The 195,081-nt window shown below is 60.5% G+C and carries 148 protein-coding genes and 1 pseudogene; 73 read left to right on the top strand and 76 right to left on the bottom strand.

The features are described 5' to 3' along the window. The coding region (locus E9677_RS24240; RefSeq protein WP_136560627.1) for a peroxidase family protein at nt 1-8,556 on the bottom strand (8,556 nt) is incomplete at its 3' end. Nucleotides 8,557-8,956: 400 nt separating this feature from the next. After that, complete coding sequence (locus tag E9677_RS25685; protein WP_235883093.1) at nt 8,957-9,313, bottom strand: hypothetical protein; 357 nt, start codon at nt 9,311-9,313, stop codon at nt 8,957-8,959. 111 nt (nt 9,314-9,424) lie between these two features. On the opposite strand from E9677_RS25685, the gene E9677_RS25680 reads away from it, so the two are divergent. Next, nucleotides 9,425-10,309, top strand: coding sequence for a sensor histidine kinase (locus E9677_RS25680; protein ID WP_235883092.1), 885 nt, complete (start codon nt 9,425-9,427; stop codon nt 10,307-10,309). A gap of 5 nt (nt 10,310-10,314) precedes the next feature. Here the strand turns inward: E9677_RS25680 and E9677_RS24230 are convergent, their stop codons facing one another. Next, the gene (locus tag E9677_RS24230) at nt 10,315-10,971 is read right to left on the bottom strand and encodes a response regulator transcription factor (protein ID WP_136560625.1); all 657 of its coding nucleotides are present in this window, start codon (nt 10,969-10,971) and stop codon (nt 10,315-10,317) included. 323 nt (nt 10,972-11,294) lie between these two features. Between E9677_RS24230 and E9677_RS24225 the strand changes: the two genes are divergently transcribed. Next, complete coding sequence (locus E9677_RS24225) at nt 11,295-12,224, top strand: DMT family transporter (protein WP_408014778.1); 930 nt, start codon at nt 11,295-11,297, stop codon at nt 12,222-12,224. 79 nt (nt 12,225-12,303) lie between these two features. Here the strand turns inward: E9677_RS24225 and E9677_RS24220 are convergent, their stop codons facing one another. The 6 genes from E9677_RS24220 to E9677_RS24195 form a co-directional block, all read right to left on the bottom strand. Further along, nucleotides 12,304-13,308, bottom strand: a complete 1,005-nt coding sequence (locus tag E9677_RS24220; RefSeq protein ID WP_136560624.1) for a TRAP transporter substrate-binding protein — start codon at nt 13,306-13,308, stop codon at nt 12,304-12,306. A 45-nt stretch (nt 13,309-13,353) separates the two neighbouring features. Further along, nucleotides 13,354-14,631: a TRAP transporter large permease gene (locus tag E9677_RS24215; RefSeq protein WP_136560623.1), complete on the bottom strand. Its 1,278-nt coding sequence runs from the start codon at nt 14,629-14,631 to the stop codon at nt 13,354-13,356. Further along, nucleotides 14,631-15,164 carry a TRAP transporter small permease gene (locus E9677_RS24210; RefSeq protein ID WP_136560622.1) on the bottom strand — a complete coding sequence of 178 codons (534 nt, stop codon included), beginning with the start codon at nt 15,162-15,164 and terminating at the stop codon, nt 14,631-14,633. The genes E9677_RS24215 and E9677_RS24210 overlap by 1 nt, the downstream gene beginning before the upstream one ends. A gap of 7 nt (nt 15,165-15,171) precedes the next feature. After that, entirely contained in the window at nt 15,172-16,341 is a 1,170-nt protein-coding gene (locus tag E9677_RS24205) for a fumarylacetoacetate hydrolase family protein (RefSeq protein ID WP_136560621.1), read from the bottom strand. A gap of 156 nt (nt 16,342-16,497) precedes the next feature. After that, on the bottom strand, nt 16,498-17,226 hold the full coding sequence (locus tag E9677_RS24200; RefSeq protein WP_136560620.1) for a FadR/GntR family transcriptional regulator: 729 nt from the start codon (nt 17,224-17,226) through the stop codon (nt 16,498-16,500). A 33-nt stretch (nt 17,227-17,259) separates the two neighbouring features. Beyond that, nucleotides 17,260-18,717 carry an FAD-binding oxidoreductase gene (locus E9677_RS24195; protein ID WP_168801338.1) on the bottom strand — a complete coding sequence of 486 codons (1,458 nt, stop codon included), beginning with the start codon at nt 18,715-18,717 and terminating at the stop codon, nt 17,260-17,262. Between the two features lie 162 nt (nt 18,718-18,879). Between E9677_RS24195 and denD the strand changes: the two genes are divergently transcribed. The 4 genes from denD (at nt 18,880) to E9677_RS24175 (ending at nt 23,323) form a co-directional block, all read left to right on the top strand. Continuing rightward, on the top strand, nt 18,880-19,863 hold the full coding sequence (gene denD / locus E9677_RS24190; RefSeq protein ID WP_136560619.1) for a D-erythronate dehydrogenase: 984 nt from the start codon (nt 18,880-18,882) through the stop codon (nt 19,861-19,863). Next, nucleotides 19,860-20,768: an NAD(P)-dependent oxidoreductase gene (locus E9677_RS24185; RefSeq protein WP_136560618.1), complete on the top strand. Its 909-nt coding sequence runs from the start codon at nt 19,860-19,862 to the stop codon at nt 20,766-20,768. Before denD ends, E9677_RS24185 begins: the two co-directional genes overlap by 4 nt. Beyond that, on the top strand, nt 20,755-22,539 hold the full coding sequence (locus E9677_RS24180) for an IlvD/Edd family dehydratase (RefSeq protein WP_136560617.1): 1,785 nt from the start codon (nt 20,755-20,757) through the stop codon (nt 22,537-22,539). The genes E9677_RS24185 and E9677_RS24180 overlap by 14 nt, the downstream gene beginning before the upstream one ends. Before the next feature lie 109 nt (nt 22,540-22,648). Next, nucleotides 22,649-23,323, top strand: a complete 675-nt coding sequence (locus E9677_RS24175) for a BA14K family protein (RefSeq protein WP_136560639.1) — start codon at nt 22,649-22,651, stop codon at nt 23,321-23,323. 61 nt (nt 23,324-23,384) lie between these two features. Here E9677_RS24175 and E9677_RS24170 read toward each other — a convergent pair whose 3' ends face one another. Together E9677_RS24170 and E9677_RS24165 are read right to left on the bottom strand one after the other, a co-directional pair. Next, a complete protein-coding gene (locus tag E9677_RS24170) occupies nt 23,385-23,795 on the bottom strand; it encodes a response regulator (protein WP_136560616.1) in 411 nt (136 codons plus the stop codon). After that, on the bottom strand, nt 23,792-24,919 hold the full coding sequence (locus E9677_RS24165; RefSeq protein ID WP_136560615.1) for a PAS domain-containing protein: 1,128 nt from the start codon (nt 24,917-24,919) through the stop codon (nt 23,792-23,794). The genes E9677_RS24170 and E9677_RS24165 overlap by 4 nt, the downstream gene beginning before the upstream one ends. A gap of 213 nt (nt 24,920-25,132) precedes the next feature. On the opposite strand from E9677_RS24165, the gene E9677_RS24160 reads away from it, so the two are divergent. Further along, nucleotides 25,133-27,013 carry a sensor histidine kinase gene (locus E9677_RS24160; RefSeq protein WP_235883091.1) on the top strand — a complete coding sequence of 627 codons (1,881 nt, stop codon included), beginning with the start codon at nt 25,133-25,135 and terminating at the stop codon, nt 27,011-27,013. Between the two features lie 125 nt (nt 27,014-27,138). Here E9677_RS24160 and E9677_RS25335 read toward each other — a convergent pair whose 3' ends face one another. From E9677_RS25335 to E9677_RS24120, 9 genes are all read right to left on the bottom strand, one after another. Continuing rightward, the gene (locus tag E9677_RS25335) at nt 27,139-27,303 is read right to left on the bottom strand and encodes a hypothetical protein (protein ID WP_168801337.1); all 165 of its coding nucleotides are present in this window, start codon (nt 27,301-27,303) and stop codon (nt 27,139-27,141) included. Between the two features lie 142 nt (nt 27,304-27,445). Continuing rightward, the gene (locus E9677_RS24155; protein WP_136560614.1) at nt 27,446-28,963 is read right to left on the bottom strand and encodes a tripartite tricarboxylate transporter permease; all 1,518 of its coding nucleotides are present in this window, start codon (nt 28,961-28,963) and stop codon (nt 27,446-27,448) included. Between the two features lie 10 nt (nt 28,964-28,973). Continuing rightward, entirely contained in the window at nt 28,974-29,468 is a 495-nt protein-coding gene (locus E9677_RS24150) for a tripartite tricarboxylate transporter TctB family protein (RefSeq protein ID WP_136560613.1), read from the bottom strand. Continuing rightward, entirely contained in the window at nt 29,465-30,409 is a 945-nt protein-coding gene (locus tag E9677_RS24145) for a Bug family tripartite tricarboxylate transporter substrate binding protein (RefSeq protein WP_136560612.1), read from the bottom strand. The genes E9677_RS24150 and E9677_RS24145 overlap by 4 nt, the downstream gene beginning before the upstream one ends. A 249-nt stretch (nt 30,410-30,658) precedes the next feature. Continuing rightward, nucleotides 30,659-32,728 carry a 3'-5' exonuclease gene (locus tag E9677_RS24140; RefSeq protein WP_136560611.1) on the bottom strand — a complete coding sequence of 690 codons (2,070 nt, stop codon included), beginning with the start codon at nt 32,726-32,728 and terminating at the stop codon, nt 30,659-30,661. Nucleotides 32,729-32,735: 7 nt separating this feature from the next. Beyond that, nucleotides 32,736-33,257: a hypothetical protein gene (locus E9677_RS24135; protein ID WP_136560610.1), complete on the bottom strand. Its 522-nt coding sequence runs from the start codon at nt 33,255-33,257 to the stop codon at nt 32,736-32,738. 11 nt (nt 33,258-33,268) lie between these two features. Continuing rightward, nucleotides 33,269-35,095, bottom strand: coding sequence for a DUF294 nucleotidyltransferase-like domain-containing protein (locus E9677_RS24130; RefSeq protein WP_136560609.1), 1,827 nt, complete (start codon nt 35,093-35,095; stop codon nt 33,269-33,271). 87 nt (nt 35,096-35,182) lie between these two features. Then, the gene (locus E9677_RS24125) at nt 35,183-36,949 is read right to left on the bottom strand and encodes a sodium:solute symporter family protein (RefSeq protein WP_136560608.1); all 1,767 of its coding nucleotides are present in this window, start codon (nt 36,947-36,949) and stop codon (nt 35,183-35,185) included. 12 nt (nt 36,950-36,961) lie between these two features. Continuing rightward, nucleotides 36,962-37,222 (bottom strand): DUF4212 domain-containing protein, encoded by a 261-nt coding sequence (locus E9677_RS24120; protein WP_136560607.1) that lies wholly within the window; start codon nt 37,220-37,222, stop codon nt 36,962-36,964. A gap of 479 nt (nt 37,223-37,701) precedes the next feature. Between E9677_RS24120 and bcsA (E9677_RS24115) the strand changes: the two genes are divergently transcribed. From bcsA (E9677_RS24115) to bcsN, 4 genes are read left to right on the top strand one after another with little or no spacing between them, the layout of a single operon-like run. Further along, nucleotides 37,702-39,951, top strand: coding sequence for a UDP-forming cellulose synthase catalytic subunit (gene bcsA, locus E9677_RS24115; RefSeq protein ID WP_168801335.1), 2,250 nt, complete (start codon nt 37,702-37,704; stop codon nt 39,949-39,951). Further along, nucleotides 39,944-42,226: a cellulose biosynthesis cyclic di-GMP-binding regulatory protein BcsB gene (locus E9677_RS24110; protein WP_168801334.1), complete on the top strand. Its 2,283-nt coding sequence runs from the start codon at nt 39,944-39,946 to the stop codon at nt 42,224-42,226. The genes bcsA (E9677_RS24115) and E9677_RS24110 overlap by 8 nt, the downstream gene beginning before the upstream one ends. Beyond that, entirely contained in the window at nt 42,223-44,274 is a 2,052-nt protein-coding gene (locus E9677_RS24105; protein ID WP_136560605.1) for a tetratricopeptide repeat protein, read from the top strand. The genes E9677_RS24110 and E9677_RS24105 overlap by 4 nt, the downstream gene beginning before the upstream one ends. Next, nucleotides 44,271-45,068, top strand: coding sequence for a cellulose biosynthesis protein BcsN (gene bcsN / locus E9677_RS24100; RefSeq protein WP_136560604.1), 798 nt, complete (start codon nt 44,271-44,273; stop codon nt 45,066-45,068). The genes E9677_RS24105 and bcsN overlap by 4 nt, the downstream gene beginning before the upstream one ends. A 26-nt stretch (nt 45,069-45,094) precedes the next feature. Here the strand turns inward: bcsN and E9677_RS24095 are convergent, their stop codons facing one another. Together E9677_RS24095 and E9677_RS24090 are read right to left on the bottom strand one after the other, a co-directional pair. Further along, nucleotides 45,095-45,442 carry a thiol-disulfide oxidoreductase DCC family protein gene (locus E9677_RS24095; RefSeq protein ID WP_136560603.1) on the bottom strand — a complete coding sequence of 116 codons (348 nt, stop codon included), beginning with the start codon at nt 45,440-45,442 and terminating at the stop codon, nt 45,095-45,097. A gap of 112 nt (nt 45,443-45,554) precedes the next feature. Beyond that, entirely contained in the window at nt 45,555-46,604 is a 1,050-nt protein-coding gene (locus E9677_RS24090; protein ID WP_168801333.1) for a GlxA family transcriptional regulator, read from the bottom strand. Nucleotides 46,605-47,122: 518 nt separating this feature from the next. Here E9677_RS24090 and bcsA (E9677_RS24085) point away from each other — a divergent pair. The 5 genes from bcsA (E9677_RS24085) (at nt 47,123) to E9677_RS24060 (ending at nt 55,670) form a co-directional block, all read left to right on the top strand. Beyond that, nucleotides 47,123-49,354 (top strand): UDP-forming cellulose synthase catalytic subunit, encoded by a 2,232-nt coding sequence (gene bcsA / locus E9677_RS24085; protein ID WP_235883090.1) that lies wholly within the window; start codon nt 47,123-47,125, stop codon nt 49,352-49,354. Then, nucleotides 49,351-51,672: a cellulose biosynthesis cyclic di-GMP-binding regulatory protein BcsB gene (locus E9677_RS24080; protein WP_136560601.1), complete on the top strand. Its 2,322-nt coding sequence runs from the start codon at nt 49,351-49,353 to the stop codon at nt 51,670-51,672. Before bcsA (E9677_RS24085) ends, E9677_RS24080 begins: the two co-directional genes overlap by 4 nt. Continuing rightward, entirely contained in the window at nt 51,669-52,757 is a 1,089-nt protein-coding gene (locus tag E9677_RS24075) for a glycosyl hydrolase family 8 (RefSeq protein WP_168801332.1), read from the top strand. The genes E9677_RS24080 and E9677_RS24075 overlap by 4 nt, the downstream gene beginning before the upstream one ends. Further along, nucleotides 52,736-54,655: a hypothetical protein gene (locus tag E9677_RS24065; RefSeq protein WP_168801331.1), complete on the top strand. Its 1,920-nt coding sequence runs from the start codon at nt 52,736-52,738 to the stop codon at nt 54,653-54,655. The genes E9677_RS24075 and E9677_RS24065 overlap by 22 nt, the downstream gene beginning before the upstream one ends. Before the next feature lie 214 nt (nt 54,656-54,869). Continuing rightward, nucleotides 54,870-55,670 carry a creatininase family protein gene (locus tag E9677_RS24060; protein ID WP_136560635.1) on the top strand — a complete coding sequence of 267 codons (801 nt, stop codon included), beginning with the start codon at nt 54,870-54,872 and terminating at the stop codon, nt 55,668-55,670. A gap of 6 nt (nt 55,671-55,676) precedes the next feature. Here the strand turns inward: E9677_RS24060 and E9677_RS24055 are convergent, their stop codons facing one another. Beyond that, nucleotides 55,677-56,630, bottom strand: coding sequence for a LysR family transcriptional regulator (locus E9677_RS24055; protein WP_136560597.1), 954 nt, complete (start codon nt 56,628-56,630; stop codon nt 55,677-55,679). Between the two features lie 178 nt (nt 56,631-56,808). On the opposite strand from E9677_RS24055, the gene E9677_RS24050 reads away from it, so the two are divergent. From E9677_RS24050 to E9677_RS24025, 6 genes are all read left to right on the top strand, one after another. Further along, nucleotides 56,809-57,816, top strand: coding sequence for an ABC transporter substrate-binding protein (locus tag E9677_RS24050; protein WP_136560596.1), 1,008 nt, complete (start codon nt 56,809-56,811; stop codon nt 57,814-57,816). 165 nt (nt 57,817-57,981) lie between these two features. Beyond that, nucleotides 57,982-58,821, top strand: a complete 840-nt coding sequence (locus tag E9677_RS24045) for an ABC transporter ATP-binding protein (RefSeq protein ID WP_136560595.1) — start codon at nt 57,982-57,984, stop codon at nt 58,819-58,821. Further along, a complete protein-coding gene (locus tag E9677_RS24040) occupies nt 58,821-59,657 on the top strand; it encodes an ABC transporter permease (protein ID WP_136560594.1) in 837 nt (278 codons plus the stop codon). Before E9677_RS24045 ends, E9677_RS24040 begins: the two co-directional genes overlap by 1 nt. Continuing rightward, the gene (locus E9677_RS24035) at nt 59,657-60,970 is read left to right on the top strand and encodes a cytosine deaminase (protein WP_136560593.1); all 1,314 of its coding nucleotides are present in this window, start codon (nt 59,657-59,659) and stop codon (nt 60,968-60,970) included. The genes E9677_RS24040 and E9677_RS24035 overlap by 1 nt, the downstream gene beginning before the upstream one ends. Nucleotides 60,971-60,972: 2 nt before the next feature. After that, nucleotides 60,973-62,382, top strand: coding sequence for an FAD-binding oxidoreductase (locus E9677_RS24030; RefSeq protein ID WP_136560592.1), 1,410 nt, complete (start codon nt 60,973-60,975; stop codon nt 62,380-62,382). 235 nt (nt 62,383-62,617) lie between these two features. Beyond that, a complete protein-coding gene (locus tag E9677_RS24025; RefSeq protein WP_136560591.1) occupies nt 62,618-63,199 on the top strand; it encodes an NAD(P)H-dependent oxidoreductase in 582 nt (193 codons plus the stop codon). 15 nt (nt 63,200-63,214) lie between these two features. Here E9677_RS24025 and E9677_RS24020 read toward each other — a convergent pair whose 3' ends face one another. From E9677_RS24020 to E9677_RS23960, 13 genes are all read right to left on the bottom strand, one after another. Next, the gene (locus E9677_RS24020; protein WP_136560590.1) at nt 63,215-63,604 is read right to left on the bottom strand and encodes a RidA family protein; all 390 of its coding nucleotides are present in this window, start codon (nt 63,602-63,604) and stop codon (nt 63,215-63,217) included. Between the two features lie 88 nt (nt 63,605-63,692). After that, nucleotides 63,693-64,784 carry an ABC transporter ATP-binding protein gene (locus E9677_RS24015; protein WP_136560589.1) on the bottom strand — a complete coding sequence of 364 codons (1,092 nt, stop codon included), beginning with the start codon at nt 64,782-64,784 and terminating at the stop codon, nt 63,693-63,695. A gap of 11 nt (nt 64,785-64,795) precedes the next feature. Beyond that, entirely contained in the window at nt 64,796-67,039 is a 2,244-nt protein-coding gene (locus E9677_RS24010; protein ID WP_136560588.1) for a glycoside hydrolase family 2 protein, read from the bottom strand. 9 nt (nt 67,040-67,048) lie between these two features. Then, nucleotides 67,049-67,870, bottom strand: a complete 822-nt coding sequence (locus tag E9677_RS24005) for a carbohydrate ABC transporter permease (RefSeq protein ID WP_083697668.1) — start codon at nt 67,868-67,870, stop codon at nt 67,049-67,051. Next, a complete protein-coding gene (locus E9677_RS24000; protein ID WP_136560587.1) occupies nt 67,867-68,763 on the bottom strand; it encodes a carbohydrate ABC transporter permease in 897 nt (298 codons plus the stop codon). Before E9677_RS24000 ends, E9677_RS24005 begins: the two co-directional genes overlap by 4 nt. A 130-nt stretch (nt 68,764-68,893) precedes the next feature. Then, nucleotides 68,894-70,162 carry an ABC transporter substrate-binding protein gene (locus E9677_RS23995; RefSeq protein ID WP_136560586.1) on the bottom strand — a complete coding sequence of 423 codons (1,269 nt, stop codon included), beginning with the start codon at nt 70,160-70,162 and terminating at the stop codon, nt 68,894-68,896. Nucleotides 70,163-70,316: 154 nt separating this feature from the next. Further along, a complete protein-coding gene (locus tag E9677_RS23990) occupies nt 70,317-71,387 on the bottom strand; it encodes a LacI family DNA-binding transcriptional regulator (RefSeq protein WP_136560585.1) in 1,071 nt (356 codons plus the stop codon). 192 nt (nt 71,388-71,579) lie between these two features. Then, on the bottom strand, nt 71,580-72,473 hold the full coding sequence (locus E9677_RS23985; RefSeq protein ID WP_136560584.1) for a dihydrodipicolinate synthase family protein: 894 nt from the start codon (nt 72,471-72,473) through the stop codon (nt 71,580-71,582). A gap of 26 nt (nt 72,474-72,499) precedes the next feature. After that, nucleotides 72,500-74,119 (bottom strand): ABC transporter ATP-binding protein, encoded by a 1,620-nt coding sequence (locus E9677_RS23980; RefSeq protein ID WP_136560583.1) that lies wholly within the window; start codon nt 74,117-74,119, stop codon nt 72,500-72,502. Then, a complete protein-coding gene (locus tag E9677_RS23975; RefSeq protein ID WP_136560582.1) occupies nt 74,112-75,029 on the bottom strand; it encodes an ABC transporter permease in 918 nt (305 codons plus the stop codon). Before E9677_RS23975 ends, E9677_RS23980 begins: the two co-directional genes overlap by 8 nt. A gap of 9 nt (nt 75,030-75,038) precedes the next feature. Continuing rightward, nucleotides 75,039-75,953: an ABC transporter permease gene (locus tag E9677_RS23970; protein WP_136560581.1), complete on the bottom strand. Its 915-nt coding sequence runs from the start codon at nt 75,951-75,953 to the stop codon at nt 75,039-75,041. Between the two features lie 81 nt (nt 75,954-76,034). Beyond that, the gene (locus tag E9677_RS23965) at nt 76,035-77,534 is read right to left on the bottom strand and encodes an ABC transporter substrate-binding protein (protein WP_168801330.1); all 1,500 of its coding nucleotides are present in this window, start codon (nt 77,532-77,534) and stop codon (nt 76,035-76,037) included. A gap of 23 nt (nt 77,535-77,557) precedes the next feature. Beyond that, nucleotides 77,558-78,433: a DMT family transporter gene (locus E9677_RS23960; protein WP_136560579.1), complete on the bottom strand. Its 876-nt coding sequence runs from the start codon at nt 78,431-78,433 to the stop codon at nt 77,558-77,560. Between the two features lie 232 nt (nt 78,434-78,665). Here E9677_RS23960 and E9677_RS23955 point away from each other — a divergent pair, with 232 nt between their 5' ends. Genes E9677_RS23955 through E9677_RS23945 form a run of 3 tightly spaced genes read left to right on the top strand, consistent with a single transcriptional unit; the run spans nt 78,666 to nt 81,932 of the window. Beyond that, entirely contained in the window at nt 78,666-79,856 is a 1,191-nt protein-coding gene (locus E9677_RS23955; RefSeq protein ID WP_136560578.1) for a sialidase family protein, read from the top strand. Nucleotide 79,857: 1 nt separating this feature from the next. Next, nucleotides 79,858-80,814, top strand: a complete 957-nt coding sequence (gene pdxA / locus E9677_RS23950) for a 4-hydroxythreonine-4-phosphate dehydrogenase PdxA (RefSeq protein WP_136560577.1) — start codon at nt 79,858-79,860, stop codon at nt 80,812-80,814. Continuing rightward, a complete protein-coding gene (locus E9677_RS23945; RefSeq protein ID WP_136560576.1) occupies nt 80,811-81,932 on the top strand; it encodes an iron-containing alcohol dehydrogenase in 1,122 nt (373 codons plus the stop codon). Before pdxA ends, E9677_RS23945 begins: the two co-directional genes overlap by 4 nt. Nucleotides 81,933-82,015: 83 nt before the next feature. Here E9677_RS23945 and E9677_RS23940 read toward each other — a convergent pair whose 3' ends face one another. The 8 genes from E9677_RS23940 to E9677_RS23905 form a co-directional block, all read right to left on the bottom strand. Then, complete coding sequence (locus tag E9677_RS23940) at nt 82,016-82,741, bottom strand: FadR/GntR family transcriptional regulator (protein WP_136560575.1); 726 nt, start codon at nt 82,739-82,741, stop codon at nt 82,016-82,018. Nucleotides 82,742-82,743: 2 nt separating this feature from the next. Next, the gene (locus E9677_RS23935; RefSeq protein ID WP_168801329.1) at nt 82,744-83,772 is read right to left on the bottom strand and encodes a four-carbon acid sugar kinase family protein; all 1,029 of its coding nucleotides are present in this window, start codon (nt 83,770-83,772) and stop codon (nt 82,744-82,746) included. Nucleotides 83,773-83,928: 156 nt separating this feature from the next. Continuing rightward, entirely contained in the window at nt 83,929-85,032 is a 1,104-nt protein-coding gene (locus tag E9677_RS23930; protein ID WP_136560573.1) for an FAD-dependent oxidoreductase, read from the bottom strand. Then, the gene (locus tag E9677_RS23925; protein WP_168801341.1) at nt 85,025-85,687 is read right to left on the bottom strand and encodes an ATP-binding cassette domain-containing protein; all 663 of its coding nucleotides are present in this window, start codon (nt 85,685-85,687) and stop codon (nt 85,025-85,027) included. Before E9677_RS23925 ends, E9677_RS23930 begins: the two co-directional genes overlap by 8 nt. 2 nt (nt 85,688-85,689) lie before the next feature. Beyond that, entirely contained in the window at nt 85,690-87,345 is a 1,656-nt protein-coding gene (locus tag E9677_RS23920; RefSeq protein WP_136560633.1) for an ABC transporter permease, read from the bottom strand. A 72-nt stretch (nt 87,346-87,417) separates the two neighbouring features. Continuing rightward, entirely contained in the window at nt 87,418-88,647 is a 1,230-nt protein-coding gene (locus E9677_RS23915; protein WP_136560572.1) for an ABC transporter substrate-binding protein, read from the bottom strand. 87 nt (nt 88,648-88,734) lie between these two features. Next, complete coding sequence (locus E9677_RS23910) at nt 88,735-88,980, bottom strand: anti-sigma factor family protein (protein WP_136560571.1); 246 nt, start codon at nt 88,978-88,980, stop codon at nt 88,735-88,737. A 35-nt stretch (nt 88,981-89,015) separates the two neighbouring features. Beyond that, a complete protein-coding gene (locus E9677_RS23905) occupies nt 89,016-89,804 on the bottom strand; it encodes a TVP38/TMEM64 family protein (RefSeq protein ID WP_136560570.1) in 789 nt (262 codons plus the stop codon). Between the two features lie 154 nt (nt 89,805-89,958). Between E9677_RS23905 and E9677_RS23900 the strand changes: the two genes are divergently transcribed. After that, complete coding sequence (locus E9677_RS23900; protein ID WP_168801328.1) at nt 89,959-90,567, top strand: RNA polymerase sigma factor; 609 nt, start codon at nt 89,959-89,961, stop codon at nt 90,565-90,567. Nucleotides 90,568-90,584: 17 nt separating this feature from the next. Here E9677_RS23900 and E9677_RS23895 read toward each other — a convergent pair whose 3' ends face one another. Further along, the gene (locus E9677_RS23895) at nt 90,585-91,202 is read right to left on the bottom strand and encodes a CDP-alcohol phosphatidyltransferase family protein (RefSeq protein WP_136560568.1); all 618 of its coding nucleotides are present in this window, start codon (nt 91,200-91,202) and stop codon (nt 90,585-90,587) included. Then, nucleotides 91,199-92,701, bottom strand: coding sequence for a dihydrolipoyl dehydrogenase family protein (locus tag E9677_RS23890; RefSeq protein WP_136560567.1), 1,503 nt, complete (start codon nt 92,699-92,701; stop codon nt 91,199-91,201). The genes E9677_RS23895 and E9677_RS23890 overlap by 4 nt, the downstream gene beginning before the upstream one ends. A 307-nt stretch (nt 92,702-93,008) precedes the next feature. Between E9677_RS23890 and ggt the strand changes: the two genes are divergently transcribed. Further along, on the top strand, nt 93,009-94,604 hold the full coding sequence (gene ggt, locus E9677_RS23885; RefSeq protein WP_136560566.1) for a gamma-glutamyltransferase: 1,596 nt from the start codon (nt 93,009-93,011) through the stop codon (nt 94,602-94,604). Between the two features lie 52 nt (nt 94,605-94,656). Here the strand turns inward: ggt and E9677_RS23880 are convergent, their stop codons facing one another. After that, nucleotides 94,657-95,607: a LysR family transcriptional regulator gene (locus E9677_RS23880; RefSeq protein WP_136560565.1), complete on the bottom strand. Its 951-nt coding sequence runs from the start codon at nt 95,605-95,607 to the stop codon at nt 94,657-94,659. Nucleotides 95,608-95,705: 98 nt separating this feature from the next. Between E9677_RS23880 and E9677_RS23875 the strand changes: the two genes are divergently transcribed. The 9 genes from E9677_RS23875 (at nt 95,706) to E9677_RS23835 (ending at nt 105,095) form a co-directional block, all read left to right on the top strand. Next, nucleotides 95,706-96,578 (top strand): dioxygenase family protein, encoded by an 873-nt coding sequence (locus E9677_RS23875; RefSeq protein ID WP_136560564.1) that lies wholly within the window; start codon nt 95,706-95,708, stop codon nt 96,576-96,578. Then, a complete protein-coding gene (locus E9677_RS23870) occupies nt 96,575-97,630 on the top strand; it encodes a maleylacetate reductase (protein WP_136560563.1) in 1,056 nt (351 codons plus the stop codon). The genes E9677_RS23875 and E9677_RS23870 overlap by 4 nt, the downstream gene beginning before the upstream one ends. 61 nt (nt 97,631-97,691) lie before the next feature. Beyond that, nucleotides 97,692-98,972: an ABC transporter substrate-binding protein gene (locus E9677_RS23865; protein ID WP_136560562.1), complete on the top strand. Its 1,281-nt coding sequence runs from the start codon at nt 97,692-97,694 to the stop codon at nt 98,970-98,972. Between the two features lie 69 nt (nt 98,973-99,041). Next, the gene (locus E9677_RS23860; protein WP_136560561.1) at nt 99,042-99,761 is read left to right on the top strand and encodes an ABC transporter ATP-binding protein; all 720 of its coding nucleotides are present in this window, start codon (nt 99,042-99,044) and stop codon (nt 99,759-99,761) included. 3 nt (nt 99,762-99,764) lie between these two features. Continuing rightward, nucleotides 99,765-100,484, top strand: coding sequence for an ABC transporter ATP-binding protein (locus tag E9677_RS23855; protein WP_136560560.1), 720 nt, complete (start codon nt 99,765-99,767; stop codon nt 100,482-100,484). Beyond that, complete coding sequence (locus tag E9677_RS23850) at nt 100,471-101,334, top strand: branched-chain amino acid ABC transporter permease (protein ID WP_136560559.1); 864 nt, start codon at nt 100,471-100,473, stop codon at nt 101,332-101,334. Before E9677_RS23855 ends, E9677_RS23850 begins: the two co-directional genes overlap by 14 nt. 7 nt (nt 101,335-101,341) lie before the next feature. Continuing rightward, complete coding sequence (locus E9677_RS23845; protein WP_235883089.1) at nt 101,342-102,457, top strand: branched-chain amino acid ABC transporter permease; 1,116 nt, start codon at nt 101,342-101,344, stop codon at nt 102,455-102,457. Next, complete coding sequence (locus E9677_RS23840) at nt 102,450-104,204, top strand: FAD-dependent oxidoreductase (protein WP_136560558.1); 1,755 nt, start codon at nt 102,450-102,452, stop codon at nt 104,202-104,204. Before E9677_RS23845 ends, E9677_RS23840 begins: the two co-directional genes overlap by 8 nt. A gap of 9 nt (nt 104,205-104,213) precedes the next feature. Further along, the gene (locus E9677_RS23835; protein WP_136560557.1) at nt 104,214-105,095 is read left to right on the top strand and encodes an intradiol ring-cleavage dioxygenase; all 882 of its coding nucleotides are present in this window, start codon (nt 104,214-104,216) and stop codon (nt 105,093-105,095) included. Between the two features lie 86 nt (nt 105,096-105,181). Here E9677_RS23835 and E9677_RS23830 read toward each other — a convergent pair whose 3' ends face one another. Genes E9677_RS23830 through E9677_RS23820 form a run of 3 tightly spaced genes read right to left on the bottom strand, consistent with a single transcriptional unit; the run spans nt 105,182 to nt 108,119 of the window. Then, nucleotides 105,182-106,456 (bottom strand): ABC transporter substrate-binding protein, encoded by a 1,275-nt coding sequence (locus tag E9677_RS23830; RefSeq protein WP_136560556.1) that lies wholly within the window; start codon nt 106,454-106,456, stop codon nt 105,182-105,184. A 30-nt stretch (nt 106,457-106,486) separates the two neighbouring features. After that, entirely contained in the window at nt 106,487-107,149 is a 663-nt protein-coding gene (locus E9677_RS23825) for an alpha/beta hydrolase (protein ID WP_136560555.1), read from the bottom strand. 13 nt (nt 107,150-107,162) lie between these two features. Continuing rightward, complete coding sequence (locus E9677_RS23820; RefSeq protein WP_136560554.1) at nt 107,163-108,119, bottom strand: VOC family protein; 957 nt, start codon at nt 108,117-108,119, stop codon at nt 107,163-107,165. 186 nt (nt 108,120-108,305) lie between these two features. Between E9677_RS23820 and E9677_RS23815 the strand changes: the two genes are divergently transcribed. Further along, nucleotides 108,306-109,295: a LysR family transcriptional regulator gene (locus E9677_RS23815; RefSeq protein ID WP_136560553.1), complete on the top strand. Its 990-nt coding sequence runs from the start codon at nt 108,306-108,308 to the stop codon at nt 109,293-109,295. A 221-nt stretch (nt 109,296-109,516) separates the two neighbouring features. Further along, nucleotides 109,517-111,055 (top strand): oligosaccharide flippase family protein, encoded by a 1,539-nt coding sequence (locus tag E9677_RS23810; protein WP_136560552.1) that lies wholly within the window; start codon nt 109,517-109,519, stop codon nt 111,053-111,055. Nucleotides 111,056-111,123: 68 nt separating this feature from the next. On the opposite strand, the gene E9677_RS23805 is transcribed toward E9677_RS23810, so the two are convergent. The 3 genes from E9677_RS23805 to E9677_RS23795 form a co-directional block, all read right to left on the bottom strand. After that, nucleotides 111,124-112,332 (bottom strand): glycosyltransferase family 4 protein, encoded by a 1,209-nt coding sequence (locus tag E9677_RS23805; RefSeq protein WP_168801326.1) that lies wholly within the window; start codon nt 112,330-112,332, stop codon nt 111,124-111,126. A gap of 220 nt (nt 112,333-112,552) precedes the next feature. Further along, on the bottom strand, nt 112,553-114,586 hold the full coding sequence (locus E9677_RS23800; protein WP_205910194.1) for a glycosyltransferase: 2,034 nt from the start codon (nt 114,584-114,586) through the stop codon (nt 112,553-112,555). 318 nt (nt 114,587-114,904) lie between these two features. Further along, the gene (locus tag E9677_RS23795) at nt 114,905-116,080 is read right to left on the bottom strand and encodes a glycosyltransferase (RefSeq protein WP_136560549.1); all 1,176 of its coding nucleotides are present in this window, start codon (nt 116,078-116,080) and stop codon (nt 114,905-114,907) included. A gap of 447 nt (nt 116,081-116,527) precedes the next feature. Here E9677_RS23795 and E9677_RS23790 point away from each other — a divergent pair, with 447 nt between their 5' ends. The 3 genes from E9677_RS23790 to E9677_RS23780 are packed head-to-tail and all read left to right on the top strand — an operon-like array spanning nt 116,528 to nt 121,017. Beyond that, a complete protein-coding gene (locus E9677_RS23790; protein WP_235883088.1) occupies nt 116,528-117,718 on the top strand; it encodes a polysaccharide biosynthesis/export family protein in 1,191 nt (396 codons plus the stop codon). 36 nt (nt 117,719-117,754) lie between these two features. Further along, on the top strand, nt 117,755-120,073 hold the full coding sequence (locus tag E9677_RS23785) for an exopolysaccharide transport family protein (protein WP_136560548.1): 2,319 nt from the start codon (nt 117,755-117,757) through the stop codon (nt 120,071-120,073). Further along, a complete protein-coding gene (locus tag E9677_RS23780) occupies nt 120,070-121,017 on the top strand; it encodes a glycosyltransferase family 2 protein (protein WP_136560547.1) in 948 nt (315 codons plus the stop codon). The genes E9677_RS23785 and E9677_RS23780 overlap by 4 nt, the downstream gene beginning before the upstream one ends. Nucleotides 121,018-122,100: 1,083 nt before the next feature. On the opposite strand, the gene E9677_RS23775 is transcribed toward E9677_RS23780, so the two are convergent. The 3 genes from E9677_RS23775 to E9677_RS23765 form a co-directional block, all read right to left on the bottom strand. Further along, nucleotides 122,101-122,775: a sugar transferase gene (locus tag E9677_RS23775; RefSeq protein ID WP_136560546.1), complete on the bottom strand. Its 675-nt coding sequence runs from the start codon at nt 122,773-122,775 to the stop codon at nt 122,101-122,103. A gap of 225 nt (nt 122,776-123,000) precedes the next feature. Next, nucleotides 123,001-124,383 (bottom strand): hypothetical protein, encoded by a 1,383-nt coding sequence (locus E9677_RS23770; RefSeq protein WP_136560545.1) that lies wholly within the window; start codon nt 124,381-124,383, stop codon nt 123,001-123,003. A gap of 57 nt (nt 124,384-124,440) precedes the next feature. Beyond that, on the bottom strand, nt 124,441-125,664 hold the full coding sequence (locus tag E9677_RS23765; RefSeq protein ID WP_136560544.1) for a glycosyltransferase family 4 protein: 1,224 nt from the start codon (nt 125,662-125,664) through the stop codon (nt 124,441-124,443). A gap of 183 nt (nt 125,665-125,847) precedes the next feature. Here E9677_RS23765 and E9677_RS23760 point away from each other — a divergent pair, with 183 nt between their 5' ends. Beyond that, nucleotides 125,848-126,774: a glycosyltransferase family 8 protein gene (locus E9677_RS23760; RefSeq protein WP_168801325.1), complete on the top strand. Its 927-nt coding sequence runs from the start codon at nt 125,848-125,850 to the stop codon at nt 126,772-126,774. Between the two features lie 72 nt (nt 126,775-126,846). Next, nucleotides 126,847-128,217 (top strand): glycosyl hydrolase, encoded by a 1,371-nt coding sequence (locus E9677_RS23755; protein ID WP_205910193.1) that lies wholly within the window; start codon nt 126,847-126,849, stop codon nt 128,215-128,217. Between the two features lie 145 nt (nt 128,218-128,362). Here E9677_RS23755 and E9677_RS23750 read toward each other — a convergent pair whose 3' ends face one another. Further along, the gene (locus E9677_RS23750) at nt 128,363-128,911 is read right to left on the bottom strand and encodes a response regulator transcription factor (protein WP_328591189.1); all 549 of its coding nucleotides are present in this window, start codon (nt 128,909-128,911) and stop codon (nt 128,363-128,365) included. A gap of 457 nt (nt 128,912-129,368) precedes the next feature. Further along, nucleotides 129,369-130,106: a Crp/Fnr family transcriptional regulator gene (locus E9677_RS23745; RefSeq protein WP_136560541.1), complete on the bottom strand. Its 738-nt coding sequence runs from the start codon at nt 130,104-130,106 to the stop codon at nt 129,369-129,371. 690 nt (nt 130,107-130,796) lie between these two features. Between E9677_RS23745 and E9677_RS23740 the strand changes: the two genes are divergently transcribed. The 4 genes from E9677_RS23740 (at nt 130,797) to E9677_RS23725 (ending at nt 145,048) form a co-directional block, all read left to right on the top strand. Continuing rightward, nucleotides 130,797-132,719 carry a non-ribosomal peptide synthetase gene (locus E9677_RS23740; RefSeq protein ID WP_136560540.1) on the top strand — a complete coding sequence of 641 codons (1,923 nt, stop codon included), beginning with the start codon at nt 130,797-130,799 and terminating at the stop codon, nt 132,717-132,719. After that, a complete protein-coding gene (locus tag E9677_RS23735) occupies nt 132,716-140,884 on the top strand; it encodes a non-ribosomal peptide synthetase/type I polyketide synthase (RefSeq protein ID WP_136560539.1) in 8,169 nt (2,722 codons plus the stop codon). Before E9677_RS23740 ends, E9677_RS23735 begins: the two co-directional genes overlap by 4 nt. Next, nucleotides 140,881-143,433 (top strand): condensation domain-containing protein, encoded by a 2,553-nt coding sequence (locus E9677_RS23730; protein WP_136560538.1) that lies wholly within the window; start codon nt 140,881-140,883, stop codon nt 143,431-143,433. The genes E9677_RS23735 and E9677_RS23730 overlap by 4 nt, the downstream gene beginning before the upstream one ends. Before the next feature lie 382 nt (nt 143,434-143,815). After that, nucleotides 143,816-145,048: a glucosamine inositolphosphorylceramide transferase family protein gene (locus E9677_RS23725; protein ID WP_235883087.1), complete on the top strand. Its 1,233-nt coding sequence runs from the start codon at nt 143,816-143,818 to the stop codon at nt 145,046-145,048. Here the strand turns inward: E9677_RS23725 and E9677_RS23720 are convergent. The 3 genes from E9677_RS23720 to E9677_RS23710 all read right to left on the bottom strand — a co-directional run bounded on the left by E9677_RS23720 (nt 145,000) and on the right by E9677_RS23710 (nt 148,164). After that, nucleotides 145,000-145,752: a 4'-phosphopantetheinyl transferase family protein gene (locus E9677_RS23720; RefSeq protein WP_205910192.1), complete on the bottom strand. Its 753-nt coding sequence runs from the start codon at nt 145,750-145,752 to the stop codon at nt 145,000-145,002. The genes E9677_RS23725 and E9677_RS23720 overlap by 49 nt on opposite strands. A 179-nt stretch (nt 145,753-145,931) precedes the next feature. Next, nucleotides 145,932-147,089: an osmoprotectant NAGGN system M42 family peptidase gene (locus tag E9677_RS23715; RefSeq protein ID WP_136560536.1), complete on the bottom strand. Its 1,158-nt coding sequence runs from the start codon at nt 147,087-147,089 to the stop codon at nt 145,932-145,934. A gap of 136 nt (nt 147,090-147,225) precedes the next feature. Further along, a complete protein-coding gene (locus tag E9677_RS23710) occupies nt 147,226-148,164 on the bottom strand; it encodes a LysR family transcriptional regulator (RefSeq protein ID WP_136560535.1) in 939 nt (312 codons plus the stop codon). 147 nt (nt 148,165-148,311) lie between these two features. Here E9677_RS23710 and E9677_RS23705 point away from each other — a divergent pair, with 147 nt between their 5' ends. From E9677_RS23705 to E9677_RS23690, 4 genes are all read left to right on the top strand, one after another. Next, nucleotides 148,312-149,106: an alpha/beta hydrolase fold domain-containing protein gene (locus E9677_RS23705; RefSeq protein WP_136560534.1), complete on the top strand. Its 795-nt coding sequence runs from the start codon at nt 148,312-148,314 to the stop codon at nt 149,104-149,106. A 61-nt stretch (nt 149,107-149,167) separates the two neighbouring features. Further along, nucleotides 149,168-150,346 carry an efflux RND transporter periplasmic adaptor subunit gene (locus tag E9677_RS23700; RefSeq protein WP_136560533.1) on the top strand — a complete coding sequence of 393 codons (1,179 nt, stop codon included), beginning with the start codon at nt 149,168-149,170 and terminating at the stop codon, nt 150,344-150,346. A 137-nt stretch (nt 150,347-150,483) separates the two neighbouring features. Then, nucleotides 150,484-153,672 (top strand): efflux RND transporter permease subunit, encoded by a 3,189-nt coding sequence (locus tag E9677_RS23695; protein WP_136560532.1) that lies wholly within the window; start codon nt 150,484-150,486, stop codon nt 153,670-153,672. Between the two features lie 185 nt (nt 153,673-153,857). Beyond that, the gene (locus E9677_RS23690; protein WP_136560531.1) at nt 153,858-154,061 is read left to right on the top strand and encodes a cold-shock protein; all 204 of its coding nucleotides are present in this window, start codon (nt 153,858-153,860) and stop codon (nt 154,059-154,061) included. A gap of 68 nt (nt 154,062-154,129) precedes the next feature. Here the strand turns inward: E9677_RS23690 and E9677_RS23685 are convergent, their stop codons facing one another. From E9677_RS23685 to E9677_RS23655, 7 genes are all read right to left on the bottom strand, one after another. Then, nucleotides 154,130-155,764: a dihydroxyacetone kinase subunit DhaK gene (locus E9677_RS23685; protein ID WP_136560530.1), complete on the bottom strand. Its 1,635-nt coding sequence runs from the start codon at nt 155,762-155,764 to the stop codon at nt 154,130-154,132. A 10-nt stretch (nt 155,765-155,774) separates the two neighbouring features. Then, on the bottom strand, nt 155,775-156,770 hold the full coding sequence (locus E9677_RS23680; protein ID WP_136560529.1) for an ABC transporter ATP-binding protein: 996 nt from the start codon (nt 156,768-156,770) through the stop codon (nt 155,775-155,777). After that, complete coding sequence (locus tag E9677_RS23675; RefSeq protein WP_136560528.1) at nt 156,763-157,860, bottom strand: ABC transporter ATP-binding protein; 1,098 nt, start codon at nt 157,858-157,860, stop codon at nt 156,763-156,765. The genes E9677_RS23680 and E9677_RS23675 overlap by 8 nt, the downstream gene beginning before the upstream one ends. Before the next feature lie 3 nt (nt 157,861-157,863). Next, a complete protein-coding gene (locus E9677_RS23670) occupies nt 157,864-158,052 on the bottom strand; it encodes a hypothetical protein (protein ID WP_112243119.1) in 189 nt (62 codons plus the stop codon). Beyond that, the gene (locus E9677_RS23665) at nt 158,049-158,990 is read right to left on the bottom strand and encodes a carbohydrate ABC transporter permease (RefSeq protein ID WP_136560527.1); all 942 of its coding nucleotides are present in this window, start codon (nt 158,988-158,990) and stop codon (nt 158,049-158,051) included. The genes E9677_RS23670 and E9677_RS23665 overlap by 4 nt, the downstream gene beginning before the upstream one ends. After that, nucleotides 158,987-159,934, bottom strand: coding sequence for a carbohydrate ABC transporter permease (locus E9677_RS23660; RefSeq protein WP_136560526.1), 948 nt, complete (start codon nt 159,932-159,934; stop codon nt 158,987-158,989). The genes E9677_RS23665 and E9677_RS23660 overlap by 4 nt, the downstream gene beginning before the upstream one ends. A gap of 123 nt (nt 159,935-160,057) precedes the next feature. Beyond that, entirely contained in the window at nt 160,058-161,392 is a 1,335-nt protein-coding gene (locus E9677_RS23655; RefSeq protein WP_136560525.1) for an ABC transporter substrate-binding protein, read from the bottom strand. 298 nt (nt 161,393-161,690) lie between these two features. On the opposite strand from E9677_RS23655, the gene E9677_RS23650 reads away from it, so the two are divergent. Continuing rightward, nucleotides 161,691-162,713: a LacI family DNA-binding transcriptional regulator gene (locus E9677_RS23650; RefSeq protein ID WP_136560524.1), complete on the top strand. Its 1,023-nt coding sequence runs from the start codon at nt 161,691-161,693 to the stop codon at nt 162,711-162,713. A 78-nt stretch (nt 162,714-162,791) separates the two neighbouring features. Here E9677_RS23650 and E9677_RS23645 read toward each other — a convergent pair whose 3' ends face one another. Together E9677_RS23645 and E9677_RS23640 are read right to left on the bottom strand one after the other, a co-directional pair. Beyond that, complete coding sequence (locus tag E9677_RS23645) at nt 162,792-163,274, bottom strand: hypothetical protein (protein ID WP_136560523.1); 483 nt, start codon at nt 163,272-163,274, stop codon at nt 162,792-162,794. Continuing rightward, nucleotides 163,267-164,088 (bottom strand): response regulator transcription factor, encoded by an 822-nt coding sequence (locus E9677_RS23640; RefSeq protein WP_136560522.1) that lies wholly within the window; start codon nt 164,086-164,088, stop codon nt 163,267-163,269. The genes E9677_RS23645 and E9677_RS23640 overlap by 8 nt, the downstream gene beginning before the upstream one ends. A gap of 801 nt (nt 164,089-164,889) precedes the next feature. On the opposite strand from E9677_RS23640, the gene E9677_RS23635 reads away from it, so the two are divergent. The 12 genes and pseudogenes from E9677_RS23635 to E9677_RS25675 all read left to right on the top strand — a co-directional run. Continuing rightward, nucleotides 164,890-166,581: a hypothetical protein gene (locus tag E9677_RS23635; protein WP_136560521.1), complete on the top strand. Its 1,692-nt coding sequence runs from the start codon at nt 164,890-164,892 to the stop codon at nt 166,579-166,581. A gap of 129 nt (nt 166,582-166,710) precedes the next feature. Next, nucleotides 166,711-168,714, top strand: a complete 2,004-nt coding sequence (locus tag E9677_RS23630; RefSeq protein WP_235883095.1) for a hypothetical protein — start codon at nt 166,711-166,713, stop codon at nt 168,712-168,714. Between the two features lie 11 nt (nt 168,715-168,725). Continuing rightward, the gene (locus tag E9677_RS23625) at nt 168,726-170,909 is read left to right on the top strand and encodes a type I secretion system permease/ATPase (protein ID WP_136560519.1); all 2,184 of its coding nucleotides are present in this window, start codon (nt 168,726-168,728) and stop codon (nt 170,907-170,909) included. Between the two features lie 12 nt (nt 170,910-170,921). Further along, nucleotides 170,922-172,265, top strand: a complete 1,344-nt coding sequence (locus E9677_RS23620) for an HlyD family type I secretion periplasmic adaptor subunit (RefSeq protein WP_136560518.1) — start codon at nt 170,922-170,924, stop codon at nt 172,263-172,265. A gap of 391 nt (nt 172,266-172,656) precedes the next feature. Next, nucleotides 172,657-173,370: a FadR/GntR family transcriptional regulator gene (locus tag E9677_RS23615; RefSeq protein WP_136560517.1), complete on the top strand. Its 714-nt coding sequence runs from the start codon at nt 172,657-172,659 to the stop codon at nt 173,368-173,370. A gap of 57 nt (nt 173,371-173,427) precedes the next feature. Further along, nucleotides 173,428-174,402, top strand: coding sequence for a sialic acid TRAP transporter substrate-binding protein SiaP (locus E9677_RS23610; RefSeq protein WP_136560516.1), 975 nt, complete (start codon nt 173,428-173,430; stop codon nt 174,400-174,402). Nucleotides 174,403-174,466: 64 nt separating this feature from the next. After that, the gene (locus tag E9677_RS23605; protein WP_136560515.1) at nt 174,467-175,042 is read left to right on the top strand and encodes a TRAP transporter small permease; all 576 of its coding nucleotides are present in this window, start codon (nt 174,467-174,469) and stop codon (nt 175,040-175,042) included. A 3-nt stretch (nt 175,043-175,045) separates the two neighbouring features. Next, entirely contained in the window at nt 175,046-176,452 is a 1,407-nt protein-coding gene (locus E9677_RS23600; protein WP_136560514.1) for a TRAP transporter large permease, read from the top strand. Between the two features lie 56 nt (nt 176,453-176,508). Then, entirely contained in the window at nt 176,509-177,579 is a 1,071-nt protein-coding gene (locus E9677_RS23595; RefSeq protein ID WP_136560513.1) for an L-idonate 5-dehydrogenase, read from the top strand. Further along, nucleotides 177,576-178,775, top strand: coding sequence for a mannonate dehydratase (gene uxuA / locus E9677_RS23590; RefSeq protein WP_136560512.1), 1,200 nt, complete (start codon nt 177,576-177,578; stop codon nt 178,773-178,775). The genes E9677_RS23595 and uxuA overlap by 4 nt, the downstream gene beginning before the upstream one ends. Then, complete coding sequence (locus E9677_RS23585; protein ID WP_136560511.1) at nt 178,775-180,178, top strand: mannitol dehydrogenase family protein; 1,404 nt, start codon at nt 178,775-178,777, stop codon at nt 180,176-180,178. Before uxuA ends, E9677_RS23585 begins: the two co-directional genes overlap by 1 nt. Before the next feature lie 146 nt (nt 180,179-180,324). Further along, nucleotides 180,325-180,444: pseudogene (locus tag E9677_RS25675) on the top strand (SDR family oxidoreductase); the annotation flags it as partial. A 21-nt stretch (nt 180,445-180,465) separates the two neighbouring features. Here E9677_RS25675 and E9677_RS23575 read toward each other — a convergent pair. Beyond that, a complete protein-coding gene (locus E9677_RS23575) occupies nt 180,466-181,164 on the bottom strand; it encodes a FadR/GntR family transcriptional regulator (protein ID WP_136560510.1) in 699 nt (232 codons plus the stop codon). A 152-nt stretch (nt 181,165-181,316) separates the two neighbouring features. Here E9677_RS23575 and E9677_RS23570 point away from each other — a divergent pair, with 152 nt between their 5' ends. The 5 genes from E9677_RS23570 to hydA all read left to right on the top strand — a co-directional run bounded on the left by E9677_RS23570 (nt 181,317) and on the right by hydA (nt 186,351). Then, on the top strand, nt 181,317-182,111 hold the full coding sequence (locus tag E9677_RS23570) for an ABC transporter substrate-binding protein (protein WP_136560509.1): 795 nt from the start codon (nt 181,317-181,319) through the stop codon (nt 182,109-182,111). A gap of 61 nt (nt 182,112-182,172) precedes the next feature. Continuing rightward, a complete protein-coding gene (locus tag E9677_RS23565) occupies nt 182,173-182,844 on the top strand; it encodes an amino acid ABC transporter permease (protein WP_136560508.1) in 672 nt (223 codons plus the stop codon). After that, the gene (locus E9677_RS23560; RefSeq protein ID WP_168801324.1) at nt 182,844-183,593 is read left to right on the top strand and encodes an amino acid ABC transporter ATP-binding protein; all 750 of its coding nucleotides are present in this window, start codon (nt 182,844-182,846) and stop codon (nt 183,591-183,593) included. The genes E9677_RS23565 and E9677_RS23560 overlap by 1 nt, the downstream gene beginning before the upstream one ends. Before the next feature lie 30 nt (nt 183,594-183,623). Next, the gene (locus E9677_RS23555) at nt 183,624-184,895 is read left to right on the top strand and encodes a cysteine desulfurase-like protein (RefSeq protein ID WP_136560507.1); all 1,272 of its coding nucleotides are present in this window, start codon (nt 183,624-183,626) and stop codon (nt 184,893-184,895) included. A 25-nt stretch (nt 184,896-184,920) separates the two neighbouring features. Beyond that, complete coding sequence (gene hydA / locus E9677_RS23550) at nt 184,921-186,351, top strand: dihydropyrimidinase (protein ID WP_136560506.1); 1,431 nt, start codon at nt 184,921-184,923, stop codon at nt 186,349-186,351. Between the two features lie 59 nt (nt 186,352-186,410). Here the strand turns inward: hydA and E9677_RS23545 are convergent, their stop codons facing one another. The 5 genes from E9677_RS23545 to E9677_RS23525 are packed head-to-tail and all read right to left on the bottom strand — an operon-like array spanning nt 186,411 to nt 191,304. Further along, nucleotides 186,411-187,880 carry an aldo/keto reductase gene (locus E9677_RS23545; RefSeq protein ID WP_136560505.1) on the bottom strand — a complete coding sequence of 490 codons (1,470 nt, stop codon included), beginning with the start codon at nt 187,878-187,880 and terminating at the stop codon, nt 186,411-186,413. 10 nt (nt 187,881-187,890) lie between these two features. Beyond that, complete coding sequence (locus E9677_RS23540) at nt 187,891-188,850, bottom strand: branched-chain amino acid ABC transporter permease (RefSeq protein WP_136560504.1); 960 nt, start codon at nt 188,848-188,850, stop codon at nt 187,891-187,893. Further along, entirely contained in the window at nt 188,847-189,758 is a 912-nt protein-coding gene (locus E9677_RS23535) for a branched-chain amino acid ABC transporter permease (protein ID WP_136560503.1), read from the bottom strand. The genes E9677_RS23540 and E9677_RS23535 overlap by 4 nt, the downstream gene beginning before the upstream one ends. Continuing rightward, nucleotides 189,755-190,495 (bottom strand): ABC transporter ATP-binding protein, encoded by a 741-nt coding sequence (locus E9677_RS23530; RefSeq protein WP_136560502.1) that lies wholly within the window; start codon nt 190,493-190,495, stop codon nt 189,755-189,757. The genes E9677_RS23535 and E9677_RS23530 overlap by 4 nt, the downstream gene beginning before the upstream one ends. Then, nucleotides 190,492-191,304 carry an ABC transporter ATP-binding protein gene (locus E9677_RS23525; RefSeq protein WP_136560501.1) on the bottom strand — a complete coding sequence of 271 codons (813 nt, stop codon included), beginning with the start codon at nt 191,302-191,304 and terminating at the stop codon, nt 190,492-190,494. Before E9677_RS23525 ends, E9677_RS23530 begins: the two co-directional genes overlap by 4 nt. A gap of 95 nt (nt 191,305-191,399) precedes the next feature. Between E9677_RS23525 and E9677_RS23520 the strand changes: the two genes are divergently transcribed. Genes E9677_RS23520 through E9677_RS23505 form a run of 4 tightly spaced genes read left to right on the top strand, consistent with a single transcriptional unit; the run spans nt 191,400 to nt 194,809 of the window. After that, entirely contained in the window at nt 191,400-192,113 is a 714-nt protein-coding gene (locus E9677_RS23520; RefSeq protein WP_136560500.1) for a GntR family transcriptional regulator, read from the top strand. Between the two features lie 12 nt (nt 192,114-192,125). Continuing rightward, nucleotides 192,126-192,476, top strand: a complete 351-nt coding sequence (locus E9677_RS23515) for a TIGR04076 family protein (protein ID WP_136560499.1) — start codon at nt 192,126-192,128, stop codon at nt 192,474-192,476. A gap of 1 nt (nt 192,477) precedes the next feature. Further along, nucleotides 192,478-193,524, top strand: a complete 1,047-nt coding sequence (locus tag E9677_RS23510) for an aldo/keto reductase (protein WP_136560498.1) — start codon at nt 192,478-192,480, stop codon at nt 193,522-193,524. Between the two features lie 46 nt (nt 193,525-193,570). Continuing rightward, nucleotides 193,571-194,809 carry an ABC transporter substrate-binding protein gene (locus E9677_RS23505; RefSeq protein WP_235883094.1) on the top strand — a complete coding sequence of 413 codons (1,239 nt, stop codon included), beginning with the start codon at nt 193,571-193,573 and terminating at the stop codon, nt 194,807-194,809. Nucleotides 194,810-195,081: the final 272 nt, after the last annotated feature.

The following is a 195,081-nucleotide window of genomic DNA, read 5'->3' as shown; positions in this document are numbered from 1 at the left end:
TGCGGCCACCGGAACCGGGGTCGGTGTTACGCCACCGCCGGTGCCCGCATCATCGTCATCCTCATCGTCTTCATCGTCTCCATCACCGGATCCAGCGCCGTCGTCATCACCATCAGCGTCGTCATCGTTGTCGGCATCGTCGTCGTCACCGCCGTCATCAATGGCGCCAGTATCGTCATCGCCGTCGTCGTCGCCATTGCCAGCATCGTCGTCGTCGTTGTCATCGTCGCCGGCTCCGTCGTCCGGACCGTCTTCGAGATCGCTGGAGAAGATATCCTCCGGCAAGCCGATCAGGCCGGTGTTGCGGGCGACGATGTCGGAGAAACCCTGACCGTCGATGAAGTTCTCGTAGAGATCGAAATTGTCGAAACGCTCCAGGTAGTAGAAGCGGTCGGCTTCCTGCAGACGGTCGAACTGCTCGTGCAGGACGACCCAGAAGGTATCGCCGGCCATGCCGCCGTTGAAGTGTTTCTCGGCAAGGCCACCGACCCAGAGATCGACGCGGTCGATGCCCTTGACCAGACCCGTGCCGTCTCCCTGCACGGTCACGATGTTTCCATTGATCGCCTTGAAAGCCTCAATCTGGCTGGCTTGCAGAATGAGATCCGGATAGGCCGCAATGAACTGAGCAATCACGACATTGCTCAGGCCGTTGCGCTGCTGGAAGTCCTGCCAGCTCGAATATGGGTTCATCGACCGACCATTGGCTTCCAGGAAGTCGACCGCGAACTTGACATATGGATCGGTCGAGGCCTGGAGATCGGCCTTGACTTGGTTCAGCGTGCCGAGACCGACATCGCGGCCGCGGGCCACGTTGAAGGCGAAGAGGTCGGCACGGATGCGCACGAGATCGTTGCGCACGGCATCGACGACGTTGAAGTCGACATCCTCTGCCGGTTGCTCGACAATGCCCGACAGGATGGCACCGGTTCCGAGCTGTTCATAGCCAGGCTGCGGATCGTAGCCCATGGCCTGCAACTGCACGAGCTGCTCGGGCGTGAACACGTCGTTGGTCGGATTGAGGAAGGCGTCGAACAGGTTGACCGAATAGGTCTCGCCGTCCGGTCCCTTGACGCTCACGGTGTCACCGATGAGCGAGTGGCCGATGCGATAGACGGCTGCCGCGAACTCGTGGCTGATGCTCGCCGTGGCCTGGTCGTTGTAGGCTTCGAAGCCGTGGCTGCCATTGCCTTGAATGCCGCCGATCAGCGAGTCGGCGAATTCGGTGAAGACGACGCGCTGGTACTCGGCTTCATTGACCATCTTCGCAGCCTGGAAGAGCTCTTCAGCCGTCCCCACGAAGCCGGCAGCACTCAACTTCTCCACATGGAAGTTGTGGTTGCGTGCCCAGATGGTGTGCATCGAGGTCAGCGTGAAGTTCTCGTTCGCACGGCCATCACCGCCGACATAGTGGTCGAGCAAGTCGATGATCGGGTTGGCATCAAGAAGCAATGCATGGCTCGAGCCCATGAAGTCACCGGCAAGCTGGCGCACGGTGGCCGCATCGTAGGACCCGGTCTCGCCGTTCCACAGCGTCGGGTAGTAGGCATCGATCGTGACGCCACCTGCCGGCAAGCCGGCGCCCTTGAACAGCGTGCCCTCTGCCCTGTGATGGTCGAGCAACTCGCGCAGCGTCGACATCAGATCGAAGCCCGGCGCCGAAGGATCCTCCGGCCCCATCAGGATGCGTGAACCCACCCCGTTATTGCCATCGCTTTCGCGCAGGAACTGTCCGACAATGGCATTGGAGCCATAAACCTGGTTCTGGTCGACATAGGGAGAGGTCTTGTTCAGGTGCTCCGGTGTATCGGTTGCCGATTGGAGCGGATTGGCGAGCGATCCGCGGGTGAGGTCCGTGAAGTTTGCAGCCGTCGGGCCGGGTATGTCGACACCATCGATGATGACCTTGCCAGCCCCGCCCTTGGGCAGGAAATCCAGGCCGTGATCGAAATACTGACCGAAGGCCATGAAGAAGATGTTGGCGTCGTTCGGCGCCTTCGGCAGGTTTGCCTCCTGCGCACCGATCGCGTTGGAGATGGCGCGCGGGTCCAGGCCATCAAAGATCGGGTTCAGCGCCCGGTTGATGGTATTGCCCTGGGCATCCGTCTCGACGCCGGCACCGTAGCGGGCTTCGGTCAGGCGGATGAAGGGTTCATCCGCGGCGCCGAAGGCCGGGTTGTCGATGTTGTTGCCATTGCCCGAGAGATCGCGAACCCCGCCAGCACCCACCGTGTCATCGTCGCCGGCAAAGGCCGGAAGACCGTTGAGCAGGTTGGTGATGCCCTGGATGTCGCGGGCCGTGTATTCGAAGGGACCGGTTGGACCCGTCACAGAGCCGGGCTCGTCTCCTTCGTCCTCCGAATGGTCGCCAGGCGTCGCGAGCTGAGGCGTTTCGCCCGAGAACGTGATCGAATGCGACCCGTTCGAGAGTGTCTTCGTCCCGTTGGTGTTGACAGTCACGCTGTAGCTCGCCGGATCAGCCCCTTCCGGGATCTCGACCACGTCCTGGGCCCGCAATGTCCCGATGATCGTATCCTGGCCACCGGCAGAGCGGAACAGGATGCGGTGTGCCGAAGCGAGGTCGGTAATGTCGACGATATCGTTGCCGGCAGAACCATTGATCGTGATCGTATTGAAGCTCAGGCTTGTCGCGTTGAAGTTTCCGATCGGAATGACCTGGTCATTGCCTGCACCCGTGTTGATGACGATCTCTTCGATATTGTCGAGTTCGGCGATGATGTTGGCATTTGCCGTCCCGCCGCGGGTGATCACGATCTCCGTCGCGCCGCTGATGGTCATACCTGCGGCGAGCGCTGCGACACGCGAATAGACGCGGAAGACTTCGTCCGTACCGTCACCATTGATGGTCATGGTGTCGGTTCCGGTTCCGCCGTTGACGAAATCGCGCCCGTCACCGACGTTCCAGATGATTTCGTCATTGCCCGTATCGGCATCGATCGTATCATTGCCGCCGCCGGCAATGATCAGGTCGTTTCCGCCATTCCCGTCGAATGTGCTGTTCTGGCCGTCGCCGAGGATGATATCCGCGCCGTTACTGCCGGAAATCGTACCTGCGGTATCCCAGTTGATCTGGACGTCCCCGTTCGATGTCGCCGCACCATCACTGACCGTATAGGTGAAGTTGTGGTTCGCGGTGTTGGTCCGTGTTGCAACCACGGTGCCACTGTTGAACGTGATGCCGAAACCGGTGTCGTTTTCGGACGCGCCGGTGATCGTCAGCACAGAACCCTCTGGATCACTGTCGTTCCGCAGCATCATCCAGGACGGGATCGTGATCGGACCCGCGATGTTCGTGACGATGTTTTCGTCGAAGACGTTTGGTGCGTCGTTGACGGCGACTACGTCCACTGTCGTCGTGGCCACATTGCTGTTGAAGAAGCCATCGTTCACCGTGACCTCGATCACGCGAGGCGTGGTGTCGGGCGCCTCTGAACTGTTGCGGAAAGCGACCGCTTGAATGGCGGCTTGATACGTTGCCAAAGAAGCGGTGCCGCTGATGGTCAAGGTTGTTGAACCGCCAGCACTGACCTGGTTTACACTCAGTCCGTTGGGCATGCCCTGCGTGCTAAGAATGTCGCCCGGCTTGGCATTGGTCAGAACGATCCGCGCCGAAGCCAATGTCGTGCCGTTGTCGGTGATCTTCGGCAACGAGCCGATCGAGACAGCCTGTGCGTTTTCGACATAGGTGGTCTCAACATCAACAGTTGCAGGATTAGCCGGCGCATTGAAGACGGCGTTGATATTGACGTTGTCGATGATGAAGGACTCGTTCGCGTCGAGCGAATTGTTCGCACGAAAACGAATCGCAGCATCTGGACCGAAGGGAACATTCGAAGGCAGACTGACCGTGATCGGCCCACCATTGCTGCCGTTGAAAGTGCGCAACGTTGCAAAATTCGTTCCATCTGCCGCGAATTCGAATAGAATCTCTTCGTTGTCGAAGCTGAAGAAGCCACCGACATTGGTATCCGAAAGATCGAAAGTGACCACCGCCGACGAAGCACCCAGCAGATTGACGCTGCGCGTCACAGCCGCATTGTCAGCGTTGCCGCTGGAGAATGCGAGCGTCCCGACTGCAGTGACCTGGACACTCCCGGCGAGTGCATCTGCAGCACCATCACCGGTCTCGGCCCATGCACTGTTGAAACTGTCAGATCCGTTGTTGTTCGCGTAGGAACGGCTGTTGAAATTGTCGGCGAAGCTCCGGTTGATCGGATCGAAGCCATTCAATTCGAGTTTTGGCGGCGTTAGCACCACATCCCCGTCGTTGAATCGCAGCACTTCGATGTTCCTCAAGCGGTCCACGCCGTCGGAATTGACCAGACCGAGTGTGCCCGCCGGATCGACAGCCACATGAGTGACGGTGAAGCTGCCGTCATCATTTTGGCTGATGTCGTAATTGGCGCGGATATCCGAATAAACGGCGATGTCCGTATCACCAACCTGCCCGCCATCCACAATCTCGCGGACGATTTCCATCTGGCCGGGCGTGATTGTCCGTTCCAGAAGCAGATCCGAAAGAGCCTTGCCGCCGAAGGCCGGAGGCGTGTTGGCGGGGATCTCGCCATTCACCAGCTGGGATTGCTGATGGACCGGGCCCGCCAGACTGTCGGCCGTGTAGACACCCGAAGGGGTCGTGATCCGGATACGAACGTTCAGCCATGCGTCACCATCGATAACGTCGTCACCGCCACGTCCCTCGATCTGGTCGCTGCCGCCACCGCCGAGCAGGATGTTGCCGTCGTCGAAGGCGATCTCGGCTTCTCTTGCTGCCGCTCCGACCGTGTTTGACGCCTGGACGAGATCGCCCAGCAATTCACGCAGGCCGGCGATGCGATCGATGCCCGCCTGGCTCAGGTGATGATTGACCATCGTGTTCTCGGCACCGGCGAGGTTTGCACCTGGCTCGGCTTCCGGGTCCGGTATCGACGGGAAGGCTGTGGCACGATGATCGCCCTTCAGGACATCATTCTGCTTGTAACCAGAGAGACCTTCGACAGCATCGTAGCGGTTGCGCAGGATGTCCTGCTGCTCCGTCGTGAAGATCGGCCGCAACAGATCGGCATCCGCAGCCTTCGTGCTGCCCTTGTGGATCGCCCAGTCATAGCCCCACATGCCTTCATTGCGCATGACGCTTTCGCCCTGCACCATGATGTCGTCGCCGGATTCGGCGTCGAAGTCATGTTCGTTCTCGCCGGCGAACATGACGTCATGTCCGAGAATGGTCGAATTGAAGAAGAGCTCGGAGTTGTCGCCCGCTGTCGTGTCGAAGCCATTGCCGGCCTCGATCCAGTCGTCGCCTTCGTTGCCGAGCAGGAAGTCGCTGCCTTCGCCGCCGAGCATGAAGTCGTTGCCCTCGCCGCCGAACATTTCCTTGCCGTCGGGACCGGCGATCAGGACGTCCGATCCCTGGTTGCCGAAGACAAGAGCCAGGCCGGAGCCGCCGTGGATGACGTCGTTGCCTTCCTCACCCATCAGGAAGTCGGTTTCGCCGATATCTGTGCCGTTGTTGGTGATGATATCATCGCCCTCACCACCATGGACCTTGTCAACGCCATAGCCGGCTTCGATACGGTCGTTGCCTCCCCGGCCCCAGACGGTGTCGTCGCCACCACCGGAAATGATGATGTCGTCATCGTCCGTGCCTTGGATCAGCGCATGGTCGAGGCTGTTGAACTGGAGGAAGTTGGTGCCCCGCTGCACCATGGGCGACAGCGCGTTCTGGAAGGGGTCACCCCCGACCGGGTCGGGGCCTGCCCACTTCGCCTGCTGAAGCGGATCGACATAGAGGACATGGTCCGGAACCGAGAAGATATCACCCGGCACCGCATAGCCGAGTTCGCCGATATCGGTGTTGCGAATGACGAGTTCAGCCAGCGAATTGGCTTCCAGCTCGTTGAGCAGGTTGAGGCCCTGAGTACGGGACAGATAGTAGAACCGGTCACCGTTCTGCAGGTTCTCGAGCTGCAGTTCGAAGACGAAGGAGAAGGTCGAGCCCAGCATGCCGCCAAAGGCCATCTTCTTTTCCGCCAGGCCGCCGATCCAAAGATCGACGTCGTTCAGGCCACCAAGATTGGTGTAGGCGCCGGTGCCGTTGAGGAACGCGGCACGGTCTGCGTCAAAGTCGACCTTAGCTTGAGCCGTGAGGGTATCATCCCCTAAAACAAGCTTCATCGCTGCGTCGCGCTTTTCCTCGGCGGTTTTTTCCCGGAAGCCCGTTGGGAATTGCTGGCTGGGCGTCACAGCCACCAGACCGGTCAGTGAGGAATGCGTGCCATAGGCGGCGATGAAGTTGATGATCGAGGCGGGGTTCTTCAGGTTCATCCCGAAGTCGACCCAGTTCTTGTAGGGGTCGAGTTGCGTGTCGCCGTTGGCGATCTCCTTGAACTGCGCGCGCGCCGCGTTCAGGCTCGGAATGCCTGTTTCACGCCCACGGGCAATGTTGAGAGCCGGCAGGTCAAGTGGAATGCCGACCAGATGGTTGCGCAGAACGTCCGTGACAAATTCGTCGATCTCGTTGCCGACCTGGCCTGTCATGCCACGAATGACGGCGCCGGCGCCCTGGTCGGCGGTGATCCCGTCCGCATAGGCAACCGGGTTCAGGAAGGCGTCGAAGAGATCCATGGAGGTCTTGGCGCCCGTGGCGCTGACGCTATCGACTGTCTCGTTCAGCATCGAATGGCCGAAACGATAAACGACATGCGCGAATTCGGCAAAGATGGCCGGGTTGATGTCCATCGACGGATTAAAGACGAAAACGTCGATATCCGGCTGGATCTTGCGGGCGAATTCTTCGAAGACCAGGTGCTGGTACTGCATTTCCGTGGTGAAACGAGCGGCCTGAAACAGACGTTCGCCATCCCATTTCAGCGTATTGAGGTCCTGCGGCAGAGCCTGGACTCTTGTCGACAGCCATTCGTTGAGGAAGTTAAGGTCACCGGCCTGGGCCGCCTCGATGGCACGGGCCTTAACCTGATCCACCATCTTGTTGTGCTCGGAATGGAAAATGTGGTGGACTGCCGTCAGGCCGATGTTCTCGTTGCCGCGTCCGTCACCGGTGACGAAATGGGCATCGAGAAGCTCGTTGTCATACGTGACCGCTTGCCCGACATTGTTGAGCGGAATTGCGTTGCCGATCGCGGTATCAGTATCAGCCGTCTTCAGGACGGGCGCGGTTGCCGGACTGCGGTCATGATCGACGAGACCTGGCACGGCATTGTGGGCGATATCGTCTAGGAAGGCATGCCCTGTCAGCACGGCATTGGCGAGGCTGATCGGATTTGCGGGGTTCCCCTGGACAGTCCCGTTCGCCGTGACGAGCAGCGGGAAGCCGTTCGTGCCGCGAACAAATTCGCCATAGGCGTCCATCTCGAACATCGGTACCGAGCCGACATATTCGTCAGTCAGGTTGATCCCGAGAACGTCACGCGCCTGAGCCTTGACCTCCGCCCAGGTGGCAATGCCCTTGGCGCCTTCCAGAAGGTGGCCGGTGGCCATCGGCTTGCCGTCGACCAGCTTGTACTCGCGCAGGAAGAGCTGCTTCGAGGCGACCGAAGAATAGGTCTGGTTCTGATCGACGAACGGCGTGGTGAAATTGTCGGGCTGCTGTGGCGCCCGGGTCAGCACCATGTAGTTCGTGTGACTGCCCGGAACGTAGAGCGGATCCTGTGGCGAGAGAGGAATGTAGATCTTGTCGTTGCCGCCTTTCTCGACCAGGTCTAGCCCGTGATCGAAGAACTGGCCGAACAGAGTGAACCAGGAATTGTAGGGCGCGGACAAACCTTCATCCGGAGCAACGTTCTCGAGAAGCACGGACGGGCCGTCGAAGGTCAGGCCGTATCGGCTTTCCAGGCCCTCAAAGGCTGGACCCGCCTGAGAAGCCGGGCGGTCTGAGGCAAGCACTTCCGTCACCTCTGCGGCGAGCACGGCGACAGTCTTTTGCTGGGCCGTCGGAAGCAGGGCGTTGTTCGCTTTCGCGATCCCCAGCGCAGCCGTGAATTCGGCGCGGATCGCCGTCACGGCCGCCATGACGTCGCCGGAATAGCCGGACTGGACGAGTGCCGTATAGATCGCCGCCGGATTGGCAAGCGTCTGGTCGACGACCAGGTTCGAGATAAGGCGCGGATCCGCATCGACCACGGCGCCCGTTGGAGAATAGGTGCTGTTGCCCAGTGTAGTAAAGGTCGGGCCGGTCTGCCCGAAACCGGTCACGAGCGTGATCGTATCGTCCGTCTCGACGCGCCAGCCCTGTTCCAGCAAGCGCTCGAACGGCTGATCCGCCGCCCCCCAGTTCTCACGGCCTTCGCCGAGATTGTTGTAGCTGCCGTCCACGGTGCGCAGGCCGTAGGGCACATGTTCCGCACTGATCGCGAGCGTCGCGCCGGTCGTGCCTTGCGGCACGACATTGCCGAGTTCATCGATCCAGATATTGGTCAGTGCTGAGGCGTTTGTGCCCGAATGTGCGATCGAGTTCGCTTCTGCGATCTTGATTTGGCGAAGGATAAATTCGAGATCGTGCTGATTGACCTGGACCATGATTATACCGGGGTGCCCCCGCCTCCGATGTTCTTCCCTAAGACGTCCTGTCAGGGATTTGTCAGGAGAGCAGAGTTGCACATGTAAGAAAAACCGGAAGGGAACTTGGTCCCGCGTAATGTCGGATCAAAGTCCAATCTTGGTTCAGACCTTGGTCTGAACATCAACTGATGACAGTCGACAACAAGATCTTGAGCGTGCATGAATCTAATTCAAAGCGGGAAGTCGGAAACTGCAGAACAATACTGCGGATCTGCAGAAGACATAGGGGGGGTGAAATGCAGCCGAACGAGACAGAGATCGGCTTGGTGTAATGCACACCAAGTCAATAAGGAACGAGATTGAATCGCCAGCAACTTCACCGGTCCAGCGCCTTTTGCACAGGCTCGGTTCCCTGTCGCTATCCGCTCAGTTTCTGATTGCTGCGTCCCTGATCGTCTTCGGCCTCATGACCGGCGTCAGCTTTTTTGTCGCCGCCCAGGTGGAGAAGGCCGCCCAGAATGCGGCCGGTGCTGCGGGCGCGGTTCGAATGCAGACCCTCGTCGCGCCCCTGATCGAACGGTCGGCGAACGGCGACTTTCGTTTCGATGACGCATTTCGAAGCAACATCGCCAACCTGATCGGCCAGGGCCCACCAGGGCAGCGGATCATCAACATCAAGATTTGGTCCGCCGATGGCCGGCAGATCTATCCGCCCGGCGCGTCCAACGACGAACTCATCATTTTTGACGAGCTCGAACAGGCCCTCGCCGGACACACAGTCGTCTCCCGGACCACTGACGAGAAGCATGAATACAGCGACGAAGAGGCATCCCAATCGCTTCTGGAGGTTTATGGTCCCCTCTTGACGTCTTCCGAGGGCGAAGTCTTGCTGGCAGGTGAAATCTACGAAGAGTCCAAAGTCCTCGAACGTCAGATCGCCGACACCCGACATACATCCATGGTTGGTGTGTTTCTTCTGTCAGTGCCCATGTTGTCATTGCTCTATCTTGTCGTGAGACGGGGCGCACGGCTCATCGAACAGCAGCGGCGAACGCTGAGAGAAAGCCTGCGAAACGCCATCGAGTTGTCCGTTGACAACAATCGCCTTCGGCTTCTGGCTGATAATGCACGTATCGAGGCCGGCAAGCTGAACGAACGCATTCTGGATCAGATCGGCGCGGATCTGCATGATGGCCCCGTGCAATTGCTCACGCTTGTGAAACTGCGATTGAGCGACCTGGTCACGCCGCGACCAGACGTTTCACCGACGACCCGCGATGCTCTCACCAAGATCCTGGATCTGGTCGGCAATATTCTCGATGAGGTCCGAAATCTATCCGCAGGCCTGGTGCTTCCGGAACTCGAACACGCGACTATCGACGAGGCGCTCCAGCTGGCGACCAAGCGCTATCTCGAGATCACCGGGCGAGACACCTCATTGATTGGAAGCGTAGGGATGGAACTGCGTATTCCGGATCTGTCGATATGCCTCTACCGGTTCGTTCTGGAGGGCCTGATGAACAGCTATCGTCACGCCAACAGCAACTCTCATATGGTTCGCTGCAGCTTTAAACGTGGGCGGCTTTTCGTGGCGGTGGTCGATATTGGCGAACGTCCTGTCCTGCCGTCGAAACGAGAGGTGCAGCGGGCCCGCCTGGGCAAGGTCAGCCAGAAAAGACGTATTCGCAGCTTTGGTGGCCGGATGCGCTATTTCCCACGCCGAAATGGCTCCTTTGCGATCGCGAGCCTGCCGATCGGCAACGACGACTGAGATCCTCAGCTCGCGATGCGCTCCCGCGGAGACGTGCGGTTCTTCACGGCAATCACGAGTTCCACACGGTTGCGGACATTGAGCTTGCTCATCAGCGAGGTCATATAGTGCTTGACGGTCTTTTCGCTGATGTTGAGGCTGAGCCCGATTTCCCGGTTCGTAAGGCCCTTGAGCAAACCACTCACGATCTGTTCCTCACGGTGATGGAGCCGCTCGGGCTGCTGTGCCTTCCGGCGCAGCTCCGCCGTCTTCATCGACACGATGACCTTCGTGGCGAAACCGGGGGTGATGTACGTCTCCCCGCCATAGGCGCTGATGATTGCGTGATGGAGGTCCGACGACGACGCTCCCTTGAGAACGTAGCCGCTGATACCTGCCTCGATGAGTTCGACGGCCGGCTGGATGGCGCTGGAGGCCGTGAAGACGATAACTTTGGTTTCGGGGTAGGAAGCCAGTATCAGATCGATCGCCGCGAATGAATCGCCCGGCATACTCAGATCCATGACGATGACGTCGGGACGATGATTTTCAAGAATATTCAAAGCATCGACGGTGGTATGGCCCATGGCCACAACATCAAGGTCGGCCTTCGTGTTGTATAGGCTAACAAGGCCCTCCAACAGTATCGGATGATCATCTACAAACGCGACACGTACAAGCATACCCCTACCTCCTTGGGGATATAAGTAACATACGTAACACACATCAGAAAGCGCATGATTAAGTTTCGGTTAATTACCGCGCGGTCATTTTTGGTGTAAGCGCGAGCTTTCAAGGACAATTTCGTCGGCCGCAACGCAATAAGAATCAATCAAAATATTCAAATATTTGACTATGCGGAGAAGGCCTTCGAGTTCACCCGAGAGGTGTGGGCGACATCTTCTTTTCCAGCTTGCCATTCGTTCGTTGATCGGACAAAACAGGCGAAATTTGTCAGGCAACATGACAAAATCGACGTATAATTCAGGTCTACTCGGGAGGAGTGATGACGATACGTACAAACGACGACGGCGGGCGAAGCGCCTGGCGATATGCCGGCATGGCAGGCCCGGCAGTCATGCTGCTCGGCATGCTGCTGTTTGCCTTGAACGATGCCATGGGCAAGTGGCTCGTCGCGAGTTTTGGCCTCGGACAGGTCATTCTGATCCGAAGCATCGCCGCACTGCTCATCCTTGCGCCCTTCCTCTGGATGGCCGGCCTGAAACCGGTCGTCGAGGCAGAGAGGCCGGGGCTACAGCTGATGCGGGTCATTTTCTCGACCCTGGAACTTTTCTGCTTTTACTATGCGGTCATGTACCTGCCGCTGGCAGATGTCATGACTTACTGGCTAGCGGCTCCGATTTACGTAGCGGCGGCAGCGCCCTTCCTTTTGGGCGAGAAGGTCGGCTGGCGACGGTGGTCGGCGATTGCTGTGGGCTTCATCGGCGTGATCATCACTCTTGAGCCGTCGAGTGCGATGTTCACCATGCCCGCCCTGATCTCGATCATCGGCACGGCAGCATTCGCCTTCATGATGTTGTCGGGTCGCAGCCTTCGGGCAACGCCTGACAAGACCCTGGTGCTGTTCCAGACCGGCGGAGCGGCGCTTGCCGGCCTTGTCTTTGCTCCGTTCGACTGGACGCCTCTCACCTCGATGACGGAGATCCTGTTGCTCGGATTGCTCGGCGTCGTCGCGATGGGCGCCCACATGCTGGTCAACCGGGCGCTCAAGATTTCGGACGCGGCGACGGTTGCTCCGCTACAATACACGCTTCTGCTGTGGGCCGTGGTGTTCGGCTACTTCTTCTTCAACGAAGTCCCGAGATTGACCATGCTGGTCGGCGCAACGCTCATCGTAGGCTCTGGCCTGTTCATCTTCTTCCGCGAGCAGCAATTGAAGAAACGCGACGCGGTCCTGCCCTCCGTTCCAGAATAGAAAGCAAAAAGCCCGCAGCGAAATTTCGCTGCGGGCTTCTTCTGGTGCGGCTCCTTAAGGAGAGCCACGACCAGGGAGGTTACTTCCGGATTTCGGCGAGCTGCGCCATGATGCTGTCGACCACGTCAGCGCCGATCGTTTCCTTGTGCTTCTCGTAGACCACCATCGACTTCTCGCGAATACGCGCCTGCTCCTCATCGGACAGCGTGTTCACTTCGAGGCCGGCGGCCTTGATCTTTTCCAGCGACTGCTTGTTGAGATCGGCGATGACACTGCGCTCGACGTCACGACCGACCGTCGCGCATTCGCGCAAGGCTGCCTGCTCTTCCGGCGTATAGGTGTCGAAGATCGCCTTGGAGAAGAGGAACAGGAACGGCGTATAGGCATGATTAGTCTCGGTGACATACTTCTGCACTTCGAAGAACTTCGAGGTGTCGATCGTCACATAGGGGTTTTCCTGCGCATCGATGGTCTTGGTCTCGAGCGCCGAGAAGACTTCGCCAAATGCCATCGGCGTCGCGTTGGCACCGAGGTTCTGGAAGGTGTCGAGGAAGATGTTGTTCTGCATGACGCGAACCTTCATCCCTTCGAAATCTTCCCACTTCGTGACCGGACGAACCGAGTTCGAAAGGTTCCGGAAGCCGTTTTCCCAGTAGCCGAGATTGACGAGACCGACGGCCGCCATCTTCTCGTTCATCATCGTGCCGAAGTCACCGTCGAGAACCGTGTAGGCTTCCTGGGCGCTGCCGAAAAGGAACGGCAGATCGAACACGCCGAGCGCGGGCTCGATGCCGACGAGCGGTGATGACGACGTTACCACAGCTTCCTGAACGCCGGAACGCAAGGCCTGCGTCGCCTGAAGGTCGCCGCCGAGGGCACCGCCCCAGAAGGCCTGCAGCTTCAGCTTGCCGCCGGACTTGTCATCCAGGCACTTCTGCATTGCTTCGATACCATTGCCGACCGGATGGTCGGCATTGATGCCGTTCGAGACGCGAATGGTGCGCTCGTTGAATTCGGCGAAGGCCGGAACGGCTCCGGAAACGGCAAATGCCATTGCTGTCGTTGCGAGTAGTATCTTCCTCATGGTGTATCCTCCCTTGGATTGAAATGAGTTGGTTGAACGTCTTCCTCACCGTAGCCATTGTGCCGGTACGATGACGATGTCGGGAAATATGATGAGCAGTACGAGCACCAGGACCTGTGCCAGCAGGAAGGGCGTGACGCCCGTAATCACCTTGCCGAGCGGCACACGTCCAACGCCGCTGACAACGTTGAGCACGACTCCGACGGGCGGTGTGATCAAGCCGATGCAGCAGTTCATGATGAACATGACGCCGAAATAGACCGGGTCGATGCCCGCCTGCTTGATGATCGGCATCAGCACAGGTGTCAGGATCAGGATTGTTGGCGTCAGGTCCAGTGCGGTGCCGACCACAAGCACCAGCGCCATGATGACGAACATCAGCAGCATGGGGCGATCGATCAGGGGCTCGATGTAGCGCGTGATCTCGCCGGGAATGTTGGCAGCGGTGATCAGCCATGCAGACACGAGCGCAGCGCATACCAGGAACATGATGATCGAGGTTGTCTTGGCCGCCTGGAGGATGACCCGCGGCAGATCCTTCGGCTTGAGCTCACGATAGATCACCATACCGACGAACATGGCATAGGCCGCGGCAATGACAGCCGCTTCTGTCGGTGTCACCACCCCGGCCTTGATCCCCCCTAGGATGATCACGGGCATACCGAGCGCCCAAGCGGCACGCCCGGTGACACGCAACCGCTCTTTCGCCGGAGCCTTCGGCAAGGGCAGAACATTGTCCTTCCGCACCACGATCTGCCAGGCGATGACAAGCGCGATCCCCATCAACATGCCGGGCACGATCCCGGCCATGAAGAGCTGCGTGATCGAGACATTCGCCGCGACGCCGAAAACGATGAATGCCATCGACGGCGGGATAACCGGTGCAATGATGCCGCCGGATGCAATGAGGCCGGCGGAGCGCGGCACGTTGTATCCGGCCTTGGCCATCATCGGAATGAGGATAGCCGCGAGAGCTGCAGTATCGGCAGCCGCCGAGCCGGAGATGCTGGCCATGATTACCGCCGCCATGATGGCAACGATGCCGAGGCCGCCCCTGATATGTCCGACACAGGCGATGGCGAATTCGATGATACGGCGCGACAAGCCGCCGGAATTCATCAGTTCTCCGGCTAGAACGAAGAACGGGATGGCGAGCAGCGTGAACGTATCTGCGCCTGCGATCATGTTCTGCGCGATGATCTGGCTGTTGAACATGCCCATGTACCACATGAGCGTCACGCCGCAGAACATAAGCGCGAAGGCGACGGGAACGCCGATGGCCATGGCGCCGAGGAGAGAGGCTATGAAGACGAGAAGAGTCATCAGGCGCGCTCCACCAGCTTTTCGACACCCTGGTGTTCGCCGGCAAAGGCCGCGATTTCACTTTCGGTGACCCGCCCCGTCAGCAGGCGGAAGAGGCGCTCAAGCGCAATCAGGCTGCAGCCGGCGCCGGTGAAGAAGCCGACACCATAGACCCATCCCATGGATAGGCCCGTCACGGGGGCACTCATGCTGGCATTGATTGGCAACTGCTTCCAGGTTCCCCAGAAGAAGATCGCCGAAACGCCGACTATTAGGAGGTTGGACAAAATCATGCAGATCACCCGACCGCGCCGACCAAACAGCGCGACCAGACTTTCAACACCCAAATGCCCGTATTCGCGAAACCCGACGACGGCACCGATGAAGGTCAACCAGACAAAGAAGTACCGCGCCATCTCATCCGACACCGTCAGGCCAGAGTTGAAGCCGTAGCGCAGGATAACGTTAAAGAGAACCATGATCGCCATGCCGGACAAGAGCAGGATCAGCAGCAATTCAAGAAACTTGTAGAAGAGATCGACAGCTCTGGTCATACGGACCTCATGCCTCGTCAAGCAGGCCACGCTGGGCCAGGTTGCGGAAAAGCGCACGCGTCCCGAAGGTCCATTCCGGGCAGGCATCCGTGCGATCGACCCAGTTGACCAGCCGTCCGAGCTTCGGCGTGGCAATCTCGACGCGGTCTCCCACTTCATGGGTGAAGCCGAGACCGACGCCACGGCGATCCTTGACCGGAGCGAACATGGTGCCAAGGAACAGAACAGCACCATCGGGATATTGATGATTTCGATTGCGCAACTGGGAAGCCAGATTTTCCGGCGCGCGGCTAATGGCCTCCATCGGACTTTCCCCCGTCATCTCGAAGCCGTCCTCCCCGCGCACAAGCAGCGAAACCCGCACTTTCCGCAACACATCCATCGTGAACGTGCCGTGGAAGAGCCGCACGAAAGGCCCGATCGAGCAGGACGCATTGTTGTCCTTCGCCTTGCCGAGGAGGAGTGCCGAACGGCCTTCCACATCCCGCAAATTGACGTCGTTACCGAGCGTCGCGCCTATGATCTTGCCGTCGGAACGAACTGCAAGAACGATTTCGGGCTCTGGATTGTTCCACTGCGAAATCGGATGAATGCCGACGGTATCACCGCAGGTGACCGAGGACATCGGCTGTGCCTTGGTGAAGATCTCGGCATCCGGACCAATCCCCACTTCGAGATACTGCGACCAGAGACCCATGTCCTGCAGCAGAGCCTTGACCTTGGCGGCCTGTTCCGACCCTGCGACAAGGCCCCTTAGGCTGTCGCCCAGCACCGGCGCCAGCTTTTCACGAATTGCCTGGGAACGGGCAGCATCGCCCTTGGCCTGTTCTTCGATCACACGCTCCAGCATGCTGTCGGCGAAGGTTACGCCAGCGGCCTTGACCGCCTGCAGGTCGATTGGCGCAAGCAGGCGCCCAGCATCACCGGAAAGAAAACTGTCGAGAGTACCGAGTACCGGAAGGTCGCTCTGCGATGACAGGCGCTCCGCCAGATCTTCGATCTCAAACAGGCCGGAAGCCGTCGGCGCAATCGCCGTCAGGTCAAGCACATCACCGTTGCGAACGAGAACCACGCATGGGCCGCCGGCGGCATTGGACCAGACGCGACCGACGAGCAGCGCTTCCGATGCGTCCTCCGGCAGAATGTAAGCGGATTCCAGATGTACTCCAGACTGCAAGACGGACCTCCTCCCTGTCCTTGGGCTGCGACTGTCGTCGCCTTGCCCTATTGTCAGGATGTCTGACAACTCTCGAATGGCATTCTTACGGTCAGAATTTCAGACTGTCTACCCCGTATCACCGTCTTGTGGACAACCCGCCTGTCGGCTCGGCTGTCAGAACTGCTCGAGACTGAGATCGATACGACTTGCAGCCCCATGCAGATGGGCCCGCATCGCCTCGCGCGCCTCGACCCCATTGCGGCCTGCGATCGCATCCCTCAGCCGAACATGCTCCGCGATCGTTACCTCCACGATCTCTTCTAGAACGGCTCGGGAGCGAGCGGCATTGATCGCAAGACTGATCCGCTCGGCAATGAAACCGATGAAAAGTGCGAAATACTCATTGTGCGTCGCTTCCGCGACCGCCCGGTGGAAGGCGAGATCCGCGACGATCCCCTGCTCCGTCCATTTGGCGGCCCCGGTCATATGCGAAAGCGCGTCGTCGATCTTGGCGAGATCATCGGCCGTATGGTGGACGGCCGCCAGACCAGCGGCCTCGATTTCAAGCGGCACACGCAACTGAAAAAGCGCCCGAAAGCTCTGCGGTGCAGAAAGTTCGCCATCCTTGATCCGGATCGGCCGGGCGGAGGGTTCGCTGACGAATGCGCCCACACCTTGCCGGGTCTCGACAAGGCCTTCATTGCGCAATTGCGCGATCGCTTCCCGGACGACTGAACGGCTGACGGCAAGCGTCTTGGCGAGGACATGTTCCGTCGGCAGACGCTCGCCCGGCTTCAGGCGCCCCTGGCTGATTTCCTCGGCCAATTGGGCGGCGATGCGGGCAGGCAAGTGCTCGCTGCGCCTGATTTGTCCAAAGTTGATCTGCCCGAGGTCGATCGCCATACCTGCTGGTCTCCTTGCCACCGCTCCGGTATTTCACGAATCCGTATCGGAATTCAATTGGCAACCCGGGTTCATGATCCAGTCCGGATCGATGGCCTGCTTGATGGCCGTCAGCAACTGTCGCTGGACAGCAGGCAGGCGCGAGAGGAAGTCGGCCTTCTTCAGGCGACCGATCCCGTGTTCGGCGCTGATCGAGCCGGCAAAATCATCCAGCACCGCATTGATCACGCTTTTCGCCGCATAGATGCGTTGCTGCACCTCACCGGCTGAGAGCCCGCCGGGGGGCAGGACATTGAGATGCACATTGCCGTCGCCGACATGGCCATAGGATACGCAGGTGCAATCCGGCAGATGCGCCATGACGGCGGCTTCCGCCGTTTCGACAAAAGCCGCGAGACGCGACAGAGGCACTGAGACATCTGTTCGCAGGTGGGCGCCACGCTTGGCCTGTCCTTCGTTCATTCCCTCCCGAAACAGCCAGAGGCTCTTCGCCTGACCGCGAGAGGCTGCGATCACGCCGTCAAGCACCAGACCGTCCTCCATCACCCCCTCGAGGAAACGCTGCATGAGGTCGTCGATATCGACGAGACCGGAGCCAGAGATCTCCATCAGCACATAGGCCGGATAATCGGCACTCATGGGCATCGCAAGATCGGGGATCGCTTCCTGCGCCAGAGTGAAGGCGACCGGGGGCATGAATTCGAAGGCGGACATCAGATCGCAGCAATCGCGCCGTGCGCGGCGATAGAGCTCGATTGCATCCGACAGCGCAGCCAGACCGACAAGAGCCGTCGCGACCTTCTCAGCCGGCGGCATGAGTTTCACGGAAACGGCCGTGATGATCCCGAGCGTTCCCTCGGCTCCAATGAACAATTGCTTGAGATCGACGCCGCGATTGTCCTTCCTCAGCGTCGACAGGCCGTCGAAGATTGAGCCATCCGGCAGCACCACTTCAAGCCCCAGCACCAATTCACGCGTCATACCGTAGCGCAGCACGTTGATACCGCCCGCATTGGTCGAAACATTGCCACCGATCCGGCAGGATCCTTGCGCGCCCAGGGCCAGCGGAAAATAGAGACCCGCCTCTTCCACTCGGTCCTTGAAGTCCGAGAGGATCACGCCAGCCTCGACGACGGCGGAGAAATCGTCCGCGTCGATCCGCCGGACGGACGTCATACGCTCCAGGCTGACGACGACCTGGCGGGTCGGATCGTCCGGCGTGCAGCCGAGCACCAGCCCGGTATTGCCGCCCTGCGGGACGATGGTGAGACCGAGGGTACGAATGGCGCGAACGGCGGCAGAGACCTCCGCTGTCGTTCGAGGACGAACGACAGCGACGGCACCGGTCGTCACATCACCGTGCCAGTCGCGGCAGAAGCGCTCTATGGCCTGACCGCTCAGAACAAGGTCTTCCCCCAATGCCGCGGTAAGGGCGTTGACCACCACGTCCAGCGATCCGCTGGCACTCATCTGGCTATTTGCAGCCTGCATCGCTCGCGCTCCTCGACACCCGAGACCGGGTGAACCTCCAAGATTTGGGTTTTCAAGCCGATGATATAAGGTTATCAGACAACCTTACAATTGATTTTTTGACTTTCCGACCTTGTCTGATCGTTTGGCCGGGCGGATGAATGCCAAGGGAGGATTCGGAAAATGCAAGTGCTCATCATCGGCGCGGCCGGCATGGTTGGTCGCAAACTAGCAGAACGCCTTACCAGGGATCGTGTCCTGGCCGGGCAGACCGTCGATGCGATGACACTCGTGGATGTCGTTGCGCCGGAAGCGCCGAATGCGTTTGCCGGGAAGGTGTCGCTTCAGACGCTGGATCTGTCAGAGCCGGGCTCCGCGGACACCTTGATCGCTTCTCGCCCTGACGTGATCTTTCATCTCGCCGCCATCGTCTCGGGCGAAGCGGAACTGGACTTCGAGAAGGGTTACCGGATCAATCTCGACGGCACGCGCCACCTTTTCGAAGCAATCCGTCTCGCCCATCTGGCCGATGGCTATCGTCCGCGGCTCGTCTTTACCTCCTCGATCGCCGTCGTCGGCGCCCCTCTGCCCTACCCGATCCCCGACGAGTTCCACACGACGCCGCTGACCAGCTACGGAACGCAGAAGGCGATCTGCGAACTGCTGCTGTCGGACTATTCGCGGAAGGGCTATTTCGACGGCATCGGCATCCGGCTGCCCACCGTCTGCATTCGCCCCGGCAAACCCAACAAGGCCGCGTCGGGCTTTTTCTCCAATATCCTCCGAGAGCCTCTCGTCGGGCAGGAAGCCGTCCTGCCGGTGAGCGACGATGTGCGTCACTGGCACGCATCACCACGTTCGGCCGTCGGCTTCCTCATCCACGGCGCGACCATCGATCTGGAGAAGGTTGGCCCAAGACGAAATCTCTCCATGCCGGGGCTGAGTGCCACGGTGGGCGAGCAGATCGAGGCCTTGCGTCGCGTTGCCGGTGAGAAAGCCGTCAAGCTCATCCGTCGCGAGCCTGACGAGATGATCATGCGTATCTGCGCCGGCTGGGCGCCCGGTTTCGAAGCGACCCGTGCACGCGCGCTCGGCTTCACCGCGGAGAACTCTTTCGACGAGATCATCCGCGTTCACATCGAGGATGAACTGGGAGGAAACCTGTGACAGCAACAGCAACTCGACGGATCGCCTTTCTCGGCACGGGGCTAATGGGCGCCCCGATGGCAAGGCGTCTACTCGCTGCCGGATTCCCGGTGACCGTCTGGAACCGTGATCTCCGCAAGGCGGAAGCCTTGGTGTCCTTCGGCGCATCGGTCGCAGTGAGCCCGACCGACGCAGTCGATGGCGCCGACATCGCCTTTACGATGCTGTCGGACGGCGCGGCAGTTACCGACGTGCTGTTCTCGCAAGGCGTTGCCGAAGCTCTGAAGCAAGGCGCCGTCGTCGTCGACACGTCGTCGATCGCTCCACCGATCGCGCGAGACCATGCATCGAAACTCGTCGATCGCGGGGTCGCTCATGTCGACGCTCCTGTTTCCGGTGGCGTCGTCGGCGCCGAGGCCGGGACGCTTGCAATCATGGCCGGCGGAGACGCCGCTGCCATCGAGGCCCTCACCGAGGTCTTTGCACCGCTTGGCCGTGTCACCCATGTCGGCCCCTCGGGCGCCGGTCAGATCTGCAAGCTCGCCAATCAGCAGATCGTCGCGATCACCATCGGTGCTGTTGCTGAAGCCATGATGCTGGTCGAAGCGGGCGGTGCATCGCGAGAAAAATTCCGGGAAGCGATCCGCGGCGGCTTTGCCGAGAGCCGGATCCTTGAACTGCACGGCCAGCGCATGGTCGAGCGGAACTTCGCGCCGGGAGGCCTTTCACGCCTGCAGTTGAAGGATTTGAATGCCGTTGCGGCCATGGCCGAAGCATTCGGTCTGGAGCTACCGCTGACCGAAGATATCCGACAGGCTTTCGAGACATTCGTGGCCGAAGGCAACGGCGAACTGGACCACAGCGCGCTTCTTCTCCACCTTGAAAAGATCAACCACCGCAAAGGTGCCGCAGATGACCGAAACTGAAAAGCCGACACGCAGGCTGCGCTCACAGGACTGGTTCGACAACCCTGATCATCTCGACATGACTGCGCTCTATCTCGAGCGCTTCATGAACTATGGCACGACGCCGGAGGAGTTGCGCTCCGGCAAGCCGATCATTGGCATTGCCCAGTCCGGATCGGATATCAATCCCTGCAATCGCCATCATCTCGATCTCGCCAAGCGCGTGCGCGACGGCATTCGCGATGCAGGCGGCATCCCGATCGAGTTTCCCTCGCATCCCCTGTTCGAGAACTGCAAGCGTCCGACCGCGGCACTCGACCGCAACCTCGCCTATCTCGGCCTTGTCGAATTGCTGTATGGCTACCCCTTCGACGGCGTCGTTCTCACCACGGGCTGTGACAAGACCACGCCGTCCGCCCTGATGGCCGCCTCGACAGTGGATCTCCCGGCCATCGTGCTGTCGGGCGGCCCGATGCTGGACGGCTGGCACGACGGCGAATTGGTCGGATCCGGCACGGTCATCTGGCGTTCCCGACGCAAATACGCTGCCGGTGAAATCACCCGCGAAGAGTTTCTGGAGCGGGCGCTCGATTCCGCCCCCTCAGTTGGCCACTGCAACACCATGGGCACCGCATCGACCATGAACGCGATCGCCGAGGCACTCGGCATGTCGCTGACAGGTTGCGCTGCAATCCCTGCGGCCTATCGCGAACGTGGCCAGATGGCCTATCGCACCGGCAGACGCGCGGTGGAGCTGGTCCTGGAAGATGTCCGACCCTCGGATATTCTGACCCGAGAGGCCTTTCTCAACGCCATTCGCGTCAACTCCGCGATCGGCGGCTCGACCAATGCCCAGCCGCATTTGATGGCGATGGCAAAACATGCTGGCGTCGAGCTCCTGCCCGAGGATTGGCAGGTTCATGGCTACGACATTCCGCTTCTGGCCAATGTCCAGCCCGCCGGCGCCTATCTCGGCGAGCGCTTCCACCGAGCCGGCGGCGTACCGGCGATCATGTGGGAGCTGATGCAGGCCGGCAAGATCGACGGGAGCTGTCTCACGGTCACCGGTCGAAGCATGACTGAAAATCTGGACGGCAGGGAGGCGACCGATCGCGATGTGATCAAACCCTACGGCGAACCCATGCGCGAACGTGCGGGCTTCATCGTCTTGAAAGGCAACCTCTTCGATTTCGCCATCATGAAGACGAGCGTGATTTCGGAAGGTTTCCGCCTGCGCTACCTCCAGGAGAAAGGACGCGAGGGCATTTTCGAGGGCCGCGCGATCGTTTTCGACGGATCGGAGGACTACCACCACCGGATCAACGATCCAAGTCTCCACATCGACGAGAACTGCGTCCTGGTCATCCGTGGTGCCGGTCCGCTCGGCTGGCCGGGTTCGGCCGAAGTGGTGAACATGCAGCCGCCTGATCACCTGATCAAGCGCGGGATCCTGAGCTTGCCGACGATTGGCGACGGCAGACAGTCCGGCACAGCGGACAGCCCATCCATTCTCAACGCTTCGCCCGAAAGTGCCGCCGGTGGTGGCCTCGCCTGGGTAAGGACTGGCGACGTCATTCGCATCGACCTCAATCAAGGCCGCTGCGACATGCTCGTCGATGAAGCCGAGATAGCGAGGAGAAAATCCGAAGGGATCCCGGCGGTGCCCCAGGACGCGACGCCATGGCAGCGGCTCTATCGGCAAACGGTGACGCAACTCGCAGACGGCGCCACTATTCGCGACGCGGAAAACTTCAGGCAGATCTCCAAGACACCGCCCCGTCACAATCACTGACGGCGCATTTACCAAAAGATCTGTGAAATCAAGCCTGGGAGAAGTTTCAGCGGGAACCGTCTGCGGAGATTTACATTCTCCTGTCATTACATGACAGAGGGAGATCCCGATGAAACCCGTTCTGGAACTGCTTGCAGCATCAGCCCTCTCGGTCGGGATGGTAATCGGCGGCGTGGTGGTCGCTTCCGCTGCCTTTTCACCGGAGGAAGAACAGCACCAATTCACCGGCCTCGACATTGCCGATTTGTGGACGTCTGAACCGGTTCGCATCGATCGCACCGAGCAGAATTTGGAGCGTTTGCCCCCGCGTTATGCCAGCCATGTTGTGATGACAGAGCCGAAGGCGGCCGAAATGGTGGCGACGCTTGAGACCGAGCAATCCGACTCCGGCTCACGCGTCGGCGGTATCGATCTGGCCGCCACCGGCTCCGTTACCGATGATCTGGCCGACATGGGCCTTGCGGCCCTGCCGCCTGAGCATGTCGCCTGGTGTGCGACGCGTTATCGTTCCTATGATCCCGTCGACAACACATATCGCGGCTTCAGCGGGGAATTGCGCGACTGCGCGTCGCCCCACCAAGTGAACCCCGCGGCTGACATGGACCAGGGCGAAGGCAGCCTGGTCACCGTCAGCAACGATCGAAACGAAATTGGTCCCGACGCATCTGGGATGCAGAACATTCGGGCGTGCATGGAGCGCTACCGCTCATACCGAGTGGAAGACAATTCTTACCAGCCTTACGGCGGCGGTCCCCGCAGGCAGTGCCAGATCTTGTCCTTCTAGCCTTTCGTGTGACAGCTGCCATCTCCCTCGATGCGCTGCTCCCCATTTCGCTGCGTTTTCTTTAAACCGCAGAAGCCTGCTCGGCGAGAATGAGACCGGCTGGAGCGGAGGCCTCATGACCATCGATCGTTGCCGCGATGTAAGTCAGCGCATTCTGTAGCCCGTTCATCGTATAGGGCTTTTCGATCGCGCCGATCGCGCCGACGAAGTCCTCGGGAATCCGCTTGATGTTACCCGTTACGAACACGAAGGGGATATTGCGTTCCGCCAGGCGGCGGCCGATATCGATGCCGGATGGACCATCGCTGAGGTGCACGTCCACGAAGGCGAATTCCGGAGCACTTCCGTCGATGATGTCGAAGGCAGCCTTTCGCGAGGCCGCCGTTCCGACGACGACATGGCCAGCCGATTCCACTTCGAGTTCGAGCTCGAGGGCCAGCAGCGCCTCATCTTCAACGATCATGATCTTCAAGTGTCCGTATCCTTTTTCTCTTCGACCAGCATGGTGACCAGCACATCAGTTCGATGGCCATCGACCTCGCGACGGATTTCGGCTCCCAGTTGCCGGCTGCATGTCTCAAGCATCAGCTTGCCAAACGCATCTTCCTCCGGATTGACCGATACGGGTGTCGTTGTGTCGGTCACGCGGATCAGAAAATGGCCATTCGTTCGCTTCACCTGCAGATAGATATCGCCACCCCCGTCGCTCAAACCGCGACGGACGGCATCGAGCACCAGCTCGTTGATGATGAGCGCAAGCGGTGAGGCCTTTACGGCCGGCACGAGGACGGGGGAGAGATCGGTTACGACACGGATGTCGTCGCGCTTGAGGGCGCCGACGAGATCCTCGATCAGATCCTTGGCGAAATCGGAGACGTCGAAACGCCCCAAATCGCTGCTTGTGAAAAGTTTGCGCTGGACTGTGCTCAATGCCTCGACACGGTTGAGTACGGAAAAGAGCGTCCGCTTGACCACTTCGCTTTCCGACATGCGCGCCTGCAGCTTCACGATGGAGGCGATGGTAAGCAGATTGTTCTTCACACGATGGTCGACTTCATGGACCAGGATCGTCTGCGCTTTCAAGGCTTGCGAGAGGTCATGCGTTCGCTTGGCCACTTCTTCCTCGGCCGAATTGCGGGCCTCGGCAAGTTCGCGTTCCTTGCTCTTGATGGTCGTGAAATCGAGCTGTGATGCGAAGAAATAGATGACGGTCCCATCGACATCGCGAACGGGACTGACAAACAGGGCGTTCCAGAAGGATGTTCCGTCCTTTCGGTAGTTGAGGATATCCAGCGCCACATCCTCCTCTGCCGCCACAGCGCTGCGCAGCCGGTTTACAGCTTCAGGATCTGTATCCGGCCCCTGCAGCAGGCGGCAATTGCGCCCGATCAGCTCGTCGACGGAGTAGCCCGTGAGCGTCATGAAAGCCTGATTGCAGAAGATGATCGGGTTGTCCGGCTGCCGTGGATCGGTGATCAGCATGGGCATGCGTGTGGCCTTGAAGGCCGCTGGGAAGGGATCCTCCGCCAGATGCGAGGCGAGGAGTCGGTCGCCGGCGTCTTGTGCGCCCCGCTGCGAGGATTTCTGTTCTGTCATTCACACACTGTCCTGGATCAGGCCGGTTGATAAATGACGTGACAACAGGAAAAGTTCCACCGCAGCCCCCCGGATTTTTGGGTAGCGAATGAATACGCCGAGCGGGAAGGTGGTGGGGTCCGGCTCCTGAGCGAGGGGAATGGACTTGCATCTGCGTTTGTCCTATCTCACTTTCAAAAGCCGAAAAAGCGCAGCTCAACGCAGCAGGAAACGATGTCCACGGACGTGCAACGAAACGCCGCACCCGGCTTTCTCAAGAATGGCGGAGTGATGGCGGAGCTGATCCGCAATCGCGACTGGTCCGACGGGCTAGGACCGTTGGAAGAATGGCCCGCTGCGCTTCGATCGGCCCTTTCAATCTGTCTTAATTCGAGCTTCCCGACTGCCATCTATTGGGGGCCGGACCTGCGCTTGCTCTACAACGACAGTTGGTCCCACATTCCTGGAGAGCGCCACCCGTGGGCCCTCGGAAGACCTGCGGCGGAAGTCTGGTCGGACATCTGGGAAGTGGTCGGACCACAGTTCGAAGAGGTGATGGCGACCGGCAAGGGTCTGTCCACCTACGATCAGATGCTGCCCATCGTGCGGAACGGCGTTCAGACGGAGAGCTACTGGAACTACAGCTTCACCGCCATCAGGGATGAATTCGGTGAGATTGTAGGCATTTTCAACCAGGGCAACGAGACGACGGCAGCGGTGCGGGCCAGGCATGAAGCTCAGGAAGAGATCGCTCGTCTGGGCCGGCTCTTCGCGCAAGCCCCAGCAGCAATCGCCATTCTCGAAGGTTCGTCCCACACTTTCAAACTGGTGAATCCGGCCTACGAAGCGCTGGTTCAGCGGACCGGACTTGTCGGCAAGAGCGTGTCCCATGCATTACCCGAAGTGCAAGCGCAGGGCTTTGTCGATATTCTCGATCGCGTTTATTCGAGTGGCGAGCCCTACCAGGGCAAGGCAGTCCCGATTGAATTCCTGCTTCCGGACGGCGAACGTCAATGGCGCCATGTCGACTTCGTTTTCCAGCCGATCACGGGCACCACCGGCGAACGGGTTGGAATCTTCGTACAGGCTTCCGATGTCACCGACGCAGCCACGGCCATGGCCGCCTTGAGGGATAGCGAGCAACGCTTCGAGGCCATCGTCAACTCTATTGACCAGATGATCTGGTCCACCCTGCCCGATGGTGATCATGATTACTTCAACCAACGTTGGTACGAATATACCGGAGTACAGGAAGGGCTGACGAACGGGGCAGAATGGGACAGAGTTTTCCACCCCGACGACCGGGCCGAAGCCTGGGAAAGATGGCAGCACAGCCTCGCCACAGGTGAGCCGTATCATGTTGAATACCGGCTGCTCCATCACTCAGGCGCTTATCGCTGGGTCATCGGGCGCGCCCAATGTGTGCGCGACGAAAGGGGCGAGATCACGCGCTGGTATGGAACCTGCACCGACATCCATGATCTCAAGGTCGCCGAGGAAGAACGCCAGCTCTTGCTGCGCGAGCTCAATCATCGGGTCAAGAACCTGTTTGCAATCACCGCCGGCATGATCACGATGACGGCCCGCTCCGCCCCGTCGGTGACGGCGATGGCCCAGGCGCTGCATGGCCGGTTGCAGGCTCTGTCAAAGGCACACCAGTTGATTCAGCCCGCCATCAGCTCCAGCTCGCAACGCGGCGAAACCGTGGCTTTCCGCTTGCTGATCGAAGAAATCCTCTCGCCACATGTCGCCAACCAGGCAGTTCAGCTTTCGCTAGCCGGACCTGACCTTCAGCTCGGTCCGCATGCATCGACAAGCTTCGCCCTGATATTCCATGAGCTCGCCACCAACGCGGCCAAATACGGACCGTTTCGAGATGCGGATGGCCGCCTCGACGTGAGATGGCACATGGACGGATCATCGTTCAATCTGGAATGGCGAGAAATGGTCGCGCGGTCTCAGTCGCAGATTACCGCGCCGACGATGGAAGGCTTTGGCAGCAAACTCGCACGCACAAGCGCAACCCATCAACTGGGCGGCAGCATCGATTTCCAGTGGTTGCCAAATGGTGTGAACATCGCATTGACGGCTGCAAGCGATCGTCTGAACACATAAGGCGATGAGCCCCGATCCCCAAAGGCTATTCCACTCGATGAACGAAACGCAAAACGGGCCTCTCGGCCCGTTCGATCGTCTTGGAGGGCGCCCGAGGAGCGCCCGATAAGTGAACCCTGTCTGGATCAGTAACGCGGAAAATCAGCCGGGTTGATGCCGAGCGCCTTCAGGTGGTGATCCTTCGGACGACGGTGTCCCTCGACAGCGGCCGCTGCGGAGCTTGCTGCGCCGATGACGGCGATCGCACGACCGAGGAAACCTTGCTGGACGGACTTGCGGAGGCTAGACATTTCTTTGCTCGCTTTCTTTGTTTGCAAGCAGAAGATGGTCCTCCGGAGTTACAAATACAATGGACGGAAAATCAAGCCAGCCATGCAGCCGATGCAGGTCGACTTAACGAAGTCCTGCATCGGCCGAAGACATGGTTACCCCTCAGTCCTCGGTGGCAGCGACCTGTGCCAGGACCTGCCCCTTGCCCCGCGCCCGAAGGATCAGCGGGACAATGAGCGCGATGGCTGCGAGTGCAAGCAGCAAAGCCGCAATCGGCGAGGTAATCAGAACCGTGGGATCACCCTGGCTGATCGACAATGCACGACGAAGCTGCTGTTCGGCCATCGGACCCAGGATCAGTCCAACGATCACAGGCGCGATCGGATAACCGAAGACGCGCATGATGTAGCCCAGCACACCAAAGGTGAGCAGCAGTCCGAGCTCGAACACGGACGGATTGGCACCTATCGTCCCGAGTGTCGCAAAGACCAGGATGCCGGCATAGAGCCACGGCTTCGGAATGGTCAGGAGACGCACCCAGAGACCGATCAGAGGCAGGTTCAGCACCAGCAGCATGAAATTCGCGATCAGCAGCGAGGCGATGAGGCCCCAGACGAGCTGCGGATTGGTGGCGAACAGCAACGGTCCCGGCTGGAGGCCGAACTGCTGGAAGCCGGCGAGCATGATCGCTGCTGTCGCCGTCGTCGGCAGGCCGAGCGTCAGCAGAGGAACGAGCGTACCGGCAGCCGAAGCGTTGTTGGCAGCCTCCGGACCAGCAACCCCTTCGATAGCGCCGTGACCGAACTCTTCCGGGTGCTTGGAAAAGCTCTTTTCCGTAGAATAGGAGAGGAAGCTCGACACGTCGGCACCGCCAGCTGGCATCGCGCCGATCGGAAAACCGATCGCCGTGCCGCGGAGCCAGGGCATCCAGGAGCGCTTCCAATCCGATTTGTTCATCCACAGCGAACCGCGCACCGCCTCTACCTTTTCAGGCGCCCGAGCGCCTTGCGCGGCGACATACAGTGTCTCCCCGATTGCGAACATGGCGACGGCGAGCGTCGTAACTTCCAGTCCGTCGAGAAGGTCCGGCACGCCGAAGCTCAGGCGGGTTTGGCCGGTCAACTGGTCGATCCCGACGATAGAAAAGGCAAGACCAATGAAGAGAGCAGTCAGACCGCGGAGCGTGGAATCCCCGAAAGCCGCCGAGACCGTCACGAAGGCCAGTATCATGAGGGCGAAATATTCTCGTGGTCCGAAGGACAGTGCGAACTTGACGACAAACGGCGCGATGAAGGCGAGCGCGAGAGTCGCAATCAATCCTGCGACGAAGGAGCCGATCGCCGCTGTCGCAAGCGCCGGTCCACCGCGCCCGGCTCGGGCCATCTTGTTGCCTTCGAGTGCCGTGACGATCGAGGCGCTCTCGCCGGGCGTGTTCAGCAGGATCGATGTCGTCGAACCGCCATACATGCCGCCGTAATAGATGCCGGCGAACATGATCAGCGACCCCGCAGGATCGAGCTGGTAAGTGACAGGAAGCAGAAGCGCGACAGTCAGCGCAGGTCCGATACCGGGCAGGACGCCGACGAGCGTTCCGAGCGTCACGCCGATCAGGGCATAAAAGAGGTTGATCGGCTGCGCTGCAATCAGCAGCCCGTCGAGAAGGAAAGCAAACGTATCCACGGGGTTCCCCTCAGAAAAACAGCCGTTCGAGCGGGCCGGCCGGCAAGGACAATTGCAGGAAGCGCGCGAAGATGATCCACACGACGAAGGAGAGAGCGATACCCGCCGGAAGCGAGATCCAGAACTGCTTTTTCCCGAACCCGGCCGCTGTCAATGCGAACAGGACGCCGGTAGCGAGCGAAAATCCGGCTGTCTTCAAAAGCAACATCTGCGCGGCAAGCCCCGCGACGATGAACAGAATCGGCGGAAGCTCTTGATGCTCCCTCTCGGGGAAATCCCGGCGCATAGCGGCAAATACCGTCCAGACGGCAAGACCGATAAGACAAGCGGCGATACCCTTCGGCACGGTGGCAGGGCCAATGCCCGAATAGAGATTGCCGCCCTGCAGACGAGCGACATCGTAGAAGATCAGGCCTGCAATCGCGGCAAGCACCACGGCGATGGCCAGCGCCGCCCAATCAGGGCGGCGCGTACGATGTTCGGAAGAACGCTCTTCCATGCTCATTTCACGAGACCGATGTCTTTGAGGATCGCCTCGGTGGCAGCAATGTCCTTGGCGAGCTGCTCTTCAAAGGCATCGCCGACGAGGTAGGTGTCCTGCCAGTTCTTGGTCTTCAGCGTCTCCTGCCAGCCAGCAGACTTGGCAAGCTTTTCGATGTCAGCCGTAACAGCAGCCTTCTGCTCGTCGGTCAGGCCCGGAGCGGCCGCAACCATTCGCCAGTTCTGCAGCACGACATCGAGACCGCTTTCCTTGAGCGTCGGAGCATCGGCACCTTCGATACGCTCGGCGCTGGAGACGGCGAGGAGACGCAGGGTGCCGGCAGCAACCTGGGCCTGGAATTCACCGTAGCTGGAAATGCCGACGGTGACCTGGCCACCGAGGATGGCAGCAAGCGCTTCACCACCGCCCGAATAGGCGATGTAGTTGATCTTGGTCGGATCAACGCCGGCCGCCTTGGCGATGAGGCCTGCACCGATGTGGTCGGTACCACCGGCCGAGCCACCGGCCCAGGAAACGGAACCCGGATCAGCCTTCAGCATCTCGACAAGCTGACCGATATTCTGGATTTCGGAATTGGTAGGAACGACGATCGCTTCGTACTCGCCGGTCAGGCGTGCGATCGGCGTGACATCGGCGAGGGTAACCGGCGACTGGTTCGTCAGGATCGCGCCGACCATGACGTAACCACCGACGATCAGGGCGTTCGGGTTGCCCTTCTGCTGGCTGGCGAACTGAGCGATACCGATCGTGCCACCGGCGCCGGGTACGTTCACCACCTGAACATTGCCGGAAATGCCTTCAGCCTGCATCACTTGCTGCAGCGATCGGGCCGTCTGGTCCCAGCCGCCGCCAGGCGCTGCCGGAGCCATGATCGTGTAATCGGCAGCAGCGGCCGGAAGGGCCAGTGCGCCTGCGAGAATAGATGCCAGGAAAAAGTGTTTCAAGATAGTCCTCCACCATCAATGCGGCTCTTGCCGCTTGCAACTGATCTGTGGGGAGAACGCAGGTTCGCTCACTGCGGATAGTACCGCTTCAGGCTTTGCCTGCTCCTCCCATGTCCCATCTGCCCCGCCTCCACGGAACGATGTGACAATACGCCTAGCAGCAGAACCTGTCACCCACCTGTCATCGCAGAGAGGCTTTGCTCTCAAGTTGGAATATCCGGAAAGAAATCGTTAGTGATGACTTACGTTTTATGAGACCCGGGCCTGGTCGTTGAGGTCGCGAACCAGCCTCTGGTGGCTGCGAAGACTGGCCAGAACGTCACCGAAGCGCGACAGGCCGCGGCCGGTCAGCATGTCCTTCAACTTGATGAAGACGTCGGCCGTGGCGATGGCATCACCCAAGGCGGTGTGCCTGTCATCCTCATCGATGGAGACACCGAGCCTTTCGGCGAGAGCATCGAGCGTATGGGTCTCGGCGCGACCAAAGGCCGTGGCCGAGACCAGCACCGTGTCGAGGATCGGATTGAGGAAGCGAAGCCCCAGTTCCCTTTCGCGACGGGAAAGAAATTCCATATCGAAAGGTGCATTATGCGCCACGAGAACGGCCCCCTCGGCAAAGCGATGAAACTGCCGCACGGCCTCCTGAACGCTGACGGCGTCTGCAACCATCGCATCGGTCACCCCATGAATGGCGGAGGATGACGGCGGAATGGGCCGCCCCGGATTGACGAGCAGATTGAAGATCTCGTTCTTAACGCGCTTTCCGTTCACGATGCGAACGGCTGCAATTTGGACGATTTCGTCGCCCTGCTCGGGCAGCAGGCCGGTCGTTTCCGTGTCGAAGACGACATAGGTCAGGGCATCGAGCCGTGCATCCGAGATCTTCTCGTAATGCAGGCGTGACAGCAGGTCGAAGTCGTAGACAACATGCCGGGAGAGGTCTGCGGCAACTGGACGAAGTCGCTCGACTGGGTGCAACCGCGTCGATATCGACGGCAAATCGCCTGCGCAATCGACGACGAGAACATTGCCATGAGCCTTTAGGATCGAATCGCAGGTCATTCCACCCTCAAAGACCGCTTCGCCGAGCCAGGCGTCCAGTGCCTCGGGCTGGATCGTCGAACCGACCCAGGAAACAGCGACGTCTGCAGCGGCTCCAGCGTCTGATATGACAAGACGGTATTGCGTGGCGGAGGTTACCCCGTGAATATGCGAGATGAGGTGAGACAGCAGGTTGACGATATCGAACGCATTGCATCGCACGGCAAGCTCGACGACGTCGATGTCAAGCGTGAACCCTTGACCTTCGAGCGCTCGGCGCAGTTGCCCCGCGAGCTCGCGCGCATCAGTGGCGGCCATCGGCCAGCCATCGGAGCGACAAGTCTCGAAACGCGCTTCGAGTTCGGCGAGCAGCCGATCCAGAGCCTGCAGTTGCGGGATGACAGGGGCACCCCCCACATCCGGCTGCTCCGGTGACTCGGCGGCGCGTCGCAGATCCGACAAAGCCGGGCGAACCTGCAGGAATACGTCGCCCAGCAACGCATCCCGCCGTGCATAGGCCTCGACCTCCGTCGTAACATCGCGAAGCGTCATCACATAGGCCGCATGGTCGCCGCCGTTGTCGCCGGCGAGGCGCATGCGGCCCGCAAGCCGGCGACGTCCACAGGGGCTGAGACAGATGAACTCGACCACGGCATCGGGATCGCCCCCCTCGATCAAGCGGTGATGGGCGTCGCGAATGGGACCTTCGCTCAGATAGTCGAAGATGTTGCGATCGAGGCAAACCGGACGCTGGGATCCGGCCAGAAACTGCTGCGCCACACCGTTGTAGAAGACCAGATGATGCCGGCCCGTGCAGAGGAGAACAGCAGGGGGGACATCCGCCAGCAACTGTTCGAGCTTGTTCTTGTCAGAGGAGAGGCGTGTCGTCTCGCGTTGAACCTGCTCAGCCAGAGCGCCGCGGGTCTGGGCAAGCGTGGTCGCGGTGGCGGAAGCGGCAGCTGCCAGATCACCCAGGTAGCGCGCGTCCTTGGTCTCGATATCATGCGCAACGTCGGCATGCGCACGAGCCCGCATCGCAGACGCGACGTTGTCGATCGGCCGCGCGAGATGTGTATCGAAGAGATACCAGACCCAGGTGATCAGCGCGAGGATCAGAAAGCCGGCGGCGATCGCACTTTGGATGAAGGCATTGAGCATGTCCGGACGGCCTTCGCGGTGGTAGCCGAACCAAAGCCCCGCAGCCAGCGCCAGGACAGTCCCGGCAGCCAATGCCACGAAGAATAGCAGGATACGTCCGCGCAAGCTGATCCTTGTCATCTCTCCCTCACCCGCTCGCACATGCGATTTTTAAGGCAGCATCGTCTGCTCCGACATTAATCCATTCGGCACCCACCAGGCTCCCGTCATCGGCAATGCTGATGCTGGCATCGTGGAGATCCGCGCGCCGCGTATTCTGGCAATCGTAGACCACTTTGACCGGCGTCACCGGTTGCCAGCGTGCCGCGAGCAGGATGTCGACTATGACTAGGCCAGGCTGGGCCGGATTCCGCTGTACCGTTTTCAGATCGACTGCCGTGAAACGTGTCGTGACGGGTTCGATGTAGGACCAGGGTCGCCAGAAGGCCGTCTCTTCATTCTTCCACGAGACGGCAATGCCCGGCAGAGCCAAATTCATGCGATCGAACCAGCTGTATTCGCTCCAGATCGAATAGCTCAACATGCCAAGACCGGCGAAGACAGGCACGATCCATTTCGGCAACAGGCCACGGCTCAACCAGCGCAGCAGCATCGCCACTCCGGCCAGGGCAACACCGGCAACAACCGCCGCGATCAACTCAAACAGCATTCTTCATTCCTCTAGACGGGCGCCCGTCCGCCATTGGCGAGCGCCGATTGCATGGTTCTCACGACAACGAAGGCGTCGCGCAGATGTGAGCGCTCGAAATCTCCGAAATCATAAGGCGCCAGGAAGTTATCCGGCTTTTTGCCCTCACGCACCTGGCGAACCTGATTGCGCAGCCGCATGTCCGCGATCAGGTCATAGGCCGCGATCAGATCGCGGGCTCCAGCGCCGGAGATGATACCCGCTTCCTCCGCCGCGAGCAGGCGCGCGCGCGTGTTGACCGGAGCGAGCTTGCCCATCAAGGCGTAGACCCGCCCGAGATCCACCACCGGAACGACACCGTTGTGCTTCATGTCGATCTGGTTGCGATGCTCACCGCTGCGGATGGTCGCAAAGCCACGGAGCAGGCCGAGCGGCGGCGCATGCTTCAAGGAGTTGCTGATCATGTGAGCGGTGAAGATCGAGTTACGGCTCGCCTCTGCCAGAGTCTCCGCCTGAAGATCCTGATAGAGCGAGGACGCACCGCAGATCGGCCGGAGATCGAACATGACGCTCGCCAGCATCTGCGCGGTCGGATCCGGCTTGTGGATCCAGTCGCGGAAATAGCTGCGCCAGACCGAGACTGGCTGACACCAGCGCGGATTGCTCGCCATCATGTCCCCAGGGCAATAGAAGTACCCGCAGATATCGAGCCCCCTGCTCACCTTGGCAGCGAGCTGCTGGTACCACGGCATCTCCTCCGGCTCGACGCCGTCCTCGATGAAGATGCAATTGTCCTGATCGCTGACACCGCTTTGTTCCTGCCGCCCCTGGCTGCCGCAGGCAAGCCAGACATAGGGTACCGGCGGCGGCCCGAGCTCGCGCTCGGCAAGCATGATCAGGCGCCGTGTCACACTGTCGGCAATGTCGGTGATCAGGCGGGTCACGACCTCATGCGCATTGTTGCTGCCGACGAGCTGGACCAGCAGTTGCGGGATACGCGCGGTGATTGCCTGCATGTCCTCGGCACGATCCGCCTGGGCGATATCACGGATCAGCTGGGCCGAACTGATTGCGTGGAAGCGAATGAGATCTGTCTGCGTGATCATGCCGATCAGCCGGTCACCTTCGACGACCGGAAGATGACCGACGCGACGCTCCAGCATCAAATGCAGGATGTCCGAACCGAGGGCTTCACCGGGCAATCCGACGGGATCCGGCGTCATGACGGCCGATACCGGTGTCGTCTCGGGATCAAGTCCCTCCGCGAGCACCCGCGCCGTCAGGTCACGGGTCGTCAGAATGCCCTGAAACCGTCCATTCTCGACCACGCCGAGGCTGGACACATGCCGCTCCCGCATGAGCGCCGCGGCAGCCCGGACGGTATCGGCGGGAGAGCAGATGATCGGCGGCCGCGACATCAGTTCGCTGACCTTCTGGATCGTCATGTCGCCGCGACGACTGTCGGCAAATCGGCCGCGCGTGAAGAACCGGGAAAAGACCGGCTGCTCCTGCATCAACCGATGAAATTCGTCTTTCGGCAGGATCAGAAGCGTGCAGGCACTGCGCGCCGTGGCCGTGGTGGCCGCAAACCCGTCGCCCAGGAGGCCGCGCTCGCCGAAGGAGTTGCGCGGTGCAAGTTCAGAGACCACCGTATTGGTGGCATCCATGATTTCGACTGCGCCGTCCATGATGAGATAAATGCCCGGCAAAGGATTGCCGCGGTGATAGATTTCAGCACCAGTCGAAAAGGAAATTTCTTGAAACCGGGTGGAGACCCGTTCGATCTCGTCCTTCGGGAGACTGTCATACGGATGGACGGTCTCGAGAAAAGCCAGCACGTCGGAATGTGTCTGGACCATGTGCTTCCCCCTCATGAGCGCCCTGGGCGCCTTGGTTGTTTGAGGGACAGGAGGGGCGACTGTGCCGCCCCTCCCGATAAGTCTCTATCAGTGACCGGTCGCCTGACCCGCGCCGCGCGGAACGCGGATGGATTCGACGAGGTCCTGTACATGCTTCGGCGGAGCCTGGGTCATCATCGACACGATGTATGCCGTGGCGAAGTTGAGCAGCGCACCGATCGGGCCGAACGCCGTCGGCGGGATGCCGAAGATGTAATTGGCCGGAACGTTTTCAAGCATGTTGGTACCTGCGACGAAGAACCAGCCCAGATAGGTGAACAGGTACAAGCAGGTGACCACGAGGCCGACGATCATGCCGAGCGTGGCGCCGACCGAGTTGATGCGCTTCGAGAAGATGCCCATCATCAAAGCCGGGAAGATCGTCGCAGCCGCAAGACCGAAGGCGAGTGCAACGGTCTGAGCGGCAAAGCCTGGCGGGTTGAGGCCCAGCAGAGTTGCAACCAGAATTGCGCCTGCCATGGCGATACGGGCCGCCAGAAGTTCGGACTTTTCAGAAATGTCCGGCTTCAGGAAGTCCTTGATCAGATCGTGGCTGATCGCAGACGAGATCGCGAGCAACAGGCCGGCAGCAGTCGATAGAGCGGCTGCGAGACCGCCAGCGGCGATGAGGGCGATCACCCAGCCCGGAAGCTGTGCAATTTCCGGATTGGCAAGAACGAGGATGTCGTTGTTGATCGTCAGCTCGTTACCGGTCCAGCCACGCTGCGTGGCAGTATCGGTGAAGCCTGCAGCACCATCGTTGTAATACTGGATGCGACCGTCGCCATTCTTGTCCTCGAACTGCAGGAGCCCCGTCACTTCCCAGTTGCGCATCCAGTCGGGGCGCTCGTCGTAAAGAACGGCTTCCTGCTGTGTGCCACCCGGATAGATCGTGCTGATGATGTTGAGGCGTGCCATGGCGCCGACAGCCGGAGCCGTCAGATAGAGCAGCGCGATGAAGACCAGTGCCCAACCGGCAGACCAACGCGCATCAGACACCTTCGGAACTGTGAAGAAGCGGATGATGACGTGCGGCAGACCAGCTGTACCGATCATCAGCGACAGCGTGAACAGGGTCATGTTCAGCATGGAGCCTTGAGCGGTGTAGGCGTTGAAGCCGAGGTCGGTGACGACCTGGTCCAGTTTCTGCAACAGAGGCAGTGCAGATTCCGTATGCGTACCAAAGAGGCCGAACCACGGGATCGGATTGCCGGTAAGCTGCAACGAGATGAAGATCGCCGGGATGGTGTAGGCGATGATCAGGACGATGTACTGCGCGACCTGCGTGTAGGTGATGCCCTTCATCCCGCCGAGAACGGCGTAGCAGAAAACGACGGCAGACGCGATCCACAGACCGGTCGAGACGTTTACTTCCAGGAAGCGCGAGAAGGCGACGCCGGCACCCGTCATCTGACCGATAACGTAGGTCACCGAGATGACAATCAGGCAGACGACAGCCGTGAGGCGAGCACCCTGGCTGTAGAAGCGGTCGCCGATGAACTGCGGAACCGTGTACTTGCCGAACTTGCGCAGATAAGGCGCGAGCAGAAGTGCGAGCAGCACGTAGCCGCCGGTCCAACCCATGAGGTAGGTCGAGTTGCCATAGCCGACGGTGGCGATCAGGCCGGCCATAGAGATGAAGGAAGCCGCCGACATCCAGTCAGCAGCAGTGGCCATGCCGTTCAAGACCGGGTTGACGCCACGGTTTGCGGCGTAGAACTCGGCCGTGGTCCCGGCACGAGCCCAGATGGCGATGCCGACGTAAAGCGCGAACGACGCGCCTACGATCAGCAGATTGAGTGTATACTGATCCATTATTGGTCCGCCTTACTGCTCATCGACGCCGAATTCGCGGTCGATCTTGTTCATGTAAATCGCGTAGCCGAAAATCAGAACGATGAAGACAACGATCGAACCTTGCTGGGCGAACCAGAAGCCCAGATCGGTTCCACCGACGGCGATACCCGATAGAGCGGGGCGAAGCAGGATGCCGAACCCGTAGGATACGACGGCCCAGATCGCCAAGCAGATGTAGATGATGCGAACGTTCGCTGACCAATAAGCGTTGGACGAAGTTTTGTCCGTCACGAGTGCTCCTCCCTTTCCTCGACGAGACGTCCCCCGGGACGCCTCTTCCTCCACGTCTTTTCCGCCAATCCTTGTCCCAAGGCGGAATAGACAATTGTCTAGGAGTAACGAATCCGCTGCAGATCGTACATTCTCCGTTAGTCGCAGGGCGGTCCGTTGCCCACAACATGCTGTGCCGTTGTGAAGCGGTAGGGAGCGCGGGCGCCACATCTTAAGACGACGTCAACCATGTCGATTAGATCAGGCTTAGGACTTTTATAAATTCATCCATCCGAAAACGCGGATATTCCGCTAAATAATAATGTTTAAAATCATAGTCTTAGCCTGACCTCAACAATGTCAGAATCGCGGATTTTCGCCACTGAACAGCCCGTACACCTTAGCAATTTGCTAAGAAATAACCCCCTATTTGCCGGGTGTTCCTTTTGGGGGATCGCCGCAGATGAAGCTGCGGTAGGGTGAAACATGGGGTTTGGCACATGATGTGCGTTGCGTTGCCCGCGATCTTTGCGGGTCTTCTTGGTGTGTTCCTGCTGTGGCTTCCAATCAGCCTTCAGGCGCAACTCGTTCTGAGCCTGGCCATTCTGGGGCTGATGCTCCTGTTCATGATGCGCCCGCAGAACAAGACTTTCCGTCTGATGACCTTCGTGTTCTCCGCGGTCCTCGCGCTCCGCTATGCCTTCTGGCGCACAACGGAGACACTGCCGGATATCCACGAACCGTTGAACTTCATTCCTGGTATCATCCTCTACGCGGCAGAAATGTACTGCCTCGTGATGCTGGCGATCAATTTCTTCATTGTTGCCGATCCCCTTCAGCGAAAGCCCGCGCCACGCCTGCAGGACAGCGAGAAGCCAACGGTCGATGTCTTCGTGCCATCCTATAACGAATCGGCAGACCTGCTGGCGCTGACACTCGCGGCCGCGAAATCGATGAACTATCCGGCCGACAAACTGACCGTCTATCTTCTGGATGACGGCGGCACCGATGCCAAATGCAATCAGTCCGATCCACGCGCCGCGATCGCCGCCCGTCGCCGCCGGGACGAACTGCAGGGGCTCGCCGCAGCCTTAGGCGTGCGCTACCACGCCCGTGCGGAAAACAGCCATGCCAAGGCCGGCAACCTCAATGCAGGGCTCGGAATATCCTCAGGCGAACTGGTCGTCGTTTTCGATGCCGACCACGCGCCTGTGCGCGAATTCCTCAACGAAACGGTCGGCTATTTCGCGGATGACGAGAAGCTCTTCCTGGTTCAGACCCCCCACTATTTCCTCAATCCCGACCCGCTGGAAAAGAATCTCCAGACCTTCGGCAAGATGCCGTCGGAAAACGAGATGTTCTATTCCGTCGTGCAGCGCGGCTTGGACAAGTGGAACGCCTCCTTCTTCTGCGGTTCCGCAGCCGTGCTGCGCCGCAAGGCCCTGAAGGAAACCGACGGCTTTTCCGGGCAATCGATCACCGAGGATTGCGAAAGCGCGCTCGCGCTGCATTGCCGCGGCTGGCACAGCCTCTATGTCGATAAGCCCCTGATTGCCGGCCTGCAGCCTGAAACCCTGGTCTCCTTCATCGGCCAGCGCGTCCGTTGGGCGCAGGGCATGCTGCAGATCCTGACACTCAACCGTCCCTTCCTGCAACGCGGCCTGACCACGGCGCAGCGTATCTGCTACGCCGGCACAAACCTCTTCTGGCTCTTTCCGCTGACACGGCTGACATTCATGTTCTCGCCGTTGCTCTACATCTTCTTCTCGCTGCAGATCTTCGAAGCCAACATCACCGAATTCGTCTGCTATTCGGTCACCTACCTCATCTCGTCCTTCGCCATGCAAAGCTACCTTTTCGGTCGCGTCCGTTGGCCCTGGGTGTCGGAACTCTATGAATATGTGCAGTCGGTCATGCTCTTCGGCGCGATCCTCAGCGTCGTGCGCAATCCGCGCAAGCCGACCTTCAATGTCACCTCGAAGGGACAGACACTCGACGAGAGCAAGCTGTCTCCCCTCGCCCGGCCCTATTTCCTGATCTTCTTCCTGCTGTTTGCTGCCACCTGCTACGCCATCTGGCGCTACACCACCGAGGCCATGCCGTCGGAGCTGCTGCTGATCGTCGCCGGCTGGAACATCATCAACATGGGTGTGGCTGGGGCAGCCTTGGGATCAGTCTCCGAGCGCCGGGAGCGTCGGCGCAACCAGCGTCTCAACGTGCGCCGCCACGCTATCCTGCACCTCGGCGGCACGGGATACGCAGTTATCATCGGTGATGTCTCGAGCGGTGGCCTTGCTCTCCAGTTCATCGATGGCAAACCGGTCGACGGGATCGACAAGGGGAATGAGGCCGTCATCGAAGTGCGTCGCCACGGGCGCAGCATGGAGGTCCCGCTGATCTGCAGAAGCGTGATCCGGCGCCCTGACGAGACAAACTTCGGCTTCGCCTTCGCCGAACGAACGCCCGAGACCTTCGTCGCCATTGCCGAGATGATGTATTGCGACCAGCAGCCGCTGCAGGATCGGTGGAACCGTGTCCAGAAGCACAAGGGCTTCTTCATCGGCACGATCCGGTTTGCCATGTGGACAATGACCGAGACGCTGCGCGCCTTCAGCTATGCGCTCCGTCTGGTGCAGGAAACCACGGAAGTCTCCCATCCGGATGCACCGATGGTCATCCATGCTCCCACCATGCGCCTGGACACCCCCGCCGCCGTGTCGGCTACGCAGAGAGGAACGGCATATGCGTAAGCGAAATCTGACCGTTCTATTCTCCACAGCAACCATACTGCTGCTGGCGGCACCGAACCTTTCGACGGTCGCGAACGACTTGACGCCAGCGACGACGTCCACCAGCGCAACCACACCGATGTCTCGCGGCCAATCCCAACTGGTGTCGTTTCGCCAGTCGGGGAGCGAGATGCGGCTGGAGGGCGAAGATGCCGTCCGTGAGCTCACCTTCTACCTGTCGCCCGACCAGGCAGCGACGGGCGGCGCGCTGCGCCTCAGCTATACGAATGCGGTCTCGGTGCTTCCCGATGACGGCACCGTCGACGTCGAACTGAACGGCAAGCCGCTCTCGAGCTTCCCGATCCGCTCGCCGCACGGTCCGACAACCCATGACTTGCCGGTCGCAGCCAATGACCTCGTCGCAGGCTGGAACAGTGTTCGGATCCGCGCTCGCCAACATCACCGCATCGATTGCAGCATCGATGCGACCTACGAATTGTGGAGCCAGTTCGATCCCCTCGTGAGCGGCTTCGTGGCCCTGGTCGCGGCAAAGGATGGCGATCTCGCGAGCCTGCTTTCGGTCGGCCGCAATGGAGATGCAGCAACCGAGATCCGCCTGATTGCAAAACCGGAGACGGCACGCCTAGCCCTCCGGGATAGTCTCGCACTCATGCAGACGCTCGCTCTGATCCTCGGACGCAACGATATCGTCGTCACCGTCGGCGAACTGGAGGGTACAGGACCGGGTATCGACCTCCATGTCGGAGACCTGGACAATGCCGAACTACCTCAGGCTTCGCAGGATGCACTGGCCGGGGCGCCACGCGGTCTTTCTGTGCGCCGGAATGATGCCGGGCGTTATGCCGTCACGATGCGCGCCTCTGGCCAGGCTGAGACCCAGGCATTGCTGCTGGCGGCCGTGAACGGTCCGCTTCAGCCTCTCATCCGGGCGAATAAGCTGGCGGCCTCGCGCAGCATCGTGGACGGCTCGGAGCCGGGCACACACGAACTTTCCGGGGTGGGTTACAAGACGTCGCCGTTTTCGGGACGCCTGTTCCAGACGAGTTTCGACGTCGTGATGCCGGCAGACTTCTACCCGGGCGACTATGCAACGGTCGATCTGCATCTGAATGCAGCGACGGCACCCGGCCTCGCTGCAGGCACCCAGATCCTTGTCCGCGTCAATGAACGTGCAGCAGCCAGCCAGATGCTCCACGATCCGGAAGGCGTGAGGCTGGAGGACAAACCCCTCGAATTGCCGCTTCGCGCCTTCCATCCCGGCGTCAATCATGTCCGCATCCTTGCCGAACTGCCGACGGCAAGCGATCTCGCCTGCGATCCGGCGGCACGCGACGAAAGCCGCTCCCGTTTCCTGATGCTGCAGGAGACGACCGTCACGATCCCGCCATTGGCACGGGCCGGACGCCTGCCGGATCTGGCTGCCTTTGCCGGCAAGTCCTTCCCCTTTGCAGGCTCCGGCGCCTTCGACATCTATGTCGACGCCCCGACCCCGGCACGCCTGGGCTCGGCCCTGACCGTCCTCGCACGCATGGCGATTTCGGCAGGCCACCCCTTGCCTGTCGAGTTGAAGATCGGTCGCCCGGATCCGGCAAAAACGACAGGGAACATTCTGGTCGTGAACGCCGATGGAGGCGCTGCACAAAGCGCTGCATTGACAGTCCCCAAGGGACATCGCCTGCACATGCCGGCGACCGATGAACTGGTCACGGCCTCAATTGGCGATACAGGTCCGTCGTCGGACTCCGAGGCACTCCTGAACGCTTTTCAGGTGGAGACGAAGCTGGATGAGGAAAAACTGTCCGCGAAGAGGCGGATCACGGCGTGGCTGTCCGCAGCCGCCACCACGGTAAACCGTTGGCTGACCTACAGGGAGATCGGCGACGATGTGCACATCGAGATGCAGGACCGCCTGATCAGCGTGCGGCAGTCTCAAGTGCCGGAAGGTGATGCAGTCTGGACAGTCGTAAGCGCGGCCGACGAGACATCACTGTCTCTGGGCGTGGCCGCTCTGACGAGGCCCGGAACGTGGACGGCACTCGAGGGCGAGGAATCCGTCATCCGCCGCTCCGATCTGGAACTCGTCAACCGCAAGCCCCAGGCCTACAGCTTTTTCCCGATCACCGATACGAGCCCCGCCAATCTCAGACGCCTCGCCGCTGCATGGCTCTCGGACAATTTCTTGGTCTATGTCGCTCTCGTCGTCCTTCTGATGGGCGGGTTCGGCTGGTGGGTTGGCTATATGGTGCCGCGCAAGGGCGTGAGGACAGTCGAATGAAAAAGAACAGCAGAGTTGCCGTCCTGTGTGCCGGCACCATCCTCAACACATTCTTCTTGGCCATGCCGCTCACGGCGACGCCGCTGGTCGTTCGTCAGGCCGCTTCGACCATGGCGCCACCATCGACGGAAGCGGTGAACGAGGCTTCGACGCCGGAAATCGGGTCAGGACCCGATAGCGTCGATCTTGCCGCACTCTATTATTATGCGAGGAACGGCGAGGCCGATCGGGTCGAGGCGGAAACACGTCGCCTGGCAGTGAAATTTCCCGACTTCGCCCTTCCCGCAGATCTCTATGCCCCGGAAGCCGGAAACAAGGTGGATGAAAGCAGCCTTTGGCAACTGTACGAGCGTGACGACTATGCCGGGATCGACCAGGAGGTCAGCCGGATCGCGGCTGCCAATCCAGGCTGGGAGCCGTCCGACGATTTTCGCGTAAAGCTCGAACGCCGCAAGCTGCGCATCGCGATCACAGAGGCCCATGCCAACAAGGATTTCACGACGATCGTGAGAATTGGCGCTGGCCTCGATCCGATGCAGGAAACCGAGATCGATCTGCTGTGGATGATGATCGACGCCTGCAGGGCGAACGACATGCGCGACGCCCTGACAGACGTCTACCGCGGCATCCTGTTTCGCGGGCAAGACAAGGCATTCTCCAATGAGCTCGTGCTCACGACCTTGCAGAAGGCGATCGAAGACGTTCCGGCCGCGGACCTTCGCGAAGCCATGCAGGTCCTGTCGGCCGATCCCGACCTCTCACTCGGCATGGAAGGTCTGCAACTCGACCTGATGCGAAGGGAGATCGGGGATTATGCCGCGAGCGTCCCGGGCGCACCTCGCCCCGGTGACGGGATCCTATCCACGGTCAGACAGGTTGCGGAAACCGAGGGATCCCCCGAGGACCTCGCGCTGATGGGATGGTATCTCCTGAAGATCGAGCAGCCGAAGGAGGCAGCCGCCTGGTTCGAACGGCTGATGGCGGATCGTCCGACGGCGGAAGCTGTCCGAGGACTCGCGCTTAGTCTTGCTCATCTGTCGAAGGAGGGGGAAGCCTTTGCCCTCGTGTCGAAGCATATGGATCTTCTGAATGCGGAAGACGCATTTGTCGCCGACCAATTGTCGTTCGCTTTCAAGGGCGAAGGAAAGGCGAAAATCGAAGACAGTGTCGTCGCCCGCTATTCGGAAGCCATTCAGAAGACGGAATCGGCAGACCATGCGCGCCTTCTCGGCTGGTACGCCTACAATTCACGTCAGTTCGAGCCGGCCAGGGCCTGGTTTGCAAAGGCCTTCGACTGGCAGCCGGAGGGAGACAGCCTCAAGGGAATGCTCCTCTCACTGACGCGGCTCGGCGAAAAGACAGAGGTCAGCGAACTCCGCAAAAGACACGGGGAAGCCTATGCCAGCATCTTTGCCGAGCTCAAGTCTGCAACCGAGCCTCGGGGCAAGAGCGGCAAAGCGGTGGACGCTCCGAGCGGCGTCGAAGCACGCTATCTCTCCAGCCTGCAGAAGAAGGATTATGGCGCCTGTATTGCCGACCTGAGAAAGCTCGAAGCAAAGGGGCCGCTCAGACCTGACGTCCAGGTGTCCAAGGGCTGGTGCCTGCTTGGGCTCAATCATCTGGCCGAAGCCCGCCAGGCCTTCACGGATGGCTTGTCCCGCGGCGGCGGTAAGGCGGATGATGCGGCCTATGGCCTGGGCCTGACGCTTCTCCGCGCCAACCTGACCGACGATGCCGAAGCCCTGCTGATGCAGCAGAGCGTCACACCGTTGCGCGAACGCGAACTCCGGGCCGAACTCCTGTGGCAGAAGGCACGGACGGCCTTCGACCGCAAGCAGTACCGTCAGACCCTTGAGGCGCTGAACGCCCGCCTCCAACTGACGTCCGAACCGGTCGGCATCAGTCAGATGCGGGCATGGAGCCACTACCACCTCGGCAATCTCGCACAGTCTCGTGCGATCTTCGCCCAGCTCAACCAGGTGATGGCCGATCCGGCCAACAGCCGCGGCATCGCAGCGATCAACGAGCGGATGGGGATCACCCGATGAAGACATCAAGTCTCCTTTTCCTGGGGTTTCTCGCGCTTCACGGCTGCAACACCGTCGAAGATCCCTTTCTCGACGGCATGACGTCGGCTGCGGGTACAGCTCAAACCGGCAATCGCGAGCTGCCGGTTCATCTGGCCCGCGCAAGCCTCACCGGCCTTGGCGAAGCACCGCTCAGTGTGCGGCAGACCATGAGTAACGGTGGAACCAGGCAGGATATCGTCTATGCCAACAGGACGACGGTGCCTGGCGATAACAGGCTGACCCTCATTACAGCATCGGCAGCAAAACGAGATGGGCAACGGGGGCCAAGCCGGAACGAGATCGCCCAGGCGCTGCAGACCGATTTTCCTGGCATTCGTATGGGCATCGACCCCGTCATCCGACGCAACAGCTATGGACCCTATGGAACGGCGACCGGAAAACTCGGCAATGACGGCGGCTGCGTCTATGCCTGGCAGGCCCTCGATAAGAATGCCGCCTTCGATCTCGCAGAGCCGGTCACGATCCGCCTCCGCTATTGTCACCCCGAGATCGGACAGGAGATACTGGCAGACCTTCTCGGTGGCCTGACGTTGGGTGGTGGTGCAGGCGCACAAGTAGGCCCGGTACTGGGATCGCTCCACCAGACAACATCCACCTATGCCTATTCGGCGCCGGAGACCGACAAAGCACCCCCGAGGGCGACAGCCTTCATTTCGCGCATCGAACCGGCTCGGGACCAAACTGCGCCGGCAGAAGTCTCAGCCGAAGAAACACCGCCTTCGACAGCCGCGGCAATCCCGATGCCTGAGTGACAGGACCCGCGTCCGCCTCGCTGATCTTAGCGAAACAACCGCTGGAGCCGAGGCCGGACGCGCAGGAAACCGCGATAGGCTGCCTCGAAGACCGGTGTGAGGGGTGCCCAGCCGGCGACTACACCAAGCGGGCGCAGCAAGGGAATGGCCCGCCACATGGCGGCGAAGGCTGGTGCGCCGGACAGAAGCCTGCCTTTTTCCTCCGCGTGAAAGCGCGAGAGAATCTCGGCACGATCGAGAGGGCAGCCCGTCGACGGATCGCAGACATCCACGAATAGGATCGCCCCGCGCCGGTCGAGGCGGCGCATCAATGCAATCTCCCGCTGGCACAGCGGACAACTGCTGTCGAACCAGACAGTGACCTCAGGGTTCATGATCGGCTTTCCATCGTTGAAGTTTAGACGCGATTGATATTTGGGGCTGTGCAGGCGCATCGACAATGCGTCTTCGCGTCGCGATGAAACCCGAGGCTCTGGATTCTGGAAATCACGCCACCGTCAGAAGAGGCGGAGCCTCGTCTTCAGTCCGGTCGAAACGATCGATGGGATCGACGGTTAAGGCTCGGTCCACTTCGACATGGAGGCCGGTCGCCTCCCGATAAGTGGAGGGGGAGCAACCGAACCGCGTCATGAAGAGCTGCCGCATGTTCGTCTGGCTACCCAGCCCGCTGAGACGGGCGATATCCTTGATCTTGCGCTCTCCGGCTTTGAGCATTTCACAGGCGTAACCCAACCGGACTGTCAACACGTACTCACCGACCGTGTGCCCGGTCTTTTGCTTGAACGCGCGCGAAAGGGTCTTCTCGCTCATCGCGACCATGTCTGCGAGCTTGCCGACACTGAGGTCCGAGGAGGGGTTCGCCATTACCCACTCCTGCACGCGCTCGACGGGACTTCCCGCGTCAAAACTCGGCAGACGTCCAGCCCGCGCACCGTAGCGCGTCTCCGCATCCGCCAGGCGGGAGCCAAGGCGGCGTGCGACCTCTGCCGCAACGTCTCGTCCCAAATCTTCATCGATGAGGGCGAGCGCGAGCGCCAATCCGGCACTTGCGCCACGAGCGCTCCAGATCTTCCCGCTCTTGTGAAGATTGGAGTGCGGCTCGACGATCGTCTGCGAGCAGAGCGTGGCAAGCCGGGCCTGAACGTCGCCATCGGCCACCACGGTATGTCCTCGGGTCACCCCGGCTGCCGCAGCAAACAGGACCCCATTGCCGAATGTGGCGACCCTCCGGACGTTGGGCGTACGCCTGGCGAGGAATTCGATGATCCGCAGGTCGTGGTCCTGCAGTGTGACAGGCGATCCGTCGGGCACAATGAGGGTATCAACCTCAGGTGGCGCATTGACAATATTGTAGACCGCGCTGAAGCGTATCCAAGGCTCTTCCGTCTGCACAGCGTCATAGCCTGCGGCGCAGGTCGTCAAACCATATGGCTGATCTCCGGAGATCTCACTGGCATAACGCAAGCTTTCCATCACGGATGCCATTTCTAACATTCCGCAATTGCTGCGCAGCACAATCATGATCATGCGCTTCATTCGAACCAACCTCAGAGTCTGCATATCCTGGTAAAGGGATTTTAGTAACTAAGCTTAGTTTTGCTAAAAAAATGAGCACAACATGTTCATAAAACAGTCACAATGTATCAAATTCGGATTTATGTCTGTTAAGTCGCTCCAAATCACGAATAGTCTGGCAAGAATTCGAAGTGATACAGCGCCAACCTATCCAATTACCGTCAATAGGACAATATAGATAAAAAATATCACCCTTTTCTGGGTATTTATCTGGATACTTTGACTAAAATTGTATGCTGCAGCGCAACTATCACGACAATCTTCGACAGGATTCGGACAACCCACCACCGGACCAGATGCAAGCACTTCACATTCTCGCCGAGCCATACCTAAGGTTAAGCAGAGATTAACTTCAGGTGTCCCCCGACCTGTCTGGCGCCATCCTTTTCATGCAATCCCAAGATGCATGAGAATATGCGCCTATACTTTGGGGCATCCGGGAGGCAATCGACGATCGAACTCATGAGGAGTCCAATATCGTGCGAGATATAATTCGCTATGCTGCCTGGCTGGCCATCGTCATGGCGATGTTCCTGCTGATCGCGCAACCCGTCGGGCATTCGGCCCGTTTCAACCTTTCAGTCATTGTCATCGCGATCCTGGCCGTCATCATGCTCCTGAAGCTCGATGGCTTCTGGCGCCATGTGTTCCTCGCCCTGGCGAGCGTCGTGATCCTGCAATATGCCTATTGGCGCACGACCAGCACCCTGCCGCCGCTTGAGGATCTCTATTCCTTCATCCCCGGCGTCATTCTCTATGCGGCAGAAATGTATTGCATCCTGATGCTCGGCATCAGCCTCTTCGTCGTTGCCGATCCGATCGAGCGACCCAGGGCACCGCAACTCGATGAAGATGAGTGCCCGACCGTCGATGTGTTCATCCCGACCTACAACGAGGACAGGGAGATCCTGGCACTGACGGTCGCAGCGGCCAAGGCCATGGATTATCCTTCGGACAAGTTCACCGTCTACCTGCTGGATGACGGCGGCACCGACCAGAAGCGCAACAGCGACGACCCGGTGGCGGCGGCCAAGGCCAAGGAACGTGCAGCGATCCTCAAGGATCTCTGCAGCGATCTTGGTGCGGTCTACATGACCCGTGCCGAGAACGTGCATGCCAAGGCCGGCAACCTGAACGCCGCCCTCTGGCGTACCCATGCCGACTTCGTCGTCGTATTTGACGCCGACCACGCCCCGGAACGCAGCTTCCTGCGCGAAACCGTCGGCTACTTCTCTGAAGACGAACGCCTCTTCCTCGTGCAGACCCCGCACTTCTTCTCGAATCCGGATCCGATCGAACGCAATCTCGGGACCTTTGGCCGCATGCCGTCGGAAAACGAGATGTTCTACGGCAAGATCCAGAAGGGCCTCGACCGCTGGAACGCCTCCTTCTTCTGCGGCTCGGCGGCCGTCCTGCGCCGTGAAGCCCTCGAAGAGGTCGGCGGTTTCTCGGGGATCACCATCACCGAAGATTGCGAAACCGCACTCGAGCTCCATGCCCGAGGCTGGAACAGCCTCTACATCGACAAGCCGCTGATCTCCGGCCTGCAGCCGGAAACCTTCGCCAGCTTCGTCGGTCAGCGTTCGCGCTGGTGCCAGGGCATGGTCCAGATCCTGATGCTGAAGAACCCGCTGTTCAAGCGCGGCCTCTCTCTGCCTCAGCGCCTGAGCTACATCTCCAGCTCGCTCTTCTGGTTTTTCCCCTTCGTTCGCTCTGTCTTCTTCGTCGCACCGCTGCTCTTCATCCTGTTCGACATGAAGATCTTCGTGGCGTCCTTCGAGGACTTCTTCGCCTACACGGTCATGTACCTGATCGTGGGTGAGATGGTGCGTACCTACCTCTATGGCAGCGTGCGCTGGCCCTGGATCTCCGAGCTCTACGAATATGTGCAATCGGTCTATCTGTTCCAGGCCATCGTGAGCGTGCTGCTCAAGCCGAAAAGCCCGACCTTCAAGGTGACCGACAAGGGTGTCTCACTGAAGCAGGACCGGCTGTCGGAGCTCTCGCTGCCCTACTTCATCATCTTCGGCATACTCTGCTTCACCCTGTTCGTCGCAGCCTACCGCTACAACACCGAACCTGAGATCTCGAGCCTGCTCCTGATCGTCGGCGCGTGGAACTGGATGAACCTGATGATCGCGGGCTGCGCACTCGGCGTCGTCACCGAACGCAGCCAGGATCTGGCCGGTGTCGAACTGCCGCTTCGCACCACCGTCGAACTGCAATTCGGGGAAACAGTCCTGCGCGGCGCCGTCACCGAAGCATCGGCTAGGGGGGCCAAGCTGATCCCAGCACAGGGCTCCTCTCGTATCCTCCGCAAGGGTGAATACGGCCGGCTTCAATTGCTCAGCGTATCCTCGAACCTGCTCGTGACATCCCTCCCGGTCAGCATCGTCGGCGGTTCCCCCGATGAAGACGGCGCGATCGCGCTCCGCTTCGATCCAGAACCTCACCACTTCCCGATCATCGCAGAACTCCTGATGCATGACATGTCGGTGGTTCGCGAGCAGCGCGCGCTCCGTCAGCGCCCGAAGAGCATGATTGCCGGAAGCCTGCGCATCTTGCGCTGGGCAATCACCTGCCCGCTCGCGGCAATCGGTGTCGCCCTCGGCGGCAAGCCGGATGACAAGGCCGAGCCGCAAAGACTGAAACCGCTCGCCGGCGCGGCCCTGGCCGCCGCACCGATCCGCCACAGGGAGGCCGGAGAATGATCAGACAGCACCTCTCCTGGTTCGCAGCCGCAAGCCTGCTCCTCGCAGCCACACCCTCGGCCGCCGCCACCTCGACCGGCTTCGTCCTCGCTCCACAGGCGAAGCCGCAAACCGAAACCAAGGAGTATTTCCAGGAAGAGAACCAGATCCGTCGTCTGATTGCAGACAAGCGGGACCTATTCTTCCCAGGAGAAACTGCTAACCGGGAATATCCCTTCGTCGTTCTGCCCTCAGAGATGACGGGATCGGCCAAGCTCATCCTGACGATGCAGACGGCGATCTCGGTGGCGCCTGAGCGTTCTGCCATGCGCATCTTCGTCAACGACCGGGATATTGGCGCCATCGACCTGAAATCCGGTGACGCTCACCAGGTCGAGCTGGAATTGCCGAAAGGTCTGCTCCAGCCGGGTTACAATGCCGTGACCATTCTCCTCGACCAATCACACCGCGTCGATTGCACCGTTGAGGCGACATACGAACTCTGGACCCAAATCGACCCGGCCCTGAGCGGTTTCGTCTTCACCCGCAATGCCAAGGACGATCCGAGCGACGTCTCGACGCTTCTGGCCTATAGCCGCGATGTAAACGGTCATGCCGCGATCAACGGACTGATCCCCCGTGGCGCTGCCGGCGAGGACATCGACCGCACCTTCTCGGTCGTTCAGGCCCTCTCGATCCTCGGGCATTTCGACCGCCCGGTCGTCACGGTTGGCAATGAGGTAGGCGCCGGCCCAGGGATCGATCTGGTTGTCGGCACCTTCGGCACCGTTCGGGACCTGATCGGTGTGACGCCGGACCAGTCCGGCGTTCAGTTCGACATCGACCCTTCGAGCGGCAGAAGCCGCATGATTGTCACGGCACGCACTGCCGACGAACTGGCGTCCACCATTGGTGACTTCACCCTGCGTGCACAGACCGAGATCACCGACGGCTCTCCACAGGGCCGGCGGGCGCTCGGCAACCGCCGAGGCCGCCTGCTGGAATCCGGCAGCGCGAACTCGCTCGCGGAGCTGGGTTTCGTTTCGCGTCCCTTCGCCGGTCGCCATTTCGAACAGTCGATCTCGTTCAGCCTGCCGGCCGACTTCTACCCGGGCGACTATGGTGCGGCGAATCTGAAGCTGAACGCTGAATACGCCGCCGGCCTTTCGCCCACATCGCAGATGGTGGTTCGCGCCAACGGCGACACTGTCGCCAACATCAGACTGGGCGAGGCGCGCTCCGGCCGGATCGACGGGCAGGTGCTCCCGATCCCGCTCGACAAGTTGAGACCCGGCTACAATGTCATCGAATTCGAGGCGGAACTGTCCACCGCTTCCGATGCGGTCTGTGACCCGGCGACGCTCGGCAACTCCACCGCGCGCTTCTTCATCAAGGGCGACAGCACGCTGAATATTCCGGCTTTCGCCCAGATTGGGCATGCACCCGATCTCGCGGTCGTGTCAGCCGGCAAGGCAGAATTCAGCAATGGTGGCACGACGCCGCTTTATGTCGAAGGCATGGACGAAACAATGCTCGGGGCTGCAGGCAGTTTCCTGGCAAAGATGGCCTATGCCTCTCGCGAAGTGAGCCCGGTATCCGTAAGCTCCGGCTGGCCACTCGACCGTCAGGGCCCCTTGCTGGCCTTCGGAACTTTCTCAGGTTTCTCAGGCCAGCTGAGATCCGATCTCGGCATCGACCTTAATCCTGTCGCCAGCGATCTGGCCCTGTCTCTGGACGAGAACCAGACCCAGGAGCCGGGCGCTCCCACCGAAGAAATGGCGTCGGCCCTCTCGGTCGATGGCTCGACGGTGCAGCAGTCGCAGGGCGAACGTCCGACATCGGTCGTCGTGCGCCTGCGGGATGGCGTCCACAACCTCTATGAGAGCCTCACGGTGCGGGTTCGGATCCAGGCAGCCCAATTGGGACTGGTCGACGATCCGAATGTTCTGTCCAGCGACGACGTCTATCAGGTGAGCGGCGAGGCCGACATGCTGCTGGCACAGCGTCTGGTCAACGAACGGGATGCATGGACCGTCGTCGCCGTTCGTGATCCGGCGCTGTTGAACGAGAGCATGCGGAGCCTCGCCCAGACCGATGTCTGGGGTCGCCTCGCCGGGTCCGTCAACGCCCTGAAACGTGACGGCACCTTGGTCGAACGCAAGATGGCTGGCCATGAGCGCCTTTATGAAACCAAGCCGCTCAGCTTGCAGAATGGTCGTCTGATCGTGGCGGGCTGGTTCTCGAACAATGCCCGGGAGTTCACCATCGCCCAGATCCTGGTGGCGATCCTCCTCGGCGCGGCAACCTTCGTTGTCCTCCGGCAGGGACGCAAATCGTGAGGACACGTCTTCTCATCCTGACATGTCTGCTGAGTGGCGCCCTGATCGCGGGCGCAACGACGGCGGTTCTGTCACAGCAGGAAGACAACGTCGCGGCCGACATCACGGCCGCTGCCTGGCTGGTCTACCGCCACAACTTCGTCACCGACGAGGGGCGGGTGGTCGACAACCGGGCAGGCGGCATCAGCCACAGCGAGAGCCAGGGTTACGGCATGCTGATGGCGGAAGCGGCGGACGACCGTGACAGCTTCGACCGGATCTGGGCCTGGACGGAAGTCAATCTCTTTGTCCGCAAAGATGGACTGGCGGCTTGGCGCTGGGATCCGACACAGATCCCGCCCATCACCGACCGCAACAATGCGACCGATGGCGACCTGCTCATCGCCTGGGCCCTGATGCGCGCCGGCCAACGCTGGAACGAGCCCGATCTCCAGCGCGAGGCCAGACGGATTTCCGAAGCCATCGTCGAGCATGCGACCATCAAGACGGGTCACGGGCTTGTTCTCTTGCCGGGTGTCCAGGGTTTTGGTCCGGATGAACAAACGGACGGACCGGTGGTGAACATGGCTTACTGGATCTTCCCGGCCCTGACTGACCTTGGTCGCCTGTCAAGCCGTTTTCCGGCAAAAGCATTGATGGAAAGTGGAGTGACATTGCTTCGCGACGCTCGCTTTGGACCTGCCCGACTGCCCTCGGACTGGCTGTCGCTTTCCGGTGACATGCCCCGGCCGGCGAGCGGATACCCGTCGCAATTCGGTTATGATGCCATTCGTGTTCCGCTCTATCTCGCCTGGTATTCCCGGGACTACCCGGACATTCTCGAGATCTTCGCATCGCATTGGAAACAGTTCGGCACTGCGTCGATGTCCGTCGTGGAACTCGCGACGGCCACGCGCATCGCTCCCATGCCCGACCCCGGCTATCAGGCCGTGGCCGCACTCGTCGAATGCAGTCTGGGCAGGCGTCCCGACCTCGCCCTTCTGTCTGACTTCAGCTCCCAAGACTATTACCCCGCCACGCTCCATGTGCTCAGCCTCATGGCGATCGCTGAAAGGTACCCCACATGTTTGACCGACTTCCCTTGAAGACAGCCCTCCTCCTCGGCGCCTGCATCACGCTCCCGATCAGCCAGGCCACCGGTGACAACGTGAACAACTACCCCGCCATGGGGGTCGTGGTCCCAGGTGGCGCTCAGATGGCGCATGTCTCGGCTCCGGCAGCGTTACAGCCTGCCATGCCGAGCTTCGCACCCTTCTCTGCAACCGCGGTCGCGCCCGCGCTCCCGCCGGTCGTACCGGCCAACGCGCCTGCATCTCCGGCAGTCGTGCCAACGATGCAGGCACCGGCACAGGTCGTCCTGCCGGCGCCCATGCCGGAGGCCGTCAGCCCCGCTGCGACAATCGCCGTGCAACCGGCAGCCCCGATCATCCGGGAAGTGGCCCCGGGGGAGAACCCCTTCGGACCTAGCACGACGACCGCAGTGAGAAGGCCGGCTTCGCAGCCCACTGCGGCCAGCACCCTGCGGCCAGCGGCGCCCGCAGCGTCCCGTGACAGCGTCGAGATGCAGATTGCAAGACTGAGCGAGCAGACCGAAGAGCCAAAGGTCGCCTCCCAATCGGAAGTCGACGAGACCGCCCTGCGCTACTATGCGCAGACGCGCGACCTCAAGCGTCTCGGTGCCGAACTACGACGCCTGAAGACGCTCTATCCCGATTGGGATGCGCCGGAGGACCTCTTCGATACACCGACAAACATTTCCGAACAGCCGCTCTGGGATATCTTCGGCAGCGGGGACTTCGTGCGGGTTCGCACCGAAATGGCCAAGCTGCAAAGCGAAAATCCGAACTGGAAGCCGAGCCAGGAACTGCTCGACAAGCTGGCGCTCGCCGAAACCCGCAAGCTGATGGAGCGCTCTCACGCTCAACGCAACTGGGGCCAGGTCGTAACGCTGGCTGAAGGCTCCCCGCAACTGATGGTCTGCGCCGAGATGAACACCATGTGGATCACCGCGGAGGCGCTCGCACAATCGAGAGATTTCGTCCGCGCCTTCGATCTTTACAAATACATTGTCACGACCTGCGAAGACCCGATTGAACGCCTGTCGACGGTGCAGAAGGCGAGCCTACTCCTTCCGGAGGCGGGGACGCGCTCTCTGGTGGCACTTGGCAACGTTCTCTCGGATGGATCGGGCGAATTTGACGATGTGTCCTTCGACCTGGTCCGCCGCAAGATGGGCTTGATTGCCCAGGGCAATGGGCCAGCAACAGCCTTGACGATGGAAGAGCTGCAACGCTTCAGCGACTACGTGCAGCGGTCTTTCTCTGCCGCCGATGCCGAATTGTTCGGCTGGTTCTATTACGGTCAGCAGAGCTGGGAGGCGTCCTACCACTGGTTCGTCAGCGCAACCCGCATGACCACCAGCCCCAAGAGCGTCGAAGGCGTCATTCTCACGCTGCGCAACCTCCAACATCGGGACGAGGCACTCCAGCTTGCCCGCCAGTCTGCGACGCTGACGCCGGAGTTGAAGAAGATCTATATTGAACTCGTCTCGGCCGGTCTGACCGATCAGGAAAGCCCGCTTTCAACCGACGACAGCGAGCTGAAGACCTTCGAAACCTATGTCTTCGAGCAGAAGTCGGCGCTCGGCGCACAAGCGCTCGCATGGCACCGCCTGGAGAGCAAACAAACGAAGGAAGCCTCCCGCCTCTTCCAGCAATCGGTCGAATGGGAAGCGACAGAGGGCGGCGTGGTCGGACTTGCGGTCCTTGCCTCCCGTGCCAAGAGCTGGGGCCGGGTAGCGGCCATCAAGAAGGAGTATGGCGCAAAATTCGCGGCGCTCGAGGACATCAAGGTTTACCGCCCTAGAACGACGCAGAAGCGGACGACGACAACGACGAAGCCGAAAGAAAAGCCGAACCTGCTGACCTGGCTGATGCAGAAGGACAAGCGGGACGAGAAGAAGGCGCGTCTCGAAATCGAGTGAAAGACGCACATTAGTAGGCTGTTACAGAAACAAATTTGAAACACCGGGCAAGGAGAATGCCCGGTGTTGTCTGTTGGCGGCCAGCAGAGGACGACGAAAGCCAGCACACGAGTCAGCGAGCGCAATTAGGCAGCGGGCTGCACTGAATATGATGCTTTTCGAAGCCCGCTGTTTTGCCTTATCCGTCGAAGGTGAGAGACAGCGAGGATCGGCGATAGTGAAACCCTTCTTTTGGAATGAACTGAACACGACGGATTTCGCTGGTCTGTCTGCCGACACCACGATCGCTATCCTGCCGATCGCCTCGACAGAGCAGCATGGCCCCCATCTGCCGATCGCAACCGATGTCGCGATTGCCAATGGCATGCTGGCCGAACTGAAGGTTCAGCGCCCCGATGACCTCGACTTTCTCGTCCTGCCCACTCAGGAAATCGGCAAGGCCAACGAGCATGTCTATGGTCCCGGCAGCCTGTCCTTCGGCCCGGAAATCCTGATCCCCGCCTGGACGGCGATCGGCGCTAAAGTGGCCGAGGCCGGTGTTCGCAAGCTCGTCATCGTCAATTCCCATGGCGGCAATGTCGATGTCATGAGCATCGTCGCCCGGGAGCTCCGCGTCCGCCACCAGATGGCCGTCGTCTCTACCCAATGGGGCCGCTTCGGCAATCCCGATGGCATGATTTCGGACCATGAAAGCCGTTACGGCATCCATGGCGGCGAAGTCGAGACCTCGCTGATGCTGCATTTCCGCCCGGACCTCGTGCGCATGGACAAAGCGCAGAATTTCGTCTCGAAGGCCGAAGAAATACGTGCCAGCTCGAAGTTCCTCACGCCGCTGCCGCCGCATTCGCTCGCCTGGATCGCCCATGACCTCAACCCGCATGGTGTGGTCGGGGACGCCTCGAAGGGCACGGCAGAAAAGGGCGAGGCAATCTGCAAGCATCAGGTCGCCGGCTTCATCGAGCTGTTACGCGACGTCGCAGCCTATCCGCTGTCGAACCTGTACACGCCCGGCTGACGACCGCTAGGCCTGACCTCGTATGGTCTCGGGAATATGGCCGCGCGCCTTCAGGTCCTGCACCTGCGCCAGCAGCTCCTGCATCAGATATTCGACGAAAAGACTGGTCGCTGAATCGAGCGGCGCCCGCGCCCGCGCGAACAGCTTCATCGGCTGGTGGCGGATATGCGCTTCCGTGAGCGGCCGGAAGATGAGCTCACCGCGCCGGCATTCCGCCACGGCATCGAGCGGGTTGAGCAAAGTGAGCCCCGTGCCCGCCTTGACGAGTTGCTTCATCAGCTCGGACGAATTCGTCTCCACAACAGGCTCGACGAGCAAGGGGAGCGGCGCGAGCGCGAGATCGATGATGTTGCGCAAGCTGGTACCGGATTGCGCCAGGATCAGCGGCTCCTGAACCACCTCAACCAGATCGACCGGTCCTTCCTCCTGTGCCAAGCGATGCCCAGGTGGCAACACTACGCCAACAGGCACGTCGAAATTGGCCAGTGTGCGAATGCCGGGGGTGGCGGGGATGTTGAAGCCGAGACCGAGATCAACCTCACCGGTCAGCACCGGGTTGATCGTTGTCGAACCGCCATCATTGCGCAGCTTGATCTGCACGCGCGGATGTTCGGCGATGAATCCAGCAAGGATCGCGGGCAGCGGGCCGGAGGCGAGACCGACGGTCGTCACCAGCGAGACCTTGCCCGCATGCGGCGTCTTGAGGCCCCGGATGCGCCCCTCCAGCCGCTCGTAGTTCTTCAGCACGTCGCGGATATGCTCGACGCAGAGTTCACCGGCCGCTGTCAAACGCAACCCCTTCGGCAGCCTTTCGAAGATCGGCGCACCCAGCTCCTCTTCGAAGGCGAGGATCTGGCGGTTGACCGCTGATGATGCGACATTGAGGCGAGCCGAAGCTTTTCGGATCGAGCCGCAGCGCACGATTTCGTTGATGTAGAGGAGCTTTCGAGAATGCAGCACGGGACCTCCGCTGCGTAAAATTTAGCCATGCCGCATCACTATGCAGCAATATCCGGAGCAGTGCAAAAAAAGCATCGATGCGGACGAATTTTGATGCTTTTCAAGACCCATGCCACCCGATCAAATGCAAGAAAAGGGAACCCGAAAACGGGTCCTGCAACGAACAGGGGAACGATCAATGCGTGACATGCTCACCAAGACATGCCTTCTTGCGGTTATCGGCCTCGCGGCCTCGACCTCGGCGGCCTTCGCACTCGACGAGGTCACCTACGGCACAAACTGGCTCGCCCAGGCCGAACATGGCGGCTTCTACCAGGCCGTGGCCGATGGCACCTATGAAAAATACGGCCTGAAGGTCACGGTCGTGCAGGGTGGCCCGCAGGCCGCCAACCGCGCGCTTCTGATCGCCGGCAAGGTCGATTTCTACATGGGCAGCCCGCTCGGCGAGATGGATGCCGTCAAGGAAGGCATCCCGCTGATCGACGTCGCCGCCATCTTCCAGAAGGATCCGCAGGTCCTGCTCGCCCATCCCGACCAGGGCATCGAAACATTTGCCGACCTCGCCAAGCTTGACAGCATATTCATGGGCAAGGACGGCTACGTCACCTATTACGAGTGGATGAAGAAGAACTTCGAGGGCTTTACCGACGAGAAGTATAAGCCCTACACCTTCAACCCGGCCCCCTTCATCGTCGACCCGAAGTCCGCGCAGCAGGGCTACCTGACCTCGGAACCCTATGAGATCGAGAAGCAGGCCGGCTGGGCCCCGAAAGTCTTCCTGCTGGCGGACAACGGCTACAACCCCTATTCCACCATGATTACCACCACGGCCACCATGGTCGAAACCAAGGCAGACCTCGTTCAGCGCTTCGTCGATGCCTCGGCCGAGGGGTGGTACAACTACCTCTACGGCGACAACAAGGCCGCAAACGATCTGATCAAGGTCGACAATCCGGAAATGACCGATGGCCAGATCGAATATTCGATCGCCAAGATGAAGGAATACGGCATCGTCGAGTCTGCCGAGGCGCTCGATAAGGGCATCGGCTGCATGACCGACGAAAAGTACAAGGCCTTCTTCGACGCCATGGTCCAGATCGGCGTCCAGCCGGCCGACCTCGACTACAAGAAGGCCTACACCACACAGTTCGTCTGCAAGGGCGTGGGCATGGCGCTGAAGAAGTAAGGGCCTTGCCCTCATCCGGCTGCCGCCACCTTCTTCCCGCTTGCGGGGAGAAGGAGTCTCCGGGCCGACGTCGGTGCTGACATCCCCTCTCCCCGCTTGCGGGGAGAGGGTAGGGTGAGGGGCAATTTCCAGACGCTCCTGTTCGTTCAGATACCAAGGCAATCAATGTCACTTTCCGAAGACCCCATCACCCAGCCCCCTCCCGAACAGCGCCGGGCGCTCGTGGTGATGAAGGACGTGTCCAAGGTCTTTTCCAGCGGCACGGTGGCGCTCACTGACATGACGCTCACCGTCAACGGCGGCGAATTTGTCAGCCTGCTCGGCCCCTCGGGCTGCGGCAAGTCAACGGCGCTCAGGATCATCGCGGGTCTCGGCGACACCACGACCGGCACGATCGACTGGCCGAGTTCCCGCATCAATTCCAAAGGCCTGCCGGAAGGCGACATATCCTTCGTCTTCCAGGAGCCGACGCTGATGCCCTGGGCGACAGTCTTCGGCAATGTCCACCTGCCGCTCCGTCTGCGCGGCATTTCCAAGTCGGCGGCCGAGGCCGATATCCTCGCCGCCCTCGACCGCGTCGGCCTTAAGGACTTTGTCGACGCCTATCCGCGCGAACTCTCCGGCGGCATGAAGATGCGCGTCTCGATCGCCCGCGCGCTCGTCACCAAGCCGAAGCTGCTGCTGATGGACGAGCCCTTTGCGGCCCTCGACGAGATCACCCGCCAGAAACTCAATGACGACGTGCTGCGGCTCTGGCGCGACACCGGCATCACCGTCATCTTCGTCACCCATTCGGTCTTCGAAAGCGCCTATCTGTCGAACCGGATCATCGTCATGAAGGCACGCCCCGGCCGCGTCCATGACGATTTCCCCCTGGTGACCAGCGCCGAGCGTGGCCTGCAATACCGCACCTCAGAGGAATATCGGGCAACCTGCGACAAGGTCTCGCGCTCGCTGATCGAGGCCATCGGATTTCCGCTCGCAGACGGCATGGAGCTTCACTGATGAGCACTCTCACGCCCGTCTCCAAGTCCGGTTCGAGTTTCGCCTCCCTTTATGGTGAAACCCTGCTGAAAATCCTCGTTCCCATCCTCGTCGTCTGCCTGCTGATCATCGTCTGGCAGATCGGCGTCTGGGTCTCCGGTGTCCCGCAATACATCCTGCCCGGCCCGATCGCGGTTGCCGGCGCCCTGTTCAAGGACTGGGGCACGCTGTCGCCGGCCCTCTGGGTCACCACCAAGATCACCCTGATGTCGCTAGGGCTGGCGCTTTTGGGCGGCGTCGGCATCGCCGTTGCGCTCGTCCAGTCGAAATGGATCGAGATCGCCTTCTACCCGATCACCGTCATCCTGCAGGTCACCCCGATCGTCGCGATTGCGCCGCTGATCCTGATCTATTCGCCCTCCACACAAGTGGCGCTGCTGATCTGCGCCTTCCTCGTCGCCTTCTTCCCGATCCTGTCCAACATGGTCCAGGGTCTGAAAAGCGTCGATCACAACCTGCTCAATCTCTTCGACCTCTACGGCGCCTCGCGCTGGCAGACGCTGCTCTATCTGAAGCTGCCCGCCTCGCTGCCCTATTTCATGACCGGCCTTAAGATCGGCGGCGGGCTGGCGCTGATTGCCGCCGTCGTCGCCGAATTCGCCGCTGGTTCCGCCGGCGCAGGATCGGGCCTTGCCTTCCGCCTGCTTGAGGCGCAGTTCCGTCTGAACATTCCGCGCCTCTTTGCCGCCCTCTTCCTGCTCTCCTGCCTCGGCGTGGTGATCTTTGCCATTACCTCCTTCATTTCCTGGCTGGCGCTGCATCGCTGGCACGAGAGCAGCCTGAAACGAGAAAACTGATGTCGAGCCCGGTCACCGCCCTCCCCGCCGCCAAGCGCTTCGTTCTTGCCAATGCGACGCTGCCGCAGATCTGCGTCGATGGCGTCGAGGCACCCGCCTGCGAGGGCCTGATCAGCGCCGACATCATCGTCGCGGATGGCAAGGTCGAGGCCATCCTGAAGCCAGGCACGGCCCCATCAGGCCTGCCCTCGACGGATCTCCGCAACGGCATGGTCTGGCCGACCTTCACCGACATGCACACCCATCTCGACAAGGGCCATATCTGGGACCGCCGGCCGAACCCCTCAGGCGATTTCGTAGGCGCGCTTGAAGCCGTGAAAACCGATCGCGAGGCCCGCTGGTCGGCTGAAGACGTCAAAGCGCGGATGGAATTCTCGCTCAAGACGGCTTACGCCCACGGCACCAGCCTGATCCGCACCCATCTCGACAGCCTGGCACCCCAGCATCGCATCTCCTTCGAGGTCTTCGCCGAAGTGCGCGAGGCCTGGGCCGGCAAGGTCGATCTGCAGGCAGCCGCCCTCTTCCCCTTCGATCAGATCACCGACGAGGCCTTTTTCAAGGATCTGGTCGAGGTGATCGTCGCCCATAAGGGCCTGCTCGGCGGCGTCACCTTTCTGATGCCGGGCCTCGACGAAAAACTCGACATCCTCTTCCGCACAGCCTCCGAGAACGGCCTCGACATCGACCTACATGTCGACGAGACGCAGGACAAGGAAACCCTGACGCTGAAGACCATTGCGGAAGCCAAGCTCCGCAACCGCTTCAAGGGTTCTGTCACCGTCGGCCATTGCTGCTCGCTCGCTCAGCAAGAGGAGGATTTGGCCAAGCGCACCATTGATCTGGTGGCAGAGGCCGGCCTCTCTGTCGTCTCGCTGCCAATGTGCAACATATATCTGCAGGACCGTCACCCGGGCCGTACCCCCCGCCAGCGCGGCGTCACCCTCTTCCACGAACTGACGGCCGCCGGTGTCGCCACCGCCGTCTCCTCCGACAACACCCGCGACCCCTTCTATGCCTATGGCGATCTCGACCCCGTCGAGGTCTTCCGCGAGGCGGTGCGCATTATCCATCTCGACCATCCGCTGGACACTGCCGCCCGCGTCGTCACCCGCACGCCCGCCGATATCCTGAAGCGCCCCGACCACGGCCGCATCGCCGTCGGCGGCAAGGCGGATCTCGTCCTCTTCAGCGCCCGCCGCTGGAGCGAATTCCTCTCCCGTCCGCAGGCCGACCGCATCGTGATGCGGAATGGCATGGGCATCGACCGCAGCCTGCCGGATTACCGCGAACTTGACCCGTTGCTTGGAGTTTAGACATGGCTGATTACGCCAAAATCATCGAAGAGCTGGAAGGCATCGCCGTCGAGGACAATCCGGCGCTGGTCAAACAGAAGAGCCGCGATTTCTACTGGTATTCGCCGATCCTGAAGGAAGAACTCGACAATGTCGTCGGTGACCTCGTCGTCTCCCCGACGACGGAAGAAGAGGTCATCCGCACGCTCAAAGTGGCCTATGCCCACGGTGTGCCGGTCACCCCGCGCGGCGGCGGCACCGGCAATTACGGCCAGGCAATGCCGCTCTCGGGCGGCATCGTGTTGAACCTGATCAACATGAACAAGGTGAAGGAGATCCTGCCCGGCCGCGTCATCTGCGAACCCGGCATCATCATCTCCGAGCTCGACCGCCAGACCAAGGAACATTCCGGCCAGGAACTGCGCTTTCATCCCTCGACCAAACAGACCGCCAGCGTCGCCGGCTTCATCGCCGGCGGTTCCGGCGGCGTCGGCTCGATTACCTGGGGCGGCTTGCGCGACCTCGGCAATATCCTGCGCCTGCGCGTCGTCACCATGGAAGCCGAGCCGCGCGTGCTCGAACTCTCCGCCTGGGACCTGCAGAAGGTCTCCCACGCCTATGGCACCAATGGCATCATCACCGAAGTCGAGATGCCGCTGGCACCTGCTTACGACTGGGTCGATGTCATCGTCGGTTACGACGACTTCATGGACGCAGTGAAATTCGCCGATACGCTGTCCCACAAAAACGGCATCCTCTTGAAGGAAGTTGCCCCGATCGCAGCCCCTATCCCTTATGACTACTTCACCCGCCACAAACCCTGGCTGAAGGAAGGCCAGTCGGTTGTTGTGCTGATGGTGGCCCCGCACTCGATGGAGCCCTTCCTGGCGCTCGCCGAACGCATGAATGGCGACATCCGCTTCCGCTCCGATACGGTCGAAAGCATGAAGGGTATCCCGCATGCCTATGAGCTGACCTGGAACCACACGACACTGCGGGCGCTCAAGCTCGACACCAATATCACCTATCTCCAAGTCCAGTATCCCGGCCCCGATCATGTCGAGAAGGTCCGAGTGATGACCGAACTCTTCCCCGACGAGGTCATCGGCCATCTCGAATTCATCAAGTTCGACGGCCAGATCCAGTGCGCCGGCCTGCCACTGGTGCGCTACACCACCAAGGAGCGGCTGGAAGAGATCATCCGTATCCACGAAGAAAATGGCTGCCCGATCTTCAACCCGCACCGCTACACGCTCGAAGAAGGCGGCATGAAGCAGACCGACCAGGTCCAGCTTGCCTTCAAGAAGGAGACCGATCCGAAGGGCCTGCTCAACCCCGGCAAAATGATCGCCTGGGAGAACCCCGACTTCGATTTCGCCGCCGGCAAGAACTACCTGTTCCCGGGCCTGGAGGTGTTTTCCGAAGCCTCGTAAGGACCATCAGATGCGTTGCGGCTCCCCGTTCCGGAGCCGCAACGAAGAACCGCCGGAACGAACTTATTCCGAAGGTACTCCCGGCCGGCCCTCCGGCCCATGCGACATCAGACATGGCATCCCCCATCCCTCGGCATCAGGCGGCGAAGGACGGTGATGCTGGGACAAACGGCGCGGAAGTTTTCAACTGGACCCCGACTGCGAAAGCGGCGGGCAACGACTTGGAGCTTTTGACATGCGCGTACTCGTCCTTCACTCCCACCCGCTCGATGAAAGCTTCGGCCGGGCGCTCTACAAGCTCACCTGTGAGAGCCTGGAAAAGGCCGGCCACGAAGTCGATGGCTGCAATCTCTACGAGGAGGGCTTCGATCCGGTGCTCTCGGCCCATGACCGCCGCGTCTATCACGACATTCCCGATAATCTCTTGCTGGTGCAACCCTATGTCGACCGCTTGAAAAAGGCGGAAGGCCTGGTCATCGTCACCCCCGTCTGGAACTTCGGCTTTCCGGCCATGCTGAAGGGCTACTTCGACCGCGTCTGGCTGCCCGGTGTCTCGTTCGATCTGGTGGACGGCAAGCTGACGCCGACGCTCCGCCACATCAAAAAACTCGCCGCCGTCATGACCTATGGTGCCACCCCGATGCGCGCCTTCCTCGCCGGCAATCCGCCGAAGAAGATTGTCAAGCGCGTCATCCGTGCCCAGATCAAGATCGGCGCCCCGGTCAAATACCTCGCCCATTACGACATGAACAACTGCACGGAAGAAACCCGCGCCGCCTTCATGGCCAAGGTGCGCCGCGAGATGGAGAACTTCTGAGAGAAAGGCTGGCGGTCAAACCACCTTGGCCGCCGTCACCTCGACTTCGACCAGGAATTCCGGCCGCGTGAAGCCGCCGACGACAAGCAACGTCGACACCGGCTTCGGATCGAGCGTGTAGCGATCACGCACCGCCATATAGTCAGGAAAATGCTCCCGCCGCGTCACGAACCCAGAGATCCGGATCACATCGGCGAAGGTCATCTCGGCCTCTTCCAGAATGGCCTTGATCGCCTCGAAACACAGCTCGGCCTGACCGGTGACATCAGGCGGGATCGTGTCGTCGGGGCGGATCCCGAGCTGGCCGGACGTAACGAGCAGGCTCGCACCCGGGGGCACCAGCAAACCGTGATTGTAATGCCCGAAAGGACGGCGGATAGAGGGGGGATTGAAGACCTTTTTCATGGCCTTGAGCCTAGCGCGGCGAGGACCTGTGCGAAAGAGCTAAGCATACCTCCCACGCCTTTTGACCCTACAAATCAGGGCCTGTCGGCTAACGAATACGCCGCCCCGTGGCATCGAAGAGAAAGCTGGTCTTTGCAGCAAGCCCCACCGCGATCTCGTCGCCGTAGCGCCCCCCATGACGCCGCTCTTCCTGCTCGATGATGATCTGCTCGCCGGGCACGGTGTGGGCATAAACATAGCTGGTATTACCGAGATGCTCGACCACATCGACATGCGCCACCATCTGCGCATCGCCGCTGCCTGCAGGCAAAAAATGCTCCGGCCGCACGCCAACCGTGACGGCATCCCCGAGCTTTGGCGCGTCAGCACAGGCAAGCGTCAGCCGGGTATCGGGCCGCGCTGAGGGCGCCACCGTCACCTGTCCACCCTCCGCCTGACCGATCACCACCGCTGGCAGAAAGTTCATCCGAGGCGAGCCGATAAAACCGGCAACAAACATGTTGTCGGGATCATCATAGAGTGCGAGCGGCGCACCCACCTGCTCGACAATGCCGCCGCGCATGACGACGATCTTGTCGGCCAGCGTCATCGCCTCGACCTGGTCATGCGTGACATAGACGATCGTGGCGTTGAGCTCCTTGTGCAGCCGGGCGATCTCGACACGCATGTGCACGCGCAGCTCCGCATCAAGGTTGGACAGCGGTTCGTCGAACAGGAAAACGTCCGGCTGACGCACGATCGCCCGCCCGATGGCGACGCGCTGGCGCTGACCACCGGACAGAGCCTTGGGCTTGCGGTCCATCAGCGCGTCGAGTTCGAGGATCTTTGCGGCAGCGTTCACACGGCTGGAGATCTCGTCCTTCGCCATGCCGGCAAAGCGCAGCGCAAAGCCCATGTTCTCGCGCACGGTCATGTGCGGATAGAGCGCATAGGTCTGGAACACCATGGCGATCCCGCGCTTCGACGGGTCGACATCGTTCATCATGGTGCCGCCGATGGTCAGCTCACCGGAGGAGATGTCCTCCAGCCCCGCGATCATCCGGAGCAGCGTGGACTTGCCGCAGCCGGAGGGACCGACGAAGACAACGAATTCCCCTGAGGATACCTCGAGGTTCACCCCCTTGATGACCTCGAGCGAGCCATAGGACTTGCGGATATCGGTGAGCCGGACCTCTGCCATGTAAGCCTCGCTCAGGTGACGTTGAAGGTGATGTGCTTTGCGTAGAAGGGACGGCACTTGGCCGTCAGCGTCAAGCGCCCGGCTTCGTTTCCGGCTTCGACATAGACGCCGACGGCGCCACCCTTGAACGACAGAAGCGAGGGGCCAACGATGCGACCCGGACCTTCGAGGCTGACCTCGACCGGATCGTCGAAGAAGCCCAGGACATTGCCACCCTGATCAAGCGCGCGCAGGATCACGCGAACCGTATCCTTCTCGCCCGCCCTGAGCTCTGTGTCATCGGCCGCAATCTCGAGTGTCGTCGGCAGCGGATCGGCCGGCAGATGGCGGCGAACCACTTCCTCGCCGTTGATGAAGCCAACAAGTTCGCCATCCCGCCAGGTCATTCCCCATTCGCCGAATTCCTCCGGCGTCACCATACTGTGGTCGAGAATGCAAGGTGGATGCGGCAGATGCGGATAGGTCTTGGTATCGGGTTCGATCCGCTTGACGATATGGCCCATGCGGATTTCGACATAGTCGCAATTAGTGAGCACGATCAGCGGCAGCACGCCGCCGATATTGCGCTCGCCACGCGCCCAGAAGCTCACCGGCTGCATGACGATCTTGTCCTTCGGATCGCCCTGCGAGGCATAGGCATAACCGGCGAATTTCGGCTCGCGATACATGTCGGTCACGCCGTGATAGCAGATGCGGTCGCCGGAGCCGAAATCCTTGTGCGTGTTGTAATCGAACATGCACCAGCCGGTGGAGCCTGAGATCGACGGGTCGCCAGCGGCCGCATTCAGGATCGCCAGGTGACGACCGACATGCTCCGCCTGCCGCTGCTCCTGATCGAAGCGCTTGGTCGGATACATGTGACCGCCATATTCGGTGATCATGTAGGGCACCTTGCGGTCGAGCCCTGTCACCTCGCGCTGATCGCGCAGCACCAGCCGCTCGCGATTATGGCCCGGCAGTTCCTCCATCCCGAGGATGAAGTCGTTCATCGTGTAGACGTCTTCGAGCAGCTCGCTGTCGGTGATGTAGCGCACGCCGCCGGTCTGGCGGGTGGTATCGAGCGAGCGTGCCATGGCATTCGTCTCGACATAGAAGTCGTGATCGTCCTGGCTCTCGTTGATACGCACACCCCAGATGATGATCGAGGGGTGGTTCCAGTCGCGCTCGATCATCCGGCGCACGTTCTGAACGCTCTCCGCCTTCCAGGCATCACCGCCGATATGCTGCCAGCCGGGGATCTCTTCGAAGACCAGAAGGCCGATCTCGTCGCAGCGATCGAGGAAGTATTTCGACTGCGGATAATGCGAGGTGCGGGCTATGTTGCAGGCGAGATCGTATTTCAGGATATCGGCATCCTTCTCCTGACCGCGCCGTCCCATGGCATAGCCGAGATGCGGCCAGGCCTGATGGCGGTTGAGACCACGCAGCTTCACTACGCGACCGTTCAGCTTGAAGCCCTCGATCGTATATTCGGCGGAACGGAAACCGAAGCGGCTCGTGACGGCGTCGGTGCCGGCTGTCGTCTCGAGCGTCACCGAAAGGTGATAGAGTGCCGGATTGTCGATATCCCAGAGCGTAATGCCCTGGAGCCCGGAGAAGCCGAGCGAAACCTCTGCGCCAGACACAGTCGCCTCGGTCCGCGCGATCTCCTGACCTGCACCATCTTCCAGAACAGCCGTGACCTTGCCGGACAGCGCCTGATCCGTCGGATTGGAAATCCAGACCTTCGCCGTCACCTGCTTGGTTTCATCAAGCACATCCGGCGTTTCGATCTTGACATTGGCGATCGAAACCGGCGCCGTCACCTTCAGCCAGACATCACGATAGATTCCGGCATAGGTGAGATAGTCGATGACGCCACCGAAAGGCGGGATCTCGGGGTTCTCCGAGCCGTCGATCTTGACTGTCAGCAGGTTATCGCCAGCCTTCAGATGCGGCGTGAGCCGGGCTTCGAACGGCGTGTAGCCATCCTTGTGCGCGGTGATCTCGACGCCATCAAGATAGACCACGCTGTCGGCCATGGCGGCATCGAACACCAGCGACACTTCGCGACCCTCGAAACGCGGATCCCAGGCAATGACCTTCTGATAGGTAAAGGCCTTCTGATAGCTCTTCTCGTCGAAATAGTTATAGGGCAGCTCGACCGCCGTATGGGGAAGCTGGACCGTCTCGCCCGGCTGCGAAGCCAAGGCGAAAGCCGGCTCAAATCCGGCGCGGAAGGTCCAGTTCTTGTTGAAACTCTCGATAATGCGCATTTCAAAGTCCTATTTCACGGAGCCGAGCATGCCCTGCACGAATTGTCGCTGCATGGCGAAAAAGACGAGGAGAGTGGGAAGGGTGGCGAGGATCGTGCCGATCATCACGGTGCCGTATTCGGGCGAATAGGCGGAAGCCAGCGAAGACACGACGAGCGTGATCGTCTTGGTGTCGTTCGACTGCAGCACGATCAGCGGCCAGAGATAATTGTTCCAGTTCAGCATGAAGACGATGACGAAGGCCGCGGCATAGGTGGAGCGCATGACCGGCACATAGATGTAGAAGAAGATCTGCCACTCCTTCAGCCCATCCACCTTGGCGGCGTCCCGAAGCTCGGTCGGAAAGGCCTTCGAAGCCTGGCGGAAATAGAAGATGATGAAGGCAGACGCGATCATTGGCAGCATGATGGCGATATGGGTATTCAGCAGCCCCGCCTGCCCCATCAGCATGAAGAGCGGGATCATAAGCGCAGCAAACGGCACCATCAGCGTCAGCAGGATGACCGTATAGACCCGCTCGCGGAGCTTCGAACGGAACATCTCGAAGCCATAACCGGCAAGCGAGGAGACCAGCAGCGTCAATGCGGTGCCGACCAGCGCAATCTTGACGGAGTTCCAGAACACCAGCGGCACATCCACCTGCGCAAAGAAGGACGCGATGTTGTCGAAGAGTGCAGTACCGAAGGTAACCTTCCCGCGGATGATCTGGCTCGTGGTGTTGGTCGCCCCGATCACCATCCAGATGAACGGAAAGATCGAGAGGAAGGCGGCAAGCGACAACACGCTGTACTGCACGATGTCAGGCAGGCGGCGGCGAAGCGTTGTCATCATCGACGTTCCCTCGCGGCATAGAATTGCAGGAAGGAGAGAACCGCCACCATCAGCACGATGACATAGGAGACGGTCGCCGCATAACCGAAGCTCGGCATGAAGCGGAAGGTCAGATTGTAGATATAGAGCGACAGGGTCAGCGTCGAATTCGCCGGCCCGCCCGTGCCTTCGGTGAAGTTATAGACCTCGTCGAAGAGCTGCAGCGTGCCGATCGTCGACGTGATCGTGGTGAACAGGATCACCGGCTTCAGCATCGGGATCGTCAGGAAGGCGAAACGCCCCCAGGACGGCACGCCGTCAATCTTCGCCGCCTCATAGATCGAGCGATCGATATTCTGGAGTGCTGCCAGATAGAAGATCATGTTGTAGCCGGTCCAGCGCCAGGTAATGGCGATGATGATCAGCACCTTGGCCCAGAAGGGATCGGTCAGCCAACCGATCGGCTCACCGATGATGCCGACGGCAAGCAGCGTGTTGTTTACGATCCCATCCAGCGAAAACATGCTCTTGAACAGTATGGAATAGGCGACAAGCGAGGCAACGCAGGGTAGGAAGATCATCGTCCGGAAGAGGCCGGAAAAGCGCAGTTTCGGATTGTTCAGCATGGCCGCCAGGATCAGCGCCATGGTGATCATGATCGGCACCTGAATGATGAAGAAAATGACGGTGTTTTGTAGCGCCTGCCAGAAGACGGGATCGTTCCAGAGACGCACGAGGTTACCCGTGCCTGAGAACTTCAGCATCATTCCACGTCCCGAATACAGGGAGAGAACGAGCGAGCGGGCAATCGGATAGAGCATGAAGAGCGAGATAAGGGCGATGGCGGGCGCTACGAACAGCCATCCGTTAACGTCGTAATAGCGTTTCAAGCTGGATCTGGATGTGGTGGCCATGCGGTTATCCCCGAACCCGATCAGTGGTCACTGAACATTCTTAAGCGAAGGGAAGCCGCGCGGCGTTTCCGCCGCACGTCTCCGGGAGGACAGGGGCCAGGCCCGAAGGCAGAGCCCCTGTGGGATGGGCTTACTGGATCTGGCCGGCGGCCTGATCTTCGATCGCCTTCAAGACGTCATCGACCGGCGTACCCTTGACCAGTGCCGGGAAATTCGCGGTGACAGCCGTGTCGAGCTCGTTGGTGAAGATGCCGTAGTTAACGGCCGGCACCTGAACGAGCCAGTCGGCGAAGTTCTGCCAGACGGTCTGACCACCGAAGAAGTCGTCGGGCTTCAGATAGGCTTCACCGGTACGGGCAGCGAGCAGAGAACCGACGGCGCCGCGTTCGGTCAGGATCTTCTGGTAGAAGTCGAGATCCTTGGCATAGACCTCATTGAGGAAGTCGATCGCCTCATCCTTCTCGGCGGAAGCGTCCAGCACATACCAGCTCGAACCGCCGAGGTTCGATGCAGCTGTCGCACCCTCGATATTGAGCTTCGGGATCGCCGTCAGCGCCCATCTTCCGGCCTGGTCGGCCTGCGACTTGACCGTGCCGGTAATCCACACGCCCATCAGCACAGAGGCGACATCACCCGAGGTGAGCGCGCTGATGCCATCATTCCAGCCGCTGGTTGGCTTGGCCACGCCCTCATTGACGATGCGGGCCTGCGTTTCCAGTGCTGCCTTCAGCGCGGCATTGCCGGTGATGTTGAGGCTGCCGTCGTCGTTGAAATACCACTGGCCGCCGGACTGCATCATGATGCGGATCAGGCCGCCGTCATTGCTGTCGAGCGCCATCATCTCATGGCCGGTCTTGGCCTTCACATCCTTGCCGATCTCGATGAAGCGGTCCCAGGTCAGGTTCTCCATATCGGAGGCCTTGTAGCCGGCCTGCTCCAGATAATCCGTGCGATAGTAAAGGCCGGTCACGCCGGAATCGAAGGGAACGCCGTAGACCTGGCCCTCGAGCGTCATCAGGTCGACCTTGTATTTGGCAAAGCCGGAATAGTCGATCTTGTCAGTCAGCGCGGCAAAGGAGCCGGGGAAGGACTGCAGATATTTCTGCGCGCCGTAATCCTCGATCAGCACGATGTCCGGCAGCGTGTCGGTCATGCCCGAAGCCAAGCCCGTCTGCAGCTTCTGCTCGACATCGGCCTTGGCGAAATCGACGATATTGAAGGTCGTGTCGGGATGCTTCGCGGTGTAACGCGCAGCGGCTTCCTTCATGATGGCGACGTTGAAGTTCGGGTCCCAGCACCAGATGGTGACTTCGCCGGCAAAAGCGGCCGTGCTGCAGAGAAGTGCGGCGCCGGCGACTGTGGCCGAAATCGAGCGCTTGAATGCGCGAGAATAATCCATGTCTTCCTCCCATTATGTCGTTGAACGCGGCAGCTCCATCCCCTGCCTGCCGACACTATTTCCGAAAACGGGAGAAGCGCCAAGAAAATTTTTACTAAATATTTTGTGCGCTGCGGTAAGTGCTTGGGATTCCGCAACCTGCCGTCGAAAACAATCAGGTGTTCGACGGGACATTCACACTGCCACGCCAGATCATGTCGGTCGGAAGCGTCACATGTTTGGAATAGTCGCGTCCGTTGAGGCGCTCGACCAGGAGGTCGACCGCCACTTCGCCGATCAGTTCTCCGGGGATCCGCATGGTGGACAAGGGAGGGTTCAGGAACTGCGCCACGGGAATGTCGTTGAAGGCGACGACCGCGATATCACCCGGGATCGAAAGCCCCGCCTCCTGGATGGCGCGGTAAGTGCCGATCGCCATATTGTCATTCGCCGCCAAGATCGCATCGGGGCGGACCTCGAGCGACAGCAGCGATTTCGCCTGCTGGTAGCCGGTTTCGAGCCGGAGGTTTTGTCCGAACCGTTCGCTCTGCCCGAGCGCCAGTAATTCCGGCCGATAGCAACCTCGCGCCTCATGCCACTCGATAAAGGCCTTGCAGCGCTGTTCGCCGTGCATCAGCGCGTCATTATCCATCAGTTCGTAGCCACCGACGAAGCCAATGCGGCGATATCCGGCCTGATCGAGGCTGTCGAGGATATGCAGAGTCGCCTCGCCGAGATCGGCGCGCACGCAGTCGAATTGGGGCATGCGCGGATTGTAGTCTGCCATCACCAGCTGCGGACAGACCTTGGCCATCGCCTCGATCTCCACTTTCGGATGATGCCCGACCACGATCGTTGCCGAGACGCCCACCAGCATGGAGAGATCCACCGGCACATCCGGATTGAAAACCCTGGCGATATCGATCTTGTACTCCCGGCAACGCGCTTCGATCCCCAGACGCACACCGACATAGTAGGGATCGACCAGTTCCTCGTGAGGCGCCAGAAAATGAACGATCGCGATCTGGGCCGAAACCTCAGCATGGCTCGCCATCGCAATCGGGAAAGTCGGCAGCAATGCAGTCTTGCGCGCCCGCGGGGTCGCGTAGTTCAGCGCCTCCGCCGTCTCGATGATCGCCTGTCTCTTCACTTCGGAAACGGAAAGCGTGGGGTCGTAGTTCAAGACGCGGGATACCGTGCCCGATGAAACACCGACCGCCTTGGCAATTTCCTTGATCGTCACCACGGCGGATTGTCCTCCTCCACGCTGCAGTTCCGGAGGCATGGTAAACCTCAAGAAAATATTTACTAGGCCAGTCCCGCGATCAACACAACAGCTTCGTCCTGAACAATCGACAACGGCCGCAGCGGAGGTGCTTGCGGCCGAATGAAGGTGGAAATCGAAATTCCGGAGAACGAGCCGGCGGTCGATCTGACTTTAGCCGGTCAGGACCGGCAGCCCGTATCGGCGAAGTATGTCTGCAATTTTCCCGTCCTGCTCGGGATCCGGCAGCAGGGCTGGTTGCCGGCTGGCACCTACCGAAGCATCCTGGAGGAAGAGCGCCCGCTTGACCATGGCCGGGGCAAAGCCAAGGGCGTAGAGATCGGTACGGAAGGCCGTGAAGATCGACTGCTGGCTCTCGGCCTCTGCGATGTCACCGCCATTGTAGCCCTTCAGGATACCGGCGAGCACATCAGGAAGCGCATTGCCAAGCCCGGAAATGCAGCCCGCAGCGCCATTCTGCAACGCCCAGAGCACGAGATGGTCCGGCCCGGAATAGACATCGAAGCCAGGCATGTCGCAAGATACAGCGAGATAGGCTTCCAGCGTTTCCTTGGCACCGCCCGAATCCTTGATGCCCGCGATGTTGCCGTGGGCTGCGAGCTTGCGCGCCGTTTCCGGCTCGATATGGTTCTGGGTGCGGGCCGGAATGTCGTAGAGGTAGATTGGCGTCTTCACTGCATCGGCGACTGTCGAGAAATGCCGGATCAGGCCATCCTGGGTGCAGGCGATGAAGAAGGGCGTGATGACCGCGATCGCCGTGACCCCGATCCGGTCGAATTCCTTTGCAAGCTTGATCGTCTCGAAGGTCGCCGGCATGCCGGCATTGACGATAACGTCGACCTTGCCGCCGACCTCGTCGACGACGGCTTCCGCGAGCTTCACCTTTTCCTCGAAGGTCAGCGCGGTGAAATCACCGTTCGTGCCGGCACACATGATGTTGTTGCCGGCCGCAACCTGACGACGGACCTGCGCGCGTGTGGCTTCGTAATTGATCGTCTCGTCCTCGTTGAAGCAGGTGACGAGCGCGACGAAGGCCTTTTTCGACATGACGATGTTCTCCGGAATTTTCTGACTTAGGAGGCACGGCTGAGACGTGCGGCACGGTTCTGCGCCTGCACGTCGGGATCGGGATCGAGCCCGGCGGCGAGCAGCGCCTGGGTGTAGGTTTGCTTGGGCGTCTCGAAGATCTCTCTGACCGTTCCGAGTTCCACGACCTCGCCCTTCTGCATCACCATCACATGGTCGGCGAAGTCTCGCACGACCGGCAGGTCATGGGCGATGAAGATGAAGGCGATGCCCATCTGCTTTCTCAACCCGTCGAGAAGCGCGATGACCTGGGCCTGGACCGAGACATCGAGCGCCGATACGGCCTCGTCACAGATGATCAATTGCGGTTCGAGCGCGAGAGCACGGGCAATCGCGATGCGCTGGCGCTGGCCACCCGAGAACTGGTGCGGGTAACGGCCCATATGCTCCGGCCCAAGGCCAACCTGGCTCAACAGTTCGGCCACCCGCTCCCGCCACTTGGCTTTGGGCAGGATATCGGGATGGATGACCCAGGCTTCCGAGATCAGCTGGTAAACGGTCATGCGCGGATTGAGCGACTGGGTCGGATCCTGGAAGACCATCTGCAGGTCGCGACGCAGCTTGTAGAGTTCGGCAGGCGTGAGCTGGAAAAGGTCCCTGCCCTTCCACAGCGCCGACCCGGAATCCGGCTCATCGAGCCTGAGCAGAATACGGGCGAGTGTCGATTTTCCCGAACCGCTTTCGCCGACGACGGCCAGCGTCTCACCGGCCAGCAGATCGAAAGATACGCCTTTCAAGGCCGCGAAGGCGCCGTAGTTCTTGCGCACATCCCGGACGCTCAATACGGGTTTGGCACCCTTCAGTGGCTGATGCATTTCGCCTTTGCCCGGCGCTGCCGCGATCAGCTTCTTCGTATAGGGATGCTGCGGATTCTTGTAGACCTCGCGCACCGTGCCGGCCTCGACGAGGACACCCTTCTCCATCACCACGACCCGGTCAGCAATCTCGGCCACAACGCCGAGATCATGCGTGATGATGAGGACGGCCATGCCGGTCTCGCGCTGCAACTCCTTGAGAAGCGCCAGCACCTCGGCCTGCACCGTGACATCGAGCGCGGTCGTCGGTTCATCTGCGATCAGGAGATCGGGACGGAGTGCCAGCGCCATGGCAATCATAACGCGCTGTCGCTGACCACCGGAAAACTCGTGCGGATATTTATCGAGCGCATGTTCGGGGTCGGGAATGCCGACGCGCCCCAGAAGGCGAAGGGCCTCGGCCTGGGCTTTCGTGCTGTCCGTGCCGTGCGTGGTGAGCGCCTCGCGGATCTGCCAGCCGACGGTATAGACCGGATTGAGGTGGCTGAGAGGATCCTGGAAAATCATCGCAATCTTGCGACCGTTGATTTCGCGTCGCTGCGACAGTGGCATAGTCAACAGGTCGACACCGTCGAGCAGGATTTCGCCCGAGGAGATTCGACCAGGCGGCATGTCGATCAGGTTCATGATCGCCGAAGACGACACCGACTTGCCCGACCCGCTTTCGCCGAGGATCGCCAGCGTCTCACCGCGGTCGAGATGATAGGACATGTCGCGCACGGCCTTCACCACGCCGACAGCCGTGTGGAACTCGACCGAGAGGTTGTGTACTTCGAGCAGATGGTCAGCCATTCGTGGCCCCTTTCATTTCCAGACGCCAGCGCTGCACGGGATCGAGCGCAATCCGCAGCCAGTTGGACAGAAGGTTCAGCGACATCGTCGTCAGGATAATCGCGAGCCCCGGCCAGAAGGACAGCCACCAGGCATTGGTAAGGTATTGCCGCCCCTGGCTGATCATCAGGCCCCAGGTGATTTCAGGCGGCTGGATGCCGATGCCGAGGAAGGACAAGGCACTTTCGGCAAGCATCACATAGGCGAAATCGAGGGTCGCGAGCGTGGTCAACGTTGGAAGCACCACGGGCAGAATATGCCGGAACAGGATGCGCTTGTTCGACGCGCCCATGACGCGGGCCGCCTGAACGAACATTCGCTCGCGAATTTCGAGCACCTCGGCGCATGTCGTGCGCAGATACACCGGGATGCGGGTAATCGCGAGCACCATCATCAGGTTCAGGATCGAGGCTCCAAGGATGTAGAGCACGATGACGGCGATTAGCAGCGATGGAAAGGACATGATCACATCCGCCAGCCGCATGATGACCTGGTTCACACGTGGCGAGGAAAAGCCGGCGATCAGACCAAGGACCGTGCCGATGACCGAGGAGATCAGCACAGCACCGGCGGCGACCATGACGGTATTTTGCGTGGCGACGATGATGCGGGCAAGCAGCGGTCGTCCGAGCGCATCCGCGCCCATCCACCAGACCCAGGCTCTCTCGAAATCGAAGGGTGCTGCATTGCGGCCGCGCAGGTTCTGCTTCGTGGCGAGATCACCGAGCCAGCTTGGGCCGAAGATGGCCATCAGAAGGATGATGAGCAGAAAGATCGCGGCGCAAAGCGCGAACTTGTCGGCGAGCAGCATGCGGAACATCCGCTTGAGGAAGGGCGGTTCGTCAATGATGGTGGTGGCTTCAATGGACATGCCTTCTCCTCAATTCCGGATGCGGGGATCGAGAAGCGCATAGGCAAGATCGATCAGCAGGTTCATGAGGAAGATGGCGAGCGCCGTGACGAGGATCGCCGCCAGCACGACGTTGAAGTCGCGCTGCAGGATGGAATCGATCATCAGTTTGCCGACGCCCGGAAAGCCGAAGATGGTCTCGATGATGACGGCACCGTTCAACAGGCTGGCTGCCTGGTCGCCGATGACGGTGATCACCGGCAGCATCGCGTTGCGCAGCGCATGGATGAAGATGATCGGGGTGGACTTCACACCCTTGGCGCGGGCCGTCTTAACATAGGCCGATGAGAGCGCCGAGATCATCGACCCGCGCACCACCTGCACGATGATCCCGAAGGGGCGAACGAAAAGCACTGATATCGGCAGGATCCAGTGCCAGAACGTGCCCGTGCCCGATGTCGGCAGCCAGGCGAAGTTCACGGCGAAGACGACGATGGCCACGATCGCCAGCCAGAAGTCGGGCACAGATGCCCCGACGAGGGAAACGATCGAGGAAAAGCGGTCGAAGAAGCCACCGGCCCGGAAGGCGGCAAGCGAGCCGACGACGATGGCAGCAGCCGTGACGAGGCTCATGGTGATGACCGCAAGCCAGAGCGTCCAGACGAAGGCTTCGAGGACGACGTCGAGCGCCGGACGCGCCTTGCGCAGGGATTCGCCGAGATCCCCCGTGACGACATCGCCGACATAGCGGCCGAACTGCACCAGCAGGGGATCGTTGAGGCCATGCAGTTCCCGGAACTGGTTCTTCATCTCCTCGGAGGCCTCGACCGGCAGGAACAGGGCTGCCGGATCGCCCGTCAGGCGAGAAAGGAAGAAGACCATGACCACAAGTCCGATCAGCGAGATCAAACTGGCCACGGCGCGTTTTCGGATGAAGCTCAGCATGGCGTCCTCGAAGAAAACGGTGCGGCGGGATCATCCCGCCGCATGACTTGCCTTGATAAGACGGCGCGTGCCGCCCGACGATTACTTGATCTTGATCTCGGAGAGTTGGAGCATGGAATTCGTCGCCATCGTCGGCTTGAAGTCCAGACGCTCGGAGACACGCGAGAAGCCGACCATGTGGAAGAGAAGCACATCTGCGACCACTTCGTCATGCAGATAGGCGATCACTTCCGACCAGAGCTTGGCACGTTCCTCGCCGACGGCAGCAGAAGCGCGCGTGATCAGGTCGTCCACCTTCGGGTCGGAGAAGCCCGACTGGGTGCCCTCGGTCGCATATTTGAAGAACATCGAGAAGGAGGGATCACCCTTTGAATTGTCGTGCATGGCAGCGACGATCTGAGGACCACGGCCTTCCGCAAAGGGCTTCGAATAATACTGCTCGTGCTCGGCCACTTCGACGAACTTCAGATCGATGTTGAAGCCGACTTCCTGCAGCTGTTGCTGGATCGCTTCCATGATTTCGGTGACATTCGGGAAGTTTGCCGAACGGGCGATGATGGTGATCGGTGTATCGACCTTCACGCCGTCTGCCTTCGCCTCCTCGATCAGCTTCTTCGCCGCTTCGGGATCATAAGCCGGCACCTTCACGTCCGGATTCCAGCCGAGCGTCGGCGGCGGCACGATGGCGGTTGCGAGCAGCGCACTGTCGGGCAGCAGCGTGCCGAGGAAGGCTTCGCGATCAACGGCCAGATTGAGTGCACGGCGGACGCGAACGTCGTTCAATGGCTCGATATTGTGGTCAACTCGCAGATAGACGGTCTCACTGTCGAGATAGGAGAAATCGGTCGCCGGATTGGTGGCTTCGACCTGCGAGATCGATGGCGACAGATCTGCTTCCCCCGCCTGCACCATGGCCGCGCGGACCGCAGGATCGGCGCGGAACAGATAGGTGGCTTCGGTCACCTCGGGCTTTGCGCCCCAGTAATCGTCACGGCTCGTCAGGACGATCTGCTGGCCCGGCGTCCAGTTGGTGAGTTTGTAGGGACCGGTTCCAACAGGCTCTCGGACGAACTCAAGAGGCGTCTCCTCGGGCACCATGGTGACGAGCGACAGAAGCAGCGGCAGGATCGGCTGAACCGGATCGGCCTTGAAGTCGACGGTGTAATCATCGACGACGGTCGGGGTAACGGTCATGCCGCCGAAATAGCGACGGGATTCGCAGGCGTTCTTGTCGCTCATGATGCGGTCGAAGCTATGTTTGACGTCTTTTGCATCGAAGCCGGTGCCGTCGGAGAACTTGACACCCTGGCGCAGATGAAAGCGCCAGCTGCCGTCGGCATTCTGCTCCCACTTCTCGGCGAGACGCGGCTGAACACCGGTACCGCCGCGGACATCGAGCTCCGTCAGCGTTTCGCTGACATTCTCCATGATGATACGACCGATATTGGAGCGTGTTGCCATGCAAGGCTCCAGCAGATCGGCCTCTTCAGGCAACACGACCTTGATTGGACCGGAGCCGGCATAGGCCGGCGAAAGGGCTGTGCCCATGACGAGGGCGCAAAGCAATGCAGTCTTTCTCATTTCCATTCTCCTCCCAGATGAATTCAATTTGAAGCTTTCACGCCTCTGAAGCGCGCAGCCATGAGCGCAGCGAGACAGATCAGGATCGCACCGACCACGGTGGTCAGCGCGACGGATTCGTTGAACAGGGCGAGACCGCCGATAGCCACGAGCGGCAGCCGCAGAAAATCGACCGGCGCGACAATGCTGGCCGGCGCAAGCGACATGGCATGGGTCATCAGACCCATGCAGGTGGTACCCACAACGCCCTGCAGGGCAAGCAACGCGAGTTCCCGATTGCCAGGCATGGCAAAGAAGGGCACGGCCATCACGAGCGAAATCGGCACGGTCAACAGCAGATTCCACACGACGAGGGTCGACGTGGAGTCACCGCGCGACATCGATTTCAGGATCAGCTGGATACCGGCCTGCAAAAGCGCGCCGACAAGGGCCAGTCCGATTGCCAGGGTGAAACCTGATGGAGACGGCCCGACGATGATCATCGCACCGGAAAACCCGACCAGCGCCGCAGCGAACATAGCCAGACCTGGCCTCTCGCCCAGCAACAGGGCCGCACCGAGAACGACAAAAATTGGAGACATGAAGGCGATGGCTGTTACATCCGCCAGCGGCCCCATGCTGAAGGCAGCAAAGAAGGCCACCATGGCGAAAAGCTTGAATACGGCCCGCACCGCATGCTGGCTGACCGTGTGCGTCGATTTGAGCATCTGCGGCCGGAGGACCAGGAAAGGCAGGACCACCACGATACCGAAAAGGGCACGGAAGAAGGCGATGACGAAGGGATGTACCGCGCCATTGAGGGCACGCACGATCACGGCATCGGACGCAGCCAGAACCGCCGCCCCGATTGCGAAGAGCACTGCTGCGGAAACCCGCTCGCGCCTCTCTTCTACCTGCATCACACCCTCCCGGACCGACCTCCACGTCGGCATGTTCAAACCATCCAACTTCCACTCATCTTTGTCAAATCATTTTCCAATGTAAAATTTCTACAGAGACAGACTGGAAATTATAACTTTTATTTTCAGATAGTTAGATCATTAGTTTTCACGCGCATAACAATTTATCAACATAAACAAACTTGACAACTTTGCAGAAAAAGCAGAATTCGAAGGGCGAGAGGAGTGCTCAATGACACCTGATGACATCGCCCGGCGCATGACCGGCGCACTCACCGCGACCGCCACGGGCCGGATCGAGGCCTATCTTCCGTCTCCGATGGTGCAGAACCACGCATCCTTCCTGCACAGGCAGGCGGACGGAAGCCTGATCTGCGCGTGGTTTGGCGGATCACTCGAAGGCAAGTCGGACATTTCGATATACGCCTCAGTGCTGCCTGAGGGCGCATCGGCCTGGGGGCCGCCTCAGCGGCTGAGCTCCGACCCTGAACATTCCGAGCAGAACCCGGTTCTGTTCCAGGCGCCCGACGGTCGCCTGCTATTGCTTCACACGTCGCAGCCTTCGGGCAACCAGGACGAATGCCGGATCAGGATGGCGGAGATCGCGACGGATGCCGCAGACCCGACGCGGCTGACCGCTGCGGAAGGCCGCTATCTCGACCTGCCCCGCGGCAGCTTCGTGCGCGCGCCGGTCATGATACGCGCAGACGGCGCCTGGCTTCTCCCCATCTTCCGCTGCATCCCACGCCCCGGCCAGAAGTGGAATGGCAGCCATGACACCGCGGCCGTCGGCATCAGCAAGGACGCAGGTGCGACCTGGGCGCTTGAGGAGCTTTCCCAGTCGATCGGCTGCGTGCACATGTCTCCCACAGCCCTTGGCGGAAGCCATATGGCCTCCTTCTTCCGCCGCCGTCAGGCAGACTTCGTCTACCGCACTGAGAGCACTGATCAAGGCCTGACCTGGAGCATTCCGACACCGACCGACCTGCCGAACAACAACTCCTCTATCGCAGCGATCACGCTCAACGACGGCCGCATTGCGATCATCTGCAATCCCGTCAATGCCGCGGCCTCCCCGGACCGTCGAACCTCTCTCTATGATGAACTCGGAGAACTGGACGACAGGCCGGAGGCGGACCCGACCGGGGGCTGCGCCCCCATCTGGGGAGTGCCGCGCGCACCTGTCTCTGTCAGCATCTCAAACGACGGCGGCGCGACGTTCCCGCAACGGATCCTGGTCGAAGATGGACCCGGAACCTGTCTGTCGAACGATTCGACCGATGGACGAAACAAGGAAATGTCCTATCCATGGCTTCTGTCAGGACCGGACGGGTCCCTGCACATCGCCTACACCTATCACCGACGCGCGATCAAATATGTCCGGCTCGCCCCCGGCTGGGACCGCCCCGAAAATGGAGAATGAGATGAGCGGCATTATCGGCATCACCATGGGCGATCCCTGCGGCGTCGGGCCCGAGATTTCTGTTCGGGCTCTGGCCGAAATGTCGGCCGAGGATCGCGCGGCCACCCGAATCTACGGCAACCTGGCGACACTCGAAGCGGCTCGCACGGCGCTTGAAGTCGATCTGGATCTCGCACCTTATGTCATCGACATCGAGGTCGAGGGCGCCCCGCTTCCCTGGGGCAAGCTCAGCCCGGTCGCAGGCGATGCCGCCTTTCGGTTCATCGAAAAGGCAGTCCGCGATGCCGAGGCCGGGACAATTGGCTGTATCGTGACGGCGCCGATCAACAAGGAAGCGCTGAACCTGGCCGGCCATCACTATGACGGCCATACCGGCATGCTACGCAGTCTGACCGGGTCCAAGGCGGCCTACATGTTGCTCGCTTCGGAACGCCTGAAGGTCATTCACGTCTCGACCCACGTCTCGCTGCAGGAAGCGATCCGCCGGGCGACGACCGAACGCGTGCTGGCAACCATCAAGGCCGGCAACGACCATCTCAAGCGCATCGGCTACGACAAGCCGCGCATCGCGGTTGCTGGCGTCAATCCGCATTGCGGTGAAAACGGCCTCTTTGGCACCGAGGACGACGACCAGATCGCCCCCGCAGTTGCAGCCGCCCGCGTCGAAGGCATCGATGTGCAGGGACCGATTTCTGCCGATACCGTCTTCTACCGCGCCTATTCCGGCGCCTTCGACCTCGTTGTCGCGCAATATCACGACCAGGGCCACATCCCGATCAAGCTTGTTGCCTTTGATACGGCGGTCAACGTGTCTGTTGAACTGCCGATCGACCGCACGTCGGTAGACCACGGCACCGCATTCGACATCGCCGGCAAGGGCATCGCCAATCACGGCAACATGAATTCCGCCATCGCCTATGCCCGCAAGCTTGTCGCCGGCCGGGTCACGCAAGGATGACATCGATGACTGCATCCATCACGCTCCACCAGCCGCGTCGTCTCATCGTCGGCGCAGGAATGATCGCTGAGGTCGGTGCCCTTGTCGGCGACACCTCCTCCACCCTCGTCATCGCGACACCGATCACCGCAGGCTTTGTCGATCGCCTGAAGCTGCCGGGAAAGATCGAGGTCTTCGATGCCATTCCGGGCGAACCCGATGTCGCAACGCTCGAAGCTGCACTTGTCGTCGCACGGCGGGTCAAGCCCCAAGTCGTAGTCGGCCTCGGCGGCGGATCAGTCCTCGACGTGGCCAAGCTCGTCGCCGCGCTCTGGGATAGCGAACAGACGCTTGCCGACGTTGCTGGCCCCAACAAGGTCGCGGGCCGGAACACCCAGCTCATCCAGGTCGCAACGACGGCCGGCACGGGATCCGAAGCCGGCATCCGCTCGCTGATCACCGATCCGGTGAAGGGCGCCAAGATCGCTGTCGAGAGCCCGCACATGATCGCCGACATCGCGGTCCTCGATCCACAACTGACCTTCACCGTGCCACCGGCCGTCACAGCGGCCACAGGAGTCGATGCCATGGCGCACTGCGTCGAGGCCTTCACCAACAAGCGGGCACATCCGATGATCGACGGCTTTGCCCGCATGGGCTTTCGTCTCGTCGGCAAATATCTTGCCCGCGCGGTCAAGGATGGCTCCGACACCGAGGCCCGCGAAGGCATGATGCTCGCATCTTACTACGGTGGGATCTGCCTTGGCCCGGTCAACACGGCCGCCGGCCACGCCATCGCCTATCCGCTCGGCACACGTCTCGGGCTGCCTCATGGTCTCGCCAACGCCATCGTCTTCCCGCATGTGCTCGCCTTCAACCAGCCTGTGGTTCAAGACAAGACGGCGGAAGTCGCCGAAGCACTCGGCTTCAGCGCAGGCTCGTCCGACGCACTGCTCGAAGACGCCTGCCGCTTCTGCACCGATCTCGACATTGAGATGCAGCTCTCCCGTCACGGCGCGAAGGAAGATGCCCTGGCAGCGTATGCGGCGGAAGCCCATGCCAATCGTCGCCTGATGGACAACAATCCGGCCGAGATGGCAGTCGGGGACGTGCTGGCGATCTACCGCGCAGCCTATTGAAGCCTCTCCATTCCGACTGAAATCACAAAGGGGCCGCCGGCCCCTTTCATTGTTTTGAGATCTCGCACTCCGCTGGTGCCAACTCAGCCATCCGGCAGCGCCGCAAGCGAGGCGCTCGTCTGGAAGAGACGGGCTCGTGAACCGGTGAGATGGGCGTGCATGAGGTCTTTCGCCCGCGCACCTTCACCTGCCGCGATCGCCGTCGCAATTGCCTCATGCTCGGCAAACACGCGCGACAGACCGGCCGTGTCCCGTTTGACCGAAACACCATGAAAGCGCATGCCGACGGCAATGTGATCCTTGAGAGCCTCCATGGCCGTCGAAAAATAGGTGTTGTTGGCGGCGCGTGCGATGGCGAGATGGAACTGGAAATCCGCATCCTCGCGGTGCGCCTGACGGTTGGTCGCGTCGCGCATCAGTTCGAGCGCCTCACGGATCGAAGCGAGAGCAACTGGGGTGTGACGCATGGCGGCCGCCTCAGCCGCAGCCGGCTCGAGCGTCAGCCGAAACTCGTAGCAATTCAGCAGATCAGCGACGTTTTCGAGCTGCCCGAAACCGAGCGGCTGTTTCATGCCGACAGACCGCACGAAACTGCCAGCACCGCGCCGCGAGTAGATGAAGCCCTGTTCGCGCAGACGCCGCAACGCCTCGCGAATGATCGGACGAGACACCTCGAACTCGATTGCAAGATCATGTTCGGTCGGCAGTCGCTCATCTGGCTGGTAAGAGCCCGATTTGATCGCCCGATGCATGCGCTCGAAAACCAGATCCGCAAGGCTCTTGCGCGCTGTCCCGCTCTGCAGTCCCATTGTCAGCCCCTGCCCTCGTGCAGTTTTCCGGCCAGTGTCGCGAGGGTGTCAGGCCCTCCGAATCCTCCGGATTTGGCGATGATACATTGCCCGCCGGCATAGGCGAGCCCCAGTCCGGGCAGGCACTCCCCCTGCAGTCGGAAACTGTGGATACCCATCGCTGCGAGAACCGTCTCCGCTGTTGCGCCACCGCTGAGAAGCAGGGTTCTGGCACTTCCCGTCAGCCGCGGATGAATGGACGCTGCCAAATTGCGCCCGACCTGTTCACCGGACAGAGACGTCTCTCCGGCTGTCGCCTGGATCAGGACGAGCGGCGCAGTTGTCGGGCATTGCTCCTGCAACAGCCCGTTTGGAGCCGCCAGATAGGAAATGCCCTCAAGGAGACGCAATCTCTCGATCTGCTCCAGCGTGATACGGTCATACGAGCCGATGGCGAAAAGACCGGGGCCTGTCGGAGGTTCGACGAGCCGGGCCTCGGCGCAGCCGGTCATCTGGATGGCAAGCGCTTCGGCCAGACCCCGTGCGCCAACCAGCAGATCCATCCGCTCGGCTTCAGCCAGCGTCAGCGCGTCATGCATCTCGGAATCCAGCGAGGCATCTCCGATGCGGCACCGGTCGGCATGATGTTCGAGCCGCTCGACAATCGATATCGGCTTGTCAACGCCGAAACCCTCGACATGCCCGTCGCGAACGATACGACCAAAGGCAGGGATGGCCGGGGCCACCAGCGCCCGTGCAAAGGGAATCGCGTCCAGTTCGGCCGCGACATGGCCTTTGAGCCGAGAATCCACCTTCTTGAACAGGCGCGTCCCCGAGGGCAATTGCGCATACACCTGACGCATCCGGGCTCGCGCCTCATCGGCGCGGCACTCCCGCGAGGCGAGGTTGACAGACAAGACATCCGGATTGAGCGCAAGGGCATGGGGCACAGCCTCGAAACCCAACGCGACTTCCACATGAAGACCCCGCGCCGCGAAAGGAGCTCCTGTATCCAGGGCACCGGTCAGATCGTCGGCAATGATGGCCAGCAACTGCCTCATCCACTTCCGCTGTTGTTATCTTTTGTCAGAAGAATCCTTCCGCATTTCCAGTAGCATGTGCCGATCAAAATAACAAATCGACTGACAGCTTCCGGGACATGCCTTTTACGCCGGTGATCGGCGCATTGACGGCGAATGCCGGCAGCCTCAGCGATAGCGCTGCATGAACCGGCAGTCGGTTCGGCGCTTCCACCGGGCCACCCAGCTCCCGGATATCGCCAGTCCCCACTTGTCGGCTATCGCTCTCTCGTTCGCCAGCGAGATCAGCACCAGCCAGAATCGCTGTGGGCGATAGGTCTTCAGCGGTTTGCCCATCAGGCACCGATGAATGTTCTCCGCCAGAACTGGTCCCTGGCGGACTGCAAAGACGCCGGCCTTGGGGCGTGGGTCCTGAAGCGATGCGACGTCACCGGCGGCAAGGATATCCGGGTGAGAGACCGATCGCAGCATTTCGTCCACGCGTATGAACCCGCCTGCATCGAGGGCAAGTCCGGTTTGGCGTAGCCACGCGGGGGCGCCGCTCGACGTGGTCCAAACCACCTCGTCGACAGGCATTAGCTGCCCATTGCGGGCTATCAGTTCCCCGTTCCTGAGAGCGACCACATCGAAATCGGGACAGTGAGCTATACTTTCCTTCTGCAGAGTCTGTTCCACGAGCCCCCTTGCCAATCGACTGTGGCCAGGCACTGGCCCCGCCGCCCGACCGAGGAGTGTGATCCGGATGTCCCGCCCCACGAAGCGACGCCTGAGCGCAAAGGCGATTTCGACGCCAGCGACACCCTGTCCGACGATGGCAAGGTGAATTGGGCCGACTTCCGCAGCGAGATCATCGAGACGCGCCAGACGATCGGTGAAGCTCGCGATCGGCTTGACGGAAATGCCCGCAGAGATCCCCTCCGGAAGCGAGGGGGTGGAGCCGATGTCGATCGACAGCAGGCCATAGGTGAGGTCTTCGCCGCTTTCGAGCGACACCTCCCGGCGCTCCGGAGCGATGCCGGTCGCCGATGTCTCGAGGAAGGTCAAACCGTAGCGCGCGCAAAGCTGAGCGAGATCGATGTGGAAGTCAGCGAAACTGTACTCGCCTGCAACATGGCCCGGCAGCATACCGGAATAGGGGGCGTAGCGTGACGGCGAAACGAGTGTGATCTGTGCGCCGAGACCGAGTTGCCCCAGCCGACGCACCACTTCCACATGCGCGTGCCCGCCCCCGAGAAGGACCACGGGCCCAACTGTCTTGCCACTCTTACCCATTCGCCGCACCGATGCGATGCACCGTCCCGCCGGCGGCCTCAGCATCGGCCTCGTCATGTGTGACCAGGATGACAGGCAACCCGGCGCCCCGCGCACGCTCGAAGACCAAGGTCCTCATCTGGGAGCGCAAGTCCATGTCGAGCTTTGAGAAGGGTTCGTCCAGCAGAAGCAGCCGCGGCCGGGAGACCAGGACACGGGCAAGTGCCACCCGCGCTTTCTGTCCACCGGAAAGTGTCGCTGGATCCCGCTCCTCGAAGCCTCCGAGATCCATCTCGCCGAGGATATCCGCGGAGATTTTCCGCCGCTGACGTCGATCGGAAATCTCCGCAGGGATCGCGAAGGCGACATTGGCGCCGACCGACATATGCGGGAACAGAAGTGGGTCCTGAAACAGGATACCGGCTCGCCGTGCTTCCGGCGCGAGGCAAAGCAGGTTCGTACCGTCTACCGACACAAGGCCGGCGGCCTCGAAAGCCGGATCCAGGAATCCGCCGATGTAGGAGAGCAAGGTCGATTTGCCGGATCCGGATGCCCCCATGACGGTCAGCACAGCGCCCGGATCGACCTCCGCGGTCAGGTCGATCAGTCGAGTTTGCCCAAGTCGGATCGCGACATTGGTGAGGGTCAGGCCGGTGGAAGAGTGACGCTGAAGCATCATCACACCCTCATCTCCCGGCGATTGCGGTGAAGTACGGCAGGCACAAGGATCGCAAGCGCGAAGGCCAGGAACGGCAGAATGGTCTGCAACAACGCATAAACTCCGATGACGCGGCGGTTGTTTCCGGAAGCGAGCGCAACGGCCTCCGTGGTGATGGTCGACAGACGCCCTTCACCGATCAGGAGCGTCGGCAGATATTGCCCGACAGACACGGCAAATCCAACAGCTGCGGCCGTGAGGATCGGGCGGACCAGCATGGGCAGGCGGATGGAAAGAAGCACCGAGAACCGGGACCGGCCGAGCCCTGTTGCGATGATCTCGTAGCGACGATCGAGCGCCCGCCACGGATCGGCAAGCGACAGGAATACATAAGGCAGGACAAAGACGAGATGGACCAGAACAAGCGCGGCGAGCCGGTATTCACTACCGCTACCGATGAAGAGCAACTGCAAGCCGAATACGAAGGCGACCTGAGGAACAATCAGAGGAAAATATAACAACAGCAACGCCTTGTCGCCTCCGCTTTGGCCCGTTTGGAGCTCCCGCTCGAGACAGCCAATGGTCAGGAGAATGGCGAGCAGCGTGGAGGCGAGCCCCGTCACCAGTGTCGTCACCAGGGGATCGGCGATGCGCGGCAAGGCATTCATCCAGCTGCGCAACGTCAAACTTTGCGGCAGAAGGTCTGGAAACTGCCATAGACCGGCAAGCGACCACATGGCCAGAATGCCAAGGCCGGCGAAGACGACACACCCGATCAAGACGACCACCAGCACCGACATCAGGCGCGGGAGCTGGTCACGGACAAAGCGCCGCCCCCTCTCCCTCGAGAGACCAAGCACGATGGAACCCAGCCGCTCAAGGCCGAACCATGCGAGCAGGACCCCGAGCGTGACGGCCAGTTGCAGCACGGCTCCGGCGGAGGCGAGAAAACGCGCGGAAAGATCTGGGTCGTTCATCCATTGAACCAGCCGTGTGGCAAGCGTGCCGGGAAGGTTCGGACCGAGGATCAAGGCGACATCCACCACCGAGGACGAATAGGCGATGACGGCATAAACAGCGAAGCGAATCTGCCGGTAGAGCGCTGGCCAGAGCAGATAGACAAAACCGGCGATCCGGCCATAGCCGAAGGAGGCCGCGAGCCTGCGGGCGGCCGGGAGATCGACCTGTGGCAGTGCCGCGAGCGTGACGAGAAAAAGGAACGGGGTCTCCTTGATCACCAGGCCCGCCATCATCGTCAGCCCCAAAGGGTCATGAGGAATAAGGATATCCGGCGGACGGTCGATACCGAAGACGGGCGCAACGAGGCGGATGAAGTATCCCGATGGGGCGATCAGGAAAGCGAAACCGAAGGCGGCTGCGGCATGCGGCACCGCGAGCAGAGGCGACAGTAGGTGTTGTAGTCTTGAAAGCGTTGGCGTGCCCGCATAGCCCGCGACGAAGACCAACGTGATACCAAGAGACAGGGCAGTGGCCCCAAGGCCAGTCACCGCACTCAAGATCGACGCCGTCAGAAGGCCGGGTGTCGCGAGGAGGTCGCGAAAGTGTTCGAGGCTCAGATCAAGCCCACCGAGAGCCGGCAGGTAGCCGAAGGCCGGCAAGAGCGTCCCCAGAAGGCCGAAGGTGATCGGCAACAGCAAAAGGCCGAGCGTCACCATGACCGCACTCCGGGGAAGGAGCGCGGTCAACCGGTCGACGAGCGAGTGCTCGGCCAAGCGGGCTGCCACGGATCAGTTGCCGCTGGCGTAACGACGTCGCCACTCGACCTCGATACGCTCCATCCAGCTCGCATGCGGCTCGGCAATCACCGGGCCGAGTTTGTCCGGCGCAAGGGTCGCCACACCAAGGTCGAGGGCTGCGAAGGCGGCGCGATCGGGCTCTGGCAGTTTCGGCATGGCGAGCACGGTCGGATCGCCCCAGTAGGTCGGATCCTGCTTGCGAAGCTGCGCCTCCGGTGAAATCAGGAAGTTAGCCATCAGCAGCGCCCCTTCCTTCGCATTGGCATTGTAGGGAATGGCAACGAAATGCGTGTTGCCGAGCGTGCCGCCTGAGAAGGTGAAGGAGCGCACCGTATCGGGGAGCTCGCCCGCCTTGATCCCCGCAGACGCTTCAGACGGATTGAAGGCGAAGATGATGTCCAGTTCGCCGTCCGCCAGCTTCTGCTTCATGTCGGGATAGTTCTGCGGGAAGGTCTTCCCCGAGCGCCAGGCAACCGGATGCAGCTGGTCGAGATAGGCGAAAAGCGGCTCGACGTCGCGCTCGAAGCTCTCCTCTGTGACGGGCTCTGCCAATTTGGCCGGGTCTTCGATCACTTCGCTCAGCACCTGCTTCAGGAAAGAGGAGCCGATGAAATCGGGCGGAGCCGGATACGAGAAACGACCAGGATTCTTCTTTGCCCAGTCGAGCAGTTGATTGGCATTGTCAGGCAAGGCCGAGGCTTCGGTCCGAGCACTGTCATGGAAGAATACCATCTTCGCGCCGCCCCACGGACTTTCCAGGCCCTCCGTCGGTTCAGTGAAATCAGTCAGGATGGTGGGCTGGTTCTCGACATCGACATAGCGCCAGTTGGGGAGCGATCCCGCCCAGCCCGGGGTAAGGAGCAGGCCCTGTTTCTTCATCGAGACGAAGTTTTCGCCATTGATCCAGATGAGGTCCACCGAGCCGCCTTCGTCCTTCCCCGCCGCCTTTTCGGCAATGACCTTGGCCACGGCGCTCGCGGTATCATCGAGTTTCACCTGGACGACGGTGACACCGTAGCGCGCCCGCATTTCGGTCCCCACCCATTCGAGATAGGCATTGATGTTTTCTGAGCCCCCCCAGGCATTGAAGTAGACTGTCTGGCCGGAAGCGGCCTTTTCGACATTGGTCCAATCGGCAAGATCCGGCCCGGCCGCCATGGCCTGCAGGCCGCTGGCAGCGGCAATCACACCCGCAGCAAGAAGTCGTTTCATCAGTCCCATGGTTTGCCATTCTCCCAGTTTGAAATCGCATCAGGCCTTCCGGCATGATCGATCAATTCAAAATACGTTCCCGAAACCCTACAGATCTCAAATTTGCTTGCCGGAGCGCCTTTGTCGTCTCGCAAGCGCAGCCTGGATATCCTCGCTCGGCACCGGATCACCGGCGGCACCGACGAGTTCGGTAAGCTCCTTTGTCTTTCGCATCTGCGCCATGAAGGCTCGGCAGCCGCGGCATAAGGCAAGGTGGAGCTTCATGTTGGCACGTTGCCAGAAGTCGAGCTCGCCATCGATCATCCGGCTCGCGCGCTCGGCCACTTCGCTGCATCGAAACATGAATCATTGCTCCCAGGACATGGTGAACTGCTTTCTCATCGAGACGCACCTCGCTTACGGAATTGTCGGATAATCGTCGGCATCAGCGCCACCAGCGCCAATGCGGCAAAGGCAAGCGTAATATCCCGCGTGACGAGATCGGAGATCTGCGCTTCCCGCCCGCTCGCCTGGGCGGCGACCAATACGCTGTCGACACCCTGGCCAAGATAGGCATAGGCGAAGGTGCCCGGCAGGATGCCCAGGAAAGTCGCAGCGAAGAAGCGGCTGAGGCTGATATCGAAGAGCGCCGCCGCAATGTTGACGACGAAGAAAGGGAAGACCGGCGCGAGGCGGATGACAAAGAGATAGCCGAAGGCATTTTCACGAAAGCCGTCTGCGAGTTTGCGGACCACGCCATCCACCCGATCCCGCAGGAAACCGCCAAACGCTGACCGGGTGGCGAGAAACAGGATCGACGCGCCGATGGTGGCGCCGACCGCGACCAGCGCTCCGCCAACCATCCAGCCGAACAGGAAACCGCCGAAGATGGTCAGCACCGAAGCTGCGGGAAACGAGAATGCGACCGCCAGGATATAGACGATCAGGAAAAGCAGCGCGGACCAGCCAAAACTCGCGTCCACAGAGGCCCTCAGCGTCTGGCGTTGTTCTGCCAGGAAACCGAGGCTGAGATAGTCCTGCAGGCCGAGGGCATATCCGAGCGCTAGGCCCGCAACGACCAAGGCGACCGGCAGATAACGCCAGACGGAAACCTTGTTTTCGACAGGAAGAGAGGGCGCCTGCCCTGTTTCGGATCTGTCTTCGGGTGGCAAGAGCCCGTCATCCATGGATATCTCCAGAAGCTGTTCGCGCGCCCTGTAAGATCCCGCGGCCGCGAGCGACAGAACACCTATGGTCACTATGGCTTGATGGGTCCGAATGCGGCTGGACATGGAAGATGATTGTTTTGCTAATGGCCCCGGCGTGAAGGCGGGAGGTGATGTGGGGCAAATCGAGGGAGAGGAGCGCACCTTGGTGCTGCGCCTGCTGGAAGGTGACACAGTTGCCTTCGATCAGCTCTATCGGCGGCACAACGCTGCCATGATCCGCTTCTGCACCGGCATCGTCCTCACACGGGATATTGCCGAGGAGATCGTTCAGGACACTTGGGTCGCCGTACTCGGACGCATCGATCTTTTCGAGGGGCGCAGTTCGCTGGCAAGCTGGATCTATGCGATCCTGATCAACAAGGCCCGGACCCGCGCCCGCAGGGAAGGACGCACCGTTTCCTTCGACGATCAATCGGGAGATACCCCCTTCGCGGCGGCCTTCGACCATCGCGGAAGATGGCAGACCATGCCGGAACTGTGGGAAGAACTGACGCCGGAGCGCCACGTCGAGGGTCGGAGCATCCTGCAACATGTCGAAGCAGCGATCGAAGCGCTCCCGGCTTCGCAACGCGCGGTTCTGATCCTGCGCGGCCAGCAGGAGCTCGACCCTACCGAGGTCTGCGCCCTTCTCGGAATATCCGAGGGCAACATGCGCGTCCTCCTGCACCGCGCCCGGGTGACGGTGCGCAACGCGCTCGATCGGCTCAACGCGGCCAGCTGAATCCGGCAGAACAAGGCTCATCGGCCATCTCCCGAAAAGGCGACCCAGCCTTGGCGCCAGCGAATGAGGGTAGTCAGCGCACAAAGGGCAGCAAAGCCATAGGCGATGATGGCAAAGCTTCCGGGCAAAAGGCACATGGCGATAAAGACCGCTATCGTCTCGAAGCCTTCGGCTAGGCCACCCGCATAATAAATCCCCTTGGTCGGAAACTCGGGTGCCTTGCGGCCAAGCTTCGAGGCGACCGCTGAAAAGGCGAGAAAGGACGAGCCAGTACCGACAAAAGAGACGATCAGCACCGCAGCCGGGAGCGCATGGATTTCGGGAGCCTGCACGGCAAAACCGAGCGGGATCAGCGCGTAGAAGACCATGTCGAGCGCGATATCGAGATAGGCCCCACGATCGGTCGGCCCCTGGATGCGGGCAACGGCGCCATCAAGTCCGTCGAGAACCCGGTTGGCGAGGATCAGCGCCAGGGCCAGAAGCCAGTTGCCGAAGCAGAGCGCGATGAATGCACCCAGTCCCGCCAGGAAACCGAAAAGACTGATCTGATCGGCCTTCAGGCCACAACGGGCCACATAATCGGCCACCGGCTGAAGCACGGCTCGCTGCAGGGGCAGGATCTTCGCGTCGATCATCCGCGCCTCCAGGTCTGGAAGCGCTCGAGCAGCGACAGGAGGAAGCCGTTGATGTGATTGCGGCGCCACTGGCCGGCGACCATCTTGTTGGCTTCAGCCAGCGTCGGATAAATATGGACCGTGCCGAGGATTTTGCCGAGACCGTGGCCATGCTTCATGGCGAAGACGAATTCGGCGAGCAGGTCCCCGGCATGCTCCCCGACGATCGTGGCACCCAGGATCTTGTCCTTGCCGGGTACGGTCAGCACCTTGACGAAGCCACGGGCGGATCCATCGGCGATCGCGCGATCGAGATCGTCGATGCCGAAGCGCGTCACCTCATGCGGGATATTCTTCTCCTTCGCCTCAGCTTCGGACAGCCCGACGCGCGCCACTTCAGGATCGGTGAAGGTCGCCCAGGGGATGACACTGTAATCGGCCTTGAAGCGTTTGAGATCACCGAACAGCGCGTTGATCGCCGCAAACCAGGCCTGATGCCCGGCGACATGGGTGAACTGATAGGGACCTGCTACATCGCCTGCTGCCAGGATGTTGGGATGCAGTGTCTGGAGGTATTCGTTGGTCTCGACGACCCTGTCCACCTTGATGCCGAGTTCTTCGAGCCCGAAGCCCTTCAGTCGCGGTGCGCGTCCCACCGCAACGATGATCTCGTCGAAGCCGATGCGGCACCGTTCGCCGCCATGCTCGACCTCGATCCACTTCTCGCCGGCATCCGCCCCGCAGGCGACCGCCTTGTGGTTCGTCAGGACATTGACTCCATCGGCCTTCATCGAAGCCTCGACGACTCCGGCCGCATCCTCGTCCTCACGCATCATCAGGCGCGGTGCCATCTCGATCTGTGTGACCTCTGAACCGAGCCGCGCGAAACTCTGCGCCAACTCGCAGCCGATCGGCCCTCCCCCGAGGACGACGAGCCTCTGCGGCACCGCGGGGCGATCGCGGAGCCGCTCCCACATGTTGTCAGAGGTGAGATAGGCGATTTCAGCAAGGCCTGGGATCGGGGGTACGAAAGGCTGCGCACCGGTCGCAATGATGATCGCGCGTGCCGTCAGCCGCTGCGTCCCGCCGTCGTTGAGCGTGATCTCGACAGTCCAAGGATCGATGAGTTTAGCATATCCCTGCAGCACCTCGACGCCGAGCCCGGTGTAACGCTTGACACTGTCATGCGGCTCGATCTCCGCAATCACCTTGTGGATCCGCTCCATCACGGCGGAGAACGGCACCTTCGGCTCGACGGGTTCTAGACCATAGTGGTCCGCATGGCGCATCTGGTGCGCCACCTTGGCGCTCTTGATCAGAGCCTTCGAGGGAACGCAGCCGAAGTTGAGGCAATCGCCACCCATCCTGTTTGCCTCGACCAGCGTCACCTTCGCCTTGGCCGCTGCCCCGATATAAGCCGAGACCAGTCCGGCCGAACCTGCGCCAATGACCACGAGGTTGCGATCGAAGCGTTTGGGTCGTGTCCAGTCGGCACCCGCAACACCCGTTTTCTGATCCATCCGCTCCATGCTGCCCCTGCGCCCAGAAATGCATTTGTAATGACAGGACGAAATGCGACGCGAATTGTTACAGCCCAAGACGCATTTTTCTCGAGGCCTGGCATTCCTCGCATACGATTCCTGGCCATTCACCAGCTCAACGTCGATCGCGCGGAAATATTGCAATTGAAATCTTGATCGCCAAGGGCAGAAACTATCTGCTGTCGAATCTGTCGGTAGCGGATGCATCTTCGCCTTGCAGTTCGGCTGGCATCATACAACGATTCTGGAGCAGATCTCCGGGCAACGAAAAACGAGGGGCGGACGAATGCGCAATTTTGAGAAGCCGACGCGCTCGGTGGCAGTTTCGGCGAGGGCCATGGCTGCGACTTCACACCCTTGCGCGACACTGACGGCGATCAACATTCTGCAGGCGGGCGGAAACGCGATGGACGCGGCCATCGCCGCCTGTGCCGTCCAATGCGTGGTCGAGCCCGGATCCACAGGCATCGGCGGTGACTGTTTCGCCCTCTATGCACCGAGCGGCAAGGCTGAGGTCATCGCCTACAACGGCTCCGGCCGCACACCAAAGGCTCTGACGATCGATTGGTTCGAAGAGCGTGGTTTGACCGAAGTGCCGCGTCAGTCACCCTCCGCCGTCACCATTCCCGGCGCCATCGACGCATGGACACGTCTGCATGCCGATCACGGCCGCCTTCCGTTCGCCGACGTTCTAGCACCCGCCATTCGCTATGCCGAGCAAGGTTACGCCATCACACCCCGCGTCCATCGCGACTGGCAAAAGGAGGAGGAATTCCTGGCAACCGACAAGGCTGCCGCAGAGATCTTCCTGCCCAACGGACGCGCACCGCGGATCGGCGAGATCCACCGCCAGCCAAAACTGGCTGCGACCTTGCGCCGGATCGCAGTCGAGGGACGCGACGGCTTTTACAAAGGCGCCGTGGCAGCGGACATGGTCGCGCATCTGAAAGCCCATGGCGGCCTGCACACACTGGAGGATTTCGCCGTAGCCAAGGGCGAATACGTGACGCCGGTGACAACCAGCTTCCGTGGACACACGATCCACGAATGCCCACCGAATGGCCAGGGTATCATTGCCCTTCTCATCCTCAACATCCTCGCCTGTTTCGACAACAAGCTGGCACCGCAGTCGCCCGATCGACTGCATCTCGAGATCGAAGCGACACGCCTCGCCTATGCGGCACGAGACGCCTGGATTGCCGATCCCGCCAAGGCGCACGTGCCGATCGACGAACTGCTGTCGGAAGACTTCGCCCGCGACTTGGCGGCCCGGATCGATCTGGCGCGCGCCCTAACAGAGCTTCCGGATTTCGAGATGCCGCTTCATCGCGACACCGTCTACATCTCGATTGTCGATGAAGACCGTAATGCCGTGAGCTTCATCAATTCGATCTTCGACAGCTTCGGGACCGGTCTCGTGGCGCCGGAATCCGGAGTCATCCTGCACAATCGCGGCCAGAGCTTCTCACTCGAGCGCGGTCATCCGAACATGATCGCGCCGGAAAAACGTCCGCTCCACACGATCATCCCGGGTATGGTCACGCGTGACGGCCGAACTGAAATGTCCTTCGGCGTCATGGGCGGATATTACCAGGCCATGGGACACGCCCATCTGATCTCGAAGGTCGTCGACTACGACATGGACATGCAGGACGCGATCGACCTGCCACGCCTCATCCCTGTGGGCGGCAAGGTCCCGCGAGTGGAAGCCGAGCACACCATGCCGGCGGAGACGGTGGCCGAACTCACCCGCCGTGGCTTCGAGATCGTGCCGGCAGACGATCCGATAGGCGGCGCGCAGGTCATCCGCATCGACTGGGAAAACGGTACCCTCACCGGCGCCTCTGAATCCCGCAAGGATGGCATTGCACTGGGCTTCTAGGCTCTGAACGAGGTGCGGCAGAAATGTCGCCGACAGGAATGCCGGCGACGCCTCAATTCCCCCAGACCACGGCCTCTTCATGCCGTTTGATCAGGTGCTTCAGGCTGTCGAAACCGGACTGTACAAAGGTGGAGAACTGCTCGACTGCCGGTGAACGCGGCGCGTCCACCCGGCGAAGTATGGCGAGGGCTCGCTCTGGATGGGGGATATTGATCGGCAAAGCCGTGATCGTCTTCTCCTTGCGTTGGGAAAAGACGACGCTGTGCGGCATAACTGTCAGCGCATCTGCTCCCTTGAGATAGTTGACCACGCTGGCAAGCGAGCCACCCGAATATCGAATCCGGATCTCCGTTGCGCCAAAAGAGAGCAGCAAGGCCCTGAGGTCGGCGAGCAGCGGGCTGCCCGGCGGCGGCGCAACCCACGGAAAATCGAGGAGTTGCGAAGGCTGAAGCCGCCGCTTCAGGAGCAGCGGATGCGTGACGCGGCAGGCAATCACATTGCGTCCCGGCAGGATCTGCTGGAAGGCGAGGCCCGAGCCTTCGTCGAGAATATCGATCGGGCAGATGGCGAGGTCGATCTGGTCCGCCTTGAGGGCCGCCCGCAGGTCCGGGAAGTAGCCATAGGACTGGTCGATCCGAACATCCGGATGCGTAGCCTGGAACTCCGCGCACATGGTCGAGATCAGTGAATCCATGAAAAACGGACTGCCCCCGATCCGCACCACTCCGCTCTTTCCGACCCGAAAACTCTCCATCAGGTCAGAGGCCTTCCGCGAGGCGGCGAGCATCGCAAGCCCATGTTCAGCAAGCGCAATTCCAAGCGGCGTCGGTTGCAGCGGGCGCCGCCCCTTGATGAAGAGCGGCTCGCCGATGCGCTTCTCCAGCATCGACAGCGTGCGCGAAACGGCGGGCTGTGCGAGCCCCAAAAGGGCCGCCCCCTCGGTCACGCCACCCGTTTTCACGACGGCGGCGAGCTGAATGAGATGTCGCTCGTCGAACTTCATAACGGATTGTTATATTGAGCCCGAAACAAATCATCAATCATGCATTCCAGCCCTGCTAGCTTCTTCCCGACCAGCAATGCGGATTTGGGAGGAGATGCATGTCGCGGGCCGCCGAACTCATCACCTTCAACGAAGCGACATCTGCCGAAGCGTTTGCGAGCCGTTTTGGCGCAACGGATGATGCAACCGCACGGCTGCTTTCTGCCGCAGTCGGCCATGTTCATGAGCTCATCAAGGAATTCCGCCCCACGCCGGAGCAATGGCGCAAGGTGCTCGATTTCCTGACCGAGGTCGGCCATGCCTCGGATGAACGGCGCCAGGAATGGGTGCTGTTCTCCGATCTCGTCGGCGCCTCAGCCCTGGTCGAAGAGATCAATTCGCGCCGCCCCGCCGGCGCCACGCCCAACACCATCAGGGGACCGTTCTTCAGGGCCGATACGCCGCAGCGTGCCCTTGGCAGTTCTATTTCGCTCGATGATGCAGGCGAGCCACTCTTGGTCGAAGGGCATATTGAAGACCTCGACGGGCTTCCGGTGACGACGGCCGAAATCATCACCTGGCAGGCAAACGCCGAAGGTTACTACGAGAACCAGCAGCCGGACCTCCAGCCCGAATTCAATCTGAGAGGCCTGTTTCGCGCCGATCAGGACGGAAAATTCCAGTATCACACGGTCCGGCCCGCTGGCTATAGCGTTCCCGGCGACGGGCCGGTGGGACGCCTGTTCGCTCAGGCAGGCTATCCACTGCACCGCCCCGCCCATCTGCATTTCGTCGTGCGCGCACCGGGTTTCGAAACCATCACCACCCACATTTATGATGCAGATGACCCAAGGCTCGGCGAAGACGCCCTGTTCGGCGTACGCCCGGAACTGGTTCAACCGTTCGACCGAGCCATGATCGACGGCAAGCCAACATCGTGCGTCAGCGTCAGGTTCGTCATGGTCCGCGCGCGGCAAGGGAGGAGCAAATGAAGAGCTTCACCTATACTGGCAGTCCGGCCCGCATTGTCTTTGGCTCAGGCCGCAGTAACGACGTCGCATCGTCCGTCGAGGCGCTGGGGTGCAAGCAGGCGCTCGTTCTCGCAACGCCCCATCAGAAATCGGATGCCGAGGCCTTGTCAGAACGGCTCGGTGCCTTATCCGTCGGCGTATTCTCAGGCGCCGTAATGCACACACCGGTCGAGGTCACGGAAACCGCCCTGAAGGTCGTTGCGGAGACTGGCGCCGATTGCGTCGTCTCGCTGGGGGGCGGCTCGACCACCGGGCTTGGCAAGGCGATCGCCTATCGCACCGATCTGCCGCAGGTGGTCATTCCCACCACCTATGCCGGCTCCGAAGTCACCCCGATCCTCGGCCAGACTGAAGGCGGTCGCAAGACGACCGTGCGGAACGCAAGCATCCTGCCGGAAGTCGTCATCTACGATCCGGATCTCACCCTTGGTCTTCCGGTCGGCATGAGCGTCACCAGCGGTCTCAACGCGATGGCCCATGCGGTCGAGGGACTCTACGCCCAGGATCGCAACCCTGTCTCGACGCTGATGGCCCTCGATGGCCTGCGCGCCTTCAGGGATAGCCTTCCGGTTCTGGTGAAGAGCCCTGAAGACACCGATGCGCGGGCACAAGCGCTCTATGGCGCATGGCTCTGCGGCACGGTGCTCGGCACCGTCGGCATGGCGCTGCATCACAAGATCTGCCACACGCTGGGCGGCTCCTTCGATACGCCGCATGCCGAAACCCATGCGGTCATGTTGCCACACACGGCGGCCTTCAACGCTGAGGCTGCCAAAACAGAACTCGCGGCCGCAGCCGAACTCTTCGGTGGTCCGATAGGCGGCGGTCTCTGGGACTTTGCCAAGTCGATCGGCGCGCCGCTGTCGCTCAAGGATTTCGGGCTGAGTGAAGCCGATCTCGATCGCGCTGCCGATATCGCTGTCGAAACCCCCTACTGGAACCCGCGCCCGATCGACAGCTCGTCGATCCGCACACTTCTGCAAAATGCCTGGGAGGGCGTAAGGCCCGACTGACCGAGACGACATCTCGCGCTTGGCGCACTCTTTGGGAGGAGAGACGATGATGGGAGGAAACATGTTTACGAGACGCAAATTCCTGCAAACGACGGCAGCCGGCGGCGCCGTGCTGGCAACCTCGGGCCTTGCGGCGCCGGCGATTGCGCAAACGGCAGCTGTAAAGCTCGGCTATGTCAGCCCTCAGACAGGCCCGCTCGCGGGCTTCGGTGAGGCCGACAAATTCGTCATCGACAGCTTCCTCGCAACAACGAAGAAGATGGGCCTGAACTACGAGGTCATCGTCAAGGACAGCCAGTCCAATCCGAACCGTGCGGCCGAAGTCGCCAAGGAACTGATCGTCGACGACGAGATCAACCTGATGCTCGTCTCCTCGACGCCGGAAACGACCAATCCGGTTTCCACCACCTGCGAAGCCGAGCAGATCCCCTGCCTGTCAACGGTCGCCCCCTGGCAGCCCTGGTTCATCGGCCAGCAGGGCAATCCCGGCGATCCCGCGAGCTGGAAGCCATTCAACTATGCCTACCACTTCTTCTGGGGCCTCGAAGACATCATTGCCGTCTTCACCGGCATGTGGGGCCAGATCGAGACCAACAAGAAGGTGGGCGGCCTCTTCCCGAACGACGGCGACGGCAATGCCTGGGGCGACAAGGTCGTCGGCTTCCCGCCAGTCCTCGAAAAGCTCGGCTATGACCTCACTGACACCGGCCGCTATCAGAACCTGACGGACGATTTTTCCGCCCAGATCAACGCCTTCAAACAGGCCGAGACGGAGATCCTCACCGGCGTGATGATCCCGCCTGACCTCACCACCTTCTGGAACCAGGCCAAGCAGCAGGGCCTGAAGCCGAAGATCGCCTCGATCGGCAAGGCGCTGCTCTTCCCGCAGACTGTGGAAGCGCTGGGCGATGCAGGTCACAACCTCTCGACCGAGGTCTGGTGGACACCATCCCACCCGTTCAAGTCGTCGCTGACAGGCGAGACCGCGGCCGATGTGGCCGCCGCCTTCACCACAGCCACCGGCCGCCCGTGGACACAGCCGATCGGCTTTGCCCATGCGCTCTTCGAGCTCGCGGTCGACGTGATGAAGCGCGCGGAAGACGTGACGGACGGCGATGCCGTGGCCAAGGCCATCGGCGAAACCAAGCTCGACACGCTGGTCGGCCCGATTGCCTGGAACAACGCAAACCTGCCGCCCTTCGCCCAGAAAAACGTTGCCAAGACCCCGCTCGTCGGTGGCCAGTGGCGCCTGAAATCCGGCGGCGGCTACGACCTCGTCGTCGTCGAGAACGGCCAGGCAACGAACATCCCGCTTGGCGGCAAGATGGAAGCGCTGAGCTGAATCCTGTGAACCCATGGCAGCGGCGTCCCGATCGCTCCGGGCCGCCGCCAGCCTGACGGAGGAGTATCCATGCCGATCCTGGAATTGAATGGCGTGTCGAAATCCTTCGGGGCCCTCGTGGTCGCCGAGGATATCGGCTTTTCCGTCGAGGCAGGCGAAGCTTTGGGCGTCATCGGACCGAACGGCGCCGGCAAGTCGACACTGTTCAACCTGATCACCGGCAACCTCTCCGTCGCCAAGGGCACGATCCGCTTTGATGGCCGTGACGTGACCAATATCCCGCCGATGCAGCGCTGTTTCGCCGGCATGGGCCGCACCTTCCAGATCCCGCAGCCATTCGAGCGGCTGACGGTCTATGAAAACCTGCTTGTTGCCGGCGCTTTTGGCAGCGAAAGCAGCGAAGTCGAGGTCGCTGAGTTCTGCGCCGAAATCCTCGTCGAGACCGGCCTGATCGACAAGGCGAACCGCCCGGCCGGCAGCCTTTCGCTTTTGGAGCGCAAGCGCCTGGAACTCGCCCGGGCTCTTGCCACCAAGCCCAAGCTTCTCCTGCTCGACGAGATCGCCGGCGGGCTGACCGAGGGCGAATGCCGGCAACTGGTCGCGACGATCAAGCGCGTCCACCAGCGCGGCATGGCGATCATCTGGATCGAACATGTTCTGCATGCGCTGAATGCCGTCGCGGAAAAGATCCTGGTCCTGAATTTCGGGCGAATGATCGGCCATGGCGATCCGCAGACCATCATGAATTCGCGCGAAGTGCGCGAGATCTATCTCGGCATGGAGGTCTGAACCATGAGCCTCATCGAAACCAAGAACCTCACTGCCTTCTACGGCGACTTCCAGGCTCTGTTCGGCGTCAACATCGTCCTCAACCCCGGCGAGACGATTGCCGTCATCGGGGCAAATGGGGCAGGAAAATCGACGCTGATGCGCTCGATATCAGGCGTGCTACGCAATGAGCCAGCGGCCGTCCTGCATCGTGGCCAGCCGATCGGCGCGCTCGCCGCACCCGATGTCATGGCACGCGGCATCGCGCTGGTTCCCGAAGGGCGCCGGCTATTCCCGTCGCTCACGGTCGAAGAAAACCTGCTCGTCGGTCGTCATGGGCGAAAGGTCGATGGACCCTGGTCGCTCGAAACGGTCTATGAACTCTTCCCCATCCTGAAGGAGCGGCGCCGCAATCCCTCAACGGCACTTTCAGGCGGCCAGCAGCAGATGGTCGCGATCGGCCGGGCACTCATGTCCAATCCGGAAGTGCTGCTCTGCGACGAACTCAGCCTCGGCCTCGCCCCTGTCGTCATCAAGGACATCTACGCCGCCTTCCCGCGCATCCGGGAAACGGGGGCCGCAATCGTCATCGTCGAGCAGGACATCGCCCAGGCGTTGAAGGTCGCAGACCGCGTCTATTGCATGATGGAAGGCCGGGTCACGCTCGAAGGGCGCCCCGCAGAACTCGACCGCGCCGACATCCACGCGGCCTATTTCGGAGCGGAAACCCATGAACTGGCTTGATACCATTCTCCAGGGCATTCTGCTCGGCGGGCTCTACGCCCTCTTCGCGGCGGGCCTGTCGCTCGTCTTCGGCATCATGCGGCTGGTCAATCTCGCCCACGGCGACCTGATCGTTTTTTCGGCCTTTCTCATCCTGATGCTCGTCTCGACACTGGGGCTCAACCCCTTCGTCGCCGCCGTGATTGCCGGACCCCTGATGTTCGTCGTCGGCTATCTCCTGCAGTATCATCTGCTCAACCGGACCCTGGGCAAGGATATCCTGCCGCCGCTGCTCGTCACCTTCGGCCTGTCGATCGTCATCCAGAACGGCCTGCTCGAAGCCTTTACCGCCGACAGCCAGCGCATTCCCGCAGGCGCGCTGGAACAGGCATCGGTCTCGCTCGGCGGCATCAATGCCGGCGTCATGCCGCTCCTGACCTTCGCCTCCGCGATCCTGGTCATCGTCGGTCTCAATCAGCTGATCTACAAGACAGCCCTCGGACGCGCATTCCGCGCAACCTCAGACGACGTGGTGACGGCAGGCCTGATGGGCATCCGCCCGAACCAGATCTTCGCCATCGCAACGGGCCTTGCCATGGTGATCGTCACGATCGCCGCTCTCTATCTCGGCACTCGCGCCAATTTCGATCCGACTGCAGGGCCGGCGCGCCTGATCTACGCCTTCGAAGCGGTCATCATCGGTGGCCTCGGCTCGCTCTGGGGCACGCTTGCCGGCGGCATTATTCTGGGTGTTGCACAAACGCTCGGAGCCGCCATCAACCCGGAATGGCAGATCCTCTCGGGCCATATCGCTTTCCTGCTCGTCCTGCTGTTCCGTCCGCGGGGCCTCTTCCCCCGCGCTGTCGATTGAGGTGACGATGAACGCCAACAGAGAAGTCCTGTCGAACGTGATGCGCCCTCGCCCCTCCTGGCGCGTGGAAACCCGCACCCGCCTCTCCGCGCTGTTCTCGCTCGCTGCGATCCTCTTCGTCCTGCTTCTGGCAGCCGCCCCCTTCGTCGTCTCACGCGGCGTGGTACAGGACCTGTTCTTCATCCTGACCATGCTTGCGCTCGCCCAGAGCTGGAACCTGCTGGCCGGTTATGCCGGGCTCATCTCCGTCGGCCAGCAACTCTTCGTCGGCTGCGGCGCCTATGCACTCTTCGGCTTCGTCATCCTTCTCGGTGTCGATCCGATCCTGGCCATCCCGCTTGCCGGCCTCTTCGCCGTGTTGGTCTCGATACCAACCGCCTTCCTCGCCTTCCGCCTCTATGGTCCCTATTTCGCCATCGGCACCTGGGTCATCGCCGAGGTCGGTCGCTTGCTCTTTGCCCAGTGGAAGGCGCTCGGCGGCGGCACCGGCACCTCATTGCCACGCGACACGACGCGCGAAATGTTCGGCGTCTCGTTCCTCGAAGATTGGTTCGGCATGCGAACCGCAGCAGCTGCTGACGCCATCGCCTTCTGGCTGGCGCTGATCGTCCTCGTGCTGACCATCTGGTTCGTCTACCGCCTGCTGCGTTCCAAGCAAGGCCTTGGCCTTGCCGCCGTGCGCGACAATGAGACCGCCGCCCGGGCACTCGGTGTGGACGCCCAGAAGCTGAAGCTGGTGATCTATCTCTCCACCGCCTTCATCACCGGCGTCGTCGGCGCACTCATCTATCTGCAGAAGGCCCGCATCTCACCCGATGCCGCCTTCTCGCTCACCGACTGGACGGCCTATGTCATCTTCATCGTGGTGATCGGCGGCATCGGCACAATCGAGGGCCCGATCCTCGGCGTGATCATCTTCTTCCTGATGCAGAATGCGCTCTCGAGCTACGGGTCCTGGTACCTGCTGCTGCTTGGCGCACTCGCCATCGTCACCATGCTTTTTGCGCCGCGCGGGATCTGGGGCCTGATCACCGACCGCACCGGCATCGAACTCTTTCCGGTCCGCCGCACCTTGAGGGGTGGATCGCTTGAACAAACGACAAAGGGAGGGCCAAATGGCTGACATCACAACCGACGTCCTGATTATCGGCACCGGGCCGGCCGGCTCGGCAACGGCCGCGCTGCTCGCGAGCTACGGCCTTGAGCCGCTGGTGATCAACCGCTATCGCTGGCTGGCGACCACGCCGCGTGCCCACATCACCAACCAGCGCACGATGGAGGTTCTGCGCGATCTCGGCCGCGACGTCGAGGACGAAGCCTACATGTACGCGACCGAGCAGGACCTGATGGGCCAGAACGTCTTCTGCACGGCCGTCGCCGGCGAAGAAATCGGCCGCATGCAGAGCTGGGGCAACCATCCGCTGTCGCGCGCCGAACATCTCCTGTCTTCGCCCGGCCGGATGAATGACCTGCCGCAAACCTATATGGAGCCGCTGCTCTTCAAGACCGCCTGCTCGCGCGGTGCGCAGTCACGAATGTCGACGGAGTATCTGAGCCACGTGCAGGATGCCGACGGTGTGACGACCACCTGCTGCGACCGGCTGACCGGCAAGGAGATCACCATCCGCTCGAAGTTCCTGGTCGGCGCCGACGGCGGCAACTCCAAGGTTGCCGAACATGCCGGCCTCACCTTCGAAGGCAAGATGGGCGTCGCCGGTTCGATGAACATCCTCTTCGAATGCGACCTCTCCCGCTATGTCGCCCACCGCCCCTCGGTGCTCTACTGGGTGCTGCAGCCGGGAGCCGACGTCGGCGGCATCGGCATGGGTCTGGTCCGCATGGTCCGCCCGTGGAACGAATGGCTTGTAGTTTGGGGTTACGACATCAATCAGCCGGCACCGGCGGTCGACGATGCCTTCGCCACCAAGGTGGTGCGCGATCTCGTCGGTGTTCAGGACCTGCAGCCGAAGATCAAGTCGGTCTCCACCTGGACCGTCAACAACATGTACGCGACCACGATGTCGAACGGCCGGGTCTTCTGCATGGGTGACGCCACCCACCGCCATCCGCCGTCGAACGGGTTGGGATCCAACACCTCGATTCAGGATGCCTTCAACCTCGCCTGGAAGCTTGCTGCCGTTATCAGAGGCCAGGCCGGCATGGGCCTGCTCGACAGCTACCAGGCCGAGCGCGCGCCGGTCGCCAAGCAGATCGTCACCCGCGCCAACAAGTCGATCGAGGAATTCGGTCCGATCTTCAAGGCCCTCGGCCTGCTCGATTCCGTCGATCCGGTGAAGATGCAGGAAAACATGGATGCCCGCTGCGACGACACTGCCGATGCGGAAACTCAGCGTGAGGCGATCCGCCAGGCGATCGCGCATAAGGTCTACGAATTCGACGCGCATGGTGTCGAGATGAACCAGCGCTACAAGTCCGGCGCTGTCGTGACCGACGGGCAGCCTGAACCGGCCTTCGAAAAGGATGCCGAACTGCATCACCAGCCGACCAGCTGGCCCGGCGCCCGGCTGCCGCATGTCTGGCTCTTCGGCCCGGAAGGTGAAAAGGTTTCGAGCCTCGACCTCACAGGCCATGGCGTCTTCACCGTTCTGACAGGCATCGGCGGCGATGGCTGGGTGTCTGCTGCAAAGTCACTGTCGAAGGAATTCGGCCTGCCGATCACGGTGCACAAGATCGGCCCGCGCCAGACCTGGCAGGATTTTTCCGGCGATTGGGCTCGTGCTCGCGAGATCCGCGATTCCGGTGCGCTATTGGTTCGCCCGGACCATCACGTTGCCTGGCGTGCGGAAGCAGCGGTCTCTGACCCCGAAGGAGAGCTGCGGCGCGTCCTGAAAACCATTTTGGACCGGTGAGGAACGATCATGGAAGCGCATGAAAAGGGCTACTTCACTGAGGAGACCTCCGTCGAGGTCGTCACCGGCCGCAACGCCAATGCCAAGGACGAGCGTCTCAAGCAGGTGATGGAAGTCATCACCCGCAAGCTGCACGAGGCGGTCAAGGAACTGGAGCCGACCCAGGGCGAATGGATGGAGGCAATCCTCTTCCTGACCCGCACCGGCCAGATGTGCAACGAATGGCGCCAGGAGTTCATCCTGCTGTCAGACGTGCTGGGTGTATCGATGCTGGTCGATGCCGTCAACAACCGCAAACCCTCGGGCGCCTCGGAAAGCACGGTGCTCGGCCCATTCCATGTGGCGGACGCCCCCGAACTGCCGATGGGGGCCAATATCTGCCTCGATGCCAAGGGCGAGGACATGGTGATCGAGGGCCGCATCCTCGACACCGAGGGCAAGCCGATCGCCAATGCCGTGATCGACGTTTGGCAGGCCAATGACGAGGGCTTCTACGACGTCCAGCAAAAGGGCATCCAGCCCGACTTCAACCTGCGCGGCGTCTTCCGCACCGGGCCGGACGGGCAGTACTGGTTCCGGGCGGTAAAACCGAAATTCTATCCCATCCCCGACAACGGCCCGGTCGGCCAGTTGCTCGGCCAACTCGGCCGTCACCCCTATCGCCCGGCGCATCTGCACTACATCATCAAGGCCGAGGGTTTTGAGACACTCGTCACGCATATCTTCGATCCGGATGATCCCTACATCCACTCGGACGCGGTCTTCGGCGTGAAGGAAAGCCTGCTCGCAGAGTTCGTCCGCCAGAAGGATGCGGCCCGTGCAACCGACTATGAGTTTACCGAGGAGTTCTGGGAGGTGAAGCACGACTTCGTGCTGGTTCGGACGGACTGATGTCCGTCGTCATGCTCGGGCTTGTCCAACTGCTGTCCGAAACAGGGATGCCGGATGAGGGCGCGAACCGCGCCCTCTTTCTGCCCTTAGGCCAGTGCTTCCATCGTCCCTGCGACCGGAATATTCGGCGCTGTCTTGTTGTCGACGATGACCAGATCGAAGGTGCCGTCGTCCTTGCGACGCCATTGACCGCCGACCAGCGGTGTCTTCGTGACGTTCTTTGCGGCAAACGGCGGCACACCTTGCCCGTTCCATTCGACGCGGCCGACGATCGTGTCGACCTTCGAGGCCGCAATCGCGCCGGCCACGGCTTCGGCATCTGTCACGTCCTCCACCCGGCCCATGACATCGGTTGCCATCTCGAACAGCGAATGGATGAAGCCGATCGGCTGCGTCCAGGGACGGCCGGTCTTGGCCGTGAAGTCCGCCGCGAGCTCGGCGGCACTCTGTCCCGTCACGGATGACTTGAAGGGATGCTGCGCCGACCACCAGACTTCTGACGACAGATTATGACCGGCGGCCCCCAGCGTTTCCACCGATTGCGGGAAGAGGATGGCCTTGGCCACCGTCAGCGCCTTCGGATTGAAGCCCTGCTGCTTGGCCTGGTTCCAGAAGGTGGTGAAGTCGGGCGGAATGACGACACCGGTGATGATATCGCACTGCCCGTCCTTGAAGGCGTTCACCTGGGCGGTAAAATCGTCGGTGAGGTTCTGGTAACGGCCCGGATCGAGCAAATCGAAGCCCGCCTGCGCCAGGCCCGGTTTCAGCCCCACATTGGGATCGCCCCAGGCATTGCCGTCGGCATCATTGGGGAAGAGCCCACCAACCTTCTTGTTGGTGTCGAGCTGGTTCCACATATTGGTGAAGACGGCGATCACGTCTTCCAGACCCCAGAAGTAATGGTAAGCGAATTCGAACGGTTTCCAGCTCGTCGGATCGCCCGGATTGCCCTGCTGTCCGATGAACCAGGGCTGCCATGGCGCCTTGGTGGAGATGCAGGGAATGCCCTCCGCCTCGCAGGTGGTGGCCACCGGATTGGTGTTTTCAGGCGTCGAGGCGACCAGCATCAGGTTGATCTCGTCCGACAGGATAAGTTCCTTCGCCACGTCCGCCGCACGGTTCGGGTTCGACTGGCTGTCCTTGACGATAATCTCGAAGTTCTTGCCCACCTCGGTCGCGAGGAAGGAGGCGATGTTATAGGCGTCGCTCTCGCCGAAGCTCGCGAGCGGTCCCGTCTGCGGGCTCACATAGCCGAGCTTGATCTTGGCCCCTTGTGCGATCGCTGGTGCAGCGAGGCCTCCGAAGCCGTAGGCGAGTCCTGTTGCGGCCCCCGCCTTCAGCAGTTTTCTGCGCGTGATCATGCTGTCCTCCTCCCTGTTGTGTCTGCAAAATTACGCCGCGACGCGGCGAAACGGTCGGCTTCCCTCCGCAAGATCACGAAGCATGGCCTCCAGCGCCGCAACCTCCATCTCGGACGCCTGATGCGTGCGCCCAGGAAAGAGTTCACACCTGAGCCTTGCCCGCGCCCTCCCAAGCGCCTCTGAGGCCTCCGCGAAGGCCGAGACCGGGATCCACGGGTCCTGGTCCGAACCGGTGAGATAGACGGGCATTCCGTCGAGGTCCTCGGCCGGGCGATGGTCTGCGGTCAGGCCGACACGGCATCCCGTGAGATTGACCATCGCCCCGTTCCACGGGCCGAAACTCATAGCATATTCAAGCGACAGGCAGGCGCCCTGGCTGAAACCGCCGATGAGAAGCGGCTTCTCCCTGCCGCCCGCCTGTCGCAGGGCCCCCACGAGCCCGTTGATGTAATCGAGTGACCTATGGAGTTCCTCGCGTGTCGGATCGGTGAGCGCATCCGTTGCGCGCGCCGCGTACCAGGAATTGCCGGTGGCGCGCGGCAGGCAGTATGATACGCCGCGCACCGAGAGCTGGCTGATGACCTGCTCCATCATGTCCTCGGGCGATTGGGTGCGCCCGTGGACAAAAATGCAGAGGACGTCAGCCTCCGCCGGTGCAACGCCTGCGGTCAGAGGCTCCCCATGAATGGCCATGATCGCCCCCCGCTTAGAAGTTTGCGGGTTCGAGGCCGGCGATCAACTCCTCGCGGCGATCCTCGAACCAGGGCGGGAAGACCAGCGTGGTGCCAATGGCGTCAGCTGGCTCGTCCAGTGCCCATCCACCTTCGACCGACCAGGCGATCTCGAAGAGCGCGCCACCGGGAGACCGCACATAGCAGGACTTGAAGTAGTTCCGGTCCTTCTGGTCGGAGACGTCTGTGAAACCGAGGCCCTCGATATGGGCCTTCAGCTTCAGCTGGTTCTCTTCATTGCCGGTATTGAGCGCCAGGTGATGGATCGTGCCACCGGAGAGCGTCCAGGTGCCCTGCGGCCCCGTCGGCTGGTGCAGAACCTCGACCATACTCGACGGGCCACCGTTGTTCGGCACCGAGAACATCAGGCCCTCATCGCTGTCGGCTTCCTTCGTCATGCCCATCGCCACTGTCAGGAAGTCGTCCATGGAGGTGCGATCGAAAACCGCGACGGCCGCGCCGTAAATGCCACGGATGCCATGTGCCGGGCCGACGCCGTTGGCATCGCTCGTGATCGGCGGGCGGGTATCGGCCGGGCTTTCGACCAGTTCGTGGTCAATGCCGCAGGGATGGGCGAGGGCAACACGCGTGATGCCGAAGCGGCTCGTCTTTCTGGCTGGAATACCGCGCTCGTTCAGCCGGTCGACCCAGAAGTCGGCAGATCCGACCGGGATGGCAAGCTGGATGATCTTGGACTGATTGGTACCGCGCTTGCCGTAAATCCCCGGCTTCTTGAAAGGGAAGGTCGTGACGATGGTCGAAGCGTCACCGTTCTTGCCACCGTAGTACAGATGATAGACCGGGATCACGCCATCGAACAGCACGGTACGCTTGATCGAGTGCAGGCCAAGTGTCTTTGTGTAAAAATCATAGTCCTCCTGCGCACCGTCGGTGCTCAGCGTGAGGTGATGATAACCCGAGATGAACGACATACTATTTCTCCTCCATAGTCTGCGCGTGCAGGCACGGAGCCGACCTGAAACGCACGGGCCCTCCTGCGGCAGCGCCTGCCACACCCGTTCTCCTCGCGTCGGATCGGATCCTCCCAATGATCAGACTATATCGGCGCGCGGGCCGTCTGTTGATAAAATTGCTTATGTTCCGTATAGCAGATTGCTATGAAGATCGATGAACGTCACCTCGTTCAGCTCGCGGCCGTCGCCGAAACTGGAGGCGTCACGGAAGGGGCTGCCCTGCTTGGCATGACCCAACCGGCGGTGTCACGCACCTTGTCCATGCTGGAGCGACGCGTGGGTGAGCCGCTCTTCATCCCGGGCAAGAGGCCGCTGCAGCTGACACCGCTCGGCCAACAGCTCGCGATCCAGGGCCGCGCGATCCTCGGCGCATCGCGCAAGGCCGTCGAGATTATCAGAAGCTTCCAATCCGGCACGGCCGGCCGTATCAAGGTCGGCGGCGTTCCCTTCTTCATGGATGCCGTGATCTCCCAGATGATCGCTTCTTTCCAGGGTCAGGAACGCGACATCATGGTCGAGCAGTCCTATGGCAACCTGCCGGATCTGTTGAGCGAGCTCGACTCCAGCCAGATCGACATGGCAATCACGCCGATCGGCAGCACCGACCTGAAGACTGATTTCGAGTTCCGGCCGATCCTGCCCGGACGCAATGTGCTCACCTGCGCCGTCGGCCATCCACTTTTGCGCAAGCGGCGCCTCAGCATCGACGACATACTGACCTATCCCTGGGTCGCCCCCCTGCCGGGCTCACCGCTCGTGCTCGACCTGCACAATATCCTGATCACGCTCGGCATCAGCGAGTTGCAGGTTCGCTACTCGGGTGGCTCGCTTCTGTCTGTCGTCAATTACATCGCCTCGACCGATGCCTTGGCCATCCTGCCGCATTCGGTGGTCTTTTCCTTCAAGGGCGAGAACAAGATCTCGATCGTCCCCGTCGACATCCCCCAACCCGAACGAACGCTCGGCATCATCACCAAGCGCAAGACCTATCCCAACCCCGCCTGCCGCAAGTTCCAGGACCATATCGTCAGGGAATTCACCGACCTCAAAAAGGTCATCGAACGCCACGAAAGATCGATCGTCTGGGGCCAAGGCCCCTTCCTGGCCGAGCGAGATCGGGCGAGCGATGATTGATCGCCAATCGCGATTGATGAGCCTCGTGGAAGCCAGTTCACGCACGTCCCTACCACCACGCCGGCCAAAAGGATTAGCCCGGACACAGATAGACAACTCAATCTCTGTTCGAGAACCTGCCATAGCTTTGACACTGCAATAGTTTCTGGGCCGCTCAGGGATGTAGCCGCGATGAAGTCAGTCAAGGTCAGCCGGCGAAGACGCGTTGGACGACCAGTCATATGGCATCTGCCATGACGCAGCTCGATGCCGGCGGCGACGTCTTTCCTGTGCCGGGAAGCAAAGCTAGGTCCCCGCTATCTGAGCGAACGGCCAGGGCCGGGCTTCTGGCGACATGCGGCCGCCTTTTTACGAAATGTCTCGATTTCGTCACCTTGCTGATTCTCGCCCGTTTTCTCGGACCCGAAGAGTTCGGCCTCGTCGCGATGGCGATGACCGCCGTGCTGATCGTCGAAACTCTTTCCGAGATGCCACTGGCAGCAGCACTTCTGAACCACGAGCAGCCGACGGAAAGCATGTATGATACCGCGCTGTCGATCGCCGCACTCCGTGCGCTAACGATCATAGCACTTCTCTGCATGATGGCCTGGCCGCTGTCCCTGCTCTATCAGGAACCCCGCTTGATCGCTCTGCAATCAGCGCTGTCTCTCGCGCCCGCCCTGCGCGGACTGCTGAGCCAGAAACTGACGGAATATAACAGGGTCATGGACTTCAGGCGCGACGTGGCGCTCGACATCATAGCCAAGGCTGGTGCACTCGTGATTGCCTCCATACTGGCGATCGCCACCGGCAGCTATTGGGCAATCGCCATCGGCAAGATTTCCAGCACGGCGCTGGCAATGGTCGCCTCCTATTTCCTCGCCCCGCAGCGATTTCGCTTCACGCTCCGCGACTGGCATATCTTCTCCGACATGCTGGGCTGGAATGCCGCTCGGCAATTCCTGTCAGCGGTCAACTGGCAAGCGGACAAGGTGGTGTTGCCCCGCTATGTCGACATAGGGACATTCGGCCAGTTCACTTGGGCCGACAATCTGATAGCCATACCGGCTCAGGCGATCATCCAGCCCATCACGCCACCCCTGTTTTCCGCATTCGTTATGGCACATCAGGCAGGTGCTTTGGACAAGGCCTACCTGAAGGCATCGGCAGGGGTCTATTCGATCGCTGCCCCTCTGTTTCTGACGATGGGAATGCTGGCCGCCCCCATCATCCATCTTATCCTAGGCCCCTCTTGGCGGGAAACCGCAGGCATCCTGTCCTGGCTCGCCTTGGCAGCCGCCGTGGGTTACGCGCCAACGGTGCTCTTGCCGGCGCTCGCCATGTCTCTGAACAGGACGAGGGTTGCTTTCGAGAAGCTGGCTATCGAGTTTAGCGTGAAGGTTCCTCTAGTGGTCGGACTGACAATGGCCATGACCTTGCAAGGGCTGCTGATAGGGCATGCCATCGCGGCAATGGTCGGCTTCCTGGTCAATCTCTTTTTCGTCAAAAAACTGATCCGAATTGGCATTCTGGCGCAGCTCTCGAGCCTGCTGCGACCCACAGTCGCAATGATCCCAATAGCGTTCTTCCTGTACACGGCGCAATCACTGTTCACCCCCGATGACAGCGTGCTGCAGACCTTCTTCAATCTGGCTTGGGTCTCTGGACTTGGCATCACGATTTTTGCCGGCACAACCCTGATCCTGTGGAAGATCGCCGGCTCTCCGGACAGCTGCGAATCCTTGCTTCTGTTGATGATGCGGAAAATACTGGCTCGCTGAGCGCAAATCCGATTGCAATGGAATTTGGCAACGAAGATTCTGGCGCCCCGATGCACTCCAAAAGACACTCAGCCAAGCAAGGGAATTGAGGCGACTGCACGCCGCCGCTGGCCAATTGGCGCCTTTTGCCGTGATCCAGCCTTTTGCATCTGCTGACGATAGATATCGAGAAGGCTTCGCTCCCAATCCATCGAAGACAGCGCAAGCTTCTCCCGATCCCGGAAGCCTTTGAAGCTCATCTGGGAGATTCGGGCGTCATCAGTAGCCAATTCGGCCAAACAACGGCTGAGGCCACCTGTTTCGTAAGGATTGCAGGACAGACCCACCCCGTGCTCCAGGATCTCGTCGCGCGTTGCCGCAAAATCGCTGATGATTACTGGGATGCCGGAGGTCAATGCCTCGTAGGCAACGAGCGAAAAAGTCTCGCGGGAACGCGTCGGCACGACGAGGCATCGCGTTTCAGCCGCAACCTCCTTGAGGCCTCTATGGTCCTTAAAACCCGCGATCCTCGCGCCCGGATAGATGGCGGCAATGTCGGAAGCGAGAGCGCCCTCACCCACGAATGTCACAGGTACCTTCGCCTGCTTCGCAGCTTCGGCGAGGAGCAGAACGCCCTTGTCGTGTTCAAGGCGACCGACAAACAGGAAACTGCGGTTTCCTTCGGCGCGCACGCGCTTTTCAGACCAGGATTGAACGGGATTGCGCAGCACCTTGATGACATGGGCAGGGATTCCCCCCCTCTCAAGCAGCGGAACCATGCCTTCGTGCACGGCAAGCACCGTCGCCCCCGAGCCCGATATATCCATCAGAAACCGCCGCTCGATGTCCCGGACAATCCGCCATGTCTTCTCGAGACGAGACCGACGGTCGCAATTGGCACCCAGACACGACAAGGACAACGGCCTTTTCGTGCAGGGCAGGCCCTGCTGGAAGTGGAAGTAACCACCATTCGGGCAGGCAAGAAAATAATCATGCGCCGTGAGGACGACACGGTCCATCACCGGCCGAAGCGCATCAAAGATGGAGGGCGAGAGGATTTTGGACCAGTTGTGAACATGATAGAGTGTCTCGGGCGTGTCCTTCGACCGGATGAGCGATCTCAGCCGCCGGGCCGCCGGGATGTTGTAGAGCCCCTTGACCACAGCCATCGCAAAGGAACTGTTGCGAAGATCGCTGGCACCCACTGCATGTAAAGTAACGCCACTCTGCGCTAGGTCTTCATTCCTTCCGAAATCACCGCAGAAATATTCAACCAACAGACCGCGATCCGCAAGCATTGTGGCATTCCGTAGCGCAATTACTGAGGGGCCGTCCCGCGGCTCGCAAAGGTCGCTGATTAGCACCACGCGACGCGGAAGTCGTTTGGTCCCGCTGGCATCCGTCAGTCCCGTCATCACGCGTCCCCTACGCTGACACAAAAGTGCACCTAGCCACATATTCGTCCGCATCCGCCGCCACCGAAAGCGGCTTGCCTAACATTCCCAGCCTGGACAGGCGTCAGGCCCCACCAGCGCCTGCCGGTTTCCCCTCTTTAGCGACCACTGTTCGCTTTTTACCCAGATCGGCTGCCCGTTCGGGCGCCAATTCTCCGGTCATTCCGTCCACAATTGCGCGGATGTTTCCCCTCAATCGCCCCTTCCGATCCACATAGGGTTCAGGCAATAGCAGCCTTCCGACGTTGCTCGCGATGTTTTTGAAGATTTGGGCTGCGACGAGATGAGGCTTCATGGTCCCCTTTTTCAAAAGGTAAAGAGGATTTGCGACCTGTGAATAGCCCAGCCGCACGCCGCTAGTGCGGCCACTCTTGACACCCATATGTACACCTTGGCAGCCGGACCATTTAACGAGGCGCCCCCCTTTCTTGGCCAGCGCAGCGCCAAAGTCCCGATCCTCCAGCCAGCCGTAAAGGACAAGCCGGTCGTCGAAACGAAGCGAGCCTATGGCCTTCATCCGAAACGCCATGTTGCAGCCATAGGGGCTGAAAGTTTCGATACATCGTTTTGCGCCTGCTTCGGCTTCGGCCGCGACCGTGCGCGCAGCCTCTTCGAAGGCGATGCCCGGCCCCTTGATCCCATCTGCAATGACATCGCCGGTGATCCCGACAACAGAACTCTCGTCCTGAAAGACCTTCGCAGCCTCTGCCAGCCAGTTCGGGTGGGCTATGAAATCATCATCGAAGAAGACCACAATGTCTGTTTGCGGATCAAGCGCGTTGAGGGCCGTATTCCGTTGGCTCGCCAATCCGACGGGTCCCAACACGATCGTCAAACCTTCAAGATGAACAAGGTCCCCGGCATCCTCGGGCGTCACACAGGAGACGAGGACTGCGGACGGAGCCAGCCGTTGGGTCGACAGGAAATGCCGCACGGTCTTGGAGACGATCTCCGGCCGCCCAAGCGTGGCAAACACGGCCGCGATTCGCGGAGCAGGCGGCGGCGCCGAGGGGAATACACGTCTCTTGGCAACCGCCGGAGTTTCAAGGAGTTCCAGATAGCCTTCGGCACTATCACGCCAGGAGAAATTCTTGCACCTCTCCCGCCCGCGCCCGGCAAGATCGACCTGCAACCGCGGAGACATGGCAAGCGTCTCAATATGCTTGACCCATTGCGCAGGATCGAGCGGCGACCCCATGAGCGCGGCTGCGCCGCAGACTTCGGGCATACTTGCGCAATCGGATGAAACGACAGGACAGCCACGCGCCATCGCCTCGACAATGGGCAGTCCGAAGCCCTCCGTGAGCGACGGAAAGGCAAGGCAGAGCGCATGATCAAGCAAATAGGCGAGGTCGTTGTCGGAAACTCGGCCGCACCTGTGAACATTGCCGGGAAGAGTGCGGTCCTCCCGGTCGCCGATATCGTTTCCACCGGCGATGACGACGTTGATGCCTGATGTGTCGAGCCACGGCGCAATTTCGACGAGCAGAGCCATATTCTTGTGCCTTGCACCGGAGCCAATCGCCAAGACGAATGGCCTGTCTCCCTCATGGACGGGAAGCTCTGCGGGCAAACTGGCCAGATCCGCATCCCAAAGAAGCGCGTGTTCATGACCGTTCGGCAACACAACGATCTGCGAAAGCGAGATCGGCAGATAGCGTGCGATCTGCCGCGCCGAGGCATGCGATACGGTCGCAATTCTCACGGCTCTCCGCGCAAAAAGAGGTTGAAGGCTGCGATACGCGGCGCGAAAGCCGCGCGTATAGCTGTCAGGTGAGGAGAGCACATTTGTGTCATGGATGCAGACGATCTGCTCGCTTTTGATCACCGGCGCCATGTTGCAAAGGTTGAGAAGCCGCCGCCCCCGCGCTGCGATCGGAAGCTCGACTTGCTCCCAGCCGTAGCCGCCGAGTGCGCCCACTTCGACTGCATCCAGTCTCTCATAGACGGGATGCCGGACGCCCTTGGGAAATAGCAGAGTCGATCCGCGCGCAGCTTCGGTCTGGTCAAGAGCGTTCACGATGTTGCCGGCGTATCTCTGAACCCCGCTCAGATTTTGAGCAAGGAACCGACCGTTGATCGCGAAGGATGCAGTCATTTTGATGACCAGTCCTGGATGTCGGCAGACGCATACTGAAACACTCTAGCCATGCCATTCTCCTTTGTGACCGCAGCCATGTTCGGAAGTTTCCGGACCCAACATTACTGCGACATACGGCATTCCATCCCCGGGCGGAGACACGACTGACACAATCCAGCACGACCGCGCCGATCGCTAAACCACCGATTTTGCAGTCTATTGACCGTCACTTCCGCCTCCTAGTCGGTACTGCTGGCGACAAGTCATCAAAAAGGGGTAGGACCCGTTCCCTCTTTTGGACTGCGAACTTCGGCGTGCGCCAGCCGGCCGCCAAATTCAATGCAGGGGCGCATGGCTCACTCCCTCGAAAACCGGCGAAAGCGATGTTGCATATGGCTTCACATCGACCACCGTGTGACGTTCCGAAAGCGCCTGATCGATGACCCTTTTCATTCCGGCCTTGAAGTTGGCGACACTGAACTGTGCAGCATGAAGCTGGATGAGTTCAGGATAGAAGCGTTGCTCCATCGTCTCGAAGAGATCTATGGAGCTGGCCAGGGACTCCACCGTCTGCTCCTTGAACAACAGTCCGGTGTGGCCAGGGACGATAGTATCGAGTGCACCACCCATCCCAAAGGCGATCACGGGCCGTCCGCTGGCCATTGCCTCGACCGGCACGATGCCGAAATCCTCCTCCCCGGGGAATATCAGGGCGCGGCAGCGGGCGAGATAGTCCTTGAGCTCGGCGAAAGAAGCCGGCCCCGTGAACCGGATCGTCGGCCCCGCCATCCGTTTGAGTGCCGCGACATCCTGGCTGTCACCATCGCCGACAACCACGAGATTGCGGTTGAGTTTCGTGAAGGTACGAACGGCGAGGTCGATACGTTTGTAAGGCACGATCTGGCCGGCACAGAGATAGAAGTCGTCGACGCCAGTCACTGGCGCGAAATCATCGACGGCGACGGGTGGGTGAAGCACCACGGAAGAGCGGCGATAGTATTTTGCGATGCGGCTGGCCACGTGATGCGAATTGGCGACGAAGCGATCGACCCTCAGGCTCGAATTCGCATCCCAGGTCCTGATCAGCGGTGCGACCAGCGGCATCATCATCTTCGCCAGGAACCCGGCATTGCGCCGGTACAGATGGTAATGATCCCAAATGTAGCGCATCGGCGAGTGACAATAACAAATATGCACGGCCTGTGGCGGAGGGATGATCCCTTTCGCAGGCCCGGATTCACTCGACAGGATCAGATCGTATCCGGTGAGATCGAACCCCTCGAGCGCAAAGGGCATCAGCGGCAGCATCGACTGGTACCGCTTCTTTGCCCCCGGAATGCGCTGCAGGAAGGATGTGAAAATCCTGTGCCGCTTGAGCTTATCCGAGATTTTGTCGTGATCGCAGACCAAGGTGAAAATGTCTGCGTCGGGATACATGTCGCACAGCGCCTCGACGACTTTTTCGCCGCCACGCATCGACACCAGCCAGTAATGGACAATCGCTACCCGCATGCTCGTCATTCCCGTCGCTTGAGCATCGCACTCTAGGCAGGCATGCAGCCGCTCGCGAAGAGCGCCCTAAGGTCACCAGTAGGAACAATCCCTTCGAGATCGTCGAAAATGCTCGGCCGAAGGAGGCAGCGTCAGAGGTATGAAGGGCTCCCACCTCATCCAATTGGAGTGGGGGCGTAGTCGCTCCTACCAAAAGTGACTAGCTCGTGAAGAGGGGGAGGGAATTTACTCGGGACAGCAGGCCGCGATGATGGTGCTTAAAAGACCTTGAGCCCGGGATGAGTCCTGTTGGCGGTGTTACGACAATGATGGGACCGCACCATGCCGAAACCAACCACTGCAATGCGATCGAGGCCCGGAAGGCCATCGTCGAAAATCTTCTGGCTCGCCGTCGCAGGTCTACTTTGTCTGCCGGCCACGGGCAGCCTTGCGGCCGAGGTGCCATTGATGCCACTGACCCAGCTGAGGGTGACCATCGTGGAGTGGATTGCGTCCACCGGGGAGTACAAAGAATGGACCCCGCTCAACGGTCAGTATGTCGTGTCTCCGTCCAATACGATTGCCATCCCTCTGCTTGGTGAGTTTTCCGTAGCGAACCAAACGCCGAGTCAGGTTGCAGGCGAGATCAGCGCACTTCTCAAGCAAAAAACGGGACTGGCGGAATCCCCGGCTGCATCGGTCGAAGTCGTTCGGTACCCGATGTTCTATGTGTCGGGCTCCGTCGAGCGAGCCGGCGAGCTGGAATATCGCCCAGGCCTCACGGTGACGCAGGCCGTCGCCATGGCGGGTGGGCGCGAACGGCGCACGGACGCCAATGGCTCGCGCGAACTCGAACAATTGCGATATGCCGGCGAACTCAACAGCTTCGATCTGAAGCTCAACCAGCTCATGGCACGGCGCGCGCGCCTTGAGGCGGAACTAGCGGAGCGCACCAAGATCGAGTTCCCACCGGAACTCGTCAACGCTCTGGATGGAAGCGCCGGGAGAGTCTTCGTCCAGAGCGAGACCGATCTCTTCGTCGCCAGGGCCGAAGCGCTGAAGCGCCAGTTGACCTCGCTGTCCGAACTCCAAGTTCAGCTTCAGAATGAAGTCAACGTGTTGAATGAGAAGACGGCTGTTCAGGACCGCCAGATAACAATCGCCGAAGATGAACTGGCGAGCATTTCGTCGCTCGTCGATTCTGGCACGCTCGCGAAATCGCGCGAGACAGCCCTTGAGCGCGTAGTGGCGGATTTGAGCAGCGACAAGCTCGACCTCGTGATCGCCGCCATGCGCGCCAGGCAGAAACTCAGCGAAACGGAGCGCGACGCGATTGCCCTGAAGGGGCAACAGCGCACGGAAGCCGGTCGAGAGCTTCAGGAGATTGTCGCCGAGTTCGAGGACACGAAACTCAAGCGCAACACAACAATCGCACTGTTGCAGGCTACAGGTGCGGCCATCTCCCGGGATACAGCCCGCGTTGCAACAAACACGCAGGCCTTGGAATACTGGGTAACCCGCGCTGATGGAGACGGCATCCCTCTGAAGCTGCCGGAATCAGCAGAACTTGCACCGGGCGACGTACTCGACGTGCGTTACGACATCTCTGCCACCGTTGCCAGTGCCACTCCGTCTGCAGTCGGACAGCCTTCACAATGACCATTGGATCCCGAGACCGGACAAGGAATAGAGCGCATGGCAATCCACGAGCTTGCAATGATCGACGGCCGTCAGGCACCTGACCGAGGGGAAGCCTTGGGATCGGAAATGCTGACGTTCCGTGATCTGGTCAACTTCCTGCGCCGCAACGCCCGGCTGATTGCGCTGTCGACTGCCATTGGGCTTCTGTTCGGTGTCATTTATATCGCCAAAACGCCGTCGAGTTACGAAGCCCAAGCTCGTCTCGTCATCGACCCGGAGCAGAGCCGCATCCTGTCCCAGGACGCGGCCACGGGCACGGTGATCATCGAGGCGGCGGAAATCGCCAGCCAGGTTGAGATCGTCAAGTCGGAGGCCATTGCCGCCGACGTCATACACAGGCTCGGTCTCCTGAATGACCCGGAGATCGTCAGTAGCTCGTCCTGGTATGGAGCCCTCCGCCGGAACTTGGCCTTGGCCGCCAACTTCGTCTTCGGCGGGAGCGGCACGGATGAGACACAGCAGACGGAAGAGGAGCGCATGCGGCGCACTATGGAGGGCTTTCTGTCCCGCGTGTCGGTGCGCCAGATCGGCCAATCCTACGTGATTGAAATCGCCTATCACTCAGAAGATCCAAAAAAGGCAGCGAGGACGGCCAATGCGCTTGCCGAGGCATACATCCGCAATGGCATGAATGATCGCGCCGCCGCCGCGAAACAAGGTGCACTGTGGCTGGAAAGCCGTCTTATGGAGGTCGGTCTAAAGGCACGCGAGGCGGCCCTTGCAGCCGAAGAATATCGGAACCAACATGACATCACTGCCATGGCAAACGCCACCACGCTCGATCAGCAACAACTGTCGGAGGTCAGCAGTCAGATGCTGACCGCACGCGCTGCAACGGCAGATGCATCGGCAAAGCTGACCACGCTCACCAGCCTGATCGAGAACAACTCGACCGATGCAAACCTGCCGGAACTCGTGGATAATCAGCAGCTCATGAAGTTGCGTGAGGAAATGCGCCTCGCGGAAACACGCCTCGCCGGGTTGAAGGAGCGCTACACCGCCGGAAATCCGGCCATCACGGCGGCAACGGCCGATATTGCCAGGATCCAGTCCAGCCTCGTTCACGAACTGCGTCAGGTCGAGGCGCTGTATCGCTCGAACCTCGAAATCGCTAGGAGCAGGGAGGCATTGGCCGAGCAGCAGTTCGCCAGCGCCAACCGTCAGGGGGCGGACAAGAACATCGCACGCGTGGAGCTGGCCGAAATCGAAAGCCGCGCAAGCACCTATCGACAGATATACGAGAGCATACTGCAACAGTTTGTCGGCGCCTTTCAGACCCAGTCCTTCCCGCTCGGAAAGGCACGCATCGTCACCGCAGCAACCGAACCGCTTAGCCGCACCTGGCCCAAACCCTCGGTGCTTCTGCCCTTCTCAATGGTTCTGGGCATGTCCTTCGGCCTGCTCGCGGCCGTCAGCCGCCATGTCCTGGATCGCCGTGCAGGGTCGGGAGAACGCCTCCAGCGGGAACTCGGCCTGGCTTCGCTGGGACATGTTCCGATCTACCGACGGGATGGCAGAGCGGGCGAACCCGCAGCCGGCCTACCGGCCACCATTCTGCCACTGAGAGCCATCCTGGACACGCCCTATTCCGCCTTCTCCGAAGCATTGCGTGGGGTGAAGAACTCGCTCGACTCGCTGATCCCGGCTGATGGCTCGATGGTTGTCGGCATAACCTCGGTCGGAAGCGGCGAAGGCAAGACGACGATCGCCACCAATCTCGCCCAACTGTACCAGAACGAGGAACAATCGGTCCTGTTGGTCGATGCCGACTTTGTTTCGGCAAGACTGACAAGGCTCGCCTACAACGCGGCACCCGACTTCGCGATAAAACCGATCGCTTCCACCATGCTCGGCGAACCATCGGAAGGCGCCACCGTGTCGCGCCTCCCTCGTACTTCGCGCCACCCGGAACGGGTCGTGATCGATCACGACCCTGACTACGGCTCAGAGGATACGGCTGTCCCGGTTCCCCTGCTGACCGTCGAGCAGACGCGCCGCCTTGCGATCGCCCCTTATCGCTATGGGCACCTTTCAGCCCTGAAAGAGGCCTTGGCGAAGCTGCGGACGCAATACAAGCTGATCATCGTCGACATGTCCGGTTTCGAGGAATCTGCAGATACGCGGGCGATCTGCTCGCATGTCGACGGCATCATCCTGGTGATCGGCGACAGCCGCAAACTGACCATCGAACGGCTGACCGAGGCGCTCAAATCCTTCGGCCGTTCCCGGATTTCCCTTCTCGGCGTGATCTCGAACCGCAGCAGCGCCGGCAATGTACACCGATCTGCCTTCACCGGGGGCATGCTCGGATGAACGTGGAAACGATGAAGCAGAAGTCGCTCTCGCCACTGAATAACGCAAAGCTCTTTCCCGGATTGACTGTGGTAGTCGGCATACCGAGCTCCGGACGCCGCGACATCATCTCGGCCGTTGTTCCACATCTGGCGCGCCAGGCTCGAAAACCGGAACAGTTGGTGATCTGCGCGCCGACATCCGACGACGTCGACATGGCAGAATTAGCCAGCTTGCCCTTCCCTGTCCAGTTCCTGAAATCGGAGCGCGGCCTCTGCCGGCAGCGGAACGCGATCCTCGACGCGGTGCCAAACGCCGACATCATCCTATTCCTCGACGATGATTTCTTACTTGCACCGAGCTACATCGCCGAGGTGGAAAGGCTGTTCCTTCGGAATCCCGATGTCGACGTCATGACCGGTACCGTGCTTGCCGATGGTGCGACCGGTCCGGGAATCTCAGTCGATGAGGGACTGGCGGCCGTGCGCGATGCGCCTGCCCCAACTGAAAGCCTCTCCATACGTGAGACTTACACCGGTTATGGATGCAACATGGCTGTTCGCATGTCTACGGTGCATATCTGCAAGCTGCGCTTTGACGAGGAGTTGCCCCTCTATGGCTGGCTGGAAGACGTCGATTTCAGCCGTGCTGTCGCCCGCTTTGGCCGAGTCGTCGCCTCCCCACATCTGCTCGGCGTACATTTGGGGACCAAGAAAGGACGCATGAACGGTCAGCGCCTCGGCTATTCGCAGATCGCCAATCCAATCTATCTGCTGGGCAAACGAAGGATGACTTTGCGCCATGCGCTTCTTCAGATGACCCGCAACTTGGCCTCCAACATCGTCAAAGTCTGGCGGCCGGAACCGTGGGTCGATCGCCGGGGGCGGCTGAAGGGAAACTTTCTCGCAATCGCTGACTTCCTGAGGGGACGACTGTCACCGCAGAACATTCGCGACATGGACTAAGCGGGCCGGATCTCTGTTCGACCAGCCGGTAACAATTGAGGCGGCAAGCAATGATCCGGAAATAGGGTTTTCTAACGCCGCAGACCCCACGGTCATCACTTCAACCGCCGGACTTCCAACCTGACGTAAACGCGGCGCTTTTGCGCGGCGCCGACTCCCGTATGCGTGTAGACGCAATGCGACAGTACAGATGATGACCAAGGGGCAACCTGCTGATAGCCGACCGCTCGAGATCCTGCAAAAGATTGCCTCATCACACCTCACATGCGCGTCCGACACACTTAAGCGTGACGAGTGGATACCGGGCGGGCGGAACGCGTCTCTAGGATCAGACGAGGTGCATGCGGGGAGGTTCCGAGTGAGGGCTCGGAAAAGGACGGCCACGATAGCACATCAGCCCCAATCCGAGGAAACCCAGCAGCCTGAGCGCGTCGGAGATCATCCTCAGAAGGACGACGATTGGCTGGCGTAACGCCCCCGACACAGGGAAGCACCCTCTGCTCCGGACCGCTACTGAGGTCGGATCTTCATTCTCTGTCTTCATCACGAACTCCCGCCAGCCGTCCGAGACGAAGACGACGAGCAACGTGATCAGCGCGTTGAAGTCACAACGCGTCCGGCAATCATGAAGGCTGCGAGTTGGCTGACCTGCATCACCACCTCCGAGAGGAAACGTCAAATGGCAATGCTGAACACCGCTTGGCCATCACGCTTTCGCCCGATACCTCGTTTCGGGAAAGCCACGTGCAAGCCTCGGCGAATATTCTTACCATCGGCATTCCTGCCTTATTCGTCTTCTACGGTATCCGCAGTAGGAATTCATGTCGGCTTCCCTCTCGCAGCGTTCAGGATCGGGATGACTTCAGACTTTGTTGACCATTTTTCGGTGTAATTCGATTTTCAAGGAGGCCAAGACGGGTCGGATGTTCTCGGTACAGTCATCGGGGATCTTAAAGGCTCGGCGCTGGCGAGAGGCTTATCAATGAGCGAGATTGCTTTGAGACTCCAACTCAGATGGCTCGTCCTTCTCTTTTGCCTGAGCTGCTGGGTAGCTTTGGCCTATTGGGCGCTCTGAGCGCCTTTTCAGAGGTCGTTTCGAGCGAAAAGGACGACGAGGATCGTCTTCATGATGATCGTCACATCCGTACGCATCGAACACGAATTGTAGTAGTCGACATCGAATTGAACACGTTCCTCGTATGACGTGTCCGGCCGCCTAGACACTTGCCAGAGCCCGGTTAGGCCTGGCGTCATTGCAAGGTAGCAGTGAAGGTTTGGGCCATACCGCTCAAGTTCCTCGGCAACGATCGGCCTTGGACCCACAATGCTCATATCGCCCGCCAGAATATTGAAAAGCTGGGGTAATTCGTCAAGGCTGGAGATCCGGAGAAGCCTGCCCAGCCAGTGTATACGCGGGTCCTTCTTTAGCTTCTGGCTATCCTCCCATTCCTGCCGCCGAACCGGGTCCGTCTCCAGAAGGTCGGCAAGGACCTTGTCGGCGTCCTTGCGCATGCTGCGAAATTTCAGGCAGGAAAAGGACCGACCGCCGCGACCGATCCTCTTGTGGCGGAATATGATCGGCCGGCCGTCAACCAGCAGCAGGGCGATAGCGATGACCACCAGAGCCGGCAAGAGGAAGAGGGCTGCGAGCAGCGAGAAGACAATATCGACGATACGCTTCATGCTCCGCCGCGAGATTTCCGGCGGTGTCACAAGTTCAGCGTCACGTTGGGCAAAATTGTCTGAATACAGTGACATTACCTGTCCTTTCGATATCCCTAAGCTGCCTTTCAAACTGCCCGGAAGCAATTGATCCAGGGAGGCAGCGGTTAGACCGATAGGGGTAGATGCAACGCTGATCCTCGGCCGAAAAGGCGAGTGCAGCGGAAGGCGCGGCACCGGTGCAGGTGCCGCCGGGATCGGAGGATGAAGTGAGCGCTCGTTCCGAAATCTGGAAGTGGTGATTTTCCGGTCCGGCATGCATCAGGCTGGCAAGGACGCCGGCACTCTCACACCAAGGGGAACGGCACTACATAGTCCGGCCATTACAAAGAAAATCAGGCCGAGATCAACAGTCGATCCGGAAATCAGCGCTCCGAGGATCAGGCAGAGGCAGCCGTTTCGGGTGGCAAGCCCGACATCAGCCTCGTAGCTTCGCGGTATTCCGCGAGGCAAGAGGACCCCTGTCAGAAGGAAGAGTAGGAAGAACATCGTTCCCGGCACTCCGACATTCGACAGCAGCGCCACGGCAAAGGACGAGGTTCGGACCGTGCCGAGACCAACCCCCAAACCATAGGAATCGAAGAAGTTCGATATCCCGGAAGCGTTCCAGCTCCCTCGCTCGAGAGCAGACAGAGACGTCGGCTTGCTGAGGATGGTGACATCAATGAAATCGTAGACCAGGCGGTAGACATCTCCGCTCAGGATCAGCACGAAGACGAAGAGTACCGCTGCAATCGGAAACGCAAGAACGATTGCGAAGCTGGCCCGCGTCCCGGTCGAGCCACCGCTGCGGAACAAGCTGGTGACATAGAGAATGGCGAGGCAGATTGGCAGGCCGGCAATCCCTCCAGATGAAGTGGAGCGGACGATCAGGATGCAGGAGACGACAAAGAGGATCCCGCTCACCTTGCTGTGCCGGCCACAGATCCATAATGTTCCGCAATAGCCAACCACGGCCATGCTGACGCCGGCAAAGGACGAGGCCTCGGGCCAGGAGCCGATAATACGTCGCATTCCTGCGACCGATTCGTCGGCATGGAACGTATAGGTGGAGTTCCGGATATAGGCGAAGAGGTCGGCAAGAGGCGTGCCGGGGCTGATGAGATCTGCAATCCCGAAGAACACGTTCGCGGCACCAAAAGCCAGTAATCCGATGGTGACATGTCTAAAACCCTGCGAGGTTGAAGCGATCGCCAGGATCAGGCTGAAGGTCACGAGGTCCGCAATAAGATAGACGGCTTGGGTGAAGTTGCCACTGACCGGGCCCAGCGGAATCGTGCCGTTGATGCTGGCTCCGGCCGTTGCACCGAGTGGCACGATTGTCGTCGTGTCTTGCAACAGGCGCGGTGCAAAATAGCCGGCGAGCACGCCATAGACCACCAGCAAGACCAGCCAGATAAATGGTTGCGACCGGAAAGCCCGGTCGATCACAAAGCTCGGATTGCCGTGCAACCATAGCGTCGAGAGCAACAGGAACACAAGAAAGAAGTGCCCGGGTTGGATGCCCGTCGAGCCAATCAACAATGCTGCGGCACCTCCGAGCACCGGAAAAATCGCGAATGCGATGACGGTCGGACCGCTGCCCCGCAAGAGGCAAATCATACCGATCAACAACGTCACGATACCGATAGGCTCGATACCCATCCATGCCCTTTCCATTGTGGCAGAAAACGACCTTCAGCACGAATGCCAGTCTGCCGATCACACCATTCTGTTCGTAGCCTGCGCCGTCGCCGAACTCTGCCACGTGCGAAGGATATCGCGGCTGATCCGGACATGGTTGAGAATGTATTCGTCCGCGCCCAACCCGCCACGCCCCATCCGTCCCTGCGCTCGAATTGCCATCTGGCAGGCCCTCTCGGGGCATTCCAGAATTTCAATCAGGGCGTCCAGCAAGGCAGATTGGTCTCCCGCGGGAACGTAGCGGATTTCCCTGTCGGAGAAGTAGTGCCGAAGCCCGCCCGTGTCGGATGCAATCACGGGAACACCGGCCAGAACGGCTTCTTCGATGGCCGTGATCCCGCTGGCATGCAGGTTTTCCTGCAGAGGCACACAGACGACGTTTGCAGCGGCGAACGCGCACTTCAGCTCGAGATTCGACTTCGCCAACCGGACATCGACATTGGGTATGTCCGCGACCAGCCGCCCAGGCACGGAGCCGGACAGGATTGTCAGGGCGAGATCGGGGCGGCGCTTTACGACATCGACCAGGGTCTTCCAGTCGCGATGCCTGTCATTGCCGACTGCGAGGATCCGTAAAGGTTTCTGCGGAAGCACTCTTGGCAAAACTTTTGTCTCGGACGGGATTCCAAAGGGAACGAAACGCAGATCAGCAGCGGGAAACAGCGCTTCCGCAACCTGCATGTTCAAATGAGAATGGAACGTCAGAACGTCGACCCGCTTGATCAGAGCGGAATACAAACGACGTTTGACGAGAGACAGATTGCTCCAATGATCGAATAGCCAGACCGTTTGCCCGATAATCTTCGTCCCATTGCCGGTGAGCTTCGCCACAGCTGCTACCGCGAGATACTGCGATTCCGTATGGGTCCAGATGACGTCTGCTGTCTGGAACTCCTTTCGCTGACGCCAGGCATGCAGAAAATCGAAACCCAGTAGCAGCCTCGCCCCATAGCGAAGCATTTTGCCGACCACCGTCTCATGGCAAGCCTTGGAAAAGGACACCGTGCAACCGAGCGCATTTGCGCGACCATATCCATATGGTGTGTCGTCATTGACCCCAACAAGGCTTCCATCCGCCCAGCCCGCCTTCCAGCGATCGACATCCTTATTTTCGGCCAGATGCACAAAGACTCGCAGTTTCGCCCCGGATGCTTGCTGATCAACATGACTTGATGACATCGCGCTCACCCGAGGCAAGAATGGAACCAACTTCGCCGCCCAGACGAATTGAATACGACCCATGTTCGGGCTAGCTGCACCTCGCCCCCATTTAGATGAAGTCGGCAGGTTATCTGGCAATTGCTTACCACGACCCTGCGGAGGGTAAAAGTCTCCTATCGGTCATTGCAGGAGTGCTGAATCACTTGTACTTTTTGATGAAGTAGATGAAGGGATTTCGACTTGAATACCCAATGCATCGCCTATGTGACCGACGAGAATTATTTCTTCCCGACTGCTGTTTCGGCTCTCCAGGCGCGGAAGGCGGCTTCCTCGTCGACCGATATCGTCATTGTCCTCACGGAAGGCTTCAAGCATAAGGCTGAAGCAGTGGATTTCTGCAAATCGACCGGCATCATCTTGCTTGATGGGTCGCAATTCCTGTCCGAGAAATTTGCCGAAGTTGATCGTCGGGAGTTCGGAGCCCGTATCAGCATCGCTGCGATGGGCCGCCTCCTACTTTCCGATCTCCTTCCTGCGCACTACCGCCAAGTCATCTATATCGACGGTGACACCCAGATTATCGGCGATATCTCGGCACTGGAAAGGGTGGAAATCCCAAGAGGCAAGATCCTGGCAGCCATGGACTACATGTCGATCATGGAAGCGGCTCGCACCGGACAGCCACAGGGCTATTTCAATTCCGGCGTCCTGAAATTCGATCCCTCAGACTGGATTGGTCCCGCAGCGTTTCGGTATTTCACCGAACATGGAGGCCACCTTCATGATCAGGGCGCTCTCAATTCCGTTGCGGGCGATGCCGTCATCTTCATATCGAATCGATGGAATTTCCCGAGGCAGTTCCTCCACCTCGCCGACAAGCAACCGACTATCATTCACTTTGCATCCCATCCCAAGCCTTGGGACGGGGTCTATTTTCCGTGCTCTCGCAAGGAGACCATTGTCTACAGCGCGACCTTGAAGGCCTATCCTACTCTGGCGCTTTTCGTCCGAAAGATCTCCCTGCCCAGACGTTTGGCTTATCACCTGCGCTCCATTGGGGACCGAATGGCTTATTATCTGCCCGTTCTGAGACGTGGTACAGATCCGGAGGCAATTCGCCGGGTGGTCTGCGACTGGCACTATGATGACACAGCGCTATCGCCTTGCCGCAATCGACCTGCGCCCTTCTAACCACACGGGCGCAGGTGGATTGCCGACGCCCTCGGCTATGGCGGACGGCCCCGTGAGCGAGGAGAGCACTAGATGATGAAAGCAAAGGACAGGACAACCGGACACCTCCGCAAGAGTGCCACTTTGACTGCCATGGTTCTGGCGATCGGCGCCACCGCGACTCCTGCAGCGGCGACAGACGTCTTGGCGCAACCCACCGCTACCTTTCTTGACAGCATTGGTGTCGTTTCCACCTTCGAGGACCGAGGGCAACCCTATGACAAGACGCTCGAAATGCTCCGCTATGGCGGCTTTCGGTGGCTTCGCGGCGGAATCGAAGGGCTTAGCGAAAACGGTCCCCTAACACTCGACAGTTTCTTGGGGCTCCACAAGGACGCCGGCGTAAAGATCAGCTGGGGCCTGGTCAGCGGTAACGGCGACGTTGATCTGCTCCTGTCCACCGGACGAATCCTGGCTGAGGCGGACGCACTTCTTGCCTTCGAGGGTAACAATGAACCGAACAACTGGCCCGTGACATACAACGGGCGGGAAGGCGGCGGTCGCTATTCGTGGTTGCCCGTGGCCGAGCTTCACGCCGATCTCTATCGAAAGGTCAAGAATGACCCCGTGTTGAAGAAGTACCCCGTATGGTCGATTTCGGAGCCAGGAGCACAGACAGACAATGCCGGCCTGCAATTCCTGGAGATTCCGCAGGATGCGGGGACCTTGATGCCTGACGGCACCCGCTTCGCCGACTATGCCAACGTCCACAATTACATCTATCATCCAAACGTGCCCCACCCGGCCGACAACAAGACATGGGATGCGGCTGACCCGACGAGTTCCTCGTCGGTCGATGGCCTATATGGAAACTTTGGACAGACGTGGGCCAACCGATATCAGGGCTACTCGGAAGACGTACTGTTGGATCTCCCACGCGTGACGACCGAAACCGGCGTAGCCATTGGTGGGGCGGTGGACGAGAAACTGCAAGGCGTGAACCTGGTGAACGTCTACCTTTCGCAATTTGCCAGAGGTTACAGCTATACCTCGGTCTACATCCTGCGCGATCGGACGGACGAACAAGGCAACCAGACCTTCGGCTTCTTTCGGCCCGACTTTACCCCACGGCTCGCAGCCCATTACCTGCACAATCTGACCCGGATCCTCGCAGATGCCGGCCGCCGGGAAGCGCCTAACCGGCTCGACTACGAAATTAGCCCGCAGCCCGAGACGGTCCACGATCTGTTGCTGCAGAACAGCGACGGCGCGTTCCAATTGGTCGTCTGGGGCGAAGCGCTCGTCGGCGAGAGCACGGTCAAGGTGAGCCTCGGAGAAAAGGCGAAGCGGGTCGAGCTGTATAACGCCACCAAAGGCAAAACACCGCTTGCCACGTTCCAGGATACGTCGGAAATCGAGCTCAATGTGAGTGATCATCCACTGGTCCTGAAACTCGTATTTTGATTTCTGCCTTGCCGGCCCTTCGGGGCGATGGATGTGTTTAAAAAAAGCAACGGAGCCCCCAACCCTTGAGGTCGACGGGGTCCGATGCTGCAATTCCCGAAAAAGCGATACGCCGAAAACCACAGAGGACCGGCAGCGGGATTTCCTACTTCAGCTTGAACGCAACCTGCGTCCGGTTGGTCACGTTCAGCTTCTTCATGATGTTTCGGATATGCACTTTCACCGTGCTTTCGCAAAGGTTCATTTCATAGGCGATGATCTTGTTCGCCTTCCCGCGGCGCAGCGCTTCTGCGACTTCGACTTCCCGCGGCGTAAAGCCTTCGTGCAAGTAGCCCGCCCCTTTGACCACCGAGTTCAGCGCCTCGCGGTTTGCCAGCAGACTGCTCGCGGGAATGAACACCCCGCCTGCTCGGGCAAGCGAGATCGCTTCCGCCGCCACGCTGATGTTAACGCTCGTCGGGATATATCCGCGCGCTCCGCAATCGATCGCCTTCAGAATATCTCCGAGATCGTCAGATTCTGCGATGACGATCACAGGGCTCAGCTTGAAGGCTGCCGTTACATCCTCGATTTTTTCCGCGGCCACCGCCCCGTTGGGCTTGTTTCCCGTCAATACGAGCAGAATTGCCGACGGATCAGACGCAAACTGCCGCTTGCGCCATTCCTCGACGGATCCGACCGCCGCGATCTGCATTGTCGGATCATAGCCTGAAAGGCTGCGAGACAGGCACTCGCGATCCAGCACCCGGCTGTCAAGAATGAGGATGTACTCGCCTGACTTGGACTCAGCCGCCTGGCTGCTCGTCAGCGAACTTATGTAATCGATATCGGCCTTCGTGACCTTATTGGTATTGCTTGAGGTCGACGCATATGTACCCATTTCAAACCCCTCAATTCTGTATTTTTCGAGCCACCAAGCGTCTCGAAGACAAAATAAAACCCCGCCCCGAAAGGAGCTCTGCTGTCAGATTTGAATTTTCCTAAGATTACAGGGGTAAGTTTTCACGGTTCTATTAGGATTGCATTAACCTAAGTTAAGTCTTTACCCAAGAAGCCGTAATTCTGCCATTTTATGGTCGATGCAAGCGAATTTTGGATGGCTTTTGGGTCGAGAGCAGCGATCTAGAGGCCAATTACCGGCCGCGAGACAGTTAAGGCTGCTCCATTTCCTGCAAGCTCGTATTATCTTGACTGCTACCCGTCAGGTAACTTGGGTCGAAATCGACCAGTTCCATCAGTTTCCGCCGGTTGAGAAATTCGACAATCCCGTTGCGGAACGAGAGCAGACCGCCCAACCGCATTTCCTTCAGGACGCGATTGATATGAACGGTCGACAGACCCAGGGCGTCGCCGATCTCTGACTGCTTCAAAGGGCACTCGAATCCGTTCAAGCCAGGGCGGGAAGCATTTCCGGCGCGAATGGCGAGTTCGAGCAGCAAGTGGCCCGTGCGGCCAAATGCATCCCGCCGCCCGATGCTGGCAAGGCGTTCGGCAATGCGCGCGTGGCGCTTCATCAGTTCGATGGTCATGATCAGTGGCAGCTGCGAGCCACCGTCGTTGCCGGCACCGGACATCTGCCCCTGGAATTCATAGCAGGTGACATCTGAAACGGCATGGACAGTCTCGTGCGACATGCTCGTCGAGGCCGCAGAGAGCACATCTCCATGCAGGAAGAAATCCGTCACGATGCGAGTACCGTTCGACATCGTCTTGCTCGATATCGTCCAGCCGCTTTCTATGAACAGGACACGTGACAAATGACTCTCAACGTCGAAAATCGTTGTTCCGGCAGGATAGTTGCGCAGGCTGGCGCGGGTAGGCCTAGCACCGGGCTTCCGGTGTTCCGAGGCCAATGCTTGACGCATATTAAGATGATCATCCAGCCGCATGATATCGCCTCTATGTCCGCACCCCACGGACTAACAATTTTTTAACACATTTACTTCTCTGCGTAATCAGAATCATTGCAGAACTTTGCCAAGGTGATTACCCGTTTAGGTTAACCGAAAGCCCAAAAGAATGTTCCTTGGCGAGAACGGCAGGCTGAAGAGTGCTGCGCACACTGTCATTGTTCAAAAAATTGTTCGTCATTAAAAAAATCAGAAACCTATACCCTTTGTATAGATCATCTAGGGCAAGTTCTACACCGTAAACTGTCCAAAAGTGGTAGGAATCTGGATTAGATACTTCTTTCCGGTTAGCTCTCGTTAGTATTCTGCGTTGAGGTTTAGAGACGAAGGGAAACATCGTCCGAGGGCCCGAGGTTGGCCTCTGGCCAGGACGCATTCGCTTGCCCATGCATTCGACGGCTCAGACTACGCTCAAAGCCCCTAGACTTGTACTCACTATCCACAGCCTCCACCTTTCCGGCCGGCGGTTCGGGGAAGCGTTCCGCCTGATTGGCCAAACGGATTAGATCAGGGCTAGTCGGCCGACCCATTTCATCCCAATGACCAAATGTTCATTTCACAGTCCCGTGAAATTCTCACGAGTGGGGAATGCCTTGCCGACAGGGCCCTCGGCCGCACGGCCGCGTTGACCAGAAGCGGCACAGGCAAGCGAATGGAGCGGGTCGACAGATGGCTGAACTTCAGGACGTCGTGGGAAGATCAAGACAGACGGGTGGCGGCATCACTCGTCCACCGACCCGTTACATCAGGAGCCAGGGCGTGCCGGAGGTCGTCAGACAGCACGCCGCGGCATTCCCGGATGCGTTGGCCCTTATCTGCGATGATGCCCGCCTCACTTATGGTGAACTCGACGCACAGTCGGACGGTCTCGCCACCTACCTTCTGTCCAGCGGCGTCAAAAAGGGCGACGTTGTGTGCCTGCTCGTCCCGCGCTCGCTGGAGACGGTCGTCGCCAAACTCGCGATCCTGAAAGCCGGGGCGGCGTATCTCCCACTCGATCCCGCTTATCCGGCAAACCACCTTCAATATGTTCTGGAGGAATGCAGCCCCAAGGTAGTCTTCACCACTCGCCATCACAATCCGGATTTGGTCGCGATCAGCGGTTCCGGCAGTCGCATTGTGGACCTGTCCACCGTACTGCAATGCTTGGGCCCAGGTGACGCGTCCCGCTTTCCGAACGTCGAAGGAAAGGACCTGGCCTATGTCATGTACACTTCAGGCTCGACCGGTCGCCCGAAAGGCGTGTCGGTTCCTCACCGCGGCGTCACGCGCCTCGTTCTCGAACAGAACTACGTCGACTTCTGCCCTGAAGATGTGGTCCTCAACTCGTCAACAATCTCTTTTGACGCCTCTACCCTCGACGTTTGGGGTGCACTGCTGAACGGGGCGACACTCGTGATTATGTCTAAGTCGAATTATTCCGTGACTGACATAAGAGACCTGATTACCGAGCACAGGGTGACCAGCGGTACGCTTACCACCGGTTTGTTCAACCTCCTCGCAGACTACATCCACGAAGCCATGCCCAGCCTACGACAAATTCGCTTTGGCGGCGAGGTAGCTTCACCACCGCATGTGAAACGCTTCATCGCCTCCCATCCCAACTGCGTCCTCACAAATGTCTATGGCCCCACCGAGGCGATATGTGTTGCTACCGCTTTCACGGTCCCCTCTGATTTTGCTGCGGCCGAGTTACCGATAGGCAAACCTATCGCCCATACTCCGGTGTTCCTGTTGGACGATAATCACAACGTTCTACCCCCAGGAAAAAGTGGTCAAATCGCCATCGGAGGCGATGGGCTGGCACTCGGATATTTCAATCGACCTGACCTAACAGCCGAGCGATTCATCTCCATTGAAACATCGCAGGGCACGATCCGCTGCTATCTGACAGGAGACCTCGCCATAGTCGACGAGGACGGGGCTTTTTATTTCCGCGGACGGAGCGACCGACAAGTCAAGATCAACGGTAAACGCATTGAGTTGGAAGAGATAGAAGCGGCCCTCCGTCGATTCCCACGGCTTGCGGAGGCTGTTGTGGAATGTCGGGAATGCGGAGGACTAAAGCAAATTATCGCCTATCTGCGCCCAAACGACAGTCAGGATTTGTCGAACGCAAACTTTGTGCCGTCAGTCATGGAAAGACTCCGAAACAGTTTGCCAGCGTATATGATACCCAGCCATGCCATCGTTATGGCGGAATTCCCATTGACACGGGCTGGGAAGATTGACCGAGCGAGCCTACCTCTGCCCGCGGTAGAACACGCCGCGCAAGATTCTGGGTACAGCCGCACCGAAGAAGTCCTTATACGGCTCTGGCGAGACGCCCTCGGGCTTGAAGTCGTTCCGGCCGATCGAAACTTTTTTGATCTGGGCGGCACGTCGCTCCAGCTGATGCGGGTACATGCGGGCCTCGAACTCGAACTCGGCAAGCGCTGCGAGGTACTAGCGCTTTTCAAGCATCCCACCGTGCGCGACATGGCACGCTTTCTCGACGGCCGTGAACAGGCGCCTTCCCGGGCAGCGGCGGTCGATCAGCGCGCCGCCCTTCAACGCAGAACGATGGCGCAATTCCGCCGGAGCACCCCATGAACGTCGATACTCGACCGAATGGCATCAATCCGGACACCGACCCCGCAGGTGATCCTGATCTCGCAGGTGGCATCGCAATTGTCGGAATGTCGGGACGGTTTCCCGGCGCGCACGACATCGAAGCTCTCTGGAACCTCGTTGAAAGCGGCGCCAGCGGCTTTCACACTTTCGCCACGGACGAACTTGAGGATGCTTTCACCGGCGAGGAACGTGCATCGCCCGACTACGTTGCATGCCGCCCTCACCTTGCGGACGTGGATCACTTCGACGCCGAGTTCTTTGGCATGTTCGCCCGCGAGGCGGCCTTGACGGATCCACAGCACCGGATCTTCCTTGAGATATGCTGGGAAGCGCTTGAGAACGCCGGCTACGATCCTTACAGGTGCCCGGGCCTCGTGGGCGTCTTTGCCGGCTGCTCGATACCAACCTATCTCCTGAACAATGTTCTCGCCAATCGGACAGCTGTGGAGGAGCTTACCTCCAACTATCCGATCGGTCACGACAGTCAGCTGATCGGCTCTCTGGGCGATGCTCTTGCCACGCGGGTTGCCTACAAGTTCAATCTGCGCGGCCCGGCTTTCACGCTGCAGTCGGCCTGCTCAACATCACTGCTCGCGGTTTCCCAGGCCTGCCAGAACCTTCTGACCTACAGCTGCGACGTAGCGCTGGCGGGCGGGGTCTCCGTCACCTTTCCCCAGAAGCGTGGCTATATCTATCAGGAAGGTGGGATGGTTTCCCGCGACGGGATCTGCCGTCCTTTCGATGCCGATGCTTCCGGCACCGTCTTCGGCAGCGGCGCAGGCGTGGTTCTCCTGAAGCGCCTGGAAGACGCAGTTGCGGATGGCGACCTGATTTACGCGACGATCCGTGGCTACGCCGTCAACAATGACGGCTCCGACAAGATCGGCTTTACCGCCCCGAGTGCGGAAGGACAGGCTGATGCCATCAGCGCCGCGATTGCCCATGCCGGGATCGACCCGGCGACCATCGGCTATATCGAATGCCATGGAACGGCAACGCCTCTCGGCGATCCCATCGAATTCTCCGGCCTGAAAGAAGCCTTTACCGGCGCACATCAAAAGAAGGAGACATGCGCACTCGGATCTCTGAAAGGATCCATCGGGCATCTCGATGCAGCCGCTGGCGTGGCGGGGCTGATCAAGGCCACGCTTGCCTTGCACCACCGCAAGATCCCGGCGATGCCGAACTACGAAAAACCCAATCCCCGGATCGATCTGGGCAACACCCGGTTTTACATTCCACGCCAGACAACGGACTGGTTTTCGGGCTCAACGCCGCGTCGCGCGGGCGTAAGCGCCTTCGGCGTCGGTGGAACCAACATCCATGTTGTGCTGGAGGAGGCCCCGAAACGGGCCGAAACGCGCGAGCAGCTTTCCGGTCCCATGATCCTGCCGCTTTCCGCCCGGTCGGAGCCGGCACTGTCGGAGATGCGCAGGAACCTTGCAGATCGCCTTGAAACGAACGGCGACATTTCCCTGCAGGCGGTCGCGGCCACGCTTCAGCAGGGCCGCCACGCATTCAAAACGAGGGCAGCCATTTCGGCAGCCACGGTTGATGAAGCCATAAAGGCCCTCAGACGGGACGGCTTGGCAACGGCGACCGCCGAGGATCAACCGCCCCCGATCGTCTTCATGTTCCCCGGCCAGGGCGCGCAATATGTCGGCATGGGAGCAGCCCTCTATGACGGCGAACCGGAGTTTGCCCGCTGGATCGATCGCGGCACCGAACTCCTGAAGATGCGTTTCGGCATCGATCTCAAGGAATACATCTGCCATGCCGGCGCTGTCAGCAGCGCGATGGCGGCGGAGCAACGGGAAACCCGGATCGCGCAGCCCTGCCTTTATCTCGTGGAATACGCTCTCGCTCAGCTCTGGATGAGCCGTGGTCTGCGGCCAACAGCCATGATCGGACACAGTGTCGGCGAGTTCGTCGCGGCCACGCTCGCAAACGTCATCTCGTTCGAGGATGCCTTGACCCTTGTAGCGACCCGTGGACAGCTTATGCAGGATCAGAAGCCCGGCGCGATGCTGTCAGTTCGCGCGGCGCCTGAGGTTCTCCGCGAGTATCTCAGCGGTGGTACGGAAATCGCTGCGATCAACGCGCCGAAGCTTTGCGTGGCCTCGGGTCCGTTCGACGACATAGAAGCGTTGTGTTTCAGGCTTGAAAAGGCCGGCATTGCATTCAGCCGACTGCATACTTCGCACGCCTTTCATTCCGCAATGATGGAGCCCTGCATCGACGCACTGCGCGATGTCGCATCGAAGGTGACCTACGGTCGCGCTACCATTCCCTACATCTCCTGCGTGACCGGAGACTGGCAGAATGACGCGATGGGGTCATCTCCGGACTACTGGTCGCGGCATTGTCGCGAACCCGTTCGCTTCTCAGACGGCCTCGTCGCCCTGTGCAAGAACCAGAGCCCCATCCTTCTGGAGGTAGGCCCTGGCCGAACCCTTTCCGTCTTCGCCGCTCAGACCATCGGTCGCGACCAGCTGCCGGCCATCGTGCAGTCCCTTCCCGAGCATGACAACGCCGCCGCGGCGCTCCATTTTGTCGCCGACGCCCATGCCCGCCTCTGGATGGCGGGCAGCGAACTCCCTTGGCCCGGCCCGCCGAACATAACCCGAAAGGCCGTTCCCCTTCCGACCTATCCCTTCCAGCGGCAACGGTACTGGATCGACGCTCCTCCATCCGCACGGAGGGCTAGCGCTGCCCAACCCGCAAGACAGACAGAACCCGAGAGTATCAAGAGCGAACCTTTCGCAAAAGTTGAGGTGGAGACCATGAACGCCGTCAGCAGCATCACGGTCGCCGATCGCACTCCACAGCTGGAGACTGCGCTCATAACCCTATTGAGAAAGATGTCCGGCGAACCCATCGATTCCGGCAACGTCAACGACAGCTTCCTCGACCTCGGCTTCGATTCCCTTTTCATCGGTCAGTTCGCTCAAAAGATCGACAAGCAGTATCGGGTGAAGATCTCCTTCCGTGAACTGCTCGGCAACATTCCCTCCGTCGCAGCCCTGGCAAAGCATCTGGACCAGAGCCTGCCACCCGAGCCGGCAAAGGTCGAGGGTGCGTTCACCTCAGCGCCCGCAGCCGCCGAGCAGCCGTTCGCTGCCCAACCCGCGACGGCCCCTGCTGCGCCGCAAATCTCGGCCCCACTATCTGCGCCGCATTCGGGCATCGCCGACGGCATCCAGACCATGCAGTTGGGCAAGATCCCGGTCGGTCCAGGCCTCGAAGCGCTGCTGCAATCGCAATTATCCCTCGCGCAGAACCTCTTTGCCCAACAGTTCCAGCTCCTCCACGGCGCAGCATCAGCGCCGGCGGCCGTGGTGGCGACGGCTCCTCCGGAAATGGTCCCGCCGATTGTCGCGGCAGGCGTCGTGGCCGCGCCACAGGCTACGGCGACGCCGCAGGTCATCCAGGGGAGCCGCTCCGCCGAGGAGATCGGCGGAGAACGTTACCGCCCCCATCAGCAGGAAGGATCGAAGCCCAAGCCGAACATCGCCCCTGAAAAGCAAGCTTTCATCAACGACCTGGTCCTCGCCTATTCCAACCGCAACAGGCGGTCCAAGGACTACACCCAGACTCACCGGGCCCGGCTCGCAGATCCCCGCACAGCCTCCGGTTTTCGAGCCGAATGGAAGGAAATGATCTTCCCCGTGGTCTGCGACCGCTCCAAGGGCGCCCGCATCTGGGATATAGACGGTCACGAATACATCGACCTCGTCAACGGTTTCGGCCAGACGGCTTTCGGCCATGCGCCGGACTTCGTCGTCGACGCCATGAAGGTCCAGATGGAAGATGGTTTTGCCACCGGCCCCCAGACGCCGCTCGCCGGCGAAGTCGCCGAGCTCTTCGGCGCCATGACCGGCCATGAACGCGTGACCTTCTGCAACACCGGCTCCGAAGCCGTCATGGCAGCCATCCGTCTCGCCCGTGCCGTCACCGGCCGCGACCGCATCGTCGTCTTCGCCAACGATTATCACGGCCAGTTCGACGAAGTTCTGATCAAGGGTAGCGCGATGTCGAGCCAGCCGATTGCCCTGCCCATCGCGGCCGGAATTCCATCCGGCTCCGTCGGCAACATGATCGTACTGCGTTATGGCGCACCGGAAAGCCTCGACTGGATCAGGACCAATGCCGAGGATCTCGCTGCGGTCATCATCGAGCCGATCCAGAGCCGCCACCCCGAACTCAGGCCACGCGACTTCGTGGCCGAGTTGCGCAAGATCGCGGATTTATCGGGCTGCGCGCTCGTCTTCGACGAAGTGATCACCGGCTTCCGCGTCGACCCAGGCGGCGTGCAGGCTATCTGGGGCATCAAGGGAGACATGGCGGCTTATGGCAAGGTCCTCGGCGGTGGAATGCCAATCGGCGTACTGGCTGGCAACAGGCGGTTCATGGATGCCCTTGACGGCGGCCACTGGAGCTACGGAGACGACTCCGCACCTGAGGTGGTCCCAACTTTCTTCGCAGGTATACGCCATCCCTTGGTTCTGGCAGCAGCCCGCGCCGTGCTTCATCATATCAGGGGCGAAGGTTCGGCTCTCTACGACCGTGTCGCACAACGCACCGAAGCCCTGGTCGAGGAGATCAATTCGGAACTGGCCAAACGAGGCGTCCCGCCCTGCCTGCGCGGCTACAAGAGCTGGTTCGTCACGGATTTCAGTGACCAGGATCCGCTGGGCAGCCTGCTCTATCCCTATCTGCGTATGAACGGCATTCATATCCAGGATGGCTATCCATGCTTCCTGACGACCGCCCATACCGAGGACGACTTCAAGACGATCGCGAGGGCGTTTCGCGATGCGGTTGATGCTCTGCAATGCGTCGGAATATTCGCCCCCAAGGTTGAGAGCGAACTCGCCGGCCCAGGACCTGCACCGGATCGTGGGCCCAAACCGACATTGCACCAGGCGGTCCGCGCCGAAAGTGTGGCGCTTACTGAAGCACAGTCCGAGATCTGGCTGGCCGCTCAGGCGGGAGACGAAGCCTCCTGCTCTTTGAACGTATCCCTGTCTCTCGCGTTGACGGGGCCCTTAGAACGCACGGCATTTCTTGCCGCTATCGATATGGTCGTGGCCCGGCATGACGCCCTGCACATCCATTTCGACCGAAACGGCGAGCGTTTCCGCTTCATCTCCGACTTCAAGCTCCCGGTCGATGTCGTGGACCTGACCGCAGAGGACGACGCAAAAGCTGCTCTCGACGACTTGATCGAGACCGACGCGAAGACCCCGTTCGACTTGGTCGAAGGCCCATTAGCCCGAGCCTACCTCGTAGCGCTCGCGCCGGACCGTCATGTGCTGGTCTTCACCGCGCATCACATCGTCTGCGACGGCTGGTCGCTAAACGTCATTATCAATGAACTCGCCGCGACCTATTCCGCGGCATTGAAGGCGGAACAGCTCTCCCTGGAGCCTGCCATGTCTTTCTCCGACTACGCCGAGAACCATGCGCCCAGCGCGGATGTCAGCACGACGAGCTCGCAGTTCTGGCATGAGCAGTACAAGGAACTGCCCGAGCTCCCGGATATGCCCTACGATCGCCCCTACCCCGATCGGCGCAGCTTTGCCGGCGGCACCTGCACGGTCATCGTGCCCTCGGACATCACGACTGCGGTGCGGAAACGTGGCGCGCGGACGGGAGCCACGATGTTTTCGACTATGCTGGCAGCGCTCCAGGTCATGCTCGCGCGCCTGTCCGGCCAGAACGATGTCGTCATTGCAGTACCGTCTGCCGGTCAGAGCTTGCTCGACGAACGCATTCTTGTCGGACACTGCGTGAACCTCCTTCCGATCCGCCAGACGGTCGATCAGGCGGCCCCGTTCGAAGACCACCTGAAGACCACACAACAGCTGGTCCTCAAGGCGTTCGAGCATCAAGATTACACCTATGGCACACTGGTGAAGACGCTGCAGGTCAAGCGCGATCAGCGCCGCCTGCCACTGACCGGCATCCAGTTCAATTTCGACCGGATCGCGGCGAACGCTGACTTCGAGGGGCTGGAAATCAGAATCGTTCCCAATCCGAAGTTGTTCGTAAACTTCGACATGTTCCTCAACATGATCGAGAGCAAGGACGGCATCAGGATCGACGTGGACTACAATGCCGACGTTCTGGACCGCGAAACGGTCGAGCGCTGGACCAGCCATCTCGTTACGCTGATCTCGGCCTTGGCAGAAGACACCAGTCGTCCCGCGACCAATCTCCCTCTCCTGTCAATGCAGCAGATGAAATGGCTGTCCGAAGACCTCAATCAGAGCACCTTGGAGTATCCCCAGGATGAATTCGCATTCTCGCTCATCACAAGAAGGGCGCAATCGACTCCTGAAACCGTCGCGGCACGCCACGGAGAAAAATGCATCACCTATGCCGAGCTCGAGGCGAGAACCAACCGCTTTGCCCGGCATCTCGGCAAGGCAGTCCCAGGGCAAGGCGAGCGCGTGGCCCTGCTCGTTGACCGATCTATCGACATGCTGGTGGCACTGATTGGCATCATGAAGGCCGGGCACGCCTATGTCCCACTCGATCCCGGCCATCCGGAGACACGGCTGCGCCAGACGCTTGCTGCGGCAAGACCGGCCGCCCTTGTCTGCGGGAACGAGACCGCAGCGGCGCTCGCCACCGACGGCATGGTGACGATCCGCCTGGATGAGGTGGCCGGCAGCATTGCGGCCCAATCCGGCGTGGAATTGGAGAGCCTGCCGACCGACACTGAAGCGACAGCCTATGTGATCTTCACCTCCGGCTCGACGGGAACGCCGAAAGGTGTTTCCATCTCCCATCGGTCGCTGACGAACTTTCTTCTGTCCATGGCGAGAGAACCGGGCTTCACCGCCGACGACGTCATCGTCGCCGTGACCACGATTTCTTTCGATATCGCCGGCCTGGAACTCTACCTGCCTCTTGTTGTGGGTGGCAGCGTCGTCATCGCCGACCGCGCCGAGGTCGAAGATGGCTTTGCCCTCGTACGGCTGATCAAGGACAGCAAGGCGACCATCCTGCAGGCGACGCCGACCCTCTGGCAGATGCTCGTCGAAGCCGGCCTCGATGGCGAAAGCCCCTTGAAGAAGCTGTGCGGCGGGGAAGCCCTGCCCAAGGCTCTCGCCCGGGCACTTGCCGCCATGCAGGGTAGCCTATGGAACATGTATGGCCCCACCGAAACGACGATCTGGTCTTCTGTCGAACATATAGAAGACGGCGAAGCACCGATTACCATCGGGCACCCGATTGCCAACACGCAGCTGCACATCCTGGGCGCGGATGGACGTCTCGCTCCTCCCGGCATCACCGGCGAACTCTTCATCGGCGGCGATGGCTTGGCTCAGGGCTATTTCGACAGACCCGAACTCACCGAAGCAGCCTTTGTCTCGCGCGACATCGGCTTTGGCCAAATGCAGCGTCTCTACAAGACGGGTGATCTCGGGCGGCGGCTCAAAGACGGCTCCCTGCAGCTGCTCGGCCGCCGGGACAACCAGGTAAAGCTGCGCGGCTTCCGCATCGAGCTCGGTGACATCGAGGCGGTCGTCTCGCAGGTCGAAGGCATGCGCCAATGCGCCGTTGTCGGCGCCAGAAACGGCCGAGGCGAGCTCGTTCTGGCCTGCTACTTCGTCGCCGACGTCGGCACCCCGGCAGCAGACCCGACGCAACTTTCTAACGCGGTTCGTGCTCGCCTGCCGGCCTACATGGTTCCTGCCGTCTGGTCTCTGGAAACGGAACTGCCCTTGACGAGAAATGGAAAGCTGGATCGCAAGACACTCGAGGCACGCGAATTGCGTCGCGGCGAGGCCGAAATCCCAAGCCCCAAGACCGCACCGCGCACGCAGATGGAAGAAAGGCTCATGGCGATCTGGAAGCCAGTGCTTGACATTGAATCGCTCGGTGTCGAGGACAATCTCTATGCGCTCGGCGCTGACTCCCTGACGATTTTCCGCATCGCCGCGCGCATGCTCGATGCAGGTTTGCCGCTCGAAGCCAAACACCTGCTCCGCTATCCTTCGATTGCTGAGTTGGCGGCTTATGCTAGAGAAATCGCCGAGCAAGCGCCGGCTGTCGGAGGGGTCGTCTACCAGCTACCTTCGCTTGCCAGCTTCCGGAATGGCGCACGACGCAGGACGGAGAGACTATCATGAAACAGCAGGAAAGCCAGGCAACCGCATCAAGTCCCACGCCTGAGATCATCGGCGAATTTCCTTGCACGCAAACGCAGCTGAGGTGCTGGGTTCTCGATCAATTGCGGCCTGGCAATCCGGCCCTAAACGTGGCTGTTCGCTGGGAAATTCGGGGATCCTTCAAGGCGTCGACGATTGAGGCGGCCTTCAAGAAGATTATCCAACGCCACGAGATCCTTCGCACGCGCTTCGTGGAGCGAGGCGGCAGCCCGTACCAACAGGTCGTAGATGCCACAGACTTCAAGCTTTCGGTCATAGACGTCAGGAGCATGCCTGCGGAGCAGCGCGATAAGCGCATTTTGTCCATCGGCGAGGAGACAGCATCCGCACCATTCGATCTCGCGCGCGCTGGTCTCTTTCGCGTCACTTTGCTGATGGTCGAGAACAATCGTGCATTCTTGCTGATCACAGCTCACCAGACTTGCTTCGACGGCTCGTCGATCCGCGTATTGGGACGAGAGCTCGGTGAGATAGCATCCGCTATCGAGGTGGGGCGCACTCCCATCCTACCGGACCTGCCTTTGCAATATGGTGACTTCGCTCTGTGGCAGCAGGAATATCTCGCAAGCTACGGCTTCGAGGCTGAGAGAAATTTCTGGAAGCAAACACTAGCAGATGCTCCGTACTTCGAGATTCCGAGCGACCATCCGCGGCCCGCGATCAAGACCACAAGTTGCGACATCTTGTCTGCTGTCAAACCTGTGGACTTCGGCGAGCGCATCGAAGCCGCAGCGCGCGAGCAAAAGGTCTCATTGTTTGCCTATGGTGTCGCTATCGTCAGCCTTGTCCTCCACGACGTCACCGGAGCCGAGGACATCGTCTTGGGCACCCAGATCGCCGGTCGCGAACAGTCCGATCTCGAACCGATGATTGGTGTCTTCATCAACAACCTCGTGCTTCGTCTCCCGGTGCGACCGGATATGCACTTCAACGATCACCTGCGATCCGCAACACAGTCGGTGAGTGCCGCAGTGAACCACCAGCGCATGCCCTTCAACAAACTGGTCGAGTTCATCAACCCGGTGCGGGATGCCTCCCGCAATCCGCTGATCTCGGTCAACTTCAATCTGTCCAAGGCCTTTCTGGAAGACCGTCGGTACGGTGACTTCGAGCTGCTGAGTGCGGCGTCGCAGTCACCGGGCTTGGTCCACGACATCAGCTTTGCCATGGTCGGTCTCCCGTCCGGCTGGCGCATGTCGATCGAATACAATACCGACCTTTTCGACCGGTCCACGATCCAACGCATCCTGCAACTTTGGCAGGATGTTTACGAACGGGCACTGAGCGCGCCTGCAGCAACGCTGTCGACCAAGCGGCTGGGGCAGCAATCGCCCGTTTACGCAAACGGCACAACTGTCGCCTCGGCCCCTGCCCGGGCTCCGGCTGCAGACAGCCACGCGCCGGTGCTCGACATCGCCCCCGCCGGGCAGGAAGACGTGACCGGGCTTTCGCCCCCCGAGCGCATACAACTTCTCGGTGAGATCTGGGCAAAGGTCCTCGATGTCGACAAGGTCGGACCGGAGGGCGACTTTTTCGCGCTCGGTGGACATTCGCTCCTGGCACTCCGCATGCTGTCGGCGGTAAAGGATCGTTTCGGCACAAAGCCCGAGCTCACCTTGCTCTTCAAGCAACCGACCCTTGGGGGGTTTGCCGATGCAGTGTTTGGCCCAGCCGTATCCGACCCTACTGTGCCGGTCGCTGCACGTGCACCAGCCTGGGAGCGAAACGATTATAAGCGGGGAACGGGCGCTTGTGCAGTCTACACAATCAACCACCCTTTCCTCTACTACCAGCTCGCCAACCGGCTCAGCGATGCCGTGTCGGTGTACAACGTCAACATGTTCGCAGCATCGGAGGCCGAGCTGTCGAGCGACGCGAAGCTGGAGGACATTGCCTCATCGGCGATCCGCGCAATGGACATTCCGAGGGGTGCCGGGCCGGTCGGCATTGTCGGATTGTGCGTCAACGGGATCCTGGCCCTCGAGGTGACGCGCCAGTTGCGCCAGTCTGGCGTGAATGTCGCCTTCACCGCGGCAATCGATGCCTGGGCCCCCGGCTACGTTCGTTCCTTGCCATGGCTGACCCAGCGTGTCTGGAACGCGGAACAGCGGCTGAAGCGCACCATCTATTTCATTCGCAAGCTTCTGACCGGCAGGATGAAGCCTAGTAGTTTCTTAAGGGAATTCCGCGTGACCAAGTGGTTGCTTGGAACATTCAGCCTAGGCCGAGCCAGAGCGAGTGAGGAAGAGACAGCCAATTTTCTTGTCACCAATTACCTTGTGCGCACGGCCAGGAACTTCAAGGCGGAACCAATCGGAGAGCTGCTGCTCGTCCGCAGTGAAGCGAGCCCCGCCCGTGCACGGAAACTGTTGTTCGGCTGGAACGAGGCGGTCGCCGGCAAAGCATCCGTGATCGACTTGGAAGGGTGGCACGAGGACTCGCTCACGCTCGATGGGATGCGTCGAGTGGCCAGCGCAATGGAGGAGCGTCTCGTTGGCGGAAACAATTGAGCTGGATGCATCCTCAGCAAGAACATCTGGTCAGGCAGCACACGTACCCTTACGGATCGGGCTCCTGACTGATCGCCGTCACGGCTTCGACAACTGGCAGCTTGCCCTGATCGACCGTCTTCTCACTGACGACCGATTTTGCCTGCAATCGGCCATCGTCTGCCCCCCAAAGCGGGCCGCGGCACCAGCCGCCTTTCGGCTTGCCGCAACGCTAGAACGATCGACCTTGGGACGCCAGCCGGATTACGTTCCAATAAGCCCTGGGATTGCGGATCTTCCTTTCATCACCCTCGACGACTTGCCTGATCGGGACTGGGGGAACGAACTGGATCTAGTCCTCGCAATCTCTCCTTTGGCCACACCTCAGGATGCCTTCTCCGCCTTGCCCTTCGGAACATGGCGCTTATCCTTTCTCGATGAAGCAAGCGGCGATGCAGACTGGTACGGCTATGAAGAGGTGATCACCAATAAGCCTTCGACGAACTTGAGCATAACCGTGTGGCGGGCAGGTGATCGGGGGGCCGAAACGCTAGCGACCGCAGATTTCAACACGAAATTCAGCGCCGTGCGCAATGCCGACTTCATCAAGGAACGTGCAGTGACCTTGGTCATGCGGGAACTGCGAAGGCTTGCGGAGACGCGTGTTATCACCACACTGTCTACGTCCACCGCCAGACCGGCGCCCCAGCCCCCCGGCCTCGGCAAACTATTGCCCTACACCGCCAGTGTGGGACGCAACCTGCTGGCGCGGGGGCGTGAAGCGGCGGAGACCAAGTTCAAGATCGGAGCGCCACCTTGGGCGCTCTTCGTCGGAAACGGCCCGCCGGAAGACTTCGACCCACGAACGGCGGTCTTGCTGAAGCCGGACGATGACGAGATTCGAGCCGATCCCTTCCTGTTTCAGCATGATGGAGAGACCTACGTTTTCTACGAGGCCTACACACCAAGCAATTTCAAGGGGCGTATAGCAGTCGGGCGGCTCGTGGATGACAGGCTGGAGACAATGGGCATCGCCCTGAAGGCGGAGCATCATCTCTCCTATCCTTTCGTTTTTCGTCACGCGGACGGGATCTTCATGATCCCCGAGACGAACCAGGCGCGTCGGCTGGAAGTCTGGCGCTGTGTCGAGTTTCCCTTGCGCTGGGAATTGCATGCGACTGCCCTCGAAGGTCAGTCCTCGGCCGATTCTGCTCTTTTTCCCTTTGCCGGAAAGTGGTGGCTTTTCACCAATCTCTCTGAATTCCATGCCTATGAGGATCACTGCAGCGAACTGCATGTCTTCGAGGTGGATGGTCCAGACCTCAAATGGTTGAAACCCCACCGCAACAATCCGGTGGTCATGGGCAGCACAGAGGCGCGAAATGGCGGTCGTCCGTTCGAGCACGGAGGCCGACTTTATCGCCCTTCCCAGCGCAATGAATACGGCATCTACGGCTACGGACTGAATATCATGGAGGTTGAGGAACTCGATCTCGATAGCTACAGCGAGCGTTGCATACGAACCATAAAGCCGGATTTCGCCCCTGGCATCATCGCGTGCCACCACATGGACGCCTCGAACGGCCGCTACGTCATCGACGCGATGTTCGCGGACCAGGCCGACCTGCTGCGGTAGTGGACCATGACGTTTCGCCCAGCCGAACACACGGCAAGCGCCCCATGGAAGCCATCGACCACATCGAGATTGAGCAGCGCCCAGTCGGAGAGTAGGCCGATGTCTTGGTCGAGGCGCTTGAGCAATTGCTGCCCGTCCTCCGCATTAAGTGAAACATCAAAGCCATACAGCGGAACGGAGAGGCCCGCCCCATGTGCCTTGACGAAGGCCTCCTTGCGGGTCCAGCACCGATAGAACCCGGCCAGCTGTTCCCCAGCCGGCAGGGCGGCGAGCGCGGCACACTCGGGCCGGGAAAAGAAATGTCCGGCGACATCTTCCTCGAGAGGGCGAATTTCTTCGATGTCGATGCCGATTTCTGCCTGCCTCGAAACGGCCAGCACAGCCTCCCCGGCGCTGTGGCTCAGATTGAAGTGGACCCTCTTTACGCGATCGCAGAGATCGAGGTGCGGTTTACCCCAGCTGTTGTAGGCGAAGCGGATGGCCCGCGGCTCAATGCCGAGATAGGTCCCAAGGATGAGCCTAAGGCCCGCCCGTCCCATACTGTAGCGCCGACGATCGATATCCCTGAGAAAGTGCTCGGCTCGCTCTCGTTCTTTGTCAGCAAGCAGTGCATATGCTTCCGCAGGATCCGCAAAGGCCTCATCTAAAGACCAATTCCAGATATCGACCGCGACAGGACCTGCTGAACGAACTACGCTTGGCATCGGCAATCAGAGCTTTCGGGCAATGAACAGGAGGGTTCCCTCGATCCGGCCCGCAACCTGTCGCGGATCAGATCAAGCGTCAACACCTCCGATCGGCCAGACCAGCCGGGCCATGAGTGGCATCGAGTTCCGCCCTCCTGACACGTTCAACGTGGTGGATAGCCCTGCATCGAAAGACGTTACGACTCGTCAGCTTCGTCCGCACTGAGACTCTGTTCGGCAGGCGCTACCCTCTGACGGGTAAAGCCCCGCAAGCCCGAAACCTCCTCGGAATCACGCTCGATCTGAACTTCGCTCGCCACGTAGTAGACCACGAGTTTCGCCACCGACATCAGCGCATGGAGATGGATGCGCTCATAACCGTGCGAGGCATCGACGCCGAAGGCCAGAAGCGCGGTGCGCACATCGTGCCCTGCCTCCACCGCCGAGGCCGCATCGGAGCGGTAATAGCGGAAGACATCCTTCTGCACCCGGATGCCGTGTTCGCCACACAGTTCGTAGAGCTTCTTCGACAAATGATAGTCGAAGGGGCCGGTCTGATCTGCCATGGCGAGCGTCACGCCGAACTCGTCGGAATTCTGGCCCGGGGCGGTCGTCCCATTGTCTATGGCAACGAGGGAGGCGATCTCCGGGACCAGGGCGGCCGAGGCACCGACGCCGACCTCCTCGCCGATGGTGAAGAGCCAATAGGTATCAACAGGCGTTTCAATGTTTTCGCGCTGCATGGCCTCAAGCGCGGCTAGCATGATCGCCACACCGGCCTTGTCGTCCAGGTGTCGGGAGACAATGAAGCCATTGTCGAGGAATTCCGGCTGAGGATCGATCGCGACGATATCGCCGATATCGATGCCGAGTTGCACGATATCCTTTCGGTCACGCGCCAGAGCGTCGATGCGCAGCTCGATATGCCGCCAACCTGTCGGCTGCGTATCGATCTCGTCATTGAACGTGTGGCCCGATGCCTTCAGCGGCAGGATAGAGCCGCGATAGGTTCCCTTGGCCGAAAAGATCGAGGCGCGGGCACCCTCGGCAAATCTCGCGGACCAATGGCCGATCGACACGAGTTCGAGCCGACCATTCTCCTTTAGCGCCTTCACCTGCGCGCCGAGCGTATCGAGATGGGAGACGATCGCACGCGCAGGCCTCGCCGCAGCCCCCGGCCGCATGGCCCGGATTGCGCCACGACGGGTCATCTTGACCTCGAGTCCGAGGCGCTCCAGTTCGCGCGCCGTGTGCCGAACGGCCTCGTCGGTGAAACCGGTAGGGCTCGGGATGGCGAGCAATGCTTTCAGCCGAGCCCTGAGATAATCCGGGTCGATATTTATCGGTGTCTGCATGAGGGCCTTGTCGCAGCCAATGCCGATGAGGTCAACCTGGGCATGGGTGCGAAGATCAGGCAGCTGAGTATTGCGAGGACCGATTGCGGGCTTGTGCGGACTGCAGAAAAAACGGCTTTGCAACCTGCACAGGCGTTCAGGATGACGAAACCGGAGCCTTCAGCCGCATCTCGCAATTCTGCGTATCCTGCAGTCTTTTAGCCAACCAATCGACGAAGACCCGAACCTTGTTGCTGAGGTGGCGTGTCTGCGGATAGACGATGAAGAGCGGGATAGGGTCGCGCGGCCAGTCAGCCAGAATTTCGACCAGTTCACCACGATCCACATGATCGCGGACGGTGAAATCGATGGCCTGGGCGATTCCGATTCCTGCGGCCGCCGCGGCGATATAGCTCCTGAATTCATTGACCGAGATGACATAGTCGAGCTGAACCTGGACTTCTTCCTCGCCCTGGCGGAAGACCATGGGGAACACACGACCTTCATGGGCCTTCATGTAGCCGACCCCGAAGTGCCCGTTCCGAAGGTCGTGCGGATGCGTCGGAATCCCCATCTTGTCGAGATAGCGGGGAGCCGCATATGTCCTGAGCTCGAGATCGGCCACCTTGCGGGCAACCAGGGACTGGTCGCTCGGCGTTCCTGCCCTGAGGGCACAATCGATATTTTCTGCAATGTAATCCACGATCCGATCACCGATGTCGAAATCGAGCTGGATCCCCGGATAACGGATATGAAAATCGCAAAGCGCCGGCATGATGATCCGGTCGGCAAAACCTCCCGACAACGCGATCCGGACCTTGCCTGATGGTTGGGCCAGCGAACTGGACAAGCTTCCATCCAGTTCGTCAAGCTCCGACAGAATGCGCGAGGCGCGCTCGTAATACAGGGCGCCATCGGTCGTGACGACCACCTGACGCGTCGTGCGATTGAGAAGCTTCGCGCCCAGATGCGCTTCGAGCGCCTGCACGGCCGTGGTGACCGTGGTCTTGGGCATTTTCAGGGACGTTGCCGCCTTTGAGAAATTGCCGGCCTCCACAACCCGGGTGAACACCCGCATGGCGGACAACTGATCCATCGAAACCAACCCTTCAAACTATATGCATTATTCCGAAAATCGGTACAGAGTTTCCCGATATGCCTCACTTGTGCGGCCATTCAGGATAATAATATATATAGCGAGCAGATGAAAGCCGGTTTTCCTCTGCGCGAAAAGAGCGGGCTGATGACGAGACGATGGGAGAGAACCGAAGAGGGGCAATTGCCGATTCCTCTGACCTATCGGGTCTATGAAGGACTGGGCAAAGCAACCGCACGACCGCTGGTCCTTTATCTTCCTGGGACCGCCTTCGGCCCGAGGCAGGATCGGGAAAGCGATGCACCTGCCGCTCTCGCAATGGCCGAGGCGGGTGCGCTTGTGGTCGAGGCAGACTGCGGCACGCCTTCGGGACATAGCTTTCCGGGGAGCCTGGAGCAGGGTTTCGAGGTCCTGAAGTACATGTTCGCCAAGCGCAGGCGCTACGTGACGTCACGTTCGCCGGTCATTCTGGCCGGAGATGAATCCGGTGGGAACATCGCCGCCAGCCTTGCACTGAAGGCGCGGGACGCGATGCCGGGGGAGCTTGCGGGGCAGGTTCTCCTATCTCCCATGATTGATCCCCGCATGGTCTCGGCGTCGTTCAGCCATGCCGACGAGATCGGTATGCGGGAACGGTGGTCCAATGGTTGGGAAAGGTATCTGGCTTCGGCTTGCGGATATCAACATCCCTACGCAGCACCTTGTCTGTGTTCCCGACTGGTAGGCGTAGCGCCGGTCCTGCTCGTGACGTCGGACGACGATCCGCTGCGTGACGAGGGCCTCGATTATGCGGAACGCCTGCACATGGCAGGCGTCTCGGTCAAGACCAGGGTCCTGTCCGACCAAGACGGATGGACAGGACTGTATGAAGGAAGGAGTGGCGCGTGGTGCTCGCGCTTCTCGACTGAATTCTCGCAGTTCATGGAAGAGCTGCCAATCTGACTGCGGACCACGGTCCGTTTCCGTAAACATAGCGGTTCAGCCTGAACCGAAGGAGATAATCATGACCGCAAGGATCAGGAGCGCGGCCCTGTGGGGTTCCGCGATGGCGACCGCTTTGGCAATTGTCGGCGGATTTGTCTATGTCGATCAATCGAAGGACGCGCTGGCGGCCGCCACTGAGGTTGCAGCGGCTCCGCCGGCAGTTCCGGTGACCGTCGCAACCGTCAGCCCCCGCCCGATCAATATCTGGCGTGAGTTTTCAGGACGTCTCGAGGCTGTGGACAGGGTGCAGATCCGCGCTCGGGTGGCCGGAGCAATCCAGTCGGTTCATTTTGAGGAAGGCGGCCTCGTCGAGCAGGGTGACCCGCTGGTCACGATCGACCCCGAAGCTTACCGGGCGATTGTCGACCGCGCCCGAGGCGATGTCGCCGCGGCCCAGGCACAGCTCGACCTGACGAGGACGGAGCTCGATCGCGGAACCGCTCTTTTATCCCGCAACACCATTTCCAAGAGTGAACTGGCACAGCGGCACGGGGCTCATGCCTCCGCCGCCGCGGCGCTCCAGTCTGCCGAAGCCGCATTGAAGCTCGCGGAACTGGATCTCAGCTACACGGAGATCCGCGCCCCCATCTCTGGCCGCGTCGGTCAGTTGGAAGTCACGGTCGGCAATCTCGTGGCATCAGGCCCTTCCTCCCAGTCCCTGACAACGCTCGTCTCGGTCGATCCCATCTATGCCGCCTTCACCATCGAGGAAGAATATCTCCGCCAGATCCTTCCCACCGATCCTGCGATCGAGGGCGGCTGGTCTCTCGATCAGATACCCGTCGAGATCACGACCGATGACGCAACGGCAGCGATCCGCGGCCGGCTGCAGCTCATCAACAACGAGATCGATGCGGCGACGGGCACGATCCGGGTCCGTGCCCTTTTCGACAACCCCCAGGGCCGCCTCATTCCCGGACAGTTCGTCCGCATTCGCATCGGCCAGTCCGAGGCGCAAGACAAGCTGGCGATCAGCGAACGGGCGGTGGGGACGGACCAGGACAAGAAGTTCGTCTTCGTCGTCGGTAAGGACAATACCGTTGCCTACCGCCAGATCGAGCTTGGCTCCCTGGTCGATGGCCAACGCATCGTGGAAAAAGGCCTCAATGCCGGCGAACGCATCGTCGTCAGCGGCCTCCAGCGCATTCAACCCGGTGTCACCGTCGCACCGCAGGAACAGACCGCGCTCAAAAACTGATGTCGTGCCGGCATCGCCGGCGCGTCTGAAACTCCAGGCTTCGCAACCGTCCGCGGCCCCGTGCCAGAAAGACCCTCCTCCCCGGCGACTGCGGTCGGCGGGGCCGCTCCAACTTTGTCCTCCGAATGGGGTTACAGATGAATTTCTCCCGCTTCTTTGTCGATCGCCCCGTTTTTGCCGGTGTCCTTTCGATCCTGATCCTGGTCGCAGGCCTGATCGGCCTTCGCGCCCTTCCGATCTCCGAATATCCCGAAGTCGTTCCTCCATCGGTGGTGGTCCGGGCCGTCTATCCCGGCGCCAACCCGACCGTGATCGCACAAACCGTGGCAACGCCACTGGAAGAACAGATCAACGGCGTCGAGGACATGCTCTACATGTCGAGCCAGGCCACATCCGACGGCGTCCTGACCTTGACCGTCACCTTCCGCCTGGGCACCGATCCCGACAAGGCGCAGCAGCTGGTCCAGAACCGCGTCTCGCAGGCCGAGCCGAGACTACCGGCAGAAGTGCGTGCTCTGGGGGTGACGACGGTGAAAAGCTCGCCGGACCTGATGATGGTCGTCCATCTCGTGTCGACTGGCGACCGATACGACCTAACCTATCTTCGCAATTACGCGACGCTCAATATCAAGGATCGACTGGCCCGCATCGACGGCGTCGGCCAGGTCCAGGTCTTCGGCGCAGGCGACTATTCGATGCGCATCTGGCTCGACCCGCAAAAAGTCGCCGAACATGGTCTCGCGGCAAGCGACATAACCAATGCGATTGCCCAGCAGAATGTCCAGGCAGCCGCCGGAACGATTGGCGCTTCGCCGTCGCTTCAAGGTGTCGACCTGCAGCTCAACGTCAATGCCAGAGGCCGGCTTCAGACGCCGGAAGAATTCGGCGCGATCGTCGTGAAGACAGGCGCGAACGGTGAAATCACCAGGCTCGCGGATCTGGCACGCATCGAACTCGGAGCGGCCGAATATTCACTGCGCTCGCTGCTCGATGGCGAGCCCGCCGTCGCCATTCCGATCTTCCAGGCCCCAGGCTCGAACGCGATCGCGATTTCCGATGCCGTGCAGCAGACGATGAGCGACCTGCAGCAGGCCATGCCGGACGGCGTGCGCTTCGAGATCGTCTACGACACGACGGAATTCGTCCGCTCCTCGATCGACAAGGTCGTCGACACGCTGCTCGAGGCGGTCGCGCTGGTCGTGCTCGTCGTCATCATCTTCCTTCAGACGTGGCGCGCCTCCATCATTCCGCTGATCGCCGTCCCGGTCTCGATCATCGGCACCTTCGCGGTCATGTATGCCTTCGGCTTCTCGATCAACGCACTCACGCTGTTCGGTCTCGTGCTCGCGATCGGCATCGTCGTCGACGACGCGATCGTGGTCGTGGAAAATGTCGAGCGAAACATAGAGAACGGGCTTTCGCCCCGGGAAGCCACCTACCGCGCCATGCGGGAAGTGTCCGGGCCGATCATCGCGATTGCGCTGGTTCTCGTCGCGGTCTTCGTGCCGCTTGCTTTCATCACCGGCCTGTCCGGCCAGTTCTATCGTCAGTTCGCCCTGACGATCGCGATCTCGACGGTGATTTCGGCGATCAACTCGCTGACCTTGTCACCGGCCCTGGCCGCACTTCTCCTCAAGGACCACAAGGCGCCCAAGGACCTGGTGACCCGGGTCATGGAACGCTCGCTCGGCTGGTTCTTCCGCGGCTTCAACCGTGCCTTCGGTGCCGCATCGGCGGGCTACGGCCGCAGCGTCGGCGGCCTGCTCGGCCGCAAGAGCGTGGTCATGATGATCTATCTGGCGCTGGTCGCGGCAACCTACGGCATGTTCAGCACAGTTCCGGGTGGCTTCGTGCCGGCCCAGGACAAGCAATACCTGATCGGTTTCGCGCAATTGCCTGACGGCGCCACCCTCGATCGAACGGAAGACGTCATACGCCAGATGAGCGACATCGCGCTCGAACAGCCGGGCGTCAAGAATGCGTTGGCCTTCCCGGGCCTGTCCATCAACGGCTTCACGATCGGCTCGAATGCCGGCATCGTCTTCGCCGTCCTCGACGATTTCGAAGAGCGTAAGGATCCATCGCTGTCGGGCGGCGCGATCGCTATGGCTCTGAACCAGAAATATGCGGCAATCGATGGCGCCTTCATAGCCATGTTCCCGCCACCGCCGGTGAACGGACTGGGCTCGACGGGCGGCTTCAAGCTGCAGATCGAGGATCGCGCCGGCTTCGGCTATGAAACGCTCGACGAGACGACCAAGGCCGTTCTGGCCAGGGCCTACCAGACGCCGGAACTCGCAGGCATCTTCTCGAGTTTCCAGGTCAACGTGCCGCAGCTCTTTGCGGATCTCGACCGCGTCAAGGCGCAGCAGCTCGGCGTCGCCGTGACAGACGTCTTTCAGACCCTGCAGATCTATCTCGGCTCGCTCTACGTCAACGACTTCAACGCCTTTGGCCGGACCTACAGCGTTCGCGTCCAGGCGGACGCGCAATATCGTGCCAAGCCCGAAGACATCGGCCAATTGAAGGTCCGCTCTCAGAGCGGCGAGATGATCCCGCTTTCCGCCCTCCTCAAGGTTGAGGCATCAACCGGTCCAGAGCGGACCACGCGCTACAACGGCTTCCTCGCAGCCGACATCAATGGCGGCCCCGCCCCGGGCTTCTCGTCCGGCCAGGCCCAGGCAGCAATGGAAAAGATCCTCCAGGAAACCATGCCGACGGGCATTGATTTTGAATGGACCGATCTGACCTACCAGCAGATCTTGGCCGGCAATTCGAGCATCGTGGTTTTCCCGCTCGCTTTGCTTCTGGTCTACCTCGTTCTAGCCGCGCAATATGAAAGCCTGACGCTTCCGCTTTCGATCATCATGATCGTGCCGATGGGCGTTCTCGCCGCCCTCGTGGGCGTCTGGTATACGGGGGGCGACAACAACATCTTCACCCAGATCGGCCTTGTTGTCCTTGTCGGCCTCTCGGCGAAAAACGCGATCCTGATCGTGGAGTTCGCCCGGGAGCTGGAATTCGAAGGACGCACGCCCGTCCAGGCGGCGGTGGAAGCGAGCCGACTGCGGCTACGTCCGATTCTCATGACGTCCATGGCCTTCATCATGGGTGTCATTCCGCTCGTCATCTCGACGGGTGCCGGTGCAGAAATGCGCTCCGCCATGGGCGTGGCCGTTTTCTCGGGCATGATCGGGGTCACGTTCTTCGGCATATTCATGACCCCGGTCTTTTACGTCCTGGCCCGCCTCCTCTCCGCAAACAGGCCACTACGACAGCACGCAGAGCCGGAAATCGCGGGGCCAATCCTGACCGAAGGACACTGACACCTGCCTGCATCGTTAGACCAGCCGTCCCTCCCTAAAGGGTGGCTGGTCTCGAAATTCGGGCCGTTGTATTGATAAAAAGCCGCATAGTGAGCCCAAACGTCCCGGTGGATGGCCCAGACGGACTTGCTGAGCGGCCCCACAACCGCTATGCGATCATGTCGCATAAATTCCACGAGGACATCATGGCTACTGGTATCGTAAAATTCTTCGCTCAGGACAAGGGCTTCGGCTTCATCACCCCGGACAACGGCGGCCCGGACGTCTTTGTTCATATTTCCGCTGTCGGCTTTGGCGGCGCGTTGCAGGACGGCCAGAAGGTCAGCTACGACGTTGGCCAGGATCGCAAGACTGGCAAGTCCAAGGCAGAGAACGTTACCGTTATCTGACACGCCGCTCGGCACAGACAATGCGCGACGCGCCTTGGGGGCCTCCCCTATGGCGCGTCGCTCACCCCTCAATCCATCCGGACCCGCGACGCCAGATATTCGAACAGGCGCGCAACAGCCTCAGCCCCCGGATCGCGATTGCCTTCCAGCTGCCTTGAATTGACATAGGCAGCCCGGCCCGCTCTGGCCCTTCCCATCCTTGCCGTGTCATCAGCCCCTTGACGTGCAGCCTTGGCCGCAGCGTCAAAGCCATCCGCAAGCCCGTCGAGAGCCGGTGCCAATGCATCGATCATGGTCCGGTCGCCGACACCCGCACCCCCTATTTCCTGCATCCGCGAAAGCCCCGCCTTCAAGGCATCACGCATCGGCAAACCGCTCGATGCACCGTCACCGGCAGCGGCAAAGAAGATCGCCAGGAGTACGCCCGAAGAACCGCCCATGGTCTGGCTGAGCTCAAGGCCGATCGCCCGCAGCAGTTGGGTATGATCGGACAGCGGCAGGCGATCCGTCGCGCTGATCAGTGCACGCGCAGCCCCGGCCAGCGTCGATCCCGTATCCCCGTCGCCGGATTTTGCGTCGAGCGCATTCAGATCCTGTTCTGCTGCGATCATCACCTCGCAGCAGTCGGTCAGGAAGTCGCGCGTCGGCTTGTGGTTCGATGCAAGCGGCATCACGGGCTTCAGTCCGTCTGGAAGCGCGACGACAGAAACCGGATTGATCTTCGAAAGCCCGGGCCAGGCAGATGGTCCGACCGGCATCGCGAGGCAGGCGAGATCCTCCTCGTCGGCCGGATAGAGCGAAATCGAGAAACCACGCATGTCGAGCGAGGTCATCATCGCGGCCGGCCCGACGACGTGACCGACATGCACCCCGATCTGCGACCGGATGAGCTCATGGGTCAGGACGGACATTTCGAGGACAGAAGTCCCTCCGAGATTGTTGATCAACGCCACATGGCTGCGCTCACCCACGACCGCTTCGAGTTTCTGGGCAACTGCCACCATGGCCGACTGCGCACCGGAAAAATCAACCTGCTCGACACCCGCCTCGCCATGAATACCGAGCCCAAGCTCCGCCATGCCCTTGGGAATGCGATCTTCTTTCGGCGAGCCTGGCACCGTGCAGGTATCGAGCGACATGCCGATGCTCTTCGTACCTGCGATCACCCGCCTCGCAGCCTTGGCCACGGTGTCGAGATCCTTGCCATTCTCGGCAAGCGCACCTGCAATTTTGTGCACGAAGAGCGTGCCCGCGACGCCGCGAGCCTGCGGAAGATCTGGAAGGGCGATATCGTCGTCGACGATGACCATCTCGACATTTAGCCCGAAAGCGCGCGCGCGCTCTGCGGCAAGGCCGAAATTCAGGCGATCGCCCGTATAGTTTTTCACGATCAGCAGGCAGCCCGCCGGGCCAGTGACGGCCAGAATGCCGGCGAGAACCGCGTCGACACTGGGCGACGCAAACACGTCGCCGCAGATCGCAGCCGTCAGCATGCCAGCCCCGACGAAACCTGCATGGGCGGGTTCATGACCCGAGCCGCCGCCAGACACGAGTGCAACCCGCGACTTGTCCCAGTCGGCGCGAACGACGACACGGATATGCGGGTAGCCATCGAGACGGGCAAGCGGCACGCCTGCCGTTGCAAGCAGCCCTTCGAGGGCCTCGACGACGACGTCTTCCTTCTTGTTTATGAACTGTGCCATGAGGAGCTCCTTATGCGCATCGCATGCCGTCGGCATCGAAATAGAGGGGATCAACGGGTTCTATTCTGACGATGTCGCCTTCACTGAGCGCCGTGTGCGGATCGGTGACGGTGACAATCGGATGGCCGCGGAAAAGCAGGTGAAGCCGTGTCTGGTCGCCGAGGCGTTCGACCCGGTTGACGAAGCTCTCCTCGCCCGCCCCCTGCCGGATGTGCTCCGGGCGCAACCCCATGCTGACAGCCGATCGGGGCGCAGCCGGGAAAAGGCTGGCCGGCAGCACATTGATCCGTGGCTGTCCCAGTCTCTGGGCGGCGTGAAGGCTTACGGGCCGTTCATAGACATCACGCGGAGACCCGAACTGCACCAGCCGCCCCTCATGCAGGACGCCGATATGGGTTGCCATGGTCATCGCCTCGATCTGGTCATGGGTGACGTAGAGCAGGGTCGCGCCCGAATTGGCCTGGATGTTCTTCAGCTCGATCCTGAGGTCTGACCGGAGCTTCGCATCCAGGGAGCTCAGGGGTTCGTCCATGAGGTAGATCTGCGGATTGCGAACCAGCGCCCGACCGATCGAGACGCGCTGCATCTCACCGCCGGAAAGGGCCGTGGCCTTGTTGTCCAGCTTGTGGGAAATCCGGAGCATTTCCGCGACCGCGTTCACCTTCGAAACGATCTCCGCCGCAGGTGTCCGCAGAAGCGGCGACTTCAGCGGAAAGGCAAGGTTCTCCCGAACCGTCAGATGGGGGTAAAGCGAATATTGCTGGAACACCATGGCGACGTTCCGCTCCGCCGGCGTCATGCCGTCCACGAGCTTGCCGCCGATCCGGATCTCGCCTTGATCGGCGGCTTCAAGCCCCGCGATCAACCGCAGCGTCGTGGTCTTTCCGGCTCCCGTCGGACCGAGCAGGACGACGAAGGAACCGTCCGGCACGGTCATCGAAACATCATCCAGTGCTCGCTTCGTACCGAAGGACTTGATGACGGAGTTCAGGATCACTTCAGCCATGACGGAGCACTCCCTCATTGCCCTCTGAAACCAGGGCATGGCCACGCGCACCAGCGAAGATCGTCAGCGTACGCGGATTGAATTCGAGACCGACCGTTTGCCCTTGGGATACCTTGTCGGACGAGGAAATTCGTGCCTTGATGGTGCCATTGGCCGTCGCCAGGGTCACGATCTGGGTCGTCCCCAGATATTCCGTCGCGATCACCTTTGCCCGGTAGCCGGAGGCATCGCTGAAACGAACATGCTCCGGCCGAACGCCGAGCGTAAGCTTGCCTTCCGCCCCCTGACGCTGCACGGGAACGGCAATTCGCTGACCATCGAGCATGACGTGATCACCACCGATCCCGATCATGCCTTCGAATTCGAGGAAGTTCATCGAGGGGGACCCGATGAAGTCGGCGACGAAGCGGCTGGCCGGCCAGTCGTAGATCTGCTGGGGCATTCCAAACTGTTCGACGACACCATGGTTCATCACCACGATCTTGTCGCCCATCTGCATCGCCTCCAACTGGTCATGAGTGACGTAGACGGTCGTGGCCCCGATACGGTCGTGCAATGCCCTAAGTTCCTCGGCCATGTGCTCGCGAAACTCCGCATCCAGCGCCCCGAGCGGCTCGTCCATGAAAAAGGCCTTCGGCCGGCGCACGATGGCGCGCCCCAGCGCCACCCGCTGGCGGTCGCCACCCGACAGTCCACCCACCGGCTTATCGAGAATATCCTCGATCTTCAGTATCCTGGCGATTTCCTCGACCCGCGTTCTGACCTCACCCTTGGAAACGCCCTGGCTGATCAGCGGATAGGAAATGTTGCGCCGGACGTTCATGTGCGGATAGAGCGCGAACATCTGGAAGACGAAGGCGATATCGCGCTGGCTTGCCGGCTTCATCCCGACTTCCTCGCCATCGATGAAGATCTCACCGCCGGTCGGCAGTTCGAGCCCTGCCATCATCCTGAGCGTCGTTGTCTTGCCACAGCCGGACGGGCCGAGCAGCATGAAGAACTCTCCGTCCTCGATGGTGAAGCTCGAAGACTGCACGGCGGTGAAGGCACCGAACTCCTTGCGCAGGTTTTGGATTCTGATCTGCGCCATTATTTACTCCGGGAAGTGGCTGACGATGACGAACATCACCGTGCCCAGCAACGTCACGACAAAGGAATAGCTGTAGAGAACGAGTGCGAAGGGCTGCATCATCATGAACACGCCGAGTCCGATCAGGAATGAGGCGACCAGTTCCCATTCGTTCCGCCGAAACCGGCAGAGTCTTTCGATAAAGCGGGTCATTTGCGAACAGCCCCGAAGGTGATGCCGCGAAGCAGATGCTTGCGCAGGACGATCGTGAAGACGACAACCGGCACCAGAAAGAGCGTGGCGCCGGCGGCAACGGCCGGCCAGTCCTGACCACTCACGCCGATGATGGTCGGAATGAAGGGCGGTGCAGTCTGCGCCGTGCCCGATGTCAGGAGGACGGCAAAGGCATATTCGTTCCAGGCAAAGATCAGGCAGAAGATCGCCGTGGATGCGATGCCGGTCACGGCCTGGGGCAAGACGACCTTGTAGAAGGCCTGGAAGCGCGTGTAGCCATCGATCAGGGCCGCCTCCTCGTATTCGATCGGTATCTCGTCGATGAAGCCCTTGAGCAGCCAGACCGAGAGCGAAAGGTTGACCGCGGTATAGAGCAGGATCAGGCCCGCATGCGTGTCGCTCAGACCGAGCGACCGAAACATCAGGAAGATCGGGATGGCCACCGCGATCGGGGGCATCATGCGGGTCGACAGGATGAAGAACAGGAGATCGTCCTTCAGCGGCACCTTGAAGCGGGAGAAGGCGTAAGCCGCAGCCGTCCCGAGCACGATGCACAGGAATGTCGAGCCGAAGCCGATGACGACGGAATTGTAGAAGCGTTCCCCGAAGCGCGATGGCCCCGCGATCACGAGCCCATCCTTGCGCACGAGACGTTCATACCAGGTCGTCGGCTCACCGAGCGCCTGGAGATCGGCCTCCGAGAGGCGTGTCCGTGTGGTGAACAGGTTCACATAACCTTCCAGCGTCGGTTGGAAGAGAAGCTTCGGCGGATAGGCGATCGAGTCGGACGGGCTCTTGAACCCAGTCGCGATGATCCAGACCAGCGGCATCAGGGTGACGATGGCATAGAAGACCACGAGTGTGCCGGCCAGCCACTTCTGGCGCTTGGAGGGTTCGGTGACGGAATAGCTGCTCATCGCTCTTTCACCTTGTTCAGAGCCTTGACGTAGATCGATGCCAGACCAAAGACCGTGACGAAGAGGATGACCGCATAGGCCGAGGCATAACCGGTCCGCCACTTCTCGAAGGCCTCACGCTTGAGGTTGATCGAGGTGAGCTCGGTGATCGAGCCCGGACCACCGCCCGTCAGCTGGACCACGAGGTCGAACATCTTGAAGTTCTCAATCCCGCGAAACAGGATGGCGAGCATCAGGAAGGGCAGCACCAGCGGTATCGTGATTGTCCAGAACTGCCGCCACTTGCTGGCGCGGTCGCATTCGGCAGCCTCGTAGATGCTGTCCGGGATGGAGCGCAGCCCCGCCAGGCAGATCAGCATGACGAAGGGTGTCCACATCCAGGTATCGACGATGACGATCGCCCAGGGGGCCAGCGAAACATCGCCGATCATCGAGAAGCTCGACGGATCCACGCCCGTGACGAAGGCGACGGCGTAATTGAAGAGGCCGATCTGCGGCTGGTAGAGGAAGGTCCAGAAATTACCGACGACGGCAGGGCTCAGCATCATCGGCAGAACGATGATCGTCGTCCACAGATCGTTCCCCTTGAACTTCTTGTTGATCAGATAGGCGAGTGTAAAGCCGATCATCACCTGGAGCGCGATCGTCCAGAACAGGAAATGCGCAGTCGCCTGCATTGTCAGCCAGATGTCGCCGTCGGTCAGGATCCGCTCGTAGTTTCTGAAACCGACGAATTCCGGCGCCTCGTTCGGCCGGTTGACCCGGAAATTCGTGAAGCTCAGGCGAACCGTCCAGATGAGCGGAAAGATGTTGACGGCGAGCAGCAGAAGGATCGTCGGTGTCACGAAGATCCAGGCGATCGCCCGATCGGACAGGCCCGTGGCACGCCTCGCGACGGGATCTGGTGTAGCACGCGCAATCCGGTCGATGGCGCTCTCGGACATGGGATGGCCTCTCCGATATGAAACTTGGCGAACGGGCGGCGCTCTAAGCCCCCGAAGGTCCGGACCGCCCTCCGGCGGTCCGGCTGGAGCCCTCATTGGAGAACTCCGTCCCGCACCTGCGGCTCAGAGTTTACCTTCGTCCTCGAAGACCTCGGTCCAGTCCTTCACCAGCCCGTCAAGCGCTTCCTTGGACGTGCCCTGGCCCGCCACGACATAGTCGTGGAAGCGCTTCTGGGATGCCTGGAGGAGGGAGGCGTAGGACGGCTCCGCCCAGAAGTCCTTCACGATCGCCATGGAGTCGAGGAAGGTCTGGGCATAGGGCTGGCTGGATGCGAAGCCCGGATCCTCGACGACAGAACGCAGGGCCGAATAGCCACCCAGCGACCACCACTTGTTCTGGATTTCCGGCTGGGCGAACCACTTGATGTATTCGAGCGCCGCATCCTGCTTCGACGACGCCGCGACCACCGAGATACCCTGCCCTCCGAGCTGCGCGAACTGCTTGCCATCGGGACCGGCCGGATTGGGGAAATAACCCGACTTGTCGCCACCGACATTGGCGTCGGCATGGATACCCGGCCAGATGAAGGCGAAATTCATCTGCAGTGCCACCTGGCCGGACTTATAGGCATCGATGTTCTCGGACATATAGGTGTCCGAGGAGCCGGGCGGCGTGCAGCAGTCGTACAGGGTCTTGTAGAATTCGAGGCCCGCGATGGCGGATGGCGAATTGACGAAACCTTCCATGTCGTAGGGCTTGTCGGGGTTCTGATATTCGAAGCCGAAGGAATAGAGGACGTCCATCGCCCCCATGGTGATGCCCTCCGAGCCGCGCTCGGTATAGATGGCAGCACCATAAACGGTCTTGCCGTCGATATCGCGACCCTGGAAGAATTCGCCAATGTCCTTGAGCTCGGCAAAAGTCTTCGGCACGGCGAGATCGCGGCCGTACTTCGTCTTGAACTCTTCCTGAAGCTCGGGGCGCGAGAACCAATCCTTGCGATAGGTCCAGCCGACCACGTCGCCGAATGCCGGCAGCGCCCAGTAGTTCGGTGTGCCCTTCGGCCACTCGGCATAGCCGACCACGGTCGCCGGGATGAAGTTGTCCATCGTGATCCCTTCCTTGGCGAAGAAATCATTGAGCTTCACATACTGGCCGTTTTCGGCGGCACCACCGATCCACTGGCTGTCGCCGATCAAGAGGTCGCAGAGCTTGCCGCCCGAATTGAGCTCGTTGAGCATGCGGTCGGCAAAATTCGGCCACGGCACGAATTCGAACTTCATCTTGTGGCCGGACTTAGCCTCGAAGTCCTTGCTGAGTTCGACAAGCGCATTTGCGGGATCCCAGGCGGCCCAGCAAAGGGTCAGATCCTCCGCTTTGGCGCCGCCTGCACTGGACAGACCGGCAAGCAACAAGGTCGCCAGTGCGACGGATGATTTCAGGAATGCAGGCTTCATGACGTTCTCCTCCCATTGCGAAACAGCGACCTCCATCGCGTTTCGTCCAACGCCCCCAAAGGGCCCAACACAAGATGCGCAGTCCTCCGGTCGGTCCGCTTTCCTCCTCCGGCGCCGACAGCGAGCCATGGCCGCGGCAGGATCTGCCAGCCTCCATTCAACTCTGTGGATGATATAATTGAGGTGCGCACCTCAAAGCAAGTTAATTTTGAGGTGCGCACCTCATTTTCTTGCTTTTCGTTTGAATTTGCTGGAGAACTCTCCGCAGGCGGCTGCCTTGCCGCATGCGGATAATGACATGAGACCAACAGCCAGAGATCTTGCGGAAGCGGCAGGCGTGAGCCTTGCCACGGTCGATCGCGTGTTGAACGACAGGCCGAATGTCAGTGAAAAAGCCGCACGCAAGGTCAATGAAGCCATCGAGCGACTGGGCTTCATCCGCAATCCAGCCGCGGTCAATCTGGCCCGAAACCGGATCTATCGCTTCTGTTTCGTGCTCCCCCATGCAGGCGACCAATACCTCACGGAGCTGCTGACCCAGGTGGACAAGGCCCGCGATGCCATGCGCGCCGACCTGACAGACATCGATGTGATCCAGGTACCTGCCTCCGATCCCCACGGGATCGCGAGAAGCCTCTCACGGCTGACGAGCAACGAGGTCGACGGGGTCGCCATCATGGCGCCGGAATCGCCCCAGGTCCGCGACGCAATGGCCCGCCTTGTCGAGCGCAACATCAAGGTCGTCCAGTTCCTGTCCGGCCAGGAACGCCTGCCTGAAGCAGACTTCGTCGGCATCAACAACTTTGCCGCAGGCGCCACCGCCGGCAAGATCATCGGCCGCTTCCTGGGTGGCCGCACGGGCAAGATCATGGTCGTTGCGGATACGATGATGGCCCAGGACAGCATCGAGCGCCGACTTGGCTTCGACAGCATCATCAACCAGCAGTTCCCCGATCTTGTCTCCCTGCCCTCGCTCGAAACCTATGGCGACGAAAAGCGCGCAAAACAGGTCATCCGCCGCCTTCTGGAGAACCATCCGGATGTCCGCGCTGTCTATGTCCTGAGCTCGGAAGCTAGGGCACCGCTGATCGCCATCGAGGAAGTACAAGACCCGCGCGCCTTGACGATCGTGGTTCATGAACGCACGCCATTCAGCGAGGAAGCGCTGAAGGATGACCGGATCGATGCCATCATCGCACAGGACCCGAGCCATGCCGTAAGAAGCGCGATCCGCATCATGCGGGCAAGGCTCGAACAGCGCGAACTGATCGCATCCCAGGAAAAGATCCGCATCGAGGTTCTGCTCAAGGAAAATCTCTGAACCGGCCACCATGGCATGGCAGCGCTGATACCATCCGACTTCGGATTGAGAAGAGACGGAGTTGCATTCCGTCCAACGCTATTTCGGAAATCCATACTTCTCTGTGATGTGCCAAAAGGATTGGTTGATCCTGATCAGGGAACGGATGCTCTCGCGGATGCGCTCGATTTCCTGATCGTCGAGCTCCTCGATCTTGCCGTATTTGATGTCGTCCCGGCCCTCGAAGATGCGCATCGACTGGGTCAGTCCGCGGCCGCTATCCGGGTCAAAAGAATAGATACAATGATTGTATTTGTTGCGAAGTTTGGCCTCATCGGACAGACGCTTGGTTGAATCCAGCACGTCGGCACGACAGTCCGCCGGTGTCTTCTGCATCTTGGCCAGGCGCTCGACGAGATCAATGCGCGCGCGCGGCGTATTCAGCGTCAGAAAAATGACAATCGCGGTCTCCTTGTCCGATTGAGCAAGGCCGGCGATCATGTGGATCAGGAGACTTTCGGTATTGGTCCAAGTGTAGTTCAGCTGCCCGACCAGCAGCAGCACATCCTGAAATCTACGCATCGCCGCCGGAGGCCGGATTGCTGCCCGGCCTTTGAACATAGCCGGAGCTTGAACCGCCACCCTCCCTGTCCCTGTGTTCAAAATAAAGCGCGACGGCTTCCGTTCGGTTGTGCACGCCGAGTTTGGTGATGATATTATGGATGTGGATCTTGACCGTGTGTTCCGACACACCGAGTGCTGCAGCAATAATCTTGTTCTGGTTGCCCAGGGCGATCCTGGCGAGGATCTCGTTTTCACGCTTGGTCAACTGGTGCATGATCTTGCCTTGCACTTCCCGCACAAGCTGCGGCTTCGTCCCGTCTTCCGCGCTGCCACCTTCGTTTCGCCACCGAATGCCGTCCTGATTGCGATAGGCAATCGACGGAAAATAGGTCCCTCCCCTCAGGATGATCCGCAGCATTGAAAGCAGAACATCGAGACTGACGTTCAGCGGCAGGACGCCCTGGACATGGCTGGTGTCGATCTGATGGAACCGCTCGACGCTGCCGCGCAAGTCACTGTCCGTGACAATTGCGATGGCGGCAGACGGATGCTGGGCAAGCAGCTCAGTGGCACACTCGCTCAACTCGTGCAAATGAAGCAGATCGACCAGCAAAAGCCGCAGCGGAATATCGAATTCTTCCAGAGCCGATTGCATGCTGACACTTTGGGAGACCCTGAGAAACGGGAATTCTCTTTGGATAGCCGCAGCCATCGCCCCGGAAATAACATCCGGTGGACCAACATACAGAAGTGTTCGAAGATTAGGCATCGCCTCCAGGGAAGCCACCAAATCCGCGCCACCGCTCCCGACGTGAGGCGCAAGTTGTTTCATGCAGCATGCCTCCCCGAAGTACAATCACAGCGTGCGCAAGAAGGCGCAATCTCCGTTGCTTTAGAAAAAGGTAAACCAAACCGCATCTGTTGGGAATAGTCCGAACGATCTAATGGGCGCCCACCTAGACACCATGAGCAAGAACAATCTTACCGCTTGAAAAAATGAAGCGCATTTTTCGCCAAGGAAACAAGCACAAGTCTAGATCATCTACACAAAACGAGGGAGATTCCGGCGAGGAAATACGCCTTTTGATCCCGTTTCAGGGCAAAACATCAGCGCGGTCATTGGCGATCCGCCCCACATAAGACATCATGGAGACAACTTTTTCATGCAGGCGCCAGAGCAAGAAACAACCGTGAGCAGAACAATTCGAAAGCTGTTTCATTCCGAACCAATATCGCGACAAGGCGACATCGACGACATATAAGAAAAGTAGTTTTCAAATGCATCGATAGTCTAGTCCAAGCCCAACAATGCTGCGCCGCACATTACTAGCTCCATCTATCAGCTTATATTCTGGCTCCGACAAGGACAGACTTGGTTTCGAGGCGGCGACCTTTTTGTTCGCATAGGGCATTCCACTCCAAAACATGGCCCGAACGGGGATCGACGTCTCATCACCGCAGTCAGGAGGAGCACTCTTCACATCGAGAACCGCCCCAATGGCGACATCGAGAGTGGCCTCGTGAGCGAAACTGTCTTTCAACCGCAGATCAATCCGGAATTCGCATGTAAAGACCGTATAGAAGATGAATAACGGTCAAGCAGTCGCGGAATCCGATGATGGAGGATACGACTATGGGTAAGCCGAAGAATAACTTTTACGATCATGACGACGACAACAGTCAGGATCAGGAACAGTCCGAAGCGCAGATCCAGGCCCAGGCCCAGCTTGAAGCTCAGGCACAAGGCCAGGGTCAGGGTCAGGGTCAGCACCAGTCCAGCGAGTCCGAAAATCTCAACGGCAATGGCAATGGCAACCTGAATGGCAACGGTAACGGTAACCTGAACGGTAACGGCAACCTGAATGCCAATCTCAACGTCAATGAAAACATCAGCACCACAACCGTCACGGTCGGCGTCACACTCGATGCCGGGCTCGAAAGCTATTTGCCCAGCGACGATGATTTCGCCGATATCGATGTGTCCGGGGGTTCATCGGTCGAAGGCCTGTTCAATGTCCAGTTCAAGGACATCATGAACGAGGCTCTCGATGGCGACGGCAATGACAGCGGCAATGTCTTCAACCAGATCGCCAATCTCCAGGACAATGACAAGCTGGAAGAGGCCGAAGTCAAGAATGATGCCAAATTTACGGTGAATGCCAAGGCCAATGGCGGCTTCGCCAAGGCCGAAGAAGGCATCAACGGCGGCGGTGGAGGCGGGAACGGTGGCGGCAATGCCGACGCCGACGGCGGCGACGGCGGCAATGGCGGCTTTTCGCTTGGCGGCGCAGCGCTTGGCGGCATCGGGCTCGGCGGCCTGGCACTCAGCGGCGCTGAGGGTGGCGAAGGCGATGGCGGTGATTCCGACGGCGGCGAAGGTGATTCCGGCGGTGCCGACTCCGGCGCGGCACTCGGCGGCATCGGTATCGGCGGTGACGGCGGCAATGGTGCGGCAGGCGTCGGCCTCGGCCTGGGGCTCGGACTGGGTCTGGGAGCCGGCCTTGCTCTCGCAGGTAGCGGCGCAAGCGGCAACAACGGCACCGGTGCTGGCGGTGCAGGCGGCTCTGGCGGTGATTCCGAAGGTGGAGACGCGGACGACGCCGGTGACAGCGAAGCCACAGGCGGCGAAGGCGGAAACGGCCTCGGCCTGTCGCTGGGCTTGATCAATCCGATCCTCATCGACAATGAAGGTGGCAATGCCGGAGGCGGCGGCACCGGTGGCAGCAATACCGGCGGCGCAGCAACGGACGGCGGCGCCGGTGGTCCCGGTGGTGGCAGTGGCGCAGCAACCAATTCCGGCAATGGCGGCGGCGGCGGCGATGCCGGTGGTCTCGGCATGGGGCTGGGTGCCGGCAATGGCACCGGTCTTGGTGCCGGCGGTGACGGCGGCGCGGGTGCGGCTGGCAATGGCGCTGGCGGTGCTTCCGGCGCAGCGACCAGCGGCGAAGCATGGGGCGGCGACGCTTGGGCTGGCGGTGGAGATGGCGGTGCGGCTCTCAGCGGCGCATGGACATCCGGCACCGGTGGCGGCGCGGTCGGCGGCTGGGCACAGGGCGGCGATGGCGCATTCGGCGGCGCGGGCGGCAGTGCGTCCACTGGTTACGGTGGCGCAGGCGATGGCGGTTCCTGGGGTTCGGCCAATGGTGATGACGGTTATGTCACCGGCAGCAGTTCGGCAAGTGCCGACGCTGGCATCGACACCAGTGCCTTCAACCAGCACATCGTCATGGGCGCCAACCTGCAGCAGAACGCCATCGACATGACGGTAGTCGGCGGCAGCCTGACCAGCACGGTCGTGGGCGAGGACGGCGACGACGGCGTGTAAGCCTGGATCGCACAGAGCCACAGAACACACACAACAGGGCTGCGCAGGCTTCCTGCGCAGCTCCTTTATGCCGCATGACGCGCAGTCTTGACGGCACTGCAGGAACAAGGAGTTACGGCCTTGACGACGATGGACAAATTCACCGAAGAGATCAGCCACTTCATCGGCTTCTTCCATATCAGCCTGGAGAATGCTCGGGCTCGGGAGGCCTACACCGAATTCGCCGTCACAAGGGCTCAGTTCGAAGTCGAGAAGCTGCCGGTCCACACGAGCGAGTTCGGAGCGCCCTTCGATCTCCTGGGATTCGATCCTTCTTTCGGCTACCGTTCCCCGGCGCCTGATCACTGGTATGTCCCGACCAGGCTCGTTGACGCACCGCCCGTCCCCGCCGACAGAACGGTCGGCTATGCCATGGATGGCCGCCCCCTTCCCGATTTGTTCAAGGATGCTGCCGGCACCCCGATGAAGACGGCGCACTCCTTCTCGCAAGAGATCGACCCGCCAGGATCGATCGTCAACCATTTCAGCCAAGCCATCAGCCTGTCCGATGACGACTATTTCGGCGTCGGCGGACATGGGCTCGCCTTCAATCCTGACACCGTCGATGACGCCGCAGTCCTCGGGGGGTTCGAAGAGGCTTCCGCTCTATCGCCTCTCGGCAACTTCGCGCGTGCCGGCTCGAGCGAAGACCTGATCGGCGTAATCGAGACAGTCATCGAACAGCTCGAGGATGTGCCAGCCGACCATGACGCCATCCAGCTACACATCAGCGCGACGTCGATTGACGGCATCTATGTCAACGGCGAACTGGTCGAGGAGACCCCGGTAATCGAGGACTATCATACCTTCGACGATGACGAGAGCGGTGAGGAAGAAGACGTCGACGACCAAAGCGTCAACACCTGGATCTCGGATGACGGCACAGTCGTGATCGATGCTTCGGTGGAGGTGCATACCGGCGGCAACACCTTGATCAACAATGTCGTGCTGCAGAACATTTGGACCGGCGCCACCATGACCGTGGTTGGCGGTGACCATGTCGAAGCGAACGCGATCGTTCAGATCAACGCACTATGGGACGCCGACGATATCAGCGCAGCGGTCAGTGGTTGGACGAAGGACGCTTCAGCGAACGAGATGTACAACATCGCAACGTTCGATCATCTGGACACGTCCAATGGTTCCACGTCCGACGCGAGCGGCGCTGATGGCTATCCGGCATTCTGGGCCGTCACCGAGATCCATGGCGACCTGATGATCGTCAACTGGCTCGAGCAGATCATCTTCATGACTGACGATGACGTCGGCATTATCTCCTCGTCGGGGGTCACCACAAGCGTGATCGCCGGTGACAATTTCGCCGTCAATCACGCTTCGGTCTTTGAACTGGGCTTCTTTTACGATCTGATCATCATCGGCGGCTCGATCTACGACGCGAACATCATCCACCAGATGAACGTCCTGTTCGACAATGATCTTATCGGCGCAACGGCTGATTTCCAGACATCGGGCGAAGGCTCGTTTTCTTCATCCGGCAACCTGCTCTGGAACGAGGCCCGCATCGGCACGATCGGTGACGCCGACCGTTTCGACACTCTGTCGCAGGACCATGCCGACACCCTGGCATCCTTCGCTGATGGCAATGGTACCGTCGCGCCGGAACTGCTGTCCGATGAGGCTTTCGCGGGCCTGCAAGGTTTGCGGGTACTCTATATCAGCGGCGACCTGATCAACCTGCAATACATTCGTCAGACGAACATCCTCGGCGACAGCGATCAGATCGCGCTGGCGATGGATGCAATTTCACCCGATCTCGATGCCACCTGGACGGTCGAAACAGGATCCAACGCGCTTATCAACAATGCCACGATCATCGATCTGGATTCGGTGGGCAAGACCTATATCGGCGGAGAACAGTATTCGCAGGAAACGCTCTTTCAGGCTGAACTGATTACGTCGCATCCCGATTTTGGCAACCCGAACCCGGATGCGCTGGTCACTGAAGCGGTGCTTTTTCTCGATGATTCCATGCTCGACCAAGGCGATCACTCGCCGACTTACGATGCCTCGTGCCTCCCGTCAGATTACGACGGCCAAACGGGTGATGGCGTCAACAGCATGATTGGCCATTGAAGGGGACATACATGACGGAAATCCGCAAGCGCCTGGAGCCCCCGATCGAACCCGCAGAAGCCCCGGCTCCGAGAACGCCACGGTTGGAAGCCTCGAATGATACCGGTGGTACCTATGCCCAGCTCGAACGAGCCGTCGAAGACTATCTGCAGGCCGAACGGGACAGCGCCAAGCTGCAGTCGGCAGTCGCCGCAGAGCCAATCCGCCCGCCGAACAACTTGCGAGTTGCCTACAGCCAACTCCCCCCTGCGGAGATAACTCAAGCCGAACCGGCGGCAGAGGCCAGGCAAGAACCGCCGCCGGAGGCTGAAGAACCGAAGGTTCGTCCGCTCGAAGCCAGAGTGCCGGACGGCATGAAGGTGATCGATGGCGATCATGGGCCCGTCAAAGCCGAACCGACAAACACGGACGACGCGTCATCACCCCGGGGCGGCAAGGGCGGTGGCGGGGGCAGCGGCACGTTCCACAAGCGGCTGGGGCAGGTCGATTTCAATGCCAGCCTCAAGGCCGGGATCCACGCAGTCAAACGCAACCTGTTGATTGTCATGGTGTTTACTGTCGCCAGCAACGTACTTGTGCTGGCCATACCGATCTATCTGTTCCAGATCTCGGACAGGGTCCTGACCAGTCGCTCCACCGATACGCTGATCATGCTGACGGTCGTGATCGTCGGTGCAATCGTTCTGCAGGCCGCTTTCGACGCATTGCGCCGTTTCATCCTGATGCGAACCGCGGTGGAATTTGCGGCTCAACTCGGAGCGCCGATCCTGAGCGCGGCAGCTCGGGCGTCCCTGCAGGGCAATGGGCGGGAATACCAGACGCTCGGAGACCTGCAGCAGGTTCGCTCGTTCCTCGTTTCGCGTACGCTGCTCGCCTTTCTGGATGCACCGATCGCGCCGATTTTCCTGCTGGCGGTTTTCCTCATTCACCCGCATCTCGGCTCCATCGTCGTGGTCTCTGCGGTGCTGTTGCTGATCTTCACGCAGATCAATCAACGCATGACCGCGCTGCCGTTCGCCGATGCGAACGCGGCACAGGTCAAGGCCAACCTGCATCTCGATTCGATGACGCGCAATTCGCAGATCATCAACGCCTTGGCGATGATCCCGGAAGCTGTGCACATCTGGGGCAAGGATACCGCCGCGTCGCTCAAGGCGCAGGTGATTGCGCAGGACAGGAACATCGCGATCGCAGCCGTGTCGAAAGGCGTGCGCCTCCTCACGCAGGTCGCCATGCTCGGTTGGGGAGCGTATCTGTCGATCGAAGGCGAACTGACCGGTGGCATGGTCATCGCATCTTCGATTATCGCAGGGCGCGCGCTCGCGCCCATCGAAGGCGCGATTGAAGGGTGGAACCAGTACAGCCAGTCGCGTGCCGCCTATGGCCGGATCGCCGCCTTGCTCAGAGCCTCGCCACTCAATTTCGAGCGTCTCAACCTGCCGAAACCCGAAGGCCGGCTTGACGTGGAACGGCTGCTCTATGTGCCACAGGGCACCAAGCGGGTTGTGCTGAACGGGATTTCTTTTGCTCTGCAGCCGGGCGAGTCGCTTGCCGTCATCGGAAATTCCGGCGCGGGGAAGACCACGCTTGGCAAGATGCTGGTCGGATCGATCCTGCCCACGTCCGGCAATGTCCGCCTCGATCTGATGGACCTTCGCAACTGGGACCAACGGCAATTCGGCGAAAACATAGGTTATCTGCCGCAGGACGTGCAACTGTTCCCCGGCACGATCAAGGCCAATATCGCCCGGATGCGGTCCGACGCGGACGATGAACAGATCTATCGCGCAGCGATGCTCGCCGACGTCCACGAGATGATCGCAAGCCTTCCCCATGGCTATGAGACGATGGTCGCCGCCGATGGCTCTCCCCTGTCGGGCGGGCAAAAGCAACGCATAGCACTGGCCCGTGCCTTTTTCGGCGATCCCCATCTGGTGGTGCTCGACGAGCCCAATTCCAACCTCGACAGTGCCGGCGACGTCGCGCTGATGCGGGCTTTGCAGCATGCCAGGGAACAAAGGATCACCATGATCACCGTCACCCAGCGGCCGTCCCTGCTCACCAGCGTCGACAAGATCCTTCTGCTGGTCAACGGCACTGTTGCGCTGTTCGGCATGCGCATGGATGTGCTGAAGGCCCTGCAGGCCCGGGGCATCGATATCGAAGGCGGCTCCTTCGGTCACCAGTTGCAATAGGAGGCGAAGTGCATGGCAGACATCGCCAAGGTCCACGACATCGAGTGGTATTCCGAAGTGCCACGATCGATCCGCAAGCAGACGATCGTCGGCCTCGTTCTGGTGGCCGTCGCCTTCGGCGGTTTCGGCACATGGGCATCGACCGCGCCGCTGGCAGCGGCCGTCCTTGCCCAGGGCAGCTTCGTCGCCACAGGCCAGAACAAGATCCTCCAGCATCTGGAAGGCGGCATCATCGAGCAGATCCTCGTCAGCGAGGGTGATCAGGTGGTCGAAGGACAGGCTCTGGTACAGCTGGACGAAACCGCCGCCTTGGCAAAGAAACGCGAACTGTTTCTGCGCCGGATGCGACTGGACGTGACCGCAGCGCGGCTGACCGCCCAATTCGAGACCGTCGAAAAGCTCGATCTCTCATCGTTGGTGAAAGAATATCGCGGGGATACCGATGTCTGGGCGATCCTCGTCAGCCAACAACTCAATTTCAGGGCACAGCAACAAAAGCTGACCAGTGAAATCGCCCTGCTGCAGCAGAACATCCGGGCGCTCGAATTTCGCGAGATCGGCTACACGAGGCAACGCGATGCGTCGATCCGCCAGCTCGACCTGCTGAAGGATGAATATGCGGCAAAGGAGATCCTGCTGAAGAAGGGCGTTGCACGCGCAAACGAGGTCAAGGCCATTCTCCGGGCGATAGCCGAGGCGGAGGGTCAGATCGGACGCCTGGAGGCGGAAATCGCCGAGACCCAGGCACAGCGGACGAAAGGCGAGCAGGAAGTGCTGCGCGCCACAAGTGCCTACCGGGAAGATGCATTGGAGCGCCTGCAATCCATTCAGGGCGAGCGCGACATGGTGCGGGAGCAGTTGCGGGAGGCCGCGAACATCCTGGAGCGCGCAACGATCAATGCACCGGTTTCCGGGACCGTCGTGCGCATCCACTATCACACCAATGGCGGGGTCATCGAAAGCGGCAAGGCAATCCTCGAGATCCTGCCGGCCGGCGTACCCCTGATCATCGAGGCACAGATCTCGCGCAACGATATCGACAGCGTCAAGCTGGGCCAGGAGGCCACCATCCGGCTTGTCGCCCTGAACCAGAGAACCACACCTGTGATCCAGGGGGAGGTCTTCTACCTCTCCGCAGACGCGCTTCAGCAATCAGGCAACGCATCATCCGCCCCGCACGATGTCTACCTCGCGCGGATCAATATCGCGCCAACCGAACTGTCACGGGTGCAAGGCTTCACGCCAACCCCCGGCATGCCGGCAGAAGTGATGATCCAGACCAGTGAGAGAACCTTCTTCAACTACATCGCAAAACCCGTCACCGACAGCATGTCACGCGCCTTTTCCGAGCAGTGAAGCCGCAGTCACCATTGACGCAAAAAGTCCCACGGGGCTTGAACGCGCGGAGACTTTTGTTGAATCCGGATGGACACCCTTCGCCGCAACTTTGCGCCGAATTGCGCTCTTTCGACCAACGCGAACCGGTATCGAGGGGATAGAAGCGCTGGTCGAGCAAGGACTGATCGTCGAGCCCCGATCACACTGCATATCCAGGCGTGCTTGCCTGCCCGTGATCTAACCAACCACGCGCTTTGAGCTGGCGTGGCTGACTGTGACAGCGCCTATCAGCCACAGTCGGGTCTGTCGCGAACCCGCTTGACAGGATCGTTAAAAAACTCATACTCGAAATTGGTCAGACAATCTGACCGCCTGCGTATCAGGGGAGTGATACGCTCGGAGGATTTCCATGTTCGTGGCTTTGGAGCCGCGCCGGCTTTATCGCCAGGTCGCGGAGCAGATCCGTGCGCTGATCGAGACGGGGGAATTGAAGCCGGGCTCCCGGCTTCCGCCCGAGCGCGAACTCTCGGACCGCTTTTCCGTCTCGAGGCCCACCGTTCGTGAGGCGCTGATCGTTCTCGAGGTCGAGGGACACATTCAGATCCGCATGGGCTCTGGCGTCTATATCAGCAGCCGGCCCCGGCCAGCCCAGGAGGGACCCGCGAATGATGACAGCGAAGGTCCGCTGGAAATCCTGCAGGCGCGCTGCCTGATCGAAAGCGGCATTGCGGAAGAGGCCGCAAGGCTTGCAACGCCCGACGGTCTCATGCGTATAGACGCCATTCTGGAGCGCATGGAGGGCGCGCTGGACGATGGCGCGGTGGCTCTGGCTTGTGACCGAGATTTCCATACGGCGATCGCCGACATCATCGGCAATTCGGCGCTCAAGCACTTCACCGGCCTGATCTACGATTCGCGCATGTCGCCGTATTTCAAGAAGCTGGCCAGCTATTTTGAAGGGCCGCATACCTGGAAGCTGGCGCTCGAAGAGCACCGCATCATTCGCAACGCCATCGCAGCCGGGGACCCAGACGGTGCCCGGGAGGCCATGCGGCGTCATCTGACGCTGGCGCAGAAGAGATTCTCGGAAAGCTTTGAGGAGGAGCCGACCAGAGAAGACTGACCGTTCAGGCCTCGCGCCAACGGTTTTCCAAGAGTTCTGTTTCAATGGGAGGAATACATGAAACTGACACTTAAGACGCTTCTTGGAGCCGCGGCAGTGATTGTCGCATCCAGCGTTTCGGCCCATGCCGAGACCGTTCTGAAATGGGCCCATGTTTATGAAACCTCAGAGCCCTTCCACACGGATTCCGTCTGGGCGGCAGAGGAGATCGGCAAGCGAACCGAAGGCCGCTACAAGATCGACGTCTTCCCGGCTTCGCAACTTGGCAAGGAAGCCGACATCAACCAGGGCCTCAAGCTCGGCACCGTCGACATCATCATCTCAGGCTCGAGCTTTGCCGCGCGTGACCACAATCCGATCGGCGTCACCTACTATCCCTACATCTTCCGTGACCCGAGCCATCTCCTGGCCTACACGAAGAGCGACGTCTTCAAGAAGCTGACTGCCGGCTATGAAGAAAAGACCGGCAACCACATCGTCGCCGTCAGCTACTACGGGACGCGTCATACCACTTCAAACCGACCGATCGCCAAATGCGAAGACATGGCGGGCTTGAAGATACGCGTGCCGGATGTGCCGGCCTATCTGGCAATGCCGCGGGCCTGCGGTGCCAACACAACGCCGATCGCCTTTGCTGAAGTTTATCTCGCTCTACAGAATGGCACGGTCGAAGCGCAGGAAAACCCGCTGACGACGATCGAGGCCAAGAAGTTCTACGAGGTCCAGAAGAACATCGTGCTCACCGGCCACATCGTCGACCACCTGAACACGGTGGTCTCCAAGACCCGTTGGGCAAGCCTGTCGGATGAAGACAAGACAATCTTCACCGAAGTGATGCTGGAAGCAGCAGCCCGCACGACAAAGACTATCGAAGCCCGTGAAATGGCACTCGTCGACGAGTTCAAGGCGAAGGGCATCACCGTGACCGAAGTCGACAAGGCGGACTTCGAAGCGAATGTCATCGACAAGGCGAAGTTCGAGGACTTCGGCTACGACAAGGCTGATTGGGAAGCCATCCGCGCCATCCAGTAATGGCGCCGTCCCGGCGCCCAGGCGCCGGGACTCCTTTGAAATCATTGAGAATTGGAGCCGACCCATGACGGAGCACCCGCACGCGCCGATCAGTGTGGAGGAGATGGCGCATGCTTTCGAAGAGGAGGCAGCACCGGTTGATCTATCACATCACGCCATTGAGGACTGGGTCACGCTGGCAGTCTTCTGGGGCATGGGCCTATCCGTATTTCTGCAGTTCTTCACCCGCTACGTCCTGAACAACAGCTTTTCCTGGACCGAGGAAATCGCAGCCAACTGCCTCGTCGTGGTCGTCTTCATGGGGTCAGTCATGTGCGTGCGCACCATGCGGCATATCCAGGTGGATCTGCTCTACCGCTTTCTGCCAACGCGGGCGGTCAGGGTGCTCGAAACGGTCGTTGATGTCATCAGCATCGCCTTCTTCGCCTACATGACCTGGCTAATGTGGCGCTACCTCGAGATTGTCGGCGACGAGCGCATGGTCACCGTGAACCTGCCACGTGGCATCGTCTTCTACACCGTCTTTGCAGCCTTTACGCTGATGTGTGCCCGCTCTGTCCATAACCTCGTCAAGGATCTGACGGGGACGAAAACCGCGCGCCAGAAGGCGCAGGAAGACATTAACGCAGGGGGGATCTAAACCATGCTGCTTCTCATCGGTTCCTTTCTGTTTCTTTTGATCCTCGGCACGCCGGTTGCGGTCTCCATGGCCGTCGCATCGCTCGCCTATCTCGTGATCTATGGCGTTGCCCCTGACATCATTGCGGCCCAGCGCATGATCGCCGGCGTCGAGAGCTTCCCACTGATCGCGGTGCCCTTCTTCATTCTGGCCGGCAATCTCATGAACATTGCCGGGGTGACAGGCCGCATTTACAAGTTCGCTTTGTCGCTCGTCGGTTGGATGAAGGGTGGCTTGGCGCAGGTCAACATCATCGGCTCGGTGGTTTTCTCCGGCATGTCCGGAACGGCACTTGCCGATGCCGCCGGCATCGGAACTATCGAAATCAAGGCGATGAAGGACCATGGCTATCCGGTGGAGGCTGCTGTTGGCGTTACCGCCGCCTCGGCCACGCTAGGTCCCATCTTCCCGCCATCTCTGCCCTTCGTCATTTACGGCATGATGGCGAATGCCTCGATCGGGGCGCTGTTCATGGCCGGCATCATTCCGGGGGTCGTCATGACGATCCTGATGGTGCTGACGGTTTACATCTTCGCCAAGCGCAAGGGGTGGGGCTCTGATACCCCATTCGAGCTGAAGCAATTACTGGCTGCCTCGCTGGAAGTGGTGATCGTCCTCGCTTTCCCTGTCGCCATTTACCTTCTGATCCTGGCGGGAATGTCGGTCAACATCGCGGTGCTGATCGGGCTTGCGGTTCTCGTGGCGCTCGACTGGTATTTCGACTTTTCCGCAGTCATGGCGCTGATGACACCCGTGCTGCTGATCGGCGGCATGACGATGGGCTGGTTCACGCCGACAGAGGCGGCCGTCGCTGCCGTCCTATGGTCGTTGTTTCTCGGTCTCGTCCGCTACCGGACGATGACGGTGAGGACGCTGGCGAAGGCCTCGTTCGACACGATCGAAACCACAGCCTCGGTGCTGTTCATCGTCACCGCCGCGTCGATCTTCGCCTGGTTGCTGACGGTGAGCCAGGCAGCACAGTTGTTCTCCGACTTTATGTTCAGCCTGACCGACAATTGGTGGACGTTCCTGATCATCGTCAATATTCTGCTGCTGGTCGTTGGGGCCTTCCTCGATACGATTGCTGCCATCAGTATTCTCGTTCCGATCCTCATGCCGGTTGCTGCGCGCTACGGCATAGATCCAGTGCATCTCGGCGTCGTCATCACCCTAAACCTCATGATCGGGCTTCTGACCCCACCCGTCGGCATGGTGCTGTTCGTGCTCTCGCGCATCTCCAAGCTGTCGGTGGAAAAGACGACGCTCGCCATCCTGCCCTGGATGATCCCGCTCTTCCTGGCGCTTGGTCTCATCACCTTCATCCCAGCCATCACCATGTGGCTGCCGACGCAACTCGGTCTGATCCGTTGAACGGCCGGTCCGCACTGGCGGGCCGGTCTCCGTCTTGAACGAAAGGTCTCTGTGCGATGCAAACCCGCGTTGCCCGCCTTCATGCCGAACGCGACCTGCGCGTTGAGAATCTCGATTATCCGACATGTCGCGCTGGCGAGGTGCGACTTGCCATGGCAGCGGGCGGCATCTGCGGCTCCGACCTGCATTACTACCAGGATGGCGGCTTCGGCCCGGTCCGTGTTCGCGAGCCCATTATCGCCGGTCACGAAGCCTCGGGCTTTGTGGAGGAAATTGGCGACGGTGTTTCAGGTCTTGAACTCGGGCAACTGGTGGCGGTCAATCCGTCCCAACCCTGCGGGCAGTGCCAGTATTGCCGGATCGGCCAACCCATTCATTGCCTGGACATGCGCTTCATGGGCTCGGCCATGCGGCTACCACATGAAGACGGCATGTTTCGCGAAAAGTTGGTCGTGCCCGCCATTCAATGCCATCCGGTCGGCGCGGGAGTTACACCGGGAGAAGCTGCCTGCGCTGAACCACTGGCGGTCTGTCTGCATGCAATCGCTCAGGCCGGCGATCTCAACGGCAAGGCCGTTCTTGTCACGGGCGCAGGGCCGATCGGTCTCTTGACCGTGGCTGCCGCCCGTCATGCAGGTGCCGGCCAGATCGTGGTCACGGATCTGGCCGACGCCGCCCTCTCGCGGGCGCACTCAATGGGTGCCACGCAAGCCATAAATGTGAAAAGCGAGCCGGATGGTCTTTTGCCCTTCACGGAGCATAAGGGCCATTTCGACGTGGTCTTCGATTGCTCAGCGGCTGGACCTGCCCTCCGCTCCGCCTTTGCGGCGATCAAGCCGCGGGGAATTCTGGTCCAGGTCGGCGTGACCGGCGACGTCACTATTCCCCTCAACGCACTGGTCGGCAAGGAAATCGTCTGGCGCGGCTCGCAGCGGTTCCATGAAGAATTCTCTGAGGCCGTCGCCTTGATCTCGACGCGCCAGATCGATGTGCGTCCGATCATCTCGCACAGCTTCCCGCTCGATGCGGTGGTGGAAGCCTTTGAACAGGCTGGTGACCGCTCCAAGGCCTGCAAGGTGCAGATCACATTTCAACAGACGGATGAAAGCCTAAAGGACGAGAGATGAGACATACTTGGCGCTGGTTCGGCCCCATCGACAAAGTCAGTGTGAGAGATGCAGCCCAGGCGGGTGCCGAGGGCATCGTGTCGGCACTACACCACATCGCAACCGGGGAAGTCTGGCCGGAAGACGAGATTGCCAGACGGCATGACGCGATCCGCGCCGGCGGTCTGGTTTGGGATGTGGTCGAGAGCATTCCGATGTCCGAGGACATCAAGACGCAGACCGGCGACTGTAAGCGCCACATCGCCAACTGGCAGGAAACGCTCAGACGCCTGTCGGCTTCGGGCATCCGAACGGTCTGCTATAACTTCATGCCCATCCTCGACTGGACGCGGACGGATCTGCGCTGGGAAACCGGTCATGGTGCAAAGGCCATGCGCTTTGATCTCGTCGATTTTGCAGCCTTTGACATCCATATCCTGAAGCGACCTGAAGCTGCCGCGGACTATCCGGACTGGCTCACCGACGAGGCAGCACGGCGTTTCTCCGGCATGGAGGATGCGAAGATCACGGCCCTCGGCAAGAATATCGGTGCCGGCCTGCCGGGCTCTGCCGATGGCTACACGCTCGAGCAATTGCTCGAAAAGCTGCGCTCCTACCAAGGCATCAACCGCGAACGGCTGCAGCAGAACCTCGTCGATTTCCTGAACGAAGTCGCGCCGGTCGCAGAGCAGGTCGGCATCAATATCTGTGCGCACGGCGATGATCCGCCTTGGTCACTGCTCGGTCTGCCACGCATACTTTCAACTGAGGCCGACTATGCGCACATGCTGGATGCCGTTGATATCCGCGCCAACGGTGTGACGCTCTGCACCGGATCGCTCGGTGCGCGCCCTGACAATGATCTGCCTTTTCTTGCCAAGCGCTTTGCCGACCGCATCCATTTCGTTCATCTCCGCAACGTGACCCGCGACACCGACACAGTCCCCTGCTCCTTCTTTGAAGACGAGCATCTGGAAGGCGGGACCGACATGGTAGCCGTGATCGCAGCCCTGGTGACGGAGGAGGCAAGACGGCGCAAGGAGGGGCGTGAAGATCATCAAATTCCTATGCGCCCGGACCACGGGCAGGAAATCCTCGATGACCTGACGCGTGGTGCACAGCCGGGCTATCCAGCCATCGGCAGGCTCAAGGGTCTCGCAGAGCTTCGCGGCATCGAGCGCACGCTGTCGCATGCCCATTACGGACTGGGAGGCTGATATTGCAAAGGCTCTCCAGCACGACAGGTCTTCCGGACACGGTTCGTCAACCGCGTTTCGACCGGACGAAACTGAAACCCGGCATCGTGCATATCGGGATCGGCGCCTTCCACAGAGCGCATCAGGCGGTGTTCACGCAGCATGCTCTGGAAGCCGACTTCGGACCCTGGGGCATCATTGCCGTAAACCTGCGTTCGCCCGACCCGGTCGAAGCGCTCGCCGCCCAGAATGGGCTATACTCCATCACAACGCGGAGCGAGACAGGCGATCATTCCGAAGTCATCGGCGCGACCGTCGACTGGATCTGTGCCGCGTCCGATCGTGCTCGTGTTCTCTCGGCCCTGGCCGATCCGGCGATCCGCGTGGTGACGATCACCGTGTCGGAAAAAGCCTATGGCCTTGATCCGGCAACGGGCGGGTTGGACCACACTCATCAAGCCGTTGCCGCGGACCTTGGGAGGCCAGATGCGCCTGTCGGTGTGCTGGGCTTCCTCGTTGAGGGCCTTGCCCTGCGGCGCGCGGCAGGGCTTGCTCCCTACACGGTTCTCTGTTGCGACAACCTTCCATCCAACGGCAAGGTCGTGCGCCGCCTGGTCCTGGAGATGGCCCGGCTGCGCGATCCGGCACTCGCGGATTGGATCGCCGAAAAGGGTCGTTTTCCCTGCTCCATGGTCGACCGCATCGTGCCGGCCGCAACCCACACCACGAGGCACCGTGCCGAAAAGCTGCTCGGAGCCCAGGACGCACTGGCAATCGACACGGAGCCATTCTTACAATGGGTCGTTGAAGATGACTTCGTTTCCGGCCGGCCGGCCTGGGAGGCCGCCGGCGCCATCTTCACTGACAATGTCGAGCCGTACGAGAAGATGAAGCTGCGGCTGCTCAATGGCACCCATACGCTTCTCGCCCATCTCGGGATCCTCGAAAACCTTGACTACATCCGCGACGTGATGGCCAAACCGGATCTGGCGGCAAAGGCGCGCATACATATGGAAGAGGTCGTCTCTACGCTCGACCCGGTACCAGGCATCGATCTTCCCGCCTACATCGATGATCTCCTGGCCCGTTTTTCCAATCCAACCATAGACCATCGCAACCTCCAGATCGCGCTCGACACGACGCAAAAATTGCCGCAGCGGCTCTTATCGCCCGCCGTCGACATGCTGGCGATGGGCGAGACAGCGGCAGCGACGGCCTATGCGGTTGGGGTGTGGATTGCATCGGTGAAGAAGCGAGGCGATTGCAACGACCCCCGTCGCAGCGAGGTCCTTGCAGCGGCGGCCAGCATGGACGCCACCGACCCCTCCGCATCCTTTTTCGCGATACCGGGGCTCTTCCCGCCGGAATTGGCCGGCGCACGAGGCTGGCGCAACAGAGTGAACGCAGCAATACTGTCGTTCTAAGTTTGCCACGCAAGCACCGGAGTTCGCGTTTTGAGACCGGTTACGCAGGTCAGGTTTCTACTGCGGATCCGGTGGCCGAGGGCTGGGTGGAATAAGTGCGCTGCCGACTGGATGTCAGAAACGCAAAAGCCCCACTATGGGGGCTTTCTCGCTACGGTCGGCCAGAGGAATTCGCCGCCGTTGCCGTTTTCCTGGCCTCAGAGCCAGCCTCTTATGTGACGGGAAGCAAGATCAGGGTAGATGGCGGTGCCATCAGATCCGTCTGACCGTTACGCGGCGGATGACGGCTACGGCTCAAGTCCCGCGCAGCGCGCGGTGTTGCGGATATGAGCTTCCATCTCGAGCTTCGCCCGCGCACCGTCATTGGCCCTGAGCGCCGCGATGATCTTGCGGTGCTCGCCGATCGAGTCCCGCATGCGCTCGGGATCGGTGATCGGGATCGGCTGACGCTGCGTCTCGGTCACCTGGTCACGCACCGTCTGATACAGCGCCTTCAGCATGGCGTTCGAGCAGGCGGAGACGATGGTGCCGTGAAACTCCAGGTCGGCCTCGACATTGGCGAGCAGATCCTGGCTTGCCCAGCACTCTTCCATCCTCCGCGTCGCTTGCTCCATCTTGTCGAGTTGCAACTGGGTCAGGCGACCGGCGGCCAGCCTTGCGATTTCGCCTTCGAGCAGAATACGGGTCTGGAAGACGTCGAAGACGGAATAGCTGTCGGAATAGCGCCAGGGCGCCATATGCCCCGTCGCACCCGAACTGAGCACAGAAGGGCTGGCAACGAATGTGCCTCGCCCAGCCTCGGTCTTCAGCAACCCGAGCGTTTCCAACGTCAGCAGCGCTTCGCGCAGGGACGCTCGGCTGATGCCGAACTTCTGGGAGAAATCCCGCTGGGAAGGGATCTTTTCTCCCGGCTTCAATTGCCCGGACTGGATCATTCCCTGAATCTCGCGTGCCACAGATTGCGGAACGAGCGTCTTGTTGAACATGCAGTCCCTTCCCCGGCGGCTAACGTTTCCGCAGTGTATTTTTTCTGGCCGCCCCTTGCCAAGCACAAAGCAGCATGCTTGTTTGGCCTGACTGGTCTGACCAGTTAGACCAATGTAGATTGAGTCATGTTCAAAAAACAAGGGGAACTCTCATGACACGTTCAACCACCTTCAAGGCAACCATCTTTGCGGGCCTGCTGGCCGCATTCGCAACCAGCGCTCAGGCCGCAGACCTGACCGTCGGCGCAAACATCGGCAACGTCCCGTGGGAATTCGAAGACGCCAGCGGCAAGGTTACGGGCTTCGAGGTCGATCTCGTCAACGAGATCGCCAAGCGCCTCGGCAAGACTGTCGAATTCGTCAACACGCCGTTCAACGGCCTCTTCCCGGCGGTCCAGTCTGGTCGCATCAACATGGCGGTCTCTTCGATCACCATCACCGAGAAGCGCCTCGAATCCGTCTCCTTCGCGCAGCCCTATTATGACAGCGACCAGTCCCTGACCGTGACCGCCGCCTCCGGCATCATGGGCCTCAAGGACATGGGCGAGAAGGTCGTCGGGGTCGACACCGGCTCGACCGGCGACATGTGGGCAGACGCCAACAAGGCCGAATACAAGCTTGGCGAGATCCGCCGCTTCGAAGGCCTGCAGCCGGCCATGCTCGACCTCGTCGCTGGCCGCGTCGACGGCTACATCTCCGACATCCCGGCCCTGCTCTACTACGTGAAGGACAAGCCGGAACTGAAGGTCGTCGAGCGTATTCCGACCGGTGAGAAATACTCGATCATGTTCAACAAGGACGATCCGCTCGCCACCGAAGTCAATGCCGTGATCACCACGCTCAAGCAGGAAGGCTTCATCGCGCAGCTGCACGAGACCTGGTTCGGTGCCAAGGCCGAAGACACGACCTCGACGGTCACCGTTCTCGACATGCCCAAGGGCAAGTAACCTGTGATGCATCCGGCGGGACGGATACGTTCCGCCGGTTCACCAAGGGAGCCGATGCGGCATGACACTCCTCAATACCTTTTTCAATTTGCAGGTCCTGGCTGACAGCCTGCCGGCCCTCCTCTGGGGTCTGGTGGTAACACTGCAGATCGGTGTGACCAGTATTCTGGTCGGTCTTGCAGGCGGACTGTTTCTTGCGGTCGCCCGCCTTTACGCGCCGACTTTTTTCAAGCTGCTGATCCGCGGCTATATCGACATCTTCCGCTCGATCCCACTTTTGGTATTGCTGATTGTTGTCTATTACGCCCTGCCCTTCGTCGGCATCAGGCTGTCGCCTTTCCTCTCGGCCGTCGCCGCGCTGTCGCTGGTTTCAGCAGCCTATACAGCTGAAATCTTCCGCGCCGGCATCGAGGCGATCCCGCATGGCCAGTTCGAGGCTTCCGCAGCCCTCGGGCTTTCCAATCGCCACACCATGGTCGATGTGATCCTGCCCCAGGCGATCCGCATCGTCATTCCGCCGCTCACCAACAACTGCATCAACGTCATGAAGGACACGGCACTCGCCTCCGTCGTCGCCATGCCGGATCTCCTCAAGCAGGCCACCCAGGCCCAGGCGCTCTCGGCCAACCCGACACCGCTCATCGGGGCGGCGCTGATCTACATCGCGCTCCTGTGGCCGATGGTCGCCATCGTCTCGCGCCTCGAGAAACACTTCAGCCGGGGGAAACGCTGATGACCGGAACGATCGCGCCCCTCATCTCCATCCGTGGGCTGACCAAGGCCTATGGCACCTTCACCGTGTTGCGCGACATCGACCTCGACATCGCCGAAGGCGAGGTCGTTTGTGTCATTGGCCCATCGGGCTCGGGCAAGTCTACGCTCATCCGTTGCATCAACCATCTCGAAGCCTTCGCACCCGAAAGCCGCATCACCGTCGACGGCATCCGCGTCGAGCCCGGCCCTGCCCTTGCCAAGGTGCGCGCCGAAGTCGGCATGGTTTTCCAGTCCTTCAACCTCTTCCCGCACATGACGGTGCTGAAGAATGTCATGCTCGCCCCGATGCGGGTGCGTGGCACGGGGCAAGCGGAAGCAGAACGCAAGGCGCGTGAACTGCTCGCCCGGGTAGGCATCTCGGAACAGGCGGAAAAATTCCCGGGCCATCTGTCGGGTGGACAACAGCAGCGCGTCGCAATCGCCCGGGCGCTGGCCATGGAGCCGCGCGTCCTGCTTTTCGACGAGCCCACCTCGGCGCTCGATCCGGAAATGGTCGGCGAGGTGCTGGATGTCATGCGCAAGCTTGCGGGCTCCGGCGTGACCATGGTCGTCGTCACTCACGAAATGGGGTTTGCCCGCCAGGTCGCCGACCGTGTGATCTTCATGGATGGCGGACGGCTGGTCGAAAGCGGCAAACCGGAAGAAATATTCGACGCCCCCAAGCACGAGCGCACGCGCGGCTTCCTGCGCGCTGTCCTCAACCACTGAACAAGAACAATGACTGGAGGACACCCCGCTATGGCCATCCCTTCCACCAAGGCGCTCGATCTGGATTTCGTCCGCAGCCAGTTCCCGGGCCTCGCCCGCGGCTGGACCTTCTTCGACAATGCCGGCGGTTCGCAGATCCTGAAAGGCGCCGTCGAGCGCATCAACACCTTCCTCTATGAGAAGAACGTCCAGATCGGCGGCTCCTATGAGGTTTCGCAGGCGGCAGCGGCCGCCCTCTACGAGGCCCGCACCGCTGCCATGCAGCTGGTCAATGCCGGCCGTCCCGAAGAGATCGTCTTCGGAAACTCGACAACCGCGCTGTTGCAGAACCTCGCCCGGGGCATGCACAGCCAACTTTCAGAAGGCGATGAGATCGTCATCACCATCTCGGACCACGAATCGAATATCGGCCCCTGGGATCGGCTGCAGGAACGCGGCATCGTGCTGAAGATCTGGCCGCTGAACAAGGAAACCCTGACACTTGACCTTGCCGACCTCGCGCCCCTCATGAGCGAGCGGACGAAACTGGTCTGCGTCACCCATTGCTCGAACCTGCTGGGATCGATCAACCCGATCCGCGAGATCGCCGATTTCGTCCACGCCCGTGGAGCCAGAATCTGCGTCGATGCGGTGGCCTATGCGCCACATAGGGCGGTCGACGTACAAGCCTTTGACGTCGATTACTACGTGTTCAGCCTCTACAAGACCTACGGTCCGCATTACGCGCTGATGTATGGCAAGTACGATCTGCTGCTGGAGCTCGACCCGCTTTATCACTACTTCTACGGCAAGGATAAAGTGCCGGGCAAACTGGAGCCGGGCAATCCCAACTACGAGCTCGCCTATTCGATCTGCGGTATCGTCGACTATCTCGTGGCACTCGGCGAAAAGGCCGGCCAGACAGGCTCGACCCGGCAAAAGATCGAAGCGGCTTACGATGCGATCACCGCACAGGAAGACGCGCTGACCGAGCACCTGCTGACCTATCTGCGTTCGCGCAATGACTGCATGATCGTCGGCCAAGCCATGAACCGCGACAGCAAACGCGTCCCGACCATCGCCTTCCGTTTCGATGGACGCGAGGCTGCCGACCTCTGCAAGGCCATGGACGCCGAGAAGATCGCCATGCGCTTCGGCGATTTTCACTCCCGTCGGCTTGCCGAATATCTCGGACTGACCGACCATGGCGGCATGCTGCGCGTCTCGATGGTGCATTACAACACCATCGAGGAGGTGGACCGATTTACAGCAGCCCTCGACCGGATCCTCGCCAACGAAGCCGGGCTGGCCAAGGCGAGTTGAACAGCAACGACAAGAGGACTGACTGATGCGCTTCGATACGGTGATCCGCAACGGAACGGTGGTGACGGCAAGCGACACATTTGTGAGCGATGTCGGCATCAGGGATGGCCGGATCGTGGCGCTGGCAGCAGACCTCACGGAAGCGGATGAGGTCATCGACGCGACCGGCCTCTTCGTGCTGCCCGGAGGGATCGACAGCCATGTGCATCTCGACCAGCCCTCGGGCGACGGCATCGTGATGGCGGATGATTTCGACAGCGGCACTCGGTCGGCGGCGATCGGGGGCAACAGCACGGTCTTGGCCTTCTGCATGCAGGAAAAGGGTCAGTCCCTGCGCGAAGCACTGAAGATCTACCATGCCAAGGCCGACGGGAAGTGCCATGTCGACGTTTCCTTCCACCTCGTGATCACTGATCCGACGGCGGAAGTGCTCGGCCAGGAACTGCCGGCTCTCGTCGAAGACGGCTACACCTCTCTCAAGGTGTTTATGACCTATGAGGGCCTGCGTCTGCGGGACGACGAGATCCTGGCGACGCTCGATACAGCGCGTCGCACCGGCGCGCTGGTCATGGTCCATTGCGAAAACGAAGACGCAATCCGCTACCTGATCGGCCGGCATGAAGAAGAGGGGAAACTCGCACCGAAATACCACGCGACCACCCGGCCCGTAGCCGCCGAGCGCGAAGCAACGCATCGCGCCCTTTCACTCGCCGAAATCGTTGATGTGCCGATCGTCATCGTCCATGTCTCCAACCGCGAGGCGATGGAGGAAATCCGCCGCGCCCGCCAACGCGGCCAGAAGATCGCTGGCGAGACCTGCCCGCAATATCTGATGCTGACGGCAGATGATCTCGACCTCGAAGGTCTGGACGGCGCGAAATTCGTGTGTTCCCCGCCACCGCGCGACAAGGTAAGCCAGGACGCCTGCTGGGAAGGAATCGAGCAGGGCGTCTTCGACCTCTTCTCCTCAGACCACTGCCCCTTCCGCTTCGACGATCCGGAAGGAAAGCTGAACGAGAAGGGCAAGCGGCATTTTCGCTGGATACCGAACGGCATTCCGGGCGTAGCAACCCGCCTGCCCATCCTCTTTTCCGAAGGGGTGATGAAAGGCCGGATCGACATCAACCGCTTCGTCGCGGTGACCTCGACCAACCACGCAAAGCTCTACGGCATGTACCCGCAAAAGGGCACGATCGCGATCGGTTCGGATGCCGACATCGCGCTCTGGGATCCGCAGGAGCGCGTGACCCTGACAAACGAGATCCTCCAGCACGGTGCCGACTACACGCCCTATGAAGGCCAAGATATTCAGGGCTGGCCGGTGCGTCTGCTCGTTCGCGGCCAGACGATCATGGAACGCGGCTCTGTCGTGGAGGCCGGGCAAGGACAGTATCAGAGCCGCAAGCGCTCGAACCTGATTGCGGACACCAATTCGGGCGCCTCAGTGAGGCCGTAGGTAGACAGGCGGCGCTTCTCTGCTCCAGCCCCAGGGAAATATTCTGCCGACGTCCCGACCTAAACCACGGCTTCCGCTTCAATCTCGACTTCATACTCGCCGACAAGCGCACCGGCTTCGATCAAGGTGTTCGCCGGAAGCACCTCGGAGAAGAAGCGGCCATGCGCACGGGAGACAGGCTCCCACTGTGATGCATCCTTGAGATAGATGCGGGTGCGGACGACATCTTCCATCTTTCCTCCGAGAGCGGAGATGGAAGCAGCGATCTTGTCGAGAATATAGGTTGCCTGCGCGCCCGGATCGCCGGGTGCCACACAACGGTTACTGCCGTGGGTCGCCGTCGTGCCCGATACCAGGATCCGGTCACCGACGCGCACGGCCCGGCTGTAACCAGCCAGCGGCTCCCAGATACTGCCGGAGGAAACCCGCAGGCGTTCCTGGCGCCCCGGCACCGGTACCGCTGTGTAGACGGACGGGATCGCATCGAGGTGATGGCTGAGGTCGCCGGATGCGGTCAGGAAGGGCGGCTTGCGATACTCATCGCCGCAATCGCCGGGAATGGGTGTGGCCTCAGTAAAGGCGCCGTCGAGCAGAGCCCGGTCACCCGCATCCAGTTCAAAGCTGAAGACCTTCAGATTGTCGTCGCGATGCTCGTTTTCACCTAGTCGGGCGCCGATGATCGTCGCGGCAACGGCCGGGTGTTCAAGGACCCAGCGGCTGGCCACGTTGGAGATCGAAACCCCGTGCTTGCGGGCGATCGTGGATGCCGCTCGGAGAATGCCTTGATGTACGCTCCATCCACCGGCGGTATCGATGAAGCGCTTGTATTTCGAGCGGCTCCAGTCATGGATCGAGGCAGGCTCCGGCTGACCGAGCCACTTCTCTGACAGGAAGCCGCCGCAGAGCGTGCCATAGGCCAGAAGCTTCACGCCGCGCTTGAGGCACAGGGACGACAAATCGCCAGCAGCGCGCCGGTCGATCAGGGAGAAGGAAACCTGATTGCTGGCGATCTCGATCCCGTCTGACAGTGCAAGATTGAGATGGGCGGCATCGAAATTGGTGAGGCCGAGGGCGCCGATCAGCCCCTCCTCCTTCATCGCCTGCATTTCATGAAGCGCATCGAGCCAGGCCGGATGCTCGAAAGTCCACCAGTGAAACTGCAAAAGGTCGACCTTGTCGACGCCAAGGCGGGCAAGCCTGTCCTCCACTCCCCGGCGCACCACATCGCGCGTCATCGGACCAGGCTCAGGGCACCATTTCGTGAAGGCCACCGGTCGCTTGTCGCTAGCGGCATAGCGCTTCAGCAGATGGCCGGTGATGATCTCCGCCGATCCATAGTGATCGGCCATGTCGAAACTGTCGAACCCGGCCTCTGCATAGGCCTGCAGTGCATCAGCCCCCTGCTCCGGATCGACTGTTTCACCATGCTTTTCGATGTCCGCAACCTGCCAGAGGCCGCAGACGAGACGGCTGATCGACAGGTCCGGGGTGAGATTGATGCGTTCGGGATGCTGGGACACGGAGATCATTCCTCGATGGTCAGGATTGTTTGTTGCGGCTGAGGCGCGCGAGCGGGCTCACCTCGCCAAACAGGCCGCGCGGGCGCAGCAGAAGCATGAGGCAGAGCCCGACGCCAATGGCGACGATCTGCAAGGCGGCGGCCCGTGCCTGTTCCTCGGGCGGTACGAAGGCGGAGACGGCAGCCGCTGTCAGCGCCCAGAGCCCCCAAACGAGAATGGCACCGGCAATGGCACCGCGATTGTTGCCGGAGCCCCCGACAATCAACATGGCCCAGACCTGGAAGGTGAGGACCGGCATATAGTTGTCGGGTGCGATAAAGCCGATGAAGTGTGCCTGAGCGGCCCCTGCCAGGCCCATGATTGCGCCGCCGACGGTAAATGCCTGCAAGCGAAAGCGGACAGGTCGCTTGCCGAGCGCCTGCGCGGCCGTCTCGTCTTCACGGATCGCCCGCAAGACGCGGCCCCAGGGGCTGCGCGACAAATGCTGCAGCCCGAGATAGAGGACCAGCACGACGAGAGCCATCAGGCCGCAATTGGCGAGACTGAAGAACAGCGCATCACCCTGCAGATCGGCGAAAGGACGCGGAATGAAGCCGATCCCGAAGGACCCACCAGTGATGCTCTCCAGATTGAGCATGCAGAGCTGAACGGTGACGGCGACGCCGAAGGTTGCGATGGCAAGGTAGTCGGCTCTCAGCCGGATCGTCAGCGCACCGACGGCCCAGGAAAGCGCGCCCGAGACCAAGGCAGCCCCCAGCCACCCAACGGCAATCGGCATGCCGAATCCGCCAAGGCGCTCTGCCGTTTCAGGCGTGGTCAGAATGGCCGAAGTATAGGCACCGACCGCGACGAAAGCGGCGATGCCGACATTGAACAGTCCCGTCATGCCCCACTGAACATTCAGCCCCAGGCAGATGATCGCATAGGTGAAAGCCATGGTGAGGAAGAAGGCGCCATAGGCGATAAGATCGATGCTCATGTCGCTTTTCCGAACAGGCCGCGGGGGCGGACGAGAAGAACCGCAATCAGGATGGCAAAGGACACCGCCGCCCGCCATTCGGCTCCGATGAGCTGAACCGTAAAGGCTTCGGAAAGACCGATGAACAGACCGGCGATCATGGCGCCTGGAACCGAGCCGATACCGCCAAGAATGGCAGCCGCAAACAGGGGCAGCAGAAGGTCATGCCCGAGATAGGGGCGGATCTGGATGATCAGGCCGCTCATGATGCCGGCAATACAAGCGAGAGCGGCGCCCAGGAACCAGGCCGTTCGTATGACCCGGCGAACATCGATGCCGGCGATACCGGCCAGGCCGGGATTTTCGCTGACCGCGCGCATGGCCCGGCCGATATCGGTCCGCGTCATGACAAGATGAACGGCGATCACAGAGACCAGCGCCACGGCCAGCATGGCCAGCTGGTCCGGTGTTGCTCTGAGACCCAGTCCCAGCTTCATCGCAATCTGCAGCGCTTGGCTGAAATAGGCAGGCTTCGAGGTGAAGAGGAATTCGAGCAGGCTGCGCAGCGCAAGCGATGCGCCAAAGCTCGCCATGACCATGATGATGATGGCGCTGCCGCGGCGCCGGAAGCTCGAAAAAAGCGCGGCGTCCACGGCAAGAGCAAGCAGGCCCGTCAAGGCGACGGCAAGCACGGCCGCGATCGGCAGCGACCAACCAAAGGAGAATGGCCCAAGTGGCGTGGTGAGCCCTGCTGCCAGAACGCCAAGCGCACTGCTGATGCCGAGTGCAAGATAGGCACCCCAGGACAGAAGCTCGCCATGCGCAAAATTCGAGAAACGCAGGATCGAATAGGTGAGCGTCACGCCAACCGCGCCGAGGCCAATGATCGCGCCAGCAATCAGTCCGTCCATCAGGAATTGCGGGTTCATGGCGCCACCTCTGCACGCCCCGTTGTGCCGAGATAGATCTTTCCGATGAGTGGATCATCGGCGAGATCGGCAGGCGTCCCTTCATGGCGGATCTGCCCTTCGGCCAGAATGACGGCGCGATCGGCAATCGCCATGGCCGCCTTCACGTTCTGCTCGACCACGACGATCGTCACGCCTTCGCCATTGATGCGCTTGAGCATGGAAAACACCTCGCCGACAATCTTTGGCGAAAGGCCGGCGGATGGTTCATCGAGGATCAGTACCGGCGGATTGAGCGCGAGCGCGCGCGCCACTGCCAGCATCTGCCGCTGACCGCCGGAGAGCGCGCCTGCCAGACGCTTCGGCTTGACGGCGAGATCCGGAAAGCGCGTCAGCATCGTCTCGATGGCTAGGTTGCGTTCCGATTTCGGCAGGAGCGCCACCGCGATCTGGAGGTTTTCCAGAATGCTCATGCTGGCAAAGACATTCTCCGTCTGCGGCACGAAAGCCAGACCTTCGGCCAGTTTACGGTGCGGAGCGACATACGTGATGTCCCTCCCTGCCAGATGAATCCGCCCCGAATGCACAGGCACCATGCCGGCAATCGCCTTGACGAAGGTGGATTTGCCAGCGCCGTTCGGACCCAAGAGGATGACGAGTTCGCCCTGTGCGACGGAAAAGTCCACGCCGCGAACAATGGGAAGGTCCGGCTCATAGCCCGCGACCAGCGCCGAGGTTGTAAGAACCGGCTCGATCATGCACCACCGCCAAGATAGGCTTCGATGACGGCAGAATTGGCCGCCACATCTGCCGGCGCACCCTCGGCAAGCAGCTTGCCGAGCGCCATCGCCACCACCCGCGAGCACAGCCTCGATACCATCTCCATGTTGTGTTCGATCAGGAGAATGGACTTGCCCTCGGCATTCAACGCCACCACCCGCTCCATGATCACTTCGAGCAAAGCGGGGTTCACCCCCGCGGCCGGCTCATCGAGCAGGATCACCTGCGGATCGGCCATGAGCACGCGCGCGAGTTCCAGAAGCTTGCGCTGCCCGCCGGACAGCACGCGTGCAGGTTCATGGGCCAGCCGCGACAGCGTGACGAACTCCAGGATCGCATGCGCTTTCTCAAGCGCTGCCTTTTCTTCGCGGCGCACCAGACCAGCTTTGAGGAAATTGGCAAACAAGCCTTCGCCCGTCTGCTTCGGAGCGCCGACCAGCAGGTTCTCAAGCACGCTCATTTCCAGGAAAGGGCGCGGGATCTGAAAGGTCCGCGCGACGCCATGAGCGATGCGCTGCTCCGGCGCTTGGCTCGAGACTTCCCGTCCCCCGACCCAGATCTCGCCGGAACTGGGCTTGAGGCTACCCGCCAGCAGATTGAACATAGTGGTCTTGCCCGCACCATTCGGCCCGATCAGGCCCAGGATCTCGCCACGGCCGAGCTGGAGCGACATGTCTGAGACCACGGTCAGCCCATCAAAATGCTTCGTCAGATGCCGTGCTTCGATGGCAGGCGGTGCCGCGGCACTCTGAAATGATCCTGATGGTGGGGAATGGGCGGCAGCCATCTGCAAAAATGAGCCTTGATTTGATCCGTGATGTTTGATCAAACTTTACGTGGACGCGAAAATCAACCGATATTTCCGGGAGGCTTGGAGGCGGGATGACGGACACGATTGGCCAATCGGACGACTTCCTCACGCCTGTCGGCCGAGAGACTTTGCAGGATCGCGTCTATGACCAGCTGCGCCGCACATTGATCAATGGCGGCTTTGCCGCAGGCGACATGCTGCGGATCGTCGACATGGCAGACCGACTGAAGACGAGCACCATGCCAGTGCGAGAAGCGCTCGGCCGGCTCGTCTCCGAACAGGCCCTGGAGGCCCTGCCCAATCGCTCCGTCCGCGTGCCGCTTATTACCCGAGACCGCCTCGATGACCTGGAACGTGCTCGCATCCTGATAGAGGGGCGTCTGGTGGCGCTCGCCTGTCATCGACTGACGGCGGAAGACATCGAGAGCCTGAAACAAATCAACCGGGACTGCGAGGCGGCTTTCGAACGGCATGGCCAGGACGTCGGCCCGGTCACCTCTGAAATCAACCATCGCTTCCATTTCCAGATCTATCGTGCCGCATTTTCGCGTGTGCTGATCCCGATGGTCGAAAGCCTCTGGCTCCAGTCCGGCCCCGTGGTTCGAGCCGCCGCCCATATCCACGACGAACAAGGCGGCCTTGCCGCAACGAACCACCACTGGACGCTGATCGAAGCACTCGAAGCGCGCAATGAAGAGGCGGCGGTGAACGCGCTTTCCAATGACATCGGGCGCTCGTTCGATCTCGTGCGCGGGCGTCTCGACGCCGGCGAAGAAGCGGCGTGAGGGAGAGCACCGATGAGCGGCACCGATGACACATTCGAGCTCTTTGACCTGCGTGTCGAGGTGGTGATCCCTGAAAATGGCGCCGTCTACTGCGGCGCCAAGCCCGGCGACTATTTCGAGCTTCAGGGTGAGATGCTCTATCTTCCACCCGGACAGGGACTGTCGATCTACTCCCTCGCCTCCGTCCTTCCCCTGCTCGCCGCCAAGCAGCGCCCGACCCATGCGCATGACTGGATGACGACGGATGCGGACATCGCCTGTCCGGATCCCAACTGCTCCACCCGATTGCGGATTCGGCGCACAGGCCTTCGCCGTTTCAGCCATGCCGCCACGACAGCCGTGCCCCTCGAAGGAAAAGAGTAATATGCAGCGTATCTCCATCGCCCCCGGTTACGAGATCTCCCGCGTCATCCGCGGCGGATGGCAGCTGGCGGGTGGGCATGGCGCCATTGATGAAGAGATAGCCATCGAAGACATGGTTGCCTTCGCCGATGCCGGCATTACCACCTTCGACTGCGCTGACATCTACACCGGCGTTGAAGACCTGATCGGGCGCTTCCGGCTGCGCTACCGCGACATGCAGGGCCAGGCGGCACTCGATCGCATTCGCGTCCATACAAAATTCGTGCCCGATCTCGGCGTCCTGCCGACGATCACCAAGGCCTATGTTGAAGGCGTGATCGACACGTCACGCAAGCGGCTTAACATGGAGCGCCTGGATCTCGTCCAGTTTCACTGGTGGGACTATGAGATGCCTGCCTGGCTGGAGACGCTCGGCTGGCTGAAGGAGCTTCAGCAAGACGGTCGGATCGACAAGATCAGTGCCACGAACTTCGACAGCGACCATGTCACGGCAATCCTTGATGGCGGAATCCCGTTGACCTCGCTGCAACTGCAATATTCGCTGCTCGACCGGCGCCCGGAAAAGCGCATGGTGGAACTTGCAGCCCGCCACGACTTCGCGCTGTTCTGCTACGGCACGGTCGCCGGCGGCTTCCTCTCCGATCGCTGGCTAGGCAAGACCGAGCCGGAGCATCCGCTCGAGAACCGCTCGCTGACAAAGTACAAGCTGATCATCGATGACCTCGGTGGCTGGGAACTGTTCCAGGCACTGCTGTCAACGCTTCGCAAGGTGGCGGACCGCCATGCAACCGACATCGCAACGATTGCCAGTGCCGCCATGCTCCGCCGGCCAGGTGTCACGGCGGTCATCGTCGGCGCACGCAATCGCGATCACCTCGCCTCCAACCTCGCCATATCAAATATCGTCCTCTCAGACGCCGACTTGGCAGAGATTGAGACTGCCCTCGCTGGTGCACGCGAACTGGAAGGCGACGTCTATACGCTCGAGCGGGACCGCACCGGGCGGCACGGCAGCATCATGAAATATAATCTCAACAAAGGGGAATGACATGAACAAGGGATATCAGATGAAACGCCTCGTCCTGGCTTCGACCATGCTTGCGGGGTTTGCGGTCGGTGCCGCACCTGCCGCAGCACAAGAATGCGACATCACCGTCGGCGTGGTCATGGAATTGACCGGTCCTGCCGGCGAATATGGCAAGGCCGGCGCGAAATCCGTCGAAATGGCCTTCCGTGACTTCAATGATGCGGGCGGCGTCGACGGCTGCAAGCTCGTCATGGACACGCGCGACAGCCAGAGCCAGGGCAACGTGGCCGTGGACCAGGCCACACAGCTCGTCAACATCAAGAAGGTGCCAGTCATCATCGGCGGGATCATTTCCTCGGTCTCGATCCCGATCCTCACCTCCGTCACAGCACCAGCCGGCGTCGTTCAGGTCTCTCCGGCATCCTCCTCACCGACGCTGACGGCTCTCGGACGCGACGGCAAGACCAATGGAGTCTTCTTCCGTACCATCACCTCGGACGCGCTGCAGGGAACGGCTGCAGCCAAATATGCGCTCGATCAGGGCATGAAAAAGATTGCCATCATTCACGTCAACAACGACTTCGGCAACAATCTGATGCAGGAGTTCACGGCCGCCTACACAAAGCTCGGCGGAACGATCACCTCCACGACCCCCTATAACGAGAAGCAGGCGAGCTATTCTTCCGAAGCCTCGGTCGCCATGGAAGGCGAACCAGATGCGCTCTACCTCGTCTCGACGCCGGTCGACGGTGCAACGATTGCCCGTGCCTGGATTTCTGGCGGTGGCGTCCAGAAATTCCTGTTCAACGACGGCATGAACTCCAAGGATTTCATAGCAAGCGTTGGCCCACAGTATCTGAACGAGGCTTACGGCACATCGTCAGGAACGACGCCAACGACCTCGACTGAATACTTCAACGCTAACTACGCAGAATTCTCCGGTGGGATCGAGCCGTCTGCCCCCGCGGCAGATCGATCATACGATGCCGGTGCCATCGTAGCCCTTGCCATCGCCAAGGCTGGCAAGGCCGACAAGGACGCGATCAAAACCGCGATTTCGGAAGTCACAGCACCGGGCGGCACGCCGATCTACGCCGGCAAGGCGGAATTCGAAAAAGCACTCGCGCTGCTCAAGGACGGCAAGCCGATCAAATATGAAGGCGTCATCGGTCCTGTGAGCTTCGACCAGTACGGCGACATCACCGGCCCCTTCCGTCTCTGGAAGATCACCGACGGAGAGGTGACGACGGTTGGCCAAATGGAGTCCGACGCGGTGGCTGAAATCAAGGCCACGCTCTCGAAGTAAGGGATTGAGGATTAAGGCAAGGGATCGGGCGACCCCTGATGGTCGCCCGATCTGTATGGAGTGGGTGCAATCAGCCGAGCATATCTAAAGCGGCAGGCTCCCTAATCCCACGGCAGAGAAACGATTGGTCGGCACCGAAGCCCGCGAGCGCAAGATGGTTGTTGCAGCAGCTCACGCGGATTGCGTCTTGGGGAAGTCGACAGTGAGCAAAAGGCAAAAAGCCCCACGAGGGGGCTTTGTGTGATTGTTGTGATTGTTGGTTGCGGGGGCAG

Source organism: Peteryoungia rhizophila, assembly GCF_004912145.1.
In the GTDB taxonomy this organism is placed as follows: Bacteria; Pseudomonadota; Alphaproteobacteria; order Rhizobiales; family Rhizobiaceae; genus Allorhizobium; species Allorhizobium rhizophilum.
This window is presented reverse-complemented; position numbering and strand designations above follow the sequence as displayed.

Bases quoted from the DNA above. Each gene is read 5' to 3' on its own strand.
- E9677_RS23660 (WP_136560526.1), bottom strand. From the start codon at position 159,934: ATGTCCGAGAGCGCCATCGACCGGATTGCGCGTGCTACACCAGATCCC.
- E9677_RS24175 (WP_136560639.1), top strand. From the start codon at position 22,649: ATGAAACCCGTTCTGGAACTGCTTGCAGCATCAGCCCTCTCGGTCGGG.
- E9677_RS23710 (WP_136560535.1), bottom strand. From the start codon at position 148,164: ATGGATCAGTTGTCCGCCATGCGGGTGTTCACCCGGGTTGTGGAGGCC.
- E9677_RS24215 (WP_136560623.1), bottom strand. From the start codon at position 14,631: ATGACTCTTCTCGTCTTCATAGCCTCTCTCCTCGGCGCCATGGCCATC.
- E9677_RS23520 (WP_136560500.1), top strand. From the start codon at position 191,400: ATGACGGACACGATTGGCCAATCGGACGACTTCCTCACGCCTGTCGGC.
- E9677_RS23570 (WP_136560509.1), top strand. From the start codon at position 181,317: ATGACACGTTCAACCACCTTCAAGGCAACCATCTTTGCGGGCCTGCTG.
- E9677_RS23565 (WP_136560508.1), top strand. From the start codon at position 182,173: ATGACACTCCTCAATACCTTTTTCAATTTGCAGGTCCTGGCTGACAGC.
- E9677_RS23815 (WP_136560553.1), top strand. From the start codon at position 108,306: ATGAAGATCGATGAACGTCACCTCGTTCAGCTCGCGGCCGTCGCCGAA.
- E9677_RS24080 (WP_136560601.1), top strand. From the start codon at position 49,351: ATGATCAGACAGCACCTCTCCTGGTTCGCAGCCGCAAGCCTGCTCCTC.
- E9677_RS25335 (WP_168801337.1), bottom strand. From the start codon at position 27,303: ATGTCTAGCCTCCGCAAGTCCGTCCAGCAAGGTTTCCTCGGTCGTGCG.
- E9677_RS23860 (WP_136560561.1), top strand. From the start codon at position 99,042: ATGCCGATCCTGGAATTGAATGGCGTGTCGAAATCCTTCGGGGCCCTC.
- E9677_RS23810 (WP_136560552.1), top strand. From the start codon at position 109,517: ATGGCATCTGCCATGACGCAGCTCGATGCCGGCGGCGACGTCTTTCCT.
- E9677_RS23965 (WP_168801330.1), bottom strand. From the start codon at position 77,534: ATGAGAAAGACTGCATTGCTTTGCGCCCTCGTCATGGGCACAGCCCTT.
- E9677_RS23905 (WP_136560570.1), bottom strand. From the start codon at position 89,804: ATGGATGACGGGCTCTTGCCACCCGAAGACAGATCCGAAACAGGGCAG.
- E9677_RS23770 (WP_136560545.1), bottom strand. From the start codon at position 124,383: ATGGGTATCGAGCCTATCGGTATCGTGACGTTGTTGATCGGTATGATT.
- E9677_RS23995 (WP_136560586.1), bottom strand. From the start codon at position 70,162: ATGGATTATTCTCGCGCATTCAAGCGCTCGATTTCGGCCACAGTCGCC.
- hydA (WP_136560506.1), top strand. From the start codon at position 184,921: ATGCGCTTCGATACGGTGATCCGCAACGGAACGGTGGTGACGGCAAGC.
- E9677_RS23955 (WP_136560578.1), top strand. From the start codon at position 78,666: ATGACACCTGATGACATCGCCCGGCGCATGACCGGCGCACTCACCGCG.
- E9677_RS24005 (WP_083697668.1), bottom strand. From the start codon at position 67,870: ATGATGACAACGCTTCGCCGCCGCCTGCCTGACATCGTGCAGTACAGC.
- E9677_RS23765 (WP_136560544.1), bottom strand. From the start codon at position 125,664: ATGGGTCGTATTCAATTCGTCTGGGCGGCGAAGTTGGTTCCATTCTTG.
- E9677_RS23645 (WP_136560523.1), bottom strand. From the start codon at position 163,274: ATGCGTAGATTTCAGGATGTGCTGCTGCTGGTCGGGCAGCTGAACTAC.
- E9677_RS23525 (WP_136560501.1), bottom strand. From the start codon at position 191,304: ATGGCTGCCGCCCATTCCCCACCATCAGGATCATTTCAGAGTGCCGCG.
- E9677_RS24220 (WP_136560624.1), bottom strand. From the start codon at position 13,308: ATGAGGAAGATACTACTCGCAACGACAGCAATGGCATTTGCCGTTTCC.
- E9677_RS23625 (WP_136560519.1), top strand. From the start codon at position 168,726: ATGACGGAAATCCGCAAGCGCCTGGAGCCCCCGATCGAACCCGCAGAA.
- E9677_RS23600 (WP_136560514.1), top strand. From the start codon at position 175,046: ATGCTGCTTCTCATCGGTTCCTTTCTGTTTCTTTTGATCCTCGGCACG.
- pdxA (WP_136560577.1), top strand. From the start codon at position 79,858: ATGAGCGGCATTATCGGCATCACCATGGGCGATCCCTGCGGCGTCGGG.
- E9677_RS24095 (WP_136560603.1), bottom strand. From the start codon at position 45,442: ATGAACCCTGAGGTCACTGTCTGGTTCGACAGCAGTTGTCCGCTGTGC.
- E9677_RS24150 (WP_136560613.1), bottom strand. From the start codon at position 29,468: ATGAGCATGGAAGAGCGTTCTTCCGAACATCGTACGCGCCGCCCTGAT.
- E9677_RS23850 (WP_136560559.1), top strand. From the start codon at position 100,471: ATGAACTGGCTTGATACCATTCTCCAGGGCATTCTGCTCGGCGGGCTC.
- E9677_RS23880 (WP_136560565.1), bottom strand. From the start codon at position 95,607: ATGAAGTTCGACGAGCGACATCTCATTCAGCTCGCCGCCGTCGTGAAA.
- E9677_RS23630 (WP_235883095.1), top strand. From the start codon at position 166,711: ATGGACAAATTCACCGAAGAGATCAGCCACTTCATCGGCTTCTTCCAT.
- E9677_RS23720 (WP_205910192.1), bottom strand. From the start codon at position 145,752: ATGCCAAGCGTAGTTCGTTCAGCAGGTCCTGTCGCGGTCGATATCTGG.
- E9677_RS23870 (WP_136560563.1), top strand. From the start codon at position 96,575: ATGAAGAGCTTCACCTATACTGGCAGTCCGGCCCGCATTGTCTTTGGC.
- E9677_RS23825 (WP_136560555.1), bottom strand. From the start codon at position 107,149: ATGGCCATTCATGGGGAGCCTCTGACCGCAGGCGTTGCACCGGCGGAG.
- E9677_RS24140 (WP_136560611.1), bottom strand. From the start codon at position 32,728: ATGACAAGGATCAGCTTGCGCGGACGTATCCTGCTATTCTTCGTGGCA.
- E9677_RS24180 (WP_136560617.1), top strand. From the start codon at position 20,755: ATGACCGAAACTGAAAAGCCGACACGCAGGCTGCGCTCACAGGACTGG.
- E9677_RS23695 (WP_136560532.1), top strand. From the start codon at position 150,484: ATGAATTTCTCCCGCTTCTTTGTCGATCGCCCCGTTTTTGCCGGTGTC.
- E9677_RS23635 (WP_136560521.1), top strand. From the start codon at position 164,890: ATGGGTAAGCCGAAGAATAACTTTTACGATCATGACGACGACAACAGT.
- E9677_RS23675 (WP_136560528.1), bottom strand. From the start codon at position 157,860: ATGGCGCAGATCAGAATCCAAAACCTGCGCAAGGAGTTCGGTGCCTTC.
- E9677_RS23865 (WP_136560562.1), top strand. From the start codon at position 97,692: ATGTTTACGAGACGCAAATTCCTGCAAACGACGGCAGCCGGCGGCGCC.
- E9677_RS23740 (WP_136560540.1), top strand. From the start codon at position 130,797: ATGGCTGAACTTCAGGACGTCGTGGGAAGATCAAGACAGACGGGTGGC.
- E9677_RS23940 (WP_136560575.1), bottom strand. From the start codon at position 82,741: ATGGGACTGCAGAGCGGGACAGCGCGCAAGAGCCTTGCGGATCTGGTT.
- E9677_RS23875 (WP_136560564.1), top strand. From the start codon at position 95,706: ATGTCGCGGGCCGCCGAACTCATCACCTTCAACGAAGCGACATCTGCC.
- E9677_RS24045 (WP_136560595.1), top strand. From the start codon at position 57,982: ATGTCACTTTCCGAAGACCCCATCACCCAGCCCCCTCCCGAACAGCGC.
- bcsN (WP_136560604.1), top strand. From the start codon at position 44,271: ATGAAGACATCAAGTCTCCTTTTCCTGGGGTTTCTCGCGCTTCACGGC.
- E9677_RS23750 (WP_328591189.1), bottom strand. From the start codon at position 128,911: ATGCAGATCGCGGCGGTCGGATCCGTCGAGGAATGGCGCAAGCGGCAG.
- E9677_RS23540 (WP_136560504.1), bottom strand. From the start codon at position 188,850: ATGAGCATCGATCTTATCGCCTATGGCGCCTTCTTCCTCACCATGGCT.
- E9677_RS24090 (WP_168801333.1), bottom strand. From the start codon at position 46,604: ATGAAGCGCATGATCATGATTGTGCTGCGCAGCAATTGCGGAATGTTA.
- E9677_RS23655 (WP_136560525.1), bottom strand. From the start codon at position 161,392: ATGAAGCCTGCATTCCTGAAATCATCCGTCGCACTGGCGACCTTGTTG.
- E9677_RS23845 (WP_235883089.1), top strand. From the start codon at position 101,342: ATGAACGCCAACAGAGAAGTCCTGTCGAACGTGATGCGCCCTCGCCCC.
- E9677_RS23915 (WP_136560572.1), bottom strand. From the start codon at position 88,647: ATGGGACTGATGAAACGACTTCTTGCTGCGGGTGTGATTGCCGCTGCC.
- E9677_RS23735 (WP_136560539.1), top strand. From the start codon at position 132,716: ATGAACGTCGATACTCGACCGAATGGCATCAATCCGGACACCGACCCC.
- E9677_RS23700 (WP_136560533.1), top strand. From the start codon at position 149,168: ATGACCGCAAGGATCAGGAGCGCGGCCCTGTGGGGTTCCGCGATGGCG.
- E9677_RS23640 (WP_136560522.1), bottom strand. From the start codon at position 164,088: ATGAAACAACTTGCGCCTCACGTCGGGAGCGGTGGCGCGGATTTGGTG.
- E9677_RS23690 (WP_136560531.1), top strand. From the start codon at position 153,858: ATGGCTACTGGTATCGTAAAATTCTTCGCTCAGGACAAGGGCTTCGGC.
- E9677_RS24135 (WP_136560610.1), bottom strand. From the start codon at position 33,257: ATGCTGTTTGAGTTGATCGCGGCGGTTGTTGCCGGTGTTGCCCTGGCC.
- E9677_RS23670 (WP_112243119.1), bottom strand. From the start codon at position 158,052: ATGACCCGCTTTATCGAAAGACTCTGCCGGTTTCGGCGGAACGAATGG.
- E9677_RS23730 (WP_136560538.1), top strand. From the start codon at position 140,881: ATGAAACAGCAGGAAAGCCAGGCAACCGCATCAAGTCCCACGCCTGAG.
- denD (WP_136560619.1), top strand. From the start codon at position 18,880: ATGCAAGTGCTCATCATCGGCGCGGCCGGCATGGTTGGTCGCAAACTA.
- E9677_RS23615 (WP_136560517.1), top strand. From the start codon at position 172,657: ATGTTCGTGGCTTTGGAGCCGCGCCGGCTTTATCGCCAGGTCGCGGAG.
- E9677_RS24105 (WP_136560605.1), top strand. From the start codon at position 42,223: ATGAAAAAGAACAGCAGAGTTGCCGTCCTGTGTGCCGGCACCATCCTC.
- E9677_RS24110 (WP_168801334.1), top strand. From the start codon at position 39,944: ATGCGTAAGCGAAATCTGACCGTTCTATTCTCCACAGCAACCATACTG.
- E9677_RS23930 (WP_136560573.1), bottom strand. From the start codon at position 85,032: ATGGGTAAGAGTGGCAAGACAGTTGGGCCCGTGGTCCTTCTCGGGGGC.
- ggt (WP_136560566.1), top strand. From the start codon at position 93,009: ATGCGCAATTTTGAGAAGCCGACGCGCTCGGTGGCAGTTTCGGCGAGG.
- E9677_RS23535 (WP_136560503.1), bottom strand. From the start codon at position 189,758: ATGAACCCGCAATTCCTGATGGACGGACTGATTGCTGGCGCGATCATT.
- E9677_RS24035 (WP_136560593.1), top strand. From the start codon at position 59,657: ATGTCGAGCCCGGTCACCGCCCTCCCCGCCGCCAAGCGCTTCGTTCTT.
- E9677_RS24130 (WP_136560609.1), bottom strand. From the start codon at position 35,095: ATGGTCCAGACACATTCCGACGTGCTGGCTTTTCTCGAGACCGTCCAT.
- E9677_RS23530 (WP_136560502.1), bottom strand. From the start codon at position 190,495: ATGATCGAGCCGGTTCTTACAACCTCGGCGCTGGTCGCGGGCTATGAG.
- E9677_RS23555 (WP_136560507.1), top strand. From the start codon at position 183,624: ATGGCCATCCCTTCCACCAAGGCGCTCGATCTGGATTTCGTCCGCAGC.
- E9677_RS23505 (WP_235883094.1), top strand. From the start codon at position 193,571: ATGCTTGCGGGGTTTGCGGTCGGTGCCGCACCTGCCGCAGCACAAGAA.
- E9677_RS23795 (WP_136560549.1), bottom strand. From the start codon at position 116,080: ATGCGGGTAGCGATTGTCCATTACTGGCTGGTGTCGATGCGTGGCGGC.
- E9677_RS23910 (WP_136560571.1), bottom strand. From the start codon at position 88,980: ATGTTTCGATGCAGCGAAGTGGCCGAGCGCGCGAGCCGGATGATCGAT.
- E9677_RS23560 (WP_168801324.1), top strand. From the start codon at position 182,844: ATGACCGGAACGATCGCGCCCCTCATCTCCATCCGTGGGCTGACCAAG.
- E9677_RS23610 (WP_136560516.1), top strand. From the start codon at position 173,428: ATGAAACTGACACTTAAGACGCTTCTTGGAGCCGCGGCAGTGATTGTC.
- E9677_RS23895 (WP_136560568.1), bottom strand. From the start codon at position 91,202: ATGATCGACGCGAAGATCCTGCCCCTGCAGCGAGCCGTGCTTCAGCCG.
- E9677_RS23545 (WP_136560505.1), bottom strand. From the start codon at position 187,880: ATGATCTCCGTGTCCCAGCATCCCGAACGCATCAATCTCACCCCGGAC.
- E9677_RS24065 (WP_168801331.1), top strand. From the start codon at position 52,736: ATGTTTGACCGACTTCCCTTGAAGACAGCCCTCCTCCTCGGCGCCTGC.
- E9677_RS23620 (WP_136560518.1), top strand. From the start codon at position 170,922: ATGGCAGACATCGCCAAGGTCCACGACATCGAGTGGTATTCCGAAGTG.
- E9677_RS24000 (WP_136560587.1), bottom strand. From the start codon at position 68,763: ATGGCCACCACATCCAGATCCAGCTTGAAACGCTATTACGACGTTAAC.
- E9677_RS23780 (WP_136560547.1), top strand. From the start codon at position 120,070: ATGAACGTGGAAACGATGAAGCAGAAGTCGCTCTCGCCACTGAATAAC.
- E9677_RS23715 (WP_136560536.1), bottom strand. From the start codon at position 147,089: ATGCAGACACCGATAAATATCGACCCGGATTATCTCAGGGCTCGGCTG.
- E9677_RS23775 (WP_136560546.1), bottom strand. From the start codon at position 122,775: ATGTCACTGTATTCAGACAATTTTGCCCAACGTGACGCTGAACTTGTG.
- E9677_RS23510 (WP_136560498.1), top strand. From the start codon at position 192,478: ATGCAGCGTATCTCCATCGCCCCCGGTTACGAGATCTCCCGCGTCATC.
- E9677_RS23975 (WP_136560582.1), bottom strand. From the start codon at position 75,029: ATGTCCATTGAAGCCACCACCATCATTGACGAACCGCCCTTCCTCAAG.
- E9677_RS23755 (WP_205910193.1), top strand. From the start codon at position 126,847: ATGATGAAAGCAAAGGACAGGACAACCGGACACCTCCGCAAGAGTGCC.
- E9677_RS24010 (WP_136560588.1), bottom strand. From the start codon at position 67,039: ATGCGCATTATCGAGAGTTTCAACAAGAACTGGACCTTCCGCGCCGGA.
- E9677_RS23840 (WP_136560558.1), top strand. From the start codon at position 102,450: ATGGCTGACATCACAACCGACGTCCTGATTATCGGCACCGGGCCGGCC.
- E9677_RS23800 (WP_205910194.1), bottom strand. From the start codon at position 114,586: ATGACTGCATCCTTCGCGATCAACGGTCGGTTCCTTGCTCAAAATCTG.
- E9677_RS24020 (WP_136560590.1), bottom strand. From the start codon at position 63,604: ATGAAAAAGGTCTTCAATCCCCCCTCTATCCGCCGTCCTTTCGGGCAT.
- E9677_RS24160 (WP_235883091.1), top strand. From the start codon at position 25,133: ATGTCCACGGACGTGCAACGAAACGCCGCACCCGGCTTTCTCAAGAAT.
- E9677_RS23820 (WP_136560554.1), bottom strand. From the start codon at position 108,119: ATGTCGTTCATCTCGGGTTATCATCACCTCACGCTGAGCACCGACGGT.
- E9677_RS23985 (WP_136560584.1), bottom strand. From the start codon at position 72,473: ATGTCGAAAAAGGCCTTCGTCGCGCTCGTCACCTGCTTCAACGAGGAC.
- E9677_RS23920 (WP_136560633.1), bottom strand. From the start codon at position 87,345: ATGGTGACGCTCGGCCTTTTGCTGTTGCCGATCACCTTCGGCCTTCTG.
- E9677_RS23595 (WP_136560513.1), top strand. From the start codon at position 176,509: ATGCAAACCCGCGTTGCCCGCCTTCATGCCGAACGCGACCTGCGCGTT.
- E9677_RS23650 (WP_136560524.1), top strand. From the start codon at position 161,691: ATGAGACCAACAGCCAGAGATCTTGCGGAAGCGGCAGGCGTGAGCCTT.
- E9677_RS23805 (WP_168801326.1), bottom strand. From the start codon at position 112,332: ATGCTTGCGGATCGCGGTCTGTTGGTTGAATATTTCTGCGGTGATTTC.
- E9677_RS23685 (WP_136560530.1), bottom strand. From the start codon at position 155,764: ATGGCACAGTTCATAAACAAGAAGGAAGACGTCGTCGTCGAGGCCCTC.
- E9677_RS24030 (WP_136560592.1), top strand. From the start codon at position 60,973: ATGGCTGATTACGCCAAAATCATCGAAGAGCTGGAAGGCATCGCCGTC.
- E9677_RS23605 (WP_136560515.1), top strand. From the start codon at position 174,467: ATGACGGAGCACCCGCACGCGCCGATCAGTGTGGAGGAGATGGCGCAT.
- E9677_RS24025 (WP_136560591.1), top strand. From the start codon at position 62,618: ATGCGCGTACTCGTCCTTCACTCCCACCCGCTCGATGAAAGCTTCGGC.
- E9677_RS23835 (WP_136560557.1), top strand. From the start codon at position 104,214: ATGGAAGCGCATGAAAAGGGCTACTTCACTGAGGAGACCTCCGTCGAG.
- E9677_RS23745 (WP_136560541.1), bottom strand. From the start codon at position 130,106: ATGCGGCTGGATGATCATCTTAATATGCGTCAAGCATTGGCCTCGGAA.
- E9677_RS23515 (WP_136560499.1), top strand. From the start codon at position 192,126: ATGAGCGGCACCGATGACACATTCGAGCTCTTTGACCTGCGTGTCGAG.
- E9677_RS24225 (WP_408014778.1), top strand. From the start codon at position 11,295: ATGACGATACGTACAAACGACGACGGCGGGCGAAGCGCCTGGCGATAT.
- E9677_RS23890 (WP_136560567.1), bottom strand. From the start codon at position 92,701: ATGGATCAGAAAACGGGTGTTGCGGGTGCCGACTGGACACGACCCAAA.
- uxuA (WP_136560512.1), top strand. From the start codon at position 177,576: ATGAGACATACTTGGCGCTGGTTCGGCCCCATCGACAAAGTCAGTGTG.
- E9677_RS23980 (WP_136560583.1), bottom strand. From the start codon at position 74,119: ATGGCTGACCATCTGCTCGAAGTACACAACCTCTCGGTCGAGTTCCAC.
- E9677_RS24015 (WP_136560589.1), bottom strand. From the start codon at position 64,784: ATGGCAGAGGTCCGGCTCACCGATATCCGCAAGTCCTATGGCTCGCTC.
- E9677_RS24195 (WP_168801338.1), bottom strand. From the start codon at position 18,717: ATGCAGGCTGCAAATAGCCAGATGAGTGCCAGCGGATCGCTGGACGTG.
- E9677_RS23855 (WP_136560560.1), top strand. From the start codon at position 99,765: ATGAGCCTCATCGAAACCAAGAACCTCACTGCCTTCTACGGCGACTTC.
- E9677_RS24165 (WP_136560615.1), bottom strand. From the start codon at position 24,919: ATGACAGAACAGAAATCCTCGCAGCGGGGCGCACAAGACGCCGGCGAC.
- bcsA (WP_168801335.1), top strand. From the start codon at position 37,702: ATGATGTGCGTTGCGTTGCCCGCGATCTTTGCGGGTCTTCTTGGTGTG.
- E9677_RS24125 (WP_136560608.1), bottom strand. From the start codon at position 36,949: ATGGATCAGTATACACTCAATCTGCTGATCGTAGGCGCGTCGTTCGCG.
- E9677_RS24230 (WP_136560625.1), bottom strand. From the start codon at position 10,971: ATGCTTGTACGTGTCGCGTTTGTAGATGATCATCCGATACTGTTGGAG.
- E9677_RS23680 (WP_136560529.1), bottom strand. From the start codon at position 156,770: ATGGCTGAAGTGATCCTGAACTCCGTCATCAAGTCCTTCGGTACGAAG.
- E9677_RS23790 (WP_235883088.1), top strand. From the start codon at position 116,528: ATGCCACTGACCCAGCTGAGGGTGACCATCGTGGAGTGGATTGCGTCC.
- E9677_RS23705 (WP_136560534.1), top strand. From the start codon at position 148,312: ATGACGAGACGATGGGAGAGAACCGAAGAGGGGCAATTGCCGATTCCT.
- E9677_RS24040 (WP_136560594.1), top strand. From the start codon at position 58,821: ATGAGCACTCTCACGCCCGTCTCCAAGTCCGGTTCGAGTTTCGCCTCC.
- E9677_RS23575 (WP_136560510.1), bottom strand. From the start codon at position 181,164: ATGTTCAACAAGACGCTCGTTCCGCAATCTGTGGCACGCGAGATTCAG.
- E9677_RS24210 (WP_136560622.1), bottom strand. From the start codon at position 15,164: ATGACCAGAGCTGTCGATCTCTTCTACAAGTTTCTTGAATTGCTGCTG.
- E9677_RS23960 (WP_136560579.1), bottom strand. From the start codon at position 78,433: ATGCAGGTAGAAGAGAGGCGCGAGCGGGTTTCCGCAGCAGTGCTCTTC.
- E9677_RS23945 (WP_136560576.1), top strand. From the start codon at position 80,811: ATGACATCGATGACTGCATCCATCACGCTCCACCAGCCGCGTCGTCTC.
- E9677_RS23785 (WP_136560548.1), top strand. From the start codon at position 117,755: ATGGCAATCCACGAGCTTGCAATGATCGACGGCCGTCAGGCACCTGAC.
- E9677_RS23970 (WP_136560581.1), bottom strand. From the start codon at position 75,953: ATGCTGAGCTTCATCCGAAAACGCGCCGTGGCCAGTTTGATCTCGCTG.
- E9677_RS23830 (WP_136560556.1), bottom strand. From the start codon at position 106,456: ATGATCACGCGCAGAAAACTGCTGAAGGCGGGGGCCGCAACAGGACTC.
- E9677_RS23665 (WP_136560527.1), bottom strand. From the start codon at position 158,990: ATGAGCAGCTATTCCGTCACCGAACCCTCCAAGCGCCAGAAGTGGCTG.
- E9677_RS24200 (WP_136560620.1), bottom strand. From the start codon at position 17,226: ATGGCGATCGACCTCGGGCAGATCAACTTTGGACAAATCAGGCGCAGC.
- E9677_RS23925 (WP_168801341.1), bottom strand. From the start codon at position 85,687: ATGCTTCAGCGTCACTCTTCCACCGGCCTGACCCTCACCAATGTCGCG.
- E9677_RS24050 (WP_136560596.1), top strand. From the start codon at position 56,809: ATGCGTGACATGCTCACCAAGACATGCCTTCTTGCGGTTATCGGCCTC.